Source organism: Micromonospora sp. CA-111912 (assembly GCF_050948415.1).
In the GTDB taxonomy this organism is placed as follows: domain Bacteria; phylum Actinomycetota; class Actinomycetes; order Mycobacteriales; family Micromonosporaceae; genus Micromonospora.
In genome coordinates, this window is the sequence record NZ_CP192007.1 from 115344 (window position 1) to 335463 (window position 220120).

Sequence of the window (220120 nt, forward strand, 5' to 3'; positions counted from 1 at the left end):
GTGCGACCAGTCCCAGTACGGGCCCGGGTCCCAGTGCATGCCCCGCACGTTCGCCGCGACGGTGCCGGGGACGTTGTCGTGGCCGATGATGTGCTGCCGGTCCAGCGGGACGCCGTGCCGCAGCGCGAGGTACCGGACCAGCTTCGACGAGGTGCGGTACATCGCCTCGGTGTACCAGGTGCCCTGGGCGGCGAAGCCCTCGTGCTCCAGCCCGATCGACTTGGAGTTGACGTACCAGTTGCCGGCGTGCCAGGCGACGTCCTTGGTCTTCACGTGCTGGGCGATGTGCCCGTCGGCCGAGCGCAGCGTGTAGTGCCAGCTCACGTAGGTCGGGTCCTGGACCATGTTGACCGTGCCCGCGTAGCTGCCCTCGGTGTCGTGGATGAGGATGTACTCGACCTTTTGCCGCTTGGGCCGGTCGGACAGGTCGTGGTTGCCGTAGTCGCCGGGGTCGGCACCGAGTGACTGGTAGGGGGCGGGGATCCACTCGCAGGAGATGGTCGACGGGCACTCCAGGCCGTCGGGGCGCTCCGGCAGGCGCAGGCCGAGCCGGTCCAGCCAGGACTTCTGCGGGGTCACCGCCCGGGCGCCGAGGGTCACCCGCTGCCCGTCGTCGGTCACCCGGCTCTCGCCGCCGGCGATGGTGCCGAAGACCTCGTCGGCGAAGGCAGCCGCCGCGTCGGCGCTGTCCGCGCCGGCGTACCGGGCCACCGCGCCGTACCAGGCCGCCGGGTCGGTGCCGGCCCCGACTGGGGCGCCGATCTGCCGCTGGTACGACGCGAGCAGCGCCGCCCCGCCCCGGATGTTCGTCGGCGCGTCGGCGCGCAGGGCCGCCTCGTCGGCCCCGGTGAGGGTGGCGGCGGTGTCCAGGGTCTGCAACGACGCCGCGGTCGGGGCCTCGTCGGCCGAGGGCTGGGCGGCGGCGGGGGCCGGGCGGGAGTCGTCCCCGCGTGGGTCCTCGTCGCCGGAGTCGTGGTGGGTGCCGGTGGGCAGGCCGGTCACGTAATCGGCGTCGGTGAGGTGCATCGGCCCGTACCCACCGCTGGTACTGGGGGTGCCGGCGTTGGTGTCCCAGCGGGACTGGAGGTAGGAGACGCCGAGCAGGACGCTTTCCGGCACGCCGTACTCGGCGGCGGCGTCAGCGTACTGCTGCTGGCGGTCGGGGGTCTGGCCGGCCGCAGCCGGGGAGGCGGTGGTACCGAGGGGCACAAGGGCCGTGGTGGCGGCCACGGCGGCGGCGAGCAGGATCCGTCTGCTCGACGACACGACAGAACGGGGCATCGAACCTCCTGGTTGGGCATCGGATGAGGTCACCCTTCCGCCGCCGCCCTCCCGCGTCAATAGCTTTCCACCAGGTGTCGCGATGTGAAGGAAACTTCCGCACGGTGGCTTGATATGGCGTGTCATGGCCCAGCGGGTTGCGGATCGATAACGGGCGTCTCTACTCTGGTCAATCGTCGGCCGGTAGCTGTATCGCCCAGCCGGGCGGTGACGGTCCGACACCGCCGAGTCGCCTCCGGGCGAGCCGGGGACCCAGGTACGCCGGGGTGAATCCGCAGCGCCGCTGCGGTAGGGCGCTCTCCCTTCCCGCCCGAACCCGTCAGCTAACCCGGTAGGCGGTCAAGGAAGAAGGAGAACGGAGCCAGGTGGCACACCCTGCCCTGCGGCGCCCGTCACGCCGGTCGGCGCACGCCGACCGGATACCGGCTACGCCGCGCCCACGCTGGTCACGCTTCACCACCGCTCTCGCCGCACTGGCCGGCGCCGCCATCGTCCTGACCGGCGCTCCGACCGCAGCCCACGCCGATCCCTCGATCGCCGAGATCGAGCGGCAGATCGACCAGGACTGGAACAAGCTCGAACCGCTCATCGAGCGACACAACGCCACCCGTCAGGACCTCGCCCTCAAGCGTCGGCAGGCCGACGCCGTCGCCAAGCAGATCGGGCCGCTGCAACGCCGGGTCGACGAGGCGATGGACAAGGTCAGCGGCCTCGCCGTCGAGGCGTACAAGAGTGAGAACCTCTCGGGGGTGAACGCGCTGCTCGGCAGCCGCTCGCCCGGTCAGATGATGGGACAGTTGGAACTGCTCGACCAGTTCGCCGAGCGCCAGCAGCGCGACATCCGGGCGGTCATCGACCTCCGCGACGAGTTGGACGCGAAGAAGAAGCCGCTGGACGAGATGGTCACCCAGCTCGCCCGCACCGAGGCGCAGCTCGCCGCCAAGCGGAAGCAGATCAACGCCGAGATCGACCGGCTCCAGAAGCTGCGGCTCAAGGTGTACGGCACCGGCGGTGGCGGCGCGCTGCGTCCCGCTCCCTGCCCGGCTGCCTACCCCGGTGGCGGCGCGGGGGTCGCGGTGAAGTTCGCCTGTGCCCAGATCGGCAAGCCCTACGTCTGGGGCGCCGAGGGCCCCAACTCGTACGACTGCTCGGGCCTGATGCTCGCGGCCTGGGCCAAGGCCGGCGTGTCGCTGCCGCACAACGCGGCCCAGCAGCGGTCGGTGACCGCCCGGGTGAGCCGCGCCGACCTGCGCCCCGGTGACCTCGTCTTCTACTACGCCGACCTGCACCACGTCGGCATGTACGTCGGCGGAGGCTGGGTGGTGCACGCCTCCCAGGCCGGCCAGCCCGTCAAGATGAAGCGCGTCGACGACGGCCAGATCCACAGCTACGGCCGCCCCGACTGAGCGGCGAGGGGCCCGTTCCGCGGGACGGGCCCCTCGACCACGCCCGCGCCGTCAGCGGGTGGGCCAGGTGCGCCAGTTCTGCCAGGAGCGGCTCGGCGTCGGGCCGCGCTGGCCCTGGTACCGCGAGCCGTACACCTTCGACCCGTACGGGTGCTCGGCCGGCGAGGAGAGCCGGAAGATGCAGAGCTGGCCGATCTTCATGCCCGGCCAGAGCGTGATCGGCAGGTTCGCCACGTTGGACAGCTCCAGCGTGACGTGACCGGAGAAGCCCGGGTCGATGAACCCGGCGGTCGAGTGGGTGAGCAGCCCGAGCCGGCCCAGCGAGCTCTTGCCCTCCAGCCGGCCCGCGAGCTGGTCGCCGAGCGAGATCACCTCCAGCGTGGAGGCGAGCACGAACTCGCCCGGGTGCAGCACGTACGGCTCGCCGTCGGGCACCTCGACCGCCGAGGTCAGGTCGTCCTGCTGCACCGACGGGTCGATGTGCGTGTAGAGGTGGTTGTTGAAGACCCGGAAGAGCTTGTCGAGGCGCACGTCGATGCTCGACGGCTGCACCAGGGTGGGCTCGAACGGCTCCAGCGCGAGCGTGCCAGCCTTCAGCTCGCTGACGAGATCGCGGTCGGAGAGCAGCATCGCCACACCATAGCGAGCCTGGTCGGCGGGTCTGTCATCGCCCGCTGCAACCGGCGTGCCGCGCTCGCCTGTCGTACACGTGTTCGATAGAATGTCCACATGGCTTCCTGGTCCGAATTCGCCGCTGACGAGCCACGACTCGCCGGCGGGATCCGCCTCCTCATGCAGCAGTACGGGCCGGGCTTCGGCTACCTGGCCACCGTCCGCGCCGACGGTGGGCCCCGGGTGCACCCGGTCTCCCCGGTGATCACCGACGACGGGCTCTTCTGCTTCATCGTCGACTCGCCGAAGCGGTGCGACCTCGAACGCGACGGCCGCTACGCGCTGCACTCCTTCCCGCCGGAGGACAGCGACGACGAGGCGTACGTGGCGGGGCACGCGTGGCCGGTTACCGACCAGGCCCGGGTGGCCCGGCTCGCCGAGTTGGGGCGGGCTGCCCCGCAGGTGGACTGGCGGTTGTTCGAGTTCACCGTCGACGTGGCGATGCTCGCCCGCCGCTACCAGGGCGGCTCCGTCTTCCCGGGCGGCGGCCCGGGGCAGCCGGCCGTGCAGGTGTGGCTCGACCCCCGGGCCGCCGGTGACCCGGGCGGTGCGCCGGTGGGCGTACCGGATCAGGGGCCGACCCGGCACATCCGTGGCTCCCATCGCGCGGCGGCCTGACCCCCGACGACGCCGGTGCCGGCCCCGTCGAAGGACGGAGCCGGCACCGGAGGGTCAGGAACAGGGGTACGTCAGGCCGCGCGGTACGCGTTCCACGCGGTCAACATCCGGCTCGCCTGCCCGGTGGTGAACTGGTGCATGCACGAGTCGTAGGTGTAGTCCATGAAGTTGGTGATCGGGTCCAGGCCGGTCGCGGTGCAGGTGTTCCGTCCGGTCGGGCACTGGTACCCCGGCGAGGCCTCCGCCGGGGTGTCGCCCACGCTGTCGCCCGAGCCGGAGCAGCCGCCCTGGAAGGTGTGGTACAGGTTCAGCCAGTGGCCGACCTCGTGGGTGCCGGTGTCGCCCTGGTTGTAGTTGGTGGCGGTGCCGCCCGGCAGCGACTCGTTCAGGGCGACGACGCCGTCCATCTTGTCCAGCGTCTTCTTCGGGAAGGTCGCCCAGCCGAGCAGGCCGCCGCTCAGCTCGCCGAGGTACATGTTCAGGGTGTTCTTGCCGCCCTCACGCAGCGAGGTCTTCATCGAGCGCTCGGCCGACGAGCCCGACACGATCGGGTACCACGCCGGGTTGGTGACCCGGTTGATCTTCTGGAGCTGGAAGCCGAAGGCGGTCGCCGCGCCGCCGGTAGCGCCGCTGTAGGCCTGGTTCAGCACGCTGATCTGCGAGGTGATCAGCGAGTCCGGGATGTTGCCGCCGGCCCGGGTGCTGTTCTCCTGGATGACGTGCACGACGACCGGAATGTTCACGGTCGCGAGCGTGCCGGCGCCGGCGCCGGCCCGGTAGCTGGCCCGCTCGCGCAGGGTGGCGGCGAGGTCGGCCTCGCGCTCACGGACCTGTGCGGCGGTCAGCTCGTTGGGCTCGTGCTTGGCCTGTGCGCCCGCCTTGACCCGGGCGTCGGAGTGCACGTCGGCCGGCTCGGCGCACGTCTCCGCCGGGGCGGCGGAGAAGGCCGATGCGGCCGGGACGATGCCCACGGCGGCGGTGCTGAGCAGGAGTGCGAGGGTCGTCGACGCGACGCCGGCGGTACGCCGGGTCAGCAGGTTGGCACGGAGTCCCATGGGCCCACCTCTTTCTGTCGGCGCGGCAGGGGGTGTGTCGCGCCGTGGCTGAAACGTGTGGCAGACGTTACAACCCATCGAAGGATTTGAGAACGACTATATGTTGCCGGCATGAAACTTCTAGGTCTCATCGATGGCTCGGGGGTCGCGGGGAGGCGGTGAGGGCGGCCATGGATCGGGCCGGGGGGAGTGCAGGCCGTGGCGTCGGCCCGGCGCGGCTGCCGGTCGGCGGCGCGCGGCGGGGTGCCTGGATGCACCTGGCGGCGCCGTCGGGTACAGTGGGGCCGCCTGCGGGTGTAGTTCAATGGCAGAACATCAGCTTCCCAAGCTGACAGTGCGGGTTCGATTCCCGTCACCCGCTCCACGTGAGGAAGCCCTGGTCAGGACCGATGGTCCGCCAGGGCTTCCTTCTTTTTAGGGTGCTGAAACAGGCTGCCGTGCCATTAATGTGCCATTAGCTCGCCTCGGCGGCCGGTTTCCCGCCCTCAGCAACCCGCTTCGCCTTGCGCTTGCTCGGCTTGCGCCGGGCCGCCTTGACCGCCCGGTCCATCGCATCGGCGATCCCGTGATCGGCCTCCCGATTGGTGTGCTGGTAGATCAGCGCGGCGCGCGGGCTGTCGTGCCCCATCCGCGCCATCACGTCGCGCAGGCTCGCGCCCGGTGCTCGCGAGGCGAGGGTGTTGCCGGTGTGTCGCAGGTCGTGGAAGTGCAGCCCGGCCGCGCCGATCGCCGCCACCGCCTCGGACCACTTGACCAGCTTGTTGAAGCTGCCGCGCCAGACGGTCCGCCCGGCCTGGCCGGTGAACACGAACGCCTCGGCGGCCCCGCCGACGTACTCACCCATGTGCTGTTTCAGCAGGGGTAGGGCTGCCTTTGGCAGCGCGACGGTCCGCACGCCCGCCCGCGACTTCGGCGGCCCGAGGATCAGCCCGGTACCCCGGTGCTCGACGAAAGCCTGACGCACCCGCACCGTGCCGGCCGACAGGTCGACGTCGCAGCGTTGCAGGGCGACCACCTCGCCCCACCGCAGGCACCCGAACGTCGTGACCAGGATCAACGCTCGGAACCGGTCCGGCATCCGCTCCGCCAGGTCGAAAATCTGCGGAACGGAGAGGACCGGCCGCTCGACGGGCTTCTCCTGGTCGGCACCGACCACCCGGCACGGGTTGACCCTGATCAACTCGTCCTCCTTGACGGCGGTCATCAGGACGGCGCGCAGCAGCCGGTACGCCTTGGCGGCCATCGTCACCGACGTCCCATCGGCCAACAGCCGCGCCCGCCAGTCGCGGACCATCGGCGTGTCGATCCGGTTGAGCGGCATTTCGCCGAGGTGCGGCGTGATGTGCCTGCCGAGCGTCCAGCGGTACAGGTGCACGGTCCGGGGCCGCAGGTTCGGCCGCTGGGTGATCCAGCGCTCGGCGTAGTCCTGCAACCGAATCTTGCCGCGTTCAGGGTCGATCCACTCGCCCCGGATCATCTGTCCCTCGATCAACGTCAGGTACTTCTCGGCCTCGGCCTTGCGGGCGAACGTCTGCGGGGCGGAGCGCATCCGTCCGTCCGGGCCGGGGTAGCGCGCCTGGTAGCGGCCGGACGGCAGCTTGCGAACGTTGCCGAAACGGCGGTGTCCCTCTTGGTTGGCCATGATCAGGCAACACTCCTCAGGTCGCGCCATACGGTCTCGGCGGTCATCGGCTCGACGCGTCCGGCATGGACGAACGCGGCCAGGTCGGCGGGGTCGATCCGGATCGACCGGCCGAGGCGGTGAAAGGCGATCTGCCGCTCGGCGACGGCGCGGCGCACGTAGCGCACGCTCATGCCGATCCGGCACGCGGCTTCTTCGATCGTCAGCAACTCGACGGGTAGCGCCAGGACCGGCGCGTTCTGGGTGATCCGCCTAGCCATCGGGTGTCCTTTCCAGGTAGTGCAGTAGGGCGGCGAGAGGGCCGGAGCTGCTCTCCGGCGGTGCGGGCAACTTGTCGGCGAGGATCGGCGGCCCGCGTCGACAGAGAGGCGCACGGCGGCCCGCTGAGAGCCACGCTGAGCCAAGATGCGGCCGTCCGGGTGTCTTCGTATGGACCTGAGCTGAAACAGGCACATACGACTCTGTTTCAGCGTGTTTAGTCGGTTCACTGCCAGAGTGGATCTGTCCCCCTGCTGTCCCCCTCGTTTTCGCTGCTCAGGGCGGGTTGGGGGACACCGGGGACAGGGGGGACACCGGGGACGCGGTACCGGCCGCCGGTGTCGGCGGCGAGCTGTCCGTCGGCGAGCATCCGCTGACAGGTGCGCTTGACGTTGTCGTAGGCGAGTCCGACCCCGTCGGCGATGACCTTGGGGGTACTGCCGGGTGTTGCCCGCAGAAAGCGCAGGATCGTCGCGCGGGTCTCGCCGACCTGGTGATCCTCGGCAGGGCCGTCGAGCATCTGCCAGGCACCGGCGGCAGGGTCGAAGGTGAGGGCGTACTCGTTCTCATCGACGTCGCGGCCGGTCACGTGCAGCACGCCGTCACCCTGGTTACGTGCCCGCTTGAGCACGAGGGTGGCGTCGGCGGCCCCGGCGAGTCCGTTGGTCCCCGAGACCTCGGTGAGGAAGTCGTCGGATCCGGCCTTGCGCACGTGGTGGACCAGGACGAACGCGACGCCGTAGTCGTCGGCGACCTTCTTCGCCCGGCCGACAGCGGCGTAGTCGGCATCGTAGGCGGACGCGCCCGGGGCGGAGTGGCCACGCAGCTTGGCGAACACGTCGATGATGACCATGCGTGCGTTCGGGTTGCGGTCGAGCCACGCGGCGATTGCCTGGTCGCCGCCTTGCGGCAGCGGCGGGCACTCGGTGGCGAGGGTGAGTCCGGCCGGGGCCTTGCGCTGGCCGAGAACCTTCCCGAGTCGGTTTTGCAGGCGGCGGGCGGTGTCTTCCAGGGCGAGGTACAGCACCGGGCCGGACTCGACCGGAATCGCGCCGAACGCCTTGCCGCCAAGGGCGACGTCGAGGCCGAGGCCGAGCGACATCCACGATTTGCCGACCTTGGGCGGGCCGCAGAGCAGGTTCACGCCCTCGGACAGCACACCAGGCACGGCCCACTTCGGCGGGGCGAACTCCATCGCCATGATGTCGGCGGCAGTCCATGACGTGCGGATCCGGGCGGGCCGCTTCGCCTCGGGCGACAGTACTTCACCAACGTCGTCTGGCCCGGCGACGTGCAGTCTCGGGCGGTCCTGCCGTTCGGCCGGGGTCGGACCAGTCATGCCGCGCTCCTGTCCGCGCCGATGCCCGGCGCAACTTGGGTTGTCGTGCCGCGCGCCAGCTCGGCGAGGGCTGCCATCTGCGGGCCGATGCCCCGCGCGGTGTCGAGCGGCCGAGCGGCGTGCGGCCAGATCGCGGAAACGGCGTCGGCGTAGTCGCGTCCGGCGAGCACCGTGACGGTGCCGGCCGAGTCGATGCCGAGGCGGCGGGCCTGTGCCCGCAGGGTCGGCACGGTGACCGCGCCGGTCTGGCCCATGCGCAGCTCGTAGGGCTCGATCCAGGTGTCCGGGGTGATCAGCCCGTAGCGGGCGGACAGAATGAGTAGTCGACCGCCGAGACGGTCGGCGGCCCGTCGACATGCCTGGTGGTAGCTGCCGGTGTACATGCGCCCGGCCGGTGCGGGACGGTCCAGCTTGGCTCCCCCGCAACCGACGATGACCAGCGTCTCGGCGCGGCCGAGCAACGTCCGATGCATCCGGGTGTTTACCGGGCCGGCGTAAGCCTTGCTGGCGGCCTGTCGGGTGATGCCGAGCGGCCGGGCCACGTCGGCGTAGGACCAGCCCTCATTGAGAACCAGGTCGACGGACAGCCACTCGCGCGCCTCACGGGCGGCAACCTCCATGCGGGCGATCGCGGCCAGCGCCTCGGACGGCGTACGCGCGGTGGTCAGGTCGGCCATGTGCACGGCGAGGTGCCCGGTCGCGGTGTCGAGCTGGGGCAGCGTGTGACAACCGTGGTTGTCGCCAGGCCGGTTCATGCGGCGACCGTCCGGGGGCGGCGGGCACCGGCGGCGAGGCCGGAGCGGATCGTGCGCAGCGTCTCGAACCGGGTGAGGCCGATCGACAGCGCGGCCTGTTCCAGCAGCGCGGCGGCCTGGTCGACGGGCAGCGCTCCTCCGGCGGCGAGCTGGCCGAGGGCGATCGCGGAGACGTAGAGCGTGTGGTTGCGCTCGCCCTCGGCGGCGCGTCGGAGTTGGTCGAGCTGCCCATTGATCGCGGCGTCCAAGTAGGCACCGGCCCGGCCGGTCGGCAGGTCGACGGAGACCGGGCGTTGCGGCGGCAGTGGCGCGGGGGCGAGGCGTTCGGCGAGCCAATCGGGAAGGTCGGCGACCGGCAGGTCACGAGCGACCGCGTAGGGGTTGCCCGCGACCGTGCTTCCGGCCGCGACGACGTAGCCACCGTGGGCACGGGTGTCGACCAGCCAGCCGAGACCGTTGCCGCGCTCCCCGGCCGTGTTGCGCAGGGCCGGGCCGCCGGTGGGGTGTCGGAAGTACAGGTGTGCGCCGCCCCGCCCGGTGGTCACGGTGTAGGTGTCGGCGGGCACCGGCTGTCCAGCGGCCTTGCATAGCGCGGCGAGCACGTCGACGCCGTCCGTCGCGGCCGGGTACGGGCAACCGGGCGGCGGGACCTGGCCGGCCTTGCGCACGTCCAGGTCGACGACGACCAGCCCGGACGGGCCGCAGGCGATGCCGACGCCGTACGGGGTCTCGGACCAGCCGCGCCGGATCCGGTCAGGGTCGACGGTGGCGCGTGCCTCCCAGCCGGTGTGCCCGTTGCGGCAGCGCGGGTCCCGGCCGGTGCAGGCGTCGGCGGGGTGGTCGGGAAAGGCGGGCCGCTTGTCGTTCGGCCGCAGGGGGAAGACGTGCCAGCCATGCGCGGCGGCGGCAAGGGCTACGTCGCGCAGGGATTCGTTGTCGGACATGGGTTCCGGCCTCCTGATGTCGGGTGTAGATGGGTGTTCGCGCTGGTAGTTCTCGCCGGCACACGCGGCGCAGTAGCGGGCCTTTTCCCACCGGGCGACCTGCAACGGCTGACCGGACACGGTGTCCTCGGCGGCGACGGCGCGGTCGCAGATGTGCGGGTAGGGCAGGTCGGTCGGCACGAGGCGGCCGAGGGCTTTGCTTGCGCCGATCCAGTGCCCGCCGGTCATCGGCCCGGCCGTCCGTCGTGGCAGTCGAGGCATTCGCCGAGCGAGCGCGGAATGTAGTAGTCGCGCACCTCGCCGCAGGCGGGGCAGATGCGGCGGGCGCGCAGCGCGGCCGAGATCGCCCGGCGCTGTGCCGGGCTGGCGGTGCGCTTGGGCCGGGCGAGGTCGAGCCGGTAGAGGTATGCGGTCCGGGTGCCGCCGACGCCCCGCCAGAGGATCTGCGCGGCGACCGGCTGACCGCCCGGCCGCAGGCCGCGCGCCCGGAGCTGCCTGCGGGTGGCGTAACCGTCCGGCGCACCCTGCCACCAGAACGTCGGGACGTCGTACCGCTCGGCATCGGGATCCCAGTAGGCGGCCCGGATCCGCGACATTAGCCGGCCCTCCTGTCGAGCGCCGGCCGGTCAGCGGCCCGGCCGCGCAGGGCGGCGGGCCGGATCGCGGCGACAGCGGTCAGCAACTCGCGGCACAGGTGCAGCACGAGGCCGAGTTGCCGCCGGGCGGTGTCCTCGGTCCGGCTGAGCGGGACGCGGATGCGGATCTCGGCGTAGTCGACGTCGGCAGCGCGGACGCGGGTGATGACGGCCCGGCCGCCGAGCGGCCCGTCGGCGATGATGTCCGGGGCCTGGTGCAGGGCGACCCCGCAGCGGTGATCGCGGGTGCACCAGGTGGTGTGCGGCGTCTCGGCCCGACTGAACCGGGCCATGGTCCGGGCGGCCATCAGCGAGTGCCCTTGCCGTGCAACTCGCGCAGGCTGTTGATGATCCGGCGGCCGACGCGCAGTCGGCGTCCGTCGCCGTGGCAGCGGCGGCAGAGGCCGAACGCGCGGCCGAACGGGGAGCGACGCGTGCCGGTGCCGGAGCACTTGCGGCAGGCTCCGAACGGCCAGAGCCAGCAGCCGAGGGCGTAACACAGCGTGGCGATAACGGCGGCGAGGATCAGCACGCCGATCATGGTCGTTCCGGGGGTCGCGGTCGCGGCGAGGGCAGGCACAGTGAGCCTCCAGAGGCGGGTTTTGGGCGTGAAGGGCTGGCGACGCAACCCGCGACCGGTCAATGTCTGCGCTGACCAGGCCGGTCGCGGGTTGAGTCGCGGTGACGCGACCGGTCGCGGGCGGGCCGCGACCGGCTACGCGGCCTTGCGGCGGGCGATCGCGGCGTCGATGTCGTCGGCCTTGGCTCCCTTGAGGGCCTTGCCGGAACGCTTGACGTCTACGCTGCGTACACCGAACGACCGGACCTGAGCCGAGACCGACTCGGCGGTCACGTCCGCGTACGCCTCGGGAAGCCGGTCGGCGAGGCGGGCGGCGATCTCTTCCCACTGCGCGCCGGTCTCGCCGCGCTCGATCACGCTGCGGACGTCGGCGAGCACGTCGCGGATCTCGCGGGCGACGTCTTCCCCGGCCGCCATGCCGGACAGCGTGCCGGCCGCCTCGCGCAGCTTCCGGGCGGCGATCAGGATCTTCTCCGCGTCGTCCGCGTCGGCGAGGTACGTCCGCACGGTCGGGGTGGCGTCCGACGCGCCGCGCAGGATGCCGACGCCCTTGTAGCTGGGCAGCAGCGTCGACGAGTCGTAGCCCTCGGAGTTCGCCCCGGCTCCAAGGACCAGGTCGGAGACGTTCCACGACCCGGTACGCAGGGAGAACCGCACCTGGTGGTTGTCGCGGAAGCTGATGAACTGCGTGGCGACCTGCCCACCGCCGACCCCGCTGGGCCGCTGGGTGGCGTCGACGAACCCGACACCGGCCGCCGGGGCGACCTTGACCAGGTAGACCAGCAGCGACGCGATCTCCTTGCTGATGTCGCCGAGGTCGAAGTACTCCTGAAACTCGTCCAGGACCACCAACCGCACCGGCATCCGGTACTTCGGGTCACGGGCGATCTCGCGGGTCAGCTTGCCCTCGGGGCAGATGTCGACCGGCAGCTTGGACAGCCGCTCGTACCGGTCCTGCACGTCAGCCTTGATCTCGCGCAGCGCTTCGAGCGCGATCTCGGCGGGGTCACCGTCGCGGGTCATCGCCAGACCGAACGCATACCGGTCGGCGACCAACGCGAACTTGCGCCAGTCCGGCTTGCCGCCGCCGTCCAGGACCGTCAGCTTCACGTACGGGTCCAGCGCGGCGTACAGGGCCAGCGAGCGAGCGGCGAACGTCTTGCCCTGCCGAGGCTGCGCGCCGATCAGGATGCTGTTCCACATCAGGTCGACGCTCACTTTGTTGCCGCGCTCGTCCAGCCCGAACGGGGCAGGCTGCCAAATGTCGGTCGGCTTGCACCGCAACAGCGGCGTCCGGCCCGCGCCCTGGGCGAGCGGGTCGCGGTCGGCGACCCACAGCGTGTGCCGCCGGTGCGAGCTGGGATCGCGGGTGATGAACACCTGCGAGACCGCCACGTCCAGGCCCGAGGCGATCGCGCCGCGTGCCTTGACCGCGTCGTCGAACGTCTTGCCGTACGGCAGGTCGATCGACACCTGAGAACCGGTGCCCGAGGCGTCACGGGCCATGGTCGAGCCGAACCCGATCTGCTGGTGCGCCTTGTCCGGGTGCCCGAGGCCAGCGGCGTAGTAGGCCCGGAGGATGATGTCCGGGTTCACTCGGCGGAAGCGGCCCGAGACGGTGGCCGGGGTGATGATCCGCCGGTCCTCCGGGCGGCCGATGTGCGCCAGGAAGGCGACCAGCAGGCAAGCGGTGAGGACCAGCGCCCACACAGGGGCGACGGCGTAGAGCACTGGGCCGCCGACGCACACGGCGACGGTCTCGGCGGCGAGCACGATGCCGCGCCACATGCGGGTGGCCTTGACCTCGCGGTGCAGCTTGAGCCACATGGCGGGGTCGTTGGCGTCGGCGGCGGCCTGTCGTAGCCCGTACTGTTCCGACACCCACCACCACTTGAGCTGCCGGCCGATCAGCCGGAACGTGCCTACCCCGGCCCAGAACGTGGCGAGGGTGGCATACCAAGGTGCGCGGACGGCGTGGAACCCGGCGCGGTAGCCGGTCAGGGCGGCGGCCTGCGCGAGGCTGTGTCGGATGTTCGGCCACGTCGACCAGTTGGCCGGCACGATCGGCCGCTTGCCGGACGCGTCGACCGGAGGCGGCTCGACCGGCATCCCGCCGCGCTGCGGAGTCTCGTCAAGGTTCACCTCGAAGTGCGTGCCCGACTCGGCGGCGGCCCGGCGGGTGCGCTCGGCGTCCAGGTCGACCACCTCGGCGACGTCGGCCTCGGCAGAGGTCCAATCGAAGTTCTCGGGGTTGGGGTTGGGCGTGTTCACGGTGTTGTCCTCCGGTCTCAGGCGGCGATCACGAGGGCGGCGACGAACAGGAACAGGGAGGGCCGGTGACGCGGCGCTTGCTTGGCGGCGGGTGACCGCGTCACCGGGCGGAGCTAGGCGGCGGCGAGAGCGGGCGTTTCCGCAGGAAGCGGGGCAGATGGTGACGCATCGGTGACGCGCAGGGTGGCGAGGTGACGCCGCGCGGTCGAGACCGAGACACCAGCCTTGGCGGCGATCTGCGAGACCGGCGCGTCGGGCATCTTGGCGGCCACCTTGGCGACCTTCTCGGCCGACGCCGGACGCGGTGTGACGCGCTTCGCGGACAGCTTCTTGACCGCCGGAACCGGGACGGGATCGACGGCGGCCACCGGCGCGGCGGGCGTCTCCGGTGCGGTCACGTCGGCGATGGCCGGGGTCGCTGCGGCGACCGGCACGGCGTCGGTGAGGGTGCGGATCCGGCCGCCGATCTCGACCAGGCTGATCGACGCGACCACGATTAGGCCGTCCACACTGAACGGCAGCAGGTAGGCCGAGGAGTCTGCCTCGCCGTATCGGGTGGCCACGCCGACCATGTGCCAGTAGGACACCCAAGCGGCGATGCCCGCGATGACGGCGGTAGCTCCCAGCCGGACGGCCGACAGTGCGCCGCGCCGGGCCGGAATCCGGGAGATCAGCTCGACTGCCAGCAGCAGCGCCACCGGGGACCACGCGGAGATGGCCTGGCTAATCACGTTGTCGGCGGCGTGCAGCACGTTGCCCGCCAGAGAGGCGGCGATTCCGAGGGCGAACACCGTTCGGACGCCCCATCCGATGCGCTTGAGGCGCTTGAGATCCTGCGTCATCACGCGGCCACCTTCCGGGTGGCGGGACGCACGGCCAGCTCGGCGGCGACGCGGGTCACGCGGGCCTCGGCCCGGCGCAAGCGACGCCAGTCCAGCGGCGACGGACCGCCGTGGTCGGCGGCGTTGATCAGCGCGATCTCGGCGTCCAGCACGGACAGTTCCGCCTCGATCAGCGGCCACTCGGCCTCAATCGCGGACAGGTCCGTCAGTGGCGGTTCGCGGTCAATCTGGCCGTTTTTGGGCACGCGAAAGATAGCCTTCTCCAGCACCTTCGTGACTCCTTAGCGGGACGGACGGGGGTGTGCAGGCCGTGGCGAGGGTGCAACCTCGCCACGGCCGCCTACTGCGGCACCGAGTTGGCGTGTAGCCATCTCTGTACGACTCCGACCGTACAGGCATGGGTACACGGTGTCTAGTGATGCCTAGACGATTCCCGTACCCTTGGGTCCGTGAGCCAAGGGGACGACGGTGAATCACCAGGAAAAGCGCTGGACGATGCGCTAGCGCAACTCAAAGAGTCGGCGGCGGCAGCCATGGCCGCGATCGAACTAACTCCCGAACCAAACCGCGCGTTCGAGCAGGCCACGGCACTCCGCGCGACGGTGGACGAACTGGTCGGCGACGCAGCGGACCTGCGCGCTCGCATGGCGGCCCGGATCTACGAGTCCGAAAAGCTGTCACTCGCTGGCCTGGCAAACCGCATCGGCGTCTCGAAAGCGCGCGCCGATCAACTGATCCGCTCTGCCAAATCAAGCCCTCAAGGGAAGGTTGATCAGGATGGCTGAGAACATGGCGGTCTGGGTGGAAGTCTGGCCGGTCGCCGCCGATCAAGTCGGCCTCTGGCTGCTCAGCGGCGGGGACGCATGGCGGCCCGGCCTGCCCGTACCTTCCGACAGTGAGCCTCACGCTGAAGTCGAGCTGGAGCTGGCGGGACGCGCGGCCAAAGACTCGGCAAGCCTTTTGCACTCCACTTCGTGGAGGGTCGACGGCCCGCGCGTCATCCTGACCTACATCGCGGTCGTCGAGGTCACCGGACTCGTACGCGACCAGTGGCCGGACGCTCTACCCATCGACCTTGCGCTCGCCGAGGCAGTCGGCCGGCCACCGACCAACGCCGCCAACGACGCACCCGCTCCGCGCTACGTCGATGTTCTGCTCCATGCCCTCCGGCACCTGCGATTCCTGATCGATTACGACGCCACAGCGGCCGAGGCGCTGACCGGAACGATCCGAGGTCACCTGCTCCCGCTGGCACCAGCACTCGCGGGCATGTACGGCGAACGACACCTGTCCCCGAGTCCGACCCAAAGAACCTGACCCCCTCGGCAGGGGTGTCCCCGCTGTCCCCCGTGTCCCCGCTGTCCCCCAACCCCTGTTTAGCTGCTGAAACGTGGGGGACAGGGGGACAAGGGTGTCCCCCTGGTGTTGGGCAGCGAACGAGATCCACTCGCGCAAGATCCGTGCCATTCACATGCCATTACGGCGGGCCGTCCGAGGTCACTCCAGGCCACTCGATCTCTCGCTGAGCTGCCCGCCAGGGCGGTCACCAGGGGGCCTTGTACGGTTCCCAAGCTGACAGTGCGGGTTCGATTCCCGTCACCCGCTCCACGCACGGGAGCCCTGGTCAGGACATATGTCCCGCCGGGGCTCCCGTGGTTCTAGGGCATGCTGAAACAGGGATGGGCCATTAGTGGGCCATTAGCTCGCCTCGGCGGCCGGTCCGTCGCCCTCGGCAACCCGCTTGACCTTGCGTTTGCTCGGCTTGCGCCGGGCCGCCTTGACCGCCTTGTCGATCGCGTCGGCGATGCCCTGGTCGGCCTCCCGGACCAGCTGCGGGGACAGCGGGGACGGCCGGGTGTCCCCGAGAGGGCCGATCGCAGTCGTCCGGATCTACTTGGCACTGGCAGTCGCGTGGAGAGGGCCCTATCGATAGTCGGCGAAAATTCGACGTTCCACGCCATCGACGGTGACAGGGCCGCCGTGGGGAAGGATCCACTGCGGTCTGGTATGGCCGAATGGGATGCCGACGCAGACGACTGCCTCTGGGTTGTAGCGGGTCACCACGTCGACGACCGTATCGCGCTGCTGCTCGCGTAGCCGTGCCCGATCCGCGGCAGCGGGTCGGCGGGTGTGGTCGGAGACCGGCGGACGGGCGACCAGGACCGCGTCGACGGCGCTGAGGAGACCGCGTTCACCCAGTGAGCGGACAATGAAGCCGACATCGCGCGCAGGGAGGAGCTCTTCCGACGTCTCGATGATCAGCACCCCGCCTTGCAGAATCTCCGGGGGAAATGGGAAGCGTCCCGCCGTCAGGATCCACTGGAGGAGTTCCAGGCAGCCGCCCCAAGTGGGGCCGGTGACTGCACGGCGCGGCCCGTACCAGCTCCACGGCTCCGTCGGTTCGCGTTCTCCGAAGAATTCCAACGCCTGCGGATTGGCCCAATCAATCCCGACATCTTCGGATTCGCCCGGATCGGTGATCTCCAGCCGTTCCCCGGTGAGTAGCGCCGCTCGCAACGACCGGGCGTGGATGTCGTCTACGGCAGGCCCGGGGCCAAGGTGTACCTGGGAGGATCCGCCGTAAAAGCTGGCGATACCAGTTCCCCAGAGCCAGTGGTGCAGGTTGGTGTTGTCGCTGGTGCCTAGGAACGGCTTCGGATCGGCTCGGGCGAGGTCGGCGTCCAGATGCGGGATGACCGTGATCTGATCCTCGCCTCCGACGACGGCGAGAATGCCGCGTACCTGAGGATCTGCGAAAGCGGCGTTGATGTCCGCTGCACGCGCTGCCGCGGTCGCACCGACCTCGCGGGTGGTCGGGTATTCAACTGGAACGAGGCCGGTCACGTCAGCAAGCCGTCGCATGGCCTGCTCGTGAATCTCAGGATAGGCACCTGCCGCAGCGAAGGACGGTGAGAGGACCGCGATGTGGTCCCCTGGGCGCGCCTTCCGAGGACGAACAAGATCGTGCTTCATACCGAGATCCAACAGGTGTGCCAGTCCGTGCGCATCTCATTTCGGATGTTCGAGTCGGGGGTTGAAGCAGCGCCTCACGACGTTGCGCTTGCGGGAGATCGCCTGTTCGGAGGCTGAGTATCGCCCCGCCGGTATTGCTCTTACCAGCGCGGCGGTCTACCTGGTCCGAGCGTGCCCGCCGAACGGGTAGAGGGCTGTGCGCGGCGCAGGGATGCAACGGTCTGGCGAGGTGGTCGCCCCTGATGGGCAACCCGGCGCTGCTCCGGCCACGACTTAGCGGTGTTGGAGGTACAGCTACGGGAGGAGTGGAGATGCGGGTGTGCGGACGATCACCGTGTGGTCGGTGGCCGGTGGGAGGACAGGGCCGGGAATGCCGCTGAGCCGGGGAGTCGCCGAGCGGGCCGCGGCCGACGCCGAGTACACCGAGTGCGTCCGCGCCGGTCTGCCGCAGTGGCGCCGGACGGCGTATCTGATGTGCGGTGACTGGCATCAGGGCGACGACATCGTGCAGCGGGTGCTCACTGAGCTGTATCGCAACTGGCCGCGGGCCCGGCGGGCCGACAACCTGAATGCGTTGGTCCGGACGATGCTGCTGCGGCGGTTGATCGACGATCGGCGACGGGGTTGGGCCCGAGTGTTGCTCACCGATCTGTTACCGGTGCGGCCCGCGCCGGCCGCACCGGATGCCACGGAGCGGCTCGATTTGGTGGCGGCCCTGCGTCAGGTTGCGCCGCGGCAGCGGGCCGTCTTGGTGCTGCGGTTCTTTGAGGACCTGACGGTGGAGGAGACGGCGCGGGTGCTGGGCTGCGCGCCAGGCACCGTCAAGAGCCAGACCGCCAAAGGGCTGGCGACGCTGCGTGGCCTGCTCGTCCCTGGCGGAAATGACGTGCTGACCGCGATGCGGACCGGCGACGCAAGTGGCGCGCCAATCAACAGGTTGACTCACGGGAGCTGACGATGATCGAGGAACTGGATGTGGCGCGGTTGATGCGCGCCGGGGTTGAGTCGGCCGAGAAGCCGTCGGCCGTTTTGAACATCGAACGGGCGATGATAGTCGGACGGCGGCAGCGCTGGTACGCCCGCGGTGCGGGTGCCGCACTGGCGGTGGCCGCGCTGGCCGTCGGCGCTGTCACGGTGCCGGGTCTGGTCGCGCCGGATCGGCCGTCGGCGCCGTCGCTGGAGATGGTCGGCGCCCTGGCTCCGTTGCAGCCATACACCGGGCAGGTGCCGTCGGCTGCCTCGTCCCGGATCCCGGCCGCGTTGGAAACGGTCGATCCGAGTGTTCAGTACGTTCGGTTTGGGTGGCTACCGTCGGGCTTGGACAGCGTGCAGTACCAGGCGGGTCTGCTGCTGAGCGGCCCGGGAGTCACCCTGATCGGGCATGCCGCCGGCTTGCCGAACCCCAACTGGTCAGGGGTGTCGGTCAGCCTCTACCCGGAGGGAGTGACGCCGGCCGCGCCGCAGGTCGTCGGCATCGACGGACGGGCGCCCACCGTGAGTACGGCACCCGCGCCTGACGTACGGGGCGCAGCGGCGAACTTCACCCAGTACGACGTCGACGGCACCGACCAGCTCTGCCTCCGCTGGCAGTACGCGCCGGACGGCTGGGCCGAGGTCCGGGTCGCGCCCTGGGCGTCGAGGCAGGACGCCCGCGAGATCGCCCTGCACGTGGCGCAGCAGCTCACGTTGAGTACGACCGAGCGGGTGCAGTTGCCGGCCCAGGTCGCGGGGGTGCCGCAGAACTTGCGGCCGATTCTGACCAACGTCTCCGGACCGCTGGCCCCGGACGGGCGGTGGTACGCGGGCGTCACGTACAGCGCCGAACCCCCCACTGCAGATCCCGGCGTGCAGCGTGCGAGAACGCTGGACGTCACCTTCTCCCCGTACTTCGAGTTGACCGACAAGATCCGGGCGGAACTGAACGGTAAGGAGCCCCAGCAGCCGAACACCACCATCAACGGTCATCAGGCGCACCTCGCCCCTGGCGGCGATCCGGACTGGCTTGAGTCGCTGACCGTGTACGACGTGCAAGGGTTGACGGTCAGCATCGATGCACACCGCGGAACGCTCGCTGAGCAGGGCGCCAAGGGCCTGTTCCAGCAACTCGACCTCGCCGACGCCACGCGGGACTGGCGCCCCGCGCTGGTGGCCGACTGACGCGCGCAGTTCACCGCCCCGGAACTCGCCGGTCCTCGCCGACGGTTCAGGGGCGGTCCGCGTCCGGCCCAGTTCTGCCTGGTTGTGACTGTCGAACCGGCGTCGGCGGTCACGACGCAATCCGCTGCGTGTGCTGCTCCACGACGGCCCGGAATCGCTCGGCGTCCGGTCAATCATGGGAGCCAGATGATGGCGGCGATCAGCACGAGGCTGGCTCGGTAGAGGGACGCGCGTTTGGCGCAGCGGGTGGCCAGGTCACGGCGGCCAAGCCGGCGTGGGGCCAGGTCGCAGCGGCCAAGCCGGCGTGCTCGCCAACGAGCGGATGCCGGACGTCGGGGCGGCGCAGGGTGGCCGGGCGGCCGAACCCGACCGGGACGCCGGGGAGTCGAGCACGCTCGCCTACGCTGCGCGGCATGGATCAGAGCGTGCCTCCGAAACTCACCCGGGATGAGGCCATCGTCCTCGTTGAGCGGATCATGAGTCTCGGCTACGCGGACGACGCTGAGCTCAACGACTTGCTGGGTCAGCTCGAACGTGACCTCGTCTGTCCGGACATCGCTGAAATGATCTTTTCGGTCCCCGAGCTGACAGCCGCTGAGGTCGTTGAGCGGGCCCTCGCCTACGAGCCGATCGAGATGCGGTCCGGGCCGTGGACGGAGCCGCCGACCAGCTAGGCGACGTCACCGGCAGGTGGGAGCTGCCTGTCGACCAGCGCCAGCAGGGCGGCGTGGGTCTGACGATCCGCCGCCACGATGAGCCCGTCCGCGCCGGTGTGCAGCGGTTGTCCCTGGATGCCGGTCACCACGCATCCCGCTGCCTGGCACAGGGCGATCCCACTGGCGAAGTGCACGCTGTCCCGCAGGTCACCGTCGGTGACGTAGGCGGCCCGTCGGCCGGCGGCCACCCAGGCCACCGCCAGGGTGGTGGAGACCACTCGGGGCCGGAACCGCTCGACGAACCCCGGGTCGGCGAGCAGCCGCGCCGCCTGGAACCCGGGAGCGTTCGGGAACGGCGGATCGAGATTGACATCCACCAACCGGGACTCGGCGGAAGGTGTGAGCCGCTCGTCGACGCCGTCGCGACGTACGTACGCGTGAGTGCCGTCGGTCCAGAACACCTCGTCCGTGAACGGGTCGGCCGAGGCCGCCACGGTGACCTTCGCATCGGTCCGCAGCGCGACGTTCACCGCGACCAGCATGTTTCGTACGGCGTAGTTGAGCGTGTCGCACAGGGGGTCGACCAGCCACTCGCGCGCGGTGTCGCTGGCACCTGTGCGTCCGCTCTCCTCGCCCGTCACGGCATCCTCCGGCCGCGCGGAGCGGAGGACATCGAGGATGGCGTTCTCCGCCTCGATGTCGGCCGAGGTGGCGAAGTCGCCCCCGGGCTTCTCCAGGCGGGTCAGGGCGGCTCCGTACCTGGCCCGGACGATGACGGCTCCTGCTTGCGCGGCCTCGATCGCCACGTCCTCGTCGCTACCCACCATCCGCGCAGGGTACCGGCCCTCGACGGGTCGAGTGTCGCCCGATCCGTCGGGTCGGGCGTTCCGCTGCGCCCTGCGGCGCGGCCGACGCGCCAGGGACAGCCAGCCGAGGAACCGGGAGTACATGGCGGCCCCGTCGGGGCGCCCGCCCAGCCGGTACACGTCGTCCATCGCCTCGTACATCGACGTGGCCAGGTAGAAGGCGAGCGCGACCGAATGGCCGTAGAACTCGGCGGCCAGGTCGAGCTGGGCCGGCGGGCACGGCCACTGCGCGGCGCAGACCCGGCAGAGCCAGGCCGGGCGCATCGGCAGGTGGGGGCGGCTCACCGTACGTCCTGCCGTGGAACCTTGTCGTAGCCCCTCACCGACACGGCCGACCACCGTTGCCGCGTCGCTTCCCGCCCCGCGCGCGGAACTCGCCCGCAGCCGGTCGCAGGACCCGCGTCGCGGTGTCGTTAGGCGGGAACCGGTGCGGCGGGATCATCGGGCCGATCAACGGCGGGTCGTACGGGACCGGGTCCGGCTGGGCCGGCGGCGGCGCGGGCTTCGGCTTGTCCTTTCCCACGCGCTCCCGCCACGGCGGACACGCGGCGTGCCGGCCCCGGCGGTTGTCGGTGCGGTGACGTCCTTCTCGGTTCGGCACGATGCTCCCTGTCCGTCGAAGTGGCAGAGATTCGCCCGCGGGTGGTACGCAAAAGGCTGGGCGAACCCCTCGACGCCGCTGACGGTCGGGTTCCTCGTCAGCGGCACGTTGTGACACTCTGCTGTCGAGGGCACTACGCTCGGAAGGTGCTCCGGCTGCTCGGGCGGGTCTGGCGGGACTGCCGGCTGGGGTGCGGCAGCGTGAGTAGTAGATCTTTGTTCTGGGAGGCTCTGAATGGCTGATGTCCCGAGTCCGCTCGCCGCCTTCATCGTTGCGGAGATCAGGCGTGCTCGCGGAGCAGCCGGTATGACGCAGGAGACCTTCGGCCGAGGCGCGGGCTTTAGCGCGTCCCACGTCAGCGCCGTGGAGCAGGGCACTCGTGCGCTTACGTTGGACTTCATCAAGGGGGCCGATCGCGCGTTCAGCAACGGCGGTCTGTTCGAACGCATGGTGACCCAACTCGGGGCCGCGTCCTGGTTCCTGCCCTGGCTGGATGCCGAGCGCAGAGCAACACAACTTCGATACTTCGAGCCGAATCTGATTCCGGGGTTGCTACAGACCGAGGCATATGCCCGTGCGGTGTTGCGGCTCGACCCGCGACTGTCCGACGACGAAGTCGACCGCCGGGTGGCGGCTCGGATCGAGCGACAGAGCATCCTTGCTCGCGAGGACCCGCCGCAGCTCGTCGTGGTGGTCGACGAAGGTGCGATCCGACGTGTGGGCGAAGGCGCGGAAAAACTGATGTCAGTGCAGCTACTGCATCTTGTAGCCTGCGCCGAGCGACCCAATGCCAGTGTCCACGTCGTCCCTGCGGACGTCTGTTTCCATGCTGGTTTGTCCGGTCCGCTGTCGCTGGCGCACGCGGCAGACGGCAGTTGGGTGGGTCACCTCGAAAGCCAGCTCGGCGGCGATGTCGTGGACCGCGCGGCGGACCTGGATACGCTTTTCGAGCGGTGGGAGAGCATCCGGAATGAGGCGCTGTCGAGGCGACAGTCCCTGGACCTAATCAAAAAGGTGGCGACTCAATGGACCTGACTGGCGCACAGTGGAGGAAGTCCACCCGTAGTGGCACCAGCGGCGGCAACTGCGTGGAGGTCGCCGACAATCTTCCCGGTGTCGTTGCCGTGCGGGACAGCAAGGACCCGGCCGGCCCGGCGCTCGCCTTCGCTCCGGTGACGTGGCGTGCGTTCGTCGCCCGCATCGCCGAGCGAGCCTGAACGCGCATGAACGACCTGACCGGCGCGCGGTGGCGAACCAGCACCCGCAGCAGCTCCAACGGCGGCGCTTGCGTGGAGGTCGCCGACAATTTTCCTGGCGTCGTTGCCGTGCGGGACAGCAAGGACCCGACGGGCCCGGCGCTGACCTTCGCTCCGGTCGCGTGGCGTGCGTTCGTCGCCCGCATCGCCGAGCGGGCCTGACGACCCCGTACCCCCGGAGCACCCGCTTCCAGCCGCGCCGCGGGCGCTCTGCCGTGTACCGACGGAATGCGGTCTGACGGCGAAACCGGTGGTGCCCGTCGTCGGCGGCCCGGTACCGTCCTGGCACTCCGGGCTCGAACCGGTAGGGCCCGACGAGCGGTGGCGAGGTCGAGATGGGCAGCGGTGGCGGTACGACGGTGCTGTGGCGTCCGACCGGTCCGGAGGAACTGGATCTGGTCCGGCTGTCCGGGTGGCGGCGCTGGCCGCAGTGGGTGCCCGCCGAGGAGATGGACGAGTTCAACGACCACATCGTCGGGTCGATCGAGGTCGTGCACGAGCTCCGGTAGCCGACAGCTAGCGCTTGTGTCGAGGTCGGTCTACCTCGGTGCGGTGCGGGCGGTGGGTGCGGGGTGATGGCATCGCCGGGGCGCGCCCGAGCGCGCTCTTGCGCGCCCGAGCGCGCTCTTGCGCGCCTGACCGGGTCGGTGGCGGTTCCCGCCCCCGGAACTGGGAGATCTTGGAAGCAAACGGCCCCTCCAGGGGCCGAAATCTTCCAAGATCTCCCCAATCTCCGCGTTACCACCGCGATCGGGTGCCTGCTGTCAGGAGACGTGTGTACGCCTCGCGCACTTCGACGCAGGCTTTAGCGGACGAACGTGAACATTTCCCCGGAGGCGTCCAGCAGGCGGGGCGTGCTGGCGAACCGGTGTACGCCGACGGAGAAGAGCACACCCTTCGGCGCGTGGAACGCCCGCTCCACGAATCCGGCGTCGCGCAGCCAGCCGCGCAGCGCCGGGGTCAGGTCGGGGGCGCGCCGGGTCCGCGTCCAGATCACCGTGGCACCCGCCGCGCAGAGCTGCGGCAGGGCGGCCACGGTCCGGCGTACGTCATGGTCGTTGACGTTGCCGAAGACCCCGGCCAGGAGCACCAGGTCGGCGGGCACCGCCCCCGCGTACGACGAGAGCCGCCCCGCGTCGGCCCGCTCGACGGTGACGTTCGTGAGCCCGGCCCGGCCGGCGGCATTCCGGGCGGCGGCCACATTGCCCGCGTCGTACTCCAGCAGCGTCGCGTGGACCCGGTGCGCGTCGGCCCGCCCGGCGAGCACGCCGACGAGGTCGTGCCCCTGGCCCGCGCAGGCGCTGACCACCGTCAGCCTCTCGTCGGGGCGCTCGTCCAGCCACGCGGCGATCTCCCGCCGCACGAGGTGCAGCCGGCGCGACAGGGGCGATTCCTCGTCGGCGTAGGGCTCGTGCCACGCCTGCCAGTCGGTCCGGGCCGTCATCCCTTCGGAGTCCAGCGGAGGTGTCGTACGCGCGATCACCGCTGCGTCCGCGAGCCGGATCTCCGCCCCGATGTCATCACCCACCCCGGTGAACCTAGGGGCCGGCGGACTCCCGATCCACCGGATAACCGTCGGCCGGCTCGTCCTGCGGGTACCAGCGCAGCTCGACGACGTTGCCGTCCGGGTCCCGGACGTAGACCGATGTGGCGCTGCCCCGCGCCCCGAACCGCCCCACCGGCCCCTCGACCACGTCGAGGCCACCTGACGCGATCACCTCGGCCCAGTCGAGCGGGGCCACCACCAGGCAGAAGTGGTCGACATTGGATTCACCCCTCAGGCCCCGGACCAGGTCGATGATCGTCTCCGGGTTGACCCGTACCGACGGGAAGGGCGCCTCGCCGGCCCGCCACCGGTCGACGCGGACCGGCTCCAGACCGAGCGTCCCGCAGTAGAAGGCCAGCGAGCGTTCGACGTCGGCGACGGTGAGGACCAGGTGGTCGAAGCCGGTCACCCGGACCGCGCTCACGCCGCCACCTCCAGCGCGTGCGCCCGGCGCAGCCAGTCGGTGAACAGGGCCCCGAAGGTCACGTACGCCGAACTGGGCCTTGAGCAGGCACACCGGCTGTCTGCCGGGCCGGTCGCCGAGGCCCCAGCCGGGGTGACCGTGCCACAGCGCTCCGGTCGCCTCCGGCAGGGCCGCCTCGACGACGGCGTGCACCCGTTGCCCGACCTCCGGCAGCGGGGCGTCGAGTCCGGTCAGGTATTCGCTGGGCATGGCGTACTCCTCGTGGTCGTCAAGGGTGGGGGCAGTGGCCCCGGGTGACGCTCTCAACGATCGACCGGACGGCGGCTCCGACCAAGCCATTATCGGGCTACGACCGTTTACCCTGGCTCAACGAACGTTGGCCGGGTCGCCGCGTGGTGGGGGTCGGATGCTGGAACGGTACGAGGTCGAGACGTTCCTGACCCTGGCCGAGGAGCTGCACTTCGGGCGTACCGGCGGGCGGTTGGGGGTGACCACCGGACGGGTCAGCCATGTGGTGAAGAAGCTGGAACGGCGGATCGGCGCGCCGCTGTTCGCGCGTACCAGCCGGGTGGTGACCCTGACCCCGATCGGCCGCCGCCTCGCCGACGACCTGCGCCCGCTGGTCGGCGGGATGGAGGCGGCGGTGCGCCGGGCCACCGAGGCGGGGCGGGGGATGACCGGGCAACTGCGGGTCGCCTTCCTCGGCGAGGGGACGGCGTCGGTGCTGCTGCGGGCCGTCGCCCTGTTCAGCGAGCGGCACCCCGACTGCGAGGTGCGGGTACGCGAGGCGCAACTCGCCACCTCCCGGGCCAGCCTGCTCGACGGCTCGGTCGACGTGCTCGTGGCCTCGTACCCGTTCGACGGGATGGCGTGCGGCCCGGCGCTGCTGACGGAGGGCCGGGTGCTCGCGGTGGCCGCCGAACATCCCCTGGCCCGCGCCGGGTCCGTCTCGCTGGAGGTGCTGGCCGAGCACCCGGTGGTGCAGTACCCGGCGGTGACCTCGGCGGAGCTCAAGCGGGACCGCACCCCCGAGCGCACCCCGTCGGGGCGGCCGGTGCCGAAGGGCCCGACGGGAAACACGTTCTCCGAGCTGCTGACCCTGGTGGCGCTGGGCCGGGGCGTCCTGCCGGTCGGCGAGCACACCCGGCGCTACTACCCGCGCCCGGACGTCGCGTACGTGCCGATCAGCGACGCCCCGCCGATCCGGCGCGGGCCGGTCTGGTTGGAAAGCAACACGACGGCCCGGGTCCGTGAGTTCGTCCGGGCAGCGACGGACACGGCGGCACGCCCGCCGGCCTGAGCCTCGCCCGCCGGCCTGAGCCGGGGTGCGGCGTCCGGCTGAGCCCGGGGACGTGCCGGGAACGAGGGAAGGCGCCGGGCGGCGAGCGGGTCGGTAACCCTCGGCAGGTCGTACGCTGGCGATCATGCGGATTGGCATCGTGATCCTCCCGGACCAGCGCTGGTCGGACTCGCAGCGCCGGTGGCGGCAGGCGGAGGAGTGGGGCTTCGACCACGCCTGGACGTACGACCACCTGGGCTGGCGGGACCTCATCGACGGGCCGTGGTTCGACTCGATGACGACGCTGACCGCCGCCGCGACGGTGACCTCCCGGATCCGGCTCGGCACCCTGGTCGCCTCGCCCAACTTCCGGCACCCGGCGACGTTCGCCCGGCAGATCACCGCCCTCGACGACGTCTCCGCCGGCCGGTTCCTGCTCGGTCTCGGCGCGGGTGGCATCGGCTTCGACTCGGCCGTGCTGGGCGGCGAGATGCTGCCGCCGCGCCAGCGCGTCGACCGGCTCGCCGAGTTCGCCGAGCTGCTCGACCTGATCCTGCGGGAGGACGGGACGACGTGGCGCGGCGAGTGGTTCGCCGCCGTGGACGCCCGGAGCAATCCCGGCTGCGTGCAGCGTCCCCGGGTGCCGTTCGTGATGGCCGCCAACGGTCCCCGTTCGATGCGGCTGGTGGCCCGGTTCGGGGAGGGTTGGGTGACCACCGGTACGGGTGGCGACGACCTGGAGGCGTGGTGGGGGACCGTGTCCGACCTCGCCGCCGGGATGGACCGGACGCTGGCCGAGGCCGGCCGCGACCCGGCCACGCTGGACCGCTACCTCTCCCTCGACTCCGCCCCGGTCTTCTCGCTGAGCAGCGCGGACCTCTTCGCCCAGCAGGTCGGGCGGGCCGCCGCGCTGGGCTTCACCGACGTGGTCACGCACTGGCCGCGGGCCAGCAGCTGGTACGCGGGCGACGAGGCCGTCCTGGTGGACGCGGCCACCCGCCTGCTGCCCGAGCTGCGCCGCCTCGCCCCGGCTGACCGTCCCGCCTGACCGCCCGTCCTCATGAACGTCTTGGCGGGGCGGACAGGTCCCGCCGACGAAACGTCCTGTCATGCCGAATTGCGGGTGACGATTCCGGCCCTGTCCGCCACCCTGGCGTCCATGAGAGCGGACGAAGCACGGCTCCCCGAGCAGCCTGAGGTGGTCCTGATGTGCGGGTTGGCCGGCTCGGGCAAGACGACGTACGCCAAAGACCTCGAGACCAAAGGCTACGTCCGCCTGTCCGTCGATGAGGAGATATGGCAGCGCTTCGGTCGCTACGGGGTCGACTACGAGCCCGACCGGTACGAGGAGCACACCGAAGTCGCGAGGCAGGCTCTGCGGGAGCGGTTGCTCTCACTCGTGGCACAGCGTCGCGACGTCGTCATCGACTCCAGCTTCTGGCAGCGCTCGCGACGGCAGGCCTACAAGGAGCTGATCGAGCAAGCCGGGGGCTGCTGGCGTCTCGTCTACCTCAAGGCCGAGCCGACGCTGCTACGGCAGCGCCTTCATACGCGAGCTGAGCGCTTCGACGCCAACGCCGCCTTTCCGATCACCGACGAACTGCTGGACCGCTACCTCCAGAGCTTCGAGCCGCCGTTCGGCGAGGGGGAGGAAGTCATAGTGGTGGCCGCCGACTGATGAGCCGGCACACGTGCTCTCGGCGGCACTCGGAGGACCGCTCCGCGACCGCTGAGCCTCCCGGGCGGCGGTCGCCTCGGCGCGGAGCGTCGGCAGGGGCCTCCCGTGCACCTCAGGTGGCGGTGCCGCCCTCGGTCGAGACGAGCCGGAACCGGATGCAGACGACCTGGGTCTCGTCGGTGACGGGGGTGCCGACCCGGGCCCAGTAGGCGGCGTGACCGGCCCGCCACTCCTCGATGGACCGGTCGCCCTCCCCTTCCGAGCGGGCGAAGTCCCAGGGGACGTCGGCGAAGCGGACCACCTCGACGCCGGTCACCTCGACGACCCCGACCAGCGCGTCGTGGTCGTCCACGAGGGCCAGCCGCTCGCCGGCCCGCTCGAGTGCCTCGCCTTCCTCGGCGTACTCGCCGATCAGGCCGGCGGTCGCCGTCTTGACCTCGGCGAGCACCAGTGCGTTGAGCCGGGCCCGCAGCTCGCCGGGGGTGCCGAGGGAGAGGGAGCGCAGTTCACCGATGCGAGGCCACATCCTGCCGAGGCTACGCGGGCCCGCCGCCCACCGCTCAGATGAGCTGCCCGGCGTACCCGGCCGAGGTCAGCACCCGTTCGTCGCCGGTCGCCGCGTACGCGTCGAACACCGCGTCGGCGAGCTTCACCACGTGCGCGTCGCCGTGCCGGGCAGCCCGGGCGAAGACCTCCGCAGGGGTGCCGGGGGCCACGGCAGGGGACGCCACGCAGGCCCGGGAGGCGTACACGGCGGTCACCGCCGCCGTCGCGGACCAGGCCGCTGCGAGGCTCGGCGCCCAGAGCCCGGAGTCCAGCGCCGGCAGGGTACGCAGCACAGCCGTCGGCGCGGTCACCGTGTGCACCAGCATGACGGGCTCCGCGTGCCCGTACCGGAGGTAGTTCAGGCATGCCTGGCGTACCAGTTCGGCGAGCCCCCGCTCGGCCTCGGCCGGGGTCCGCGCGGGGCGTAGTGCCGCTAGCGAGGACTCCCAGCCCGGTACGTCGGGCAGCCGCCCCAGCCGCTCCCGGAGGCCGCCGGTGCGGTCGGCGATCCGGGGCAGCCCGGCCAGCGCGGCGTCCACCCCGATCCGGTCGGCCCACGTGTCGCCCGGGTCACTTCCGCCCGTGGCCGTACCAAGTCGACCGGCCCGCGTGTCGGCCGGGCCGGCCCGGCCGGTGCGGACCTCGCGGGCCTCGTGCGGCCCGTCCGATGGGGTCGTCGGCGGGACCGCGCCCGGCACCGGCTGCCAGCGGGCCGCCCAGTAGCCGAGCGCCTGGCCGAGCTCCGCGAGGCGGTCCGGTCCGGTCTCGTCGGCGCGCAGCGCCCGCACGGCGTGCCCCACCCGGATGACGCCGTGGGTGGCGCCGGCCGCGATGCCCGGCAGCAGCCGGGGCCACCAGGTGCCGAGCACCTCCCGCCAGGGGCGCTCACGCAGCTCCCGGTCGAAGTGCACGAGCCAGTCACCGGCCCGTTTCGGGTCGCCGAGCGCCACCCGCCAGTCGTCGATCGGCCGGAGGCCGCGCGGCAGCTCGTCCAGCCGGCGCAGGTAGCCGTCCAGCCATCGGTGCACCCGGTCCCCGTGCCCGTGCCGGGCCAGCGCCTCCGCCGCCATCGGCCCGTGGTTGGACAGCCAGCCCTCGTACTCGGGGCCGGTCCGGTGCAGCCGCCGGTACGCCTCGTCCAGGATTCCGTCGTCCATGCACGGATCGTCCGACTTCAACCTCGCTTCAGGTCAATAGTCGCCGCTCAGCCCAGCCGGGCGGCGTCGAGCAGGCCGCGTACCCGCAGCTCGGTGGCGAGGGCGGGCGGGCAGTCGACGACCACCGCGGACGTGCCGAGGGCCTCGGCCCCCCGGGTCGCGCAGATCTCGTACAGGGCGTGGAGCTGGGCACCGGTGGCCACCCAGTCGTCGACCACCAGCACCCGGTCCCCGGGGCCCAGGTGCCGGTCCCGGACGCCGAGCTCGACCCGGCGGCCCCGGAAGTCGGGCGGGCTCTGCGCCCAGGTGGTCGCCCCGGCGGGCAGCCGCCCGTCCCCGGCCTTGTGCGCCGGCACGAAGCCCACCCCGAGCGCGGTGGCGGCGAGCGGGCCGAGCAGCAGCCCGGTGACGGCCGGGGCGAGCACCACGGTCGGCCGGGCAGCCCGGAACGGCGCGACCAGGGCCGGCCCGAGTTCCGCCAGAACGGCCGGGTCCCGCCACCAGCCGGAGACGTCGCTGACCAGGTGGGTGCTTCCCGGGCCGGGATCGATCCACCGGAACAGCTCGACGAGGCGTTCGCTCAGCTCAGCGGGCATGCCGCCCATCCTGCGACATCCCCGCGAGCCGCGCCGCGCCGGCCGGGTCCGGGGCCGGCCGGGTCCGGGGCCGAGCGGGCCACCTCGCCTCGGATGATCGGCTACACGTATGCGAGCAAATGCGTTCATAGCACCATGATCACGTTGACTTCGGAAGTGCTTCTCTCGTTACGGTCCGGGCCGGTTTGTTCAGCGACGACGAAAGGACGGGCCCGGTGGCTGGTAGGCACTCCCGTACCCGCATGTTCTCCTCGCCGGCCGGCATCGCGGCCACCGCGGCGGTCGGCGTCGCGCTCGCCGTCGGTGGGACCGTCGGCGCCGTCCAGCTCGCCTCCGGCGAACCGGCGGACTCCGCGCCGGCCCTCGCCGACGCCACGGTGAGCAGCCCCGCCGTGCCACCCTCACCCTCGGCGTCGCCGAGCGCGAGCCTGCCGCCCAGCGCCGGACCTTCGCCCACGGTCACCGCCAGCCCGAAGGCGACCCGGACCCAGGCCGCGTCGCGGAGCAAGGCCCGCACCGCCGCGCCGAAGCCGGCCGCCACGACCAAGAAGCCGGCCCCGGCCAGCACCGTCGTCGACAGCGGCTCCTGCGGCGCGTCCTTCTACGACGAGGGCCAGCTCACGGCCAACGGGGAGACCTTCAACCCCGACGAGCTGACCGCCGCGCACAAGACCCTGCCGTTCGACACCAGGGTCCGGGTGACCAACCCGGCGAACGGCAAGTCGGTCACCGTGCGGATCAACGATCGTGGCCCGTTCATCGAGGGCCGCTGCATCGACCTGTCCCGGGCCGCATTCGCCACCATCACCTCCGTCGACGTCGGTGCGCTCACGGTGAAATACGAGGTCCTGGGCTGACGCGGCGGCCCCTGCGGTGGGCGAGGCATCCGTCCCCCGTCGGTCCGGCACTCCGGACCGGCCGGGCAGAACATCCTCGGACGACGGGCCAGGCTCATTCACCGGCCCACGTCGATCAGGCATGCTGTCCCTCGTACGCACGCATGCCTTCCAGTCGGGCCGCGGCCCGCTGACCCCCGGATCCCGCGCCGGCCTCGGCGCGGCCCTCGCCCTGCTCGCGATCATCTCCGGGGTGGAGTTGGCGGACGGGCGTACGGCGCACTACATCGCCCTGATGGTCGCCGCGCCCTTCCTCGCCGCCGCGCTCGCCTCCTGGCGGGTGGTGCTCGGGGTGGGCGCCGTCGCCACCGCGATCGGGTCGACCTTCGCCCTGGTGGAGCCGACGACGTCGCTGGTGACTGCGGTCAACGTGGCCGGCATCGCGCTGGCCACCGCCATCGCGGGGGCGGTGGCCGGTGCCCGGGAGCGGCAGGCCGAGCAGATCGCCGAGCTGTCCAAGCTGGCGACGGTGGCCCAGCAGGCGGTGCTGCGTCCGCTCGGCCCGCAGGTGGGCACACTGGCGGTGGCCGGGCGCTACATCTCGTCCACCGCCACCGCCGAGATCGGCGGCGACCTGTACGAGGCGATCGACACCCCGTACGGCGTGCGCATGATCATCGGTGACGTCCGGGGCAAGGGGCTGGACGCCGTCCGGCTGGCCAGCATCGTGCTCGGCTCGTACCGGCACGTGGCCTACGAGCGGGCCGACCTGCGGGCCGTGGTGGCCGACCTGGACCGGGCGGTGGCCCGCAACGTCGGCGACGAGGACTTCGTCACCGCCGCGCTGGTCGAGGAGCGGGGTGGGACGCTCACCATCGTCAACTGCGGCCATCCGGCACCGCTGCTGCTGCGCCGGGGCGCGGTGATCCCCCTCGAACCGCCGGCGCCCGCCCCGCCGCTGGGCTTCATGCCGGTCGTCCGGCCCCGGGTCGAGCGGCTGGAGCCGGGCGACCGCCTGCTGCTGTTCACCGACGGCCTCGGCGAGGCCCGCCGGGACGGCGAGTTCTTCCCGACCGCCGACCGGGCCTGGCGGCTGCTCGGCCACGGCACGGTCGGCGACGGGCTGGCCTCACTGGAGACCGCCCTGGTCGAGTGGGTGCACGGCCGGCTCGACGACGACATCGCCCTGGTCCTGATGGAGTACGCGGGCCCGAGCAGCGCGGTGACCGCCCCGGTGCCGAGCTGGGAGGTCGGCGCCGCCGAGGGCTGACGTCGGTGCCGCTGCGGGCCGACGGAGCTGCTCCGTGTCGGGAATCGTGCTGTTTCCTGGAGAATGTGGTGTCGTGGCACGGCTGAGGCCACTGATTCCAGGATTGGGCACGATTTCGTCACTCGGCGCCGGGCGGTGGCGGCCCGATGGCCGCTGGCCTGCTGATTCGGTGGCCCGGCGAGTGCCGGAACGCGGGTGTGTAATCGCTGTCACTTCCGCGGCCGGCTTGTCGCTGCCTACCGACGAGTAATACAGTCGGGGTTACTGATCGGTAATACCTGTCCGGAAGCGGGGCCAGCGAGCATGACCCACTACAAGAGCAACCTGCGGGACCTCGAGTTCAACCTGTTCGAGGTCTTCGGGGCGGACCGGGCGTTCGGCCAGGAGCCGTACTCGGATCTCGACGTCGACACCGCGCGCAGCTTCCTCGCCGAGGTGGACCGCCTCGCCCGCGAGGATCTGGCCGCCAGCTACACGGACAGTGACCGGAACCCGCCGGTCTTCGACCCGGCCACGCACACCGCACCGCTGCCGGAGTCGTTCAAGAAGTCGTACCAGGCGTTCATGGACTCGGAGTTCTGGCGGCTGGACCTCCCGCCGGCCCTCGGCGGCACCAACGCCCCCCGCGCCCTGTGGTGGTCGCTCGCCGAGTTGGTGCTCGGCGCGAACGCCCCGGTCTGGATGTACTCCTCCGGCCCCTCCTTCGCGCACGTGGTGTACGTCGAGGGCAACGAGCAGCAGCAGAAGTGGGCCAAGCTCTTCGTCGAGAAGCAGTGGGGCTCCACCATGGTGCTCACCGAGCCGGACGCGGGCTCGGACGTCGGCGCCGGTCGCGCCCGCGCCGTCCAGCAGCCGGACGGCTCGTGGCACATCGAGGGCGTGAAGCGCTTCATCACCTCCGGCGAGCACGACCTGAGCGACAACATCGTGCACTACGTGCTGGCCCGTCCGGTCGGCGTCGAGGGCGCCGGCGGCCCGGGCACCAAGGGGCTGTCGCTGTTCGTCGTCCCGAAGTACCACTTCGACGAGAACACCGGCGAGCTGGGCGAGCGCAACGGCGTCTACGCCACCAACGTCGAGCACAAGATGGGGATCAGGGTCTCCAACACCTGCGAGATGACCTTCGGCGAGCACGGCGTGCCGGCGAAGGGCTGGCTGCTGGGCGACAAGCACGACGGCATCCGGCAGATGTTCATGATCATCGAGTACGCCCGGATGATGGTCGGCACCAAGGCGATCGCCACCCTCTCCACGGGCTACCTCAACGCCCTGGAGTACGCGAAGAACCGGGTGCAGGGCGCCGACCTGATCCAGCAGGCCGACAAGACCGCGCCCCGGGTCACCATCACCCACCACCCGGACGTGCGCCGCTCGCTGATGCTTCAGAAGTCGTACGCCGAGGGCCTGCGTGCCCTGGTCTGCTACACCGCCACGTGGCAGGACCAGGTCGCCATCGCCGAGGCGGCCGGCGACGAGAAGGCGACGAAGATCGCCAAGCGGGTCAACGACCTGCTGCTGCCGCTGGTCAAGGGCGTTGGCTCGGAGCGGGCGTACGAGATGCTCGGCCACGAGTCGCTCCAGACCTTCGGCGGCTCCGGCTTCCTCGAGGACTACCCGCTGGAGCAGTACGTCCGGGACTCGAAGATCGACACCCTGTACGAGGGCACCACGGCGATCCAGAGCCTCGACCTGATCTTCCGGAAGATCGTCCGGGACAACGGCAAGGCCCTGATGACGGTGGCCGCCGAGATCCAGGAGTTCATCACCTCCGAGGGCGGCAACGGCCAGCTCAAGCAGGAGCGGCAGTCGCTCGGCAAGGCGCTCGCCGAGATCCAGAGCATGCTCGGCGTGCTCACCGGCTGGCTGGGCGAGGCGCAGGCCGGCGACTCCCGGGCGCTCTACAAGGTCGGCCTGAGCAGCCGGCGGTTCCTGCTGGCGATCGGCGACCTGGTCGTCGGCTGGCTGCTCCAGCGGCAGGCCGACGTGGCCCTGCGCGCCCTGAACGGCGAACTGTCCGCCACCGACAAGGCGTTCTACACCGGCAAGGTCTCCGCCGCGAAGTTCTTCGCCCGCGAGGTGCTGCCCCGCCTCGGTGCCGACCGGCGGATCATCGAGAACACCGACCTGGACGTGATGGACCTCCCGGAGGAGTCCTTCTAACCCCAATCCTCCCGGGGCGCCCCGCGCGCCCCCACCCGCCGGGTCTGCGCCGGCACTTTCACGGAATGAGGGCTGTCCCGCGCCGGGAGGCCACAGATTCCGGGAAAGTGCCGGCGCTTCTGGTTCGGAGGGGTTCGGGGCTCTATCGAGGTGTCTGCACCGGGTAGTTGGCGGCGCGGGCGGGTAACCGGGGCGCGGACGTCGTCAGTGAACGCCCAGAGCCACCGCACGTGGGGGTGCAGCGCACATGGGCATTGGTAGCGGAATCTTTCTGATCGCCATCGGCGCGATCCTGACCTTCGCCCTCCGGGCGAACGTCTGGTGGGTGGACCTGCGCGCGGTCGGCTGGGTGTTCATCCTGGCCGGGTTGGCCGTACTGCTCACCACGCTCTGGTTCTGGCAGGACCGGCGCAAGCGGGCGCGCACCTTGATCGTGGAGGAGAACCGGCTGTCGCATCCGACCGCGATGATGCCGCCTCCGCCCGACCCGCCTCCGCCTACGGCGCCGCCGTCCTGAGTAAGCCCGTGAGCAGGGGCCCTGGTCGCACCGGGGCCCCTGCCACGCGTACCCGCCTCGGGCTCAGCCCCGTGCGGTGTGGCGGGCGGTGATGTCGGCGTGGCGCAGGTCGGCCCAGCGGAGCCGGGTGCGGTGCACCACGAGGTCGGCGGTACGCATGCCCTGCTGGTCCGCCCGATCCGGGTCGAGGAGCGCCGAGAGCAGCGAGACACCCGGATTGTGGGCGACCAGCAGCACCGTCGTCGCCTCCGGCGGTGCCGACCGGATCAGGGCCAGCAACTCCACCGGGCCTGCCTCGTACACGCCGGGTTCGTAGCGCACCGCCGGGGAGGCGCCGGCGGGCCCGGTCTCGTCCGGCGAGCCGGTCATGCCCAGCGCCACCCCATGCCAGGTTTCCCGGGTGCGTCTCGCGGGCGAACAGAACACCACGTCGGGCAGTAGGCCGTGCCGGGCCAGCCAGGCGCCGGCAGCGGCGGCGTCGGCGCGCCCCCGCGCGGTCAGCTGCCGATCGACGTCCCCGCCGTCGCCCGGCGGTTCCGCCTTGGCGTGCCTCAGCAGCACCAGCGTCCGTTCCGTACCCCCGGCGTCCGTCATGGCCCCAGCTTGCCGGATTGGCGGGCGGAGTGCCGGGGTATGTCGATGGGTGCCGCAACCTCACGATGGCCGCGGCGGGTAGAAGCGCCAGCTGACAGCCAAGGAGGCGACAAAATGGGCATCGGTGCCAGCATCTTCCTCATCGCACTGGGTGCGATCTTCGCGTTCGCCGTGCAGGCCGACCTGGGGTGGCTCAACGTCGGCGTCGTCGGCTGGGTGCTGATGTTCGCCGGGGTCGTCAGCCTGCTCACCACCCTCTACTTCTGGAACCGGGGCCGGCGCACCGTGGTGGCCACCCCGGTGCGGGAGAACCGGGTCGTGGCCGACCGGGTCGTACCGGTGCAGGGCGAGCCGGTGGTGCAGGAGTACCGCGAGGTGCGCCGCCCGAGCCGGACGGTCTGACCAGCCGGCCCGACGACCGCATGCCGACGGCCGAAAACAGCCTGCCGGCCCGGCTGGCGACCACCCGAGAACCCCGGGGCCCCGCAACGGTGCGGGGCCCTCGGCGTGTGCGGGCAGGTGCGGCCCCCGTGCGGCCCTCAGGCGAACAGGGCGAAGTAGATCGCGATGTGGTGGCAGACCGCGGCCACCAGGGTGCAGGCGTGGAAGAACTCGTGGTGGCCGAAGACGGTGGGCCACGGGTTCGGGCGGCGCAGCGCGTAGAAGACCGCGCCGACGCTGTAGATCGCGCCGCCGACGGCGAGCAGCACCAGCGCGGTCACCCCGCCGGAGTGCAGGATCTGCGGCAGCATCGCCACCGCAACCCAACCGAGCGCCAGGTAGAGCGGGGCGGAGACCCAGCGCGGGGCGTGCGGCCAGATCAGTTTCACCGCCACCCCGCCCAGCGCGCCGCCCCAGACCAGGGCGAGCATGGTGGTCGCGTGCCGGGTGTCCAGCAACAGGACGCAGAACGGTGTGTACGTGCCGGCGATGAACACGAAGATCATCGAGTGGTCCATCCGGCGCATGATCTGGTACCCGCGTTCCGACCACACCCGGCGGTGGTAGAGCGCGCTGGTGCCGAAGAGCCCGCACACGGTCAGGCTGTAGATCAGGCAGCTCACCAGCGGAGCCCAGCCGGGCCGTCCGGCCGCGACGGAACAGAGCACGATGCCGCAGACGAGCGCGCTGAAGAACGCGTAGGTGTGCAGCCAGCCCCGCATCCGGGGCTTTCCGATGTCGACCGGCTTGAGTCGAAGCGGGGCGGAGGTCGTCACGCCATTAGGTTACGGCACCGTAGGTTACCTGCAAGTAGTGTCCCGGGTCACGAGATCGAGGGGCCGGACGCCCCTGGCCGTTTGCCGAATCGGCAATCATGACGGGATGCGGATCCGACCCGTCGGCACGAACGCCCTGCTGCTCGACTGCGACGGCCCCGACCAGGTCGAGGCTTGGCGCGCCGAGCTGTGGCGCCGCCGGGCAGCCGGCGAGCTGACCGCCGTCGAGATCGTCCCGGCGGCCAGTACCGTGCTGCTCGACGGGGTGCCCGACCCGGCCCGGGCCGCCGCACTCGTCGCCGGCTGGACGCCCCGACCCGCCGACGCCGCCGCGCCCACCGACGAGGTCGAGGTCCCCGTCGGGTACGACGGTGCGGACCTGCCCGCCGTCGCCGGCCACTGGGGGGTGGACGTGCCCGAGGTGGTCGCCCGGCTCGCCGGCACCGAGTTCCGGGTCGCCTTCTGCGGGTTCGCGCCCGGCTTCGCGTACCTGACCGGGCTGCCGGCGGAATGGGCCGTACCCCGGCTGCCGACGCCCCGGGCCCGGGTGCCGGCCGGCTCGGTCGCCCTGGCCGGCCCGTACGCCGGGATCTACCCCGGCGCGTCGCCCGGCGGCTGGCTGCTGGTCGGTCGGACCGACCTGCCCCTGTTCGACGTACGCGCCGACCCGCCGGCCCGGCTCACCCCGGGCACCCGGGTCCGCCTGGTGGCCGGGTGACCGCCCGCCCGGCCGCCCCGGTCGCCGACGATCCGGTCGGCCGGATCGAGGTGCTCCGGGCCGGCGCGCTCACCACCGTGCAGGACCAGGGTCGGCCCGGCTGGGCGCACCTCGGCGTGCCCCGGTCCGGTGCGCTCGACCCGGCGGCGCTGCGGCTGGCCAACCGCCTCGTCGGCAACCCGGAGGCCGCCGCCGGCCTGGAGATCACCCTGACCGGCTGCACACTGCGGCTGACCCGGGCCGGCACGGTCGCGATCGCCGGCGCGGACGTCGACGTCCGGGTCGGCGACCGGCCCGGCGACGTCGGCCGGCCCCTCGCGGTCCCGGCCGGGGCGGTCGTGCGGGTCGGCCCGGCCCGCACCGGGCTACGGAGCTGGCTCGCGGTGGCCGGCGGGATCGCCGTCGCACCGGTGCTCGGCAGCCGGTCCACCGACACCCTCTCCGGCCTCGGCCCGCCCCCGCTGCGCGACGGCGACACCCTGCCGCTCGGCGCCGCGGCCGGCGACCCCGCGCCGGTGGACGGCACCGTCGGCCACCCCGCCCCGGTCGAGCTGCTCCTCGGGCTGCGACCCGGCCCCCGGGACGACTGGTTCACCGCTGCCGCGTTCGACCTGCTGTACGACACGGCGTACACGGTGAGCACGGTCAGCAACCGGGTCGGCGCGCGACTGGTCGGCGCACCGCTGCCCCGCGCGGTGGCCGGGGAGCTGCCCAGCGAGGGCATCGTGCTGGGCGCGGTGCAGGTGCCCCCCGACGGCCAGCCGCTGATCTTCCTCGCCGACCATCCGACCACCGGCGGCTACCCGGTCGTCGGGGTGGTGGACGACGCGACCGGACTCGCGCAGGCCCGCCCAGGTACTACGGTCAGGTTCCATGGACCTCAACGCTGACCTCGGCGAGGGATTCGGCATCTGGCGGCTCGGCGACGACGAGGCGCTGCTGGACCTGATCACCTCGGCCAACGTCGCCTGCGGCTTCCACGGCGGCGACCCGTCCACCATGCGCCGGGTCTGCGCCGCCGCCGCCGAACGCGGGGTCACCGTCGGCGCCCAGGTCGGCTACCGCGACCTCGCCGGCTTCGGCCGCCGGCACATCGCGTACGCCTTCGCCGACCTGCGCGACGAGGTGACCTACCAGCTCGGCGCGCTCGACGCGTTCTGCCGGGCGTTCCGCATCCGGGTCCGGTACCTCAAGCCGCACGGCGCGCTCTACCACGCGGCGGCGGCCGACGAGTCGCAGGCCGCCGCGCTGGTCGCCGCGATCAACGACTACGACCACGAGCTGCCGGTGCTCTGCGCGCCCGGCTCGGTGCTCGCCCAGCTCGCCACCGGGGCGGGCATCCGGGTGGTCGCCGAGGGCTTCGCCGACCGGGGCTACCTGCCCAACGGCACGCTGGTGCCCCGCACCGCCCTCGGCGCGCTGGTCACCGACCCCGAGCGGGTGGCCGAGCGGGCCGTCCGGATGGCCACCGAGCGGACCGTGGTCGCGGTCGACGGCACTGTCGTCCCCTGCCCGGTCGAATCGATCTGCCTGCACGGGGACACCCCGGGCGCGGTGGCGTCCGCCGCCCTGGTGCGGGCCGCACTCCTCGACGCGGGAATCATCCCCACCGCGTTCGTGTGAGCGAACCCCCGCTCCGCAGCGGTGGTGGTCAGGCGTCCAGGCCGCGCAGGACCAGCGGGAGCCGAGCGGTGCCACCCTCGACCACCCGGACCGGCACGCCCCAGTCCTGCCGGGTCAGGTGGCAGGCCGCGTGCTCCACGTCGGCGTCACACGTCGCCGCCTGGGCGGTCACCTGGAGCACCCCGCCGGCCACCGCACCGTCGACCACCAGCCGGCGGGACAGCCCCGTGCCGGTGCCCGCCCCGTCCAGCAGCAGCTCCGGCGGGGACGCCGAGACCACCAGCCGGGTCGACGGCCCGTACGTCTCGTCCAGCTTCTGCCCCGGGGCCGGGGTGAAGACGATGTCCAGGGTGACCTCGCCGGCCGCCACCTCCGTCGGCTTGCGTTCGGTGCGGTGCCGAGGGCCGTCGACCGTGCTCGCCCCGGCGGCCGACAGCGCGCCCGGAGCCAGCCGGGTCAGCCGGTGCGCCGCCGACTCGACCACCAGCACCCCGCCGTCGGCGGTCAGCACCACGTCGCTCGGCTCGGCCAGCCCATCGGCGACCGTGGACACCTGACCGGTCCCCGGGTCGAAGCGGCGGACCGCCCCGTTGTACGTGTCGGCGACCAGCACCGAGCCGTCCGGCAGCGCGCACACGCCCAGCGGGTGCTGGAGCAGCGCCCGCTCGGCCGGCCCGTCGACGTGGCCGAAGTCGAACAGCCCCTGCCCGACGGCGGTGCCCAGCACGCCGTTCTCGACGTAACGGACCGCGCTTGTCTCGCTGTCGGCGATCCACAGCCGCGCGCCGTCGGTCGACACCGACAGGCCGGACGGCTGCGCCATCCACGCCTCGGCCAGCGGGCCGTCGCGCAGCGCCTCGACCGTCGTGCCGGCGTACATCCCGGCGGTGCGGCGGATCGGGTCGAACCACCAGAGCTGGTGGATGCCGGCCATCGCGACGATCACCTTGTCGTCGTACCAGGCCAGGTCCCAGGGGGAGGAAAGGTCGACCGAGAGCGCGTCGTGGGCGTGGTCGTCCACCGTGGAGCGCCACTGCCGGCCGGTGCCGGCGACGGTGACCACCTCGCCGGTGCTCAGCCGTACGCCGCGCAGCAGGTGGTTGACGGTGTCCGCGACGACCAGGTCGTACCCGGCGACCTCGGCCACGTGCTCCGGCAGCCGGCACAACCCCTGCGGCTCGGAGAACGCGGCGGCCCCCGCCGGGCCGTCGGCCCGCCCCCGCTCGCCCGAGCCGATCCGGCGGACCACGGTCTCGCCGTCGGGGGCCAGTTCGACCAGGCAGTGCCGGGCCGAGTCGGAGACCAGCAGGTTCCCGCCGTCGAGCAGGACCGCCTTGCCGGGGAACCGCAGGGTGGTCTCCGGCTCGGCCGGCGGCACGTACGGGCCGTCGCCCCGGTGCAGGGTGCCCTTCGCCTCGTGGGTGGCGACCAACTCGTCGACCAGCCGCGCCAGCCCCTCGGCGTGGCCCTCACCGGCCATGGTGGCCACCACGTACCCCTCGGGGTCGATCACCGCGAGGGTCGGCCAGGCCCGGGCCGCGTACTGCTGCCACATGTCCAGCTCGGGATCGTCGAGGACGGGGTGGTGCACGCCGTACCGCTCGACGGCGGCGGCGAGGGCGTCCGGGTCCTTCTCGTGCTCGAACTTCGGCGAGTGGACGCCGACGACGACCAGCACGTCGGCGTACTTCTCCTCCAGCGGGCGCAGCTCGTCGAGCACGTGCAGGCAGTTGATGCAGCAGAAGGTCCAAAAGTCCGCGACTACGATCTTGCCGCGCAGGTCGGACAGCTTCAGGTCCCGCCCACCCGTGTTCAGCCAACCCCGTCCGCGCAGCTCCGGGGCCCGTACTCGTGCGCTCATCTCCTCAGTCTGCCCGACGGGGATGCCCCGCACGCCAACACCCTGCGCGGCCCCGGTCACACCCGGCGACCGACGAGGGCGGGGCCACGGTGGTCCGTGGCCCCGCCCTCGGGAATTCGCTACTGCTTGGTGGACGGCTTCAGGCAGAGCACCTTGTTCGGCACGTCGCCTTGGAGCACTGCGGACGGCTGGGTCGGGTCGGCGCACTTCTCCTTGGCGTCGACCCTCGACACGACGGTGAAGGTGTCGGCGTCGCCGCAGGTCGCCGCCGTCACGTTGGAACCAGCCCGCTTCACGCAGGAGCCGACCGCCGGCACCTTGTCGTCGCTGAACTTGCCGAGCAGCATGAGCAGGCCGAGCGGGACCGCGAGGATCAGCACGGCGGCCACCATCACCAGGGCCAGCACCCGGCCGTTGCGCACCTTCGGCGGTGGCGCCTCGGTCTTCTGCTCGGCCGCGTCCGGCTTGAACGAGTCGAACCGGCCCTGCTCGGGTTCCACGTCCCAGGACGAACCCGACTGCTGGCCCTGCGTCGGGAAGGCCGGCGGGAAACCACCCTGGGCCGGCTCGCCGAACGGGTCCGGACCGTGCCCGGGCACCGCGCCCTGGCCGGCCGCGCCGCCGCTGACCGGGGCCGCCGGGCCGCCGAACTGGTCGTTCGGCCGGTCGCCGTCGTGCGGCCGGACGCCGTTCACCGGCCGGTTGCTGGCCGGCGGGTCCATGAAGGACGGCACGCCGGGCGGGAAGACGGGCGGCACTGCCGCTGCCGCGGCGGCCGGACCGTCGCCGTACCCGTGTTGCCGGTCGGGCTCGTCGAAGCGCTGCGGCCCCCGGTCGTCGAAGCGCGGCTGCTGGCCGGGCTCGTCGAACCGCCCGTGCTGGCCGGGCTCGTCGAACCGGCTCTGCGGCCCGGGCGCGTCGAACCGCCCGTGCGGGCTCGGCTCGTCGAACCGGGCCTGTGGGCCGTGCTCGTCGAAGTGTCCCTGTGGGCCCGGCTCGTCGAAGCGGTGCGGCGGGTTGGGGTCGGGGTAGAAGCCGCGCTCCTCCGCCTGCTCCGGCTCCTCGACCGGCTCCGGGCGGGTGGGCCGGCCGTACACCCGGGGCTGCGGCCCGGGCGTGTCGCCGGGCCGGGCCTGGTCGGTCGGGGGCGTCACCCGGCTGGTCAGCGGCACGGACGCGCTCGCCGAGACGCTGCCGGGCGCGCCGGCTGCGGACTCCCCGGCCTCCGGCAGGGAGACAGCGGCCCGGGCGGAGGCCTGGCCCTCCGGCGACATCCGGGGAGCGGGAACGACCGGGCCGGCGGAAGGCTGGGGCTCCTCGGCACGGCCCCAGCCGTTGTCGGCCCCCGCCAGTTCCGGCTCGTACGCCGACGGCCTGCCCTCGCGGCCTGACGGCTCGACCTCCGGGGTGAACTGGGCCGGCGGCAGGTAGTCGGCCGGCGGGGCGGCGGCCAGGCTGGCGCCGGGCACCCGCTGCTCCTGCGGCGGCAGCGGGACGGCGTTGGCCGGCGAGATTCCTGGGGCCGGTGCCGGCTGGTACAGCGGCCGGTCCTCCGACCGTTCCGGCTCCCAGCCGTTGCCGGTTGGCTGCGGCGCGGAGGGCTCCGCCTCGGCGGAACGCCCCCACGCCTCGCCAGGTGCCCACGGCTCGACGTCCGGCACGGCGGGCCGCTCGGTCCGATCCGGGCCGGGCCATTGCTGCTGGTCCTCTGCCGGGGCGCTCCAGGATGGCGGCCCGTCCACGCTGACGGTGGCGGTGGCCCGGGCAGGCGGCACCGATGTCGGCTCGGCTGCCGCCCAGTCCGGGACGGCCGGGCGGTCCTCCTCCTGCTGCTGCGGTACCGACGCCGCGCCCCACGCGCCGGGCTTGGCCGTCCCGTCGGCACCGGCCCAGGCGGTCGGCTGGGGCTGGTCGTCGCGCTTGCCTTCCGTGGCAGCCCAGCCGTCGGAGCGGGCGGGGTCGTCCTGCCGCCCGCCGGCGTTCCAGCCGCCGGAGCGGGCCGGGTCGTCCTGAGGGACGGCGGGCGAGCCGGCGTTCCAGTCGGAGCGGACGGCTTCGTCCTGCTGTCCGTTGGGGTTCCAGCCGCCGGACGGGTTGGCGTCGGCCTGGGCGGGCCAGGCGTCCTGGGGCGGGGTGGCCTGGCCGGGGACGCGGGCGGCGCCCCGGGCGGCCGACTCGGTCTGCCCCCAGGGCGCGGGCGGCTGCTCGGCCTTGCCGGCGAATGCGGGCTGCTCGGCCGGGGCCCAGCCAACTGGGTGAACGGGTCCGTCGTCCGGCTGCCGGCCGGTGTTCCAGCCGCCGGAGCGGGCCGGGTCGTCCTGAGGGACGGCGGGCGAGCCGGAGTTCCAGCCGCCGGAGCGGGCCGGGTCGTCCTGCTGCCCGCCGGCGTTCCAGCCGCCCGGGCGGGCGGGCTCGTCGTCCTGCTGTCCGGTGGGGTTCCAGCCGTCGGACGGGTTGGCGTCGGCCTGGGCGGGCCAGGAGTCCGGGGGTGGGGTGGCCGGGCCGGGGACGCGGGCGGCGCCCCGGGCGGCCGACTCGTTCTGGCCCCACGCGGCGGGCGGCTGCTCGGCCTGGGTGGGCCAGGCCGGCGCCGGCTGTTCGGGCTGCGCTCCCCAGGCCGGCTGGGGCTGATCACCGGCGGAGCCGGGCGGCGTGGGCGGCGGGGTGGCGGGCCAGGTGGGGCTGGGCTGATCCTCCTGCTTCCAGTCCGGCATCGGCTGGTCGGCCTGGCCCCAGGCGGGCTGCGACGCGGCGGGCGGTGGCCCCCACGCGTCCGGCCGGTGCGGCTCCGGCTGCTGTGCCGGCGCCTGGGCGGCGCCCCACGCGGCGGTGGGCGGCTGGTCGTTCTGCGGTGCGGCACCCCAGGCCGCCGTCGGCGGCCGGTCACCCTGCGGTGCGGCACCCCAGGCCGCCGTCGGCGGCCGGTCACCCTGCGGTGCGGCACCCCACGCGGCGGTGGGTGGCGGGCTGGCACCCCAGGCCGCCGTGGGCGGCTGACCACCCTGCGGTGCGGCACCCCAGGCGGCGGTGGGCGGCTGGTCGCCCTGCGGTGCGGCGCCCCACGCGGCGGTGGGCGGCTGGTCGTTCGGCGGGGCGGCGGCACCCCAGGCCGCCGTGGGCGGCTGGTCGTTCTGCGCCGCCCGGGCGGGAGCTGGCGGATTCGGCCGGGCCGTGGGGGGCGGGGGCGCCCAGCCCAGGTCCGGGCTGGCGACGCCGTACGGCGCGGGCGCGCCGGTGCCCGGCGACACCTCGTCCGGCTCTTGGCCGGGGTGGTGCGGGCCCTCGGACGTCATCGGTGCGCCTCCTCCATCACATGTCGGCCGCCGACGCCGGCGGTGCGTCGGCGTCGGTGCCGGCGTCGCCGGCGATACCGGCAGCGGGGACTCCCCGCACCGTATCCGGTGACCGCCTGCGGCACCGGGGAGCACCGGCCGTCACTCCGCGTCGCCGGACCGTGTCGAGCAGCATCTATCGGCGCGACGGGTCCGGACGGTGTGGTTGACGACCGAACCCCACCGTACCGGGCGGTGCTGCGAGGCGGAATCCCGGTGTCAATCGGTCCGAAACGCCGACGACCCGCCCGGGGTGACCGGGCGGGTCGTCGAACTGGAGGAGGAGAGAAAAGTGTGGGGCGTCAGCTCATGTGACGCTGGGCGATGGTGAGAAGCTCGTCACGGACCGCAGGCGAGTTGGCGGAACGCAGCGCGTGCTCGATGGCGCGGGCACGGCGGTTGGCGTCGCGGCGGTTGCGGATTCGCTCGATCATGCTCATCTGGGTCTCTTCTCCTGGCTATTCGGTTGTCAGCCCCTGATGTGTCCATTGAAGCGCAAGATGGGCGGGGAGTCCATCGATTAGTAGGTGAGCTGAGACACCTGCCTAAGGATCGTAGGTCAACAAGGCTTTTGGCCCGGGTTTTCATCTGCCAACGGCGACGGCCGGTGTGCCGGGCGTTCACCCGTGGCACACCGGCCGTCGCTGGTGTCAACTAACCGTCAGGTCCAGGCGAGCAGTGCCGCCTCCGGGTCGGCCAGGAAGTCCCCGATGTCGCGGAGGAACTTCGACCCGAGCTCACCGTCGATGATCCGGTGGTCGAAGGACAGGCCCAGCGTGGTCACCTGACGCGGGCGGACCTTGCCCTTGTGCACCCAGGGCATCTCACGGACCGCGCCGAAGGCCAGGATCGCCGACTCGCCCGGGGGCAGGATCGGCGTGCCGGTGTCCACCCCGAACACCCCGACGTTGGTGATCGTCAGGGTGCCGCCGGACATGGCGGCGGGCGAGGTCCGGCCGGCCTTGGCCGTCTGCACGAGGTCGGTCATCGCGTCCGCCAACTCGCGTAGCGACAGCCGGCCGGCGTCCTTGATGTTCGGCACGATCAGCCCGCGCTCGGTGGCCGCCGCGATGCCCAGGTTGACGTAGTCCTTGACGACGATCTCGTCGCCGGCCCACGTCGAGTTGACCATCGGGTGTCGCCGCACCGCGAGCAGCACCGCCTTGGCCACCAGCAGCAGCGGCGAGACCCGGACATCGCGCCACTCCCGCCGGCCGCGCAGCCGGTCCAGGGCCTTGGTCGCCCGAGTGACGTCGACGGTCATGAACTCCGTCACGTGCGGGGCCGTGAACGCCGAGCGGGACATGTTCTCGGCGGTGAGCTTGCGTACCCCCTTGACGGGGATGCGCTGCTCGCGGTCGACGCCGAAGCTCGCCGCCGCCGTGGTGGGTGCCGTCGCAGTCAGCGGCTCGGCCGCCGTCGCGGTGTCGCTCGCCGCCTGCCGTACGTCCTCCCGGGTGACCGAGCCCAGTGGACCTGACCCGGTCAGCGCGGCCAGGTCGACGCCGAGGTCCCGGGCGAGCTTGCGTACCGGCGGCTTGGCCAGCACCGGCCCGCCTGCGCGCGTACCCCCGTGGCCGTTGCCGTTCGTCGGCGCGGCGACCACCGGGGCGGCCGGGACCGGTGCCGGGGCGGCCGGGGCGCGGGTCGCCGGGGCGGCGGTGGCCTGGGCCGGGACGCCGGCCTTGCGCGGCCGGCGCTTGGCCGCCGTGGTGCGCGGGCCGTAGCCGACCAGGACGGCGGTACGGCCGCCCGGGGCGGGGCCGCCGATCAGGCCCGGCTCGACCGCGCCCTCACTCGGGGCCACCTCGACCGCCGCCAGCGATGCCGCCGACGGGGTGGGCAGGTCCGCCGACGGGGTGCCCGTGGTCGACTCCTCGATGGGGCCGGCGCCCGGGTCGGTGTCGATCGCGATGATCGGCGTGCCGACCTCGATCGTGCTGCCCGCCGGGTGGAAGATCGACCGCACCTGGCCGGCCCACTTCGCCGGGATCTCGACGGCAGCCTTGGCCGTCTCCACCTCGACGATCGGCTGGTTCAGCTCGATCATGTCGCCCACCTTGACCAGCCAGGCGAGGATCTCGCCCTCGGCCAGGCCCTCGCCCAGGTCGGGCAGGTTGAACTCCTTGATCCGCGACACGCCGCTCACCACCCGAAGGCCCGGTCGACGGCGTCGAGCACCCGATCGAGGTCAGGCAGGTACTCCTCCTCCACCCGGGAGGCCGGGTAGGGGGTGTCGAAGCCGGTCACCCGCAGCACCGGGGACTCCAGGGAGTAGAAGCACTCCTCGGTGATCCGGGCGGCGATCTCCGAGCCCAGGCCCAGGTTGCCCGGGGCCTCGTGCACCACCACGCAGCGGCCGGTGCGCCGCACCGACTCGTACGCGGCGGTCAGGTCCAGCGGGGAGAGCGTGCGCAGGTCGATGACCTCCAGCTCGCGGCCGTCCTCGGCGGCGGCGGTCGCCGCCTCCACGCAGGTGCGCACCATCGGGCCGTACGCCAGCACGGTCACGTCCGTGCCGGGCCGCGTCACCCGGGCCGAGTGCAGCGGGTACGCCGCCGACAGCGGGCCGTCCAGCTCGACCGGACCCTTCTCCCAGTAGCGCCGCTTGGGCTCCAGGAAGACGATCGGGTCGTCCGAGGCGATCGCCTGCTGGATCATCGAGTAGCCGTCCTGCGGGTTCGCGCAGGTGACGACCTTCAGGCCGGCGGTGTGCGCGAAGTACGCCTCCGGCGACTCCGAGTGGTGCTCGACCGCGCCGATGCCCCCGCCGTACGGGATGCGGATGACCATCGGGATACGGAGCTTGCCCTGCGAGCGGTAGTGCATCTTCGCCACCTGCGACACGATCTGGTCGTACGCGGGGTAGACGAAGCCGTCGAACTGGATCTCGCAGACCGGGCGGAAGCCGCGGATGGCCAGGCCGACCGCAGTGCCGATGATGCCGGACTCGGCCAACGGGGTGTCGATCACCCGCTGGTCGCCGAAGTCCTTCTGGAGCCCGTCGGTGACCCGGAAGACGCCGCCGAGCTTGCCGACATCCTCGCCCATGATGATGACCTTCGGGTCGTCCTCCAGGGCCCTGCGCAGGCCGGTGTTGAGCGCCTTTCCGAGGGTGAGCGTCTCCGTGGCCATCAGTGGGCGCTCCCCTCGAACGACTCCATGTAGCGGCTGAACCGCGCCCGCTGCTCGTCGAGCTCAGGGGACCCGTGGGGGTAGACGTGGTCGAACATCGTCACCGGCTCGGGGTCGGGCATGGCGAGCACCCGCTCGCGCAGGTGCACCGACTCGGCGCGGGCCTGCTCGTCGATGGCGGCGAAGAAGTCCCCGTCGGCGATCTTCTGCTTTTCCAGGAACGCCTTCATCCGGGCGATCGGGTCCTTGGCCTGCCAGGCCTCGACCTCGCTGGCGATCCGGTACCGGGTCGGGTCGTCGGAGGTGGTGTGCGCCCCCATCCGGTAGGTGTATGCCTCGATCAGGCAGGGGCCCTGGCCGTGTCGCGCGTTGTCTAGCGCGTGCCGGGTCACCGCGTACGAGGCGAGCACGTCGTTGCCGTCGACCCGGACGCCGGGGAAGCCGAAGCCGCCGGCCCGTTGGTAGAGCGGCACCCGGGTCTGCCGCTCCAGGGGCTCGGAGATGGCGTACTGGTTGTTCTGGCAGAAGAACACCAGCGGGGCGTTGAAGACGCTGGCCCAGACGAACGCTTCGTTGACGTCGCCCTGGCTGGTTGCGCCGTCGCCGAAGTAGGCGATCACCGCCTCGCCGTCCTCGGTCCCGGTCTTGCCGTCCATGTGGACGCCCATGGCATATCCGGTCGCGTGCAGGGTCTGTGCCCCGATCACGATCGTGTACATGTTGAACTTGAACTCGTTCGGGTCCCAGCCACCCTGGTTGACGCCGCGGAACAGGCCGAGCGGCATGATCGGGTCGATGCCCCGGCAGTAGAGGACGCCGTGCTCCCGGTAGGTCGGGAAGGCCATGTCCTGGCTGCGCAGCGCCCGGCCGGAGCCGACCTGCGCGGCCTCCTGGCCCAGCAGGCTCGCCCACAGGCCCAGTTCGCCCTGCCGCTGCAACGCGGTGGCCTCGGCGTCGAGCTTGCGGACCAGCACGAGGTCGCGGTAGAGCCCGCGGTACTCCTCGTCGGTGAAGTCGACGCGGTACTCCGTCCCGTCCGGGCCGAACGCCGTCTCGATGCGCTCGCCCTCGGGCGTCAGCAACTGTACGAGTTCTGGGTTGCCGGCAGCCGCTGACGCGGCCCGCTTGGAACGGGGTGCGGCCCGCCGGCCGCGGGTGGTGACCCCGGGGTCGCCCTTTGCCATCCGTCTCTCCCTGTCATGTCTGCGTCGGCACCGGGGGTGACCCGTCCGCGCAAATCGTGCGCCGGCCCGGCCGGTGCCGGGCTGGTCCTGGCGGCCGCGCCTAGCCCCGGTGGGGGTTGCCGCGCGGCGTGAGCCGGATCCGTGGGACGAACCCGGTTCGGGAGCGCCGACGCCCAACCGGGCCTGCCGCGGGGTGCGCGGAGGCCGCGGCTGCGTTGCCGTCGTGGTCCATATTCGCAGAGGAGGTGAGGGGCCCCACAGTACGCCCGCCCAGGTTTCCGGTCGCTGTCGGATTCGCGGCTCATCAGGCGATTTGTCGTAGCGGATTCGCGTCCCGGTGGCGGCGGCGGACAAATTGTGTGTCGACACGCTGTGGTGCCTGGTGAACTGACCGTCACTGGTTCAAGCTGATTGCGCCGGGGTGCTCCTTTCGTGGGCCTATGTCCGCTTATTGCTGCCCCGTCGCCCGTGACCGTGCCCGACAACGAGGAGTGTGCGTGTCCCAGCCAGGTGAGGGTCCGGCCGCTCCGCTGCTCGGTCGGCACCGCGCGGCGGGCGGCTACCGCCGGGTCGTCGGCGCGCACCGCGCCCCGGGCTACGCCGCTCACGGCCGGGGGTACCTCTTCACGGTCGCCCTGCTCGCCGGCACCGCCTCGATGCCGATCCTCGCCGCCGTCAGTGCGGGCTCGGCCACGGTGGGCAGCACGGCGCTGCCGGACAGCAGCACCCCGTTCATTCCCACCCCGTCCGTCGGCCCGGTGGTCGTCCCGCTGCCGGGGACCGGCCGACCCGGGGTGATCCCGTCCGCCCGGCCGGGCATGGTCGTGGCGCCGTCGACCGGCCCGTCCGGCCCGGGTCTGGCGCCGCGGGCCCCGGCCCCGCCGGCCGACCCCGATCCGTCCGGCCCGGACGCGATACGCCACCCGCCGCCCCCGGCGCCGATCCCCCCGCCGGCCCCCCGGCCGCCCGCGCCGCCCCCCTCGCCGAGCCCGACTCCGGCGCCGCACCCGACGCCGGTGCCGTCACCGACCGACCCGCCGACGCCGGATCCGACGCCCACGGTGACGCTCTCCGACTCGACGCAGGCCCCTTCCCCGCCGGGCGACACCGGGCCCCCGACCAGTTCGGAGTCGACCGGCTCGGAGCCGACCGCGAGCAGCCTCGGCGCGACCGTTGACCCGGCCGCCCGGCCGCCCGGCATGCTCCGCGGTCGTGGAGCGTGAATCGGATCGGCGGGCAGGCGCGCGGCAGCGACTGGAGCGGGGCCAGGCCGGCGCGACCGGGGACGGGGCGCTGAGCGGCCCGGGCCTCCCGGCCGAGCCTCCGGTCCCGGCTGAGCCGACCGAGCCGAAAGAGTCGGCAGAGCCGGCCGAGCCGGGCCTGCGGATCGCCCGGCTGGTCACCGAGCTGACCGCGCCAGCCGTTCTGGTGACCCTGCTGACCGTGGTGGTCGCCTGGCACGGAGCCCGGGGCGGGGCCCACGGGCTGGCCTGGGGGCTGCTCGCCACCGTCTTCGCCAGCGGCATTCCGTTCGCGTACGTCCTCGGCGGGGTGCGGCGCGGACGGCTCACCGACCACCACGTCGGCGTACGCGAGCAGCGCCGGCTGCCGCTGCTGTTCGGGCTGGCCTCGGTGGCGGTCGGGTGGGCCCTGCTCGCGGCGTTCGGCGCGCCCCGCCCGCTGCTTGCCCTGGTGGCCGCCGGCGTGGTGGGGCTGGTCGTAGCGGTGGCGGTGAGCCACTGGTGGAAGTTGTCGATCCATACGGCGGTGGCCGCCGGGGCGGTGGCCGTCCTGGCGCTCACCTTCGGCACCCCGCTGTTGGCCGCCGCGCCGCTGCCCGTGCTGGTGGCCTGGTCAAGGGTGCGGCTGCGCGCCCACACGCTCCCGCAGGTGGTGGTCGGCGGCGCCGTCGGCGGGTTGGTCGCAGGGGTCGTCTACGCCACGCTCGGCTGAGCCGCCCGCCCCGGGCCGCTCCCGACCCCGCAGCCCGCGCGGGCCGTCAGGCAGGGCCGGCAGCCCCGTCGGGGCGGGCGCTCAGCGGCCGAGCAGCGACGCCGTACCGGCTCAGGCCCCGTCGTCGGCGAGCCGGTGCCGGTTCGCCTCGATCCAGGCGTCCAGGGCGACCGGGTCGTCCGGGTCCACCCCGTCGGCCATGAGCTGGGCCACGGCCGCGGTGGCCGGGCTGCGCCGCTCCCCTGTCGAGTAGAGCCGGGCAAACTCCGGGATCATCTCCTCGATCGCAGTGTCGGTCCGGGTCGCCGCCGCCTCCGGCAGCCCCTTGCGCCTGGCCGCGTACGCCGCCCAGCCGCGCAGCACCCGGGGGAGCATCGCGGCGTCGTCCATGTCGAGCACGGCCCGCCGGTGCACCCAGTCGAGCAGGAACAGCTCGGCCACCGTGGGGCTCCACCGCAGCGGGTCCCCGTCCGGGAAGCTCGCGGCGTGGTCGAGCAGCAGGCTGAGACAGAAGTGCAGCGAGGCGAGCCCCGCGTCGTCGGACGGGTCCAGATCGAACCGGACCGCCTCGGGCGAGGCGAGAAACGCCCGGACCAGGGCGGTCCGCTCGTCGCCGGAGAGCGGCTCGGCGCCCCGGGCGGCACGCGCCGGCGGGGGCAGCAGCGCGAGCCGCGCACCGGCCAGCGCGCGGTCGGTGGCGAGTGATCCCTCGGCGGGCAGCTCGCCCAGCTCGTCGGTGACCGCCAGATGCCGGCCGACCTCGCCGTGCAGCCTGGCCGGGTCCTCCTCCCGGAACCAGGTCAACTCGTCGCCGTCGACCATCTCCCGGACCTGGTCGACGATCCGGCCGGCGGGGCCGCCGACGAAGATGTCCTTGGCGATGCCGATGTTGTGGTCGACCAGGGCCACCAGCGCGTGCTCCGGGCCGCCGGCCTCGTCGTCGTCATAGGCGAAGGTGGCCAGGTAGGAGGTCTGGTCGCCGTACACATCGCCGTAGCACCAGGTGCCGGTGAGGTGCACCCGGCCGAGCTGCTCGGACCAGGCGGGGGCCTGGGTGCCGGGGTGGACCTTCGCCGCGCCCTCCGCGTCGGGCACCAGGGCTGCGAAGACGGTGCGAATGGTCTTTGCCGCGGCCGTGCGGCGGCGGGTGGTGGCGGCGAGGAAGCCGGAGACGAACTCCCGGACGGCCCCCTCCCGGTCGGTCTCCGCGACCGCGTAGACGCTGCCCAGCAACGCCGCGCCGAGCATCTCGGCATCGAGGGCGGTGTCGAGCCTGGTCACGTCGCGTGCGGCGTGCAGCACCGCGTCGTAGGGGGTCTGAGGCGTGGCCATGCGTCGACCCTACGCCCGCGGGGGAGCCCCGGACAGTGAAGGCTGACCGGGGTTCAGCTGCGCTCGGCGTCCCGCAACGCCTGCCTCGCCTGCCCGTACCGGTCGAGCACCGCCCGGACCGGCGTCACCACGTACTCCCGGCCGACCACATCGACGGCGGCGGTAAGTCGCTTCTCGGCCCGGCGGCGGGCCCGGCGGGCCGACCACCGCACCACCGGGCGGGTCAGCGCGGCCAGCAGCAGCCCGGCGAGCAGGCCGCCGAGCAGCAACACGGTGGGCAGCGGGGCCTCGCCGACCCGGGGATACTCCAGCGCCGGCAGGCCGAGGGCCCGCAGCGCGTAGCCGAGGGCGAGCCAGCCGAGGCCGGCGACGGCTGCGACCGTGACCAGCCACTGCACCGCGCCGACGAACCGCCACCAGACCGGCTTGCGGTCCATCCCCAGGTCGGCGCCGGCCACCGCGCGGTCCAGCGCGTCCGGCAGGTCGCCCAGCCGGGACCGGGCGGCGGTGGTCACCGCGGTCGCCCAGGGGGCCGGCAGGCCCGCGCCGGACCGGTCGGCGACCGCCCGCACGGCCAGCCCCAGCGCCGAGCGCTGGGCGGCGGTCGGATCGGGTACGGAGGTCGCGGCGACCAGGCTCTCCGCCGGGGCCCCCGCGACCGCGCCGGGCAGGTGCAGCCGACGCAGCGGGTCGGGTCGCAACCGCCGCCAGCCCCGCACCAGCGGCCAGCCGGTGCTGGCCACGGCCCGGTGCCGGTACGCCCCCTCGACCGCCGCCGCCACCGCCGGCACGCCGGCTGTCCCGGCCAGCGCCCGGCTCAGCGAGCCGACGGTCCCCTCGTCCGGCCCGGTGGCCGGCGCGTCGGCGGCGACCAGCTCGTCCAGCCCGGCGACGACCGCGTCGACGTCCCCGGCGAGGCGCCGCAGTGCGGCCTGCCGCCCGGCGACCGTGCGTTCCAGCGTTCCGCGTAGCTCGACGATCCTGGCCGGGTCGATGGCGGTGGTGGTCAGTAGCGGCACCCCGCCCAGCCCGTCGGCGTCGAGCAGCCGGCGCAGGTCGTCCAGCACCCGGGGCAGCTCGGCCGGGGGCAGCCGGTCGGCCTGGTTGAGCACCACCAGCGTCACGTCGCGGTGCCGGTGGAACTCGCGCAGGTAGCTGGTGTGGATCACCCGGTCGGCGTACTTCTGCGGGTCGACGACCCAGACCACCAGGTCGACCAGGCCGAGCAGCCGGTCGACCTCCAGCCGGTGCGACCGCTGCACCGAGTCGAAGTCCGGCAGGTCGAGCAGCACCAGCCCGTGCAGGGCGGACTCATCGTCGGCGTCGAGCGCGCTCTCCCGGACGAACCGGTGGCGGGGCAGCACGCCGATCCAGTCGAGCAGCCGGTTCGCCCCGTCCAGCGGGCCCCAGACGCAGGCGTGCGCCACGCCGGTGGTGGGGCGGCGCACCCCGACCGGGGAGAGACCCAGCCGGGCGAGCGCGTTGAACAGGCTCGACTTGCCGCTGCCGGTGGCCCCGGCGAGGGCGACGACGGTGTGGTCCCGGGAGAGCGCAAGCCGGGTGCCGGCCCGCTCGACCAGGGTGTGCGCGGGCACGAGTTGGCCGTCTGGGAGCTGGCCGTCCACCGCGTCGAGGAACCGGCGGACCGCGTCCAGGCGGGCGATCAGCGCGTCGGGGTCGACCCGCTGGTCACTCCGGAGCGCCGCGCGCACCCGGTCGGCGATGTTGGTCATCGGGCCTCGGCCTCCGGGGTCGGTGCGGCGGGCAGGCCCGGCGCGTCGGCCGTCGCCAGGCCGCTGCGGCGCCGGGCGTCCTCCACCCGGTCGCCCGCGGCGCGCAGCGGGTCGCCGGCGTCCGCCGCCGGGCGGGCCGCCGCGGTGCGGGACAGGAACCGGTCGGCCTCGGCGTCGAGCAGCTCCCGGACCCGCGCCAGCAGGTCGCCCCGGGCCCGATTTGCCAGCGTACGCACGGCCTGGTCGCCGAAGATCGCTTGGAGCACGGCCTGCGCGGCGACGGTGGTGCCGGCCCCGGTGGCCACCTCCAGCCCGGTCGGGATGAACGCGGTCGAGGCGAAAACGGCGATCATCACGGCCAGCCCGGTGGCGTTGACCGCGTACGAGGCGGTGCGGGCCACGAACCGCTTGTCGCCGCCCTCGGCCCGGACCAGCTCCAGCACCCCGCGCTGCCAGTCGCGGACCAGGCGCTCGGCGCGGGCGGGAAAGTCCTCGGCCGGGTGCGCCAGCGGCGGGTCGAGCAGCGCCGCCCCGGCGGGGTGTGCCCGCCACCCGGTGTACGCGTTCTCGGCCGCCTCGGCGGTCACCCCGCGCAGCAGCGTGACGAGCTGGGACTCGATGGCGTTGCGCAGCTCCGAGGCGGGCGCGGGCCGGCCGGTCACCGCGGACACCAGGCGGTCCCGCAGCCGGCCGATCCGGGCCTCCAGGGTGCGGAAGAACTCGCCGGTGCCGACGAACTCCTGCCAGCGGGCGAGCACCTCGCCGCGGAGCAGCCGGCCGTCCTTCAGCCCCTGCTCCACGGTCCGCTCGGCCCCCCGGTACGCGGCCAGCACCCGCTCGTCGAGGGCGTCGGCGGCGGCCACCTGCTCGTCGGCGGCGTCGGCCAGCCCCGCCACCGCGGGGTGCAGGGCGGCCAGCGCCCCGTCCAGGGTCTGCCGGACGACGGCGGACCGCGCCCCGGCGTCGGCGGCCAGCCGGGCGAACCAGGTGCTCAGCGGGGCGGTGGCCTGGTCGGGCAGCAGGCCCTGGCCGTCCACCCACGTCTCGGGCAGGACGAACAGCGGCGCCGCGCCGAGGCCCTGGTCGGCGAGCATCTCGGCCAAATGGGCGGCCACCTCGTCGGTCGCCTCCGTAGGCACCCGGTCGAGCACCATCGCGATCACCACGCCCCGGGCCCGCGCGGTGTGCAGCAGCTCCCAGGGGACCGCGTCGGCGTACCGGGCGGCGGTGGTGACGAAGAGCCAGAGGTCGGCGGCGGCGAGGAGTTGCCCGGCCAGCGCCCGGTTGGCGTCGACCACCGAGTCGATGTCGGGGGCGTCGAGGAAGGCCAGCCCGGCGGGGAGCGCCGGGGCGGTGACCAGGTGCAGGGTCCCAGGGTCCTCGCTCGGCTCGTTGGTGCGGGTGAGGCCCGGCAGCAGCTCGCCCTGGCGGAACCAGCCGGAGTCGGCCGGGTTGCACACCAGCACCGGCGAGCGGGTGGTCGGCCGGAGCACCCCGGCGGCGCTGACCCGGGCCTGGACCAGGCTGTTGACCAGGGTCGACTTGCCGGCCCCGGTGGAGCCGCCGACGACCACCAGCAGCGGCGCGTCGAGCCGGGCCATCCGGGGCAGGAGATAGTCGTCGAGCTGCGCGGTGAGGCTCGCGCCGATCTGGCGGGCGGACTCGGCCGAGGGCAGGGCGAGCGGGAACCGGGCCGCGCCGATCGCGGCCCGCAGGCCGGTGAGCGCGGCGGGCAGGCCGTCTCCGGTGGGGCCGGACGGGTCCTCCCCGGCGTCCTCGGTGCCGGTGCGGGCGGCGACGGCGGGCGAACCGGAGCGGGCGGCGGGTTCCCCGTGCGTCGTCACCGCTAAAGCGTGCCCGACCGGCGCAAGGGAAGACAACCGGGCTCCCCGTAACGTGAGGTTGCGTCGGGTCGGCTCAACCCGATTTGACGATCGCCGTGGGCGTGGCACTATTGAGTCAAGTTCACTCAACTTGTGGCGAGTACGCGGCGGGTCCATCCCGTCACCTGCCCCAACATAAGAAGCGAGGAAGCGAAGATGGCACGTGCGGTCGGTATCGACCTCGGCACGACGAACTCCTGCGTCAGCGTTCTCGAGGGCGGTGAGCCAGCCGTCATCGCCAACGCTGAAGGCTCGCGGACGACCCCGTCGATCGTCGCGTTCGCCCGCAACGGCGAGGTGCTCGTCGGTGAGGTCGCCAAGCGCCAGGCGGTGACGAACCCGGACCGGACCATCCGCTCGGTCAAGCGGGAGGTCGGCACCAACTGGACCGTCGACATCGACGGCAAGAAGTACACCCCGCAGGAGATCTCGGCCCGGACGCTGATGAAGCTCAAGCGGGACGCCGAGGCGTACCTGGGCGAGCAGATCACCGACGCGGTGATCACCGTCCCGGCCTACTTCAACGACGGCCAGCGCCAGGCCACCAAGGAGGCCGGCGAGATCGCCGGCTTCAACGTGCTGCGGATCGTCAACGAGCCGACCGCAGCCGCCCTGGCGTACGGGCTGGACAAGGGCTCCCAGGAGCAGACCGTCCTGGTCTTCGACCTCGGCGGCGGCACCTTCGACGTCTCCCTGCTGGAGCTGGCCGAGGGCGTCGTCGAGGTCAAGTCCACCAGCGGTGACAACCAGCTCGGTGGCGACGACTGGGACCAGCGGATCATCGACCACCTGGTGAAGACCTTCCGGGGCGAGCACGGCATCGACCTGGCCCAGGACAAGATGGCCCTCCAGCGGCTCCGCGAGGCGGCCGAGAAGGCCAAGATCGAGCTGTCGGCGGCCACCACCAGCAACATCAACCTGCCGTACATCACCGCCGGCTCGGCCGGCCCGCTGCACCTGGACGTGACGCTCAGCCGCGCCGAGTTCCAGCGGATGACGCAGGACCTGCTGGACCGCTGCAAGGGCCCGTTCGAGCAGGCCGTGAAGGACGCCGGGATCAAGATCTCCGGCGTCGACCACGTGATCCTGGTCGGCGGCTCGACCCGGATGCCGGCCGTCACCGACCTGGTCAAGCAGCTCACCGGCCGGGACCCCAACAAGGGCGTCAACCCGGACGAGGTCGTCGCCGTCGGCGCCGCCCTGCAGGCGGGCGTACTCAAGGGCGAGGTCAAGGACGTCCTGCTGCTCGACGTGACCCCGCTGAGCCTGGGCATCGAGACCAAGGGTGGCATCTTCACCAAGCTCATCGAGCGCAACACCACCATCCCGAGCAAGCGCTCCGAGGTCTTCACCACGGCCGACGACAACCAGCCGTCGGTGCTGATCCAGGTGTTCCAGGGCGAGCGGGAGATCGCGGCCTACAACAAGAAGCTCGGCACCTTCGAGCTGACCGGCCTTCCGCCCGCTCCGCGCGGCGTGCCGCAGGTCGAGGTCACGTTCGACATCGACGCCAACGGCATCGTGAACGTGCACGCGAAGGACCTGGGCACCGGCAAGGAACAGAAGATGATGATCACCGGCGGCTCCTCGCTGCCGAAGGACGACATCGAGCGGATGCGCCGGGACGCCGAGGAGCACGCCGACGACGACAAGCGTCGTCGCGAGGAGGCGGAGACCCGCAACCTCGCCGAGGCGCTCCAGTGGCAGACCGAGAAGTTCCTCGCCGAGAGCGGTGACAAGCTGCCGGGCGAGAACCGGGAGCAGCTCACCGAGGCCCTCGGCGAGCTGCGCGGCGCGCTCGGCGGCCAGGACATCGAGAAGATCAAGGCGGCCCACGAGCGGCTCGCGCAGGTCTCCCAGCAGGCCGGCTCGCTGTTGTACGCGTCTCAGCAGGCCGATCAGGCCGAGCCGGGCCAGCAGCCGGGTGCGGCGGGTGCGGCGGGTGCGGGCGCCGGGGCGACCGGCGGCGCACAGGCCGGCGGCGCCGACGACGTGGTCGACGCGGAGATCGTGGACGAGGACAAGAAGTGACGATCCGCCTCGGACACGTACTCACGGCAGAGGGATGAGGTAACCGCATGTCGGAGAAGCCACGAGCCGCCGACCCGGGTTCCACCGGGTCGGCGCCGGGTGGCTCCGCGACCGCCGGGCAGTCCGCCGGCGAGCAGCCGCGGGTCGTCATCCGTGACAACCGCAAGATCAACACGTCGGAGGAGCCCGCCGCCACCGACGCCGGGGCGGACGTCCCGGCGGAGGGGCTGGTCGCCGACGCCGAGGTCGTGGTCGACGAGATCGAGGTCGAGGCCGCCTCCGTGGACGGGCCGCCCGTGGTCGACGCCCCGGCGCAGCCGGTGGAGAGCGGCACCCCGGCCACCGGCGCGCCGCCCGGCGCGGAGCTGGAGGGGCTGCGGGCCGAACTCGACGAGCGGACCCGGGACCTCCAGCGGGTGACGGCGGAGTACGCCAACTACCGCAAGCGGGTGGACCGGGACCGCAGCCTGGTCCAGGAGCAGGCGACCGGCTCGGTGCTCGCCGCGCTGCTGCCGATCCTGGACGACCTGGACCGGGCCCGCGAGCACGGTGATCTGGTGGGCCCGTTCGGCACGGTGGCCGAGCAGCTCACCACCGCGCTGGGCAGGTTCGGCCTGAACGCGTTCGGCGAGCAGGGCGACCCGTTCGACCCGACCCGACACGAGGCGGTGGCCCACCAAACCTCCGCCGACGTGACCGAACCGACCTGCGTGCAGGTCATGCGCCGGGGCTATCAGCTCAACGAACGGCTGCTGCGGCCGGCCATGGTCGCGGTCGCCGACCCGGAGTAGTGCCGACCCGCGCCGTCCCGCCCGCCCGTACCGGGCGGGCGGGACGTCCGGGATACGTCCCGCGGAAGGGGGTGGACCGGTGAGTTCCAAGGACTGGATCGAGAAGGACTACTACGCCACGCTGGGCGTGCAGAAGTCCGCCTCCCCGGACGAGATCAAGAAGTCGTACCGGAAGCTGGCCCGGGAGTCGCACCCGGACCACAACCCCGGCGACCCGCAGGCCGAGGAGCGGTTCAAGGCCGCCTCCGAGGCGTACGCGGTGCTCGGCGACGAGGCCAAGCGCCGCGAGTACGACGAGATGCGCTCGCTGTTCGGCTCGGGCGCCTTCCGGCGTAACGCCCGGGGAGCGGGCGGGCCCGGCGGGCAGCCGTTCGACGTCTCGGACATGTTCGGCGGCGCGGCCGGCGGCGGTGACCGTCGCTTCGGCGGGGCCGGCTTCCAGGACCTGTTCAGTTCGATCTTCTCGGGCGGCGGGGCAGCCGGTGGCCCGTCCCGTCCTCGTGGCCCCGCCAAGGGCCGGGACATCGAGACCGAGGTGGCGCTCGACTTCGACGACGCGGTCCGCGGGGTGACCCTCCCGCTGACCCTGCGCGCGCCCGGGATCTGCGACACCTGCCACGGCAGCGGGGCGAAGCCCGGCACCCAGCCGGTGACCTGCCAGGTCTGCCACGGTGCCGGGGTGACCACCCGGAACCAGGGGTCGTTCAGCCTGTCCGAGCCGTGCCGCAACTGCCAGGGCGTGGGCACGGTCGTCGAGGAGAAGTGCCCGGAGTGCCACGGCACCGGCGGGGTCACCAAGACCCGCACGCTGAACGTCCGCTTCCCCGCCGGGGTGGCCGACGGGCAGCGGATCCGGCTGGCCGGGCGCGGCGAGCCGGGCGAGCGTGGCGGCCCGGCCGGCGACCTGTTCGTGCACGTGAAGGTTCGGCCGGACGAGCTGTTCGGGCGTACCGGGGACGACCTGACGCTGACCGTGCAGATCACCTTCCCGGAGGCCGTGTTCGGCACGGACCTGCGGGTCCCCACGCTCGACGGCACGGTGACCCTGCGGGTGCCGCCGGGAACGCCGGGCGGCCGGGTGCTGCGGGCCCGGGGCAAGGGCGTGGTGCGCAAGGACGGCCAGGCCGGCGACCTGCTGGTCACGCTCGACGTGGTGGTACCGGCACGGGTGTCCGACGAGGCACGGGCGGCGCTGGAGGCGTTCGCCGAGCAGTCCCCGCCGGCCGCCCGGGAACATCTCGACGCCCGGGTGCGTCGGTTCAGTTGAGCCTGCTGGAGTGCGTACGGAGGTGAGCGGGGATGGTGGGAGAGTTCACCGGCTCGGATGACCCTGCCTACGAGGCCAAGGTCCTGATGATCTCGGTGGCGGCGCGGATGGCGGGGATGCATCCGCAGACGCTGCGCCAGTACGACCGGCTCGGCCTGGTGCAGGCCGGCCGGGCGGCCGGCGGCGGGCGCCGTTACAGCGTCCGGGACGTGGTGCTGCTGCGCGAGGTGCAGCGGCTCAGCCAGGATGAGGGGGTCAACCTGGCCGGGGTCAAGCGGATCATCGGCCTGGAGCACCTGCTGGAGCAGGCACAGCAGCGGATCGCCCGGCTGGAGGCGGAGCTCGACGCCGCGTACCGCCGGGTGGCCGAGCTGGAGTCGCTGGCCCGGTTTCCCGGTCGGGACCTGGTGCCCGCCACCCGCACGTCCACCGCCCTGGTGGTCTGGCGCCCGCGCCGCGACCGCTGACCGTCCGCCACACAGCTCCACAGCTCCGGACCGCTCCATCGGCCCGGTCCGCTTCCCGGGTACCCCGGCGCGGACCGGGCCGTTTCCGTTAACCTGTGAATCAGGTCCTATCCGCTCAATTCGGGCCAGAAGCACCGCTGGAACCACCGCACCGGCGAGGGGGGACCATGTCGGAACCGGCCAAGAAGGTGGCGCAGCAGGCGGAGGCGCGGCTCGACCGGATCGCGAAGTCCGCCCGGGAGCAGTTCAACAAGATCACCGAGAGCCGGTTCACCGACAGGATCAAGGACGGCCGGTTCGCCGACCAGGTCGACCACGGCGTCGGCCAGGGGCGGGCCGACGTGCGCCGCGACCGGCAGCGCGAAGGGCGCGGCGGATCGGCCGCCTGACGGCCGGTGCGCCGACGTGCGGGCCGGGTTCCACGGGGGAACCCGGCCCGTTCGCGTGCCCCGGATGCGTGCCGGTCAGCCGATGCGGCGGTTCTCCCGGACCAGACCACCCTCGCACCAGTCCCGGTAGACGAAGAGGTTCGGGCGGGCCAGCAGCACCCGCCCGTTGTGCGCCCAGTTGTGCATCAACTCGTCGCCGGCCCGTTCCGCCTGCTCGACCAGCTTGCGGAAGCGCCGCTTGGGATGGGCGCGGAAGTTCGTCCGGATGCCGTCGGCGGCGTAGATGTAGAGGCAGTGCAGCGCGAACCGGCGGGCCGGGCAGGCCGGGTCCATCGCCAGCTCGAAGAGCGTCTGCACGAGGTGGTCCCCGGCGACCAGCAGGTCCCAGTCCTGGGGCATCGAGGTCAGCGGCACGGAGTCCGGTTGGTAGGCCCACGCCCGCAGCTCCGCGGGAGAGGGGTCGACGGGGTTCGTGAAGCCGCGGAACGTCGACTGCTGCACGCTCACCGGCCAACCTTCCGCTTGCGTACGCGGGGGGACCGGCCCACCGCGGACTGGCTGCTGGGGCGAACGGTAGCCGGGGTCGCCGACCAGCGGAAGGGTTCATGGCACGAATTCGACAACCGATGGAACGGGCCGGGTCGGCCATACGGCCGACCCGGCCCGTTCCGGGGTCGGGGATCAGTCGGCGCTGACCAGCGGCTCAGTGCGCTGGCGGAGGGCCCGCTGCCGCAGCCAGGTCTTGAACCAGGCGAAGTCCGGCAGCCGGGCCAGCATCGGCCCGGTCACCACGGTGATCAGCACGTACGTCGTGGCCAGCGCGGCCAGCTTCGGTTCGACGCCGTCGACGGCGACGGCGAGCCCGGCGATGACGATGGAGAACTCACCGCGTGGCACCAGGGCCAGTCCGGCCCGCCACCGTCCGGGCTCCTTGATCCCCACCCGCCGGGCGGCCAGGTACCCGGTCAGGGTCTTGGTGCCCATTGTCACCACGGCCAGCGCGAGCGCCGGCAGCAGCACGGGTGGGATGTCCCGCGGGTCGGTGACCAGCCCGAAGAAGACGAAGAAGACGGCGGCGAACAGGTCCCGCAGCGGGGAGAGCATCTCGGTGGCGTGGTGGGCCACCGGCCCGGACAGCGCGATGCCGACGAGGAAGGCGCCGACCGCGGCCGACACCTGAAGCTTGGCCGCGATCCCGGCGACCAGCAGGGTCAGCCCGAGCACGCCGAGCAGCAGCGCCTCCGGGTCCTTCGCCGACAGGGCCGTGGAGATCAGGTGGCCGTACCGGATCGCCACCACGAGCACCAGCACCACGGTGCCGACCGCGACGCCGAGCGCGATGCCGCCGCCGAGCAGGCCGCTGCCGGCCAGCACGGCGGTGAGCAGCGGGAGGTAGAGCGCCATCGCCAGGTCCTCGATGACCAGCACCGAGAGGATCACCGGCGTCTCCCGGTTACCGAGCCGGCCCAGGTCGGCCAGCACCTTGGCGATCACCCCGGACGAGGAGACCCAGGTGATGCCGCCGAGCACGATGGCGGCCACCCAGTCCCAGCCGAGCATGAAGGCGAACGCCGCGCCGGGCAGCGCGTTGAACACGCCGTCGATCAGCCCGGCGGGCGCCGCCGAGCGCAGGTTGCCGACCAGTTCGCCGGCCGAGTACTCCAGGCCGAGCATGACCAGCAGCAGGATCACGCCGATCTCCGCGCCGACGGCGAAGAACTCCTCGCTGGCGTTCAGCGGCAGCACACCGCCGTGCCCGAAGACGAGCCCGGCGAGCAGGTAGAGGGGAATGGGTGAGAGGCCGATCCGCCGGCCGAGCCGCCCCAGCAGCCCAAGCAGGAAGAGCAGCGCACCGACCTCGATGAGCAGCGTTGTGGTCTCGTGCATCCGCGCCTCAACCGTCCGGATCGTTGTCGGCGAGGATGGCTGTCACGCCGTCGAGCCCCTTGCGGGTCCCGACCACGACCACCACGTCACCGGCCTCGAAGCGGAAGGTCGGGTCCGGCGAGACGATCACCTCGCCGTGGCGCAGCACCGCGACGATGGAGGCGCTGGTCCGGGTGCGCGCCTTGGTGTCGCCGAGCCGCCTGTTGACGTACTTCGAGCCGGCCGGGATGGCGACCTGCTCGGTGAGCAGCCCGGCGGCCTGCTCGCGGAGTCCGGAGAGTTGACCGAGCATCAGCGACGCGCCGAGAATGTCTGCCAACGCCTCCGCCTCGTCGTCGGTCAGGGGTATGTCGGCCTGGCAGGAATCGGGATCGTCCGGGTCATAAAGGACAAGGTCGCGGCGGCCATTGCGGTGGGAAACCACGCCGAGCCGGCGGCCGGATTCCGTCACCAGATCGTGACGCATTCCGATCCCAGGGAGGGCAGTCTGTTCGACACGTACTCGCACGCGGGCAAGGCTACCGGCTGAGGGGAGGGTCGATGAATGGTCGGTTCCTCCGCTGGGCGGTCGCTGTGCTGCTCATACCGCTGATGGCGGGCTGTTCGATCGGTCCGGTCCGTCGCCCACCCCCGGACCGGACGGCCCCTCCGCCCGGTCCGGCGACCACCGCGCCGACGTCGTCCCCCACGGCCTCCGACGTCGAGGTACGCGAGGTCCGGGTCGCCGTCGACCAGCGGTACGACCTGCCGTACGTCGAGTTCGTCACCGCCGAGCGCGGCTACGCCCAGTTCAGCGGCTGCGGCCCGCCGGTGGACCGGAGTTGCCCGGCGCTGCTCTACTCCACCACCGATGGCGGGCGCACCTGGCGAGGGCTCCGGCATCCGTACCCGCTCTCCGTGAACCCGCAGCTCTACGTCGTCCCGGGTGTGCTGGCGATCTTCGCCGACCCCCAGGGCTGGTACACCTCCACCGACGGCGGCGTCACTTTCGTGCACACCGGCGGGGATCGGACCCCCGCCGTGTGGCAGGCCGCCCAGGGCCGCTTCCAGGTCGACGAGGCCACCGGCCGGGCGGTTCGCTGGCAGGGGCAGCGGATGACGCCCCTGCCCGTCCAGCCGCCGGTGCCTGTGCTGCACGGCCTCGCCGAGGACCACGGCCTGCTGGTGGCGGCGGGCGTCGACGGCGGGAAACCGTACGCGGCGATCTCGCCCGACGGGGGGCGGAACTGGCAGCGGACGGCGGTGCCGGCGTCCGACGGCGAGGTCGGGATGCTGCGGCCGATGGTCGGGCCGGACGGCGACGCACGGCTGATCGGATGGCCGCCGGACCGGACGAGATTTCCCACCTTTTGGCGATACCTGGGCCGGTGGTTGCCGGTGCCCGTTGAGGGGCATCCGGCGCGGGCGCACTCGGTGGTGCCCCTGACCACCGGGCGGTTCGCCGTCACCGGCCCGGACGGCGTGGGCGTCGTCGCCGATGGCCGGTACGACCGGCTCGACTGGCCGCTCGGCCCCGAGCACTACCTGACCCTGCTGGACGACGGCACGCTGATGGGCCGTGCCTCCGACGAGGTGCTCCTGGCCTCGGGGCCGCTCGGCAGCCGCCACTGGGTGCGGGTGGTGCTGGAACCCGCCTGAGCGGCCGGCTCGTGCGGACGGCGGCTGCCCGCATCGGTTGTGCCACGCCGATGAGGGTCCTATTTCACCGCCTGTGGAGCTGCCCCGTCTGCGCTACCAACCGCTGCGGACCCGTAGTTCGGGTCAGCCGGATGCAGGGCGAGGGGTGACATAGGTGCCCTTGCCCTGGTGCCCTTCGATAAGCCCTTCGGCTTGGAGAATCAGCAGGGCGGAGCGCACCGGCTCGGCAGAAACTCGATAGTGGGCGATCAGCTCGCGCAGCGAGGGCAGCTTGTCGCCGGGGTTGTACTCACCTGAGGTGATCTTGTCTCGGATGTCCTGGGCGATGCGCTGACGGTCGGAAACTCGGGGCATGGCGGCAACTCCTGGTAGGCCCCAAGATCCTCCCATGGCACTGCCCGGTCAGCCAAGACTTTGCGTGCTAAGCATGGCGACCCTTGCCCTGCAATGCTTTGCATTGTATGTTTCGAGGGCGGACGTTCTTCAGCGGAAACCCTGGTAGGCAGCCGGTCCCGGCGTTGACGTCCGTTCCGCTGGCATGGCCGGACTCCCCCCGTGGTCCGGATCGTGTCAGCCCTGCGGGAGTGGTTCGGCTGAAGTGCTGGCTCGCTCCCTGGGTGGTCCTGCTCTCCTGCGGCTTGACGGCTGTTGAGAGCAGGGCCGGGCGGTCGGTCGGCCATGTCGACCGACCGCCCCTTCCCGGCATCGCACACCGAGTCGTCGAGGAAAGGACAGCCTGTGGTGCGTGCACTTCTGCGATCCCTGCTCAGCCGCCGGCATGCCGGGCCACACTCGGCAGCCCACCGGCCCGTCGGTGCTGCCCGACCCGTCGGGCGCAGTCCGCGCAACCGGCCGCCGGTCGGCGCGTACCGCTCGTACCTTCCCCTGCGGCCCTGGCAGGTGCGGAGCCGGACCTTCACGCCGCGCCGGCGCGGCGCGGACCCGGTGGAGGTGGCCGAGTTCCTCGACCGGGTCGCCGCCGACCTGGCCGCCGCCTACGCGGCGCTGGCGCGCAGCCGCGAGGAGGTCGCCCGGATCAAGGCGGCGCTGCGGGAGTGGCAGTCCCGCCAGGCACCCGCCGCCCGTGACCTGGCCCGGCGGCGTCCGTGAGCCGCCGGTACGTCATCCATCTGCCGGTGACGGCGGCCGACCTGGCCCGCGCCAAGATCCTGGCCCGGACCGCCGTCCGCTCGCTGGCCATCGTCGCCCCCGTCGATCCCGGCGAGACCACCGTCTCGACCGAGGACAACCAGGGGGTACGCCACCGCGTGTTCTGCGACCGCCGGCTCGATGGTGGGCGGCGGTGCGTGCTGCGGGCCGAGCACGAGACGCCCTGCGCGGCGCGTGTGCCCCGCTGACTGCGGCCTCCCGCAGGAGTCCCCGGCCGGGGCGGTCAGCGAAGGGCGCGAAGAGCTGGCGGATGCACCAGAGCGGAACGATCCGTTCCGCTGCTAGTCTTGGTGTCATGCCGAACCCCGCCCACGCCGCCCACGCCCCGCCGCTCGCCGGGCGGCGGGCCCAGGCCGCCCGCAACGACGCCGTGATCCTGGAGGCCGCCCGCGCCGTCTTTCTCGACGACCCGAAGGCACCGATCGCGGCCGTCGCCGACCGCGCCGGCGTCGGCATCAGCGCCCTCTACCGGCGGTACGCGAACAAGGAGGGCCTGCTCCGCCGGCTCTGCCACGACGGGCTGCGCCGGTACGTCGCCGAGGTCGAGGCGGCGGTCGCCGACCCGGACGGCTGGCGGGGCTTCGTCGGCTTCCTGGAGCGGGTGGTCGACGCCGACGTGCACTCGCTGACGGTGCACCTGGCTGGCACCTTCGCGCCGACTCCGGAGATGGGGCAGGACGCGACACGGTCCGGCGAGTTGACCGCCGCGCTGGTCGAACGGGCCCAAGCCGCCGGGCGGCTGCGCGCCGATGTGGTGGTGCAGGACGTCGGGCTGCTGCTGGAGGGGTGCGCCGCGATCCGCGTGCCCGATCCGGAGCGCACCCGCCAGCTGCGCCGGCGTCACCTCGCGCTGCTGCTGGCCGGTCTGTCGGCGGCCGGCGGCGGCCCGGAACTGCCCGGGCCGCCGCCGGCCGCCGGGGAGCTCGACTGGCGCTGGAATCAGCGTAAGTGACTCAGCTCACATCCTCAGGGTTGAGCGGAATAGGCTCAACTCTGGTTGTGTCCTTCCTAGTGGACACGCCGATCCGGGGGAGCCCATGAACACGGAACGTCTCACCACCAAGAGCCGCGAAACCATTACCGGTGCCGTCGCGCTGGCGAACCAGCGCGGCCACGCCACCGTGGAGCCCTGGCACCTGCTGCTGTCGCTGCTGGACACCGAGGGATCGACCGCGGCGGGCCTGCTGCGCGCCGCCGGGGCCGACCCCGTCGAGCTGCGCCGGGCCGCCCAACGCGCGGTCGACGGCCTGCCGGCGGCCCGGGGCTCCAGCCTCGCCGAGCCCACCCTGGCCCGCGAGTTCGTCAACGCCATCGGCGCCGCCGAGCAGATCGCCCGGCCGTTGGGCGACGAGTACACCTCGACCGAGCACCTGCTGGCCGGCCTGGCCCGGGTCGGCGGCGCGGTCGCCGGCGCGCTGAAGAACGCCGGCGCGACCGAGGAGAACCTGGTCGCCGCCTTCCCGACCGTCCGGGGCGGGGACCGGCGGGTCACCACCGCCGATCCGGAGCAGACCTATCAGGCCCTGACCAAGTACGGCATCGACCTGACCGCCAGCGCGCGGGACGGCAAGATCGACCCGGTGATCGGCCGGGACTCCGAGATCCGCCGGGTGATCCAGGTGCTGTCCCGGCGTACCAAGAACAACCCGGTGCTGATCGGCGAGCCCGGCGTCGGCAAGACGGCGATCGTCGAGGGCCTGGCCCAGCGGATCGTGGCCGGCGACGTGCCCGAGTCGCTGCGGGGCAAGAAGCTGATCTCGCTCGACCTCGGTGCGATGGTGGCCGGCGCGCAGTACCGGGGGCAGTTCGAGGAGCGGCTGAAGTCCGTGCTCGAGGAGATCAAGAACTCCAACGGGCAGGTCATCACCTTCCTCGACGAGCTGCACACCGTCGTCGGCGCCGGCAAGGGCGAGGGCTCGATGGACGCCGGCAACATGCTCAAGCCGATGCTGGCGCGCGGCGAACTTCGGATGGTCGGCGCGACCACCCTCGACGAGTACCGCGAGCACATCGAGAAGGACGCGGCCCTGGAGCGCCGCTTCCAGCCGGTGCTCGTCGGCGAGCCGACCATCGAGGACACCATCGGCATCCTGCGCGGCCTCAAGGAGCGCTACGAGGTGCACCACGGCGTACGGATCACCGACGCCGCCCTGGTCGCCGCCGCCTCCCTGTCCGACCGGTACATCACCGAACGGTTCCTGCCGGACAAGGCCATCGACCTGGTCGACGAGTCCGCGTCCCGGTTGCGCATGGAGATCGACTCCCGGCCGGTCGAGGTGGACGAGATCGAGCGGGCGGTGCGCCGGCTGGAGATCGAGGAGATGGCGCTGGCCAAGGAGCCGGACGCCGCCTCCGCGGACCGGTTGGAGCGGCTGCGCAAGGAGTTGGCCGACAAGCGCGAGCAGCTCACCGCGCTGTCCGAGCGCTGGCAGACGGAGAAGGATCACATCACCCGGCTCTCCACGGCCAAGGAGGAGTTGGAGCGGCTCGGCGGCGAGGCCGAGCGGGCCGAGCGCGACGGCGAGCTGGAGCGGGCCGCCGAGCTGCGCTACGGCCGGATTCCCGAGCTCAAGGCCGACCTGGCGAAGGCCGAGGAGGAGCTGGCCCGGCTCCAGGCCGAGGGCGCGATGCTCAAGGAGGAGGTCGGCGCGGACGACATCGCCGCCGTGGTCGCCTCCTGGACCGGCATCCCCGCCGGCCGGCTGCTGGAGGGCGAGACCGCCAAGCTGCTCCGAATGGAGGAGTCGCTGGGCTCGCGGGTCGTCGGCCAGGCCGAGGGCGTCGCCGCAGTCTCCGACGCGGTCCGCCGGGCCCGGGCCGGAGTCGCCGACCCGGACCGCCCGACCGGCAGCTTCCTGTTCCTCGGCCCGACCGGGGTCGGCAAGACCGAGCTGGCCAAGGCGCTTGCGGAGTTCCTCTTCGACGACGAGCGGGCCATGGTTCGCATCGACATGAGCGAGTACGGCGAGAAGCACTCAGTCGCCCGCCTCGTCGGCGCCCCACCCGGGTACGTGGGCTACGAGGAAGGCGGCCAGCTCACCGAGGCGGTGCGCCGCCGGCCGTACTCGGTGATCCTGCTGGACGAGGTGGAGAAGGCCCACCCCGACGTGTTCGACGTGCTGCTCCAGGTGCTCGACGACGGTCGGCTCACCGACGGCCAGGGCCGCACGGTGGACTTCCGCAACGCGATCCTGATCCTCACCTCCAACCTCGGTTCGTCGGTGATCGGCGACCTGACGATGGCCGAGGAGCAGCGCCGGGAGGGCGTCCTCGCGATGGTCCGGTCGCACTTCAAGCCGGAGTTCCTCAACCGGCTCGACGACATCGTGGTCTTCGCCGCGCTGCACGGGGACGACCTGCGGGCCATCGTGGACATCCAGCTTGAGCGGATGCGTCGGCGGCTGGCCGACCGCCGGCTCGGCCTGGAGATCACCGAGGCGGCCCGCGGCTGGCTCGCCGAGCACGGGTACGACCCGATCTACGGCGCCCGCCCGCTGCGCCGGCTGGTGCAGTCCGCCATCGGCGACCAGCTCGCCAGGGCACTGCTCTCCGGCACGGTGCGGGACGGCGACACGGTGAAGGTCGACCTGGCCGACGGCCGGGAAGGCCTGGCGGTCACCGCCGCCTGACGACCGTCGACCAAATGTCGAAAGGGGCCCCCTGCGCAACGTTTCGGCGTTGACCGGGGGCCCTTCGCTCAATCGGGGTATGGAGGTGGGCATGTTCGGACGCGGGAACAAGGAGCTTGACGCGGCGGTGCGGGAGTTGGCCGAGGCCGACACCCTCGCGTTCGGCGGGGTGGGGTTCGCCGGCACGGTGCTGCCGGCGACCGAGGCGTACCGGGAGGTCGAGCGGCAGCTCGACACGCATCCGGAGCCGGCCCGGCGGAAGGTCGACTGGCTGCTGCGACACGGCTCGCCGGCCGGCCGGGCGTACGCGGCGACGCTGCTCGACCGGGTCGACCCGGCGGGCGCGCGGGCGGCGTGGGAGGCACTGCGCGGCGAGCCGGCCGAGTTCACCACCTTCGGCGGCTGCGTCATGGGCCGGAGCAGGCTGGGTGAGTACGCCGCCGCCCGGCTCGCCGAGGGGTGACTCAACCAGCCGGCTCGACGCTGACCGATCGGGGCTGCCGCCCACCTGCCGCCGGCCGTACGGTCCTGCCATGACCGCACCCGTGGCCGCCCCGGTCCGTCCGCCCCGACCGACCTCGGTCGCCGTCGCCTGCTGGCTCCAGGCCGCCACCGTGCTGATCCTGCTCGGACTGCTCGCCCTGGTCGCGTACAAGGCGGTGCGCTTCGACGACGAGATCAGCCAGGCTGCCCGGCTGGTGCCGGACGCCGACCCCGCCGAGGTACGCGGTGAGCGGAACGGCAACGTCTTCGGCTCCCTCCTCCTGGGCATACCCGTACTGCTGCTCGCCGGCTGGCTCGCCGGCACGGCCCTGCCGCTGCTGCGAGGGCGGAACGTCGCGCGCATCCTGGTCTTCGTCTCCGGCGGTGGGCAACTGCTGCTCTGTCTCGGTCAGGCATGCTCCGGCGCGCTGATGCTCCCGCTCATCCTCGCGCTCGGGTTCTCCGAGGGGATGGACCCCGAGGGGGAGCCGTTCCCCGAGGAGGACCTCTGGCAGGAGTCGAGGTTCCTGGAAACCCTGTACGGCCGGCAGGAGTCCCACGACGCGGTGATCTACCCGATCGCCGGGATCAGCGTGCTGACCGTGCTGCTGCTCACTGCGGCCGTGGTGCTGCTGCTCTCCCTGCCGCCCGCGAACCGGTACTTCCGCCCCCGGGCGCAGCCGCCGGCCGGCCCGGTGCCGTACGGCGGCTGGCCGACCGCCCCGGTCCCGCCGGTCGGTGCCTGGGTGCCGGCCGGGTACCCGGTCCCGCCGGGGTACCTGATCTGCCCCGACCCGGCCCTTCACCTCGCCCATCCTCCGACGTCGCCCGGGCCGGCCGGTCCGGCATCCGTGCCGCCCGGTTTGGCCCCCGCGTCGGCCGTGTCGCCGGCCACCGATCCGCCCGCAGCGCCAGGTAGTTGAGCCCTTACTCAGCGATCACGAGGTTTCCCCACGTGCGCCGGGTTGTTACCGTCTCCGCCGACGCAACTGGGGAGGCGATCGGATTGAACGGATCGGTGATGTACCTGGTGACGGCGGCGGGCTGCCTCATCGCGGTGGCCGGGATCGTCATCGCCGTGGTGGCGGTTCGACGGGGCCGGACCAAGCAACCCCCACACCCCGGCCCGACCGACCCGTTCCGCGACCGGGACGCCGACGCGCTGCGGGGCGACCCGCGCCGGCTGAGCCCCGGCGACATCGTCGAGATCCGCGGGACGTCGTACGCGGTGCGCGGCTCGGTGCTGCTCAAGGAGGGCAGCTGGACCTGGTCGGAGCACCTGCTCGACGACGCCGGCGGCGGCCAGCTCTGGCTCTCCGTCGAGGAGGACCCGGACCTGGAGCTGGTGTTCTGGACGACCGACCCGGCGCTCACCCTCACCCCGGGCGCGCCGACCGTCGACCTCGACGGCCACCGGTACACCAGCAACGAGTCCGGGCACGCGCTCTTCACCGGCACCGGGACCACCGGCCTCGACCCGTCCGGCGCCATGCGCTACCACGACTACCGGGGCCCGGGCGCACTCCGGCTCTCCTTCGAGGCGTACGGCAACGCCGCGTGGGAGGTGGCGCGGGGCGAGGTGCTGCACCGCTCAGAAGTGATGATCTACCCGCAGGCCGGCCCCGGGAAGGTGAGCTGACCGTGCTGGTCACCCTCGACACCCCGTACGTCGACACCAGCGCCGCCGACCTCAGCCTCGCCCTCGGCGACGCGGAGCGCCCCGCGCTGCACGTGCTCGACCTCGACCTGCCAGCCGGTGTCCGGCTGCGGCTGCGCCTGCTCGGCGCCTCCCACCAGGTGGTGCTCCGCGCGGCGGGCACCGAGCTGACCGAGACCGTGGCCTGCCTGCCCGGCAGCCCGCCCGAGCTGCCCGCCACGAGGCTGGACGAGTCGAACGGCTACCGGTTCACCGCCACGGTGCTGCGGCCGGTTGGAACGGAGCTGAGCGACCGGGTCGCCGCGCTCCGCGCCGAACTGGCCGGCGACCCGTACGCCCTGGTCGGGGTCTTCCCGGGTGACGCGGACGCGGTGACCGCCCTCGCGGTCCGGCCGGATCCGCCGGACGGGACGGTCTCCTGGCGCACCTGGCACGCGTACCCCCAGACCAACGAGCTGGTCCTGACCGAGACGGAAGTGGTCCTGTGAAGACGTACCGGCCCTGGTTCGTGGTGGGAGCGGCGGTCGCCGTGATCGGTGCGCTGATCGCCGCCTTCGCGATCTTCTACGGCAACTTCTCCCCGCGCGGTTACGTGGAGGACAGGTACACCCGGGCGGTGAGCCGGGACATCGGCGGGAACGCCGTCGCGTACACCTCGTCGAAGTCGCCCAGCCAGGTCGCCGACGAGATGACCGACGCCTGGAAGCCGGCCGACCAGTACATCGACGGCAGCGGCGTCTATCTGCGCTACGACGACGACTCGGTGGTGATCCTGCCGATCGCCGTCGGCTCGGTGATCCTGCTCGAACGCATGACCACCGCCTACCCCCGCTACCACTCGACCGTCGGGTCGCACTGGGGCTGGGGACGCGGCAGCACCGTCCGGGGCGGCGGCCCCGGCACCGGCAAGTAGCCCGACGACCGACCCCCCTCACCCTGGAGCCCTCCTGTGCAGAACCTCGTCATCGATCTGCTGGTCACTCTCGCCTACGGCGTGGTCGGCGTCGTCCTGATGGGCATCGGCTACGGGCTGGTCGACGTGGCCACCCCCGGCAAGCTTCACGAGCTGATCTGGACCGAGCGCAACCGCAACGCGGCGCTGTTGCTCTCCTCCAACCTGCTCGGCGTCGGCACCATCGTGGTCGCGGCGATCGTGGCCAGCGAGGACGACTTCCTCATCGGTCTGGTCGGCGCGGCGGCGTACGGGATCGTCGGCCTGGTCATCATGGCCGCCGCGTTCCTGCTGCTCGACGCGGTGACCCCGGGCCGGCTCGGCGAGCTGCTCGTCGACCCGGAGCCGCACCCCGCCGTGTGGGTGTCGGCCGTGGTGCACCTCGCCACCGGCGCGATCATCGCCGCCGCGATCAGTTGATGGCCGCTCCAGCTCACCCGGGCGGCAGGCGGCCGGGCAAGCCGACGACGAAGGCCTCGTCCTCGGCCGCCTCCGGCTGGATCGTCGGCCTGGTCAGCGTCGTCGTGGTCGGTGCCTGCATCGGCGTCGGCATCCTCAACGGCGACTCCGGCGGCACCACCGTTCCCGCTCCGGCGGCCGACGAGCGCGCCGACACCGTGCCGATCCTCGCGCAGGCCGCCACCAGCCAGGGCATCTGCTACGGCTGGCGGCTGGAGAGCTACTACGGCTCCGTGGTCAGCGTCGGCTCCAACCTCGGCGACGGGGTGGCCGTGGTCGACAACCCGGCCTGCCCGCGCTGGGTCGAGGTGACCGCCGAGGTCAGGTACACCTCGGAGAGCAGCGAGAGCGGTGACTCGGCGACCGTCGACGTGACGGGCTCGACCGACATCGACCGCTTTGACCTGTACGCCGTGGAGAACGGGCTGCAACGGTTCGGGCTGGACGACGACGCCTTCGTCGACGACCCCGGCTGGGCGGTCTGCCGGGCGGCCGTGGCGCTGCCCCTGCTGGTCGCCGAGGCCGGCGTGGCCGAGCCCGCCGCCACCCCGGCCGCCGCGCCGGGCTCCTCGGCGTCGCCGCTGCCGGCCGCGGGCAGCGACTTCTGGCGGGACCGGTGGGGCTGGCTGCTCGCCACCGCCGGGCTGCTGCTGGTTGCCGCGTTGCTGTTCACCGTCGGGTTCGTGCGGCGCAGTCGGCAGCGCGCCCAGGCGCCCGCCGGGCGTACCCGGGGAAAGACATGACCACCGAGGCGTCGGCGGCGGCGGACGGCGGCCCCACCGCCCGGCCGCGCTGGCGGCTGTCCCGCGCGGCGGTGCTGGTCGCGGTCTTCGTCTGCGCCGCCTGTGGCCTGGTGTACGAGCTGGCCCTCGTCGCGCTCGGCAGCTACCTGATCGGCGACACCGTCGGCCAGGCGTCGATCGTGCTCGGCGTGATGGTCTTCGCGATGGGCGTCGGCGCGCTCGCCGCCAAGCCGTTGCAGTCCCGGGCCGCCGCCGCGTTCGCGTTGGTCGAGCTGCTCCTCGCCCTGCTCGGCGGGCTGTCGGTGCTCGGCCTGTACGCCGCCTTCGCCTGGCTGGACCTGTACGGCCCGGCGCTGGTCGGCACCGCGTTCGTGCTCGGCCTGCTGATCGGCGCGGAGATCCCGCTGCTGATGGTCATGCTGCAACGCATCCGGGAACAGTCCGCAGGCAGCGCGGTGGCCGACCTGTTCGCCGCCGACTACGTCGGCGCACTGCTCGGCGGGCTCGCCTTCCCGTTCCTGCTGATGCCCGTATTCGGCCAGCTCAAGGGCGCCCTGGTGGTCGGCGCGGTGAACGCGGTGGCCGGCGTCGCGCTGGTCTGCACGGTGTTCCGCGCCGAGCTGAGCCGCCGGGCGCGGATCGCGATCGGTGCCGGCTCCGTCGTGGTCGCCCTCTGCCTCGGGTACGCGTGGATCACGGCTTACGACTTCGAGGTGACCGCCCGGCAGCAGCTTTACCGGGACCCGGTGGTGCACGCCGAGCACAGCCGGTACCAGGAGATCGTGCTCACCCGTTCGGCGCGGGAGGTCGGCCACGCTGACACCGACCTGCGGCTGTTCCTCAACGGCGACCTCCAGTTCAGCTCGGTGGACGAGTACCGCTACCACGAGGCGCTGGTGCACCCCGCGCTGAACGGCCCCCGCGGCGAGGTGCTGGTGCTCGGTGCCGGGGACGGGCTCGCGGTCCGGGAGATCCTGCGCTACCCCGACGTGCGCCGGGTGACCGTGGTCGACCTAGACCCGGCCGTGGTGGCGCTCGCCCGCAGCGAGCCGCAGCTACGCCGGCTCAACGGCGACGCGTTCGCCGACCCCCGGGTGCGGGTGGTCAACGTCGACGCGTTCGGTTGGCTGCGCGCCGCCACCGAGCGGTTCGACGTGGTGGTCGCCGACCTGCCCGACCCGGACGAGACGGCCACCGCCAAGCTCTACACCGTCGAGTTCTACGAGCTGATCCGGGCGGTGCTCGCCGAGCGCGGGCGGCTGGTCGTGCAGTCCGGCTCGCCGTACTTCGCGCCCCGGTCGTACTGGTCGATCGAGGCGTCGGTGCGGGAGGCCGGCTTCGCCACCGTGCCGTACCACGTCGACGTGCCGAGCTTCGGCGACTGGGGGTTCGTGCTCGCCGCGCCGGGGGGCACCCCGCCGGGGCTGGCGCTGCCGGCCGACGCGTCAGGGCTGCGCTTCCTCACCGCCGGGACGCTGGCGTCGGCCGCGAACTTCCCCGCCGACCGGAGCCGGATCGACCTGCCCGCCTCGACCCTGTTGCGGCCCCGCGTGCTGGAGTACGCCCGCGCCGAGTGGCGCGGCTACTAGGGTCGTTGCCATGGTGCGCGGACCGTCGCGTCGCCGGTGGATGCCGCCCCGGGCGGAGGCTGCGGCGGCGTACCTCCAGGCGTTCGTCCTGTCCGGGGTGGCCGCTGTGCTGCTCACCCGGGCGTACCTCCAGGCCACCGGCTACCCGCAGCTCGGCGGCGGCGGCCTGCACATCGCGCACGTGCTCTGGGGCGGCCTACTGATGGCCGCCGGCCTCGGCGTGGCGCTGGTCTTCCTCGGCGGCGCGGCCCGGATGACCGGCGCGATCCTCGGCGGCATCGGATTCGGCCTGTTCATCGACGAGGTGGGAAAGTTCGTCACCACCGGGACGGACTACTTCTACGCCCCGGCCGCCGGCATCATCTACGGGGTCTTCGCCCTGCTCGTGGTCATCACCCAGGCGGTGCGCGGCCGGACCCGGCTGCTTCCCGCCGAGCGCACCGCGAACGCCCTGGACGCCGTGCTCGGCGGCCTGATCAACGGTCTCACCGACCGGCGTCGGGCCGAGGTGCTCCGGCTGGCCCGGGGCTCCGGGGCGCTGACCGAGGCCGCCGTGGCCGGGCTGCTCGACGCGGTGCCCCGCCGGGAGCCGCCGCCGCCCCGGTTCTGGCAGCCCTGGCTGGCCCGGCTCCGCCGGTTCGTCATCGGGCTGACCGCCCAGCGCTGGCTGGTCAGCCTGGTGGTGGTCTACCTGGTGGCGGAGCCGGCCCTGACCCTGATCGGCGTGCTGCTGGACGGGGTGACCGGCGCGCTGGACCAGGAGCGGGAGTGGGGCGCGGTGCTCGGCGTCTCGGCGTCCGCGCTGGTCACCGCCGTGCTCAGCGTCACGGCGGCGTTCCGGCTGCGCCGGGACCCGGTCGACGCGTTCCGGCTGTTCAAGCTGGCGATCCTGGTCGACCTGCTGTTCGGGCAGATCTTCAACTTCACGGTCAACCAGTTCGGCGCGGTCACCGCGGTGGGTGCCGACCTGTTCCTGCTCGCCGTGGTGACCGCCGAGCACCGGCAGCTGCGCCGGGAAGCCGAGCGCCCGGCGTCCGCGCCCGGCGCGCCCCGCACCGGGTGACGTGCCGGGCTGGCCCGTACTGGATACGGTGTGAACCCGACTCCAGGGAGGGAGCACCGTGGTCGACCCCCACAGCCCACCGCCGGCCCGGACACGTCCGGCCGTCGTCACCATTTCCAGCTACCTGCTGATCCTCGTCGCCGCGATCCAGGTGATCCAGCTGATCCTGACGCTGACCACCATCGGCACCACCCGCGACGTGCTGCACGACGCGTACTCGGGCACCGACGCCAACGGCGCCGACACGCTGGCGGACTTCACCATCGCGATCGGCATCGGTAGCGCCATCCTGGTCCTGCTCATCGGGATCGGGCTGGTGGTGCTGGCCATGCTCAACAACCGGGGCCGCAACGGCGCCCGGATCACCACCTGGGTGGTCGGTGGCATCCTGGTCTGCTGCACCGGCAGCAACCTGATCAGCGGGCTCGCCGGCGGCTTCGCCGGCACCGGCCAGACCTCCGGCGACGCGCCGAGCCCGGAGGAGATCCAGCGCCGGCTGGAGCAGGAACTGCCCTCGTGGCTGACGCCGGTCAACACCCTGCTCGCCGTCGTCGCCCTGCTGGCCCTGCTGACCGCGCTGATCCTGCTGGCCCTGCCAGCCGCGAACGCGTTCTTCCGCAAGCCGCAGCAGGGCTGGGAGCCCCCGGTTCCGGGTGGCGCCTACCCGGCCTACCCGCAGAACCCGGGCTACCCGCAGGCCCCGGCGTATCCGCAGACCCCCGGCTACCCGGCGGCACCCGGCTACCCGCACGGCCCGGGCCAGCCGGGCCAGCCGCCCTACCCGCACGCGAGCCACGGCCCGTCCTCCCCGGACCAGCCGACCCCGTACCCGGACCAGCCGACCCCGGGGCCGTCCTCGTCCGACCGGCCGGACCCGTCCGGGCCGGGCCAATGGAGTGACTCGGGGCCGTCCACGAGCGGCGGGGACTCCGGGCCGTCCGGCGGCGGCGGGGACTCCGGATCGTCCTCCGGCGGTGGATCGTCGTCGTCGGACTGAGCACCGGACACCGCCCAGCCTGTCGGCCGGCGCAGCCCGGGCGGCGGGCTGGGCGCGCCGGATAACGGCGACATCGACGATCCCTCCGAGTAGGTTCCACACGGACGCCTACCGGAGGGATCTGTCGTGTCGTACCCCGAGCAGGCGCAGCCCCGTCGCCCCACGGTCGTGGGGCTGGCGGCGGCGGTGCTGGTGCTGATGGCCGTCGGCGCGCTGGCCTACGCGGTCGCCGGTCTGGTCGCTCTCGGCGGCACCGTCGACCGGTTCCGGGCGGCGGCGGCCGGCACCACCGCCGGTTCCGGGGAGACCGACGGCCTGGTCACCCTGTTGTGGCTGGCGGTGGGGGTGTCGGCGGCGCTGACCGTGCTGGTCGGCGTCGTGCTCGTCGGGCTGGCGTTCGGCCTGTTCGCCGGCCGGCCCGGGGCCCGGGTGGCGACCTGGGTGGTCTGCGGACTGGGCCTGGCCTTCGGCTGTTGCGGGCTCGCGGCGCTGGTCGGCCAGCGGGCCGTTCCGCTGCGGCTGTCCGGGAGGGACCAGGCCACCACCGCCGAGCTGCTCGGGCTGCTCGGCGACGCCTACCCGTCCTGGTGGATTCCGGTCAACGCGGGCCTTTCCGTCGGCCAGCTGCTCGGCTACTTTGTGGTAACCGCGTTGCTGGCCCTGCCGGCCGCCAACGCGTGGTTCCGCCGAGGCCGTCCCGTGCCGGCCCCGGCCGGCCCCCCGCCGGCCGCGCCCCCGTACCCGAGCCGCTGAGGACACCCGTGACGGCAGAGCAGGTTCCCGCCGAGCGCCGCGCGCTGGTCACCGGCGCGACCGCCGGTATCGGCGCGGAGTTCGCGCGTCGGCTGGCCGCCGACGGTTGGGCCCTCGTGCTGGTGGCGCGCGATGCCGCCCGGCTGGCGGCGGTCGCCGCGGAACTGACCGGCAGGTACGGCCACCCGGTCGAGGTGATCGCGGCGGACCTGTCCACCGACGACGGTTGCGCCGCCGTGGAACTCCGGCTGGCCGAGGGCAGCCCGGTCGAGCTGCTGGTCAACAACGCCGGGATCAGCCTCAACCAGCCCTTCCTGAGCTCCTCGGTCGCCGACGAGTCCCGCTTGCTGCGGCTGAACGTGCACGCCGTGCTGCGGCTGACCCTCGCCGCGGTCGGCCCGATGACTCGCCGGGGCCATGGGGCAGTGATAAATGTCTCTTCGGTTGCGGGCTTCGGGCCGGTCATGCCCGGATCGACGTACCCGGCCAGCAAGGCGTGGGTCACCGCGTTCAGCGAGTCCGTCGACCTGACCACCGCCGCGTCCGGGGTGCGCGTGATGGCACTGTGTCCCGGCTACACCCGCACCGGTGCGCACGAACGGCTCGGGATCGACATGTCCGGGACCCCCCGTTTCATGTGGCTCCAGGCCGGACAGGTGGTCGATGAGGCCCTTCGTGACCTGCGGAAAGGTCGCTCCGTAAGCGTTCCGTCGCGGCGCTACAAGCTGGCCGTCGCCGGGGTCCGGCACGCGCCGCGGAGCCTGCTGCGTCGGTTCGCCCGGGACACCCGCGGTCGCGACGACCGCCGCGCCGGCTGACCTACGGCTCAGCGCCAGCAGTCGGGCCCGGCGGCAGGTGTCCGTCCCTGCCGGGCGGCAGCGGTCGCACAGAGTAGCCGAACATCGCCAACCATCGGTCGCCCGCAGGGCTGATCGGGGTGGACCCGACACACGGCTCCCAGACTTGCGCAGTAACCTCTATCGCCATGGGGGACCACGACGACCTGCGCAAATTCATCAACGACCTAGCCGTGGTCCACGGGCGGGTGGTGCTCTCGTCGGGCCAGGAGGCGGACTGGTACGTCGATCTGCGGCGTGTCACGCTCCATCACCAGGCTGCACCGCTGGTCGGTCGAGTACTGCTCGACCTGACCTCCGACTGGGAGTACGACGCCGTCGGCGGCCTGACCCTGGGCGCCGATCCCGTCGCCCTCGCAATGCTGCACGCCGCGTCGACGACCGGCCGGTCGCTCGATGCTTTCGTCGTCCGTAAAGCGGGTAAGGCCCATGGTCTGCAACGCCGCATCGAGGGACCGGACGTGGCCGGACGGCGGGTGTTGGCGGTCGAGGACACGTCAACCACCGGTGGCAGCGTGCTGACCGCGGTGGAAGCGTTGCGCGAGGCCGGGGCCGAAGTGGTGGGTGTTGCGGTTATTGTTGATCGTGGCGCCGGCGACGCGGTGCGAGCCGCCGGACTGCCGTATCGGGCGGCCTATACGTTGGCTGACCTCGGCCTTGTGGCCTAAAAGTTTGCCGATTCGGATCTGCTGATATGCAGGCGGATCGATGCTGCTGGTGGAAGGATGGAATACGTGGGAACTGCGTTGGCTGAAATGACCATGCCTCAGATCTCGCCGCTTGCCGGCGAGCCGATCGAACGTGCCGACGCCGAGCGGCTTGCGGGGGTCCTCAAGGCCCTCGCGGACCCCGCTCGGCTGCGGCTGCTCAGCCTGATCCAGTCGGCGCCCGAGGGCGAGGCGTGCGTGTGCGACCTGACCGCACCGCTCGGCCTCTCCCAGCCGACGGTCAGTCACCACCTGCGTATCCTCACCGAGGCCGGCTTGCTGGAGCGGGAGAAGCGCGGTGTCTGGGCGTACTACCGGCTGGTGCCGTCCGCGATCGCGACGATCGCGGATCTGCTCACCCCGCCGCGCAAGCGGGCCACCAAGAAGGCTCGCTGACAACAAGGTTCTGTTCCGGGCCGTCCCGCCTCGGGTCGGCATCGGGTGGCGTGTCAGGGGTGGCGCCACCACCGGGCGGTGACGCGGGGCCGCGTCACCGGCAGTTGCCTCGTTGATTTCGTCCGCCGTCGATTCGTCACGGCCTCGACCGATGGCCGGTCCCGCAGTGTGGGGCCGGCCATCGCCGTACGCCGTGACGAATCGCGCCGTCAGCGGCCCCTGCCCTGCTCCGGCCACCGACCGCCATCGTGTGGCTGCTGCCGCGGCTCCTGCTGCCCGTTCGGCTGCTGCGGCGACCGGTCGTGGGGGTGGTGACGGTGGTGCTCGACGGCTTCCCGGACGGCCTCCACCGCGCCGGCGGCGCTCGCCGCCGCCACCACGGTCATTACCTCGCCGCGCTTGCGGGCCCGCCGGTCGCGGAGGAACTCGAAGAAGATCGGCAGCACCGAGATCAGGATGATCAGCGCGACCACCGGCAGGATGTACCGGTCGATCTTGTCACCGATCGCGTTGTAGATCTGTTCGGCGAGCAGGTACCCGATCAGTAGGATGCCGTCCACCCAGAGGATCGCGCCGACGACGTTCCACAGCAGGAACTGCCTGGCCGGCATGCCGAGCGTCCCGGCCACCGGGTTGAGGAACGTGCGGACGATCGGGATGAACCGGGCCAGCACCACGGCCTTGGCCGGGCCGAACTTCTGGAAGTAGTACTCCGCCTTCTCCACGTACTCCCGCTTGAACAGCCGGGAGTTGGGGCGCTCGAACATCCGCCGGCCGTACCGCGCGCCGAGCCAGTGCCCGAGCTGGGCACCGACGATCGCGCAGATCGGCCCGCCGATCAGCAGCCCGACCAGGGAGAGCCGGGTGCCGTCACCGAAGATCGCGTCCGCCACCGGCGATGCGGCGACGCCGGCCAGGAACAGCAGCGAGTCGCCCGGGAAGAAGAAGCCGACGAGCAGGCCCGTCTCGGCGAAGAGGATCACCCAGACGCCGATCAGCCCGAAGGTATGGAGCAGATCCTTCGGGTCTAGCGGATTCAGGGCGACGGTCTCGACGGCCGCCCGTGCCTTCTCTGCTGTGTCCACGGCCACACAGGGTACCTAACCCCGGTTCCGCTCCCGCCCGGCACCGCCCCGGTCCACCCGGGACGGTGCCGGGCCACGTACTCGGCCAGCCCTTCGACCACCGTCACAGGCGGGGGTCGACCGGCTCGGACTCGCAGGCCAGGATGGCGAAGACCAGCTCGTGGCGGCGCCAGAGCGGGGCGTCCGTCGCCAGCGCGTCCAGGGCGGCGAGCCCGAGGGCGTGCTCCCGCAGGGCCAGCCCCCGCTTGCGGCCCAGCGACCGTCGACGCAGCGCGGCGAGCTGCTCCGGCCCGGTGTACCCGGGGCCATAGATGATCCGCAGGTACTCCCGGCCCCGGCACTTGATCCCCGGCTGGAGCAGCGATCCCCGCGAGGACCGGGCGGCCGGCCCGGCGTACGGCTTGACCACCATGCCCTCCCCGCCGCCGCCGGTCAGCGCCAGCCACCAGTCGGTGGCGTCGGCCTCGGCCGAGGCGTCGGCCAGGTCGACGACCCGTCGCCGGGTGGGGGTGAACAACCCCGGGTCGGCGGCACACAGCCGGTCGACCAGGTCGAGGTGCCAGCCGTGGTCCCGGTCGGCGTGGCTGGCCCCGGCGGAGGCGAGCACCACGAACGGGGCGAGGGTCACCCCGCGCAGCCCGTCGGTCGGCGCCACGTACGCCCGGTACGCCGCCGAGTACGCCTCGACCTCCACGGACCGGACGGCCATCCGCTCCCGCAGCTCCCCGACCGGCAGGCCCCGACCGGCCGCCGCGTCCAGAGTGGCCAGCACCGCCGGCAGGGCGGCCCGACCGGCCGCGCCCACGCTCGCGTACTGCTCGCGGATCAGCCCGCCCGCCTTCGCCGACCAGGGCAGCAGCTCGCAGTCCAGCAGCAGCCAGTCGGTGCCCAGCTCCGCCCACAGCCCCGCCGTGGTCACCGCCGCCCGGACCCGGTCCAGCAGCTCGCCGTCCAGCTGCGGGCCGAAGAACGGCCGGCCGGTGCGGGTGTGCACCACGCCGCCGCCCGGCCCGAACGGGCCGCCGTCGGGGTCGCGGCAGACCAGCACCACGGCACGCGAGCCCATGTGCTTCTCCTCGCAGACCACCCGGTCGACGCCGGCCGACCGGTAGTCGGCGAACGCCTGCGCCGGGTGCTCCAGGAATCCCTCGACCGTCGACGTCGAGCACGGCGCCATCGTCGGCGGCAGCCAGGTCAGCCAGCTCGGGTCGACCGCGAACCGGCTCATCACCTCCAGCGCGGCGGCGGCGTTCTCCGCCGGCACGGTCAGCGTTCCGTACGGGTGCTCGACGTGCCGTCGGCCGGCGACGTCGCGCAGGTCCAGCACCGTGTCCGGGCGGGTCGGGGCCGGCGCGACCAGCGGCCGGGCCGGGGCGTACCACTCCTTCACCGCGCCGACGGAGACCAGCTCCCGCTCCGGGTAGCGCAGCGCGGTCAACTTCCCGCCGAAGACGCAGCCGGTGTCGACGCAGATCGTGTTGTTCACCCATTCCGGCTCCGGGGCGGGCGTGTGCCCGTACACGACCATGGCCGAGCCCCGGTAGTCGCGCGCCCACGGGTAGCGCACCGGCAGGCCGTACTCGTCGACCTCGCCGGTGGTCTCCCCGTACAGCGCGAACGCGCGGACCCGGCCCGACGCGCGGCCGTGGTACTCCTCCTTCAGCCCGGCGTGCGCGACCACCAGCCGGCCGCCGTCCAGCACGAAGTGACTGACCAGGCCGTCGATGAAAGCCGCCGCCTCGGCCACGAAGCTGTCCGGTTCCGCCGCCAGCTGGGCCAGCGTCTCCGGCAGGCCGTGGGTGAGCCGCACGTCCGCGCCGCGCAGCTTGCGCAGCAGCTTCTGCTCGTGGTTGCCCGGCACGCAGATCGCGTGCCCGGCCGCCACCATGCCCATCACCAGGCGGAGCACCCCGGGGGAGTCCGGGCCGCGGTCCACCAGGTCACCCACGAAGACGGCGGTACGGCCAGCCGGATGCGCCGCGTCCACCGGGCGGCCTGCGTCGTCGCGACGCAGGCCGTAGCCGAGCCGGAGCAGCAGCGCCTCCAGCTCCTCTCGGCAGCCGTGCACGTCGCCGACGATGTCGAACGGCCCGGTCAGGTCCCGCCGGTCGTTGAACAGCTTCTCGTACCGGACCTCCGCCGCGGCGATCTCCTCGACGCCGCGCAGCACGTGCACCTTGCGGAAGCCCTCCCGGGCCAGCTGCCCGTACGACCGGCGCAGGTCCCGCTGCATCCGGGCCAGCACCGGCCGGCCGAAGGTGCGGTCCGCGCGGGTCTGCGTCCGCTCCCAGGCCAGCGCCTCCGGGACGTCCAGCACGATCGCCACCGGCAGCACGTCGTGCTCCCGGGCCACCCGGACCAGCCCGGCGCGGGCGTGCGGCTGGAGGTTGGTGGCGTCCACGACGGTGAGCCGGCCGCGCCGCAGCCGGATCCCGGCGACGTGGTGCAGGGCGTCGAACGCGTCCGCCGACGCCGACTGGTCGTTCTCGTCGTCGGCGACCAGCGCCCGGAACGCGTCGGAGGAGAGCACCTGGCTCGGGGTGAAGTGCCGCCGGGCGAAGGTGGACTTGCCGGAACCGGAGACGCCGACCAGCGCCACCAGGGCCAGCTCGGGGATGTCGATCATCGGCCCGCCTCCTTCGGTGCGGTCGTCTGTGTCATGGCATTCGGCTGCGCCTGGGCAGTTGGCTGTGTCGTGGCATTCGGCTGCGCCGGGGCAGTCGTCGGCGTCGTGGTGAACACGGCGAGCTGGGTGGGGGCGCCGACCTCGGGGTCGTCGTCGCCGATCCCGCCGATCGTCGCGGTGTAGCCGTGCGTGGCGGTGACCCGGTCGACCCAGGCGGCGAACTCCGCGCGGGTCCACTCGAAGCGGTGGTCCGGGTGCCGGAACCGCCCCGCGCCCAGCCCCTCGTAGCGGACGTTGTGCTCGGCGTTCGGCGTGGTCACCACGACCGTGGCGGGCCGGGCGTGACCGAACACGGCGTCCTCCAGCGCCGGCAGGCGGGGCGGGTCGAGATGCTCGACGACCTCCATGAGCACCGCCGCGTCGTACCCGCGCAGCCGGTCGTCCCGGTAGGTCAGGGCCGACTGCCACAGCCGGATCCGGTCGCGCTGCCGCTCCGGCAGCCGGTCCAGCCGCAGCCGGCGCTCGGCCAGCGTCAGCGCCTGGGCGGACACGTCGGTGCCGACGATCTCGGTGTACCGGCGGTCGCCCACCAGGGCGGACAGCAGCGCCCCGCCGCCGCAGCCGAGATCCACCACCCGGGTCGCCCCGCTGGCCGCGAGGGCGGCGAGCACCGCCTCCCGGCGGCGTACCGCCAGCGACGGCCGGCGCGCAGGCTCCCCGCTGTCGGCCTCGGCGACGCTGTCGGCGGGCGGCTCCTCGGTCAGCCGCTCCTCGGCGAGGCGGGCCATGGCCTCCCCGGCCAGGGCACGGCGGTGGGCCAGGTAGCGGCGGGTGATGGTGGACCGCTCCGGGTGGCCGGCCAGCCAGCCGGCACCCGCCCGGAGCAGCTTGTCGATCTCGTCCGGCGCAACCCAGTAGTGCTTCGCGTCGTCGAGCACCGGCAGCAGCACGTACAGGTGGTTCAGCGCGTCGGCGAGCCGCAGCGTGCCGGTCAGCGTCAAGTCGACGTACCGGCTGTCGCCCCACTCCGGGTACGTCTCGTCGAGCGGGATCGGGTCGGCCGCCACCGCCCAGCCCAGCGGCGCGAACATCCGGGTGGCCAGGTCGGCACCGCCCCGGCAGCGCAGCACGGGCACCCGGATCTCCAGCGGGATCTCGGCGGCGGCCAGCTCCGGCCGGTCCCGGGACTCGCCGCGCAGGGCGGACCGGAACACCCTGGCCAGCGCCGAGGCGAGCAGGCTCGACGCGGCGTACGGCCGGTCGTTGACCCACTGGCCGAGGGTGAAGCCGTCCGGGGCGGCCGGCTGGCTCCGGTTCTTGCCGCGGCCGCCAGCCAGCCGCAGCGGGTCCACGTCGACCAGCAGGGCCATGGTGCAGCGCCCCTCGTCCGCCTCGGGGTAGACCACGTGCGCGACGCCTACGGGCAGCTCGAAGGAGTGCACCCGGTCCGGGTGCTTGACCAGCAGGTACCCGAGGTCGGTCGCCGGCCGGTGGGTGGTGGTCAGGGTGAGCAGCACCCACCCATGGTGTCAGGGACTTCGATCTTGCGTCGTCCCGTTTTCGGGTGGCGACAACGGCGGCGCCCCGCCGACCCGGGTGGGTCGACGGGGCGCCGGCGGTACGGGTGGATCAGGCGACGAAGCGGGTCCGGCGGCGCTTGGCCACCAGGTAGCCGCCGACGCCGGCCACGAGCAGCAGGACGCCGATGCCGGCGACCAGGCCGGTCGAGGCACCGGTGACCGGCAGGCCACCGTCACCGCCGCCCCCGCCGCCGCTGCTGGCCGCGTTGACCACGATCTTCGCCGTGTCGTTCGCCGGCTTGAGGTCCGCGTAGAAGCCGCCCTCGCACTCACACGGCACGTTGACCTTCACCGTGCCCTCCGCGTTGGCAATCACCTTGTCGATGCGCAGCGCGAACTCGGTGGTCAGCTCCACGCCGGCCGGGGCGAGCGGGCCCGGGTAACAGCGGTACTCGCGGGCGCCCGGCTTGCCAGCCTCTTCCCAGTTGGAGTCATTGCCCTTGCGCGGCGCGCATTCGAAGGGAACCTCGACGGCGGTGGTGCCGGTCGGCACGGTGACGTCCACGAAGGTGACGTCCGAGCCGGAGCGGATGTGGTCGAGGGTCGCCGGCCCGTTGTTCCGGAAGCCGACGGTCGCGGTGACGACCGCGCCGGCCTTGCCCTTCACCGTGTCGCCGATCGCCTGGAGGTCCGCGCCGTTGCGGCCGGACACCTTGACCGTCCACTCGGTGAAGTTGTTGCTCGGGTCGGTGTCGGTCTGGGCGGCCCGGTTCGCCTTCGTGGGGACGTCGCGCAGGGTCAGCTTCGGCCCGCTGCCGTGCATGGCAGCCTTGGCGCCGGCCTCCTCGCGCAGGTCGAACAGGTCCTCGAAGTCCGCGTACGTCATGAACCAGGCGTTGCCGTACTGGTTGCTCGGCGCGTAGGTGTCCTTGCCGAGCTGGTAATTCAGCGTGGTGGCCCGGCCCTCGCCGGCCGGGATCTCCTCGTCGAACTGGCAGGCGATCAGGTGGTCCTCGTTGTAGAGGCAGTTGCTGAACCGCTCCTTGGTGCGGATCGCGTAGTTGAGGTCGAAGAACGCGACGACGCCCTTGACGGCCTTCTCGCCGACGTTCGACACGACCAGCGGCGCCTCGAACGCACCGCCGGGCTTGACGACGAACTCGCTGCTGGGGCCGCCCGCCAGATCGACACCCTCGCCGATACGGATGCGGGAGGTGTAGCGCGCCCGCTCCCTGCCGGCCACCTGGAGGCTGATCTTCAGGTCGCCGGAGTCGTCGGTCTTCGCCTTGTCGGTGGGCACGATGCTCACCGGGTCGGCCTGGCCGCCGTAGGACTCGTCCAGGGGGACGTCCCAGGTCTCCTTGCAGACCAGGACGCCCTCCTCCGGGGCGGTGCAGTCGGCGGTGCCGTCGCCGGTGAGGGTGATCTTGCCGGCCAGCGACCGGTAGTCGTACCGCACGGCGACGTCGGGGAGCACGGTCGCCTCTTCGGCGTACAGGCGCACGGCCCGGGACGTGCCGGGTGAGTCCGGGGCCACGGTGACGTTCTGGAAGTAGAGCTCGATGTCGGCCTCGGGTGCGGCGAAGGCCGGGGTGGCGGAGGCGGCGACGAACGCGCCTGCGACGCCAAGCCCGGCCAGCCAGCGCCGGGTCGAGTGCTTGAGCATTGGGGGGTTCCTCCCGTGGGGATCAGGTAGCGCCCGTGGATCTTAAGGATTCGTTAAGACCGCAGGTCACCCCCGTACGGCGGATCGGGGATCTAATGAGCCGAACGGTTGATCACATCTGCCGCAACGTTCAGCCGGCCCGGTCCCGTCATCAGAACAGGACACCGGGAGGTGCATTGACGTACGAGGAGTTCGCCGATTCGCGGCTGACTGCCCTGCTGCGGTACGCGGTCATGCTGACCGGCGACCCGCATCAGGCGCAGGACCTGGTGCAGGAGACCATGGTGCGGGCCCAGTTGAACTGGCGGCGGGTGGCGCGGGCCGACTCCCCGGAGCGGTACGTGCGTCGGATGCTCACCAACCAGTACGTCGACTGGCGACGCGGCTCGTGGGTGCGCCGGGTGCTGCTGCGCGCCGAGACCGACGACGCCGTTCCGGCCTCCACCGACCACGCGCAGACCGCCGTGGATCGGGACCAGGTCTGGACCTGGCTGGCCCGCCTGCCACGGCGGCAGCGCGCCACCCTGGTGCTGCGCTACTACGAGGATCTGCCCGACGCGGAGATCGCCGAGATCCTCGGCTGCGCGGTCGGCACCGTCCGTTCGTCCATCTCCCGCGCCCTGGCCACTCTCCGGGCCGAATACGTGGAGGTCTGCTCATGATCGAGGACGACCTGCGTGCCGCGTTCGCCCGGCACGAACCGCTGGCCCCGGCGACCGGCCCGCTGCGGGCCGCCATCGACCGGCTCGCCGCCGTCCGTCGGCGTCGGCGGCTGCGTACCGCGCTCGGCGGGGCGACCCTGGCCCTACTGGCGGTCACCGGGCTCGGCTCGGCCCAGGTCGTGACCTCGGCGCAGGCCCCGGAGCAGGCCGAACTCCTGGCCGGACCGACCGGTGGGGGACCCGCCGGGGCGATGAACCTGCTGCTTCTCGGCGTGGACTCCAGCGGCCCGCAGCCCCCGAGGGCCGACTCGATCCTGCTGGTGCACGTGCCGGCCGACCGCAGCCGGCTCTACCTGCTCTCGATCCCGCGCGACCTGAAGGTGGCCGTCCCCGGCCACGGCAGCGAAAAGATCTACGCCGCCTTCGGCTCCGGGAGCGGCGGGGCGGGGCGCCAGCCCGACCTCCGCGCGGGCTACCACCTCACCTCGCAGGTCGTCGCCCGGCTGACCGGGGTACGCGTCGACGCGGGCGCCGTGCTGACCTATCCGGTGCTGCGGAAGGTCACCGACGCGGTGGGCGGGGTGGAGCTCTGCCTACCGACCGAGGTGCGTTCCGTGCACACCGGCCGGACCTACCCGGCCGGCTGCCAGCACCTGGACGGCACCGCCTCGGTGGACCTGCTCCGGCAGCGGCGCACCCTTGCCGACGACGCCCGGGACCGGGACCGCAACGCCCAACGACTCGCCGCCGCCCTGGTGCGCCGGGCCGACGAGCGGGGCGTGCTGCACGACCCGGTGCGGGTGTCCCGGCTGGCCGCCGACATCGGCCCGCACCTCACCCTCAGCTCGGCGAGCGGCTCGCTGCTCGATTTGCTGGCCCTCGTACCCCGTTTGAGGTCCGCCGAGGTGGTCGGCCTCAACCTGCCGGCCGTGCCGGTCGACGAGCCGGCCCGCCACTACGAGCCGGACCCGGCCGCCGCCCCGGAGCTGCTCGCCGCGTTGCGCGAGGACCGCCTCGCGGCGTGGGTCGCGGCGCACCCCGAGCGGGTCACCGGCCTGCGCTGACTCCGGCGGCGACGGGTGGACATCCCGCCCATGCGTCGCCGCAGGCCCGCTGCCGCCCGTCGATCAGGATCAGCGGTAGTCGTCCTCGTCGGGCGCGACGACCCGGGCCTGCTCGATGGCGTCCCAGTCGTCGACCTCCAGGCCCCGGCTCGGCTCCTGCTCGCCGTCGGCCGGGTCGGTCGAGGTGGCCTGCTCCACGGCGTCGGCCGGGGACGCCTCCGGGTCCCGCTCCTCCGGAGCGAGGTGGTCGCTCGGAGTGAAGTCCTCGTCGGGCTGACCCATCGTCCCTCCCTGATTCCGGTGGAAAGCTACCCACACCGTACGGGCTGACCCGGGTGCGCGCTCGGAGCCGAGGAGAAAGCCGAGTCGCCGGAATCGGTCCTCCGGGCCCGGCCGGCGGTGCCAGGATGATGTCGTGGGCTTCCTGATCCGGCTGGTGATCACGGCGATCGCGTTGTGGATCGCCACCCTGGTCGTGCCCGGCGTCGAGGTGGGCGGCCGGCACGGCGGCAACACGGCGCTCACCCTCGTGGTGGTGGCGCTGATCTTCGGCGTGGTCAACGCCGTGCTGAAGCCGGTGATCAAGGTGGTGGGCTGCGTCTTCTACCTGCTGACCCTGGGGCTGTTCGCGCTGGTGGTCAACGCGCTGCTGTTCCTGCTGACCGACTGGATCGCCCGCCAGTTGGACCTGCCGTTCCGGGTGGACGGCTTCTGGGCTGCCTTCTGGGGGGCCATCGTGATGGCCGTGGTGAGCTGGCTGATCAGCGTCGCCGTGCCGGACCGGTGGGAGGGCCGGTGAGGTGCCGCAGGGGGTGCCCGGCACCCCGGTCACCGGCCCACACCTCGGGCGGGTCAAGGGTCGGTTACGTCCGTGGTCACCCTCTACGGGATACTTCCGGCGGAGGACAGCGCGGTCCGGCGCACCCACGGAAGACAGCGGCCAGTACGGCCGACAGCGGTAAGTAAGGAGCGTTCGATATGCCCATCGCTTCCCCCGAGGCCTACGCGGAGATGCTGGACCGTGCCAAGGCGGGCCGGTACGCGTACCCCGCGATCAACGTGACCTCCTCCCAGACGCTGAACGCGGCCCTGAAGGGCTTCGCCGACGCGGAGAGCGACGGCATCATCCAGGTCTCCACCGGCGGCGCGGAGTACCTGTCCGGCCCGTCCGTGAAGGACATGGTCACCGGTGCCGTGGCGTTCGCCGCGTACGCCCACGAGGTCGCCAAGAAGTACCCGGTCAACATCGCCCTGCACACCGACCACTGCCCGAAGGACAAGCTGGACAAGTTCGTCCGGCCCCTGATGCAGATCTCCAAGGAGCGGGTCGCCGCCGGCCAGGATCCGCTGTTCCAGTCGCACATGTGGGACGGCTCGGCCGTGCCGGTGGCGGAGAACCTGAAGATCGCGTCCGAGCTGCTGGACCGGGCCGCCGAGGCCAAGATCGTCCTTGAGATCGAGGTCGGCGTCGTCGGTGGCGAGGAGGATGGCGTCGAGAACGCCATCAACGACAAGCTCTACACCACCGTCGAGGACGGCCTGGCCATGGTCGAGGCCCTCGGCCTGGGCGAGAAGGGCCGCTACATGGCGGCGCTGACCTTCGGCAACGTGCACGGCGTCTACAAGCCGGGCAACGTCAAGCTCCGCCCGGAGATCCTCAACCAGATCCAGGAGGCGGTCGGCGCCAAGTACGGCAAGGACAAGCCGCTCAGCCTGGTCTTCCACGGCGGCTCCGGCTCGCTGCTGTCCGAGATCCGCGAGGCGCTGGACTACGGCGTGGTGAAGATGAACATCGACACCGACACCCAGTACGCCTTCACCCGGCCCGTCGCCGACCACATGCTGCGCAACTACGACGGCGTGCTGAAGATCGACGGCGAGGTCGGCAACAAGAAGCTGTACGACCCGCGGGCCTGGGGCAAGCTCGCCGAGGCCGGGCTCTCCGCCCGCGTCGCCGAGGCCTGCGAGCACCTGCGCTCCACCGGCACCAGGATGAAGTAACACCCACCCGTACGACACGACGGCCGGCACCCGGGAGGGGCCGGCCGTCGTCGTCGCGGGGGTCAGCCGGCGGTCAGCACCCGGACCGCCTCCCGCACGTCGTCGGTGAGGTGCACGGTGCCGGAGAGGTCACCGAACGGCGAGGCGGTCAGCAGCGGGCGCAGCAGCGTCTCGATCGGCAGCTCCGTCGTCCAGTAGGCCCGGTCCAGGAAGACGTACGCGCCGCTCGACCCGTCCGTGCCGTAGTACGTCTTCGTCGCCGCCTGGAACACCTCCTGCACGGTGCCGGCCCGGCCGGGCGCGAAGACGATCCCGCCCCGGGCCAGCCGCAGGATGGTGTCCTCCCGGATGGCGTTGGAGAAGTACTTGGCGATCCGCCCGGCGAACAGGTTCGCCGGCTCGTGCCCGTACAGCCAGGTGGGGATGGCGAGCCCGCCGGCTCGCGCCCAGTCCACGCCGGCGCCGCGCTGCTGCGGCACGTCCGGCGGCGCGCCGTACCGGGCCCGGACCTCCAGCGCGGCGGCGGTGTAGCGCTCGTGGTCGGTGAAGTCCGGCGCGGTCGTCAGCAGGTCGATCGCCGCGGTCAGCTCCTCGGCCGGCCGGCTCGACAGGTAGGCGCCCAGGTTGGCCGCCTCCATCACGCCGGGCCCGCCGCCGGTCACCACCAGCCGGTCGGCCCGGGCCAGCTCCCAGCCCAGCACCGCCGCCATCCGGTACGGCACGCTGCCCCGTCGGACGGCGTGCCCACCCATCACACCGACCACCGACTGCGGGCCGTGCGTGGCGAGCCAGGCGCGGGTGGCATCGACCAGTGCGTTGTCCACGCCGTGATCGTGCAGCCGCTGGCCGAGCGCCTCCTTGACGTCGGGCAGCGCGCCGCCGTGTGCCCGGAAGTGCTCGTACACCCGGGTGTCGTACATGTTCGCGAAGCCGCCTTCGGCGAAGCCGGCGGCCAGTTCGTCGGGGGTGTAGAGGTGCGACGGCTGGGTCGGGTACGGCAGCCCGGAGAAGGGCGGCACCACGTTCGCACCGCGCCGGACCAGGTCGGCGCCCACCTCGCGGGAGGCGAAGCGGCAGCCGACGAAGAGGGTGCCGGTCACCTCCGTCCCGGTGAGGTCGGGGACCGGGTCGAGGTCCAGGCGTAGGCCCTGGACGGTCAGCCCGGCCAGGGTGCCGGTGGTCAACCGCTGTTCGAAGATGCTGCGGGTCTCGATCTCGGTGGCGCTGGTGTCGTGCGGGGAGATGACATCCGCTGGAGGTGGGGTCGGCACCAGCCCATCCTGCCCACCCGGGGCAACCCGCCAAACCCGCCCGCCGGGACGCACCACTGACGCGCCCGACCCGCTGATTCGGCGGTGCGCCGGGCTCTGGACGACAGGAGCCCGGTGGCGAGGCCACCGGGCTCCTGCGTGACCGGTTCCTGGGGAGGCTCCGGACCAATAGTTGTAGTGGAAGACCTCTCCCGGCGGCATGGGCCGCAGGTCCCCCGGCGCGGGGCCGCAGGCGTGACCAATGCCTCAACCGTTCAGCCAGCCGGGTCTGCCGACCCGCTCGCGCGGCGTAGAGCGAAGCGGGTTGAATGGGACGATGCAGAACCTGTTGCCTGAGCCGCCGGCCACCCTCCTGCCGGTCCACGACGAGGCCGACGCCACGCTCGCCGCCGCCATCGAGGCCGGCACCGACGAGGCGTACGCCGAAGTCGCGGCCCGTTTCCCGACCTACAGCGCCGGCTGGGCGGCGCTCGCGGGCCGCGCCCTGGCCGCCGGCCAGGTCGTCTCGGCGTACGCGTACGCCCGGACCGGGTACCACCGGGGCCTGGACCAGCTGCGCCGCAGCGGCTGGAAAGGGCATGGCCCGGTGCCCTGGTCGCACGCGCCGAACCAGGGCTTCCTGCGCTGCCTGTACGTGCTTTCCCGGGCCGCCGGCGAGATCGGCGAGGCCGACGAGGCGGCCCGCTGCGCCCAGTTCCTGCGCGACTGCGACCCCGCCGCCGGGGACGCCCTGGCCAGCGCCTGATCCCTGCGAGCCGGTGCGACGGCCGGTCCGGCACCTGCCGGGCCGGCCGTCGCGCTGCTCAGAGCCCTTCGGCGACCGATGCGGCGATCTTCAGCCAGGCGTCCCGGGTGGCCGAGGAGAGCCCTCCGTACCGGATCGGCTCGCCGGTGTCGATCAACCGCTCGTACGGGGCCAGCAGCACCGCCCGGGTCCGGGCCGCGAAGTGGTCCTGGATGGCCGGCAGGTCGATCTCCTTGCGTGACGGCGGCATGGACACCACCGTCACCGCCTGCCGGACCAGCCGCTGCCGGCCGCTCTGCTCCAGGTGGTCGAGCATCCGGGCGGCGGTCTCCGCCGAGTCGTTCCGGGCCGACATGGTCACCACGAGCTGGTCGGTGGCGTCCATCGCGGCCTGCCAGTTCTGCGCCCGGACGTTGTTGCCGGTGTCCACGAAGATCAGCTTGTAGAACCGGCTGACCACCTCCCGGATCTCGGCGAACGCCGACGCGGTGAGCATCTCCCCACCGGTGGCCGACTCGTCCGAGGCGAGCACATCGAACATCCCCTCGCCCTGCGAGCGGACGTACTGCGACAGGTCGCCGACCCGCCCGTGGGCACCCTGGAACTGGCCCAGGTCGCGCAGCATGTCGCGCACCGTGCGGGAGTGGAAGTCCTGCTGGGCGCGCATCCCGAGGGTGCCCTGGGTCTCGTTGTTGTCCCAGGCCAGCACGTACCCGCCGCGCTTCTGCCCGAACGTCATGGCGAGCAGCAGGATCGCCACGGTCTTGCCCGCGCCGCCCTTCGGGTTGACCACGGTCACCTGGCGCAGCCCGCCGAAGTTGCGGCGAACCATCTCGATGTCGTGGCGGAACTCCTGCTCGTGCCGCCCCGGCGGGAGCTTGATCAGCCCCGTCTTGTTCACCACGGCCCGTACGCCCATCGTGGCCACCGGGTCGGCCGGGCGGACCTGCCGGCGGCGGGTGAAGTCCTCGGCGGTCGGCGCAGTCCCGAGGTCGGGCGTCCAGCCCGCGTCCGGGTATCCGGGCGGCACCCGGGTCACCCCGTCCGCCTCCTGGTAGGGCGGGTGCGTCACCGGGGCCGCCGGCTGCTGGCCGTGCTGCGGCCAGCCCGGGGGATACCAGCTCGGCTGTCCCGCGTCGCGGGGCCCCGGGGCGGGCTGCTGTCCCGGCCCCCACCCTGCCGGCGGGCCCGTCACGGCCGCCGGTGCCCCGGCCGCGTACGGGTCGGCCGCCGGGGTGGGGCCCGCGTACGGGTCGGCTGGCGGGGGACCGGCCGCATACGGGTCGGCCGGCGTGCCGCCGGTGGCGGGCGGATAGGGGGTCGGGGGCAGCGGCCCGGGCGGGTTCATCACGGGTGGGAACGGCCCCGGCGGCTGCATGGCGCTTCCCTCCGGACCGGGGGCTGCACGCCAACTGGCCTGCGGCTCCGGTCCCTGCGGCTCCGTCCCGCCCAGCTCCATTCTGCTCAGCTCCGTCCCGCTCAGCTCCGTCCCACCGGGCCGTTCGCCCGGCGAGCCGTCCGCAGCCGTTCCGTCCGCAGCCGTCCGGTCCGGACCCGGGCCTTCCTGCCCCGGTCCGCTCGTGCCGGGACGCCTCGGTGGCAGGGCCCACGGGGAATCGGCCGTCCCCCGCGCTCCGCCGTTCGAGCTCGGCACCGATCCGTCGGCCGTTCCGTTCCGGCCGTCGCCGCTCCCGGCAGCCCCGCTCCCGGCAGCCCCGCTCCCGGCAGCCCCGCTCGCGGCCGATCCGCCGCTCCCGCCCGGCTCGGTCACCGCCATCGGGCCGGTCACCTCGGGGAAGGCCGGGCCGACCGTCGGCGGCACGGTCGTCGGCGGCACGGTCGTCGGAGGGCCGGTCGTCGGAGGGCCGGTCGTTGGGGGCACGGTCGTCGGGGGCAAGGTCGTCGGCGGTGTCGACGGGTCGGCCGGGCCCACCGGTCGACGGGCCGGGATCGGGGCCGGGTGCGCGGTGGCCGCCTGGTCCAGGGTGAAGGGCAGGTGCAGATCCACCGGCCCGGGCACCGGCTGCCCGGCCCGGGGGGCCGGCACACCGCCTACGGAGGGCGGCGCCCACGCGGTCTCCGACGGCACCGGCGCCCACCCGTCCGGTCCGTTCGCCGACCACTCGTCGGGCCCCGATGCGCTCTGCCCGTACCCGTGCCCGTGGCTCTGGCCGTGCCCGTGGCCCTGGCCGACCCCGGCCTGCCCGCCCTGCGGTCCGACCACGGGGTACCCGCCCTGTGTCCCGGCGGTGGCCGGGTATCCGCCCTGTGTCCCGGCGGTCGCCGGGTACCCGGCCTGCGACGCGACGGTGGGCGGGTATGCGTCCCGCTGCCCCGTCCCGGGCCGCGTGGCCGGCGAGGCGGCCAACGACGGGTACGCGCTCTGCGCGTCAGACCCCGGCCCGGGGACCGGTGGAAGGGGTGTCGGCTGCTGGGGTGTCGGCTGCTGGGACGCGTTCACGGCCCAAGTCGGGCCGGAGTCGGCCGGCCCGGGATCGGTCGGGTCCGGCGGCCAGAGCGGTTCGACGTCCCGCTCCGGAACTGGCTGCTGGCCGGGTACGTGGACCCGGTCGGCGTTGTCGTCCACGACGGTTCCTCCCCATTCCTCCTGCCGAGGATAGGCCCCGGGGCCGAGCCGCCGGCCATCGACGCGGATCTCCACCGGCCCGCGCCCCGAAGACACTCCCCCCGGACACCCCAGCGTGCCAACGAATCGTCCGGCATGGTGGCCGTACCCGGCATGGTGGCCGTACCCAAAGCAGGCGCCGCCGGAACGCCGCAGAGGCTCTTCAGGCCGTCCAGACCGCCCAGGCGCCCGGCTCGGTCCACCACGACCGCTTCCGGCTCAGCTCCCCCTCGACCCCGTCGTCGAGGTAGGGCACCCGCTCGTCGCGCGGGATGACGGCCACCGCGCGCCCCCGCGCCCGGCGTACCTCGAACCGCATCCGCTTCCTGCCCAACGTCGAGCGGGTCACCACAGGAACGGCCACCGCCACCTCGACCACGCCGTCCGTCGGGTCCCCGGCGGTGAGCAGGGGAAGGCCGTCGAGCTGGGCGTATCCGCCCGCGTTGCCGATGGCGCAGGCCAGGAGGGGGTCGTCGCCCGCCGAGAGCACGACATCGTCGACCTCGATCCGGCCCCGCCAGTGCAGCGGCCGGCCGGCGTCGTTGGCGGCGCCGAGCAGCGCGCCGTCCAGTGTCACCGAGCCGCCGTCGTTTCGCAGCAGGTCGAGCCGGCGGGGGGTGCCGTCCAGGATCGCGGCGGCCACGGCAACCGGGTCGCGCGGCAGCCCGAGCTGCGCCGCCAGGTCACGCTGCCCGCCGCCCCTGGCCGGGTCGAGCGGGAGTACGCCCACCGGCGGCAGGTCCGGCACCGTACGGTTCCCGGGCAGGTCGGCGGGGCGGCGGCTGGGCGGTGGGGCGTACCGCCGGACGAGCCGACGCACGACGGCCCGCAACTGGCTGTCGCTGGCCGTGGCGACGATCAGCCGGGTCTTCGAGTCGGGATCGGGCCAGGTGAGCCCGTCGGGGCGGGGTGGGCCGTCGAGCCGTGTCAGCACCTCGTCGATCTCGGCGTCCGAGCACGCGGTGACGGTCTCCACCCGGGCGCCCCGGGCGGTCAGCGCATCCGCGCAGGCCAGCACCGGCACCCGGGGAGTCTCGCACCGTTCCTCGGCCCGCTCGGGGGCGTCTCCGGTGGTGTCACCGCAGCAGGCCCCGCCGCTGCCGCAGCCCCCGCCGGGAGCGTCCCGCTCCGAGCCGAGGGTGAGCAGCACCACGTCGTACACGAAAGATTCTCCTGACTCTCGACGAACCCCTGCTGGTCCCGCCGTAACCTCTTGTTAGCCTGACACCCCGGGCTCGCCGACCGGTCGCCACCTGGCACCCGAGCCTTCTGGAGGCGGAAAAGATGCCAGCGATCGTGCTCATCGGCGCTCAGTGGGGCGACGAGGGCAAGGGCAAGGTTACCGACCTGCTGGGTGAGCGGGTCGACTACGTCGTGCGCTACTCCGGCGGCAACAATGCCGGCCACACGGTGATCACCCCTGATGGGCAGAAGTACGCCCTGCACCTGATGCCGTCCGGCGCGCTCTCACCGAGCGCGATGATCATCATCGGCAACGGTGTGGTGGTCGACCCGAAGGTGCTGCTGACCGAGATCGACGGCCTCGCCGAGCGCGGGGTGGACGTGTCCCGGTTGCGGATCTCCGGCGACGCGCACCTGATCATGCCGCACCACCGGGCCCTGGACCTGGTGGTGGAGCGCTACCTCGGCAGCTCCCGGATCGGCACCACCGGCCGGGGCATCGGCCCGGCGTACGGGGACAAGGTCGCCCGGATGGGTATCCGGCTTCAGGACCTGCTCGACCCGGGCATCCTGCGCAAGAAGCTGGAGCTCGCGCTACGCGAGAAGAACCAGATCCTGTTCAAGGTGTACAACCGCAAGGCGATCGACGTCGAGGCGACCGTCGAGGAGTACCTGGAGTACGCCGAGCGGCTCAAGCCGTACATCGCCGAGACCCGGGTGATGCTCTGGGACGCCCTCGACCGGGGCGAGACGGTCCTGCTGGAGGGTGCCCAGGCCACCATGCTCGACATGGACCACGGCACGTACCCCTTCGTGACCTCGTCGAACCCGACGGCGGGCGGGGCGTGCGTGGGCGCCGGCATCCCGCCGACCGCGATCAACAAGGTCATCGCGGTGAGTAAGGCGTACACCACCCGGGTGGGCTCCGGCCCGTTCCCGACCGAGCTGTTCGACGACAACGGTCAGCACCTGCGCAAGGTCGGCCACGAGTACGGCACGACCACCGGCCGGGAGCGCCGCTGCGGCTGGTTCGACGCCGTCGTGGCCCGGTACGCCTGCCGCCTCAACGGCGTCACGGATCTGGTGATCACCAAGCTGGACGTGCTCACCGGCCTGCCGAAGGTCCCGCTCTGCGTCGGGTACGAGATCAACGGCAAGCGCTTCGACGACATGCCGATGACGCAGACCGAGTTCCACCACGCGACGCCGATCTACGAAGAGCACGACGGCTGGTGGGAGGACATCACCAAGGCGAGGACCGAGGCCGAACTCCCGGAGAACGCGAGACGCTACATCGCCCGCATCGAGGAGATCTGCGGCACCCGAGTCAGCGTCGTAGGCGTAGGCCCCGGCCGCGAGGAAAACGTAACCCGCCACCCCCTCCTCCCCTAGCCCCCTCCCCGGCCCCTCCTCCCTCCCCCTCCCCCTCCCCCTCCCCCTCCCCCCTCCCTCTCCCCCTCCCCCCGGCCTCCCGCCTCCAGCCCCGTTGATCATGAAGTTATTGCCCGCCATCTCGGCGTGTCGCGGCGATAACTTCATGATCAACGCTGGCCGGATCGCAGGGGTTGAAGTGTCAGGTCCGCAGGCGGGTGGCGGGGTTATCCACAGCGGGATGGGGGGTTTTCCACAGGGGGTTTTGGGGGGTTGGGTGGGGGCGGGAATCTGGGTTTGTGGATGCGGTGGATGCGGCGGGGGCAGTGGGGGTGGTGCGGCGGGTTGCCGCTGCGCAGGACGGCGTCGTGACGTTGGCGCAGGCGCGTGCCGCCGGTCTCACCGTGCACGAGGTGCAACGGTTGTGCCGCTCGGGGCGGTGGCGGGCGATCGCGCGAGGCGGTTACCTCGTGGACGCCGACCTGTACGACGGCGTCCCCCGGGCGGCCCGGATCAGGGCGGCGGTGGCGTCCTTCGGCCCGGGCGCAGCCGCCGTCCTCGGGACCGCCGCCGAGCTGCACCGGATCGCGGGGCTGCCCCGGTCCGACGCGATACACCTGTCCGTGCCCGGGGCGGTCGCCAGGCCGGCCCGCGCCGGGCATCCCGAGGTGGTCGTCCACCAGTTGGTGATCGCGCCGGGTCAGCTCGGCTCGGTCGGGGGGATCGCGGCGACCGGGCCCCTGCGTACCGTCTCCGACCTCATCCTTCGTGAGGACCGCTACGCCGCCGTGTCCCTGCTCGACTCCGCGCTGAACCGAGGACTCCTCGGGCCCGAGGAGTTGCGCCTGATCCCGTCCATGATCCGGGGGAGGCGGGGAGCGGTCTCGGCCCGCCTCCACCTCACCGAGGCGGACGGTCGGGCGCAGTCGCCGCTGGAGACCCGGACGAGGCTGCGCTGCGTCGACGGCGGGGTGCCGCCCGAGGTGCTCCAGTTGGAGGTGCGTGACGCCGACGGTTACCTGCTCGGCATTGGTGACCTCGGCTGGCGTGCCGCGCGTCTGATCGCCGAGGCCGACGGGCGGGAGCCGCACAGCGGTCCGCAGGCGGTCTACGCCGACCGTCGACGCCAGAACCGACTGATCAACGCGGGCTGGCGGGTCCTGCGTTTCACCTGGTCGGACACCCTGCGTCCCGACTACATCCCCTGGGCCGTCCGCATCCCCTGGGCCGTCCGCCAGGCACTCAGGGGCGCCCCCCTCCGGTGATGGGTCGCCCCCTCCGGTGATGGGGTCGCCCCCTCCGGTGATCATGAAGTTGTCGCCCGCGACACGCCGGGCGGCCGACAACAACTTCATGATCACCGGAGGTGGGAGAGGAGGTGGGAGAGGAGGTGGGAGAGGAGGTGGGAGAGGAGGTGGGTAGGATTTCGGGTCGTGCGGGTACTTCTTTTGGGTGGTGGGGGGCGGGAGCATGCGCTCGCGCTCGGGCTTTGCGCGGATCCGGCCGTTGAGGGGCTGATCGCCGCGCCCGGTAATCCCGGGATCGCCGGGGTGGGCGGGGTGGGCGAGCTGCGGGCGGTGGATGTCGTCGATCCCGCCGCAGTGGCCGCGCTGGCCGTGGAGACCCGGGTCGACCTGGTGGTGATCGGGCCCGAGGCGCCGCTGGTCGCCGGGGTTGCCGACGCCGTGCGTGCCAAGGGCATCGCGGCGTTCGGGCCGTCCGGAGAGGCCGCCCGGCTGGAGGGCTCGAAGACGTTCGCCAAGGACGTGATGACCGCCGCAGGCGTGCCGACCGCCCGGGCGTACACCTGCGCGGACGAGGCGTCCACCGCCGCCGCGCTGGACGAGTTCGGCCCGCCGTACGTGGTGAAGAACGACGGGCTGGCCGCCGGCAAGGGGGTCGTCGTCACCGACGACCGGGCCGCCGCGCTGGCGCACGCCGCCGAGTGCGGCCGGGTCGTCGTCGAGGAGTACCTGGTCGGCCCCGAGGTCTCCCTCTTCGTGGTCACCGACGGCGAGGCGGCGGTGCCGCTGTTGCCGGCGCAGGACTTCAAGCGGGTCGGCGACGGCGACTCCGGCCCGAACACCGGCGGCATGGGGGCGTACGCGCCGCTGCCCTGGGCGCCGTCCGGCCTGGTCGACGAGGTGATGGCCGACGTCGTCCACCCCACCCTGGCCGAGATGCGCCGCCGGGGCACCCCGTTCGCCGGGCTGCTCTACGTCGGACTGGCGATGACCGCCGCCGGCCCCCGGGTGATCGAGTTCAACGCCCGTTTCGGTGACCCGGAGACCCAGGTCGTCCTCGCCCTGCTGGAGACACCGCTCGGCAGCCTGCTGCACGCCGCCGCCACCGGCACCCTGGCTGACCATCCGCCGCTGCGCTGGCGCGACGGCGCGGCGGTGACCGTGGTGGTGGCCGCCGACAACTACCCGGGCCCTCCGCGCACCGGCGACGTGATCACCGGCGCCGACCGTCCGGGCGTCATCCACGCGGGCACCGCCCGCCGGGCCGCCGACGGCGCGGTGCTCTCCGCCGGGGGCCGGGTCGTCTGCGGTACGGCCACCGGCCCCACCCTCGCCGCCGCCCGGGACGCCGCGTACGAGCTGGTCGGCGGCATCGGGCTGGCCGGCTCGCACCACCGCACCGACATCGCCGCCGCGGCGGTCGACGGCCGGATCACAATTCCCCGCTGACCAGGCAACCCCCGCCCACCTCACCTCCGTTTGACGGGTGAGGTGAGGGGGTGGCGGATTGCCTGCCGACATCGAGGGCTACCGCGAGTACGTCGCTTCGCGGCTGGACCCGCTGCGTCGCACGGCGTACCTGCTCTGCGGCGACTGGCACACGGCGGACGACCTGGTGTCGATGGCGCTGGTCCGGCTGTTGCGGCACTGGCGACGGGTCTCCGCGATGGACAACCCGGACGCGTACGTCCGGCGTGTCCTGCTGCGGGTCTGGCTGGACGAGCGCCGCCGGCCGTGGCGGCGGGAGGCCGCCTGGGCGGACGTGCCGGACGGCGCGGCGCGGTCGGCGACCGACGGGGCCGCGGACCGGCTGACCATCCTCGCCCTGCTGGCCGAGCTGCCAGCCCGACGGCGGGCCGTCCTGGTGCTGCGCTACTTCTGCGACCTCTCGGTCGAGGAGACGGCCCGGGAACTGGGCTGCACCACCGGAACTGTGAAGAGTCAGGCCGCGCGGGCCATCGAGGCGCTGCGGGGCCGCCTCGTCGGCGTACCGGCCACCCACGAGGAGGTACGCGCCGATGGATGAGATCACGTCCCAACTGCACGCCGCCGCAGCCGACGCGCCGGCGACCCGGATCGACGTGGAGCACCTGATCAGCGCCGAGCGGCGGCATCGCCGGCACCGGTCGTGGGTGTGGAGCGGCATCGGCGTCGCGGCTGCCGTCGCCGCGGTGGCCGTGGTGCCGGTGCTGGCGGCCGGAGGGCCTCCCCAGGCGATCACCCTGCCGGCGTTCGGCATGCCCACCGGTGCCCCTCCGACCCCCGTGTCACTGTGCGCCGGGGTGACCCCGCAGACCAGCGGGCCCCTGCCGCCCCTGCAGTCGTACGACACGGTCCGGGCCCGGCCGACGGAGGCACCCGGGGACGGGGTCGCCCGACTGACCGGGGCGCTCCGGGACGCGCTGCCGTCCCTACTGCCCACCGGGGTGCGGATCGACCCGGCGCTGAAGGGCTGCTCCGAGCCGCAGTTCCAGTACCATCCCCGCTACCGGGAGTACACGGTGGACGGCACGGTCCGGCGGGGCGAGGAGTCCGGCGCTTTCCTGCTCCGGGTGCTGCCGACGCCCACGGACGAGGCCGAGCCGGGCTGCCGACATGCGCCCGACCCGGACAACTGCGAGGACGTCAACTATCCGGATGGTTCGGCCGCCCTGGTCAGCATCATGGTCGTGGAACCGGGTCAGCGGCAGCTGTCGGTGCTGCTGTTCAGGCCGGACGGCACCTCGGTGCTCGCCATTACGAACAACTTCCGGAATGAACTGGTCGGCAACCGGAGGCGGACCTCGAAGACCGCCGACGAGCCCCTGCTCACCGTGGAACAGCTCGCCGCGATCGCCCGGGCACCTGGCCTGACCGTGTACTCGTGAACCGTGGGTGGGGCCGTCGGGACGATCGGCGGGCGTGGGTCAGAGCATGCCGAGGGCGGCGCCGATGACGGCCTGGGCGGTGGCGCTCAGCTCCTCGCCCTTGGCGTTCGTCGCGGTGATCGAGTACTCCACCCGGAACCGGCCGTCCCGGGTGGAGGCCACGGCGGCCAGGTAGCCGAACCGGGAGCCGGTCTTGGCCCACAGGGTCTCGCCGTTCGGCAGCGGCATGGCGGTCAGCCCGGCGCTGTACCGGGCCGGCCCGCCCTCGACGTCGTCCACCCGCGGGAGGGTGAACATCTCAGTGAGCTGCGGCTCCGGCACCACCCGGCCGGTGAACAGCGCCGTGATGAAGGTGTCCAGGTCGGCGAGGCTGGAGATGACGTTCCCGGAGGCCGGGGTGAAGGTCTGGCTCCAGGTGGTCGCGTCCACCAGCTCGGTCACCCCGCCGCGTACCACGGCCTGGTAGCCGTGCGCGTGTGGACCGCGGATGCGCGGGTCGTCACCCGGCGCGTACGTGTCCCGCAGGCCGAGCGGCCGGGCGATCCGCCGGTCCAGCTCCGCCTCGTACGAGTGGCCGGTGACCTTCTCGATCAGCAGGCCGGCGACGATGTAGCCCATGTTGGTGTAGTGCTGCTTGTCTCCGGGCTCGAAATTGCGGTCGTTGTCCAGCCCGCGCCGGACGATCTGTTCCGGGGTCCACCGGTCGTACCGGTGGGCGAGCTGCCACTCGATGCCGCCCGGCATCGTCGGGCTGGGGATGCCACTGGTGTGGTCGAGCAGCTGGCGGACGGTCACGGTCGGGTAGTCGGCGGGCAGCAGGCCGGGCAGGTATCCCTGCACCGGCCCGTCGAGGTCGACCCGCCCCTCGGCGGCGAGCTGGAGCACCAGGGCGGCGGTGAAGACCTTGGTGGCGCTGCCCACCCGGAACCGCGCGTGCGGCGGCACCGGGGCCTGGGCCCGCAGGTCCCGTACGCCGCTGGTGCCCGTCCAGCAGCCCTCCGGGGTGGTGATCCGCACCTGGGCGCTGGTCGCGTCGGCGCTGGGTAGGCCGGTGATCGTCGCCCGGAGGGGGTTGGGGTCGAGGGTGCCGGGCCGGCAGTCGGCGCCGCCCCGGCCGAGCGCCGCCGCCCCGGCAGCCACGGAGCCAGCGGCGGCAGGGTCGGCGGTGGGTGGGGCGGCGTAGGCCGCGCCGGGGGCGGCGACGGTCAGCAGGGCGCCGAGCGCCGTGGCGACGAGGAGGGTCCGGCGATTCGTGGTTTTCATGCCGTCGAGCCTGCCCGCCGGGGAGAGCCCGGGGCATCCGGGAGAGTCACCCGGCGCACCCCGGCCGGTGGCTCGGGTGAGTCCCTGGTGTGCCCGGTCGACGGCCGGGGGAGAACCCCCGGGCCGTGCTGGTGGCGCGGCCGGGGGAGACCCGGTCAGTCGTAGTAGCGGCGCAGCTCGCGGCTGAGCACCTTGCCGGTGGCGTTGCGCGGCAGGTACTTCACGAAGACCACGTCCCGGGGCACGGAGAACCGGGCCAGGTAGTGCCGGACGTACTCGCGGACCGGCTCCGGGTCCAGCGTCTCGCCGGGGTGCAGGGCGAGGAACGCGGCCAGTCGCTGGCCGTACTCCGGGTCCGGCACGCCGATCACGGCAGCCTCCCGGACCTGGGGGAGCCGGGCGATCAGGTCCTCCACCTCGGACGGGAAGACGTTCTCCCCGCCGGAGACGATCATGTCGTCGGCTCGCCCGTCGACGAAGAGGAGCCCGTCGACGCCGACCCGGCCGAGGTCCCCGGTGTCCAGCAGCCCGTCCCGGCTCTCCCGTCCCGCCCCCGAGGTGTAGCCCTCGAACAGCATCTCGTTGCCCACGAAGATCCGGCCGACCTGGCTGTCGGGGACCTGCCGCCCCTCCTCGTCGAGGATCCGCAGCCGGGTGCCGTGCGGCGGCCGGCCGGCGGTGGTGGGGGCCCGTCGTAGGTCGGCGGGGCCCGCGATGGACGCCCAGGAGACCTCGGTGGAGCCGTACAGGTTGTAGAGGACGTCGCCGTAGGCGTCCATGAACCTCGTGGCGAGCCCGCCGGGCAGCGCGGAACCGCTGACCGCGACCACCTTCAGCGCCGGCCTCCGGCCGGGCGGGGGCACCTCCATCAGCCGCTGCACCATCACCGGCACCGCGAACATGGCGTCGCAGCGCTGCGCCGCCAGCGCGTCCAGCGTGGCGGCCGGGTCGAAGCGGCGGTGCAGCACGATGGTCGCCCGCAGGGCGAAGCAGACCTGGAGGGCGGCGTACCCCCAGGTGTGGAACAGCGGCGCGGCGATCAGCACGGTGTGCCGGACGTGCAGCGGGATGCGGTCGATGATGGACACCAGCGGGCCGAAGCCGTGCGGGGTGGGCCGGCGGGCCCCCTTGGGCGCGCCGGTCGTGCCGGAGGTCAGCACGATGGTCCGGCCCTCGCGCGGCGGCGGCCGGAGGTCGCCGGGCTGCGCCCACGTGACCAGCTCCTCCAGCCGGGCCTCGTCGACCCGGTGCAGCCCGGCGGGAAGGCCGGGGAGCCGGTCGGCGAACTCGGCGTCGTGCACCAGGACCTTGAGCGCCTGCTCCTCGGCGACGGTGGCGAGCTGCGCGGCGGAGAGCCCGGAGTTGACCAGCACCGCGTCCGCGCCGAGCAGGGTGGTGGCGACCATGGCCTCGATCAACCCGTGGTGGTTGCGGCAGAGCAGCCCGATCCGGTCCCCGGCCTGGATGCCGAGCACGCCGCGCAGCGACTTCGCCAGCCGCTCGGCCCGGTCCAACAGGTCCCGGTACGTCAGCTCCGCGCCCAGCTCGTCGACGACGGCGGTGCGGCCCGGGTCCCGGGCGGCGGCCTGGCGCAGCTCGCCGGCGAGGCTCCAACCCCACTTGCGTAGCGCGCCGAGCTGGGAGGCGATCCGGGTCGGCCGGCCCGGGGTGAGCAGCCCGCGCCGGATCAGCGTGGCGACGACGAACGGCAGGTCCATGCACGGCCTCCTCTGGCGGTGCGGGTCTGCTTCGGGGGGTCAGCGGATGTGCACGCCGGAGATGGCCCGGGAGATGACCAGCCGCTGGATCTCCGAGGTGCCCTCGAAGATGGTGTAGATCTTCGCGTCCCGGTACCAGCGCTCGACCGGGTGGTCCCGCAGGAATCCGGCCCCGCCGAGCAACTGGACCGCCTTCTCGGTGACCGACACGGCCACCTCGCCGGCCTTGAGCTTGGACATCGAGCCCTCGCCGGCGGTGAACGGGCGGTTGTTGCGACCCATCCAGGACGCCCGCCAGACCAGCAGCCGGGCCGCGTCGATCTCCATTCTCATGTCGGCCAGCGCGAACGCGACGGCCTGGTTCTCGATGATCGGCCGACCGAACTGGACCCGGTCCTTCGCGTAGTCGAGGGCGTACTCGTAGGCGGCCCGGGCCACGCCGAGCGCCTGCGCGCCGACGGTTGGCCGGGACAGCTCGAAGGTGCGCATCGCGGCCTGGCCGGAGGCGCGCTGGCCGGAGCGGGCCCGGTCGAGCCGCTCCAGGAGGGCCTCCCGCCCGCCGAGCAGGCAGCGGCCCGGCACCCGGACGTCGTCGAGGAAGACGTCCGCCGTGTGCGAGGCGCGCAGCCCCAGCTTGCGCAGCTTCCGGGTCCCGGTCAGCCCGGCGGTGCCCGGCGGTACGACGAACGCGGCCTGGCCGCGCGAGCCGAGCGTCGGGTCGATCGAGGCGGTGACCACGTGCACCCCGGCGATCCCACCGTTGGTGGCGTACGCCTTCTGCCCGCGCAGCACCCACTCGTCGGTGGCCTCGTCGTAGACGGCCCGGGTGCGCATCGCGCCGACGTCGGAGCCGGCCTCCGGCTCGGTGGTGCAGAACGCCGCGACGGCGGGTGAGTCGACGTCGCCGAAGCACTGCGGGACCCACTCGACGAGCTGGTCGGGGGTGCCCGCGCCGTAGATGGCGGCCACCGCGAGGGAGGTGCCGAAGATGCCCAGGCCGATGCCGGCGTCGCCCCAGAAGAGCTCCTCGCTGGCGATCGGGAGGGACAGGCCGGTGGGATCGGCCCAGCAGGTGGCGAGGAACTCGAAGCCGTACAGGCCGACCTTCGCCGCCTCCTGGATGACGGGCCAGGGGGTCTCCTCCCGTTCGTCCCACTCGGCGGCGGCCGGGCGCACGACCTCGGCGGCGAAGCCGTGCACCCAGTCCCGCAGGTCCCGCTGTTCCTCGTTCAGGTCGAGCGAGAACTCGGCCATGTCAGCCCTTGGGGATGTCGAACAGGTTGGCGATGTTGGCGGCCAGGCCCAGGTCGCCCTTGGCCTTCAGCTTGCCGGTCATGAACATCATGACCGGGTTGGCCCCGCCGGAGACGATCTTCAGGAACTCGACCGGGCCCATGGTGAGGCTCAGCTTCGGGTCGTGCTGCGGGGTCTCGTTGACCACGCAGGCGCCGTCGGCGATGGCGATCTCGTACGTGTCGGTGCCACCGTCGGGGCGGCCGGTGATGTTCCAGTGGATCACCGCGTTGGTGGCGCCGGCCCGGTCGGCGCGGAACAGCGAGGGCATCCGGCCGAAGACCTCGCTCAGGACCTTGCCGCGCAGGTCGCCGGACATCACCTCGGCGATCTTGTCGTCGGGGGTGGACTTGACCAGCTGGGCGAACTCCTTCGGGCCGTAGTTGGCGAAGTCTGCCGGGTCGAAGTCGGTCATGGGAGATGCACCTCTCGGGCGGCGAATGTGGTTACTCAAGCGTAACCTTACGCATGAGTAGGTATGCTCGCAAGGTGCCCAGCACCCCCACCTTCAAGCGCCTGCCCCGGGCCGTACGCGAGCAGCAGATGCTCGACGCGGCCGTCCGGGTCTTCTCCCGGCGCGGCTTCCACGCGGCCAGCATGGACGAGATCGCCGAGGTCGCCGGCATCTCCAAGCCCATGGTCTACGCATACCTCGGCACCAAGGAGGAGCTCTTCGTCGCCTGCCTGCACCGCGAGGGCACCCGGATGACGGAGGCGATCGCCGGGGCCGCCGCCCCCGACCTAACCGCCGACGAGCGGCTCTGGCGCGGGCTGCGGGCGTTCTTCGGCTTCGTCGGGGCGCACCGGGACGGTTGGGCGGTGCTCTACCGGCAGGCCCGGGGCTCGCAGCCGTTCGCCGGGGAACTGGCCGCCATGCGGGCCCGGCTCGTGGAGGTGGTCGCCGGGATGCTCGAGCACGCGCTGCGCGCTCGGGGGCGCGAGGTGAGCGCAACGGACCTGGAGGTCGTCGCGTACGCCCTGGTCGGCGCGAGCGAGTCACTCGCCGACTGGCTAGCCGACCACCCGGAGGCCGACCCGGAGAAGACCGCCACCCGGATGATGAACGTCGCCTGGCTCGGCGCCGACCAACTCCTGCGCGGCAGCACCTGGCGTCCGCCGCAGCAGTAGCCCGGCGGGAAACCGTCGGCGGGCGGTTTTCGGTGGCCGAGTTCCGCCCGGTCCAGAGTGCGAGTTTGTTATTCGATGGAACTGGGCCGTGTTTCAGAAAGCGGACATCGTCTGATCCGGCGTCGGCGTGTCGCTGATCGATAGACGGCGAGGTCTCCGGTAGGGGGTCCATCGGCCACGACGAACCGTGAATGCCGGGGCCCTCGTAGCCACCTTTGCGATGACGAGGCGACGCGACCTGGCCGACGCTCAGTGGGCGGCGCTGGAGCCGTGACGTCCTTCAATGTACCGGGACCGTCGCGCCCGGTATCGTCATCCATGGCGATGATGGCCGTCGAGGCCCGTTCGGTACCTCTTACACCGCTCTGACAACACTGACGACGGCGTCTGACATGGGGGGATGAATGGAAGACCAGCGTGCTGCCGCCGAGTCGATTCAGGACGGTATGGCCGCCGAGAGGTTCGCCGATCAGTTGCGAACACTGCGGACCGGCGTGGGCAACCCGTCATTCCGGAAGATGGCTGGGCGGTCGGGCCGCATCTCGCACACGACGCTGCACGAGGCTGCCGCCGGGACCAGGTTCCCCTCGTGGGAGACCACGCGCGAGTTCGTCCGGGCCTGCGAGGCGGACGAGGTCCAGTGGCGGCGCCGATGGGAGGACGCTCAGAGCCCGGGGACGGGACACCCCGTCCCGGACGGCGACCTGATGCCGGTCAGCACCGATTCCTCGGCCGCGGTCGAAACTCGGGGTGCCCTGGACACGATGACGTCCGGCGTGGTGGCCGCCGAGACGTCGCACGCCGTGGACACTCCGGCGGCCGGTGGGCCCGCCGTGTCCGGCGTCGCCGCGTCTTCGGACCTCGTGCCGGTGGGCCAACGCGCGCTGCGGGCCGCGGAGCATCCGCAGGCGGCGGAGGACGAGGTCACGGGTGCGCGACGGCACCGGTTGCGGTGGCTCGCCGTCGTGGTGGCGGTGGCGGTGGTCGCCGTCCTAAGCGTCACCGTCCGCGGCCTGTCGTCCCCGGACGGCCCCGGCGCCGTGGCGGCGTCGCCGTCAGCGGCAGGGTTCTCGGACGCGTTGATTCCCGGGGACTCGAGCCAGTTCGTCGCCGACGTCACCATCCCCGACGGCACGCGGGTGAAGGTGAACGCCCACTTCGTGAAGGTGTGGGCGCTCGCGAACGTGGGATCGGTCGATTGGCACAACCGCTTCCTGGCGCGGATGAACCCCACCGGTGACGATGACGGTTGCCAGGTACCGGATCGGGTGGCGATCGGCGACACGCCGCCCGGCGAGCAGGTGAAGATCAGTGTTCCGGTCGTCGCGCCGAGCCGCCCCGGGAAGTGCTGGGTCAGCTGGAAGATCGTCGACGAGCACGGGCGGGCCTACTTTCCCAGCCGCCGGCCAATTTACTTCGAGGTCACCGTCACCGCCTGACTGCGTCTGGCGACAGCCTCGGTCAAGCCCGCCGAGCCGCCGCCCTGGTCGATCTCCCGGGTTCCGGCTCGCCCCGACCGGTGTCAGAGTGCGCATGTCCGATGTAAGTCCCGGGTGCCACTCAAGCTGACAACACCGAATTTACCGAGGTCGATGACGGCCGCACGGATCTGACAGGACAGCGGGGGTACCGAACAACAGGCCCCTTCTCGCAGAGTGATGTTCGTTCCGAGCGACTCACTACCTACGAGGAGGACTGACAATGCACCGTCCCTGGTTAGCCGTCGGGCTCGCCACGCTCTGCGTGGCCGTCGGCGTCCCGGCCCATGCATCGGCCGCGACATCCGGCGCCACAGCGCAGCGGACCGTCACCATGGCCGGGCGGTCTGTCGTGGACATGGAGGCCACCGTCCTGGCCGCCCAGATCGACCCCCGCCGTGACGACGACACGCTGACCCCGGGCGCGAAGAGTTCCGTGCTCGCCGTCGAGCAGGCGCTCCAGGCCCAGAACCTGCTCAACGCGCAGTGGGTCGACGGCTACTTCGGCACCGCGACCATCTCGGCGTACGCGGCCTACCAGCGCTCGCTCGGATACACCGGCCTGGCCGCGAACGGGTTGCCCGGCACGACGTCGCTGACGAAGCTCGGGCGGAACCGGTACACCGTCGGCAACACGATCGGCCCGGGCGCGAAGGTCCAGCGCGACGAGTACGTCGTCGACGCCCGTACTGAAGCGATGCTGGCCGAGGCGGAGCGTCTGCTCGGTCGCACCCTGGTGCTCGAGCAGGGCTCGTACAACCCCGGGGGCGACCCGACCTCGGCCGGTACACACGACGGCGGGGGCGTGGTGGACATCGCGGTCACCGGCATGACCGCAGCCACGCGTACCGCCGTCGTCGGGGCTCTACGCCAGGTCGGCTTCGCAGCCTGGGTCCGTAACCCGAGTCAGGGTGACTGGCCGTGGCACATCCACGCCGTGGCGATCAACGACACGGACCTGTCCAGCCAGGCGCAGCACCAGGCCGGCGACTACTACCTCGGCATGAACGGCCTGGCCAACCGTGGCCCGGACGACGGCCCCCGGATCCCGATCAAGACCTGGGAGCAGTACCAGCGCGGGCAGTGACCCGCATCCGACCCGATCCACCAACCATCGCTCACTGTCCAAGAGAGGACACCATGAACATCCGCAAGAGTCTCGCCGTCGTCGGCGCCGCGCTCGCCATGACCACCTCCATCGTGAGCGTCGCCTCGCCGGCGTCGGCGGCGGCCCGGGACGGGGTCTGCGACAGCGGTGAGTTCTGCTACTACTACAACAGCGACGAGGCCGGCTCGGTCTCGGACTTCACCGGGTCGCTCGGCGACTACGGCACGACCCAGCCGTCGTGCTACGAGTTCAAGGGCGCGGGCAACGGCCAGGGCGTGTGCGTGAAGAACAACGCCGCGTCGGTGTGGAACCGCACCAGCACGACCATTCGGGTCTACTTCAACAGCAACTTCGCCGGTGCGAGCCAGGACTTCGCGGCCGGGGTGAAGGGCAACCTCAACGCCACGCTGAAGAACAACAACGCCTCGCACGACATCGTCGGCTCCGGCGGCGGCACCTACCCGGCCGACCCGCGCGCGTCCGAGGCTGTCGCGTTCGCGAGGGCGCGGCTCGGGCACACCGACTGGAACAACCAGTGTGAGCTGTTCGTCGAGCGGGCGTTCGGCACCAGCGGCCGGTTCGCCACGGCGCTCACGCACTACAACTGGCAGAAGAGCAACGGGCGTATTCACACCGGCTCGGTGCCGCCGGCCGGAACGGCCGTGTTCTTCACGTCCACCACGTATGCCGGGCACGTCATGCTCTCGATCGGCGGCAACAGCGCCATCAGCACCGGACCGAGCGTCTACCAGACCAACTCGTTCCGGCAGCGGTCCGACTACCTGGGCTGGGCCTACGTCCCGAGCGGCTGGTGACCCGGCATGCGCTCGCACGTGCACCTGAGCAGCCCAGGCCAACTTCCAGCAACTGATCCACTTCTGATCGGCGGCCGCGAATGACCATCCTGAGGAGAGTTCCGGGCATCCTGGCAGTCCTGGTGGCGACGCTCGTCGGCGTCGCGGTGGCGCCGGTCGCGGCGTCCGCCGCCGGCCGGGACGGGGTCTGCGACAGCGGTGAGTTCTGCTACTACTACAACAGCGACGAGGCCGGCTCGGTCTCGGACTTCACCGGGTCGCTCGGCGACTACGGCACGACCCAGCCGTCGTGCTACGAGTTCAAGGGCGCGGGCAACGGCCAGGGCGTGTGCGTGAAGAACAACGCCGCGTCGGTGTGGAACCGCACGAGCAAGACCGTGCGGGTCTACTTCAACAGCAACTTCGCCGGTGCGAGCCAGGACTTCGCGGCCGGGGTGAAGGGCAACCTCAACGCCACGCTGAAGAACAACAACGCCTCGCACGAGCTGCTGGGCGCGGGCGGGCCGACGGGCTGCACCACCGACGGCACCAACAGCAAGCTGCCGAGCACCATCCTCGTCTACCGGGTCGGTCTCGGGCGAGTCGACCGGGTCGACTTCAAGACGTACGTCAAGAACGTCCTCCCGAACGAGTGGGTGACGAGCTGGCCGGGCGCCTCGCTGCAGGCCGGTGCCGTAGCCGTCAAGAGCTACGGCTGGTACTGGGCGCTGCACTCGACCCGGAAGACCCCCGGCGGACAGTGCTACGACGTCCGTGACGACACCGCCGACCAGGTCTACCGGCCGTCGTCGGCGCAGACGTCGACGTCCTCCGCGGTGGACAGCACCTGGTCGACCCGGATGACCCGGAACGGCAACATCCTGCGGGCGCACTACTGCGCGACCACGACCGCGTGCGGTGGCTGGGTGACCGGGGACTGGATGTCGCAGTACGGCTCGCGTGATCTCGCGAACGCGGGCAAGACCTACCAGACGATTCTGCACTACTACTACAGCAACGTGGTTGTTTCCTGACGTCACGCGCCAACCGCGCCGCCCGCCGCAGATCCGCGACGGGCGGCGCGCTCGTGGCGGCGCCACCCGTGCTCGGCCGGCTGCCCCACGTCGGCCGACCGTTAGCGCCGGGCCACCGTTGTTGTTCAACTCCGGCCGGCGGCACGGCGGTGGGCGCGGCCCCGCAGCCGGCGGATCGCCTCCAGCAGCCCGGTGATCGCGACCGACAGCCCGACGCCCGCCAGCAGGCCCGCGACGGGATTCCGCTCGAAGGCCAGCCCGCCGAAGTAGCCGAGCAGCCCGCAGTAGACCGCCCAGGAACTGGCGGCGAGGGTGTCGAAGAGCAGGAACGCCCGCAGCGGGTACCGCACGGCGCCCATCGTCAGGGTCACGGCCGTGCGCCCGCCGGGCACGTACCGGGCGGTCATGAGGATGATGCCGCCGCGCCGGTCCACCGCCCGGCGGGCCCATTCCGATCCGGCCCGTCGGCGGCTCTCCGCCGGCAGCCGGGTCAGCCGGCGCGCGCCGCCGCCCCGGCCGATGGCGTACGACAGGTTGTCGCCGGCCAGTGCGCCGACCGCCGCCACCACGATCACCGCGGTCAGGTCTGGCTGCCCGGCCGCCGCGAAGACCCCGGCGGTGATCACGACCGTCTCGCCGGGGACCGCCGGGAAGACGGCGTCCACCGCGGTGACCAGGAAGATCACGAGATAGACCCACGGCGAGGTGACCGTGTCGTGGAGCAGGTCGAGCACCGACTGCATGCCCTTCATGCTCTGCCGCTCGAGTGTCAGGAAGGGGCCCTTCCTGTACAAAAGGCGTTAGAAGGTGCCCTCCTTGCCGCCTTGCCCTCGGCGGTGGGCGAGTGGGAGGTGAGCACGACCGGGGCGGAGAGCGCCTCCTGCACTGCTGCGGCCCAGTCGACGGGCGGCGGATCGTCGTAAATTGGGCGGGCCGCCAGCAGGCGGGCGGTGAGCGCGGCCTGCCGGTCCAGGTCGCCGGGCGGGCCGGGCTCCAGCCGGTCGGCGATGTCGTAGCGGCGGCAGATCCGCAGCCCCCGGTCGGCCAGGTCGAGGTGGGTGAGCGCGAGGCCGTCGACCCCGCCGGCCACCGCCAGGGCGTACCGGTGGGCGACCGCGTCGAAGTGGCCGAACCGGAACCGCCCCTGCCACGGGTTGGTCGGGTTGCGCGGGTCGGCCAGCGGCAGCGTCGGATCCTCGGTGACCAGTGGACCGGGGCCGTGCCGGGTGGTCGCGATCCGCAGCACGCCCAGCCGCTCGGCCCCGCCGGGCTGGCCCGCCTCGGCGAGCAGGGCCTCGGCGTTGGCGAACGTGGTGGTGCTCCACGTCGTGTACGGGTGGAAGCCGTGCCACTCGTCGAGCAGCACCCCCTGCGCCCCCTCGAAGACGCAGGTCCCGGCGCGCAGCACCCCGGCCAGGTACGCCCGGTCGACGATCGCCACCCGTTCGGCGAACCCGCTGAACGCGGGCAGGCAGTCCTCCACCGGCGGGGCGTCCAGCGGGCCGAGTTCGGCGGTCAGCCGGTCCCGCAGCGCGGCGAGCCGTCGGCGCAGCACCGCCGGGGTGCGACAGTCCGCCACCCGTGGCGCCTCGTCGGGGTGGGCGAGGCCGTACGCGACGGTCTCACCCACCCCCAGCCCGCAGGAGCCGTGCCGGTCGGCTCCCCGGGCCAGCTCCCGGGCCCGGTTCGCGGCCCGGTGGTACGGGGTCGCCAGCAGCGCCTCCCCGTCGACCGTGAGTCGGTCGAGCGCGTCGGGCACCCCGACCGAGGCTAGGTGGTCGGCCTCGGCGGCCAGGGCCAGCGGGTCCACCACCACGTGCCGCGCCAGGTGGGTCCGCACCCCGGGGCGGAACGTTCCCGCCCCGAACTGCGCGAACGTGTGGTGCCGACCGTCGCGCAGGACGACGTTGTGCGCCGCCTGCGCGCCCCCGTTGAAGCGGACCACCGTGTGGACCGGCCGCGTCTCGCACAGCCAGTCCACGACGGTGCCCTTGCCGGCGTCGCCGTAGCCGAGGTCGACCACTGCCACGTGGTTCACAGCCGGGTGACCCCCCGGGTCGACGGCGGCGCCGACGGAGCCGGCAGCGCGCACACCTGGTCCCGCGTGCCGCCGCGGAGCCGGGCCAGCGCCTTGGACACCGTGCCGGTGGCCGTCGAGCCGGCCCGCTTCAGGTCAGCCAGGCCCTGGTCCAGGTCGACGGCCTGCTCGCCGAGGCCGACGGTCAGCGCGATGGTCTCGCAGACGGCGTCCAGGTCGTCCAGCACGACGGCGTTCTGCCCCAGCAGGTCGCGCCAGAAGTCCAGCACCTTGGCGTTGCCGGCGTAGTGGCTGCCGGCGGGGAGCAGGTAGTACGTGTCCCAGCGGCGGGTCACCTCGTCGACGATCTGCCGCAGCGGCACGTCCTCGCCCAGGTCGTCGCCGATCAGGCGGCTCACCTGCCGTCGGTCGACCCTGGGGTAGGCCAGCTCGTCGCCGATGACGAACAGGTAGCCGCGCCGGCCCCGCTTCTCCCAGCAGTCGGCCACCGTGTGCCGGGCCATGTAGTACATGGCCAGCTCGTACGACTCCGTCATCTGGCCGCCACCGCCGCCCTCCAGCACGATCCGGCCGAGGTCGTCGTCCATCCGGTTGTCCGACTCGAACTGGCCGATCTGCAACGGCACCCGGTCGCAGGTGGCGTCACCGATCGCGCCGAACATGATCTGCGGGTCGCGGGCGTACCCCTGGCGCAGCAGCAGCCCGAGCAGCTGCGGCAGCTTGGTCTGGAGGGTGCGCGGGACGTGTCCCATCGAGCCGGTCACGTCGAACAGCACCGAGATGGCCGTCGACTGCGGGTGCTCGGTCGAGTCGCGGCTCTCCCGCATCGCACCGCGCGGGTCGAGGGCGGGGTGCACGGTGCGCGCCCCGCTGTCGCTGTAGGAGAACGCGCTCTTGCCGGTGGTCCGGCGGTATCTGTCGGCGGCGTCGTACACGTCGGTGGACCACATTCCACTGCCCATGGCAGCCTCCCTAGGGGTTGAGGGTGAAGGGTCGGAAGGTGCGCGGCCCGTAGAGCCGCTCCAGCACCTCGTCCAGCTCGCCGAGCAGTCGCCAGGCGTCGTCGGGCCGGGAGTTCAGGGCCGGGCGGCGGCAGCCGTCGGCGAAGGCGCGCAGTTCGCGCGGGGCGCGGTCGCCCATCAGCCAGGTCATGCAGCGGGCGGCCATCGCGAGGTCGGTGCCCGGCCCGCAGGGCCGCTTCGCGGCGGCCTCGGGCGGGTACCAGTCCTCGTGACCGGGCACCAGCGCCGGGACCGCGCCCTCGCCGACCACCGAGAAGCACCAGTCCACGAGCACCACGCCGTGCCCGTCGGGGTCGATCAGCACGTGCCGGGGCAGCACCGCACCGTGCACCACGCCGGCCCGGTGGGCCAGGCCGAGGGCGACCAGCAGCCGCCGCCACATCCAGGCCGCGTCCCGGGCGTCCAGCCCGTCCGGGTACGCCCGGCGCACCTCGTCCAGGCTGCGCAGGCCGGGCGCGGTGGCCAGCACGCTGATCTGCCGCTGCGCGCCGGTCGCCGCGTCCCGGTGCCGGAAGGAGTCGACGAGCCGGGGCACGTACGGCAGGTAGCGCGGGTCGCCCCGTTCCTCGACGGTGCGCAGGGCGTGCGCCTCGCGGGCCATCAGGTCGTTGTCGGTGGGGTTGCGGGGCAGCTTGAGCAGCCGGTCCGCCCCGACGTCGTACAGGTCGGCCAGGTCGCCGGTGTGGGCGAGCGGGCCGAGCCGGTACGCCCCGAGGACGAACACCTGGCTGGCCCGCCAGCGGGTGGTTACCTGCATGAACGCGTCGGTGGCCTCGGCGCGTACCGCCTCGTCGAGCGCACCCAGCCGATCGGGGTGCAGGGCCGCGACCAGCTCGCGGTACCGGCGTGCCGGCGCGTCGGCACCGAACAGGTCGGCGTCGGTGCGGGCCGCCGCGACCAGCCGGATGGCCTCGTCGGTCCTCATCGCACCGTCTCCTCCCGGGCCGGGCGCAGCAGCGCCGGGTGCAGCAGCCGGGCGTCGCCGGCCCGGTAGAGCTTGGCGCGCGGGCCGCCGCGGGTGCCGCCGCGCTCGGTGCTGGCGCCGGTGCTCTCCACGAAGCCCGGCACGGAGAGCACCTTGCGGTGGAAGTTGCCCGGGTGCAGCGCGTGCCCCCAGACCGTCTCGTAGACGGCGCGCAGCTCGGTGACGGTGAACTCGGCGTCCAGGAAGCGGGTGGCCAGCGGGGTGTACTCCAGCTTGGACCGCGCCCGCTCCAGCCCGTCCTCGATGACCCGGGCGTGGTCGAAGGCGAGCTGCCGGCTGGCCAGCGCGCTGACCGGCAGCCAGAGCGCCTCGTCGACGTCGCTGCCGGCGGCCGGGTTCGGCAGGTCGGGGGCGAACGCGAGGTGGGCCACCGAGACGACCCGCATCCGGGGGTCCCGGTCGGGGGCGCCGTAGCTGGCGAGCTGCTCCAGGTGGATCCGGCCCAGCCGCTCGCCGCCGAGCCCGGTCTCCTCGGCCAGCTCGCGGCGGGCCCCGGCGGTGAGGTCCTCGTCGGGGTGGACGAAGCCGCCGGGCAGCGCCCAGTGGCCCTCGAACGGCGGCGCGCCCCGGCGGACGAGCAGCAGGTGCAGCGCGCCCTCGCGAATGGTCAGCGCGACCACGTCCACGGTCACGGCGACGGCCGGATGGTCCCGCGGGTCGTAGGCGGCAAGGAACTCCTGCTCGTTCACGTCATCTCTCTCACTCTGAGAACAACTCAATGTGAGAACAACCTAGCCCACGAAAGAGTGAACGGCAAGCCCCCGGCTCGGCAGGGGTGGACGGTCAGCGGACGGCGCCCGCCAGGTGCGGGCGGCCGGTGCGCGCGTCGTGCAGCGCGAACGCCCAGGCCGCGCCGTCGGCGGTGGCGCTGAGGGCCACCGTGGACGGCAGCGGCACCGGCAGCTTGAACGCCACGTCGACCGTGTACGCGTCCGGCAGCCGGCTCTCCAGGGCGGCCAGGCAGCGCGCCTTGCTCCACATGCCGTGCGCGATCGGGCGCGGGAACCCGAACAGCCGCGCCCCGAGCCGGGAGGTGTGGATCGGGTTGTGGTCGCCGGAGACCCGGGCGTAGTCGGTGCCCACGCGGGGCGTCACCCGCCAGTGCGCGGTGGCGGCCGGTGCCGGGGGCCGCTCGCTCCGGTCGCGCCGCTCGCCGTCGCCGGCCGTGCGCTCCCTGCCGAGGTACGTCGAGACGCCCCGCCACACCTCCTCCCCGCCGACCGAGCCGACGAGCACCACGTCGACCTGCCGGCCCCGGTCGTGCGGGCGCAGCTCCTCGGCGTACGCCCGGAAGTCCAGCGTCTCGCCGGACCCGACGGGCCGGTGCACGGTGATCCGGTTGGCCACGTGCACCAGGCCGACCAGCGGCATCGGGAACTCCGGCGCGGTCATCAGCCGCAGCGCCAGCGGGAAGCCCATGACGTGCGGGTACGTCGCCGGCAGCCGGTCGGTCAGCCGGAACCCGCAGACCCGGTCGTAGTCGGCCAGGTGCGCCCGGTCGACGGCGACCCCGGCGACGGTCAGCTCGACCCCGGGCAGCACGTCACCGCGCCGGCGGCCAGCCCCGGGCAGGGCCCCGAGCAGGGCATGCCGGTACAGCGGGCCGGCCTGCGGCAACCGGGGCAGCTCCACGACCGTCCTGGCCATCACGCCCCCAGCAGACTCTGGCCGCAGACCCGGACGATGTTGCCGCTGACCGCGCCGCTGGCCGGCCAGGCCAGCCAGCCGATCGTCTCGGCCACGTCCACCGGCAGGCCGCCCTGGGACATGCTGTTCATCCGGCGGCCCGCCTCCCGGATCACCAGCGGGATGCGGGCGGTCAGCCGGGTCTCGATGAACCCGGGCGCGACCGCGTTCACGCTGATCCCGCGCTCGCGCAGCACCGGGGCGAGCGACTGCACCAGGCCGATCACCCCGGCCTTGGAGGTGGCGTAGTTGGTCTGGCCCCGGTTGCCGGCGATCCCGGCGATCGAGGAGACCGAGACGATCCGCCCGCCGGCCGGGATCAGCCCGCGCTCCAGCAGCACGTCGTTGATCCGCTCCTGGCTGGAGAGGTTCACGTCGAGCACCTGGTCCCACCGGTCGGCGTCCATCCGGCCCAGGGTCTTGTCCCGGGTGATGCCGGCGTTGTGCACCACCACGTCGACGTGTCCGTGCCGGCCGGCCAGGTGGTCGGCGAGCCGGGTCGGTGCGTCCGGGGAGGTCAGGTCGAGCTGCACGGCGGTGCCGCCGATCCCGTTGGCCACGGCGGCCAGTTCGTCCCCGGCGGCCGGGACGTCCAGCGCGACCACCTTCGCCCCGTCGCGGGCCAGCACCCGGGCCAGCGCCGCGCCGATCCCCCGGGCCGCCCCGGTGACCAGGACGACCTGCCCGTCCAACGGTCGGTCCCAGTCGGCCGGCGGCTCGGCCTGGCCCGCGCCGATCCGGACCACCTGCCCGGAGACGTACGCGGACCGGCCGGAGAGCAGGAACCGCAGGGTGGCCTCCAGGCCGGTGCCCGTGCCCGCGTCTCCGGCCGGGGTGACGTGGACGAGCTGGGCGGTCACGCCCCGCCCGAACTCCTTGCCGATGCTGCGGGTCAGCCCCTCGAGGGCCCGCTGGGCGGTCGCCTCGCGCGGCGAGCCGCACTCCTGGGGCGGGGTGCCCAGCACGATCACCCGACCGCTGGGCAGCACCGAGCGGGCCTGCGGGTGGAAGAACTCGTGGAGCTGGCGCAGGCCGGTGGAGTCGGTGATGCCGGTGGCGTCGTACACCAGGGCGGCGTGTCGCCGCTCCGGGCCGGGCGCGGCGGCCGGGTCGGCCAGCTCGACCCCGGCGGCGGTCATGATCTTGCCGACCTGCTCGGCGAGCCGGCCGCCGGTGGCCGCGCCGAGCAGCACCGGCCCGGGGGCCAGCGGATCGCCGGGGGCGTGCCGGCGCAGTCGTGGCGGGTCGGGCAGCCCGAGGCGCTTGACCAGCGCGCGGCCGGCCCCCGATCGGACGAAACTCGCGTACCTGTCGGTCATAGGCGTAGCCTACTGGCCAGTAGGTTGTGGGCAAGTCCTGAATTGGAGGCGGGATCGTGCAGAGCATCCGGCGGGTCGCGGTCATCGGCGGCAACCGCATCCCCTTCGCCCGGTCCAACTCCCGGTACGCCAGCGCGTCCAACGCGGACCTGCTCGGCGCGGCGCTCGACGGGCTGGTGGCCCGGTTCGGGCTGGCCGGGCAGCGGGTCGGCGAGGTCGTCGCGGGGGCGGTGCTGAAGCACTCGAAGGACTTCAACCTGACCCGCGAGGTGGTGCTCGGCTCCCGCCTCGACCCGCGCACCCCGGCGTACGACATCCAGCAGGCCTGCGGCACCGGCCTGGAGGCGGTGATCCTGGTCGCCAACAAGATCGCCCTCGGGCAGCTCGACGTCGGCATCGCCGGCGGCGTGGACACCACCTCCGACGCGCCGCTCGCGGTCAACGAGGAGATGCGCCGCACCCTGCTCCGGCTCAACAGCGCCCGGACCCTCGGCGAGCGGCTGAGGATCGCCGCGAAGCTGCGCCCGTCGCAGCCGTTCCAGCCGGAGATCCCCCGCAACGCCGAGCCGCGCACCGGGCTGTCGATGGGCGAGCACGCCGCCCGCACCGCGCTGCGCTGGGACGTCGACCGGCAGGCCCAGGACGAGCTGGCGCTGAGCTCCCACCAGCGGCTCGCCGCCGCGTACGAGCGGGGGTTCTTCGACGACCTGATGACGCCGTACCTCGGGCTGACCCGGGACCAGAACCTGCGCCCGGACACCAGCCTGGAGAAGCTCGGCTCGCTGAAGCCGGCCTTCGGGCACAGGGGCCCGGACGCCGACCGGGCCACCATGACCGCCGGCAACTCCTCGCCGCTCACCGACGGCGCGTCGACGGTGCTGCTCGCGTCCGAGGAGTGGGCGCGCGAGCACAGCCTCCCGGTGCTCGCCTGGTTCAGCTGGTCCGAGACGGCCGCCGTGGACTTCGTGCACGGCGACGAGGGGCTGCTGATGGCCCCCGCGTACGCCGTGCCCCGGATGCTGGCCCGGGCCGGGCTGACGTTGCAGGACTTCGACCACTACGAGATCCACGAGGCGTTCGCCTCCCAGGTGCTGGCCACCCTGGCCGCCTGGGAGTCGTCGGAGTTCTGCAAGGACCGGCTGGGCCTGGACGCCCCGCTCGGCGCGATCGACCGGGACCGGCTCAACGTCAACGGCTCGTCGCTGGCCGCCGGGCACCCGTTCGCCGCCACCGGCGGGCGGATCGTGGCCACCCTGGCGAAGCTGCTAACGGAGAAGGGCAGCGGCCGGGGCCTGATCTCCATCTGCGCCGCGGGGGGCCAGGGCGTGACCGCGATCCTGGAGCGCTGATGGTCGGAGTTCGAGCGCGGCGGCCACTTCCCGGCGATCAGGGTTCCCGATCTCCTGGCTGCCGACGTGCGTACCTTCTTGCGCGGCCTCCGGTGACACCTGGCTAGCCTGAGGCGCTTTCCTGCCGACCAGCCGGAGGTCCACGCTGATGCCTGCCCACCCGACGCCCCTGCCCGAGCCCGAAACTCGCCACGCGCCGCCGTCTGCGGCGGTGCCCGGTCCGAGGCCGTCCGGCGGCGTCGGGATCGGCCGGAGCGCCCAGGTCGTCACCGGACTGCTGTTGCTCGGACCGGCGGCTGTCGCCCTGCTCTGGTCCTATGTGCTTCCGTCGGTCCACACCCTGGTGGAGAGCTTTCGCCAGCGCAGCCTGCTGGACGGGCCGACCGAGTCTGCGGGCGGCGACAACTACGCGCAGGCGATCGAGCGCGGGTTCCTCGGTGACCTGGGCTTCGCGCTGCTGCTCGCCCTGGTGCCGCTGTTGCTCGCGCTCCTGGTCGCGCCGCTGCTCGCCCTTGCGGCACAGCACGCCGGTCGGGTGCCCCGCCTGGTGACCCGGGCGCTGCTGGCACTGCCGCTGGCCACCTACGCCCCGCTCGCGGTGGGCGCGGCGTGGACCCTCGACCGTGTCGGGGCTGACCGGGCCGCCTGGGCCCAGGCGCCCACGCTCACCGCCGTACGCACCGTGGCGCTGCTGACCGCCGGGCTGGTGGTCGCGGTCGGCGCCACATTCTTCCTCGGCGCGCTGCGTCGCCCAGACGGCGGCGTTTCCTCCGGTGGTCGCTCCCGCTCGGCGGTGCTGGGCGTCGGCGGCGTGCTGGGGCTGGCGGTCGTCGCGGTGACCGTGCAGTCCTGGTCCCTTCAGTGGCCCGTCCTCGGCGGACGCAGGGAGGACGCCGGCCCGCTGGTGCGGCTCGTCCAGGACAGCATGGTCCGGCTCGACTTCGGCGTCGGTGCCGCGGGCAGCGTGCTGCTGCTCGCGCTGCTGGCCGTGCTCGGCGTCCTCGCCGTCGGCCTGCTCCTGGTCACCCGGACGAGGATCGTCTTCACCGGGTGGCGGGACCGGCCGGTGGGCGCGGCACCCGGAACGAGGAACCCGATCGCGCTCGGCCTGCTGGTGGTGGGGCTGCTGGCGTTCCTCGGGCTGCTCGGCTACGTGCTGGCGCCGTGGCTGCGGTCGCTGGCCCCGGGTGCCGGAGAGCTGCCCGCCAGCCTCTCCGCCGGCAGAATCCAGGCCAACACCTGGCTCCCGCCGCTGATCTCCACAGTGGTCGGGGTGGGGCTCGCCGCCCTGGCGGGCTTCGCCATCGGTGGCCTGCGTCCGCTCGGCCGCGCCAGCGAGTTGCTCCTGCTGCCGTTCGCGCCCTGGCTCTTCGTCGGCGCCGGCCCGCTGGCCATCGCCCATTTCGACCGGGTCCGGGAGGCCGACCAGCTCGACACCTTCGTCGGGTTGATCCCGCTGGGCTGGCTCTGCATCCCCGCGCTGGTGGCGTTCACCCTCTTCTTCCGGGGCCAGCGGGAGCGCTGGGCGGCCGGCGGCCGGTTCGGCCCGACCATGCTGCTGCCCGCCCTCCCCCTACTGGCGGCCGTCGGGCTGCTCGACTGGCTGGTCGGCGCGCAGAGCTGGCTCTGGCCGCGACTGGTGGTCCAGGGCATCGAGCACGCGCCAGCGTCCAGCTTGCTCGTCATGCGGCTCGCGGAGGCCTTCGGTGCCGACGGGTCGGCGCAGGGGCTGATGGCCCAGGTGTTGCCGCTGCCGATGCTGGCGCTGTTCCTGATCGCCTTCGTGGCGTTGCAGGTGGGCTACCTGGACCGGCTCGCCGTCCGGGCGGGCACGGCGGAGAAACGCGTCGACTGACTTCCTTGATCGTCTGCTGAGAAGTGAGTCGACACGCCGGCCGTGGTCTCCGGAATCAGCAAACGATCATGTTCACCGGCGTGCTGCTCCGGACGCAACGGGGGAGAGGTGCCGAGCGGCGCCTCTTCTCCCACCGGCTGACAAAACGCATAAAACCTCACATTCAGCTTCGAACCCCTCAACCATGAAGGCACCTGTCGTCCTTCATGAGGAGGTTCGTAGTGAGATCCAGACGCTGGCTGGTCGCCGCGCTCTCCGGCGCGGCCCTGGTCCTGCTCCCCGGTGCCGCGTACCAGTTCACCACCCCCACCGCGATGGCCCGGGCCGACGCGCTCACCGAAGACGGCCGGTCGCAGGCCGGGCAGCCCGGGGGCCGGCCGGCCCCCTACCCCGGTGGTGGCCCCTCCCAGCCGTCACCGCCGCCGCCACAGAGCCTCTGCCGTGCCGGCCTGCCGCCGAACGCGCCGGAGACCACCCAGTTCTTCGACGGAAACAGGCTGCTCGGGCCGGCCCAACTGCCCGCCGGCGCACCGGTCGGGCCGCTGCTTGCCGGCTACCAGCGGCTCGGTGCGCAGACCGAGAGCCAATGGCTGGCGAACTACACCGCCGGCAGCCCGGCCCAGTTGCGCTTCCCGCCGCAGGACGGCTACGCCCTCGGCCCGCACGGCGAGCCGATCAAGGCCCGGCAGACCCTGCTGTTCGGGTACCGCCTCGACCGCTTCGGCTTTCCCGGCGGCGCCTTCCTGTCCCCGCTCGGCACCCCGTTCAGCGCTCGCTCGCTGGCACCCCAGAGCCTGAACACGCCACCGATCCCGCCGCCCCCGCCCGGCGTCCCGGCGGCGGCCCCGTTGGCCAACTACCACACCTACTGCGTGCTCAAGCCGTTCGACGTCGACTCTGGCCCGATCGCGCCGTGGTTCGCCCAGCCCGGCCTGGGCACCCAGTTCCAGCTCAACCCGGCGTACGTGCCACAGGCCGGTGGGACCCTGAACGTGCAGTGGCTCATCGACCACCAGTACATCGTCGAGGAGTACCTGGGCGCCGCTGCACCGTCGTGCCCGACGACCGCCGTGCCGCAGCAGGGTGGGGCGGACGGCACAGTGCCCGTCTGTTGAGGCCCGGGAACAGGGGAGGTCGGGAGTGGACCGGTACGAGGTACGTGACGCCCTGCTAGCGACCGGGATGTCACCGGACGCCTTCGAGCTGGAAGGCGTGCACGAGCACGTGCCGGTCCCTCCCGACTTCTGGTTCCTGCGCCGGTCGTCGGGGGGACGGTGGGAGATCGGCGCCTACGAGCGCGGCAGGTACGACGTCCGGCTGGCGTTCGACACCGAGGAGCAGGCGTGCGCGGCGCTCTGGCGGGCCCTCACGGGCCGCCCCGCGCCCGGGTCCTGACGCCGGCTGATCTGCCTGGGTGGCCGACGGCCTCCCGTTGATCCAGGCGGGGAGGCGCAACGAGCAACCCGCGAGCCGCGGTCGCTGACCGGCACGTCCTTGTCCACAGGACCGACGGGGCAGAGGTAACCGTGCAGGTCGGGCCGCTGTTGCCGGGCGTACCTATGGTGGGTTCCAGCCGCCTCGGACCTCGCCGGTGGCGCCCCCGAAGGAGTGGCCATGCCTGGTCGAGCCCTGCTCCGCCCCGCCGCCGTCGTCCTGGTCGTCGCGCTCGCGGCCAGCGGCTGCACGTCCACGACGAGTTCCACGGAGTCCACCGCGTCGACGGCGGTGACCGGGGCCCCCGACGACGCGGCTGCGGCACCGGGCGCCGCCGCGACGACCAACGCCCCCGGCGGCCCCGACACCGGCACGAAGGGCGGTGGCACGACGGGCGGTGGCACGAAGGGCAGTGGCACGACGGGCGGTGGCACGAAGGGCGGTGGCGCGCCCGGTGGCGGCGCTACGGGCGGTGGCGCGACCGGTGGCGGCAGTCAGTCCGGCACGAAGTCGAGCGGTCCCACCATCGCCTACTTCCGGGTCGCCGACGGGCCGTCCTGCCCGGCCGGGACCAACATCAACCCGATCGCCGGGAGCCCGGTCCTCGTGGAGTGGAGGGTCAGCAACGTCGACTCCGTCGCCCTCTCGATCGACGGCCCCGGCATCTACGCCGACGACTACCCGTCGGCCGGCAGCGAGGCCTTCAACTTCCCCTGCTCGGGCGTGGAGGGCGACGTCCAGAAGCACACGTACACGCTGACCGTGCGCAACTCCCACGGCAAGCAGACCAAGACCATCGTGGTGAGCGCCCCGGTGCACGACGTGCCCACGGTGTGAGTCCTGGTGGCCTGGCTGGGGTGACGAGCCCGACGTGCGGGAGAATGAGGTACGTGACGACGATCCCGAACGTGCTCGCCCACCGGTACGCCTCGCCCGAACTGGTCGCCCTCTGGTCACCGGAGGAGAAGGTACGGATGGAGCGGCGGCTCTGGCTCGCCGTCCTCCGCGCCCAGCGCGACCTCGGCGTGGCCGTCCCCGACGGGGTCGTCGAGGCGTACGAGCGGGTGCTGGACGACGTCGACCTGGCCTCGATCGCCGAGCGCGAGCGGGTCACCCGGCACGACGTGAAGGCCCGGATCGAGGAGTTCAGCGCGCTCGCCGGGCACGAACACGTGCACAAGGGGATGACCTCCCGGGACCTCACCGAGAACGTCGAGCAACTCCAGGTACGTGCCTCGTTGGAGCTGGTCCGGGACCGGGTCGTCGCCACGCTGGCCCGGCTGGCCCGGCTCGCCCACGAGCACTCCGGCCTGGTGCTGACCGGCCGCTCGCACAACGTCGCCGCGCAGGCCACCACGCTGGGCAAGCGCTTCGCGTCGGCCGCCGAGGAGCTGCTGATCGCGTACGAGCGGCTCGAAGACCTGATCAACTGGTACCCCCTGCGTGGGATCAAGGGCCCGGTCGGCACCTCCGCCGACCAGCTCGACCTGTTCGACGGTGACGCCGCGAAGGTCGCCGAGCTGGAACGCCGGGTCGCCGAGCATCTCGGCTTCTCCCGGGTGCTGGACAGCGTCGGCCAGGTCTACCCGCGCTCGATCGACATGGCGGTGCTGGCCGCACTGGCACAGGTGGCCGCCGCCCCGTCGTCGCTGGCCACCACGATCCGGCTGATGGTCGGCCAGGAGCTGGTCACCGAGGGCTTCAAGCCGGGCCAGGTGGGTTCCAGCGCGATGCCGCACAAGATGAACACCCGGTCCAGCGAGCGGGTGAACGGCTTCGCGGTGATCATTCGGGGGTACCTGTCGATGGTCGGCGAGCTGGCCGGTGACCAGTGGAACGAGGGGGACGTCTCCTGCTCGGTGGTCCGCCGGGTCGCCCTGCCGGACGCGTTCTTCGCCGCCGACGGGCTGTTCCAGACGTTCCTCACCGTGCTCGACGAGTTCGGGGCGTACCCGGCGGTGATCAACCGGGAGCTGGAGCGCTTCCTGCCCTTCCTGGCCAGCACGAAGATCCTGGTCGCGGCGGTCCGGCGGGGCGTCGGCCGGGAGGCCGCGCACGAGGCGATCAAGGAGCACGCGGTCGGTGTGGCGCTGGCCATGCGCGAGCGGGGCACCGCCGAGAACGACCTCTTCGACCGTCTGGCCGGGGACGAGCGACTCGGCCTGTCCCGCGCCGACATCGACGACCTGGTCGCCGACCGCACCGCCTTCGTCGGCGCCGCCGAGGCCCAGGTCAACGCGGTCACCACCCGCATTGCCAAGATCGTCACCGCCCACCCCGACGCCGCCAACTACTCCCCACCCCCCATCCTCTGACCCACCCCACCCGCCTCGCCCCCTTGCCGGGCGGGACTGCGCCGGGCGGGACTGCGCGCGGGGTGGGGTGGGTCAGGAGTTGCGGGTGGGGGTTTCGGCGGCGGAGCTGAGGTTGGGGGCGCTGGCCGGTTCGGCGATGCCGCCGGGGGACCCGGTGATCGCCGGGTCGTTGGCCGTCTCGGCCGCGATCATGGGCTGGTCCGGGGGCATGATGTCCGGGGTCTTGGGGGCCACGATCACCGCCGTGCCGTACGCGCAGATCTCCATCCACATCTCGCCGCAGTCCCGGCTGTCGAAGCGCATGCCGATCACGGCGTTCGCGCCGAGGCGGCGGGCCTCCTCGCCGAGGCGGGCCACCGAGTCCGTCCGCCAGCGGGTCAGGTTGTCCGGCGCCATCGGGTCGTACGCGCCGCCGCGAAGGTTCTTCACCCCCTCGCGGTACGGGTTGCGCGTCCTGGCCATCGAGGACACCACTTCGCCGAGGATCTGGCGGATCTCGTAGCCGGGCAGTTGATCCGTCGTCACGACCAGCACGGTTCGATGCTGTCGCATCGGCCGGGGGCCGGTTCGTCGGCCGTGGTCAGCTGACCGGATGCTGCAAAACGGGTCGGCGCGGACGGCCGGCGCTCTGCCGACCATCCGCGCCGCCCGCGGTGTCAACGACCCGACAGGCCCCAGACGGGGTGCCGGGACGGGTGACCGTCAGACACCGGCCACCGAGGTGATCCAGGCCCGGTTGTACGCGACGCTGCCGTAGTTCTGGATGCTCGACCCGTCGGCGGTGGACGCCACGCCGACCTGTCGGCCGCTGTAGAACTGCGGGCCACCCGAGTCGCCCCGCCACGCGTTGCCGTTGATCCGGGTGCTCCGGATCGCCTGCCCGCCGTACGCGTCGGTCACGTTGGTGCTGGTCACCTGGACGCTGGCGGTCTTGAGCTGGCTGGAGGCGGAGCAGCCGCTGTAGCAGGTCATGCCCCAGCCGTAGATCGTGTTGGTGGAGCCGACCGGCGGGTTGGCGCTGGCCAGCGTGACGGTGGACGTGCTGACCGTGCTGGACAGCTGCAGCAGGGCCAGGTCGTAGCGGGTGTACGAGGCGCTCACGGTGCGGGTGGTGCCGCCCGAGGCGTAGTAGACGCTGCCGACCCGCACGGACATGGTGCCGCTGACGCAGTGCCGGGCGGTGAGCACCCACTGCGCGGCGATGACGCTGCCGGAGCAGGTGAACGAGCCGTTGCTGAAAACGGCGGCCGCCCACGGGGCGGAGGAGACGGTGCCGCCGCCGATGATCGGCTGAGGGCCGGCCGGGGCGGCGACTGCGCCGCCGGCGGCGCCCAGGACGCCGACCAGGGCGGTTCCGACCACGGCGAGCAGGGAACGGATACGCATCGGGACGTACTCCTTGCCTCTCGGACCCGGGATCGCCGGGTCGGTCGCGCCGGCGTGGGTCACGGTCCACCCGCCGGCTTTGCATGGAGATCTATCGATGGATAGTAGGGGTCGGCGCGTCTTGCGACAAGAGTGCAATCGAGGCTGGTTGATGTAACAATTTGGCTCTCCGTGGCGTGGCGAACGACCTGCTCTGGGACGTTTCACGCAGGACCGGACACCGGGCGGCCGGTTATGTTGATCACTGCCTGAACTGCCCCCGGCCGGTGGGGCTGAGGCGGTATCTGCCAGGTAGGCTGGCTGCGCTCGCCCGTTGTGGGTCGGCACCCAACTGCGTACACAGTCAGGAGTGCCCAGTGCCTCGCGTCGTCGTCGACGTCATGCTCAAGCCCGAGATCCTCGATCCTCAGGGCCAGGCCGTCGCAAACGCGCTGCCCCGGCTCGGCGTCAGCGACGTCGCCTCTGTCCGGATCGGCAGGCGGATCGAGATCGAGTTCACCGGTGAACCGGACCTGGACCGGGCCCGGGAAATTGCCGACAAGCTGCTCGCCAACCCGGTCATCGAGGACTTCACCGTCCGCGTGGTCGAGGCCGACGAGACCGTGGGCGCACGCCCGTGACCGCGCGGGTCGGTGTGGTGACGTTCCCCGGCTCGCTCGACGACGGGGACGCCGCCCGGGCCGTCCGGATCGCCGGAGCCGAGCCGGTCCGGCTCTGGCACGGCGAGGCGGACCTGCGCGGGGTGGACGCCGTCGTCCTCCCCGGCGGCTTCTCCTACGGCGACTACCTGCGCTGCGGTGCCATCGCCCGGTTCGCCCCGGTGATGGAGACCCTGGTGGACGCCGCCCGGGGCGGCCTGCCCGTGCTCGGCATCTGCAACGGTTTCCAGATCCTCTGCGAGGCCCACCTGCTGCCCGGCGCGCTCACCCGCAACCAGCACCTGCACTTCCGTAACCGGGACCAGGCCCTCCGGATCGAGGCCGCCGGCACGGCGTGGACGAACACGTTCCAGCCGGGCCAGGAGGTGCTGATCCCGGTCAAGAACGGCGAGGGCTGCTACGTCGCCGACGCCGCGACGCTCGACCAGCTCGAGGCCGAGGGCCGGGTCGTCGCCCGCTACGTTCGCGGCAACCCCAACGGGTCGCAACGCGACATCGCCGCGATCACCAACCCCGCCGGCAACGTGGTCGGCATCATGCCGCACCCCGAGCACGCGGTGGAGGCGCTCACCGGCCCCTCCCTGGACGGCCTCGGCTTCTTCACCTCGGTGCTCAAGCACCTGGTGGGGGCCCCGGCGTGACCGTGCGCGGCACCATCGGTCGGCTCAACCGCCCCTGCGGCGGCGAGCGCAGCGAGGAGAGGTCATGACCACCCATCCGGACCCGGCGGTACGGGAGAACCCGGGCGGCTTCCCGGCCGCCCCGGCGGAGCCGTTCACGGCTCCCGTGACGCCGCAGCCCGGCCCGGTCCCGGCCCGGCCCGTCGAGGCGGTCCGTCACCCCGACCAGGCCCGGTCCGCGCCCTCCGGCGACTGGGCGCACGGCCCCGACACCGTGCCGCGTGCCATGGACACCCCCGGCGAGCTCCAGCCGTACGCCGAGCTGGGCCTGCGCGACGACGAGTACGACCGGATCCGGCACATCCTCGGTCGCCGCCCCACCCAGGCCGAGCTGGCCATGTACTCGATCATGTGGAGCGAACACTGCTCCTACAAGTCGAGCAAGGTGCACCTGCGCCAGTTCGGCGAGAAGGCCCCGCCGAGCGACCGGCTGCTCGCCGGCATCGGCGAGAACGCCGGCGTGGTCCAGGTCTCCGCCGAACTGGCGGTGACCTTCAAGGTCGAGTCGCACAACCACCCGAGCTTCGTCGAGCCGTACCAGGGCGCGGCGACCGGCGTCGGCGGCATCGTCCGGGACATCCTCGCCATGGGCGCCCGCCCGGTCGCCGTGATGGACCCGCTGCGCTTCGGCGCGGCCGATCACCCCGACACCGCCCGGGTGCTGCCCGGCGTGGTGGCCGGTGTCGCCGGCTACGGCAACTGCCTCGGCCTGCCCAACATCGGCGGCGAGGTCGTCTTCGACCCCTGCTACCAGGGCAACCCCCTGGTCAACGCGCTCTGCCTCGGCGTGCTTCCGGTCGACCGGCTGCAGAAGAAGGAGGCCGCCGGCCCCGGCAACGTCGTGGTGCTCATGGGTGCCCGGACCGGCCGGGACGGCATCGGCGGCGTGTCGGTGCTGGCCAGCGCCACCTTCGACGAGGGCAGCGAGCGGCGCCGCCCGTCCGTGCAGGTCGGCGACCCGTTCATGGAGAAGCTGCTCATCGAGGCGTGCCTGGAGCTGTACGACGCCGAGCTGGTCGTCGGCATCCAGGACCTCGGCGGAGCCGGATTGACCTGCGCGCTCACCGAGACCGCCGCCTCCGCCGGCACCGGCATGCGGGTCCGGCTGGAGCGGGTCCCGCTGCGCGAGGCCTCGATGGAGCCGCACGAGATCCTGGCCAGCGAGTCGCAGGAGCGGATGCTGCTGGTCGTCGCCCCGGACAAGTTGGAGGCGGTGCTCAAGACCGCCGAGAAGTGGGGCGTCTGGGCCACCGCCATCGGCGAGGTCACCGCGCCGTCCCCGGACGGCCAGCCGGGCCGGCTGGTGATCACCTGGCGCGACCATCTCGTGGTGGACGTCCCGCCGGGCTCGCTGGTCGACGACGGTCCGGTCTACGCCCGTCCGATGCGCGAGCCGGCCGACCTGATCCTCATCCAGGCCGACCGGGCCGAGACGCTGCCCCGGCCGGCGACCCCGGAGGCGCTGCGGGAGACCGTGCTGCGCATGATCGCGTCGCCGAACCTGGCCGACAAGACCTGGGTCACCGAGCAGTACGACCGGTACGTGCTGGGCAACACCGTGCTCGCCCAGCCGGAGGACTCCGGCGTGATCCGGATCGACGAGCGCACCGGTCTGGGCGTCGCCCTGTCGCTGGACGGCAACGGCCGGTACGCCCGGCTCGACCCGTATCACGGCACGAAGCTGGCGCTGGCCGAGGCGTACCGGAACGTGGCGGTGACCGGCGCGAAGCCGATCGCCGTGACCAACTGCCTCAACTTCGGCTCGCCGGAGGACCCGGGCGTGATGTGGCAGTTCGCCGAGGCCGTCCGCGGCCTGGCGGACGGCTGCCTGGAGCTGGGTATCCCGGTGACCGGCGGCAACGTCAGCTTCTACAACCAGACCGGCGCGGCTGCGATCCACCCGACCCCGGTGGTCGGCGTGCTCGGCGTGCTGGACGACGTGGCCGAGCGCGTGTCGATGGGCTTCGTCCCGCGCACCGGCGGCGATCACGACCAGCTCTTCCTGCTCGGCGAGACGCACGTGGAGCTCTCCGGCTCGGAGTGGGCCTGGGTGACCCACGAGCACCTCGGCGGCATCCCGCCGCAGGTCGACCTGTCCCGCGAGCGGCAGCTCGCCGAGCTGCTGGCCGAGGCCGCCCGGGTCGGGCACCTCAGCTCGGCGCACGATCTGTCCGACGGTGGCCTCGCGCAGAGCCTGGTCGAGTCCTGCCTGCGCCGCGGGGTCGGAGCACAGATCGCGGTGCCGGAGCACTTCGCCGGCGGTTCGATGCCGTTCGTCTTCCTGTTCAGCGAGTCCGCCGGGCGGGTCCTGGTCTCGGTGCCGCGCGGCCACGAGAAGGCGTTCACCTCCCTCTGCGCCGAGCGCGGGGTCCCGTGGGAGATCATCGGGGTCACCGACCAGGCCAGCGGGGCCCTTGAGGTGCGCGGCCAGTTCCGAATCGGCCTGGACGAGCTGCACGCCGTACACGGCGCCACGCTGCCCCGGCTGTTCGGCAGGACGGAGTCGGCCGAGGCCGCCCCCGCCGGGCCCCGCACCGCTCCGGCGGCGACCGCGGCTGCTTCGGCCCCGGCTCCGGCGGTCGACACCGTCGAGGGTGCCCGGGAGGCGGCGGCCCCCGTCGCCGCGCCGGCCGATCGGGTGGCGCCGGAGCACACCGGGTCCGCCCTGGCAGACATGACGGCCGCCGACACGACGGCGGCGCCCGCGGCCAGGCCCACCGCCGACGCCCCGGGCGGGGCGTCCGGGCAGCCGGTCGACGGCGGGCCCGAGCGGGTCGACGGCGCGGAGCGGGCCACCGGTCCCTCCCGGGCGACCGAATCCGGCGCTGGTGGCGCCGGGTTCGCCGCGCCCGATCAGCGCTGAGACGTTGGCCGCGGCCGTCTTCGCCCAACCCGGCTCCGGTGCCCGGTTCGACTGGGGGCTGACCGGCGCGGCGGAGCTCGGCCGCGTCTGCGCCGTCCTGGTGGTGGTGGACGTGCTCTCGTTCACCACCGCCGTGGAGGTCGCGGTCGCCCGGGGGATGCGGGTGCACCCGTTCCCCTGGGGCGAGCAGGCGGCGGAGTACGCGCGTCGGGTTGGCGCGGTAGCGGCCGTGGGCCGCCGGCAGATGACCCCGGAGCACCCGTGGTCGCTCTCCCCGGCGGCGCTGCGCACCGCGCCGGTCGTCGCTGACCTCGTGCTGCCGTCGCCGAACGGCTCGGCGATCAGCGCCGCCGCCAGCGCCACCGGGCTTCCGGTGGTCGCCGCCTGCCTGCGCAACGCCCGCGCCGTCGGGCGCTGGCTGTGTGAGCGGGGGTACGGCTCGGCCGACGGCCCGATCGGCGTGATCGCCTCCGGCGAGCGCTGGCCCGACGGCGCCCTGCGACCCTCCGTGGAGGACCAGCTCGGGGCGGGGTGCGTGCTCGACGTCCTCTCCGGGGTGCCCGGCGGGCTGTCGGTGGAGGCCGCGATGACCCTCGCCGCGCTGGCCAGCACCCCGGACGTGCCGGCCGCCGTGCGCGGCTGCGTCTCCGGCCGGGAACTCATTGAGGGCGGCTTTGCCGACGACGTGGAGGTCGCGGTCCAGGTCGGCGTCTCGGACGTGGTACCGGTGCTGCGGCAAGGCGTCTTCTCGGCCGCCTGAGCCGGCTCGCCCGCCCCTCGGCCGGTCCCTTTCTCTGTCCCTCCCCGGCCCCGACGGGCGAGAGCGGCTGCCCGACGGGGCAGCCGCTCTCTGCGTCGCGGTGCGGGCGGTCGACCCGCGAGGGTCAGTCGTCCAGCCAGTCCAGCCGGCGCCCGCCACGGTCCTGCTGCGGCGGGCCGTCGGGCCGGGCCCGACCCGGCTGGGCCTGGTCGCCGTAGCCGCCCTGCTGCTGGTCGTAGCTGGTTGGCTGGTCGTATCCGTGACCCTGCTGCGGGGGCTCCTGGCCGTACCCTCCACGCTGCTGCGGGGGCTCCTGGCCGTACCCCCCGCCCTGCTGGCCGTACCCGCCTGCCTGGCCGTAGCCGCCCTGCTGGCCGTAGCTCTCGCCGCCGTAGCTGCCACCGCGCTGGTCGTGGCCGCCGCCCGGCTGGCCGCCGTGGCCGCCGCCCGGCTGGCCGGCGTCGTAGCCACCCTGCTGACCGCCGTAGCCGCCACCCTGCTGACCGCCGTAGCCGCCACCCTGCTGACCGCCGTAGCCGCCGCCCGGCTGGCCGGCGTCGTAGCCGCCCGGCTGGCCGTACCCGCCGCCGGTGGGCTCGCCGCCGCGGCCGTACTGCGGAGGCGGCTCCGGCTGGCCGTAGTTGTGGCCCTGGTCGGCCTGGTAGGTGCTGGTCGGGTACGGGTCCGCCGGCGGGATGTACGAACCGGTGCCCTCGCCGGTGTACCGGCCGGTCGGCTCGTCGTAGCGCTCGCCGTAGCCGCCGCCCTGGCCCGGGTAGCCCTGGGCCGCCGCGTCCGCTGGTGCGCCGTAGCCCCGGCCGCCGTAGCCGCCGCCGGACGCCGGGGCGTCGGTGCCGTACCCGCCGTAGCCGCCGGTGGAGGCGGGCGCGGTGCCGTAGCCGGCCCCGGAGGCGGGCGCGGTGCCGTAGCCGGCCCCGGAGGCGGGCGCGGTGCCGTAGCCGGCCCCGGAGGCGGGCGCGGTGCCGTAGCCGGCCCCGGAGGCGGGCGCGGTGCCGTAGCCGGCCCCGGAGGCGGGCGCGGTGCCGTAGCCCCCGGCCGTGCCGTAGCCGCCGCCCTGGGGCTCGTCGCCGTATCCGCCGCCGCTGCCGGCTCCCCAGCCGCCCTGCTGGCCACCGGAGCCGTAGGCGGACGGCGGGGCGGCGTACGGGTCCGGCGGGACGTCGTCCACGATCGGCCGCTGCATCATCGTCGGTGCGTCGCTGAGCGAGGCGCCACCGACCATCGTCGGGTCCGGCCCGGCGCCCCGGTTGACCACCCGGGTCTTGTCGTCCGCCCCGTGGTACGCCCCCCGGGCGGCGGGCACCGCGACGGCACCGGCCGGGGCGTCGTCGTCGGTGTCGTCGCCGTTCTCCCGGCGCTTCATCCAGAGCAGCACGATGGTGCCCACGCCGACGGCCACGAACAGGCCGCCGAGCAGGATGAGCAGCCAGTTGAAGCCGTCGGAGTCGTCCTCGGCGGCGGCGTTCTTCGGGGCCCCAGGGGTGGCCGCGGGGCCTTCCTCGGTGGTCTCCTCGGTCGGCTCCTCGGTGGGCAGCGGCTCCTCGCTGGCCGACGGGGTGGGACTCGGGCTCACCTCGACCTTGATCGCCAGGCTGATCCGCTGCCCGGTCACGCTCTGCCCGGCGCTCGCGTCGAAGGACTTGGTGGTGCGGAACTCGCCCCGGACGGCACCGATACCGATCCGGCCCGGGGTGATCGGCCGGTCCTTGCTGCCGGTGAAGCGGAAGTTCCCGCTGCCGTCGCTGGTGGTCTCGTAATGGTGGCCGGCGCTGTCCTGGAGCATGACGGTGGCGTTCGGCACCGCCGCGTTGTTGGCTGTGGCCACCACCTTGCCGGAGACCGACTTGACGGTCTGCACCTGCTCCTGCGTCGGGGTCGGCGCGGCCTTCGCCTTCACGGTGAGCTGGAGGTCCCGACCGTTCTGGCCGCCCTGGGGGCTGGTCGCGTTGACCGTCACCCGCTGGTTTTCCGCGTTCGGCGCGTCGCCGGAGGCGCGGAGCTGGACGACGTGGTTCGCCGGGCCGGTGCCGTCGAAGTCGACCTTGCCGCAGCCGCTCCCACAGCTCACGCCTCGCGGGAGACCCGCCACGGTGATGAGGACGAACTTCTCGTCGTCGCTCCTCGGCGTCAGCTGCACGTTGACGTCGGTGGTACCGCCTGCCTGGATGGTCGCTGAACCAGGGGAGACGCTGATGTCGGCTGCCAGGGCGGGTGCGGCGGGGGCGGCGAGCAGGACGCCGACCACCAGCGCCACGACCACACCGGCCCGCTGCTTCCAGGCACGTCGGTGTGTTGACACGTCCACCGCCTTCCGGTCTGACTTCCCTGGCCGGCGGGGCGCCGGGCCGGGGATCATCACGGTACGAATACGCCGTCGGCAACTATGCCTTGTCTGACCGGATCGGCGCGACCCAGGGCCGTGTCGAAAGCGTCGGAGCCGGGTCGTATCGTCCCGTCGTGTCCTCTCCGCACACAAAGTCCGCAGCCGTGGCCGCCGCGCTCGCCGCCCTCGACGAGGGTCGTACGCCCGAACGGCTGGTGTACCGGGAGGCGGTTCGTGCCCTCTTGGCCGCCCTTGCGGACCGAGCCCCCGGCCGATCGGTGGAGGTGCGTGTTCCACCTTACGGTGCAGTTCAGTGCATTCCCGGTCCCCGACACACCCGTGGCACCCCGCCCAACGTCGTCGAGCTGGACCCGGCGACCTGGTTGGAGCTGGCGACGGGCCGCCGAAGCTGGGCGGACGCGGTCGCCGAGGGGCGCGTACGGGTCAGCGGTGTCCGCGCTGACCTCTCCGTGCACCTTCCGCTCCGACTGGGCGACTAGCCAACACGCCAGACACGGAAAGGGGTCACACCGTGACTCTCAGTATTGACGCTCATTCGCGTACACTCTGAGGCGACGACAGTGGTCCCGGCCGAGCAAGCGCGGATCCGCCCCCGAGATCCCGCCCGGCCAGTCCAGACCCAGCATGAGGGAGCGGTAAGTGCCCCGAGGCGACGGCCGGCTGAGCCACGACCTTGATCCCCAACGACCCGGCCCGCAGGACGCGTGTGGCGTCTTCGGCGTCTGGGCGCCCGGGGAGGCGGTCGCCAACCTGACCTACCTCGGGCTCTACGCCCTCCAGCACCGGGGCCAGGAGGCCGCCGGGATCGCCGTCAGCGACGGCTCGGGCGTGGTGGTCTACAAGGATCTCGGCCTGGTGGCCCAGGTCTTCGACGAGCCCACCCTGGCCAGCCTGCGCGGGCATCTGGCGATCGGGCACGCGCGCTACTCGACGACGGGCGGCTCGACCTGGGAGAACGCCCAGCCGACCATCCGGTCCACCAGTGCGGGCATCACGATCGCGCTGGCGCACAACGGCAACCTGGTCAACACCGCCGAGCTGCAGCGTGAGGTCGCCGAGCGGGGCATGGTCGCCGACGGCTCGACCAACGACACCTCGCTGGTGACCATGCTGCTGGCCAGCCGGCCGGACCTCTCGGTCGAGGCCGCCGCGCTGGAGGTGCTGCCCCAGCTGCGCGGCGCGTTCAGTTTCGTCTTCATGGACGAGTCGACGCTCTACGCGGCCCGCGACCCGCACGGCGTGCGCCCGCTGGTCCTCGGCCGGCTGGAGCGCGGCTGGGTGGTGGCCAGCGAGACGGCCGCCCTGGACATCGTCGGGGCGAGCGTGGTCCGCGAGGTGGAGCCGGGCGAGCTGATCGCGATCGACGAGGACGGCCTGCGGTCCAGCCGGTTCGCCGCGCCGGAGCCGAAGGGCTGCCTCTTCGAGTACGTCTACATCGCCCGGCCGGACGCCACCATCGCCGGGCGCAACGTGCACGCCGCCCGGGTGCAGATCGGCCGCCAGCTCGCCAAGGAGCACCCGGTCGAGGCCGACCTGGTCATCCCGGTGCCGGAGTCCGGTACCCCGGCGGCGATCGGCTACGCGGAGGAGTCCGGGATCACCTACGGCGCCGGCCTGATGAAGAACCCGTACGTGGGGCGCACCTTCATCCAGCCGTCGCAGACCCTGCGTCAGCTCGGCATCCGGCTCAAGCTCAACCCGCTGCGGGAGAACGTGCGGGGCAAGCGGCTGGTCGTCGTGGACGACTCGATCGTGCGCGGCAACACCCAGCGGGCCATTGTCCGGATGCTGCGCGAGGCGGGTGCTCTGGAGGTCCATGTCCGGATCTCCTCCCCGCCGGTCAACTGGCCGTGTTTCTACGGCATCGACTTCGCCACCCGGGCCGAGTTGCTCGCCAACGGGCTGGACAACGAGGGCATCCGGCGCTCCATCGGCGCCGACACGCTGGGCTACGTCTCGTTGTCGGGCCTGATCGCCGCGACCGAGCAGCCGAAGACCCGGCTCTGCCGGGCCTGTTTCGACGGGGAGTACCCGATCGAGCTGCCGGCCGGGAACCTGATCGGCAAGCACGTGCTCGAGGGAGTGGGACGCCGAGTCGCTGGTGCCCCGGACCCGGAGCACGCCGCCGCACCGCTCGTCGCCGCTCCGGGCGGCGCGACCGTACACCGCCCATAGCACCGCCCGACGCGGGCCCGCCGGTCAGCCCCGGTACCCCGCGAGAACCACAAAGGGGAGAACCGTGACGCACGTGTCCGAGCGCAGCGGCACAGGAAGCAGCCCGACCGGCGCCGGTGGCGACCGCCAGCCCTGGACGGCCGGCACCGGCCGCCCGGCGCGCAAACGCTCGGTCTCGTACGCGGACGCCGGCGTCTCGATCGAGGCGGGCGACCGCGCGGTCGAGCTGCTCAAGTCCAAGGTGAAGCAGACCCGTCGCCCGGAGGTCATGGGCGACCTCGGCGGCTTCGCCGGCCTGTTCCGGCTGGACACGAAGAAGTACAAGAACCCGATCCTGGCGTCCTCGACCGACGGCGTCGGCACCAAGCTGGTGATCGCCCAGCAGCTCGACATCCACGACACGATCGGCATCGACCTGGTCGCCATGGTCGTCGACGACCTGGTGGCCTGCGGTGCCGAGCCGCTGTTCCTGCTCGACTACATCGCCTGCGGCGAGGTCGTCCCGGACAAGGTGGCCGAGATCGGCGCCGGCATCGCCGACGGCTGCCGGTACGCCGGCTGCGCGTTGCTGGGCGGCGAGACCGCCGAGCACCCCGGCGTGCTGCGCCCGGACGAGTACGACGTCTCCGCCACCGGCGTCGGCGTGGTCGAGGAGAGCGAGATCCTCAGCCCGGACCGGGTCGAGATCGGCGACGTGGTCATCGCCATGCGCTCCTCGGGCCTGCACTCCAACGGGTACTCCCTGGTCCGGCACGTGCTGCTGGGGGCCGGCCGGATGCGGCTGGACGTGGTGATCGACGACTTCGGTCGGCAGCGCACCCTCGGCGAGGAACTGCTCACCCCGACCAAGATCTATGCCCAGGACTGCCTCAAGCTGATCGCCGAGGCCGAGGTGCGCTCGATCGCGCACGTCACCGGCGGCGGCATCCCGGGCAACCTGGTCCGGATTCTGCCCGAGCACGTCGATGCGGTGGTCAACCGCTCCACCTGGAAGCCGCAGCCGATCTTCGACCTGATCCAGTCCAAGGGCCGGATCGAGGACCATGAGATGGATGCGACCTTCAACATGGGCGTCGGCATGTTCGCGATCGTCTCCGCCGAGGACGCCGACCGGGCCCTGGCCACGCTGACCGGCCGGGGCGTCGACGCCTGGCAGGCTGGCGAGATCATCGAGGGCACCGGCAGGGTACAGATGGTCGGCCAGCACACCCGGGGCTGATCACGCAGCGCTGATCATCCGAGCACCTGATCGGGGGTTCACCCGAGTGGCCATTGCCGCCTAGCCTGAAGGACACCCTTCGGGCCAGGAAGGAGGGCGATGGTTGCTCGAAAACGGCAGGTGAGCGGGATGCGGGGACTCTCCCCGGTCCCGTCGTACGTCGTGATGCAGCCGACCACCCTCTGCAACCTGGACTGCGCGTACTGCTACCTGCCGTTCCGGGCGGCGGACCGGCGGATGCCGGTCGTGGTGGCCGAGGCGGTCGCCGCGTCGGTGAACCCGTGGGCGTCGGCCGGCCGGTTCTCGGTGGTGTGGCACGGCGGGGAGCCCCTCGCGACCGGGCGGGAGCACCTGGCCGCGCTGCTCGCCCCGTTCGGGCCGGAGGTCGAGCACCACGTACAGACCAACGCCACCCTGATCGACGACGCCTGGTGCGAGTTTCTCGCCGCGCACCGGGTGCGGGTCAGCGTGAGCGTGGACGGGCCGCGTGGGCGCAACGGCGACCGGGTCACCCGGGCAGGACGGCCGGCGTACGACCGGATCGTGCGCGGGATCGAGACGCTGCGCCGGCACGGGCTGTCGTTCTCGGCGCTGGCGGTGGTCAGCGACCCGACCCCGGGCCGGGCCGCCGAGCTGTACGACTACTTCCTCGGCCTCGGCTGCGAGGTGCTGGGGGTCAACATCGAGGAGACCGAGGGGGTCAACACCCGCGGCAACGCCCACGAGGCGGCGCCGGTGCGGGCGTTCTGGGCCGAGTTGGTGGCCGCCTGGCGTCGGGATCCCCGGATCCACCTGCGCGAGGTGGAGTGGTCGCTACGGTACGCGGCGGCGGTGCTCGACGGCAGCGCCGACGATCTGCTGCCCCGGCGGCTCGACCCGATCCCCACGGTCGGCCACGACGGGTCGGTGACCGTGCTCTCCCCGGAGCTGGCCGGCTTCACCGACCCCAGGTACGGCGACTTCAGCAGTGGCAACGTGTTGATCACTCCGCTGGCCGAGATCCTGGCCGGGGCGGAGCGGAGGACCCCCTGGGTGGGTGAGTTCCTGGCCGGCGTGGAGGCGTGCCGGGCGTCCTGCCCGTACTTCGGCTTCTGCGGGGGTGGGCACGCCGCCAACCGTTACTTCGAGCTGGGGCGTTTCGACGGTACGGAGACCGAGCACTGCCGCAACAGCAAGATCCGCCTACTGGAGGGAGTGTTGGACCATGCCCGAGACCATCGGAGACCGGCAGGCTGAACGTGTCGGGGAAGACACCGGGCAACCGGTCGTCGACCGGGTGCGGGACACCGCCGCCGGGCTGGCCGACCTGCTCCAGGAGGCGGAGGACGCCCGCCGGCTGCGTTCGGAGGCGGCGGGGGACGAGGGTGCCGGGGCGGTCTGCGCCTGGAACCACTTCGAGAACATCCCGACGTTCTACAACTGGAACAACCGGCCCCGGTGAGGGGCGGGTGGGTCCGAGATCAAGGACCTGCCGCGGCGACCGGATCGGCTCCGGCACGGCAGGCCCCTGATCATCGGGTGGGTATGCCGCCTCCCGATGGGCACATGCGTGAGCACGCGGGGCTTGCCGCGTGCTCAGATGTTCCCGGAGGTCAGCGGGTGGGACGGACCCAGGGGTCCGGGTCTTCGTCCGGGTGATCGTCGTCGTCGACGACTTCTTTGTAGTCGTCGTCGACGACGACGTGGTCCGACTTACCAGCACCCGCCAGTTCGCGCTGCAAGGCGGTGAGGTCGGTGTTCGGGGAGTGGTACTTCAACTCCCGGGCCACCTTCGTCTGCTTGGCCTTAGCACGGCCGCGCCCCATGGCTCGACCCCCTCGCACAGAATGCGGGGCAGCCCAAAGGCGGGCCCCGATGACGTTAGGCATCTCTCGTGGCTCTTACGGTACATGGGGATGCCGCTGTTCGGCACCTCGGGTTACCGTCTGCCGGCCCTGCGCGTCGCAGTGACCCGGCTGTCACCAAGTGTACCGGGGTAAGGGCTGAATGCCGAACCGCCCGTGACACCGGACAGATGGGCGGCAATCACCCCGATTTCCAGTTTAACGCCGCCGCCCGTCCCGCTCCACCGGAGGAGCCCGACCCGGGCGCCTTATCCGTACCGGGCCGGGCGTGGCGCTCAGCGCAGGTGGATGGTGCGCAGCCGGCCGACCTCCGCAATCCGGCGCTCGGCGAGCCGGTCCGCCGCCACCGCCGGGGGGACGCCCTCCTCGTCGGCCAGCCGCAGGATCTGGCGGGTGGTGTCGTAGATCTTCGTGGCCCGCAGCTTGGCCCGCTCGAAGTTGAAGCCCTCGATCTCGTCCGCGACCTGGATCACACCGCCGGCGTTCACCACGTAGTCGGGGGCGTAGAGGACGCCCCGGTCGGCGAGCAGCTTCTCGATTCCCGGGTGGGCGAGCTGGTTGTTGGCCGCCCCGGCGACCACCTTCGCCCGCAGCGCCGGCACGGTCTCGTCGTCCAGAGCGCCGCCCAGCGCGCAGGGGGCGTACACGTCGATGTCGGCGGCGACCAGCGCGGCGGCGTCCTCGACCAGCTCGACCTGCGGGTGGTTGGCGTGGACCCACTCGCGCGCCCGCGGGTCGACGTCGGTCGCCACCACCTCGGCGTGGTCGTCGAGCAGGTGCCGGGTCAGGTGCTTGCCGACCTTGCCCAGCCCCGCCACGCCGACCCGCCGGCCGTTCAGGGTGGGGGTGCCCCAGACGTGCTCGGCGGCGGCCCGCATGCCCTGGAAGACGCCCCACGCGGTGAGCACCGACGAGTCGCCCGCGCCGCCGTGCTCCACGCTGCGTCCGGTGACGTAGCGGGTCTCCCGGGCGATCACGTCCATGTCGGCGACGTAGGTGCCGACGTCGCACGCGGTGTAGTAACGACCGTTCAGCGACTCGACGAAGCGGCCGTACGCGCGCAGCAGCGCCTCGCCCTTGAGCTGCGCCGGGTCGCCCCAGATCACCGCCTTGCCGCCGCCCAGGTCCAGCCCGGCCAGGGCGTTCTTGTACGCCATGCCGCGGGACAGGTCGAGCACGTCGGCCAGCGCCGCCTCCTCGCTGGCGTACGGGTAGAACCGGGTGCCGCCGAGCGCGGGCCCCAGCGCGGTGGAGTAGATCCCGATGATCGCCCGGAGTCCGGTCTGCGTGTCCTGACAGAACACGACCTGTTCGTGGCCGGTGGATGACGGGCCGTCGGTGCTGGCGAATACGCCCATGGCTGGCTCCTGTGTCGGTGTGCGTCCTTTTGGGACGCGGACCTGTGGCACGCCGGCGGGATGGTGCCGGTGGGTCGAGCCTAATGTCGGCCGAAGCCGTACTGTCGTCTCAGCATGTCCGACGTCCGGGCGTCCGGCAGGTGAGCAGGGACGCCGGGCGTGCGACCGGGGCGCTGGCCGCGTCTGGATTCCGTCTCGTGGGAGGATCGCGCAGTGCCGTCGCTCTTCGCTTCGTACCTGCGGGTGTACGAGCCGCTGACCGCCTTCGACCGGGACCGTCAGTCGTACTGGCGGCGCTACGCGTCCGATGGGCGGGCGGTGGCCCCGTCGGAGGGGCCGGGGCGGCAACGTACGGCGGTCATCGAGGCGCTGGGCGCGGGCTGGACCCGGCTGCCCGACCCGCCCGAGGAGGCGTACGTCCTGGAGGCCGACGACAGCCTGCTGGTCTGCCCGTGGAACCTGCGGATCCGGGTGGCCGAGGCGGCGCTGAGCGCTCGGGACGGCGTGCCGTCGGTGCTGGCCGACGCGTTCGTGCCGCCGGTCCTCGCCGATCAGGCCAAGGCGGTGGTGGAGGACTGGCGTAGCGGGGCCCGGGTGCTGGAACACGGCGTCCCCCGGGTGCACGAGCAGATCGCCACGTGGGGCGTGCCGCTGCGCTGGTTCGTCCTGTTCGATTTCGAGGAGCGGGACCTGGTTACCCATCCGGGGCGACGCGCGCTGCGCTACCGGACGGAGATCGCCAAGGCCCGGCGCCGATCGTCCCGGGCGCTGTCGGTGTTGCGTAAGACCGTCGGCGAGGCGCCGATCACCGAGGCGGTCGAGGAGGCCGCCCGGTGGCTGGAGGAGTTCCACCCGCGCTCGGTGGTGGAGTTGGACTACGGCGGCCTCGTCCAGTTGCTCTCCGACGAGACCCTCGACGCGGACGACTCTCCGACGCTCGTCGCCACCGGGCTCGCCGGGCTCTCCAAGGGGGAGGCCGAGGAGGCGTCCACGGCCTACGACACGCTGGTCGCTCGCTGGCGGGCGGTCCAGCTCCTGGAGCGCTGCAACTAGCCCCCACCTGGGCGAAGACCGCCCAGGAGGCGGCAAAACGCCCCCGGGAGCGCTCCCAAATCGAGGTATGCTCGTAGTTGGAGCATCACGACCAGTGATTATGAGTCCGAATAAGGTGGTTCCTGCCGTGTATTAGTCGTATAAATCGGGCATGGTTCATCCGTCCGTCTAGGGACCTTCGGCCGTTCGGCCCATGTCGGACATCGGGGACTAGCCGGACCATGGGAGACGCGTCGGCCGGCGGGACCCCGGCCGATGTCTATACCTGTGGAGGAGTGACCGATATGGCATCGCGAACGCACGAACCGGAGCCGCTGCTCACACCGGCCGAGGTGGCGTCGATGTTCCGTGTCGACCCGAAGACGGTGACCCGGTGGGCGAAGGCTGGCAAGCTCAGCGCCATCCGGACCCTCGGGGGGCACCGCCGTTACCGCGAGTCGGAGGTTCGGGCTCTGCTGCAGGGGCAGATCCCCCAGCAGCGCCAGGGAGACTGACCGCCGGGAATTCTACAGACGTACGAAGCAGGGGCGGCGGACAACGGTCCGCCGCCCCTGCTTCGTGTCCAGCCCGGGGCGGTCACTCCGACAGGCTGATCCGGATGCCCACCGTCCCCCGCTCGCCCCGCCGCAGCCGGCTGCCCAGCAGGCTGAGCCGCCCCACCAGCCGGTACTTCTGCTTCAGCAGTTCGCGGATCCGGCGGGTGTCCGCCGGGCCGCAGATGGTCGCGTGACCGGGCACCGCCTCGCCGTGCGGCCGGCCCCGCAGGTCGCACGGCGCCACCGTCACCTCGCCACTGCGTCGGATCCGCTTCACCTTGCCCGAGTCGGCGACGGTCCAGGCGGCCAGCGCGTCACCGTCGCGGGCGGCCCACACGGGGGTGGGCACCGCCCGCCCGTCCCTGCGGAACGTGGTCAACAGGACGTACTTCTCCGCAGCTAGGCGGTCCAAGGTGGTCACGGCGCAAGGATACGACCGCGCGACCCGCCGCCCATGGGGTTAGCGTGAACCACGTGACCGGGGAACCCAGGATCGGCGACGTATTCGGCGAGCTGCTGCGGGACGCGCTCGCCGTGCAGACCGGGATCGGCCCCCGGCCGATGGCCGGCGGGCGGCTGCCCCGGCCCGTCATCGAGATCATCGAGCGGGACGACGGCCTGATCAACGGCGCCCCCGCCGCCCACTACCTGGCCGGCCCCGCCGAGTGGCAGCCGTACGACCACCGGGCGGTGGACCGGGTCCGGGGCGAGACGCTGGACATCGGCGTCGGCGCCGGCCGGATCGCGCTGCTGCTCCAGGAGCGCGGAGTGCCGGTGACCGGGCTGGACACCTCCCTCGGCGCGTTGAAGGTGTGTCGTCGGCGTGGGGTGCGGGACCTGGTGCACGGCACGATCGACGAGCACGTCGCCGACGGCCGGCGGTACGACACCTTCCTGCTGCTCGGCAACAACCTCGGGCTGATCGAGGGGCGGGACCGGGCGTCGGCCTTCCTCGCCGCGCTCGCCGCACTGGCCAGGCCCGGCGCGCAGGTCATCGCGCACGGCACCGACCCGTACGGCACCACCGACCCGGTGCACACCGGCTACCACGAGCTGAACCGGCACCGGGGACGGCTCGGCGGGCAGCTGCGACTGCGGCTGCGGTACCGGGAACTGGGCACCGAGTGGTTCGACTACCTGGTCTGCTCGGTTGCCGAGCTGGCCGAGCTGGTCCGCGGCACCCCGTGGCGACTGACCGACGTGGACGACCGGGACGCCCCGTACTACCTGGCGACCCTGAGGCTGACCGGCTGACCGGTCCGCGGTCGGCTCCGGTACGCGGAAGGGGCCCTTGCCGGGCGGGAAGCCTCGGCAGGGACCCCTTCAGCGCGACTCAGACCCGGACGGTCGGGGGGAGCGGCTCCGGCGGGAGGCCACCGTCGCCGTCGACCACCTCGTCGGGAGTCCCGTCCTCGTCGATGTCGACCATGGTGATGTCCACCTTGCCGTCGCCGTCGGTGTCGAACTGGAACAGGTCGGCCCGACCGTCGCCGTCGGTGTCGACGACCCAGACGTCGGTCTTGCCGTCGTTGTTGGTGTCCGCGCGGAGCAGGTCGACCCGCTCGTCCCCGCGGGTCTCCACCGTCGCCGGGTTCTCCACACTCTCCGGTGCCTGGCTCATGTTCCGGTTCCTTCCCTCGGTTGACGGCGCAGTACCCGGTTCGGCGTGCCCCCACGCATGCCGCCGGTGCCCGTGCTGCATAGGGTCGCACCCATGAGCCAGCGGAGCGGGCGGCCCGGCGCGGCGGAGACCCCGCATGCCGCCGTGCGCAGCGAGGAGACGTCATGAATCGTTTTGTCGTCGTCGGGGCCGGCACGATGGGCCTGGGCATCGCCTACGTGGCGGCCGGCGCGGGATACCACGTCGAACTGGTCGAGGTCGACCCCGACCGGGCGACCGCCGCCGAGGCGCGGCTCGGTGAGCTGTGGGACCGGGCCGTCCGGCGGGGGAAGCTCGCCGCGGACGAGGCGGCGGCACACCGGGGGCGGTTGACGCTGGTCGCCGCCCTCGGTGCCGTCGCGCCCGAGCCCGACGTGGTCGTGGAGGCCGTACCGGAGCGGCTGGAGCTCAAGCGCGCCGTCCTGCGGGCCGCCGCCGCGCTGCGCCCCGCGCTGCTCGGCAGCAACACCTCCAGCATCTCCATCGGTGAGCTGGCCACCGGGCTGGACCGACCGGAGCGCTTCGTCGGGCTGCACTTCTTCAACCCCGTCTGGGCCATGGCGCTGCTGGAGGTCGTGGTCGGGCCGGACACCGCCGAGGAGACCACCGCGGCGGCCGTCGCGCTCGCCGGCCGGCTGGGCAAGGACCCCGTCGTCGTACGCGACCTGCCCGGCTTCGCCACCTCCCGGCTCGGGGTGGCCCTCGGGCTGGAGGCGATCCGGATGGTCGCCGACGGGGTGGCCGACCCGGCCGACATCGACAAGGCGATGGTGCTCGGCTACCGGCACCCGGTGGGCCCGCTGGAGCTGACCGACATGGTCGGGCTGGATGTCCGGCTGGACATCGCCCGCACCCTCCAGGCCGCCTACGGGGACCGGTACGCGCCGCCGCCGTTGCTGGAGCGGATGGTCGCCGACGGCAGGCTGGGCAGGAAGTCCGGGCAGGGCTTCTACCGCTGGGAAGGAGGCGAGAAGCGGTGAGCGGGCTGCGGATCGACGAGCGGCCGGACCGGCTGGTGGTGACGCTGGACCGGCCGGAGAAGCGCAACGCGATCGACGCCGACCTGATCGGTGAGCTGCACGACGTCTGCGCCGAGTTGGAGACGCGGCCCCGCCTGCTGCTGCTCACCGGCGGCGCGGAGGGGATCTTCGCGGGCGGGGCGGACATCGCCCAGCTCCGCGAGCGGGGCCGGCTGGACGCGCTCGCCGCGATCAATTCCGCCGCCTTCGCCCGGATCCGGGCGTTGCCGATGCCCACCGTCGCCGCCGTCGACGGCCCGGCGCTGGGCGGTGGCGCGGAGCTGGCGTACGCGTGCGACCTGCGGGTGTGCACGGCGCGCGCCGTCTTCGGTCAGCCGGAGGTGCGGCTGGGCATCCTGGCCGGCGCGGGCGCGACCCACCGGCTCCCGGCGCTGGTCGGCGAGGCCCGGGCCAAGGAGCTGCTGTTCACCGGCCGCCGGGTGGATGCCGTGGAGGCGCTGCGGATCGGGCTGGTCAACCGGGTGGTGGACGAGCCCACCGAGCTGCTGCCCGCCGCGCACGGGCTGCTCGACGAGATCGCCAAGGGCTCCTCCCTGGCGCTGCGGCTGACCAAGCTGGCCGTGGACGCACCGCCGGCCGCCCACCCGCACCTCGACCTGGTCAGCCAGGCGGTGCTCTTCGAGGACGAGGAGAAGCGGCGGCGGATGACCGAGTTCCTGGAGCGCCGCCGGCCCCGCTGACGCCGTGTCGCAGCCGCGCCCGGTGCGCCGGACGCGCGACGGCCGCCCCCGCGAGTCTGCCGGGGCGGCCGTCGCGCGTCGGTCAGTGCTGGATCTGCACCCCGGAATCGGCGAGCGCCCGGATCACCTGCGCGGACTCGGCGAAGCCGATGACCAGCACGGCATCCGCGCCGTACTTCTTGATCTCCCCGGCGCCGGCGGTGAAGTCCAGCGGCGGCGCCTTCGCGTTGGCCGGCGGATCGTACGTCAACAGCTTCACCCGGTCGCTGCCGATGCCGGCCCGCTCAAGCTCGGCGCGGACGTTCTCCTGGAGGCCCTCGCCGTAGGAGTCCTTCCGGGCGACCAGCACGATCTTGTGTGGCCCGTCCCGCAGTATCACGTCCGCCAGCGCCCGCCCCTGGAGGCTGTCCGGCGGTGCGGTGCGGAAGTAGAGGCCCTTGTCCTCCACCGAGGTCAGCCCCGCGTCCGTGTTGGAGGGTGCGAACAGCACCCGGCCGGCGGCGACCACGTCCGGCAGGATGGCGCGGGAGATGCCCGAGGCGCCGGCGCCGATGATGACGTGCGCGCCGTCCCGGACGTGCTTGGCCACGACGGCCTTGGCGACGTCCGGGTTGGTGCCGTCGTCGCCGTCGAGCCAGACCACCGGCTCGCCGAGCACCCCGCCTGCGGCGTTGACCTCCTTGACCGCCAGGGCGGCCCCGGCGGCCAGCGGCGGGTAGGCCAGGGCCAGGTCGCCGGTGCGCGGTAGCAGGCCGCCCAGGACCAGTGGCGCCGAGGGGACCTTCCCGCCGCGCTGCCTGTACGGCCGGGGCGGGTTCTTGGTGCTCGCGGCCGACTCGTCACCGGCGCCGACGAACTCGGTCTTGCCGTCGTCGATCTTGCGGTCCCCAAAGGTGAGGGTGGCGTAGCTGGCCGTGGCCGGCTCCCCGGCGTCGGTGAACCCGGCCCGGTTGAGCGACACTCCCCGGTACTCGATGTCCTGGCCGGCACGGGCCAGCTTCAGGCAGTCCACCGCCTTCTCGCACCGCTGACCGTTGTTGGTGACGCCGACGATCTGCCTGGCGATCTCCGTCGGTTCGGTGCTGCCGGCAAGCTGCGTGGCCAGCGCGGTGATGACCACCGCGTCGTACGCCTCGGCCGCGTAGAGGTAGTCGTCGAGCTTCGGGGAGACAGACCGGAGTCGGCTCTTGAAGGCTTCCGACAGCGGCGTGAGAGGGGTCGTGCCCTTCATGCCGTCGATCAGATCGGCGCGCTCCTTCAGCTCCGCGGCGTACCCATTGATCATGTTGCCGTCGATGCCGTAGAGGCGGACCTGTGTGGTGGTGGTCTCCTCTGACTTGCCGGTGCCGCAGGCGGCACCGGCAAGGAGCAACGCCCCGCAGGCCACCAGGGCGGCGGCGCGCGAGCCGTGTGATACGAACATGGTCGTCCTTCCTCCGGCGAAGGTCCGCTGCGCACATTAGCGTGCCGAGCTGGGCTGCGGGGACGTGGAGCCCGGTCAATTGCCTGCTAGCCGCGCAGGCGCACGCAGGGTCACCGGGTCGACGCTCTCGGGTGGTCACGGGTTGACCACCCGTCGTACAGTGCGCCGAGTGACGGACGTACCGCAGCAGACGCTGGACGACGCGACCGCCGTGCTCCACTCGGCCCTGGCCGGAGACGGCGACGCGGTGGTGGGTGCCTTCGACGAGGTGGTCGACCGGGCCGGCCTCGCCGGGGCGTACGGGGTGGCCTGGTGCCTGGCGGCCACGATGGTCGGGGACGTGCCCGCTCCCGGCGGCGCGGCGCTGGACTTTCCCGGCATCGACGAGGCCGGCTACGACACCCGCTGGGTGGCCCGCTTCGTCAGCGCGTACGCCAACGCCGACGCCGACACCGGGGAGGCGCTCTTCGGCGCGGCGGTCGCCGACGGCCTGCTGCCGGACTGCCTGCTCACCCTCGCCGGCTCGACGGTGGCCACCCTGCGCAGCCGGGCCGCCTGACGCCCCGGTGCCGGCCGAGGTGGCCGGGCACCGGGGCGCCGCGCTCAGAACGCGTGGTACGCGACCAGCGGCTCGTACTCGTAGCGCAGGTTCGAGAAGCGGACCCGGAAGTTCACCCCGTCCCGGACGTTGGTGGCCACCGTGATCCACCCGGACTTCGCCGGAAGGTAGGTCCAGTAGTTGCAGCTGTTGGTCTTGTCGACGAAGACCACGCAGGCCTGGGTGCCGAAGCTGCTCGCGTTGCGGACGTTGACGTCCGCACAGCGGCTGGTGGCCCGGTAGGTGCCGGCCTCCCCGCCCCAGCTCCCGGTCTGGAAGTACGAGCGCACCGCGCCGCCGTAGCAGGTGGCGTCGGTGCCGGCGAGGTTCACCGCGGGTGTTCCCGCGCCGGGACTCGCGGGAGCGGGGGCCGCCTGGGCGGGGGCCGCGAGGGCGAGCAGCGACACCGCTGCCGTCGTCGTGGCCAGTAGGCGGACGACCGGTGATGACATGGGCGCCTCCAAGCGTTGACTGACCGTCCGTACCGGACGGCTGACCAAGGGCAACGATGATACGGGTCGATAGGTCTCACCGCTGGCCCGGCAGCGTCCGGGTGGTGTGATAGCTCTGGTGGCATGTCGGAGGTCATGCTCGTCAAGGTGCGCAAGCTGCTGGCGAAGGCCGAGGACCCGGCCTGTACGCCGGAGGAGTCGGCCGCGTTCACCGCCAAGGCAACCGAGCTGATCGCCCGCTACGGCGTGGACCGGGCCCTGCTGGCGGCCCGCGACCCGGCCACCGACCCGGTGGGCGACCGGGTGGTCGAGGTCGTCGCCCCGTACGCCCGGGACAAGGCCGGCCTGCTCGCCGCCGTCGCCGCCCCGCTGCGCTGCCGCTGCGTCCGTCGCCGGCACGGCAGCGGCTTCGCGATGCACCTGTTCGGCTTCGCCAGCGACCTGGAGCGGGTCGACCTGCTCTTCACCTCGCTGCTGGTGCAGGCGGCGCACGGGCTGGCCGGGGCGGTCGTCCCGACGGGGGAGCACCCGGCCGCGTTCCGGCGATCCTGGCTCGCCGGCTTCGCCCAGGTGGTCGGCACACGGCTGGTCGAGGCGGAGGCCGGGGCGGTCGCCGACTCCGGCGGGCCCTCGGTCGCGCTCGTGCTGGCCGACCGCTCAGAGCGGGTCCAGCGCCGGGTGGCCGAGGCCTACCCCCGGCTGCGTACCGCCGCCCCGCGCCGGCTCGCCGGCACCGGTTTCGGCTCGGGCGCCGCGGCCGGCCGCAGCGCCGATCTGGGCGGCCAGCGCCTGTCCACCACCCGAACCCGGCAACTCCCCCACTGACCCTGTGGTCCCCTGTCGGGTCAGGGTTGGGTGACTGAGGCCAGGTAACGGGAGAGCAGTTCGTGCCAACCCGCGGTGAGCGCCTGCCGGTATCCCTCGGCGGCCTCGCCGTGCCGGTCGAAGTGCCGGTGCTCGACCTCCACCCGGGTCTGCTCCGGCCCCTCCGGCAGGAACAGCACCTCCACCTCGCTGGCCTGCGCCGGGTCGGGGGCCGGCACCCGGTCCGGGCCGATCTGCCAGCTGAACACCAGCCGCCGGGGCGGGTCCCAGGTGAGCACGCGGCCCCAGTCGCTCCGGAAGCCGTACGGGCCGATCTCGTAGAGCATGCCTCCGGCGCGTGGCTCGATGCCCAGCTCCGCCAGTGCCGCCGGGCCGGACCAGGTGTACTCCCGGACCCACCAGTCGGTCAGCGCACCGGTGAACACGGCGAAGGCCCGCTCGGCGGAGGCAGGGATGAGGAGACTGCTGCGCAGCGAGTACCGCGCGACATCCTGTCGGACGTCTGCCGGTTCGGCCATCTCCTGTCCCATAGGCCCGGACCATACCGGCTGATGCCCCAGCGTGCAGCTTCGTGCTTGCCCTGAATCGGACACGGCGCGTCCGGATTGCGGACAGTCCCGATCCACCTGCGGACGCGACAAGTGGTGAACGTGGGCACGAGACGGGCAAAACGGGCGTCCGCAGCCGGATGCCGGATGATTGGGCGGCGCGAGCAGTTGGAAGCGAGCCGGCGACCACCGAGTTGCCGCGCCGGGGGTGCCAACAGCAAGATCCCCACCAGCGTTTCCGCTGGTGGGGATCTCTGTAGCCCGGCGAAAGGCTATGTGGCCAGGGGCGGGGTCGAACCGCCGACCTTCCGATTTTCAGTCGGACGCTCGTACCAACTGAGCTACCTGGCCGTGCCGCTCGGCTCATGGTACCCAAAAGGCGGGATCACCGCCGGCAGGGAACCTGCTCCGATACGCAGAACGCCGCGCATGGTACGCGCGGCGATCAGCGCTTGCGGTCCTGACGGGACTTGAACCCGCGACCTCCGCCTTGACAGGGCGGCGAGCACTCCAACTGCTCCACAGGACCTGGCTGGTGTTGCTCCGGCTTGCGCCGGTCGTGCCCCCAACGGGATTCGAACCCGTGCTACCGCCTTGAAAGGGCGACGTCCTGGGCCGCTAGACGATGAGGGCGGCCCCGCCATCATTGCACACTCGCAACTTCAAGCGGACTTGCTCCCATCCGGCCCCGCCGGAGGCTTCGAAAGCATACGTGACGGGCGGCCCGCGAAACAAATCGGTATGGCCGAGGGCGCGCTCGCCCGCAAAACCGCAGGTCAGTCCCGGTTCAGCCGAGTCGGACCAGCCCGTAGCGCCGCTTCAGGTCGCCGATGAGGTGAGCGCAGGCGGAGAGCGTGGCGGCCCGGTTCCCGCCACCGTCGTGCATCAGCACGATCGCGCCGGGCCGGACGGCACCGGTCACCCGACGGGTGATCGTCGCGGCGGAGGGCTTGGCCCAGTCCTGCGGATCGACGCTCCAGTGCAACGGCCGCATGCCGAGCTGCCGTCCCATCGCCACGACCTCCGGAGTCCACTTCCCGCCCGGCTGGCGGTAGAACGGCACCTTGGCGCCCGGCACCGCCGCCTGGATGGCACGGTTGGTGCGTACCAGGTCGGCCCGGATCTCGGCGACCGGCCGCCGGCCGAGGTCCAGGTCGTGCCGCCAACTGTGGTTGCACAGTTGGTGGCCCTCCCGGGCGATCCGCGCGACCAGCTCGGGGTACGCCCGGGCCCGGGTGCCGATCACGCAGAAGGTGGCCTTCGCCCCGGCTCGGCGTAACTGGTCGAGGATCTTCGGCGTCCAGACCGGATCGGGCCCGTCGTCGAACGTCAACGCGACCGCCCGCCCACCGCTGGTCCGGCGCAGCCCGGGCGGGAGCGTGGTGGGCTGCGGGCGCAGCCGCGGCGGGACGGTCCGGGTCGGCTTGGCCGAGGTGCTCGGCTTCGGCTGCGGTGTCTGTCTCGGCGTTGTCGAGGCCGCCGATGAGGGGGCGGCGGCCTCCGGGGAGCGGCCGGTCGTCCGCTCGCCGCAGCCGGCGAGGAACAGGATCAGGCTGATGCCGAACGCCAGGGCGGCGCGCTCACTCATCGTCACTCCGAGGGGCCGGGTACGTGGGCCACCCGACGCTAGTGGACGAGACGTGAAAACGGCAGTGCGGTCAGTCTCCTGTCGGCCGGTCCAGGGAGTCGCGTACCGCGAGGGCCAGCGAGATCGCCTCGGCGAGGTCGACCGGGCGGACCACGCCGGCCGGCAGGGAGTCGGCCCACCAGCCCGGGCCGGCGGCCAGTACCAACAGGGGCCGGCGCGGGCTGGCCAGCAGCACGGTGAGCTGAGCCGGGTCGGCGGTGGCCCGGGTGTGCGACCAGACCACCACGGCGGCCGGCCCGGTGCGGTTGACCGCCTCGACCAGGGCCGCCGCCGGCACCCGGGCACCGAGCATCCGGTACGCCATGCCGGCCTCGGCCAGCGCGGCGGCCAGCGCCTCCAACGGCAGGGTGTGCTGCTCCTCGTCGGCGCAGGAGAGCAGGATCCGGGCCGGACCGGTGGCCGTCCCGACCCGCGGGACGGTGGCGAACGCCTCGGAGACGCATCGGGACACCAGGTGTTCCACCTCGATCAACCCGGCCGTGGCGGCGTGCCGCTCGCCGATGCCGACGAGCACCGGCCGCAGGAGCCTGTCCCAGGTGGCGACGACGCCGTCGGTGGCCAGGGCGCGGGCGATCGCCTCGCCGATCGCCACCGAATCCAGCCGCATGGCGGCCCGGGCCAGCCCACGGGCCGCCGGCCCGGCCCGGCCGACCGGGATGGCCTGGCCACCGCCGTCGCGGACCCCGACCGGGCGGACCTCGGCGAGGGCGCAGGTGGGCACCTCGCCGGCCGGTCCCGGTGCCTGCCGGGCCCATCGAGCCGCTTCGGCCGGGGTGACCCCCTCCGCGGTCAGCTTGCGCATGGTCTCCAGGCGCGCGAGGTCAGCCGCCGTGTACCGCCGGTGGTGGCCCGGCACGTGCTGGCTGGGGCCGAGTCCGTAACGCTGGTGCCAGGTGCGCAGCGTGGTGACCGCGACGCCCAGTCGGCGTGCCACGGCCCCCGCGCTCAGCGCCTCATCGGCCACCCGGCCGCTCCGACGCGTCGTCCGCCGGAAGGCCGGCTGGGGCCGTGCTGGGACCGGGGGAGCCCGCCGCCGGCCCGGAGGTACGCAGCAGGCGGTTCACCACCCCACCCAGCCAGGGTGCGTACGCGCGGGGGTCGACGTCCAGGTCGGTCTCCAGCGTTGCCGGGTCGACCCAGCGCAGCTCGGCCACCTCGTCCGGGTCGGGACGCAGGGGCGTGTCGGCCGGCACGTCGGCGCGCAGCACATGGTCGTACTCGAACTCGACCCGCCCGGTGGTGGGGTCCTCCGCGTAGTAGACGTACACCCCGACCTCGGTGAGGTCGACGGGCGCGGCGCCCAACTCCTCGCCCAGCCGCCGGTTGGCGGCCTCGACCAGCGATTCGCCCGGAGCCGGGTGGCCGCAGCACGAGTTGGCCCAGCGCAGCGGGAACCGGGTCTTGGCGGCGGCGCGGCGTTGCAGCAGCACCCGGCCGTCCGGGTCGACCAGCAGCACCGAGAAGGCCCGGTGCAGCCGGCCCGGCGGTTGGTGGGCGGCGGCCACCGAGGCCTCGCCGTGTGCCCGGCCGTCGTCGTCGACCAGCTCGACCAGGTGGCCCTCCCGGCCGCTCATCGGGCCGGCCTTTCGTTCGCGACTGCGGGACTCCGCTGCGCTGCGTTCCTCGCGCTCACCGGGCACCGCCTGTGATGCGGGCGGCGGCCAGCTTGCCGGAGATCAGGACCATCGGCACGCCGACTCCCGGCTGGGTGCCGGAGCCGACGAACACCACGTTGTCGAGCGTCCGGTGCAGGTTCGACGGGCGGAACGGGCCGGTCTGGAAGAGGCTGTGCGCCGACGCGAACGGGGTTCCGGCCGCCATGCCCTGCTCGGCCCACTCGGCCGGGGTGACCGCGCGCAGCACCTCGACGCCGTCGCCGAAGCCGACGTATCCGCGCTCCTCCAGGGTCTCGACGAGCTGGTCGGTGTAGCGGCGGGTCAGGTCACCGCGCCAGTCGAACGGGGCCCGGTCGAGGTTGGGCACCGGGGCGAGCACGTAGTAGGTGTGGCGGTCGGCCGGGGCGACCGACGGGTCGGTGCGGCTGGGATTGGTGACGAGCAGCGACGGGTCGGTCATCAGCTCCCCTCGCCGGATCACCTCGTCGAACGTGCCCTTCCAGGATCGTCCGAAGTGGATGTTGTGGTGGGCGATTTTCTCATAGCGCTGCCGCGAGCCGACGTGCAGCACCACGCAGGACGGCGAGTAGGTGAGCCGGCGCTGCCGGGCAGCGGGAAGCAGGTCCCGGTAGGCGACCGGCAGGTCGGGGTTGAGCACCACCACGTCGGCCGGGATGAACTCGCCGTCCGTGGTGAGCACGCCGGTCGCCCGGCCGTTCGCGGTCTCCACCCGGCTCACCGTGGTGCCGTACCGGATCTGCACACCGTGCTTCTCCGCCGCGCCGGCCATCCCCCGGGAGACCGCGTGGATACCGCCGCGTGGGAAGTAGACCCCGGCCACCGAGTCGAGGTACGCGATGACCGCGTAGATGGCCAGCGCGTCGTGCGGGGCGAGCCCGGCGTACATCGCCTGGAAGGAGAAGATCCGTTGGGTGCGCGGGTCCCGGAAGAACTGGCCGATCTTCGTCTGGAGCCGGCGGAACGCGCCGTTGGCCAGCAGCTTCAGCAGGTTGCCGGTGAGCAGGTCGGTCGGGGCGTCGAGGTTGCGCTCGATGAAGTCCGTTCGCTCCAGTCGCCACAGCTCCCGGGCGTAGTCGACGAAGCGTAGGTACCCGTCGGCCTCCCGGGGGCCGCAGACGGAGGCGATCTCGGCCGCCATCCGGGTGGTGTCGGTGATCACGTCCAGCGTCGAGCCGTCCGGGTAGTACGCCCGGTACGCCGGGTCCAGCGGCATCAGCTCGACCCAGTCGCCCAACTCCTCGCCGACCGCGCCGAGCGCCTCGTCGATCAGGTCGGGCATGGTGAGGACGGTCGGGCCGGTGTCGAACTCGTACCCGTCGACGCCGAGCCGCCCGGCCCGGCCGCCCGGCACCGGCTCACGCTCGACCACCGTCACCTGCCGGCCGCCGCCGGCCAGGTGCAGCGCGCAGGCCAGCCCGCCGAGCCCGGCGCCGACGACCACCACCTGGTCCGTACGTCCCGTCACGGTCCGCACGTGACCACCTCCTTCGAAATGTCGCTCATCATGCCCGCCGGTCGGTGGCGGCGGTGGCGAGGCCCGTCAGCGCGGTGCGCGCGGTCTCGTCGATCGGCGCGGCGTCCAGCGCGGCCAGCGCCTCGGCGACCCGGCCGGAGATCATCCGCTCGACCCGGGCGACCGCCCCGGTGTCGGCGACCAACTGGGCCAGCTGGGACACCTCCCGGGCTCCGGTGACCGCGCCGGCCCGGTCCAGCGCCCGCCGCTGCGCCGGGGTGGCGAACTGTCGGGCCAACATCAGCAGCGCGGTCGGCTTGCCGGTGCGCAGGTCGTCGCCGGCCGGCTTGCCGGTGGCCACCGGGTCGCCGTAGACCCCGAGCAGGTCGTCGCGGAGCTGGAACGCCTCGCCGACGGCCAGGCCGTAGCGGGTGTACGCGGCGGTCAGTGGCGCGTCGGCGCCGGCGCCGGCCAGGCAGGCGCCGAAGAGTAGTGGCCGCTGGACGGTGTAGCTGGCCGTCTTGTAGCGGGCCACCCGCAGCGCCCGGTCCACCGACCAGTTCGCCGCGTCGTTCTCGCCCAGGACGTCGAGGTACTGTCCGGCGATCGTCTCGACCCGCATCCGGTCGTAGCAGTGCCGGACGTCGAGCAGTCGCGCCGGCGGCACGGCGGCGCGGGACATCAGCCGGTCGGCCCAGACCATGCAGAGGTCGCCGATGAGCACGGCCACCGCCTCGCCGAACCGGTCGGGGTCGCCGGCGTGCCCGGCGGCGACGTGCCGGGCGGCGGCGGCCCGGTGCGCGGTCGGCCGGCCGCGCCGGGTGTCGGAGGCGTCCATCACGTCGTCGTGCACGAGCGCGAACGTGTGCAGCAGTTCCAGGGCCGCCAGCGCCGGCAGCACCGTCTGGAGCGGCTCGTCGCCGCCCGCGCCGCCCCGCCACCCCCAGTACGCGAAGGTCGGGCGGACCCGCTTGCCGCCGGCCAGCACGCAGTCGCGCGCGGTCGAGGCGAAGCCGCCCATCGCCGCGTCGATCTCGGTGAGCGAGGCGACCTCGGCGGCCAGGAACGTCGTGAGGGTGTCGTCCACCCCTCGGGCCAGGTCGTTGGCGAACGCGGCCAGCACGCTGCGGACCGGATCGTCCGTCGCTTCCGGCTTTGCCGGTGCGACGCGGAGGGTGTCACCCGCAACTGCGTCGTTGGCCATGTGGGCGAGCGTACCCTAGGGTTACGAGTTGCGTCGATTCCTGCGTCGATAGTCCGAGGAGGGCCAGTGGACACCGACCTCGCCGCCGCCTATGGCCGCTGCCGTGACCTGCACAAACATCATGGCCGTACCTACTATCTCGCCACCCGGCTGCTTCCCGCCTGGAAACGGCGACACGTGCACGCCCTGTACGGATTCACCCGGTACGCCGACGAGATCGTCGACCGCACCGAGGACCTGCCGCCCGCCGAGCGGTCCGCCCGGCTCGACGACTGGGCGGCCCGTTTCCTGGCCGGGCTGCACGGCGCCCCGGTCGACGACCCGCTGCTGCCCGCCGTGCTGCACACCATCGCCGTCTTCGACCTCGACCGGTCCGACTTCGCGTCGTTTCTGCGCAGCATGGCGATGGACCTGACGGTCACCGCGTACCCGACCTACGGCGACCTGCTCGACTACATGGAGGGCTCGGCCGCCGTCATCGGCACCATGATGCTGCCGATCCTCGGCAGCTCCGACCCCGCCGCCGCCCGGGAGCCGGCCCGCCAGCTCGGCCTCGCCTTCCAGCTCACCAACTTCATCCGGGACGTGGCCGAGGACCTGACGCGCGGCCGGACGTACCTGCCGGACGAGGACCTGGCCAAGTTCGACGTCACCCGCGGGGACCTGTACGCCGCCGCCGCCCGCCGCCGCAGCAGCCCGAAGATCCGCGAGCTGATCGAGTACGAGGTGACCCGCGCCCAGACCCACTACGAGGCCGCCGCCCCGGGCGTCACCCTGCTCTCGCCCGCCTCGCAGGCCTGTATGCGGACCGCGTACGTGCTCTACGGCGGCATCCTCGACGAGGTGGCCGCCCAGGACTACGACGTGTTCAGCCGGCGGGCGCTGGTGCCCCGGCGGCGCCGGATGGCCGTCGCCGGACGGGCCATACTCACCCCGGCCGGCACCCCGGTCGTTATTCCCGGGCCGGGGCTGGCGGTCGGCCGGACCTGAGCCCCGGCGCGCCTCCTCACAGGCAGGAGTGCAGGGCCTCCACCAGCTCGTCGACCCGGTCGTGGTCGGCGAGCCGGGCGGTGGCGTACGCGAACGTGTAGCCCCGTTCCGGGTCGGCCCAGGCGCTGCTGCCGCCGATCCCGCCCATGCCCCAGCTCCCGTCCGGCTCCCGCTGCATGCCCAGCGTCCAGCAGGCCCGGCGGTCCAGCACCAGGTCCGGGCCGTCGTACTGGGTCCGGGTCGCCTCGGCGACCAGGTCCGGGCCGAACAGGCGCACCCCGTCCAGGACGCCGCCGGCCAGCAGACCGGCGTAGAGGCGGGCCAGGGCGGCGGCGGTGCCGTGCAGGTTCACCGCCGGCACCTCCGCGCCCCGCCACAGCGGGCTGTTCAGCACCGCCAGGTCCAGCCCGCCCGCCGGGTTGCCCAGCGCCCGGGCCCGCAGCGACCCCGGCTCGCCCAGCGCCTGGGCCGGCCAACCCGGATCGGCGTACGACAGCTCGGCGCACCGCCGCTGGTCCGCCGCGCCCAGGCCGAAGGCCAGGTCGAGCCGCCACGGGCCGGCGATCTCCTCGGCCAGGAACCGGCCCACCGGCCGCCCGTCCACCCGCCGCACCAGCTCGCCCACCAGGTGCCCGTACGTCCAGGCGTGCTCGCCCGCGACCGTCCCCGGCTCCCACTGCGGCTCGGCGGCGGCCAGGTCGGCGCAGAGCAGGTCCCAGTCGGCGACCGCCCCGGCCGGGCGGGGCACCGGAAACGCCGGCAGCCCGGCGGTGTGGCTGAGCACCTGCCGGACGGTGGCCGGGGCGCGGAACCCCGGCCAGTGGTCGGCGACCGGGTCGTCGAGGTCGAGCCGGCCCCGGTCGACCAGCGCCAGCAGGCACAGCGCGGCCACCGGCTTGCCGACCGAGTACACGTTGACCAGGGTGTCCGGAACCCACTGCCGACCCGGCCGGCCGGCGCCGGCGACGAGGTCGACGACCGGCCGGCCGTCGTACCAGACGGCGAGGCCGGCCCCCGTCTCCCGGCCGGCGGAGAACAGGTCGTGGAAGCAGTCCCGGACCGGGCCGAAGTGTGGGCGCATCCGGCCACGGTAGGGGAACCCGCGGGCGCCGACACGGCGACACGATGCGGTGCGGTGGCGCGGTGCGGAATGCTGGCGGCATGGTGGAACCGGAACCGGAACTGGTGGACGTGGTCGTGGTCGGGCTCGGCGTCGGCGGCGAGGAGGTGGCCGGGCGCCTCGCCGAGGCGGGTCTCGACGTCGTCGGCATCGAGCGGAGCCTCGTCGGCGGGGAGTGCCCCTACTGGGGGTGCATCCCGAGCAAGATGATGATCCGGGCGGCGAACGCGGTCGCCGAGGCCCGGCGGGTCAACGAGTTCGCCGGCACGGCCCAGGTCCAGCCGGACTGGGCGCCGGTGGCGAAGCGGATCCGCGCGGAGGCCACCGACACCTGGGACGACCGGGTCGCAGTGGAACGGTTCACCGGCAAGGGCGGCCGGTTCGTGCGCGGCAGCGGCCGGCTCGACGGCCCCGGCCGGGTACGCGTCGGCGACCAGGTCTTCCAGGCCCGGCACGGGATCGTGCTCGGCACCGGCACCCGGCCCTCCGTGCCACCGATCGCCGGGCTCGCCGACACCCCGTACTGGACGAACCACCAGGCCGTCGAGGTCGAGGAGCTGCCTGGGTCGCTGCTCGTGCTCGGCGGCGGCGCGATCGGGCTGGAGCTGGCCCAGGTCTTCGCCCGGTTCGGGGTGGCGGTGACAGTGGTCGAGGCGGCGGACCGGGTGCTCGCCGTCGAGGAGCCCGAGGCGTCCGAGGTGGCCGCCGCAGCGTTGCGCGCGGACGGGGTGCGGATCTCCACCGGGGTGAAGGCCGAACGGGTCGACCACGACGGGCGGGCGTTCACCCTGGGCGCGGCCGGTGGCGTCGAACTCACCGCCGAGAAGCTGCTGGTGGTGACCGGCCGGCGGGCGCACCTCGACGAGCTGGGGCTGGACGGCGTCGGGGTGGACCCGTCCCAGCGGTACCTCGCCGTCGACGACCGGATGCGTGCCGCCGAGGGCCTCTGGGCGGTCGGCGACCTGACCGGCGAGGGCGCGTTCACCCACATCGCCATGTACCAGGCGGCCATCGTGGTCGCCGACGTGCTCGACCACGTCCGGCGGGCGCGGTCCGGCCCGGACGCCAGCGGCACCGCCAGCGCGGTCGGCGGCGCGGCGAGCACGGCGGGAGCCGGGATCGCCGGCGGCGTGCCGCACGCCGACTACCGGGCGCTGCCCCGGGTCACCTTCACCGACCCCGAGGTGGGCGCGGTCGGGCTGACCGAGCGGCAGGCCCGCGAGCGCGGCATCAACGTGCAGGTCGGCGTGAGTCAGCTCGGCTCGTCCACCCGGGGCTGGATCCACCGGGCCGACGGACTGATCAAGCTGGTCGCCGACGCCGACCGGGGCGTCCTGGTCGGCGCGACCTCGGTCGGCCCGGCCGGCGGCGAGGTGCTGTCGGGCCTGGTGGTGGCGGTGCACGCGGCGGTCCCGCTGACCCAGCTCCGGAACATGATCTACGCGTATCCGACGTTCCACCGCGCCATCGAGGACGCCCTGCGCAACCTGAGGTAGGCCGCCGCCGGTTCCCTGATCGTCCGACGCGCACGGGTCGTGCCGGGTGCGGTGCGGACGGTCAGGGGGCGGGTGCGGTGCGGACGGTCAGGGAGCCGCGGGTGCGCCGTGCCGGCCGGCGCCCGCGGCGAAGCGGGCCGCACCCGCCGCCGCGTCGGCCGCCAGCGACTCCGCGCCGTGGGCCAGCTCGACCGCGAAGGCCTCCGGCTCGGTCAGGTTGGCGCCGGCCAGCACCGCCGCCCGGTCGTTGCGCAGGCAGGTCTGCGGGTGGCGGGCGATCCCGGCGGCCAGCCGCTCGGCCTCCACCCGGGCCTCACCCGGCGCGACCAGCCGGTTCACCAGACCCATCGCGTACGCCTCCTCGGCCGGCACCGGTCGGCCGGTGAGGATCAGGTCCATCGCCCGGCTCTCGCCGATCAGCCTGGGCAGCCGGAAGGTCCCCCCGTCGACCAGCGGCACCCCCCAGCGCCGGCAGAAGACCCCGAGCACCGCGTCGGACTCGGCCACCCGCAGGTCGCACCAGAGGGCCAGTTCCAGCCCGCCGGCCACGGCGTACCCGGAGATCGCCGCGATCACCGGCTTGGACAGTCGCATCCGTGTCGGGCCCATCGGACCGTCGCCGTCGGGCTCGACCCGGTTGCCGCCGGGGGTGCCGATCGCCTTTAGGTCCGCCCCGGCGCAGAACGTCCCGCCCGCCCCCCAGAGCACGGCCACCGCCGCCTCCGGGTCGGCGTCGAAGGTGCGGAACGCGTCGGCCAGGGCCCGGGCGGTCAACCCGTCGACGGCGTTGCGGGCCGCCGGCCGATCCAGGATCACCGTGGTCACGGCCCCGGCGCTTTCGACCCGTACCCCCATCGGCGTCCCTCCCGGTCGGACGGCTCGACCCTCGGCCGTGCCCTCGGGGCGGTGGCGGCCACCCCCGACATCGACCGTAGTGGCCCGCCCGTCCCGACGGCGCACGGGCGGAGCCGGGCCGGCCGCCACCGGACGGCGCGCTAGCATCGGCGGCGGCACGATCATGCGAGGTGTCCCGCAGTTGCGGGGAGAATCGGGAAGCCGGTGGGAACCCGGCACGGGCCCGCCGCGGTGACCGGGGAGCCGCCGTCCACGCGCGTCACGCGCAGCCACTGGCCGCACGGCTGGGAAGGCGGACGGTCGGGCGTCGATCCGGGAGTCCGAAGACCGACCTCGCGTCTGGTGCTCACCCACAGGGTGGGCCGAGCGCAGCGGGAGCCTGCCTGTGGACATGTACGACGCCATCCACCGCCGCCGGGATGTCCGGGCCGAGTTCACCGGGGGGCCGGTGCCGACGGACACCCTGCACCGGATCCTCGACGCGGCACACGCCGCGCCCAGCGTCGGCTACTCGCAGCCGTGGGACTTCGTCCTGGTCCGGGACGCGGGGACCCGCAGCCGGTTCCACGAGCACGTACGGGCCGAACGGGACACGTTCGCCGCCACCCTCGACGGCGAGGCGGCCGAGCGGTTTTCCCGGATCAAGATCGACGGAGTGCTGGAGTCGACCCTGTCGATCGTGGTCACCTACGACCCGACACGGGGTGGCCCGGGCGTCCTCGGGCGGCACGCCATCGCCGACGCCGGGCTCTACTCGGTTTGCCTGGCCATCCAGAACCTGTGGCTCGCCGCCACCGCCGAAGGGCTCGGCGTCGGCTGGGTCTCCTTCTTCCGGGAGCCGTTCCTGGCCGGGCTGCTCGGCATCCCGGACGGCATCCGGCCGGTGGCGTGGCTCTGCCTCGGACCGGTCACCCACCTGGCGACCGTGCCGGACCTGGAACGGCACGGGTGGCGGCGGAAGCGACCCCTCGCCGAGGCGGTGCACCACGACCGTTGGGCGGCAACCGACCGGCGAACGGATGATTCATGAACCTCGATTACTGAGATAGCGTGACGTTCACTCTAAGTCCTTGACCCGCTACGCTCGGGAGGATCTTCATGCGTGCCACCGTCAGGGTCCTGCTCGCCTCCGTTCTCACCACCCTCGGCCTGACCGCCATCGTCGCCACCCCGGCCCTGGCCAGCGCCCCCGCGCCCTTCTGCGAGTCCGGCGCGTCGCAGTTCTACTGCGACGCCACCAGCACCGGCACGACGACCTGGACGGTCACCTGGTACTCCGGCAGCGTTGGTACCTTCACGACCGCCGGACCGACCCTCTTCGCCGGCTGCCCCTTCTCCAACATCGGCCTGCCGGTGCGGGTCAGCTACAGCTACTTCGACGGCAGCACCACCCAGTACAGCGACACCGGTAGGTTCACCTGCCGCAGCGGCCCCTGGCAGTAGCCGCGCAGCCGGCCCGGTCCGGCGGCGAGGGCTCCCGTCGCCGCCCGGGCAGGTGACGTGCGGGTGCGGCGGCGGTGCCGGCCGCGTCCCCGGACTGCCGGTCGACACCTACGGCGGCAGGCTCGTCACCGCCGACCGGTTTGCGACCGCTTCTGCCGGGAAGTCGGACGGGATGCGGGCACTCTTGACGAGAATCGAACAGAATTCGGCGCTGGACCGGGTCGGGGACCGGTTGCAGCGCGCCGTCCAGGCCACCATCCGCCCGCAGCGGGTACGCGACCTGCTGCACGGCGTCTTCCTCGGGCATCCGCTGCACCCGGCGCTGGTGCAGGTGCCGGTGGGCGCCTGGATCAGCGCCGCCGTGCTGGACCTCATGCCCGGTCAGCGTCGGGCGGCCACCACGCTGGTCGGGCTGGGCACGGTCGGCGCCCTCCCGGCGGCGGTCGCCGGGCTGAACGACTGGGCGGCCCTCACCCGGGACCAGCGCCGGGTCGGTCTGGTGCACGCCGCCTCCAACACCGTCGGCCTGGCCCTGTACGCGGGCTCGCTGGCCGCCCGGCTGAGTGGGCGGCACGGGACCGGGCGGGCGCTGGCGTACCTCGGGCTGACCGCGGCGAGCGCGGGGGCGTACGTCGGGGGGCACCTGGCGTACAAGCAGGGTGCCCAGGTCAACCAGAGCGTGTCCGAGCTGCACCGGATCAGCGAGGGCTGGCACCCGCTGGCAGACCTGGCCGGGCTGCCGCAGCGGAAGCTGGTCACCCGCGAGGTGGACGACGTCTCGGTCATCCTCTACCGGCACGGCGACGAGGTCACCGTGATGCTGGAGCACTGCCCGCACCAGGGCGGTCCGCTCGGCGAGGGCGAGGTCGCCGAGATCGACGGGCACGCCTGCGTGGTCTGCCCGTGGCACGGCAGCGCGTTCCGGCTCAACGGCGGCGAGGTCATGCACGGGCCGTCCGGGAACGACCAGCAGATCCTGCCGACCCGGGTGGTCGACGGGGTGTTGCAGGCCCGGCTGCCCTGAGCGTTCCCGCGCCGGCCGTCGACCCGCTCTCCGGCGTCAGTTCCGGCGGTGCCGACCGGAGACCAGGGCCCGCGCGCCGGCAGCGGCCCGGGCGATGCCCGGCCGGCGGCGCAGCCCGAGGACCGCGCCGATCTGCGCCCCGACGATGCTGGCCACGGCGAGCACCGCCGAGACCGCGAGCGGACGGTTCACCTGGTCCTCCTCGCTCGCCCGGGACGCCCCGGCGGCCATCGCCGGCTGCGGCCCGGAGGGCGGCTGGGCCACCTGCTGACTGCTGCGGGTCGACTCGGCCGACGGCTGGGCGGCCGACGGCGCGGGTGCCGGGCGGCTGGCCTGCGGCGTCGCGGGTGGCGTCGCCGGGGTCGCCGGAGCTTCGGCGGCCGGCGGGGTGGCCGGGGTCGCCGGCGGGGGAGTGACCGCGCCGCCGGGGGCGGGGGCCGTGGGCCGGACCACCAGCCGGCCGGTGGCGTGCGTACGGGCCCCGGCGTCGCCCGCGCCGTCGGGCAGCCTGATGAGCTGCCCCGGGCGGATCCGGTCCGGGTCGTGCAGCCGGTTCAGTTTCGCCACGTCCCGGTACCGGTCGAAGTCGTCGAGGTAGCGCTCGGCGACCTCGCCCAGGTAGTCGCCCTTCGCCACCCGGTACACCGTCGGCTCCACCGGCTCGGGTAGCTGGGCCGCCGTGGTGACCACGACCGGCGGCGCCGTCGGCGCGCCGACCGGGAGCGTCGCGGTCACCGGGCGCGCCGCCGGCACCGCCGCGGCGACGGCCGGCTGTGCCCCCGTCGGGTACGGGCCGGCCAGCACCGTCGCCGCGCTGGCCGCAGCCGGGCTCGCCGCGATGATCAGGGCCACCGACCCGACCAGCGCCGCTGCGGCCCGCTGCTGCCGGCTGATCCCGGGCAGCCGGGGTGCCGGCCGGCGCAGCGACTGCGCGCCCAACTCCACGAGCACAGAGAAGGCGAAGGTGGCCCAGCCGAACCAGCCGACCAGGGCCAGCGCCCGCAGGAACAGTTGGCCGTCGTCCCGGCTGGTCAGCGTGACGCCGATCTCGGCGAGGGTGGGTACGTGGTCGGGGAGCGGGTTGCCGGCGAACGCGATCAGCGCCACCGGCCCCCCGACCAGCACCGCGATCAGCACGACCAGCGCGCCGAACCCGGTGAGGACCTGTCCGGTCCGCCGTGCGGCGGAGCGACCCGGTGCGGCCATGGCGTTCCTTCCCTTCCTACGGGTCCTCGGTGAGGGCCCGCGCGGTGGCCTCACCGGAGACGGTGACGGTGTTGCCGAAGCCGAAGAAGCCGAGCATGTACCGGTCGTAGGTGACCGTGACGTGCACCCGGACGAGGGTCTCCCCGCCGACGACCGGGAACTCGACGGAGGAGGCGGTCACGTCCGCCGCGGCGAGGTAGCTGTTCACCGCGGCCCTGGCGGCCACCTGGTCGATCACCTTGGGCCCGCCCTCGATGGCCTTCGCCCGGTCGATGGCCTGCCCGCCGGTCCGGGCCGCCTCCGCGGCCAGGTTGTCGGCCCGCTGCATGGACCTCAGCTGACCGGCGCCGTCGAAGGCCAGCCCGATGATCGCGAGGACGCCGATCATCCCCGCCGCGAGGAACAGGCTGACCCGGCCGTCGTCGCCGCGGAGCCGGCGGGCGGTCACGACCTGCTCCGGTAGCGGTCCAGCGGGGAGGTGAAGGCGGCCGAGATCGTCCGGTTGGTCGGCATCGCCGGCAGCAGCGACAGGTCGATGTCGGCGAAGGAGACCGTGCAGGCCACCCGCACGGTGACGGCGGCGGGCTCGCCGGGATCGCTGGCGAAGGCCTCGTCGAAGCTGACCGCATCGCCGTCGACCGAGCCGCTGAAGGTGAGCGTCGGCTCGCCGGCGCAGTTCGCCCGCTGCCAGTCGAGCTGGTTGCTCGCGGCGGCCAGGGCCTGCTGCCGGGCGGTGGTGGCGTTCCGGGAGATGGAGGCGGCCCGGGCGGCATCGTGCGCCGCCGACTCGATCGCCTCCTGGGCGATCGCCGTACGCCCGGCCACGCCGGCCAGCACGAGCAGCGCGAGGAACGCCGGGGCGAGCACGGCCACCTCGACGGCGACCGAACCGCGTTCGTCTCGCCGCGGTCGGCGCCGGAGTCGGCGTCGGTCGCCGGCCGGCACGTCACGTCTGCGCACGCCGCTCATCCCGTCGTCCACCGTTCGACCGTGCCGTGGGCGGTCTGCCGCACCGGGAAGCTCACCCAGGGGACGACCGACAGGGCGGTGCCGGTCACCGTGCAGGTCACCTCGGTGGCGGCCGTCACGCAGTCGGGCCCCGGCGAGTCCCAGCCGACCAGCCAGTCACCGGCCGAGGTGAGGAAGTCGGTCGCCCGCTGTTCCCCGGCGCCGTCGGGAGCCTGAAGGACGCGCTGGGCGTTGACCGCGCTCTGCGCGGCGTTCAGCGCGGTGGCCCGGGCGACGAACCAGGCGGCGGCCTGGATCGAGGCGAAGAGCAGCACCAGGATCGCCGGCATCACGACGGCCAGCTCCACCGGGTTGGCGCCCCGCTCGGCCGGGCCGTCGGCGAGTCTCCGCCGCGCCCCGGCCAGCAGCCCCCGGGACGCCTCTCCGGGTGGCTGCCGTAGGCCGTCGCGCGCCCGCCCGCCCGGTTGCCGCCGTACGCCGTCGCGCGCCTGCCCCGGTGCGCGCAGTCCGGTGGGCCGGTCGGCGGGTGCCGACCGACTCCGGTCCGCGCGGGCGGGGCGGCCCGTCACGGTTTCGGGGCCTGCGGGGCGGTGTTGCCCGGGATGGCGTCCATCCAGTCTCTGGCCTTGGCCAGGGCGAGGCCGGTGACCGCCATGGCGACCGCGACCAGGCCGAAGATGATCACGGCGGTCGGCACCGGACTGTCGCCGCGCTCGCCGTCGCGGCGCAGCTCGGCCAGCCGCGTCGTCAACGCGATGTGCAGATAGGCGATGAGGTGCATGACGTGCTCCTTCGAACTGGGGAGGGGTTTCACAACCGGGCGAGGAACGGGTAGACGGCGAAGCCGAGCAGCACGAAGACCAGCAGCGAGCCGGGGATGTCCAGCCGGCTGGTGACCGCCTCGGCCCGGGCCAGGTTGTCGGTGCGGATCTGGTCGCGCAGCGAGTCGGCCCGGCTGCGCAGCGTCTCGTGCACCTGCGCGCCCTCGCTGCCGGCCGAGCGCATGATCGCCCCGACGTCGCCCAACTCCGGGATGCCGATCTTCTCGGCCAACTCGCGCAGCTCGTCCCAGGGCGAGTGCATCTGCATCTGGGCGATCCGCAGCGACTCCCGGATCCGGTCGAAGACCCAGCCGTCGCAGACCGCCGCGGCCCGCTCCAGGGCCTGCACCGGGCCGTGCGCGGCGGAGAGCTGCAACGCCACCAGGTCCAAATAGGTGCAGACCGCCTGGCGGAACTCGTCCCGGGCGGCGTCCGCGCGGGTCAGCACGCTGCGGTGCGCCACCAGGGCGGCGACCAACGCCATCCCCAGGCTTCCCAGCAGCGGTACGAACACCGGCACGGACACCCCGCCGAGGAAGAGCACCGCACCGGCCAGGGTCGGGGTGACCAGGCCGACCAGCGCGGAGAGCAGCAGGGACAGGGCGTACTGCTCCGGGGTGCGGTCGATCAGGGCGAGCTGCCGGTGCGGCGGACGCAGCCAGCGAGCCAGCCCGCCGACCCAGTCGAGGCGTTGCGCACCGCTCGCGGCGGTCCGGCCGGTGCCCGGCGGCTGGTGCAACCGGCGCAGCGCGGGGCCGAGCGCCGGTGCGGCCGGCAGCGCCTCCCGGACCACCAGGAAGACCCCGAGCCCCACCGCCGCACCACCGCAGACGGCGACGGTGAGCTGCCAGTTGAGGATCACCGGTACCGCCTTTCGTTCGCGACTGCGGGGACCGCAGGCTCACTCACGCGATCGCCTCCGTGGGGTCGGGGGCGGGCAGGAACCGGGCCGGCCGGGGCGGCTGGCTCATCGCCCGCACCCAGGCCAGCAGCCCGATGAACGACCCGCCGAGCACGGCCATCACGAGCTGCCCCACCGGCGTGCCGTACGGGCGGACGTACTCGGTGTTGACCAGGCCGTACGCCAGGGTCAGCAGGGTCATCCCGGTGAGGAACCGGACCGCGAACCGCGGCTGGGTGCGCTTGGCCTCGATCTCCCGGCGGGTGGCCACCTCGGCGCCGGCCGCGCTCGCGATGGAGCCCAGCACGTCGCCGAGCCGCTCCCCCCGGTCGGTCAGGTGCAGGATCAGCGCTGCCACCACCTGGTCGCAGACCGGGTCCCCGATCTCGTCGGCGAACGCGAGCAGGGCCGTGCGGGCCTGCCAGCCGGCCTGGAGCCGGGCGGCGAGCGTCCGTACCTCCTCCGCGATCTCCTCGGGCACGGTGGCGATGGTGCCGAGGATGGCCTGCTGGAGGCCCTGGCCCGTGGACGAGACGTCCTTGAGCCGGCGGGTCCACTCGCCGACCGCCTCGATCCGGGAGATGGCCCGCTGCTCGGCGCGGCCGACCGCGAACAGCCACGGCGCGCCGGGCACCGCCACGGCGACCAGCAGGCCGACCACCGGCAGCCCGGTGAGCAGGAACGCCAGCGCGCCGCCGAGCACCGCGCCACCGATCAGCACCTGGTGGTTGCGCTGCTCCCGGGCGGTGGTGCCGGAGCCGAGCCAGAGTCGGCGCAGCCCGCCACCCGGGCCCGCGCCCGGAGCCGGGCCGGCGGGCCGGGTGGTGCCGACCAGCGCCACCACCGCCAGCACCAGGCCGGCCACGCACGCCGCGCCGGACACCACGGCGATCAGCTCGATGTTCGGGGTCACCGGGTCACCGGCCTGACGCCGAGCCGGGTATGCCGGGGACGCTGCCACGCCCCGGCCCCGGCCTCGATCCACCGACCCAGCAGCCGGGCGTCGTAGCCCACCCGCAGGAGTTGGTCGCGGACGCGTTCGGGCAGGTGCCGGGGGACGGCCCGGCCGTCCGGCCCCGGACCGAAGACGCTGGTGGTGGTGATCCGGCTGCCCTCGCCGACCCCGATCACCTCCTCCACGTGGGAGACGAAGCGATACTTGCGGCCACCGATCGCGGTCTCGTCCTCGACGGTGACGTAGACGATCAGGTCGAGGGCGTTGCCGGCCATCCGGCGCGCCTGGTCGACGGTCATCTCCCGGCCGTGCGACAGCGCCAGCTCGACGATCCGCTCGCCCACCCCGCTCGGGCTGCGGGCGTGGATGGTGCACATCGATCCGCGGCTGGTGGTCATCGCCTGGAGCATCGGCACGATCTCCCGGGAGCGCACCTCGCCGACGATGATCCGCAGCACGCCCATCCGCAGCGACACCGGGATCAGGTCGGCGATGCTCACCTCGCCGGCCGGGCGGCCGTCCAGCCCGCGTTCGCCGTGTCCCTCCCGGGCCTCGAAGCTCATCACCGCCCGGTGCTTGTGCCCCCGGCGGGCGGGCAGCAGTTCCCGGCTCTCCTCCAGCAGCACGTACGGCTCGTCGGCCGGGATCTCGTCCATCAGCGCCCGGATGACGGTGGTCTTCCCCGCCCCGGCCAGCCCGGCGACCATGATGTTCAGCCCGGCCCGCATGGATGCCCGCAGGAAGTCGCGCAGCAGCGGGTCGATCATCTCGTCCAGGTCGCCCCGGCTGCCGGCGATGTCGTCGAGACTCACCTCGAGGGTGTTGTGCTTGCGGATCACCGCGTACGGGCGGTGGCTGACCAGGAACACGGCGGCCAGCCGGCTGCCGTCGGGCAGTTGCAGGTCCAGGGTGGGCTTCGAGGTGGACAGGGACCGCTCGGTCGCCCCCGCCCGGCGGGCCGCCGCCTGCAGGATCTCCACCAGCTCGTCGTCGCTGTCGGCGATCGGGTCGGCCCAGTCGACCCCGCCGCCGTGCCGGGTGATGCGCACCTGGTCGCAGCCGAGGATGTGCACCTCCTCGATGGTGTCGTCGACCAGCAGCGTCTGGAGCCGCCCGAGGCCGACCAGTTCGGCGGTCACCTGGTCGAGCAGCAGCCGCTCCTCCCCGGCGGGCATCGGGGTGCCGGCCCGGCGGACCGCGTCGGCGTACTCGGCGACCACCGCGACGGCAAGGCGGGCCCGCTCGACGTCCTCGGCGTCGGCGTCGAACTCCCGGCCGCGCTGCCACAGCGTGAGCCGTTCGCTCAGCTCCCGACGCAGCTCCCGGACCACGGCGAAGTCGACCCGGGGCCGGGGCGGCGTCGGCGCGACGGTCGGCGGCGGGGCGGGGCCCACCGGCGGGACCGGTTGCTGGTGCCGCCCGTTCGGGGCCGGCGGCAGCGGCGGCGCGATGGAGGTCGCACCCTGCTGCTGCGGGACCCGGGGGTCGTGCGACACCGGCTCAAACCGCATCCGGCACCCCTTGGGCGGCCGGCCAGGTCAGCCGGGCCCGGCGGCGGTCCAGCAGCGCCCGGATCGGCACCTCCAGGGCGCCGGCCGCGCGCATCAGCGGCCGGCCGGCCCGCACGGTGCCGCCGAGGGTGAGCACCTCCGCGGTACGCGGGTCCTCCGGCAGCCGGGCGATCACCGGAAGCCGCAGCGCCTTGCTGATCTCGCCGCGCCCGTGACCGTCGCCGATCGGCAGCAGCCGCAGCGTGCCGGGCGGCACCCGGTGCTCGGTGAAGTCCCGCTCGATCGCCCGGATCATGGACCGGGTGGCGGACAGGTCGGGCAGCTTCGCCCGGGTGACCAGGAGGACCACGGCGGCGGCGCGCAGGATCGGCCACGGCGGGCCGGCCACCTGGAGCCGCCCGCAGTCGACGAGCACGTCGTACGGGAGCTGGCCGCGTTCCAGGTCGAGGAAGAAGTCGGCGAACCGGTGCCAGAGCGGGGTGACACTGCCGGCCTGCGCCGGGTCGACGACACCGGGCAGCAGCAGCCGCTCCCGGCGGGGCGCGTCGAGGTCGACGAGCTGGGACCAGAACGCGGACTCCAGGCTCCCGTCGCGCAGCTCCCCGACGGCCAGCTCGCCGATGCCCCGGGGGCCGTCCAGCGCCCCGCCGAGGTAGCCGGCGAGGACCGACCCGCCGGACGGGTCGCACTCGGCGAGCACCAGCCGCCGGTGCCAGGTCAGGGCGCAGGCCAGCGCGGTCGTGGTGACGCCGGGTGAGCCCTTCGCCGAGACCAGCGCGATGATCGCCATGGTCAGGCCGCCCCGGTCAGCACGACCGCGATCCGGTCCTGGGCGGCCAGCGCCACGATGGCCGGCACGTCCCGGGCGGTGAGCGCCACGTAGACCACGACGCTGCTGCTGCTCGGCGTGGCCGTGTCGATCACGGTGGCCTCGAACCGGGTGCTGCCGCCGCTCTGCCCGTTGGCGTTGCGGTTCGGGGTGCTGACCAGCAGCACCCGGTCGCCGGGGTGCAGCCGCTTCGCCGGCACCTGGCCGGGGGAGAGGTCGAGGGAGATCTGCTGCTGGCCGGGGCCGAGCAGCGGGTCGTCGGTGAGCTGGGCGGGGGTGAGCAGGGTGCCCGGGGCCAGTGCGACGGCCGCCCGCTTGCCGACCACCTCGTTGAGCTGTCCCGCCGGCACCGGCCGCAGTCCCTGCCCGCCGGCCACCTGCACGGTGACCAGGTCGTCGGCGCTGAGCGTCCGGCCCACCTCCACCGGCCGGGCCACCGCGAGGTAGCTGCCGGTGGCCCGGACGGAGGTGACCGCGAACGCCGCGCCGAGGCCGCCGAGGGCGATCAGCAGCACCGCGAGGCCGAGCAGGCCGGGGCGGACCCGGCGCTGCCGGAGCACCTTGGGCGGGGCGATGGGGGCGTCCACCGGCCCTGTGCCGTTGCGCGTCGCCAGACTCACCGGGTCACCACCTGAAGCTCGTCGATCTCGATCTGGACCGTGCCGCTGGTCCGGGTCTGGGGGATGTCGCCGCTCTGGCCTCCGCCGGACCAGTGCACGTTCCAGAAGGTGGTGGCGCTGACCTCGTACGTGTCGGCCCTGGTGTAGCCGCTGTCGTAGCCGCAGTCGGGGGAGGGCTGGCCGGCCTGCGGGCCGTCCGCCTCGTACGGGGTGCCGGGGACGGTGCAGGTGACCGGGTCGTCGTCGTTGTCCATGTCCCAGACGATCCGGTTCACCTGGGCGGTGATGGTCACCGTCAGTCCTCGGTCGGAGGCCGAGGCGGTCAGCGGGCCGAAGTAGTCGGCACCCGGGCTGGCCCACATCCACACCGGCAGGCCGACCAGGCCGGCGCCCTTGCTCTTGCGCGGGGCGACTGCCGCCCGGGGCGGGAGCAGCGAGATCGAGGCGAGCGCGCGGCGGGCCAGTTCCTCCGGGTCGGGCGGGGCGCCGTAGCCGGGCGGCGGGGCGTCCAACAGCTCCGGGCGCTGGCTGCCGATGTCCCCGCCCTTACAGGTGAGCCAGTACCACTGCTTGCCCTCGGGGGTGCCCGGCCGCTGCGGCTGCTCCAGTTTGTAGTAGCAGCCGTCGCCGTTGTTGAACCACCCGAAGACGTTGTCGTAGCAGGGGATGACCTTGCCGCCCCACTGGCACTTGCCGGCCGGCCCGTCGTCGTTGCCGCCCCCGCCGCCGGGGTTCCCGCCCCCGCCGCCCGGGGTGCCCGGGTCGTCGTCCCAGATGTTGCAGTCGTTCTGGCCGACGGGGCACTCCACCCCGCCACCCCGGGCCGCCGCCGCGACGGGGGCGGTGGGCGGGGCCGCCGCGACCGCGAGCACGAGGGCCAGGCCGATCCCGGCGAGCAGTCGTCCGGGCCGCAGGTTACGGAGCCGGCGGTGGGCGGACCGTGGACGTACCGCCGGTGCGTCGCGCCGGCCCGGGGCCGCGCCGGCCTGTCCGTCCCGGGTCAGCACGGCTGGTCCTCGTGGGCGGCACCGGAGCTGATCAGCCAGCGGCCGTCCGCATACCGGGTGGCCGTCGCGGTGGCCAGGTGCCGTCCGCCGCCCGAGCCGGGCACCACCTTCTTCGTCTTCGTGTAGACCAGCCGGTAGCCGGTGGCGTCCACACAGTCCTGGATCTCCACGGTGGCCGGGACGCCGTCCAGGCTCACGGAGGTGACGGTGGGATCGGAAACGAGCGTTCCGGTACGCATGGCACCGTGCTCCTTCGCGTCGCGAATTGCCAGTCGGACCCGGGTCAGCAATGGATCTGCCAGGAACCTGGTCAGTTCCGGGTGGAACGGATCGCTGCGCCGGTTCGCCGTTCGGGACGCCGCGAGATATCCGGAATAGGCGGTGAGCGCCGATTCTCGGGCCGCCCGTTCCTCGGCCGCCGAATGGCTCTGGGTCGTCTTTGGTGCCGCCGACAAGGGCTGCGCCGTGGTCTCGGGTTCCGCGCCGCAGGCGGCGACCGGTCCGATCACCAGGACCGCGACCAGGAAGATCGCCCATCGGCCGGGGTGCTGTGTTCGCAACGCCGCCCCTCCTTGCTGGCGATCCGGCCAGGCGGCGCGCCGACCGCCCCCGGGCGTGCGGCAACGCGGCTGGATGATGTCATCCGGATCCTGCTGCGCCACCACGGTATTCGCCTGTGCTGATCTTAGAAAAGCCGTGAATCGATGTCCTCGCGTTGCCTCCGACGCCGCTTGCGGGGTTGCGCCGTACTCAAGGGGCGAGCATAAGCTGACGCCTGCCGATGCAACAGAGGTAATTCATGCGAACACTCTCAGTGATGGGCGGGTGGTGGTGGGGGATGGCGCGTGCGGGGCCGGACATCGCGGGTCGGGGCCGCCCTCGGATGGCACCATGACGGCCGTGACATCGGCTGCGGGTGCGGGGTGCGCGGTCCTTTCGGCCGGTCAGCCGGCCCGCTCCGGAAGGTTGGGTCCGAAATGCCCGCAGGTCAGGGTGCCTACCGTGCCCGTCCGGCCGCCCCGCCGGCCGCGCGGCCCCGCTGGGCCGTGGCGGGGTGTGACCGGGTCGGATTCGGCGTCATCCGCTACACGAGGGCGAGCCGGAAGTGACTCACCGTGTTCTCCCCGACCCGGCCGCCCGGCCGGCCCGGGAGCCGGGCATGCCCGCTGACCCCCCGTCCCGGCCGCTCGCGGCACCCGTCGAGCCGGTCGAGCCGGTCGTGCCCAAGCCGGTCGTGCCCGAGCCGGTCGTGCCCAAGCCGGTCGTGCCCGAGCCGGTCGAGCCGGGGACTCGCGCCCAGTCGCGAGGGCGGCCGTGGGCGCGACTGGCGGCGGTCCTGGCCGTCGCCCCGGTGCTCCGCCTCGCGGTCGCCCGGTACGCCGTACCGCCCGGGGCGCCGGACCGGACGGCCTGCCCGACCTGCGGCACGCCGCTCGCGCTCGACCGGCCCTGGCCGGCGCTCGGGCCGGCGGCCCGCTGCCCGGCCTGCCGGTCCCGGGTCGGCGCGCCGCCCGGCACGGTCGAGGTCGCCGTGCTCGCGGCGCTGGCGGTGCTCGTGTCGGCGGGCGGGACGCCGGGCGAGTGGGCGGCCCTGGCCTGGTGGCTCGGCTGGGCGGTGCCGCTGGTCTTCGTCGACGCGGCCGTGCACCGGCTGCCGGACCGGCTCACCTGGCCGGCGGCCGTCGGGGTCCAGGTGCTGCTCGGGGTGGCCGCGCTGGCCGCCGCCGGGCCCGCTCCCTGGCTGCGGGCGGCGGCGGCCGGGGTCGGTTTGGCGCTCTGCTTCGCCGCCACCACCCTGGTGCTCGGGCGGCGCGGCTTCGGCCTCGGCGACGCCAAGCTGGCGCTCGGGGTGGGCGCGCTGCTCGGCTGGTACGGCTGGCCGGTCCTGGTGCTCGGGGTGCTGGTGACGTTCACGCTCTCCGCGCTGACCAGCCTGGCGCTGCTGCTGGCCCGCCGGGTCCGCTGGTCCAGCCACCTGCCCTTCGGTCCGTTCCTGGTGCTCGGCGCGGTCGTCAGCCTGCTCCTCGTCCGCTGACCAGGGTCCCTCCGTCAGCGGCCCCGGCTGGCGTCGGCCACCGGGCGGTCGGCCCGGCGTTCCCGGCGGCGCAGCACCTCCGCGACCGGCCGGGCCAGCAGCGGGGTGCCGACGGTGGCCACCAGCGCGCCGAGGAGCAGGCCGGCGGCCACGTCGTGCGGGTAGTGCACGCCGACGAAGGTGCGGGAGAACGCGGCCAGCACGGCCAGTGGGACCGCGTACCAGGCGAGTCGGGGGGAGAGCAGCAGGATCACGGCGGCCAGCGCGCCCGCGATCGTCGAGTGGTTGCTCGGGAAGGACCAGTCGCCCACGGGTGGGCACTGCCCGGCGACGATCACCAGGTCGGCCGTGGTGCGGCAGGGGCGCTCCTGGTCAACCACCGTCTTGAGCAGCTCGCTACCGCCGTACGCGAGGACGACCGCGACCGGCGCGGCCAGGGCGAGCGCGAGGCTGCGCGGCCCGGCACCCAGCCTCGGCAGGGCCGCCGCCACGAACAGGAGCCCGAGCAGGATGATCGACCACTCGGTGAAATGCGCGGCGAACCACTGCACCGAAGTGGGCGTGCCGTCCGCGAAGTCGACGATGTCGCGGTACCAGTCGACGCTGAACTGCGGAACATCCGACAAGAAACCGTCAATCATGCCTCAACCTACCAAGTGTTCATCTTCCGTCCACCTGATCACACGGTAGGCGACCGAGCCGGAATCCCGCACCGGACGAACGTCAGGTGGCCGCCACGACCAAGGTCGTACGAGCCCGGGGCAGCTTCACGACTGGCCGGGCGCCGGCCGGGGCAGGCCGCCCGACATCCGCTCGACGACCTCCTCCAGCGCCTCGAAGGCGTACGCCCAGTTGTGGCACTTGAAGCTGCGCAGCCCGTCGATGGGCGTCCGGCAGTCGGAGCAGTGCACGCCGGTGATCGCGTCCGGCACCTCCGTGTTGACGTACCGGCGGTCGCCGAGGATCACCCGGGCGATCATCGCCGGGTCGTGTACGCCGTGCAGCGCCGACGAGACGATGTCGAGCCAGGTCATCCGCCGACCGCACTTCGGGCAGTCCGGCTCGTCGCCGCTGACCCACAGGGGCGCCCCGATGCTGCGCGCCGGCATCCCGAGCAGCTTCTCGATCCGGCGGACGTCATGCTCCGGCGTCACCCAGCGTTGCCGGCCGGGCAGCGAGGCCGGTGAGTCGTACACGGCGCGGAACAGCACGGGGTCGACCTCGACGGTCTCTCGCTGACGGGTCATCGCGTACCTCCTCGACCTGGCGGCGCCGGCCCTGCCGGCGTCGCAGCCCCACCGTCACCGCGGACCGACGACGGATACAACCGGATCAACGACACGCGGGGTCGATGGCGGTCGTGCGGAGTGCTAGACATTCAGGACGCGAACCGAGCTGCCCCATGGAGGGACATCGTGACCAGCGACCCGGCGCCGACCGCACCCGGCGCGGGAAAGAGCGACGCCACCAGCGCCGGGACGGCCGGGTCGGACGTCGAGAACCGGCCGAACGTCGCCCGGATGTACGACTACTACCTGGGCGGCTGCCACAACTTCGCCGCCGACCGGGCCGCCGCCCGGCAGCTGCTGGAGATCTTCCCGGACACCGGCGTAGCCGCCCAGACCAACCGCGCGTTCCTGCGTCGCGCCGTCCGGTACGCCGCCGAGCAGGGCGTGCGGCAGTTCCTCGACATCGGTGCGGGGCTGCCCACCCAGGGCAACGTGCACGAGGTCGTGCAGTCCGTGGCCCCCGACGCGCGGGTCGTCTACGTCGACTACGACGAGGTCGCCGTCGCGTACGCCCGGCGGTTGCTCGGCGACGCGACCCGCACGGTCGTGGTCCGGGGCGACCTGCGCCGGCCGGACGAGCTGCTGAACCACCCCGGCGTGACCGCGTTGATCGACTTCACCCGCCCGGTCGCCGTGCTGCTGGTGGCGGTGCTGCACTTCGTGCCGGACGCCGAGGACCCGTACGCGGCGGTCGCCCGGCTGCGCGACGCCACCGCCCCCGGCAGCCAACTCCTGCTGTCCCACCTGACGCTCGACGGCGCCCCGCCGCTGCCCGCGCAGCGGGGCCGGGCCGTCTACCAGCAGAGCACCGCCCCGCTGGTGCCCCGCACCCGCGCCGACATCCTTAGGTTCTTCGACGGGTACGACCTGATCGAGCCGGGCCTGGCCTGGCTGGCCGACTGGCGGCCCGACGGCGAGCCGCGGGACGGGGTGTCGCACGGCTTCGGCGGGGTGGGCGTCCGCCCCTGAAGCCGTGCGGCCGGGACAACCGGCACGTCGGCTGGCACCCCCCGGGCGCGGCGGGTCAGGGGCGGCGGATCGGGGCGGCGGGTCAGGGAGCGGCCGACTGCTGGCCGGGCGAGCTGCGGCGCACCGCCTCGCTGGCCAGCCGCGACCGGCGCCGGTCCTCGTTGGAGGTCAGGTCGAACTTCTCGTACAGCCGGGACAGGTGCTTCTTCACCGCGCTCTCCGTGACGTGCAGGGCGGTCGCGATCGCGCGCACCGAGGGCGGCTCGGGGAACGGCTGGCCGCCGGAGACGTACGGGCGGCAGAGCACCGTGATCACCTCCTGCTCGCGCGGAGTCAGGGCGGGCGGCGCGGGCGGCGGCTCGACGTGCAGGGTTCGGGTGCCGGGGTGCTCCGACGGGGCGTGGAAGAGCAGCCGGGCCGGGCCGACCTCCACTCGGTCCCCGTCCCGCAGGATCTGTGCCTGACGCACCGGGCTGCCGTTGACCGTGGTGCCGTTGGTGCTGCCCAGGTCCCGGATCGACCAGCCGGACGGGTAGCGCTCGACCAGGGCGTGCAGGCGGGAGACGAGCCTGCTGTCGATGGGCAGCTCGTTGGTCTTCGCCCGCCCGATGGTCAGCGCGTCGGTGGCCAACGGCACCAGCCGGACGCCACCCGCGCCGTACACCTCGAAGTACCCCTCCGCCACCCGCGCCTCCGAACGGTCAGTCGCCGCAGTACGGCTCGGTCGTCGCGCTGGTCGGCACCCCGGTCCGCACGCTCGTCACGGTGGCGGTCGCCGTGGTGCAGCCGCCGTCCACCGGGAGCGGCTCGGTCCACAGCTCGAACGGCTGCCCCGTCGCCCGCTGCCGCACCCCGACCGGCCCGAACGCGTCGAGCGAACCCGGCGGTCCGGCCGCCCCGGTCCCGGGGCGGACCGTGAGGTCGACGTCCCAGGTGCCGCCGTCGGTCGCCGCGTTGTCCCGGTACTGCTTCCACACCCAGATGTACGCCAGCGCGGCCCGGCAGGCAGGCGACCAGTACTGCTTCACCGAGATCGCGCGCAGGCCGCCGGCGTACCCGTACGCCGACGTGCCCACCTGGTAGGCGTCGTCGTAGCAGCGGCCCGGGGGCGCGTCGTCCCGGCTCGCCCGGCGCGGATGGCCGGTCCCGACCACCCGGACGGTCACCGGGTCCGGTGACCCGGCCACGGTCAGCGCCAGCACCGGCCGGCGCGGCCCCGGCGCGCGGGGGGCGAAGACCAGCCGCACCTCGCACGCCCGCCCGGGAGCCAGCGGCCGGGCCGTGCATCCCTGGGCGGTGACCCGGAGGTCCCCGTCGCCCGCCCCGGTCGACGCGACCCCCGTCACCCGCACCGCCCGGTCGCCCGGGTTGCGCACGGTCAGCGTCTGCTCGGCGGAATCCACGTTGACCTCCTGGTCACCGAAGGTCAGCTCCACCGGCACCTCGATGGGAGCCGGGGCCGGCAGGGCCGCCGACCAGCCGGTGGCCAGCACCGACACCAGCGCGACCAGCAACCCGACGGCACGGGCCAGCGCGCGCCGGGGCACCCCGGGCGGCTGCCGGCCCCGCACGGTGGCGGTGAGGTCCAGGTCGAGGGCCGCCCGGCGGCGCGCGCTGAGCGAGAACCGGGGCCGGGGCGGCACCTGATCGCCGTCGGCGGTCGGGGCGTCGTCCGGCCGCGGGTGGGCGGCCCCGTCGTCCCCGCCGCCGGGCATCAGCGGGGTGACCGGCTGGCCGGCGGCGCGCTGTGCCCGCTGCAGGTCCTCGGCGAACGCCACCGCCGTCGGGTGGCGCAGCGCCGGGTCCTTCGCCATCGCCCGCTCCAGCACCACGCACACCGCATCGGGTACGCCGGCCGGCCGCAGGTCGGGCACCGGGTCGGCGGCGACCCGCCGGAGCAGCCGCGCCAGCGGCTCCGTCCCGTCCGGCGGCCCCGCGCCCGACGGTGCCTCGGCGAAGGCGGGCGTGCCCCGGATCCAGTGCAGCACCGACGATGCCAGCGCATACACGTCCGAGGCGACCGAGGCCGGCTCGCCGCGCAGGATCTCCGGCGCGGCGTGCAGCACGCTCGTCGTCACCCGGCGTCGCCCGGGGCCGGGCTCCGCCGCCCGGGGCCGGGCCAGTCCGAAGTCGGCCAGCTTCGGCTCGCCGTACCGGGAGATCAGGATGTTCTCCGGCTTCACGTCCCGGTGCAGCACGCCGGCCCGGTGTGCGGTCTCCAGCGCCCCCGCCACCGTGATCCCGCCGGCCACCGCCGCCGGCCATCGCCGCGCCGCCGACTCCGCGTCGGGTGCGCCGCCCGCCTGGGCGGCGGCCAGCCGGTCGGCCAGCGAGCCACCCTCCTCGTACGCCATCAGCAGGTACGGGTTGCCGGCCGCCGTCCGACCGGCCTGGTGCAGGGTGACGATGTGCGGATGGTCGGAGAGCCGCCCCAGCACCCTGAGTTCGCGCTCGAAGCGGGCCCGGGACGGGCCGTGCCAGTCGGCGGCGAGCACCTTGACCGCCACCCAGCGGGAGAAGTCGGGCTGCCAGGCGCGGTAGACCACGCCGAAGCCGCCGCGACCGATCTCGACCGCGTCCGTGCAGCCGGCCACGCCGAGGTCGAGCCCCGGGACTGTGTCGGTCTCCCCGGGGCGTTGGGAGGCCGACTGCTCTGTGTGGACCATGGCGGCCCATTATGACCGAGGGGTGTGCCAGGATCGGCGTCCGCTGCCGACCGGTCACCTGTCGCCCGGCGTGCCGGTCGCCGCGAGATGGCCATCAGGTGGGGCCCGCCCGATGTCGAGCCCCACCCAACCGCTACGGCAGGTTCGGCGGGCAGGTCGTCCGGTGCCAGGTGGAGTAGCGGGTACGGACGCCGTACTCGAAGTCCTCCAGGCAGTTGCCGTACACGTACATCCCGACCTCGACGGTCTTGCTGGCGTCGGAGTAGTAGATGAAGGTGATGCTCTCGTTGTCATTGGGGTACGGCAGGGCCATGGCCGGGCTGGCCACGACCGCCGTGGTGCCGGCGACGGTCAGCAGGGTGGCCAGGACGGCGTTCCGCACGAACTTCTTCACCTGAAGGCCTCTCGATCGAGCGGGTGGATGGTCGAATAATAGTCGTCCATCTATCTTCCGCACAGAGGCTTGAACCTTGCCCCGAAGATCTGGGAAACTCGCCGACCCGGCAAACTGGGTGGATGGGGCCACCGCGGGGCGGATCGGCATGACCGGCCCGCCGATGTGGGCCACGGACGGGCAGGAGTGAACCGGCTGGCATGACCGATCCAGACGACGGAGCGCGGCTGGCCGCGTCGATGTCCGGCCGACTCGCCTCTCTGACCTTCGTGGACCGCACCACCGAACAGGTCACCGAGCTGCTCATCGACACGATCGCCGACTGGGGCACGGCGCAGGGCTGGCGGGTCTACCGGCGGGCGGCCAGCGTGGTGCCGCTTCCGCCGCCGATGTCCGGGCAGCGATCCGTCATCGACATCGCCTGCGCCCGGCCCGCCGCGCCGCCCGTGGTGATCGAGGTCGACCACACCGACCGGCGTCGTACGGTCGAGAAGCTCCTCGCCGAGGCCGACGCCGGGCGGGTGCCGATCTGGGTCCGGTGGGGTGCCCGTGGCTTCGTCGAACCGCCGGAACCGGTCCGGATGGTCACCGTTGCGGTCACGGCGCGACGCGGCGAGGCCGGCGTACGGCTGCACTCCCGACAGCCGGCGCGGCAGCTCCCGCCGCCGGAGCACCGCGCCGGGCCGGTCGCCGCAGGCCCGCCGGACTCCCTCTTCGATGCCACGGGTGGGAGCTGAGGCGGCTGCCTGGTGCCCCGGCGACCGCCGGTCGACATGGTGCGCGCATCGGGAGCGTCGAACTGGAGCGGTACTGGTGTCCGGTGGCCGCAGACCCCGACGCGCGAGGCTACGAGGCATCCGCTGTGGCCGGGGGCGACGCCGATCGGCTGCGGGTCGGGCTCGCGAGCAGGGCGGTCGCGGTCGGGTCTGCCCTACCCCGCCAACCCGGACAGCCCTACCGGAAACCGGGGTGTGAGCTAGATCGATCCGCGAACGGCCGGTCCATAGCGTTGAGGCATGACCACGTCGACCGCTCTCCCGCCGCCGTTACCCCGGCAAGGCCCGTACGCCCGGCCGCGCCACCAGCGGCCCGGCAACCTTGCCGCGCGGATCGCCGGTTGGAGCGCCCGGCACCGCACCATCGCCATCGTCGGCTGGCTGCTGTTCGTGGTCGTGGCGACCGCGCTCAGCGCCGTGTTCGGCACCGTGCAGGCCGCCGACAGCTCGTACGGCCACGGCGAATCCGGCCGGGCCACCGAACTGATCGCCGCCGCAGGCTTCCCCGACCGGGCCGGCGAAATGGTGCTGATCCACAGCGACGACCAGCTCGCCGAATCGCCCACGTTCACCAAGGCCGTCACGGCCACCGTCAGCGCGGTCGAGGGCACCGGACTGGTGGAGAACGTGCACGCCGACGCGATCTCGGCTGACCGGCACTCGGCCCTGGTCACGTTCGACCTGTCCGGGCCGGCGGACACCGCCGTCGATCGGGTCGACGCCGTACGCGACGCCGTCGCGCGCGTGCAACGGGAGTTTCCGGACCTGCTGGTGGCCCAGACCGGGGACGCCAGCCTGGACCAGTCGATCGGCGAGATCCTCGCCGGTGACATGCACCGGCTGTCGCTGCTCTCCATCCCGGTCACGCTCGGCATCCTGATCGTGGCGTTCGGCGCGCTGCTGGCCGCCGTACTCCCGATGGGCCTGGCCCTGACCGCGTTTCTGGCCTCCCTCGGCCTGCTCGCCGCCGCCAGCCGGCTGGTGCCCACGGTCGACACCACGATGCACCTGATGTTGCTGATGGGCCTCGCCGTCGGCGTCGACTACTGCCTGTTCTACCTGCGTCGGGAACGGGAGGAACGGGCCCGCGGCGCCGACCCGGAACGGGCCCTGGCGATCGCGGCGGCCACCTCCGGCCGGGCCGTGCTGATCTCCGCGTTGACCGTCATCATCGCCACCTCGGGCATGTTCCTCACCCGCGACACCGTCTTCGCCAGCCTCGCCACCGGCACCATCCTGGTGGTCGCGATCGCCGCCCTCGGCTCACTGACCGTGCTGCCGGCCGTGCTGTCCAAGATCGGCGACCGGATCGACCTCGGCCGGGTGCCCGGGCTGTACCGGCGCGAGGCGGACGGCCGGGGCTGGGCCAGGTTCCTCAATCTGGTGCTGCGCCGGCCGGGACTGTCCGCGATCCTGGCCACCGTCGCGCTGGTGGCGCTCGCCATGCCGGCGCTCGGCATGCGCACCGCTGAGGAGGACATCACCACGCTGCAGGCCTCCGCCCCGGCGCTGGACACGTTCGTCAAGGTCGGGGCGGCCTTCCCCGGCGGCGGCGACCCGGCCGTACTCGCCGTCCGGGCCGACGACGTCACCACCCCGGCGCTCACCGCCGCCATCGGCCGGTTCCGGTCCGAGGCACTGGCCGCCGGGGCGCTGCACGAGCCGGTGACGGTCGAGATCAACCCCGACCGGACGCTCGCCGTGGTCAGCGCCGGACTGTCCGGAACCGGCATCGACACCGTCTCCGAGCAGGCCGTACGCGCCCTGCGCGAAGACGTCATCCCGCGTACGGTCAACGGCGTCGAAGGGGCCGAGGCGCTGCTCACCGGACAGGCCGCCTCCTCGGTCGACTACAACGACGCGATGGGACGCAGCGCCCCACTGGTGTTCGGATTCGTACTCGGCCTGGCGTTCCTGCTGCTGCTCGTCTCGTTCCGGTCACTGGTGGTGGCCCTGACCGCGATAGTGCTCAACCTGCTCTCCGTCGCCGCCGCGTACGGGCTGCTGGTGCTGGTCTTCCAGCACGGCTGGGGCGAGAGGGTGCTCGACTTCGAGTCCGCCGGTGCGGTCACCAACTGGGTGCCGCTGTTCCTCTTCGTGATCCTGTTCGGGCTCTCGATGGACTACCACGTCTTCGTGCTCAGCCGGATCCGCGAGGGCTACGACCGGGGCTGGCCGAACAAGCTCGCGGTGTCCCGGGGCATCCGCAGCACCGCAGGCACCATCACCAGTGCCGCTCTGGTCATGGTCGCGGTGTTCGGGCTGTTCACCACCGGCTCGCTGGTCTCGATGAAGGAACTCGGCTTCGGCCTGGCCGTCGCGGTCCTGATCGATGCCACCATCGTCCGGGCCGTGCTGTTGCCCTCGGTGATGGTTCTGCTGCGGGAACGGAACTGGTACCTGCCGGGCTGGCTGGCCTGGCTGCCCACCCTCTCCCATGGCGAGGCGCACGACGACGTCGATCGGGTACGGCAACCGGTCGAGGTCTGAAGCGGCGGCGCAACGGGGCGAACGCCGTACGGGGCCGAGGGGGGCCGTACAGCGTCAGCGTCGGCGGATGTCGCTGAGGGTGGCGCACCTCGCGGACGAGAGGCCGCTCGTGCCACGGCACGACTTGCCGGCGGAGGAGTAGCACTGGCCGTCGCCGAGGGCGGGGCGGTCGCTGCCGCGCCGCTACCGGCCTGCCAGCGGGTAGCGGGGCTCTGACCAACGTGCCATTAGCTAGCGCCGGGGCACCACGAAGGGCTTGTCCGATCGGCCACCCTGGCGGTAGCTGTCGCGGTCGCGTGCGGGAGCTGCGTCTACTTTGGCATCCCGCGCCCCCGTCACTTGCGGCTGCGGCTGTCACGGTTCCCCTTGGTACGCCGTGCGCCGGGGCGTGACCGGCCGGAGGCCGCACGCGCGCCCCGGCGCGGGCACGGCGGCGGGCCGCAGGCCCGCCCTTGACCAAAGTAAAGAAAGTCTGAACACACTACGCTTTAGCCATGTGTCCGACTTCGGTTGATGCGTTACACGGTGGCTTCAGTTGATGGGTGACGCTCCGCTGAGTCCCATGCGGGCCCCTGCCCCACCTCAGGAAACAATCACGGCCGCCAACAGCCCGGACTGGTCAACCCGGGCCGCTGTAGGACAACAACTCGCCGCCTGGGCCGACCAAGACGACATCGCCGACATCGTCCAGCGGCTCCTCCTCGACCGCGGCGACACCGCCGTTGTCGAAGCGACCTGCCTGGCCCTGCTACGCCGCAACGACATTCATGGCACCCGACTCGTCGCACGAGCGACCACCACAGCCCAGGATCTTCTGGCCATCGGCCTCGACCACCTCGATCACCTCCATGACGCCGTCGTGAACTACCTCCTCCCCGACTGGCTCGGCCAGGTCACCGGCACCGTGGACGGCTTCCTCATCCTCTGCAACGCCCTGGCTCAAGACGCCGACCCCACCACAGCAACCGGGGCCAGAGAGCTCGCCAGATGGGCCCGCCCGTAGTCCCGACGGCCGAGTACTCCCGCCACCCTCTCCAACTACAAGATCGTTAGCCGGACGCGTCACCTGGACGCGGTGGTAGCGGAGGAACTCGCCGCGCACGACAGCGAAGTTGGTCCGGTCGAGTTCGAGCTTCCCGACATCACCACGGGAGAGCGGCTGACTCGGCCGGTTGCCGTTCTGTTCACGTCCCCGCGGGGAAAGCTGCTGAACGACACCTACTGGTCGTAGGTGTGGGCGGACTGGCGCGAGGCTGCCGGATGGCCGAAGGAAGGCACCTTCCACTCCCTGCGCCACTTCTTCGCCACGACGCTGATGAGCAACGGTGTCGAGCCACAGGAGGTCCAGAAGGCGCCGAGGCATGCCAACCTGCGAATCACGCTGGAGACCTACGTTCACTGGCTGCCGAAGAAGGACCGGCCGCGCGGCCCGGTCGGCGACCTCCTGCGGCAAGCAGACGGCATGCTGCCGAAGCATCCCACTGATCAAGATCAAACATGAGCGGTGCCCTGGTTGGGCCGGACGATCTCCAGCCGGAGTTTTTGCAGCTCAGATGGGGTGTGTGGTGGGCCGCCTGGGACTCGAACCCAGAACCTAAGGATTAAAAGTCCCTAGAAGAAAGGGATCTTCCTGCTTTGGGGCTTAGTGGCCTTCCGTCGGTTTTCTGGGGCTACAGTCCAGCAATGTTGAGGCTGGTCCGGGCGGTTCTCGTGTGGTGGAACCCGTGGGTCAACGGCAGATCCGGGCTGAAGTCCAGCCATGGGCGATGATTCCGCCCGACGTCGTGAACATCCGAGCACCCGTAGAGCACCCACACGAGGTGGGCGGGCCGTGGAGCCGGAGGAGGCCGACGAGGCGGCAGCCGTCGATACCGTAGGCCTCTCGTCCTGGTCGCCGGCTTGGGGCAGGACCGCGCCCTGGGCGTCGATTACGCTCATCCGGATTCAGAGTGTTGCTTCCGAGTTGCTGACAGTGATGGTGTCGAATGAAGTGGTTGCGTCGGCCGGTCGTTTTGGCATCGTTGCTGGTCGTGGGGTTGGCTGTTGGCCTGACCTGGGCGCTCTTCCCGCGAGATCGAGCGGCTCCGGAGCCGCGTGAGCGGCGGTATGAGACGTTCAGCGCCTGTCTTCTGACGGACGACAAGGGCCTTGCGGGTGAGCATGCGAAGGCGGCGTGGTCTGGCATGCAGGCCGTCTCGGTTGCCCATTCGATCAAGGTTCAGTACCTCGCGGTCGAGGGACCGCAGACGCCGGCGAACGCTCTGGCGTACTTCAACACGCTGGCGTTGGAGGGGTGTGGGGTTGTGGTGGCGGTGGGTGGGGCGCCGGTGGCGGCGGTGGGCCAGGGGCGGTGGCGGTTCCCGAATCCTCGCTACGTGGCGGTGGGGTCCGAGGGTGGGGTCGAGGGTGTGAGGAGGGTTCCGGCTGCCACTGGTGACGGCATTCGCTCGGGGGTCGAGGCGGCGGTCGGCGAGGCGTGGGCCGAGGCTCCTACCAGATAATCTTACATACATCTATGCTTGCGTTATCACGGAGCGTCCGGGAAGCTTTACTCTCAGTTTGATCTGATCAACGGGGAGGGCTGCTATGGGCGGTCAGCGGCAGCATGCGCACGTCGTGGACGTCGGTCGCCCTCGTCGGCGTCGCAGGAGCCGGCGAATCACTGTCCGCCTGGCTGCGGTCCTCGTCCTGACGATGCTGATGACGGTGGGTGCCCCCAAGGGGCCGCTGCATCACCCGGGTGCCAGCGGGTTTCCGCTCTCCTGGCTCTCCGAGTTGTTGACGCTCAGATGGTCGTGGGCTGACCCGGCGACTCCGAAACAGCAGATGGGACGGTCGCCCGACCGGGGCCACTACGTCGACTCGCCGATCGTGCAAGATCGCAGCTCTGTCCGACCCGCTCCGGGGGAGCTGAAGCTCCAGCAGTCGCGCAAGCCGGCGGTGGGTTCCCGTACCACGCGGTCGGCCGAGGGTTTCAGCCTCGCCACCAGCAAGCATGTGCCAGAGGCGTCCACCAGCACCTCCGACGTTTTCCAGAACGCGGATGGCTCCTACACCCGACGCGTGCGCCAGAGCCCGGTCAACTTCAAGGACCGGCAGGGACGCTGGCAGCGGATCGACAACAGTCTCGTTGATGACGGTGGCCGGCTGCGGGCCCGGGCCGTCCCGATCGACGTCACCCTCGGTGGGAACACCGAGATGGCCGTCGCCCCGCTGGTGCAGATGAGCCTCCCCGGCGGGCAGACCCTCGGCTACGACCTGGCCGGGGCCAAACGCAGCACGGCGTCGGTCGACCGCGGCGTCGCCACGTACCCGGAGGTCTTCCCCAACGTCGACCTGACGCTTCGCGTCCGCGGCAGCGCGGTCAAGGAGAGTCTTGTCTTCCGCTCGCCGGACGTGGCCACCGAGTACCTGTACCCGCTCCACCTGTCCGGCCTGACGGCACGCGTCGATGATGCCGGTGAGGTGGTCTTCCTCGACGGCGACGGCAAGGCGGCGGCTACCATGCCGGTCGGGTGGATGCAGGACTCGGCGGTGGACCGAACCGGGGCGAGGGCAACATCCCACGACGTGCGGTACGACATCGTCGGGCACGGCGATGGGCAGGCGTTGAAGGTGTCGATCGACGGCGCCTGGCTGCGCGACCCCGCACGAAAGTTCCCGGTGGAGTTGGACCCGACCACGGGCACCATCGCCACGACCGTCAATGACACCTACGTACAGTCGGGCAGCACCACGGACCGCTCCGGCGAGGACAACGTCGCGATCGGGACCTTCGGCAGTGGTAAGGCCAAGGCCTTGCTGCCGTTTCCCACGTTCGGTGCCACCTACGCGGGCAAGAGGCTCAGCGCGGCCGACCTGAACCTGTTCATGAGCTACCAGGGCCTCGGAAACGGCATCTGCGTACCTCACCAGTTCGACGTCCACCGGACGACGCAGAACTGGGGGACCGCGACAGTTACCTACGCCGCCTTCCCCACCCACACCGCCTCGATCGGCCACGCCTCACCCAGCAACGCTGCCGCGTGCGGCAACGCCGCCGGGGTCCGTACTGTCGGCACCTGGGTTTCGGTGCCGTTGGACGCCGCCGAGGTCAACCAGTGGGTGACCGGTTCCAGCAGCTACGGGCTCGCGCTGACCACCAATGAGACCGACACCGCGGCGTGGAAGCGGTTCACGTCCGCCACCGCCGACCTGAACTGCAACAACAGCGTCTATGGGTTGATCGACTGCGGTCCCTTCATCGACGTCACCTACACCGACAACGTCGCCCCGCAGGTCGACCTGAGGTACCCGTCGAACAACGTCACCCTCGACACCCTCACTCCCGAGCTGATCGCGCAGGGCCACGACTCGGACAACTGGCCGGCGAAGGGCCTGCGGTACAACTTCATCGTCTACAACGACCAGGGGACCCAGCTCACCACGTCCGGCTGGGTTCCCGGCGGCGTGTGGAAGGTCCCCGCCGGAGTGCTGGAGTGGAAGAAGACCTACCTGTACGCGGTCCAGGTCAACGACTACTCCTCCACCGGCGCGACCACACCGATGTACGCCTTCACCACCCAGGTGCCGCAACCCCCGGTGACCTCTGCGCTCGCGCAGAACGGCGGCAAGGGCTACGACGGCAACGTCGGCAACTACACGACCTCCGACACCGACGCGCAGATCACCACGGTCGGACCGGCCCTGGCCGTCAACCGGGACTACAACAGCCTCGACACCCGGGTCGACAACGCCTTCGGCCGCGGCTGGTCGTCGATCCTCGACATGCGGACCACCGAGGTCCGTGACGCCTCGGGCACCCTGCAAACCGTCACCGTGCGCTACCCGGACGGGCAGGAGGTGGCGTTCGGCCGCAACAACAACGGCACCTGGGTCGCGCCGCTGGGCCGATACTCGGTGTTCAAACCGATTACCGGCGGCTACTCCCTGACGGACAAGGACGCCACGTCCTACGAGTTCACCCAGGCGGCCGGGACCGGGACCCATCGGATCACGAAGATCGCGGACGCTTCCGGCCGCGCCCTGACCTTTCAATACGACACCAGCGGCCTGCCGAACAAGATGACGTCGCTGGCGTCCAACCGAAGCTTGTCGTTCACCTGGTCGACGCCACCAACCGCCACCGTGCCGCATGTCGCCACCGTCATCACCGACCCGGTCGCGCTGGCCGATCCGGCGACGGTCCAGACCTGGACCTACACGTACAACGGCGACCTGCTGACGTCGGTCTGCGAGCCCGGGGCCGGCACCCAGTGCGCCACCTACGGCTACACGTCGGTTTCGCAGCACGCCAACACCGTCCTGAACAGCGACCCGTACGCGTTCTGGCGCCTCAACGAGGCACCGAACGCGACTGCGGCGGTCAGTGCGGTGATCTCAAAGGACGGTGCCGACACCGGCTCCTACACCGACGTGACCCTCGGCGGCGGGGCGGCTCTGCCCGACTCGACGTCCACCTCCGCGTCGTTCAACGGCACCTCGTCGCGGGTCGCCCTGCCCGCCAAGGCCGTAGCCGAGAGCTCGTACCAGTCGATCGGCATGTGGTTCAAGACCAGCTCGCCGAACGGGGTGCTGTTCAGCTACCAGAAGGATCAGGTCACGCCCGGCGCCACCACGACCGCGGCCTACGTTCCCGCCCTCTACATCGGCTCCGACGGCAAGCTCCACGGCGAACTGGGCACTGCCAATCCGGCGGGTGCGATGTCCTCGCCCGGCACTGTTACCGACGGGCAGTGGCACCATGTGGTCCTCGCCGGCAACGGCGGGAGCCAGCAACTGTTCCTCGACGGCACGCAGGTCGGCAGTCTGACCGGCGCGATCAACCTGTCCAGCCTCGACGCCAACAACGCGTACCTGGGCGCCGGGTTCCTCGGTGGCACCTGGCCGAACCAGCCCCACAGTACGCCGACCGCCACCTTCTTCACCGGCTCGATCGCCGACGTCGCGTACCACAACCGGGGCCTCACGAGCACGGACGTCGCCGCGATGCACACGTCGGGCCGCGCCGGAACGCCGCAGTTGTCACTGGTCAGCAGCGCCGCCGGGCGGGTTCAGGCCCAGGTCGTCTACCACAGCGTCACCGGCCGGGTCGCCGAGATCACCGACGAGAACGGCGGCGTGTGGAAGGTCGGCGCGCCGACCGCCTCCGGCTCCAGCCTGGTGTACGTGTCGGCCGTCCTCGGCTCGCAGCCCACGGACTACTGGCGGCTCGGCGACGTCGAGGCGCCGGCCGACGCGGTCAACGTCGTGCACAGCCACGAGGCCCACTACAACGCGGTCACCTTCGACACCAACCAGGCCGACACGAGCCCGTTCTCCGACACCTACGGCGCGATCTTCAACGGCACCTCCTCCTACGTCAAGCCGTACGACCCCGCGAACCAGCTCTACCCGGGCGTCGACTTCCCGATGGGTGACGACGCCACGGTCGAGATGTGGTTCAAGACGCCGGCGAACCACGCTGTCAGCGGCGTCCTCTACTCCTACCAACGCAACGAACTGAACAACGCCCCTGCCACCGCCAACTGGACGCCGGCGCTGTACGTCGGCGCCGACGGCCTGCTGCGGGGCGAGTTCTACAACGGCACCTACAACGCGCCGATCACCTCCACCACCAAGGTCAACGACGGCAAGTGGCACCACGTCGTGCTGTCCGCGTCGACGACCCGGCAGATCCTCTACCTCGACAACAAGATGGTCGGCGCCCTCGGCGCCATGGTCGGCACCAATGCCCTCGTGTCGTACATCGGCGCCGGCACCACCAAGGCGTGGCCCAGCTCGTCGGCGGACGTCAGCTACTTCAAGGGCAACATCGCCGAGTTCGCCTACTACGACCGGGAGCTCCCGCCGACGGAGGTCGACGCCCACTACCGGGCCGCGAAGAGCGCCGTGCAGGCCGGTCCGACGGCGACCCTGACCCCGGTCGCTGCGGTCACCACCACGGATCCCGATAACAAGGCGTCGAAGGACGTCTTCGACATCGTCAACGGCAACCGCCTGATCGCCGCCACCGACGCGCTCGGCCGCACCACCTCCTACGGCTACGACGTCGGCGGCTTCGAGTCCGTGGAGTTCGACCCGCTGGGCATGAAGACAGTGTCCGCCCGCGACGTGCGCGGCAACACCATCCGCTCCACCGTCTGCCGCGACCAGACATGGTGTGACAGCACGTACTACAAGTACTGGCCCGACTCCACCACCGTGAACCTCACCCCCGACCCGCGCAACGATCAGCTCATCGAGGTCCGCGACGCCCGGTCGCAGAGCGCCACCGACAACAACCACCTCACCAAGTTGGGCTACGACACCGCCGGCAACCGGGTCAGCGTCACCTCCCCACCCGTCGCGGGATACGCGTCCGGGCGGACGACGGCGATGACGTACTCCACCGCGACGACACCTGCGGTCGGGGGCGGCACGGTTCCACCCGGCCTTCCGCTGACCACCGTGTCGGCCAAGGGCGCGACGCAGCAGACGGAGTACAACTCCGCCGGTGACGCCGTACGGATCACCGACCCCGCCGGACTGGCCACCGAATTCACCTACGACGGGACCGGGCGCACCCGCACCAAGACCGTCAAGGCCGGGGCACCCCTCGGTGACCTGACCACCAGTTACACCTACGACGCGGCAGGGCAGGTCGTCGAGCAATTCGACCCGCCGGTCCTCAACCAGGTGACCGGCGCGATCCACACCGCAAAGACGTCGACCACCTACGATGCCGACGGGAACGTCACCTACCGCAAGGTCGAGGACACCACCGGCGGGGACACGCTCCGTGACTCCAGCAGTGACTACAACTCCCACGGCCAGCTGGTCAAGACCGTCGATGCCGTCGGTGCCGTCACGCTCATCGAGTACGACGACTACGGGAACCAGACCAGAACCGTGGCGTGCGAAGTCAGTCCGCCAGCGGGAAGCCCCTGCCCAAGCGGAGACGTCCTACGGGTCAAAGCGGAGACCTACGACGCGGTGGGGCAGCAACTGACCACCACGGTCACCGGCGCCGACGGCACCAACACCCGCGTCTCGTCGAAGGCCTATTACGCCAACGGCAACCTCGCCTCCGACACCGACGCGATGAACTGGGTGACCGAGTACGAGTACGACCTCAATGACAACGTCGAAAAGATCACCCGCACCGACGGTGTCAAGCGCTTCGTCAGCGAGGAGAACAGCTACGACGCCATCGGCAATGTGATCTTGCAGCGTGCCGACAACGGCGCCAACTGGACCACCTACACCTACGACGCCGCAGGGCGGCTCGTGTCGTCGACGGAGCAGCCGTACGACCTCGAACGGGTCACGAAGTACTCCTACGATGCAGACGACCACGTCATCAGCACCCAGAGTCTCGTCGGGCAGCTCCAGACGCCCCTCCAGACCGTGGAAAACACCTACGACCCGATGGGCCGGGTTAAGTCGGAGAGCGTCAGCGTCAAGAGCGCCGCCCTGCCCACCGGGTGGTGGCGGATGGAGGAGGCCGCAGGCTACGAGGCGTACGATTCCTCGCCGTCGCAGCGGACCCTCTACTCGTACAACGGCACGGTCGGCCGCTCCGACGGAGCAGCGCTGTTCAACCGCACCAACGTCCTCCAGACCGCGCAGCCGTCGCTGAACACCACCCAGTCGTACTCGGTGTCCGCCTGGGTAAAGCTGAGCGACCTCAACCAGGACCAGGCGATCGTCGGTGAGGGCGGCAACAACAACGGGGCCTTCTTCCTCAAGTACAGCAAGTTCTTCGACCGGTGGGAGTTCATCTCCGCCCTGGCGGACACCGCGTCGACGACCTGGACCTCCGTGGCACGATCCACCGCGGTACCAGCGGTCAACACCTGGACTCATTTGACAGGTGTGTTTGATGCCGGCACCAAGGAGATGAGCCTGTACGTCAACGGCTCGTTGTCCGGCAGCGGCACCAACCCCAGCCCCTGGAATGGCCTCACCCCGTTGTCCGTCGGCGGCATCCTCATCGGCCCCAACGAGGTCCAACTGGTCAACGGGGCGATCGACAACGTGCAGATCTTCCAGGAGACGCTGAGCGCCGACGAGGTCGGCACCCTCTACGGCGCCGGCAACGGCCGCAAGGCCACCACGACGGTGACCCCGAAGAAACTGACCACCAACTACACCGTCGACAAGCGCGGCCTGATCACCGCCGTGACCGACCCGATGGGCAACATCACCAGCTACGAGTACGACGCCCCCGGCAACCTGGCCAAGGTAGTCGCACCCTCGGTGTCCACCGAAACGTTCGGCGGCGGCGCACCCGTGCCGGCGGTGCCCGTGTCCCGCACCGGCTACAACACCTTCGGCGAACCGACCGAAACCCAGGACCCGCTGACCAACGTCCTCACCACCCGGTACGACGCCGTAGGCCGGCCGATCAAGACGATCAGGCCCGCCTACACGCCACCCGGCGGCGCCCCGATCCCCGCCGCGGAGACCAGCACCTCCTACGACGCGCTCGGCCAGGTCGACTCCACCACCGACGCGCTCGGCAAGACCACCACCTTCGAGTACGACTCGCTCGGCAACACCGTGCAGGTCACCAACCCGGCCGGCAAGGTCACTACCGCCGCCTACGACAAGGTCGGCGACCTGATCGAGACCGTCGACCCCACCGGGGCCAAGACCACCGCCACGTACGACCACCTCGGCCGCGTGCTCACCCGCAGCCAGGTCGTGCGCCAACCCAGCCCGGTCACCAACACCACCAGCTACGACTACGGCGCCGGCGTGTACGGCAACACCCCCGCCGCCGGACCATGGCTGCGCAAGGTCACCACCCCGGAAGGCGTCGCCACCTCCACCACCTACAACTGGGTCGGCGAACCCCTCACCGTCACCGACGGCGCCAACAACGTGACCACCACCGAATACGACGGCCTCGGCCGGCCGGTCAAAACGACCCTTCCGGACTCGACCAAGACCACCGTCGCCTACGACGGCGTCGGCCGCCCCACCATGACGCAGAACCTCGACGCCAGCAACGTCGTCCAGACCACCGAGAAGATGGGCTACGACGACAACGGCAACCTGACCTGGGTCAAGGACGCCCGCAACACCACCACCAACTTCGGCTACGACGCACGGGGCAACCTGACCAGCGAAACCCAGCCGGTCACCACCACGACCGCCATCGGCACCTCGTTCGGCTACGACCTCGCCGGCAACCAGACCCGATTCACCGACGGCCGCAGCAACGCCTTCTGGACCACCTACAACTCGTGGGGGCTGCCCGAGTCGCGAGTCGAGCCGTCCACCCCCGCCTACCCCAACGTGGCCGACCGCACCTTCACCGTCGCCTACGACGCCCTGGGCAGACCCGCCCGCCAGGACTCACCCGGCGGAGTCACCGTCACCAACACCTACGACGACCTCGGCCAGCTGAAGCGGGTCGCGGGCAGCGGCGCCGAGGCGACCACCGCCGACCGCGTGTTCGACTACGACGACGCCGGCCGGTTGACCTCCCTGTCCGTCCCGTCCGGCACGAACAGCATCGCCTACGACGACCGCGGTCTCCCACTGACCATCACCGGACCGACCGACAGCAACTCGTTCTCGTACAACCGCGACGGGAACATGGCATCCCGCACCGACGCCGCAGGAACCACCAACTACACCTACGATGTCGCCGGCCGGCTGAAGACCACAGCCAACCCCACGACCGGCATCAACGTCGCCGTCGCCTACAACCAGACGTCCCAGCCGGCGAAAATCACCTACGGCGCCAACAACAACGCCCGCACCCTCACCTACGACCCGCTGCACCGACTCAAGACCGACACCCTCAAGAACTCCGCCGGCACCGTCACCCTCGGCTCCATCAGCTACGGCTACGACAACAACGGCAACGAAACCTCGAAGGTCACCACCGGGCTGGCCGGATCCGCGAGCAACACCTACACCTACGACCTCGCCGACCGGCTCACGTCGTGGAACAACGGCACCACCAACACGACCTACGCCTACGACGGCTCCGGCAACCGAACCCAGAACGGGTCGAGGACCTTTACCTACGACGCCCGTAACCAGCTCAGCACGCAGAACGACGGCACCTCCTACACGTACACCTCCCGCGGCACCCTGCGGAGCACCACCTCCGGATCCGTCGCCTACACGACCGAGACCGACGCCCTCGGCCAGGTCACCACCCAGCAGGGCACCGGCGGCGCGAGCACCACCTACACCTACGACGCGCTCGGCCGGGCCATCAAACCCGGCTTCACCTACACCGGGCTCGGCAACGACCTGGCCAGCGACAGCACCGCCACCTACACCAGAGGCCCCTCCGGCGAGCTCCTAGGAACGGGCAGTGGCACGGGTTCCGGCTCCCGCTACACCTGGACCGACCAGCACACCGACGTCGTCGCACAGTTCACGGCCAGCGGCACCGCCGTGTCCGGCTCCACCACCTACGACCCGCTCGGCAAGGTCGTCTCCACCAGCGGCATGGTGGGCAACCTCGGCTACCAATCCGAATGGACCGAGTCCCTCACCAGCCGGGCCAACATGCACGCCCGCTGGTACAACACCGCCACCGGCCAGTTCGACACCCGCGACAGCGCCAACGTCAACCCCGTCCCCGACTCCATCACCGCAAACCGCTTCCAATACGGAGACGGCAACCCCCTCACCACCACCGACCCCACCGGACACTTCGGCTGGTCCAGCTTCAAACGAGGCATCACAAAAGTCGCCACGGCCGTCACCAACCCCGTTTCCACCTTCCGCGCAGCCGCCAGCCACACCGCCTCCACCTTCAAACACGTCTCCTCCTACTCGAGCCGCGCCTGGAAGAACGTCAAGGCCAGCACCAAGAAGATCGCCAGCAAGGCCAGCAAGGCCTGGAACACCGTCAAGAAAACCACCGTCCGCTGGGTCAAGAAAAAGGCGCAGTCGCTCAAGGACGCCTACCACGCAACCCGAAACTGCATGTCCAAGGGCGTGGGCAAGTGCGTCAAGGAGACAGCCAAGAAGGCCGTCAAGAAAACCATCGACAGCGTCAAGTCAACAGTCCAGGCCATCAAGAAGGATCCCTGGCGGTTCGCCGCGACCGTGGCCGCGGGCCTGGTCGCCACCGTCGCCATAGGCGCCCTCTGCGCCACCGGCGTCGGCTGCCTCCTCCTCGCCGGCGCCGCAGCCGGCGCACTCGCCGCAGGAACCGGCTTCATGGTCGACGTCTCCCGCGGTGATGAGGAATTCTCCTGGAGCGGCCTCGCCGGCTCCATGATCGAAGGTGGCCTCGACGGCGCCCTGTCGGCGGGACTCGGACGATTCGGCGGCGCCATCGGTACCAAGGCGCTCGGCGGCGCGGCCAGCCGCCTGCCCAGCCTCGGCAGCCGGATGCCCGGCGGCAGCGCGGTGAAGGCCGGCGGCGGCTCATCGGCCCGAGCCGCGGCGACGAAGAGCGGCGGCAGCGGCGGCTCGCCCGCACGGGCGGCAAGCCGATCCTCCGGCCGGAACTCGCCCGCCCCAGGTCCGGCCCGGAGGCAGGAGCAGGGCTGCCACAGCTTCGCCCCGTCCACCCGGGTCCTGCTGGCCGACGGCAGCAGCCGACCCATCTCCGACCTCAACATCGGCGACGAGGTAGCGGCAACCGAACCGGACAGCGGCAAGACCGAGGCGAAACGCATCACCCAGCTCCACATCAACCAGGACCGGGACCTGACCGACGTCACCGTCCGCGACACGAAGTCGGGCAAGCAGACAGTCCTCAAGACCACCCAGAACCACCCCTTCTGGGACGCGACCGAACAACACTGGGTCAACGCGGGCCAACTCAAGGCCGGACACCGCCTGCTGGTCCACGACGACAAACGCCTCGAAGGCGACGGCACCGGCGCCGGCATGGGCGGCGGCGGACCCGGCCGCCAGGTCACGATCACCGCAGTACACAACTTCACCGGCAACCAACGGATGCACGACCTCACCGTCGCCGACATCCACACGTACTATGTACTCGCCGGCACCACGCCGGTCCTCGTACACAACTGTGGTGACGGCGGAATGTATGGCCGGTTGCAACCGGCTGGGACAGGAAAACAGATCAATCACATGCCAGCCGATTGGTCTACTGGAAAGAGTATTACAAAATATAGTGGCCCTTCCATCCGAATGGATGTCGCCGATCATGTGCAGCTCTACACGACTGGCAGTTCCTTGGAGGCCCAGGCGTGGCGCATGATGCAGAAGGACCTCATTAGTCAAGGCAGAATCGACGAAGCGTTGCAGATGGACATCAATGACGTCACCAGTCGATTCCCTGGCAAATACGACGATGCTATCGGTGAACTTCTGGACAGCCTGCCGTCCAACCCGCAGTACCAAGCGCTTCGAACACGACCCAGCACCCCGTTCTTCCAGATGGCGTTGTTCTAGGATCGTCATCCGGGTGTGGTCTAGCTCTGACCACACCCGGATGTTGAGCAACAAGGAGGGGTTATGCGGCTTGACCTGCACCCACCCGTCGGCGTTGGACCGGCGGAGATCGGTGCGTCTCTCGGCGAGGCCGAGGCGGCGTTGGCCAGCCTGGGGGATGTCGTGATGCCTGATCCGCTTCGGCCACGGCGGCGCGGTTTTGTTCCTTTTCGGTCAGGGTTGTCTATTGCATTGCATGGCGACAGGGGTGGAAACGTCATTGCGGTTGAGATCTACAGGTCGGATGACGATTCAGTGCTGTTCGAGGGGACAGACGTTTTCAGGACCCTGGCGGACGAAGTGATCGCCCTCCTTGAACTACGGACTCGTATTCGTCATGAAGAGGGCGGGCGAACCGTTGTTGCGCCCGAATTATCGATGTCCCTTTGGCGCGGAAATTTGCCAGAGTTTCCGGGCGACGAAGATGGCCGATACTTCGAATCAGCGCTTATCGCGAAGCCGGGCTACTTCGCCATTCCAGGGGAATAACGCCATCAAAGAGCCAGGCGCAAGCGTAGTTCGATCACCACTGCGTGTGCTGGTGGGGTGGCCGTGCGTGCCGGCTGGTGTCACGGTTGATGTCAGCTATTGTAACTGCCATGCATGCGAATGCCTCGATACTGCTTCGTCGTGGATGGTATGGCTACTGCGCGAACCCTGGCATGGACTCGACGACCTGGAGATGGCCACCGTCGAGACACTGACTGGTACAACAACCGGCGCCAACCGGGTCGCTCGCTCACGCAGCTCATCGGGGTACTTCTTCGGTGCGGGCATCGCTGGTGTTCCTCCCAGGTTTTGACGTCTCCATCAAACCCAGTGCGGGACACCATGCGGCGGCCGACGACCTCTGGTGGTCGAGCTGGTACGACAGCGGCGCGTTGTACTGGGTGCTCACCTGTGGCGTTACCCCGGTCGACGGTGGAGTGGTGAACCTCTTGCACGACGAGGAGCTCCGCACTGCGCTGAGTATCGTGCTGCTGCGGTCGGGTGTCACACCCGCCTGGCCGGTCCCCGACCATGTCGCCGGCGTCAACCTCGACGGTTTCCTCGAACAGGCCGACGCCCCGGACGAACTCCGGCTCACCTCGACGTTGGCCCGCCTGCTGCCCGACGCGCTCCGGAAGGTCGGGGACCGTGACCGGCGGCTGTTCATGTCGGTGCCGTCCGAGTTGACGCCGGTGCCGTGGCCGATTCTGCCCGTCGGCGTGCCGGGACCGCGGGTTACCCGGTTGGTCGAACGGTTCGAGCTGCGGTTCATGCCGTCGCTCGCCGTCCTCGACGGCGTGAGGCGCGACAGCGCGCTGGCCGCTGCGGCGAACCCGCTTCCGCTGCTGCTTACCTGCGATTACTTCCCCGTTGACGGCGTTCCCGGGGCGCTCCCGCCGCGCCGGGCGCAGACCATCCTCGCCGCCCGGGAACTCTGCGACTCAAGGACCGGCATCCACGAGGCAACGACGATGAACCTCACGCGCTGGCTGCGGTGGCTGCCCCGCGAAACCGAGGGCGTGGCATTCTTCCGCGCGCACTACGAGTGGGTCGAGGCGGATCCCGGCTCGTCGGGGATCGCTCTTGCCGACGGCGTGTTCCTCAGCGGGTTGCTGGGGGTGCGTGACGCTACGTCGGGACTTCCGATCCTCAACCTGCCGAGGACCGTGGTGATGTCATGCTGCTCCACCTCCGGCAATCAGGAACGCAATGGGGGCGAGTCCCTAGGCCTGGCGCCGTTGGCAATGATGGCCGGTGCCCGACGCCTGATCGCGTGCATGCGCCACGTAGGCTGAGATTCAGACATCTCCCTGTCACCGGAGTGCATTGTGAGCCTCACGTACTACCTCTACCTGTCGCATCTCAAGATCGGGCTCCTCGCGGCACAAGTCGCCTCCTCCGCGCAGCACGAGACCGAACTCGCCGTGGATCTCAAGGTCGTCCGCTATAGCCGCAAGGCGGTCCTGCCCGAGCGCCACGACCTCGACAAGCTGGAGAAGGTGATCCGGCACCTGCAGGACGCCGACCAGATCGGCACTGCGGCCGAGTCCCGCCCCTACTTCCAGGCCTGCCTGGAGATGCGGTGGAGGGTGTTTCCCAGCTCCGGCATCGTGGTCTTCGCGGGGACGCTCGACGGTCAGGTCATCGTCCTTGGCGGTCGGCGTCGCACGTGATCGGCGGCGGCAATGCCGAACCGGTCGGATCGGTCCCGCCGTACCTGTTCCGCAAGCTTCAGGAACTGCAGGCAGACCCGGGCGAGTTCGACGACGAGCGTTTCCACGCGGCCCTGTCGCAGACCGGTGCCGTGCTCCCGGGACCGACGCAGCGAGTGGAGTTCGTCGCCAAACGGCTGGCCGAGAAGTCCGGGCCGGACGGCACGCTGCTGGGCAGCCCGATCTACGTGGCGCTCGTCGACTAGGGCCTCGGTGTGGATGCGGGGGAGGTGATTCGGTGGCGGCCGGGGGAGACCGTCCTCGACACCTTCCGCATCGAGGAGGTGGTCGAGACGGGCGGCATGGGATTCGTGTACCGCGCCCATCACCTCGCCTGGGGCGTCGACCTCGCCGTGAAGACGCCGCGACCCGATCTGGCCGCGGCACCCGAGATTCTCGACCTGTTCGCTCAGGAGGCGCAGGCCTGGACCGATCTCGATCCCCATCCGAACGTGGTCGGCTGCAACTATGTGCGGCGCGTCGGCGCGTACCCCGTGATCTTCGCGGAATGGGTCACGGGCGGCGACCTGGCCTCGGCGGTGCGGCAGGGGCGGTGCCGCCACCTCCCGCAGGCCCTCGACGTCGCGATTCAGATGCTGCGCGGCATCGGGCACGCCCACGCGGCGGGTCTGGTGCACCAGGACATCAAGCCCTCCAACGTCATGTACGACGGCGAGACGGCGAGGGTGACCGACTTCGGCACGGCCAAGGCGAAGGCGGCCGTTCCGCACACCCCGCAGGGCGGTGCCGAGACCGCGTACGCGACGCTCGGCGGGTTCACCCCGCAGTACTGCTCCCCCGAGCAGGTCGATCCGGACGGCAGAATCGGCCGGGGCAGCGACATGTGGTCCTGGGCGCTGACGGTCATCGAGTTGCTCCACGGGCGTCGGCTCTGGGAGTGGGGCCACGACGGTGCGGACTCGCTGGCGGCGCTGCGCGGCGACCTCCCACCGGCGCTGCGTGATCTCCTGGCGAGCTGCCTCGCCCGCGACCCTCGATCGCGGATCAGCGACACCGCCGATGCGGAGGCGGTCCTCCTGGACGTGTACGCGGATCGGGCCGGGAGCCCCTACCCGCGCCCCAACCGGGTCTCGCCGTCGCTGAAGGCCGACGGCTTGTCCAACAAGGCGCTCTCGCTGTGGGATCTCGGCGAGCAGCGCCGGGCGGTCGAGCTGTTCGAGCAGGCGAAGGCGATCGACCCGCACAACGTCCGCGCGGTCTACAACCACGGCATCGTCAAGTGGGCCGACGGCCTCGTCACCGACGAGACCCTGCTGTCGGAACTGCGCGCCACCGGTGACTCCTGGGAGGCGGACCACCTGGCCGCGATGGTGCACATGGAACGCGGCGACGGTGTCCTCGCGGCCCGGCACCTGGCCGAGGCGGACCGGAAGCACCCGGGCTCGCCCGAGATCGCGGCCGCGAGCGAACGCTGCGCCCGGCTGGCGCCGAGGGGCACGCTCGAGGTGTTCGGGCAGCTGTCCGGCGAGGTCGTGGCGATGGCCTGCGACCGGGATGCGACACATGTGGTGGTGGCCGAGAAGTCGGGCCGGGTGCGGATCTGGGACGCGTTCGAGGGCCGGGTGGTCGGCGAACTCGCCGAATCCGGTCCGGCTCCCGTCGACGTCGCGATCGACCACGCCGGCGCGCGGATCCTCGTCTGCTACCAGGATTCCCTGGTCGAACGGTGGCGCTTCGCCGACGGGGCGGCCGACCTCGAAGGCCGGCTGGAAGGTGGAACGGCCGTGGCGCTCAGCCCCGAGGGCGACTTCGCAGCTGTGGGAACGGCCGACGGCCGCGTCCTCGTCTTCCGCACCGACGGATGGGAGTCGGTCGTCGACATCCGGCCCCACACGGGCCGGGTCACCCGGGTGATCCTCGGCCAGGACGCCGAGGTGTGCGTCTCCGCCTCGCTGGGGCGTCCCGGCTCCGACGCCGATCACCGGGTGGAGCAGTGGTGGCCCCTGCGTCGCACGCGGATGCGCGGCCTGCACATACCTGCCGACGAGATCGACGGTGACGACCAGAAGGTCGCCCTGGCGACGGACGGATCGGTCGTCCTGAAGCTCGGCTTCCGCGCCATGATGATGGCGGACATGCGGGTCTGGGACGAGCCGCGACGGTGGGAGGTTCCCTGGCTCATGGGATACCACGCGCTCGGCGTCTCGGGCCGAGCCGGTTGGGCCCTGCTCGACCCCGGGACCGGAGACCTCCAGGTCCTCGAACTCGCCAACCGCCGCTGCGTCCGCACCTTCCCCAAGGATTGGAAGCGGGGCTCGCGTCGCGACGCCACGGCGTTCAGCGGCGACTGCGGGTACGCCGTCATCGCCGAACATGTCGGCTACCGCGACCAGACCTCGCTGTCCCGCCTCCCCATGCCGCTTCGCGGACATCTCGCTCCCTGGTCGTACGCGCCGCCTCGCGCGGTCGATGTCCTCACGCACGAGGAACGCGCATTCGAGCAGGTCATGGACCGCATCGAGGCAATGATCCTGGCCGGAAAGGGTCGGCACGCGACCGACACGATCCGTGAGGCCAGGGCCATCCCCGGCCATCAACGCCATCCTCGACTGCGTCGGGCCTCGCGGGCCGCGGGACGGGATCTGCGGCGAATCGGACTGACCGGCGTCTGGGTGGAGCAGGAACTGTCCGATCTGATGCTCACCCACGGAGTCTTCGACGTCAGCGACTCCGGGAGGCTGTTCGCCTTTTCCGCCAACGTCGACGAGGTCGTGGTCTTCGACCTGGAGACACTCGAGAAGGCGGGTTCGGTGATCCAACAGCGGAACCCCGCTACTACGCTGCACTTCGCCAGAGCCGGGCATGACCTGGTCATCGGCTACTCGGACGGGTCCGTCGCCTGCCACGACACCGCGACCTTCCGGCCGCGGTTCAGAGTCGCCGGCGCCCTGCCGCGCGACGAGGGGAACACGACGCTCGACATCTCAGGCGACCTGCTGACGGTCGGCTTCGGGCACGGGCTGGCGACGGTGTGGTCACTGCAGGCCGCGGCCTGCGTCGCGACGATCCGCACCGGGCGCGGAACGATCGACGGTGTCACGGCCGACGAGGTGTCCCGCTCGCTCGCCGTACAGCTGCGAAACGGCGACACGACCACCGTGGAAGTCCGGTCGATCGACACGGGGAAGTCGCTGCGGACGTTCACGTGCGCCGACCCGCATACGGAGATCCGCTTCGCCGCCGGCGTGCTGTTGATGGCCGAGATGACCCGCCTCACCGCATGGCGGCCGGGCGGCAAGCGCCCGCTGTACCACCTCGAACGGGTCAAGCACAGCTCCTCGGCGGACCTGGCCTTCAGCGACGCGCGTCGCCTCGCCGTCATCGCCGGCCTGCAGGGCTTCGTCGTCTGGAACGTCGCGAACGGAGATCTGGTGTTCGACGGGCGGGTCCTCGATGACCCTGCCGGCCCCCGCTACGGGATCGAGGATGTGGCGGTCTCCCCCGACGGACGGTTCGCCGTCGCGGGGGACCCGGGAGAGCAGACCGTCGATGTCTGGGAGCTGCGGACGGGGCGCCGGATCCGGACGCTGCACGGCCACCCCGTCCGGGTGAACGCGATACGCGCCGACGCCTCCTTCAGCACCGTCGTCACCGGCGACCACAAGGGCAACGTCCGCATCTGGGGCTTCGACTGGGAGTACGGGGAGTGATCGATCATGCTCAGACACCGCCAGCACGATGAGCTGCGAGCGAAGTTCCTGGCCAACCGGGATCGCGTCAGAGCCTGGCTGGCGGCCTGGGAGATCCCCGAGGTCGTGTGGACCGACGACTTCAACGAGGTCCCCATGCCCTGGGTCGTGCCGGAGCAGGACCGGAAGAGCTGGCTCAAGAGCCGCGCGCCCTTCATCGACGCGTACGACTGGATGTTCGTCGGGCGGCCGCTGACCCCGGGCGTTCGCAGGGTGCAGGCGCGGTGGCACTTCGGGGCGGCGCACCGGTTCGAGGAACTCGATCTGACGATCGTCAGCGTCTGTGACCCCGGATACCTGGCCGAGAAGCTGACCCTGGCGGTTCACCACGCCCGGTTGAGAGGCTGGCGGGACGAGGACGCGCAGCCACTCCACCAGTGGCTCGTCGAGGGCGTACGCACGACGCCCCTCAACAACGGTGTGCGGGGTAACAACCGTTTGGGATTCGTCCTGCTGAACTTCACCCGCTTCCCGGCCCCCGACGGCGACGTGAGCGTGCAACTGACCGCCGTCGAGACCGACCGCGCACTGGACGGCTCGCCCCTCGACGGCGACGGGGTCTCCATTCCTGACCGGTAGGCCAGCCGCGATCGGGTGGAGCGCCTGACGTCGACGCCGTGCTCAGCGACGCCCGTCGCGTACGGGACCGTCGAGGAAAGCGGACCAGGGCCGCGGACGCCGCTGCGGGTGAAGGCCAGCGTGGGTATCGGCAGCTGCGGTCGGAGTTGAAGATGATTCCGGCGCTGCCGGTGGCGGAGTTGCGCAGGCAGGCGGACGACCTCGCCCGGCAAATTCGCGAAGTCGACACGTTGATCCAGCGGATGAACTGGGAGGTTGAGCTGCTGGACTGAGGAGTTGCGGAGCAGGTAACCGACGTGGAGGCGTGCACGAACCCGCGAGCCGGCGGGTACCCGGGTTCACTCCTGGCGCGCCGAGGGGACCTCCGCAACCTCATACAACAGGGCTCTGCCGGCATCCACAGCGAAATGGGGTGCTCAGGTCATGCGTTGGTACACCGCTAGACGATCATTCAGGCGAGTACTGGCGGAGCGTCTGCGCTCGAACACCTAACCCCGCCCCGACCAGCACCGACGCGCCGCGTCGCCTACTGCCATGCCCGAGCGGGGTGCTCGGCGGGTGCTCGCACATCAAGACCAGAAATCCGACAATACTCGCGAAAAGGACGATCCAGGAAGGCGGCGTTGGCCTATTTTTCCAGTTCAAGTGGTGGGCCGCCTGGGACTCGAACCCAGAACCTAAGGATTAAAAGTCCTCAGCTCTGCCAATTGAGCTAACGGCCCGCCGCACCAGGTTACCGGAACCCTGCTCCCGGGGGCGGCCGGGAGTGTTTCCCCTGCTGGGTCAGGCCGTTGCCGAAGACGGATGCCGCGATGCGGCAGGCCATCACACCGGCCTCACTGGGGCTGGGCGATGGTGGCGCCGCTGACGGTGTCCACATACCACCGCTGGTACTGCTCCAGCGGCCATCCGCGTTGCCGGACGAGCCAGTCGAAGTTGCGGACGTCCTGGGCCAACCAGAGGATGTCGGCCACCTGTTCGACGTCCAGGTCAGGGCGGAGGGCTCCCGTGCCGACGAGTTCCGCGGCGAACATGGCCATGCCCCGGCGGCGCTCGTCGCTGTTCTTGCGCCAGATCTCGGCGGCGTCCGGGTCGGCCGTGGCCGCTCCGGCCAGCGCGAGCATCATCTGGGCCTGCCGGGTGTGGACCTCGACCAGGTGGCGGGCGTAGCGGGTGAGTTTGGCGCGGGGGTCGGCGAGCGCGCGGATCTCGGCGACGAAGGGCCGGTCCGGCAGGGCCACCGGTTCGTCGTCGCCGGCCAGGGTGACGTCAACCAGCTGGGAGAGCAGTTGACGCTTGCTGCCGAACACCGCGTACAGCGTCTGGACCGCGACGCCGGCTTCTGCGGCGACGGCGGTCAGCGGCGTGGCCGCGTAGCCGGGGTCGACGAACAGCCGGCCAGCCGCTTCGAGGATTGCTCGCCGGGTCTGTCGGGACTGCTCCTGCCGCCGGGACGAGTCATAGCGTCTCTTGACAACCACTGTCCGAGTGTAGTGCTCTATTGGATAGGTTCTTACTCTATCGAAAGGGCGCGGTCATGCCGTTCGGTGTGTTGCAGGAGATGCCCGGCGTCAGCGAGGCGGAGTATCAGCAGGTGGAGCGCCACCTCGGGCCGGACCGGCCGCCGGGACTCGTCGCCCATGTCGCCGGCCCGACCGAGGACGGCTGGCGCATCATCAACATCTGGCAGGACGAGGCCGCGTTCCGTCGGTTCCAGTCCGAACGGCTGGTCCGGGCCGCAGGCCTGGCGGCGCAGGAGGGCGGCTTCGACCCGACGAAAGCGGCCAACTTTCGATCGATGAGCGTCGACGGCGCTGAGATGCCGTTCTGATGGCCGACGCCGCCACCCTGCGGTCCCGCAACGCCGCCTTCTGGACGGGAGCGGCAGCCGGCTGGATTCGCCACGCCGATCGGCAGGACGAGATCGGCCGACCGCTGGGCGCGCCCGCCATGGATCGAATGGCCGCGCGGCCCGCCGAACGGATCCTCGATGTGGGCTGTGGTTGTGGCGGCACCACGGCCGAACTCGCCGTGGCGGTCGGCGAGAGCGGCGCGGCGGTCGGTATCGACATCGCCGAGGCGATGGTGACCGCCGCCCGGCAACGGTTCCCCACGGACCGGTACCCGGGTATCCGGTTCCGCGCGGCCGACATCGAGACCCTCGACGTCGTGCCGGGGGCGCCGTTCGACGCGGCGTACTCGCGAATGGCCCTGATGCTGTTGGCGGATCCGGTCGCCGGCTGCACCACGATCCGGCGGTCCCTGCGCCCGGGAGGGCGCCTCGCCGCGACCGTCTTCCGCGACGGCGGCGTCAACCCGTGGATGTCCGCGGCGATGCTCGGCGCAGCGCCGCACCTCGGGCCGCTGCCACCGCTGCCGGTGGGCGACGAGCCCGGTCCGTTCTCCTTCGCCGACCCGGCGCGGCTCGCCCGGGTCCTCACCGTCGCCGGCTTCACCGCCGTCACGATCACGTCGTGTGACGTCGCGTTGGATGCTCCGGACGACGCCGATGCCGTGGCCGAATGGCTTGTCGAGATCGGCCCCGCCGGTGCCGCATACCGGGCGGCTCCGCCGGCTGGGCAGGCTTCGGCCCGGGCGGGGGCGGTCCGGCTGCTCGACCGGTTTCGTGAACCTGGCGTCGGCTACCGACTGCCCGCCGGCCTGTGGCTCGTCACCGCGATCGCCGCCGGGGCTGACGGTGGGTCACGCGTGTCACAGTCCGCTGACGAGCCATCCGCTGCGGCCCGACCGCCGGTCACCCATTACCGACAACCACGTCAGGACGAGAACCGATGAGAACGATCCGAACGCTCGCGCCGGCCCTCTGTCTTGTGCTCGCACTGACGGCGTGTGCCGACGCCGACGCGCCCGAGCCCTCCGGGGCCGCGGCACCGGGCACCCCCGCAGCAGCCGGCATCGCATCCAGCGCGGCCGGATCTGCTCCGGCCGGTGGCTCGACGCCGGTGTCGGCGAAGGAGGTGTGTGCCTACCTGGACGGCCAGTTGCCGACGCTGCGAGGGATCGGGTCCGAGACGGGCACGATGGCGAACCTCACCGTGAACCTCTATTCCTGGTACGAGAAGCAGGGTGCCGTGCCGACCGGCCGTCAGATCGACGACCAGACCCGGCAGGAATGCCCGGCAACCCGGACCGAGGTGCTCGAACTCGCCGGTATGGAGAGCTTCGAGCGTTTGTAGTCGCCGCGAGCGGGCGGTCAACGGCGGCGGCACATGACGGACGGTGAATCCGGGTATGGTGCGGTGTGTCGGTGTCGCCGGGCTTTCGCCAGGAATCGAGACACTGATCGGGCCCCAGGGCGAGCGCCGGGTCTGTCACGAGGCTGTCGGCACGAGTTGCCGACGACCTGATGTGCCTCTTTTTCGAAGACAGGACTACTGCATGGCATCGAATGGTAATGATCAACCGGCGTTGTTCTTCGCCCCGGCGAGCACCGACGGGCTCGACGGTCCGGCCGTGACTTTCGACGGCAGCGAGGAGGCGATGCGGCGACTGCGCCATCCGTTCGCGGTGGAGCAGGCCCAGCCGCCGGCGGGCCATAACCCGGAGCAGCGCGCCTGACCCAGTGGCGGTGCCACGACATACCCACCGCAGTCCAGGTAGCACCGCGCCGGCCCCGCTGTCGGCCGTTGCGCCTTTCACGGGTACCGGTGCTCTCAGGCGGCAGGGCGTAGCCGGCCTGCCTCCCTGCCCTGGGCGTCGAGCAGCACCAGGACTTCACCGTCCAGACCTGCTCGCCGGGTCGCCCCGAGCCAGCTCCAGACCGGGACATGGTCGGGGCAGTTGATCGCCGTGACGGGCCCGGTGGTGGCGAGCAGCGTGCCCCCGGTCGCGGTGATCCACCGGCCGCCGCCGCGGTTGCAGCCGTCGGATCCGCGCCACTCGCCGTCCGCCGTGAACTCCAGGTACGCCTCCCGGTGCCCGACGGTGGGCGTCCAGCGGCCGGTCAGTCGGTGCTGGTCGGCGGGGTTCAGCGTCGGCGGTAGGGCGGCGGCCGGAGCGAGGGCGCGTCGGGCCTCGTCGGTTACCGTCGGCGGTTCCAGCAGGGAGGCCGCCATGCCCGGTCCGGCGGTCGGCGTCGCACCGGGGAGCAGCCGGGCGACCGGCTGCGCCAGGTTGTCCAGGAGCACCGGCTGCCCCGAGCCGTCGATTCGATACGTGGTCACGCGCCGCAGCCAGCCGGGGGTGTCCTGGCTGACCCGCTTGCAGTCGGGAGTGCCCTCGTCGGCGGCGCTGACTGTGGAGTTCACCTCCGCGAGGAAGTTCCCGTCGGGGTCGGCCCGCCAGGACCCGTGCAGGATGCCGCAGCGGCTGCCCACGAGGTACAGCTCGTGATCAGCGAGCCGCAGGATCGTGCCCACGCCGGGGTCGGCGAGGTCGGCGATCGTCCAGGAGCCGATCAGCCCCTCCGGCACCGACGGCCCCGAGGATTCGTTGGCAGCCGGGCCCGGCCCGAGGTCTGCGGCCCCCGGCCCGGTCTGCCCGTCACACCCGGTGAGTAGTACACCGCACGCGACCATCGCCGCGAGGTAGCCCCGAATCGCCATCCCAGCCCCCGTCTTCTCCGCTTCACCGTCGTCCCACTGCTCAGACGGCACGGATTGAGAGGCGGTTCCACCTCCGTCGGCGTCGGCGGGGCGGGGCCGGGGCTGCGACGGTCACGCGGGGTGGTGACGTGGTCGGGAGCGGCGTCACGCGCTGACCGCCACGGCTGGGTAAAGCGGGCGGGCGGCGTATCCGGGTCAGGGGCGCAGGAGGGTCTTGACCCCTCACGCTGAAATTCTGCTGTTGGGCGCTCAGGGGTTGGTGAGGCCGATGAGGGCGGCCAGGCGGGTCACGTCGGCGTCGGCGGGACCGTCGCGGAGCAGGGCGGTCAGCACCGTACGGGCGGCGGGGCGGATGCGGGTCTCGGCGGGGGCGATCCGATCGGCGGTGACCAGGGCGCGGCCGGCGGCACGCGGGTTGCCGGAGTCGAGGTGGATGCGCGCCATGTCGATCAGGTGGGCCGCCCGGTGTTCGGCGGGGAGCCGGTTCCAGGCATCCCCGTTGGTGGCGCGCTTGTGGATGATGACGGCCTGGTGGGGGTCCCCGAGGTCGGCGGTGATGAGGGCACGGGCGAGGGCGACCACGGTCGGGCCGTACTCGATGTCGTTGTTGTCGCGGTCGGGGCGGTCGCCGTGGGCGTCGGCGAGGTGGGTGGCGTGGTCGATGAGGTCGCGGGCGGCGGCCGAGTCGGTGCGGGCGGCGGCGAGAGCGGCCTCGACCAGCAGGGTTCCGGCCAGGGCGAGGTGGTCGGGCGGGAAGTCGTGGGACGGGTGCGAGGCGAGCCGGCGTACGGCGGTGCTGGCGGCGATCATCGCGAGCTGGCCTTCTTCCAGGGCGCGTAGCGCCTGGACCAGGGGGATCGCCGCAATTGCCGTGCGTCGGGGGTCACCGGCGGCGGTGGCCATCGCCCGGTCGGCGGCCAGCCATGCCAGGTTCGCCTCGCCGAGTTTCACCAGCATCTGAGCGGCGAGCCGATACATGCGCACCAGCAGGTCGGCGGCGCGCGCCGAACCAGTCGGTGCCCCGTGTTCGCGGGCCTGGCGGGCGTCGGCGAGCAGGTCGGGCAGCATCCGCAACACCTGGGAGTAGTGGGCGTGGCGGTACGCCATCCACGTGTACGCCACCCGGCGGTCCAGCTCTTCGAGGGGCAGTGGCGGTCGCCAGCCGGCCTCGCCGGGGCCGGGGGCGTGGTAGCAGGCCAGCGCCGCCCGTACCCGTTCGACGGCAGCGGCGACGCCCGCGACCAGCTCACCTCGCCGGGCTTCCCGGGCGAGCAGCACCTCCGGGGCGACGCCGAGGACCGCGGCGACCGTTTCGAGGACCGAGAGCCGATCGAGGGTACGCACACCGCGCTCGACCTTGTCCACCCAACTCTTCGACCTGCCGACCCGGCTGGCGAAGATCTGTTGGGTCATTCCCCGTCGGGTACGCAACTGCGCCACCCGCCGCCCGATCGGCGGCTGCCCGCTGTTGCGCCGGTTCGGCCCGTTCATCGGTCCTCCGTGTGGTGCATGGCCTCGGTGGACCCGCCGCAGCGCGGGCACCACCTCGACTTGACCCGGAACGCGAGGAGGCCGAGCAGGAACCCCGGCACCAGGCCCCCGAACACGATCGACACGGTCTCGGCAATCACAAGCAGTCTCTCCCCTTAGCGGGGGCCGGAGGCCGGGGGCGTTGCCGCGCCCACGCCCCGGCCGTTCACCGGAACCCGGATTGGGCCAATGCCTTGCTTGGAGTCTTCAGTTGACTCCGCTCGGGCAGTGGTGAGGACAGGTGCGGAGAGTGCCTATAGGTGCGATCGAGTGCGGGGTACTCCTTCTTCACGGCAGGTCGGCTACGGTGCGTAGGAGCTACCGCTACTCACGGAGAGTTGAGGGAAGTGGGATCCAGCGGAGAGGCAATCACCCGGCTGCTTGCCGAGGTGGGCTGGCAGCCCGAACAGCTCGCCCGGCGACTCAACGAGTGCGCTGAACGGCATGGTCGCGCCGAGCGGCTGCACCTCAAGACGCCGTACAAGTGGAAGAGAGGCGACTTTCCCCGCAGCCCCTGGCCGTCTCTGACGGCCGCGCTGCTGTCCGAGCAGTTGCAGCGGCCGATCACCCCCGATGAGCTGGGGTGGCCGGACGACGGTTTCGAGGCGGTGCCCGCCTCTGCCGGACTGGAACTGCCCTGGTCGCCGGCCGGGGCCTTGCAGGCCGCTGTGGTGGTGAACGAATCTGAGGGCATGATGCAGCGACGGATGTTCCTCGCTCTGCTCGGTTCCGCACTGACCTCACCGGCCCACGAATGGCTGATCGCCCAGCCGCCGCAAAGCGTCGCCTCGGCCGCCGGCCGACCGCTCTCCGCCGAGGTCGTCGATCACTTGGACGCCGTGACGGCCAGCCTGCGGCGCATGGACGATCACCTTGGCAGCGGGCAGACCCTCGGCTTGGTCCGCCAACACCTCAGCACTGTGGTCGGAGTGCTGCGTGATCGCCGCTACACAGACCCTGTTGGCCGGCGTCTGCACGCCACGGCCGGCGAGTTACTGCGCCTCGCCGGCTGGCTCTCGTTCGACGGCGGTCACCACAGCCAGGCGCAGCGGTTCTGGATCGCGGGCCTCTACCAGGCCCAGACCGCCGGCGATCGCGGACTTGGCGCGAACCTTCTTGGCTTCATGTCCTGTCAGGCCAAGGACCTCGGGCAGCTCCGGCAATCCGTCACCCTTGCCGAAACCGCGCGAGCGAGTTACCCGGACACGAGTCCGAAGGTCGCGGCCATCCTCGACCTGCGGGCCGCCGAGGCGTATGCCAACAGCGGATCGACGACTGATACCCGCCGCGCCCTCGACAGCGCCTTCGGCAGGCTCACCGACAGTCGACCCCAGCACGGTGACCCCGACTGGGCGTACTGGATCAACGAGGCGCAGGCCCATGCGCAAGCCGGCTACTGCTACGTCAAGCTCGAAGACTGGCCGCGGGCCCGCGAGCATCTACGAGCAGCGCTGCGGTTGCAGGGTGACGAGTGCACCCGCGAGGGCGCACTGCGGAACGCCCTTCTCGCCACCACCTACGTTCGGCAGCAATCCGCCGACCTGGACCGGGCGCTCGCCCTCGGTGACCAGGCCGTCGAGACCCTCACCGGCCAGGTCACCTCCGCGCGGTGCGTCAAACACGTACGCAACCTGGTCGGCAACCTGACGCCGTACCGACGTACGCCTGCCGTCCGACAATTCTGTCAGGACGCAAAAGATCTGATCAGTACCTGACCACGCTATGTCAGCAGTGGGCCGAGAATGGATCAAGGGGTGAGTAGGAATGGAGCAGAACCGCTGGCGTAAGTCGAGCCGGTCCGGCAACAACGGCCAGTGCGTCGAGGTGCGCGACCGGGGAGCCCGGGTCGACGTACGCGATTCCAAGGCCCCCACCGCCGGGATGCTGAGCTTCGGTCCGGCCGCGTGGAGCGCCTTCACCGGCAGCCTCAAGACCGACGGCACCCGCCCATGACTCGCAGCTACCGTGGCGGCTCTCCTTCGCAGCAGTCGCCACGGTAGGCCCGGCGGATTGGCGGCGTCGCAGGTCGAACCGCGATTCCACCCCCACCTCGGCCCTCGGCTGGTGGCCCTACGGCGACTCGATCCCGGCGATCCGGTACTTGCCGACGTCAGCGGACCGGATCGGCGGGGTCTGCGGATCGGGCCCGCCGCCGTCGCGGAAGTGGTGGAGATCCGCGTCGGACTCCCACCGCTCGTAGATGTTGATCCGATCCGGCTCGATCGGGTCCGCCGACTGGACGAAGTCGAGGCAGCCCGGTGCGGATCGCGCCAGCCGGGCGACGTCGGCGACGGCGGCAAGGTACTGCTCGCGGTCAGCAGGGTCGAGGTGGAGCGTCCCGGCGATGATCAGCACTCGTTCCTCCTGGTACGTGCTCGGCCCTCGGCGATCCCCGCATGCTCGCACGTCCCGCGCGGGTCCGACCGGATCGAGGTCGTCGAACTTACGGCGGCCGACCTCGCCGTGGCCGTCCACGAGGGGCCGCGCGACGACATCGACGTCACGTACGGCCGCCTCGGCGCCTGGGTGGTCGCGCACGCCCTGGGCGTCGACGGGCCCGTCCACGAGACCTACCGCGTCGGCCTCCGCGACACCGGGGACGCCGACCGGTGGCGTACCGAGATCGGCTGGCCGGTCTTTCGCATCACGCCCGGCTGAGGTTCAGGCGGGTAGGTCGCGCCAAGCGGGGAATCAGGTAGGCATGAGGATCAGCAGCACCCCGGCGGTGGCGGCGTCGAGCGAGGAGATCGGTCCCGACGGCGTACGCCGACCCGGCGGCGAGGCGCACGCCTGGCTGCCCGGCCAGAACCAGACGCTCTGCGGGCTGCCGCTGAGCCGGACCCGGCTGCGCCGCTTCCCGCACGTCCGGTTCGACTACTCCTCCACGGACGTGCTCACCGAGGCCGACTCGGTGGGGTATGTCTGCCCGCGTTGCCTGGCCGCCAGCGGTGGCAGCCGGGATCGGCGTCAGCGGCAGAGCTGGGCTCGCACCGCGCCCCGCCCCTGACGGTCGCGGCGAGCAGGAGAACCGGGGGGTTCACGACCGGCGCAACGGGTACCGGGCCAGGCATGCGGATCGCGGTGGTGGGTGCGAGCGGGAACGCCGGTACCGCCCTGTTGCGCCGGCTGCGCCGGGAGCGGGACGTGGAGCTGGTCGGGGTGGCCCGCAGGCTGCCCGGGCCGAACGTCGGCGAGCCGTACGACGGACTGGAGTGGCACTCCTGCGACATCGGGGCACCGGGGGCGGCCGAACAACTGGGGGCGGTCTTCGCCGGGGCGGACGCGGTGGTGCACCTGGCCTGGCAGATCCAGCCCAGCCACGACCAGCGGGTGCTGCACCGCACCAACGTGGGCGGCAGCCGGGCCGTGGTCGACGGGGTGCTCCGCGCGAAGGTGCCCGCCCTCGTGTACGCCTCCTCCGTGGGCGCGTACGCCTCCGGCCCGAAGGACCAGCCAATCAGCGAGCGCTGGCCGGTGACCGGGGTGCCCGGCTCGTCGTACAGCCGGGACAAGGCGGAGGTGGAGGCGCTGCTCGACCACGTCGAGCGGGAGCATCCGGAGCTGCGGGTGGTGCGGATGCGGCCGGGGCTGATCTTCCAGCGGGACGCCGGCACCGAGATCACCCGCTACTTCCTCGGGCCGCTGGCCCCTGTGCGCCTGCTCCGGTACGGCCGCATCCCGCTGGTGCCCAGCCACCGTCGGCTGCGGATGCAGGCGGTGCACGCCGACGACGTGGCCGACGCGTACGCCCGGGCGCTGCTCGGCGACGCGCGCGGCGCGTTCAACCTGGCGGCCGATCCGGTGCTCACGCCGGAGTTGGTGGCCCGGCACTTCCACGGCTGGACGGTGCCGGTGGCCGCCCCGCTGCTGCGCGGCGCGGCGGCGCTGACCTGGCTGGCCCGGCTGCAACCGGTCGACGCCGGCTGGGTGGAGCTGGGCCTGAACGCGCCGCTGATGTCCAGCGCGCGGGCCGAGGCCGAGCTGGGCTGGCAGCCGAGGGTGGACGGGCTGACTGCCCTGCGCGACCTCTTCGCCGGCATGGCCCACGGCGGCCACACCGACAGCCCGCCGATGTCCGCCGACCCGGATCTTCCGGGCCGCCCGGCCGGCCTGCTGAAGGCCCGCCCTGCCGGGCACGGCAACCCGTACTGACCGCCCGTCGCTGCCCATCCACGCCGGAGGGCTCAGGCGTGGGACAGGGCGAAGGCCACCAGGAAGCCCAGCACCGTGATCAGGCCGACCAGCAGGTGGGCGTCCTCGAACGCCTCGGGGACCATGGTGTCGGTGATCATGGCGAGGATCGCGCCGGCCGCCAGCGCGGTGATCGCGGCGAGCACCTCCGGGGGCGCGCCGCCCAGCAGGGTGTACCCGGCCAGCGCCGCTAGGCCGCTCACCAGGGCGATCCCGGTCCACAGGAGGAAGACGTACCGGCGGGTGCGGCCGGCCCGACGCATCCCCGCCGCGCTGGACAGCCCCTCCGGCACGTTGCTGAGGAACACCGCGATCACCGTGACCGCGCTGACCGCCCCGCCGGTGAGCAGGCTCGCGCCGATCACCACGGACTCGGGGATGCCGTCGAGCAGCGCCCCCACCGCCATCGCCGACCCGGACCCGGGCTCCTGCCCCTCCGAGGGCTGGTCGCCGGAGCGCTTGCGGTGCCGCGCGCCGCGCCGGGCCAGCAGCACGTTCGCCCCGGTGTACGCCAACGCGCCGCCCGCCGCGCCGATCGCCGTCGGCAGCAGCCCGCCCAGCTCGTGCGCCTCGGCGACCAGCTCGAAGGAGACCGCGGAGAGCAGCACCCCCGCCCCGAAGGCCATGACGGACGCGACGACCCGTCGCGGGACCGGCACGAACCAGCCCAGCGCCGCCCCGACCAGCAGGGCCGACCCGGCCAGCAGACCCCAGCCACCCGCCTGCAACCACTCCGGCATTCGCGGAACGCTACCCGAACGCTGGGCGGCGGAAACCGGTCAGGAGTCCGTATCGCCTGGCAATCCGATACCGCTCCTCGTGGGCGGTGTCCCGGCGGCTAGCCAGCCCGATTCACCCGCCCGCGTGTGCGACAGTGGATCATGCCGTTGAGCACGTATCACCTCAGAACTTCGATCGCCGTGTCCGACATTCAACGGGCGGTCGCGTTCTACGAAGGCAAACTGGGCCTACGGGCGCTGCAGTCAGGCCCCAGCGCCAACATCGCCGGCGGCAGCCGCGTCTATGGTTCTGGCGGCGTGGCGGCACTTCATGTATACCAGTCGATTACTGCTGGAAAGAGCCCGGCGACACTGGCGACATGGTATGTCGACGATATCGACCAGATCGTTGACGAGCTCGTCGCGTCCGGCGTCGAGTTCATCCGATACGACCAGTTCGAACATGACGCCAAGGGAATCACCCCTCGGGCCGGCGGTGGACGTATCGCGTGGTTCCAGGATCCAGACGGCAACACCTTTGCCCTCGAATCGACGTCTGACGGCCGGGCCTCCGCCCTCTCCTGATCCCTGATCAGGGCCAGTCTCGGGGTCAGAAGTCCGCGTACAGGTAAGGGAGTCGGCGGGGGAAGAGGCGGCGCAGCTCGACGGCGGCGTCGGCCGGCACCTGGCCGAGGCCACGGACGTCCACCTCCGCCGGGTCCAGCACCCCGTACGCAAGGGCGGAGAGCCCGGCCGCCGTGAGCGTCGCGGTCGGCACGGCACCGGTGGCGTCGTCGGCCACCAGTTCCAGCCGGCCGGTGGTGCCGTCGAGCAAATGGCTGCCGCCCAGCCAGCGGTCCCCGGTCAGCGAGATCCGGGCCCGGCCGGGCCCGGCGGGGAGGCCGGACAGCGCGTCCAGCGAGAGCAGCCGGGCCATCGGCGCCGCCGACCCCGGTCGGGCGACCCGGGCCTCGACGTGCACGGCCAGGTCGGTGAGCCACAGCTCGGGCAGCTCGTCGGCGGCCACCCGCAGCCGCACCCGGCCGACCTGGTCGACGTGCCGGGCCAGGAACTGAAGGATCAGCGCCCGGGCGTACGGGTCGGCGACCAGCAGGTCGTCGCCGGCCAGCTCGCCGCCGTGGTCGTCGATCCGGTACGTCAGCACGCCGACCGTCGCGCCGTCCACGCGGGCGGTGACCAGCCACCGGTCGTCGTCGTCGCGCAGCCACACCGCCCGGGTCTCGGGGAAGAGCGCGAAGCCGTGCCGCTCGGCCAGGCAGCGCTCGGTGAAGGCGCGGTGGGCGGCGTACCCGGTGCCGGTCCGTTCCCAGCTCAGCTCGCCGGGCAGGTCGGCGCGCAGCAGCGGGGCCAGGTCCGCCGGCGTGAAGGTGACCGTGCGGGACCGGGGCAGCCCGACGTAGCCGAACCGCTCGTAGAACGAGGCGCGGAACGGGTACAACGCGCTCACCAGGTGCCCCTCGTCGCGCATCTCGTCGAGCAGCCGGTGCAGCAGGGCCCGGACGTGCCCGCGCCGGCGGGCCAGCGGATGGGTGGCCACCCCGGCGACGCCGGCCATCGGCAGCACCGCACCGCGCAGGTTCTGCCGCATCGGGATGGCGGAGACCACGGCGAGGGTCTCGCCGCCCTCCTCGGCAATCAGGGTGCGGTTGGCCTCGCCGTACGGCAGGTAGCGGCCGAACTCCTCGGCCCGCTCGGGTCGCTTCGGCGACGCCTCGAAGGCGTACGCCTGGAGCGGGAAGGAGGTGCTGGAGCGCTCGGTGTTGGTCACCCGCCGGATATGCATCCCCCATCCCAACCCGCCCGCCGGGCCGGCGCAACCGCATTCGCCGGTCGCCCGGGCCCGTCGAGGTGGCCCGGTCGGCCCGGACGGGGTGAGCGGTCAGGCTGCGGTGACGTCGGAGACGACGACGGTGACGTTGTCCGGGGCGCCGGCCTGGTGGGCGAGCTTCACGAGCTGCTCGCCGCAGTGCTGACGGTCGCCGTACATGGCCAGGGCGGCGGCGATCGACCCGTCGTCCACGTAGTCCGACAGGCCGTCGCTGCACAGGAGCAGCCGGTCGCCGGCGAAGACGGTGAGCGCGCCGACCGCCGGGGGCGCGTCCGCGCCCTGCACGGCCCGGGTCACCAGCGAGCGCTGCGGATGGTGCCGGGCCTGGGCCGGGGAGAGCGTGCCCTGGTCGACCAGCGTCTGGACGAAGGTGTCGTCGCGGGTGAGCTGGGTCAACTCGTCGTTGCGCAGCAAATAGCAGCGGGAGTCCCCGACCTGGGCGAGGACCAGCACGTCCCCGGCGAGCAGGCCGGCCGTGAGGGTGGTGCCCATGCCCTCGCGGGCCGGGTCGACGGAGATGGCGGCCCGGATGCGCCGGTTGGCGGTGCTCACGACGGACCGTAGCGCGTCGGTGGCGCCCTCGGTGGTGGTCGGCGGGTTCAGCTCGTCGAGGATCCGGATGACGATCTCGCTCGCCACCTCGCCGGCCGGCAGGCCACCCATGCCGTCGGCGACCGCGACCAGACGGTCACCGGCGAGGGCGGAGTCCTCGTTGTTGGTCCGAACCAGGCCGACGTCGTTGAGGATTGCCGAGCGGAGGATCAGTTTCATACGACAAGCTTGCCAAGAAGACCCTCCCGCCGTCTCTACGCACTACTGCGTAGGGTGAAAAGAATGATGCCGGTCCCCATGGTCGGGCGCGCCGGTGAGCTTGCCGAGCTCGACCGGGCGTGGTCCACGCTGGCGCTCGGCGGTCGGCCCGGCCCAGCGGTCGCGGTGCTCACCGGCGCGGCGGGCGTCGGCAAGAGTTTGCTGGTGGCGGCGGCCCTGGACGGCTTCGCGCCACGGCCGGCGGTGGTGCTCAGCGGGGCCGCGCGGGTGCACAGCCCGGCCCCGTACGACTGGCTCGCCGCGGTGCTCAGCGGGCGGGACACCAGCCGCCTCGACCTGCCGCCCGACGCGCTCGCCTGGCTCGCCCAGCAGCCCACCGCCCCCCGCGAACGGTACGCCCCGGGCACGCTGCTGCGGCTGGCCGTGCGTACGGTCCGGCTGCTGGTCGGCGCCGGCCCGGCGTTGCTGGTGGTGGAGGACCTGCACGCCCTCGACCCGGCCAGCCTGAACCTGGTCGGCGAGCTGGCCACCGCGCCCGACCTGCCGGCGCTGCTGCTGGTGGCGAGCCGGCCCGCAGCGGACGCCGTCGCGCCGGACCTCGCCGCCCGCGCCCTGTCCCGGTTCTGCGGGGTACGCGGCGCCGTCCGCCAGCACCTCGGCCCGCTCGGCCCGGCCGAGGTCGCCGAGGTGCTGAACCAGGTGTACGAGGGGACGCGCCCATCCCGCCGGCTGGCGACCGCTGTGTGGCGGCGGACCGGCGGCAACCCGTACGTGCTGACCGAGTTGCTCGCCGCGCACTCCGGCCAGGGGCCGGACGCCCTGCTGCGCCGGCCGCTGTCGGAGCACCCGGGCACCCCCGCGCCGCGCGCCGCGGCCCCGCCCGACGCGGCGTACCCGCCCGCTGCCCTGCTTCCGGCCGATCTGCTCCCGCTCAATGCCGAGCTGACCGGCCGGGAGGTCGAGGTGCTCGCCTGCCTGGTCGCGGGCATGTCCAACAAGCAGGCCGCCCGGGCGTTGGGGATCTCGGTGCGGACGGTGACCGTGCACGTGTCCAACCTGCTGCGCAAGACCGGGTCGGCGTCGCGCACCGAGGCGGCGCTATGGGCCGTCCAGCACCGGCTACCGGCCCGGCAGGCCTGACTCCGGCCCCGGACCCGGCGGTGCGGCCGGCGAGGTGCGGCGGTGCGGTGTGGCCGGCGCGGTGCGGCGATACGGTGCGGCGGCGGGCGGTCAGCGGCGGGGGTAGCGCAGCAGGAGGCTCGCCCACACCTCCTCTTCGCCGGCCGCCGCGTAGCTGTGCGGCACGTCCGAGGTCCAGCGCAGGTGGCCGCCGACGCCGGCGGTCAGCGGGGCGTCCACCGGCCCGGCGCGGAGCACCCCGGCGAAGACCGTGATGTGCTCGGTGACCCCCGGCTGGTGCGCGGGCGAGAGCTGGCCGGGCCCGGGGGCGACGCGCATCCGGTACAGCTCGTACGTCGCGTCGGTGTCGGTGAAGACCTCCAGCAGGGTGGCACTCACCGCCGCGCCCCGGACCGTCGGGGTCGCGGCCGGCCCGGCGAGTACGGCGGTCAGCGGCACCCCGAGCTGGGCGGTGATCGCGTAGAGCGTCTCCAGCGTGGGGTTGCGGGTGTTGTTCTCCAGGCCGGAGAGGGTGGCCTTCCCGACCCCGGCCAGCCGGGCCAGGGTGGACAGCGACATTCCCCGCTCCTCGCGCAGGGCGCGCACCCGGCGGCCCACCGTCTCGACGCCGGTGTCGACGCCCATTCCCCGGGCTGGTGCTGACGGTTCCACCCCGCTATCGTGCTACACGCTTCCGTTCCGTAAACGGAACAGCGGAGGGGGAGACGTGGTCGGCCTGCTGCAACCCGTGCTCGCCGGGCTGGTGACCGCACTCGTGGGCTTCGCCAGCTCGTTCACCGTGGTGCTCGCCGGGCTGCGCGTCGTCGGCGCCGACGAGAGCCAGGCCGCCTCTGGGCTGCTCGCGGTCAGCGTCGCGTCCGGTGTCTGCGCGGTGTGGCTGGGGCTGCGGCACCGGCTGCCGATGGCGATCGCCTGGTCCACCCCCGGCGCGGCGCTGCTGGCGGCCACCGGTCCGGTCCCTGGCGGCTGGCCGGCGGCGGTCGGCGCGTTCGTCGTGTGCGGGGTGCTGATCGTCGCCGCCGGGCTCTTCCCGGCGCTGGGCCGGGCGGTGGCCGCCATCCCCGGCCCGATCGCCAGCGCGATGCTGGCCGGCGTGCTCCTGCCGCTGTGCACCGCGCCGGTCCGCGCCCTGGTCGAGGTGCCGGCGCTGGCCGCGCCGGTGGTCGTCACCTGGCTGGTCCTGCACCGGTTCGCCCGCCGCTGGGCGGTGCCCGCCGCGCTGGTGGTGGCCGCGGTCGCCATCGCGCTGACCACGCCGGGCGGGATCGGCGCGCACGGCCTGAAGCCGGTGTTCACCCTCACCGCGCCCGAGTGGACGGTCCCGGCGGTGGTCGGGCTGGCGCTCCCCCTCTTCCTGGTCACCATGGCCGCGCAGAACGTCCCCGGGATGGCGGTGCTGCGCGGCTACGGCTACCGGCCGCCGCTCGGCGCTGCGCTGCGCGTCACCGGCCTGGCCAGCGCCCTCGGTGCCCCGGTCGGCGGGCACGCGGTCAACCTGGCCGCGATCACCGCCGCGCTGGCCGCCGGACCGGACGCCCATCCGGACCCGGAGCGCCGCTGGGTGGCCTCGGTCACCGCCGGGGTGGGGATGGCCCTGCTCGGCCTCGGCGCGGGCGTCGCCACCGCCCTGGTGCTGCTCTCCCCGCCGGTGCTGATCGAGGCGGTGGCCGGGCTCGCGCTGCTCGCCGCGTTGGCCGGCGCGGTGTCGGCGGCGGTCGCCGACCCGCAGGCGCGGGAGGCCGCCGTGGTGACCTTCGTGGTGACCGCCTCCGGGGTGAGCCTGCTCGGCGTCGGCGGCGCGTTCTGGGGGCTGCTCGCCGGCTGGCTGATGCTGCTCCTCTTCCGCCGCCGCCCGACCCCGGACGCCCCGACCCCGGACGGCTCGACCCCCAACCCGGACGCCCCGACCCCGGACGGCTCGACCCCGGACGCCCCGGCCCCGGCTGTCCGAGCGAGCGAGTAGGCCGACTTCACGTCGGAGAGACGGTGGGATCAGTCCGCCTCGGCGGACACGCCGACCTCCATGATCCGTAGCCGGACCCCCGACACGTTCTCCTCGACCATGCGGCGCAGCGCGCGGGCGTTTTCGAGGGTGTCGAGGGCGACCAGCACGTGGGCGGCCTCCCGGTCGGTGTCGTCCAGCCCCCACCAGCCGCGCACGAACCCGGGGCTGCGCCGCACCACGTCCGCCATGTGCGCGAACCGGGCCCGTTGCTCGTCCGCGTCGACCGCCTCGGTCTGCTGCTCCCCGATCAGGATGTACATCGGTCCACCATAGGGGCTGGCCTATTCCTCCGCGGGGAGGCTCGTGGCGGGGACGTCGAGGCGTACCCGGCCGTCGGCGACGCCGGCGATCTGGTCGGCCAGCACGTAGACGGCGCCGGTCGGGGCGAGGTCGGTGGAGACCTTCAGGTATCCGGTGCGCAGCAGGCGGGCGGCCAGGTCGGCCGGCACGTCCGGCTCCTCGACCGCCGCCGACTCGATCAACTCGTCCAGGCTGCCGCCGGGGTCTGCGGCGGGCGCCTGCACGGTCACCGCGTTCGGGTCGCCCCGCTGGACGAGGTCCACGGTGCCGACCTCCGCCCCGGTCACGTCGACCACCGGCATCCCGGTGGTGACGCGGGAGATGGTCGTCTGCTGATCGGTGCCCTGCTGCTCCATCCTGGCGCGGTTCCCTGACCGGCCGCCGGCTAAACGCAGCCCCGGTCAGGGGCGTGCGCCGGGTGTCGGTTGCCACGCGTCCGGCGGGCGGGGGGACAGCTCGCGCCAGCCGTCGGCCCCGGCGAGCAGCGCGCGGACGGTCTCCTCCGCCTCCTCGACGCTCGGGTACTCGTAGAACTGGGAGGCGCCCTCGGCGCCGCCGGCCCGCTGCTCGACGTGCCACCGGTCGCCGTTCACCCGGAGGAAGACGTCCCGCCGCGCCAGCCGCCCCCACTTGCCGTTCCACCAGTGCTTCCGCTGCTCCATGACCGGACCCTATCGAACACGTGTACGAAACAGGTCGGCCCCCACGGGATTCCCGTGGGGGCCGATGTGCTGCCGGGTGGGCGGGCTGGTGTCGCGGCCCGGGGCTCAGCGCGGGGCCGGGGGCTCCGGGCGGCGTCCGAGCACGTCGTCCAGGGCACCCCGCTGCTGGCCCGGGGTGGCGTGGCCGGCGGCGATCAGCGCGTCCCGGATCTCGGTGAGCAGCTTGACCTCCTCGCTGGGGGCCGACGGCGGCGGCTCCTCGCCGCGCTTGCGCCGCTCGGCGAGCCTGTTCATCGGGTAGACGACCAGGAAGTACAGCGCCGCCGCGGTGAGCGCGAAGGTGATCGCCGCGTTGACGAACGCCACCCAGTCGAACGGGATGCCCCGGAACTTGGGGGTCGATCCCTCAAGTCCCTTCGGGTTGCCGGTGATCAGCACGATCAGGACCCTGACCAGGGGTTCCAGGAACGACTTGGTGAGCTGGGTTACCACGCCCGTGAACGCGGCGCCGATGACGACGCCGACCGCGAGGTCGACGACGTTTCCGCGCATGATGAAGTCTTTGAAGCCCTTGAGCATCCGTACTCCCGTGGTGTCCGGTTAACCGTCCGGGGCAACCTATGCCCCCGGGGAGGGCTCCAGAAAAGCACCGGCCTCACGGGCCGCCGCGATCGGGTCGCCGTCGCGGATCGCGTCCACCAGCCGGGCGTGGTCCACGTACCGCTCGGGCTCCAGCGCGTCGCCCATCGCCTGGGTGATCGTGCTGCGCAGCGCCGTGCCGACCGAGGCGTACAGCTCGGCGAGCATGGCGTTGTGCGCGGCGGCCACCACCGCCGTGTGCAGCGCCGCGTCAGCCTCGACGAACTCGCCGACCCGGCCCGCGCGCCAGGCGGCCTCCCGGGCGGCGAGCGCGCCGTCGAGGGCGGCCAGGTCCTCCGGGGTACGCCGCAGCGCGGCGAGCCGGGCGGCCTCCACCTCGAAGGCGC

218 protein-coding genes, 5 tRNA genes, 1 pseudogene and 2 riboswitches (2 of these 226 only partly in view) are annotated in these 220120 nt (G+C 72.5%); of the genes and pseudogenes, 117 read left to right on the forward strand and 107 right to left on the reverse strand.

Annotated features, from left to right (window positions below; genetic code table 11):
• Window positions 1–1281, reverse strand: the 5' portion of a protein-coding gene (locus ACQPZO_RS00500; RefSeq protein ID WP_433345997.1) for an N-acetylmuramoyl-L-alanine amidase. 711 nt of this gene lie to the left of the window's left edge; 1281 of the gene's 1992 nt are visible here — the first part of the coding sequence; the start codon lies at window positions 1279–1281; its stop codon lies off the left edge, out of view.
• A gap of 212 nt (window positions 1282–1493) precedes the next feature.
• A riboswitch (cyclic di-AMP (ydaO/yuaA leader) is annotated at window positions 1494–1634 on the forward strand.
• A 12-nt stretch (window positions 1635–1646) separates the two neighbouring features.
• Here ACQPZO_RS00500 and ACQPZO_RS00505 point away from each other — a divergent pair.
• Window positions 1647–2687, forward strand: coding sequence for an NlpC/P60 family protein (locus ACQPZO_RS00505; protein WP_433345999.1), 1041 nt, complete (start codon window positions 1647–1649; stop codon window positions 2685–2687).
• Between the two features lie 51 nt (window positions 2688–2738).
• Here the strand turns inward: ACQPZO_RS00505 and dcd are convergent, their stop codons facing one another.
• Window positions 2739–3317, reverse strand: a complete 579-nt coding sequence (dcd, locus tag ACQPZO_RS00510; RefSeq protein WP_161688788.1) for a dCTP deaminase — start codon at window positions 3315–3317, stop codon at window positions 2739–2741.
• 99 nt (window positions 3318–3416) lie between these two features.
• On the opposite strand from dcd, the gene ACQPZO_RS00515 reads away from it, so the two are divergent.
• Entirely contained in the window at window positions 3417–3977 is a 561-nt protein-coding gene (locus ACQPZO_RS00515) for a pyridoxamine 5'-phosphate oxidase family protein (RefSeq protein ID WP_433346001.1), read from the forward strand.
• 71 nt (window positions 3978–4048) lie between these two features.
• On the opposite strand, the gene ACQPZO_RS00520 is transcribed toward ACQPZO_RS00515, so the two are convergent.
• Window positions 4049–5032: a zinc metalloprotease gene (locus tag ACQPZO_RS00520; RefSeq protein ID WP_433346003.1), complete on the reverse strand. Its 984-nt coding sequence runs from the start codon at window positions 5030–5032 to the stop codon at window positions 4049–4051.
• Between the two features lie 290 nt (window positions 5033–5322).
• Here ACQPZO_RS00520 and ACQPZO_RS00525 point away from each other — a divergent pair.
• Window positions 5323–5396 (forward strand) — tRNA-Gly (locus ACQPZO_RS00525).
• A 90-nt stretch (window positions 5397–5486) separates the two neighbouring features.
• On the opposite strand, the gene ACQPZO_RS00530 is transcribed toward ACQPZO_RS00525, so the two are convergent.
• The 11 genes from ACQPZO_RS00530 to ACQPZO_RS00580 form a co-directional block, all read right to left on the reverse strand.
• The gene (locus ACQPZO_RS00530; protein WP_433346005.1) at window positions 5487–6674 is read right to left on the reverse strand and encodes a tyrosine-type recombinase/integrase; all 1188 of its coding nucleotides are present in this window, start codon (window positions 6672–6674) and stop codon (window positions 5487–5489) included.
• Window positions 6675–6676: 2 nt separating this feature from the next.
• Window positions 6677–6934, reverse strand: a complete 258-nt coding sequence (locus tag ACQPZO_RS00535) for an excisionase family DNA-binding protein (RefSeq protein WP_433346007.1) — start codon at window positions 6932–6934, stop codon at window positions 6677–6679.
• Between the two features lie 224 nt (window positions 6935–7158).
• Window positions 7159–8271: an AAA family ATPase gene (locus ACQPZO_RS00540; protein WP_433346008.1), complete on the reverse strand. Its 1113-nt coding sequence runs from the start codon at window positions 8269–8271 to the stop codon at window positions 7159–7161.
• Window positions 8268–9026 carry a DUF6884 domain-containing protein gene (locus ACQPZO_RS00545; RefSeq protein WP_433346010.1) on the reverse strand — a complete coding sequence of 253 codons (759 nt, stop codon included), beginning with the start codon at window positions 9024–9026 and terminating at the stop codon, window positions 8268–8270. Before ACQPZO_RS00545 ends, ACQPZO_RS00540 begins: the two co-directional genes overlap by 4 nt.
• Entirely contained in the window at window positions 9023–10198 is a 1176-nt protein-coding gene (locus ACQPZO_RS00550) for a bifunctional DNA primase/polymerase (protein WP_433346012.1), read from the reverse strand. The genes ACQPZO_RS00545 and ACQPZO_RS00550 overlap by 4 nt, the downstream gene beginning before the upstream one ends.
• Window positions 10195–10566, reverse strand: a complete 372-nt coding sequence (locus tag ACQPZO_RS00555) for an RRQRL motif-containing zinc-binding protein (protein ID WP_433346014.1) — start codon at window positions 10564–10566, stop codon at window positions 10195–10197. The genes ACQPZO_RS00550 and ACQPZO_RS00555 overlap by 4 nt, the downstream gene beginning before the upstream one ends.
• A complete protein-coding gene (locus ACQPZO_RS00560; RefSeq protein WP_433346016.1) occupies window positions 10566–10913 on the reverse strand; it encodes a hypothetical protein in 348 nt (115 codons plus the stop codon). The genes ACQPZO_RS00555 and ACQPZO_RS00560 overlap by 1 nt, the downstream gene beginning before the upstream one ends.
• The gene (locus tag ACQPZO_RS00565; RefSeq protein ID WP_433346018.1) at window positions 10913–11146 is read right to left on the reverse strand and encodes a hypothetical protein; all 234 of its coding nucleotides are present in this window, start codon (window positions 11144–11146) and stop codon (window positions 10913–10915) included. The genes ACQPZO_RS00560 and ACQPZO_RS00565 overlap by 1 nt, the downstream gene beginning before the upstream one ends.
• 174 nt (window positions 11147–11320) lie before the next feature.
• A complete protein-coding gene (locus ACQPZO_RS00570; RefSeq protein WP_433346020.1) occupies window positions 11321–13456 on the reverse strand; it encodes a cell division protein FtsK in 2136 nt (711 codons plus the stop codon).
• 113 nt (window positions 13457–13569) lie between these two features.
• Window positions 13570–14298 (reverse strand): DUF2637 domain-containing protein, encoded by a 729-nt coding sequence (locus ACQPZO_RS00575; protein WP_433346022.1) that lies wholly within the window; start codon window positions 14296–14298, stop codon window positions 13570–13572.
• Window positions 14298–14567, reverse strand: coding sequence for a DUF6284 family protein (locus tag ACQPZO_RS00580; protein ID WP_433346024.1), 270 nt, complete (start codon window positions 14565–14567; stop codon window positions 14298–14300). The genes ACQPZO_RS00575 and ACQPZO_RS00580 overlap by 1 nt, the downstream gene beginning before the upstream one ends.
• A 180-nt stretch (window positions 14568–14747) precedes the next feature.
• Here ACQPZO_RS00580 and ACQPZO_RS00585 point away from each other — a divergent pair, with 180 nt between their 5' ends.
• Complete coding sequence (locus tag ACQPZO_RS00585; RefSeq protein ID WP_433346026.1) at window positions 14748–15083, forward strand: hypothetical protein; 336 nt, start codon at window positions 14748–14750, stop codon at window positions 15081–15083.
• Entirely contained in the window at window positions 15076–15615 is a 540-nt protein-coding gene (locus ACQPZO_RS00590) for a hypothetical protein (protein ID WP_433346028.1), read from the forward strand. The genes ACQPZO_RS00585 and ACQPZO_RS00590 overlap by 8 nt, the downstream gene beginning before the upstream one ends.
• 606 nt (window positions 15616–16221) lie before the next feature.
• On the opposite strand, the gene ACQPZO_RS00595 is transcribed toward ACQPZO_RS00590, so the two are convergent.
• Entirely contained in the window at window positions 16222–17271 is a 1050-nt protein-coding gene (locus ACQPZO_RS00595; protein ID WP_433346030.1) for an LD-carboxypeptidase, read from the reverse strand.
• A gap of 319 nt (window positions 17272–17590) precedes the next feature.
• On the opposite strand from ACQPZO_RS00595, the gene ACQPZO_RS00600 reads away from it, so the two are divergent.
• The 3 genes from ACQPZO_RS00600 (at window position 17591) to ACQPZO_RS00610 (ending at window position 20102) form a co-directional block, all read left to right on the forward strand.
• Window positions 17591–18226, forward strand: coding sequence for a SigE family RNA polymerase sigma factor (locus ACQPZO_RS00600; RefSeq protein ID WP_433346032.1), 636 nt, complete (start codon window positions 17591–17593; stop codon window positions 18224–18226).
• A gap of 2 nt (window positions 18227–18228) precedes the next feature.
• Window positions 18229–19428, forward strand: a complete 1200-nt coding sequence (locus ACQPZO_RS00605) for a hypothetical protein (protein ID WP_433346034.1) — start codon at window positions 18229–18231, stop codon at window positions 19426–19428.
• A gap of 413 nt (window positions 19429–19841) precedes the next feature.
• A complete protein-coding gene (locus ACQPZO_RS00610; RefSeq protein ID WP_433346035.1) occupies window positions 19842–20102 on the forward strand; it encodes an e9imm peptide in 261 nt (86 codons plus the stop codon).
• On the opposite strand, the gene ACQPZO_RS00615 is transcribed toward ACQPZO_RS00610, so the two are convergent.
• Complete coding sequence (locus tag ACQPZO_RS00615; protein WP_433350698.1) at window positions 20099–20911, reverse strand: inositol monophosphatase family protein; 813 nt, start codon at window positions 20909–20911, stop codon at window positions 20099–20101. The two genes, ACQPZO_RS00610 and ACQPZO_RS00615, sit on opposite strands and share 4 nt — an antisense overlap.
• An 874-nt stretch (window positions 20912–21785) precedes the next feature.
• Between ACQPZO_RS00615 and ACQPZO_RS00620 the strand changes: the two genes are divergently transcribed.
• The 4 genes from ACQPZO_RS00620 to ACQPZO_RS00635 all read left to right on the forward strand — a co-directional run bounded on the left by ACQPZO_RS00620 (window position 21786) and on the right by ACQPZO_RS00635 (window position 23316).
• Window positions 21786–22586, forward strand: a complete 801-nt coding sequence (locus ACQPZO_RS00620) for a helix-turn-helix domain-containing protein (protein ID WP_433346037.1) — start codon at window positions 21786–21788, stop codon at window positions 22584–22586.
• The gene (locus ACQPZO_RS00625) at window positions 22577–22768 is read left to right on the forward strand and encodes a DUF397 domain-containing protein (RefSeq protein WP_433346039.1); all 192 of its coding nucleotides are present in this window, start codon (window positions 22577–22579) and stop codon (window positions 22766–22768) included. Before ACQPZO_RS00620 ends, ACQPZO_RS00625 begins: the two co-directional genes overlap by 10 nt.
• 6 nt (window positions 22769–22774) lie before the next feature.
• Window positions 22775–22969, forward strand: a complete 195-nt coding sequence (locus ACQPZO_RS00630; RefSeq protein ID WP_433346042.1) for a DUF397 domain-containing protein — start codon at window positions 22775–22777, stop codon at window positions 22967–22969.
• 173 nt (window positions 22970–23142) lie between these two features.
• Window positions 23143–23316 carry a hypothetical protein gene (locus tag ACQPZO_RS00635; protein ID WP_433346044.1) on the forward strand — a complete coding sequence of 58 codons (174 nt, stop codon included), beginning with the start codon at window positions 23143–23145 and terminating at the stop codon, window positions 23314–23316.
• A gap of 296 nt (window positions 23317–23612) precedes the next feature.
• On the opposite strand, the gene ACQPZO_RS00640 is transcribed toward ACQPZO_RS00635, so the two are convergent.
• On the reverse strand, window positions 23613–24335 hold the full coding sequence (locus ACQPZO_RS00640; protein ID WP_433346046.1) for an SAM-dependent methyltransferase: 723 nt from the start codon (window positions 24333–24335) through the stop codon (window positions 23613–23615).
• Window positions 24336–24345: 10 nt separating this feature from the next.
• Window positions 24346–25026, reverse strand: coding sequence for a VOC family protein (locus tag ACQPZO_RS00645; RefSeq protein WP_433346048.1), 681 nt, complete (start codon window positions 25024–25026; stop codon window positions 24346–24348).
• A 157-nt stretch (window positions 25027–25183) separates the two neighbouring features.
• Here ACQPZO_RS00645 and ACQPZO_RS00650 point away from each other — a divergent pair, with 157 nt between their 5' ends.
• The 3 genes from ACQPZO_RS00650 to ACQPZO_RS00660 all read left to right on the forward strand — a co-directional run bounded on the left by ACQPZO_RS00650 (window position 25184) and on the right by ACQPZO_RS00660 (window position 27734).
• Window positions 25184–26077: a LysR family transcriptional regulator gene (locus ACQPZO_RS00650; RefSeq protein WP_433346050.1), complete on the forward strand. Its 894-nt coding sequence runs from the start codon at window positions 25184–25186 to the stop codon at window positions 26075–26077.
• A 124-nt stretch (window positions 26078–26201) separates the two neighbouring features.
• Window positions 26202–27104 (forward strand): LLM class flavin-dependent oxidoreductase, encoded by a 903-nt coding sequence (locus ACQPZO_RS00655; protein WP_433346052.1) that lies wholly within the window; start codon window positions 26202–26204, stop codon window positions 27102–27104.
• A gap of 111 nt (window positions 27105–27215) precedes the next feature.
• Window positions 27216–27734: an AAA family ATPase gene (locus ACQPZO_RS00660; protein ID WP_433346054.1), complete on the forward strand. Its 519-nt coding sequence runs from the start codon at window positions 27216–27218 to the stop codon at window positions 27732–27734.
• 112 nt (window positions 27735–27846) lie between these two features.
• On the opposite strand, the gene ACQPZO_RS00665 is transcribed toward ACQPZO_RS00660, so the two are convergent.
• The 3 genes from ACQPZO_RS00665 to ACQPZO_RS00675 are packed head-to-tail and all read right to left on the reverse strand — an operon-like array spanning window position 27847 to window position 30033.
• Window positions 27847–28260 carry an ASCH domain-containing protein gene (locus ACQPZO_RS00665; RefSeq protein ID WP_433346056.1) on the reverse strand — a complete coding sequence of 138 codons (414 nt, stop codon included), beginning with the start codon at window positions 28258–28260 and terminating at the stop codon, window positions 27847–27849.
• Between the two features lie 34 nt (window positions 28261–28294).
• Window positions 28295–29437 carry a questin oxidase family protein gene (locus tag ACQPZO_RS00670; protein WP_433346058.1) on the reverse strand — a complete coding sequence of 381 codons (1143 nt, stop codon included), beginning with the start codon at window positions 29435–29437 and terminating at the stop codon, window positions 28295–28297.
• A gap of 47 nt (window positions 29438–29484) precedes the next feature.
• Entirely contained in the window at window positions 29485–30033 is a 549-nt protein-coding gene (locus tag ACQPZO_RS00675; protein ID WP_433346061.1) for a phosphoribosyltransferase family protein, read from the reverse strand.
• A 215-nt stretch (window positions 30034–30248) separates the two neighbouring features.
• Between ACQPZO_RS00675 and ACQPZO_RS00680 the strand changes: the two genes are divergently transcribed.
• The 4 genes from ACQPZO_RS00680 to ACQPZO_RS00695 all read left to right on the forward strand — a co-directional run bounded on the left by ACQPZO_RS00680 (window position 30249) and on the right by ACQPZO_RS00695 (window position 34816).
• Complete coding sequence (locus ACQPZO_RS00680) at window positions 30249–30890, forward strand: septal ring lytic transglycosylase RlpA family protein (protein WP_433346063.1); 642 nt, start codon at window positions 30249–30251, stop codon at window positions 30888–30890.
• Between the two features lie 121 nt (window positions 30891–31011).
• The gene (locus tag ACQPZO_RS00685) at window positions 31012–32139 is read left to right on the forward strand and encodes a PP2C family protein-serine/threonine phosphatase (RefSeq protein ID WP_433346065.1); all 1128 of its coding nucleotides are present in this window, start codon (window positions 31012–31014) and stop codon (window positions 32137–32139) included.
• 303 nt (window positions 32140–32442) lie between these two features.
• Window positions 32443–34299, forward strand: a complete 1857-nt coding sequence (locus ACQPZO_RS00690) for an acyl-CoA dehydrogenase (protein ID WP_433346067.1) — start codon at window positions 32443–32445, stop codon at window positions 34297–34299.
• 247 nt (window positions 34300–34546) lie between these two features.
• Window positions 34547–34816 (forward strand): DUF6458 family protein, encoded by a 270-nt coding sequence (locus ACQPZO_RS00695; protein ID WP_111212693.1) that lies wholly within the window; start codon window positions 34547–34549, stop codon window positions 34814–34816.
• Between the two features lie 63 nt (window positions 34817–34879).
• On the opposite strand, the gene ACQPZO_RS00700 is transcribed toward ACQPZO_RS00695, so the two are convergent.
• Window positions 34880–35410: a SixA phosphatase family protein gene (locus ACQPZO_RS00700; protein WP_433346070.1), complete on the reverse strand. Its 531-nt coding sequence runs from the start codon at window positions 35408–35410 to the stop codon at window positions 34880–34882.
• 114 nt (window positions 35411–35524) lie between these two features.
• Here ACQPZO_RS00700 and ACQPZO_RS00705 point away from each other — a divergent pair, with 114 nt between their 5' ends.
• Window positions 35525–35812 carry a DUF6458 family protein gene (locus tag ACQPZO_RS00705; protein WP_433346072.1) on the forward strand — a complete coding sequence of 96 codons (288 nt, stop codon included), beginning with the start codon at window positions 35525–35527 and terminating at the stop codon, window positions 35810–35812.
• Window positions 35813–35949: 137 nt separating this feature from the next.
• Here ACQPZO_RS00705 and trhA read toward each other — a convergent pair whose 3' ends face one another.
• Window positions 35950–36627, reverse strand: a complete 678-nt coding sequence (gene trhA, locus ACQPZO_RS00710) for a PAQR family membrane homeostasis protein TrhA (RefSeq protein ID WP_433346074.1) — start codon at window positions 36625–36627, stop codon at window positions 35950–35952.
• Between the two features lie 106 nt (window positions 36628–36733).
• On the opposite strand from trhA, the gene ACQPZO_RS00715 reads away from it, so the two are divergent.
• Genes ACQPZO_RS00715 through ACQPZO_RS00725 form a run of 3 tightly spaced genes read left to right on the forward strand, consistent with a single transcriptional unit; the run spans window position 36734 to window position 38968 of the window.
• Window positions 36734–37345, forward strand: a complete 612-nt coding sequence (locus ACQPZO_RS00715; protein WP_433346076.1) for a 5-oxoprolinase subunit B family protein — start codon at window positions 36734–36736, stop codon at window positions 37343–37345.
• A complete protein-coding gene (locus ACQPZO_RS00720) occupies window positions 37342–38235 on the forward strand; it encodes a biotin-dependent carboxyltransferase family protein (RefSeq protein ID WP_433346078.1) in 894 nt (297 codons plus the stop codon). Before ACQPZO_RS00715 ends, ACQPZO_RS00720 begins: the two co-directional genes overlap by 4 nt.
• Window positions 38219–38968 carry a LamB/YcsF family protein gene (locus tag ACQPZO_RS00725; protein WP_433346080.1) on the forward strand — a complete coding sequence of 250 codons (750 nt, stop codon included), beginning with the start codon at window positions 38219–38221 and terminating at the stop codon, window positions 38966–38968. Before ACQPZO_RS00720 ends, ACQPZO_RS00725 begins: the two co-directional genes overlap by 17 nt.
• Window positions 38969–38996: 28 nt before the next feature.
• On the opposite strand, the gene ACQPZO_RS00730 is transcribed toward ACQPZO_RS00725, so the two are convergent.
• The 6 genes from ACQPZO_RS00730 to pdhA all read right to left on the reverse strand — a co-directional run bounded on the left by ACQPZO_RS00730 (window position 38997) and on the right by pdhA (window position 48480).
• Window positions 38997–40829, reverse strand: a complete 1833-nt coding sequence (locus ACQPZO_RS00730) for an NHL domain-containing thioredoxin family protein (protein ID WP_433346082.1) — start codon at window positions 40827–40829, stop codon at window positions 38997–38999.
• 119 nt (window positions 40830–40948) lie between these two features.
• Complete coding sequence (locus tag ACQPZO_RS00735; protein WP_433346084.1) at window positions 40949–44122, reverse strand: LppU/SCO3897 family protein; 3174 nt, start codon at window positions 44120–44122, stop codon at window positions 40949–40951.
• A gap of 341 nt (window positions 44123–44463) precedes the next feature.
• Window positions 44464–44601 (reverse strand): hypothetical protein, encoded by a 138-nt coding sequence (locus ACQPZO_RS00740; protein WP_387026307.1) that lies wholly within the window; start codon window positions 44599–44601, stop codon window positions 44464–44466.
• A 221-nt stretch (window positions 44602–44822) separates the two neighbouring features.
• Window positions 44823–46301, reverse strand: a complete 1479-nt coding sequence (locus tag ACQPZO_RS00745; RefSeq protein WP_433346086.1) for a dihydrolipoamide acetyltransferase family protein — start codon at window positions 46299–46301, stop codon at window positions 44823–44825.
• Between the two features lie 5 nt (window positions 46302–46306).
• Window positions 46307–47296: an alpha-ketoacid dehydrogenase subunit beta gene (locus ACQPZO_RS00750; RefSeq protein ID WP_433346088.1), complete on the reverse strand. Its 990-nt coding sequence runs from the start codon at window positions 47294–47296 to the stop codon at window positions 46307–46309.
• On the reverse strand, window positions 47296–48480 hold the full coding sequence (gene pdhA, locus ACQPZO_RS00755) for a pyruvate dehydrogenase (acetyl-transferring) E1 component subunit alpha (protein ID WP_433346090.1): 1185 nt from the start codon (window positions 48478–48480) through the stop codon (window positions 47296–47298). Before pdhA ends, ACQPZO_RS00750 begins: the two co-directional genes overlap by 1 nt.
• A 497-nt stretch (window positions 48481–48977) precedes the next feature.
• On the opposite strand from pdhA, the gene ACQPZO_RS00760 reads away from it, so the two are divergent.
• Both ACQPZO_RS00760 and ACQPZO_RS00765 read left to right on the forward strand, forming a co-directional pair.
• Complete coding sequence (locus ACQPZO_RS00760) at window positions 48978–49703, forward strand: hypothetical protein (protein WP_433346092.1); 726 nt, start codon at window positions 48978–48980, stop codon at window positions 49701–49703.
• On the forward strand, window positions 49693–50433 hold the full coding sequence (locus ACQPZO_RS00765; protein WP_433346094.1) for a phosphoesterase PA-phosphatase: 741 nt from the start codon (window positions 49693–49695) through the stop codon (window positions 50431–50433). Before ACQPZO_RS00760 ends, ACQPZO_RS00765 begins: the two co-directional genes overlap by 11 nt.
• A gap of 111 nt (window positions 50434–50544) precedes the next feature.
• Here ACQPZO_RS00765 and ACQPZO_RS00770 read toward each other — a convergent pair whose 3' ends face one another.
• Genes ACQPZO_RS00770 through ACQPZO_RS00780 form a run of 3 tightly spaced genes read right to left on the reverse strand, consistent with a single transcriptional unit; the run spans window position 50545 to window position 55342 of the window.
• A complete protein-coding gene (locus tag ACQPZO_RS00770; RefSeq protein WP_433346096.1) occupies window positions 50545–51765 on the reverse strand; it encodes a hypothetical protein in 1221 nt (406 codons plus the stop codon).
• Window positions 51766–51818: 53 nt separating this feature from the next.
• A complete protein-coding gene (locus tag ACQPZO_RS00775; protein ID WP_433346098.1) occupies window positions 51819–53498 on the reverse strand; it encodes a GTPase in 1680 nt (559 codons plus the stop codon).
• Window positions 53495–55342 (reverse strand): ABC transporter, encoded by a 1848-nt coding sequence (locus ACQPZO_RS00780; protein WP_433346100.1) that lies wholly within the window; start codon window positions 55340–55342, stop codon window positions 53495–53497. Before ACQPZO_RS00780 ends, ACQPZO_RS00775 begins: the two co-directional genes overlap by 4 nt.
• 195 nt (window positions 55343–55537) lie before the next feature.
• Here ACQPZO_RS00780 and dnaK point away from each other — a divergent pair, with 195 nt between their 5' ends.
• From dnaK to ACQPZO_RS00805, 5 genes are all read left to right on the forward strand, one after another.
• Complete coding sequence (gene dnaK, locus ACQPZO_RS00785) at window positions 55538–57412, forward strand: molecular chaperone DnaK (RefSeq protein WP_433346102.1); 1875 nt, start codon at window positions 55538–55540, stop codon at window positions 57410–57412.
• 47 nt (window positions 57413–57459) lie between these two features.
• Window positions 57460–58203 carry a nucleotide exchange factor GrpE gene (gene grpE, locus ACQPZO_RS00790; protein WP_433346104.1) on the forward strand — a complete coding sequence of 248 codons (744 nt, stop codon included), beginning with the start codon at window positions 57460–57462 and terminating at the stop codon, window positions 58201–58203.
• Between the two features lie 79 nt (window positions 58204–58282).
• Window positions 58283–59470: a molecular chaperone DnaJ gene (gene dnaJ / locus ACQPZO_RS00795; protein WP_433346105.1), complete on the forward strand. Its 1188-nt coding sequence runs from the start codon at window positions 58283–58285 to the stop codon at window positions 59468–59470.
• Window positions 59471–59502: 32 nt separating this feature from the next.
• Window positions 59503–59937 (forward strand): heat shock protein transcriptional repressor HspR, encoded by a 435-nt coding sequence (locus ACQPZO_RS00800; RefSeq protein WP_433346107.1) that lies wholly within the window; start codon window positions 59503–59505, stop codon window positions 59935–59937.
• Between the two features lie 167 nt (window positions 59938–60104).
• Window positions 60105–60326 carry a hypothetical protein gene (locus tag ACQPZO_RS00805; RefSeq protein WP_433346109.1) on the forward strand — a complete coding sequence of 74 codons (222 nt, stop codon included), beginning with the start codon at window positions 60105–60107 and terminating at the stop codon, window positions 60324–60326.
• Window positions 60327–60401: 75 nt separating this feature from the next.
• Here ACQPZO_RS00805 and ACQPZO_RS00810 read toward each other — a convergent pair whose 3' ends face one another.
• The 3 genes from ACQPZO_RS00810 to ACQPZO_RS00820 form a co-directional block, all read right to left on the reverse strand.
• Window positions 60402–60833, reverse strand: a complete 432-nt coding sequence (locus tag ACQPZO_RS00810) for a hypothetical protein (RefSeq protein ID WP_433346112.1) — start codon at window positions 60831–60833, stop codon at window positions 60402–60404.
• Between the two features lie 174 nt (window positions 60834–61007).
• Window positions 61008–62213, reverse strand: coding sequence for a cation:proton antiporter (locus tag ACQPZO_RS00815; protein ID WP_433346114.1), 1206 nt, complete (start codon window positions 62211–62213; stop codon window positions 61008–61010).
• 7 nt (window positions 62214–62220) lie between these two features.
• Window positions 62221–62721 carry a cation:proton antiporter regulatory subunit gene (locus tag ACQPZO_RS00820; RefSeq protein ID WP_396671731.1) on the reverse strand — a complete coding sequence of 167 codons (501 nt, stop codon included), beginning with the start codon at window positions 62719–62721 and terminating at the stop codon, window positions 62221–62223.
• Window positions 62722–62753: 32 nt separating this feature from the next.
• On the opposite strand from ACQPZO_RS00820, the gene ACQPZO_RS00825 reads away from it, so the two are divergent.
• The gene (locus ACQPZO_RS00825; protein ID WP_433346116.1) at window positions 62754–63851 is read left to right on the forward strand and encodes a hypothetical protein; all 1098 of its coding nucleotides are present in this window, start codon (window positions 62754–62756) and stop codon (window positions 63849–63851) included.
• 123 nt (window positions 63852–63974) lie between these two features.
• On the opposite strand, the gene ACQPZO_RS00830 is transcribed toward ACQPZO_RS00825, so the two are convergent.
• Entirely contained in the window at window positions 63975–64205 is a 231-nt protein-coding gene (locus tag ACQPZO_RS00830; protein WP_433346118.1) for a winged helix-turn-helix domain-containing protein, read from the reverse strand.
• A 387-nt stretch (window positions 64206–64592) separates the two neighbouring features.
• Between ACQPZO_RS00830 and ACQPZO_RS00835 the strand changes: the two genes are divergently transcribed.
• From ACQPZO_RS00835 to ACQPZO_RS00920, 18 genes are all read left to right on the forward strand, one after another.
• Window positions 64593–64961 (forward strand): DivIVA domain-containing protein, encoded by a 369-nt coding sequence (locus ACQPZO_RS00835; RefSeq protein WP_433346120.1) that lies wholly within the window; start codon window positions 64593–64595, stop codon window positions 64959–64961.
• Entirely contained in the window at window positions 64958–65209 is a 252-nt protein-coding gene (locus tag ACQPZO_RS00840) for a hypothetical protein (protein WP_396676543.1), read from the forward strand. Before ACQPZO_RS00835 ends, ACQPZO_RS00840 begins: the two co-directional genes overlap by 4 nt.
• A 107-nt stretch (window positions 65210–65316) precedes the next feature.
• Window positions 65317–65973: a TetR/AcrR family transcriptional regulator gene (locus ACQPZO_RS00845; RefSeq protein WP_433346123.1), complete on the forward strand. Its 657-nt coding sequence runs from the start codon at window positions 65317–65319 to the stop codon at window positions 65971–65973.
• An 85-nt stretch (window positions 65974–66058) separates the two neighbouring features.
• Window positions 66059–68650 carry an ATP-dependent chaperone ClpB gene (gene clpB, locus ACQPZO_RS00850; RefSeq protein ID WP_433346125.1) on the forward strand — a complete coding sequence of 864 codons (2592 nt, stop codon included), beginning with the start codon at window positions 66059–66061 and terminating at the stop codon, window positions 68648–68650.
• Window positions 68651–68741: 91 nt separating this feature from the next.
• Window positions 68742–69113, forward strand: coding sequence for a hypothetical protein (locus tag ACQPZO_RS00855; protein WP_433346127.1), 372 nt, complete (start codon window positions 68742–68744; stop codon window positions 69111–69113).
• A 70-nt stretch (window positions 69114–69183) separates the two neighbouring features.
• Window positions 69184–70056 (forward strand): hypothetical protein, encoded by an 873-nt coding sequence (locus ACQPZO_RS00860; protein ID WP_433346129.1) that lies wholly within the window; start codon window positions 69184–69186, stop codon window positions 70054–70056.
• An 83-nt stretch (window positions 70057–70139) separates the two neighbouring features.
• Entirely contained in the window at window positions 70140–70772 is a 633-nt protein-coding gene (locus tag ACQPZO_RS00865) for a DUF4178 domain-containing protein (RefSeq protein WP_433346131.1), read from the forward strand.
• A 2-nt stretch (window positions 70773–70774) separates the two neighbouring features.
• Window positions 70775–71278 (forward strand): DUF2617 family protein, encoded by a 504-nt coding sequence (locus tag ACQPZO_RS00870; RefSeq protein WP_433346133.1) that lies wholly within the window; start codon window positions 70775–70777, stop codon window positions 71276–71278.
• Complete coding sequence (locus ACQPZO_RS00875; RefSeq protein ID WP_433346135.1) at window positions 71275–71703, forward strand: DUF4247 domain-containing protein; 429 nt, start codon at window positions 71275–71277, stop codon at window positions 71701–71703. The genes ACQPZO_RS00870 and ACQPZO_RS00875 overlap by 4 nt, the downstream gene beginning before the upstream one ends.
• A gap of 36 nt (window positions 71704–71739) precedes the next feature.
• The gene (locus ACQPZO_RS00880) at window positions 71740–72162 is read left to right on the forward strand and encodes a DUF350 domain-containing protein (RefSeq protein ID WP_433346137.1); all 423 of its coding nucleotides are present in this window, start codon (window positions 71740–71742) and stop codon (window positions 72160–72162) included.
• Window positions 72162–72944 carry a hypothetical protein gene (locus tag ACQPZO_RS00885; RefSeq protein ID WP_433346139.1) on the forward strand — a complete coding sequence of 261 codons (783 nt, stop codon included), beginning with the start codon at window positions 72162–72164 and terminating at the stop codon, window positions 72942–72944. The genes ACQPZO_RS00880 and ACQPZO_RS00885 overlap by 1 nt, the downstream gene beginning before the upstream one ends.
• Window positions 72941–74533, forward strand: a complete 1593-nt coding sequence (locus ACQPZO_RS00890; RefSeq protein WP_433346141.1) for a polyamine aminopropyltransferase — start codon at window positions 72941–72943, stop codon at window positions 74531–74533. Before ACQPZO_RS00885 ends, ACQPZO_RS00890 begins: the two co-directional genes overlap by 4 nt.
• Before the next feature lie 40 nt (window positions 74534–74573).
• Complete coding sequence (locus ACQPZO_RS00895; RefSeq protein WP_433350700.1) at window positions 74574–75596, forward strand: hypothetical protein; 1023 nt, start codon at window positions 74574–74576, stop codon at window positions 75594–75596.
• Window positions 75597–75654: 58 nt separating this feature from the next.
• Window positions 75655–76593 (forward strand): hypothetical protein, encoded by a 939-nt coding sequence (locus ACQPZO_RS00900; protein ID WP_433346143.1) that lies wholly within the window; start codon window positions 75655–75657, stop codon window positions 76591–76593.
• Between the two features lie 126 nt (window positions 76594–76719).
• Entirely contained in the window at window positions 76720–77346 is a 627-nt protein-coding gene (locus tag ACQPZO_RS00905) for a hypothetical protein (RefSeq protein WP_433346145.1), read from the forward strand.
• Window positions 77347–77354: 8 nt separating this feature from the next.
• Complete coding sequence (locus tag ACQPZO_RS00910) at window positions 77355–78164, forward strand: SDR family NAD(P)-dependent oxidoreductase (RefSeq protein ID WP_433346147.1); 810 nt, start codon at window positions 77355–77357, stop codon at window positions 78162–78164.
• A 167-nt stretch (window positions 78165–78331) separates the two neighbouring features.
• Window positions 78332–78871, forward strand: coding sequence for an orotate phosphoribosyltransferase (gene pyrE, locus ACQPZO_RS00915; protein WP_433346150.1), 540 nt, complete (start codon window positions 78332–78334; stop codon window positions 78869–78871).
• Between the two features lie 57 nt (window positions 78872–78928).
• Window positions 78929–79306, forward strand: coding sequence for an ArsR/SmtB family transcription factor (locus tag ACQPZO_RS00920; protein ID WP_007454255.1), 378 nt, complete (start codon window positions 78929–78931; stop codon window positions 79304–79306).
• 209 nt (window positions 79307–79515) lie between these two features.
• Here the strand turns inward: ACQPZO_RS00920 and ACQPZO_RS00925 are convergent, their stop codons facing one another.
• The 4 genes from ACQPZO_RS00925 to ACQPZO_RS00940 form a co-directional block, all read right to left on the reverse strand.
• Window positions 79516–80397: a DedA family protein gene (locus ACQPZO_RS00925; protein ID WP_433346152.1), complete on the reverse strand. Its 882-nt coding sequence runs from the start codon at window positions 80395–80397 to the stop codon at window positions 79516–79518.
• Between the two features lie 97 nt (window positions 80398–80494).
• A complete protein-coding gene (locus tag ACQPZO_RS00930) occupies window positions 80495–83017 on the reverse strand; it encodes a polynucleotide kinase-phosphatase (protein WP_433346154.1) in 2523 nt (840 codons plus the stop codon).
• Complete coding sequence (locus ACQPZO_RS00935; protein ID WP_433346156.1) at window positions 83014–84534, reverse strand: 3' terminal RNA ribose 2'-O-methyltransferase Hen1; 1521 nt, start codon at window positions 84532–84534, stop codon at window positions 83014–83016. The genes ACQPZO_RS00930 and ACQPZO_RS00935 overlap by 4 nt, the downstream gene beginning before the upstream one ends.
• A 112-nt stretch (window positions 84535–84646) precedes the next feature.
• Window positions 84647–86203 carry an LPXTG cell wall anchor domain-containing protein gene (locus ACQPZO_RS00940; RefSeq protein ID WP_433346158.1) on the reverse strand — a complete coding sequence of 519 codons (1557 nt, stop codon included), beginning with the start codon at window positions 86201–86203 and terminating at the stop codon, window positions 84647–84649.
• Between the two features lie 176 nt (window positions 86204–86379).
• On the opposite strand from ACQPZO_RS00940, the gene ACQPZO_RS00945 reads away from it, so the two are divergent.
• Both ACQPZO_RS00945 and ACQPZO_RS00950 read left to right on the forward strand, forming a co-directional pair.
• A complete protein-coding gene (locus ACQPZO_RS00945) occupies window positions 86380–86865 on the forward strand; it encodes a SigE family RNA polymerase sigma factor (RefSeq protein ID WP_433346160.1) in 486 nt (161 codons plus the stop codon).
• On the forward strand, window positions 86862–87929 hold the full coding sequence (locus ACQPZO_RS00950; RefSeq protein WP_433346162.1) for an LCP family protein: 1068 nt from the start codon (window positions 86862–86864) through the stop codon (window positions 87927–87929). The genes ACQPZO_RS00945 and ACQPZO_RS00950 overlap by 4 nt, the downstream gene beginning before the upstream one ends.
• A 69-nt stretch (window positions 87930–87998) precedes the next feature.
• On the opposite strand, the gene ACQPZO_RS00955 is transcribed toward ACQPZO_RS00950, so the two are convergent.
• Window positions 87999–88211, reverse strand: a complete 213-nt coding sequence (locus tag ACQPZO_RS00955; protein ID WP_350880496.1) for a hypothetical protein — start codon at window positions 88209–88211, stop codon at window positions 87999–88001.
• A gap of 133 nt (window positions 88212–88344) precedes the next feature.
• Here ACQPZO_RS00955 and ACQPZO_RS00960 point away from each other — a divergent pair, with 133 nt between their 5' ends.
• Window positions 88345–88728 (forward strand): phage holin family protein, encoded by a 384-nt coding sequence (locus ACQPZO_RS00960; protein WP_350880498.1) that lies wholly within the window; start codon window positions 88345–88347, stop codon window positions 88726–88728.
• A 179-nt stretch (window positions 88729–88907) separates the two neighbouring features.
• Window positions 88908–89930, forward strand: coding sequence for a class II fructose-bisphosphate aldolase (fbaA, locus tag ACQPZO_RS00965; RefSeq protein ID WP_433346165.1), 1023 nt, complete (start codon window positions 88908–88910; stop codon window positions 89928–89930).
• A 62-nt stretch (window positions 89931–89992) separates the two neighbouring features.
• Here the strand turns inward: fbaA and ACQPZO_RS00970 are convergent, their stop codons facing one another.
• The gene (locus tag ACQPZO_RS00970; RefSeq protein WP_433346167.1) at window positions 89993–91201 is read right to left on the reverse strand and encodes an LOG family protein; all 1209 of its coding nucleotides are present in this window, start codon (window positions 91199–91201) and stop codon (window positions 89993–89995) included.
• 316 nt (window positions 91202–91517) lie between these two features.
• Between ACQPZO_RS00970 and ACQPZO_RS00975 the strand changes: the two genes are divergently transcribed.
• Complete coding sequence (locus ACQPZO_RS00975) at window positions 91518–91946, forward strand: DUF3151 domain-containing protein (protein WP_433346169.1); 429 nt, start codon at window positions 91518–91520, stop codon at window positions 91944–91946.
• A gap of 58 nt (window positions 91947–92004) precedes the next feature.
• Here ACQPZO_RS00975 and ACQPZO_RS00980 read toward each other — a convergent pair whose 3' ends face one another.
• Both ACQPZO_RS00980 and ACQPZO_RS00985 read right to left on the reverse strand, forming a co-directional pair.
• On the reverse strand, window positions 92005–93723 hold the full coding sequence (locus ACQPZO_RS00980; RefSeq protein WP_433350702.1) for a chromosome partitioning protein: 1719 nt from the start codon (window positions 93721–93723) through the stop codon (window positions 92005–92007).
• Between the two features lie 1012 nt (window positions 93724–94735).
• Window positions 94736–95734, reverse strand: a complete 999-nt coding sequence (locus ACQPZO_RS00985; RefSeq protein ID WP_433346171.1) for a hypothetical protein — start codon at window positions 95732–95734, stop codon at window positions 94736–94738.
• 122 nt (window positions 95735–95856) lie between these two features.
• On the opposite strand from ACQPZO_RS00985, the gene ACQPZO_RS00990 reads away from it, so the two are divergent.
• The 5 genes from ACQPZO_RS00990 (at window position 95857) to ACQPZO_RS01010 (ending at window position 101236) form a co-directional block, all read left to right on the forward strand.
• Entirely contained in the window at window positions 95857–97146 is a 1290-nt protein-coding gene (locus ACQPZO_RS00990; RefSeq protein ID WP_433346173.1) for an adenylosuccinate synthase, read from the forward strand.
• Window positions 97147–97493: 347 nt separating this feature from the next.
• Window positions 97494–98390, forward strand: a complete 897-nt coding sequence (locus ACQPZO_RS00995) for an endonuclease domain-containing protein (RefSeq protein ID WP_433346175.1) — start codon at window positions 97494–97496, stop codon at window positions 98388–98390.
• A 168-nt stretch (window positions 98391–98558) separates the two neighbouring features.
• A complete protein-coding gene (gene purD, locus ACQPZO_RS01000; RefSeq protein ID WP_433346177.1) occupies window positions 98559–99818 on the forward strand; it encodes a phosphoribosylamine--glycine ligase in 1260 nt (419 codons plus the stop codon).
• A 58-nt stretch (window positions 99819–99876) separates the two neighbouring features.
• The gene (locus ACQPZO_RS01005) at window positions 99877–100395 is read left to right on the forward strand and encodes a SigE family RNA polymerase sigma factor (protein WP_433346179.1); all 519 of its coding nucleotides are present in this window, start codon (window positions 99877–99879) and stop codon (window positions 100393–100395) included.
• A complete protein-coding gene (locus ACQPZO_RS01010) occupies window positions 100388–101236 on the forward strand; it encodes a hypothetical protein (RefSeq protein ID WP_433346181.1) in 849 nt (282 codons plus the stop codon). Before ACQPZO_RS01005 ends, ACQPZO_RS01010 begins: the two co-directional genes overlap by 8 nt.
• Window positions 101237–101275: 39 nt before the next feature.
• Here the strand turns inward: ACQPZO_RS01010 and ACQPZO_RS01015 are convergent, their stop codons facing one another.
• The 4 genes from ACQPZO_RS01015 to ACQPZO_RS01030 all read right to left on the reverse strand — a co-directional run bounded on the left by ACQPZO_RS01015 (window position 101276) and on the right by ACQPZO_RS01030 (window position 105925).
• Window positions 101276–102499: a serine hydrolase domain-containing protein gene (locus ACQPZO_RS01015; RefSeq protein ID WP_433346183.1), complete on the reverse strand. Its 1224-nt coding sequence runs from the start codon at window positions 102497–102499 to the stop codon at window positions 101276–101278.
• Window positions 102500–102654: 155 nt separating this feature from the next.
• A complete protein-coding gene (locus ACQPZO_RS01020) occupies window positions 102655–104217 on the reverse strand; it encodes an AMP-binding protein (RefSeq protein ID WP_433346185.1) in 1563 nt (520 codons plus the stop codon).
• Window positions 104218–104256: 39 nt separating this feature from the next.
• Complete coding sequence (locus tag ACQPZO_RS01025; protein ID WP_433346187.1) at window positions 104257–105471, reverse strand: acyl-CoA dehydrogenase family protein; 1215 nt, start codon at window positions 105469–105471, stop codon at window positions 104257–104259.
• Between the two features lies 1 nt (window position 105472).
• Window positions 105473–105925, reverse strand: coding sequence for an SCP2 sterol-binding domain-containing protein (locus ACQPZO_RS01030; RefSeq protein WP_433346189.1), 453 nt, complete (start codon window positions 105923–105925; stop codon window positions 105473–105475).
• Window positions 105926–105999: 74 nt separating this feature from the next.
• Here ACQPZO_RS01030 and ACQPZO_RS01035 point away from each other — a divergent pair, with 74 nt between their 5' ends.
• The 5 genes from ACQPZO_RS01035 to ACQPZO_RS01055 all read left to right on the forward strand — a co-directional run bounded on the left by ACQPZO_RS01035 (window position 106000) and on the right by ACQPZO_RS01055 (window position 111052).
• Window positions 106000–106638 carry a TetR/AcrR family transcriptional regulator gene (locus ACQPZO_RS01035; RefSeq protein ID WP_433346191.1) on the forward strand — a complete coding sequence of 213 codons (639 nt, stop codon included), beginning with the start codon at window positions 106000–106002 and terminating at the stop codon, window positions 106636–106638.
• 833 nt (window positions 106639–107471) lie between these two features.
• On the forward strand, window positions 107472–108077 hold the full coding sequence (locus ACQPZO_RS01040) for an NBR1-Ig-like domain-containing protein (protein ID WP_433346193.1): 606 nt from the start codon (window positions 107472–107474) through the stop codon (window positions 108075–108077).
• A 373-nt stretch (window positions 108078–108450) separates the two neighbouring features.
• Window positions 108451–109203, forward strand: coding sequence for a peptidoglycan-binding domain-containing protein (locus tag ACQPZO_RS01045; RefSeq protein ID WP_433346195.1), 753 nt, complete (start codon window positions 108451–108453; stop codon window positions 109201–109203).
• Window positions 109204–109256: 53 nt separating this feature from the next.
• Window positions 109257–110039: a peptidase inhibitor family I36 protein gene (locus ACQPZO_RS01050; RefSeq protein WP_433346197.1), complete on the forward strand. Its 783-nt coding sequence runs from the start codon at window positions 109257–109259 to the stop codon at window positions 110037–110039.
• Between the two features lie 80 nt (window positions 110040–110119).
• Window positions 110120–111052 (forward strand): SpoIID/LytB domain-containing protein, encoded by a 933-nt coding sequence (locus ACQPZO_RS01055; RefSeq protein ID WP_433346199.1) that lies wholly within the window; start codon window positions 110120–110122, stop codon window positions 111050–111052.
• Between the two features lie 125 nt (window positions 111053–111177).
• Here the strand turns inward: ACQPZO_RS01055 and ACQPZO_RS01060 are convergent, their stop codons facing one another.
• The 7 genes from ACQPZO_RS01060 to ACQPZO_RS01090 all read right to left on the reverse strand — a co-directional run bounded on the left by ACQPZO_RS01060 (window position 111178) and on the right by ACQPZO_RS01090 (window position 118102).
• Complete coding sequence (locus tag ACQPZO_RS01060; RefSeq protein WP_433350704.1) at window positions 111178–111795, reverse strand: DedA family protein; 618 nt, start codon at window positions 111793–111795, stop codon at window positions 111178–111180.
• A gap of 26 nt (window positions 111796–111821) precedes the next feature.
• The gene (locus tag ACQPZO_RS01065) at window positions 111822–113090 is read right to left on the reverse strand and encodes an adenylosuccinate synthetase (RefSeq protein WP_433346201.1); all 1269 of its coding nucleotides are present in this window, start codon (window positions 113088–113090) and stop codon (window positions 111822–111824) included.
• Window positions 113087–114052, reverse strand: a complete 966-nt coding sequence (locus ACQPZO_RS01070) for a hypothetical protein (protein WP_433346203.1) — start codon at window positions 114050–114052, stop codon at window positions 113087–113089. Before ACQPZO_RS01070 ends, ACQPZO_RS01065 begins: the two co-directional genes overlap by 4 nt.
• 10 nt (window positions 114053–114062) lie before the next feature.
• Window positions 114063–115037, reverse strand: coding sequence for a serine/threonine protein kinase (locus ACQPZO_RS01075; protein ID WP_433346205.1), 975 nt, complete (start codon window positions 115035–115037; stop codon window positions 114063–114065).
• A complete protein-coding gene (locus tag ACQPZO_RS01080) occupies window positions 115034–115786 on the reverse strand; it encodes an NUDIX hydrolase (RefSeq protein ID WP_433346207.1) in 753 nt (250 codons plus the stop codon). Before ACQPZO_RS01080 ends, ACQPZO_RS01075 begins: the two co-directional genes overlap by 4 nt.
• Before the next feature lie 94 nt (window positions 115787–115880).
• Window positions 115881–116744 (reverse strand): MaoC/PaaZ C-terminal domain-containing protein, encoded by an 864-nt coding sequence (locus ACQPZO_RS01085; protein WP_433346209.1) that lies wholly within the window; start codon window positions 116742–116744, stop codon window positions 115881–115883.
• Complete coding sequence (locus ACQPZO_RS01090) at window positions 116744–118102, reverse strand: 3-oxoacyl-ACP reductase (protein ID WP_433346211.1); 1359 nt, start codon at window positions 118100–118102, stop codon at window positions 116744–116746. Before ACQPZO_RS01090 ends, ACQPZO_RS01085 begins: the two co-directional genes overlap by 1 nt.
• Before the next feature lie 56 nt (window positions 118103–118158).
• Here ACQPZO_RS01090 and ACQPZO_RS01095 point away from each other — a divergent pair, with 56 nt between their 5' ends.
• From ACQPZO_RS01095 to purB, 6 genes are all read left to right on the forward strand, one after another.
• Window positions 118159–119451 (forward strand): acetyl-CoA C-acetyltransferase, encoded by a 1293-nt coding sequence (locus tag ACQPZO_RS01095; protein WP_433346213.1) that lies wholly within the window; start codon window positions 118159–118161, stop codon window positions 119449–119451.
• Between the two features lie 211 nt (window positions 119452–119662).
• Window positions 119663–121306, forward strand: a complete 1644-nt coding sequence (locus ACQPZO_RS01100; RefSeq protein ID WP_433346215.1) for a sugar ABC transporter permease — start codon at window positions 119663–119665, stop codon at window positions 121304–121306.
• A 221-nt stretch (window positions 121307–121527) separates the two neighbouring features.
• Window positions 121528–122421, forward strand: coding sequence for a TNT domain-containing protein (locus tag ACQPZO_RS01105; RefSeq protein WP_433346217.1), 894 nt, complete (start codon window positions 121528–121530; stop codon window positions 122419–122421).
• Window positions 122422–122446: 25 nt separating this feature from the next.
• A complete protein-coding gene (locus tag ACQPZO_RS01110; protein ID WP_433346219.1) occupies window positions 122447–122701 on the forward strand; it encodes a hypothetical protein in 255 nt (84 codons plus the stop codon).
• A gap of 219 nt (window positions 122702–122920) precedes the next feature.
• The gene (locus ACQPZO_RS01115; protein WP_433346221.1) at window positions 122921–123577 is read left to right on the forward strand and encodes a hypothetical protein; all 657 of its coding nucleotides are present in this window, start codon (window positions 122921–122923) and stop codon (window positions 123575–123577) included.
• Window positions 123578–123630: 53 nt separating this feature from the next.
• Entirely contained in the window at window positions 123631–125055 is a 1425-nt protein-coding gene (gene purB / locus ACQPZO_RS01120; RefSeq protein ID WP_433346223.1) for an adenylosuccinate lyase, read from the forward strand.
• A gap of 72 nt (window positions 125056–125127) precedes the next feature.
• Here purB and ACQPZO_RS01125 read toward each other — a convergent pair whose 3' ends face one another.
• Complete coding sequence (locus ACQPZO_RS01125) at window positions 125128–125694, reverse strand: YbjQ family protein (RefSeq protein WP_433346225.1); 567 nt, start codon at window positions 125692–125694, stop codon at window positions 125128–125130.
• A 63-nt stretch (window positions 125695–125757) separates the two neighbouring features.
• Window positions 125758–126441: a S1 family peptidase gene (locus tag ACQPZO_RS01130; RefSeq protein ID WP_405114801.1), complete on the reverse strand. Its 684-nt coding sequence runs from the start codon at window positions 126439–126441 to the stop codon at window positions 125758–125760.
• 356 nt (window positions 126442–126797) lie between these two features.
• Between ACQPZO_RS01130 and purS the strand changes: the two genes are divergently transcribed.
• From purS to ACQPZO_RS01150, 4 genes are all read left to right on the forward strand, one after another.
• Window positions 126798–127061 carry a phosphoribosylformylglycinamidine synthase subunit PurS gene (purS, locus tag ACQPZO_RS01135; protein WP_387017176.1) on the forward strand — a complete coding sequence of 88 codons (264 nt, stop codon included), beginning with the start codon at window positions 126798–126800 and terminating at the stop codon, window positions 127059–127061.
• Complete coding sequence (gene purQ, locus ACQPZO_RS01140; protein WP_350880559.1) at window positions 127058–127741, forward strand: phosphoribosylformylglycinamidine synthase subunit PurQ; 684 nt, start codon at window positions 127058–127060, stop codon at window positions 127739–127741. The genes purS and purQ overlap by 4 nt, the downstream gene beginning before the upstream one ends.
• Window positions 127742–127805: 64 nt before the next feature.
• Window positions 127806–130643 (forward strand): phosphoribosylformylglycinamidine synthase subunit PurL, encoded by a 2838-nt coding sequence (purL, locus tag ACQPZO_RS01145; protein ID WP_433346228.1) that lies wholly within the window; start codon window positions 127806–127808, stop codon window positions 130641–130643.
• Between the two features lie 4 nt (window positions 130644–130647).
• A complete protein-coding gene (locus tag ACQPZO_RS01150) occupies window positions 130648–131403 on the forward strand; it encodes a 2-phosphosulfolactate phosphatase (protein ID WP_433346230.1) in 756 nt (251 codons plus the stop codon).
• 124 nt (window positions 131404–131527) lie between these two features.
• On the opposite strand, the gene ACQPZO_RS01155 is transcribed toward ACQPZO_RS01150, so the two are convergent.
• Window positions 131528–133723, reverse strand: coding sequence for a carboxypeptidase regulatory-like domain-containing protein (locus tag ACQPZO_RS01155; RefSeq protein WP_433346232.1), 2196 nt, complete (start codon window positions 133721–133723; stop codon window positions 131528–131530).
• Between the two features lie 188 nt (window positions 133724–133911).
• Between ACQPZO_RS01155 and ACQPZO_RS01160 the strand changes: the two genes are divergently transcribed.
• The 5 genes from ACQPZO_RS01160 to amcA all read left to right on the forward strand — a co-directional run bounded on the left by ACQPZO_RS01160 (window position 133912) and on the right by amcA (window position 138603).
• On the forward strand, window positions 133912–134247 hold the full coding sequence (locus ACQPZO_RS01160; protein WP_433350706.1) for a sterol carrier family protein: 336 nt from the start codon (window positions 133912–133914) through the stop codon (window positions 134245–134247).
• A gap of 160 nt (window positions 134248–134407) precedes the next feature.
• On the forward strand, window positions 134408–135943 hold the full coding sequence (gene purF, locus ACQPZO_RS01165) for an amidophosphoribosyltransferase (protein ID WP_433346234.1): 1536 nt from the start codon (window positions 134408–134410) through the stop codon (window positions 135941–135943).
• Window positions 135944–136007: 64 nt separating this feature from the next.
• Window positions 136008–137162: a phosphoribosylformylglycinamidine cyclo-ligase gene (gene purM, locus ACQPZO_RS01170; RefSeq protein ID WP_396671682.1), complete on the forward strand. Its 1155-nt coding sequence runs from the start codon at window positions 136008–136010 to the stop codon at window positions 137160–137162.
• Window positions 137163–137291: 129 nt separating this feature from the next.
• A complete protein-coding gene (amcB, locus tag ACQPZO_RS01175) occupies window positions 137292–138398 on the forward strand; it encodes a cyclophane-forming radical SAM peptide maturase AmcB (protein ID WP_433350708.1) in 1107 nt (368 codons plus the stop codon).
• A complete protein-coding gene (amcA, locus tag ACQPZO_RS01180; protein WP_433346236.1) occupies window positions 138367–138603 on the forward strand; it encodes a multiple cyclophane-containing RiPP AmcA in 237 nt (78 codons plus the stop codon). The genes amcB and amcA overlap by 32 nt, the downstream gene beginning before the upstream one ends.
• Window positions 138604–138754: 151 nt before the next feature.
• Here the strand turns inward: amcA and ACQPZO_RS01185 are convergent, their stop codons facing one another.
• Entirely contained in the window at window positions 138755–138967 is a 213-nt protein-coding gene (locus ACQPZO_RS01185; RefSeq protein ID WP_387017165.1) for a DUF3073 domain-containing protein, read from the reverse strand.
• A gap of 314 nt (window positions 138968–139281) precedes the next feature.
• Window positions 139282–140364, reverse strand: coding sequence for a Glu/Leu/Phe/Val family dehydrogenase (locus tag ACQPZO_RS01190; protein ID WP_433346239.1), 1083 nt, complete (start codon window positions 140362–140364; stop codon window positions 139282–139284).
• 213 nt (window positions 140365–140577) lie between these two features.
• Between ACQPZO_RS01190 and ACQPZO_RS01195 the strand changes: the two genes are divergently transcribed.
• Window positions 140578–141417 (forward strand): hypothetical protein, encoded by an 840-nt coding sequence (locus ACQPZO_RS01195; protein ID WP_433346241.1) that lies wholly within the window; start codon window positions 140578–140580, stop codon window positions 141415–141417.
• A gap of 284 nt (window positions 141418–141701) precedes the next feature.
• Window positions 141702–141911 carry a BldC family transcriptional regulator gene (locus ACQPZO_RS01200; protein ID WP_007073996.1) on the forward strand — a complete coding sequence of 70 codons (210 nt, stop codon included), beginning with the start codon at window positions 141702–141704 and terminating at the stop codon, window positions 141909–141911.
• Window positions 141912–141993: 82 nt separating this feature from the next.
• Here ACQPZO_RS01200 and ACQPZO_RS01205 read toward each other — a convergent pair whose 3' ends face one another.
• Window positions 141994–142374, reverse strand: coding sequence for a PPOX class F420-dependent oxidoreductase (locus tag ACQPZO_RS01205; protein WP_350880579.1), 381 nt, complete (start codon window positions 142372–142374; stop codon window positions 141994–141996).
• Window positions 142375–142427: 53 nt separating this feature from the next.
• On the opposite strand from ACQPZO_RS01205, the gene ACQPZO_RS01210 reads away from it, so the two are divergent.
• On the forward strand, window positions 142428–143207 hold the full coding sequence (locus ACQPZO_RS01210; RefSeq protein ID WP_433346243.1) for a class I SAM-dependent methyltransferase: 780 nt from the start codon (window positions 142428–142430) through the stop codon (window positions 143205–143207).
• Between the two features lie 79 nt (window positions 143208–143286).
• Here ACQPZO_RS01210 and ACQPZO_RS01215 read toward each other — a convergent pair whose 3' ends face one another.
• Window positions 143287–143574 carry a hypothetical protein gene (locus tag ACQPZO_RS01215; RefSeq protein WP_433346245.1) on the reverse strand — a complete coding sequence of 96 codons (288 nt, stop codon included), beginning with the start codon at window positions 143572–143574 and terminating at the stop codon, window positions 143287–143289.
• A 164-nt stretch (window positions 143575–143738) separates the two neighbouring features.
• Here ACQPZO_RS01215 and ACQPZO_RS01220 point away from each other — a divergent pair, with 164 nt between their 5' ends.
• Both ACQPZO_RS01220 and ACQPZO_RS01225 read left to right on the forward strand, forming a co-directional pair.
• On the forward strand, window positions 143739–144593 hold the full coding sequence (locus tag ACQPZO_RS01220; protein WP_433346247.1) for a 3-hydroxyacyl-CoA dehydrogenase family protein: 855 nt from the start codon (window positions 143739–143741) through the stop codon (window positions 144591–144593).
• Complete coding sequence (locus tag ACQPZO_RS01225) at window positions 144590–145333, forward strand: enoyl-CoA hydratase/isomerase family protein (RefSeq protein WP_433346249.1); 744 nt, start codon at window positions 144590–144592, stop codon at window positions 145331–145333. The genes ACQPZO_RS01220 and ACQPZO_RS01225 overlap by 4 nt, the downstream gene beginning before the upstream one ends.
• An 82-nt stretch (window positions 145334–145415) precedes the next feature.
• Here the strand turns inward: ACQPZO_RS01225 and ACQPZO_RS01230 are convergent, their stop codons facing one another.
• A complete protein-coding gene (locus ACQPZO_RS01230; protein WP_433346251.1) occupies window positions 145416–146756 on the reverse strand; it encodes an ABC transporter substrate-binding protein in 1341 nt (446 codons plus the stop codon).
• 169 nt (window positions 146757–146925) lie between these two features.
• Here ACQPZO_RS01230 and ACQPZO_RS01235 point away from each other — a divergent pair, with 169 nt between their 5' ends.
• Entirely contained in the window at window positions 146926–147315 is a 390-nt protein-coding gene (locus tag ACQPZO_RS01235) for a hypothetical protein (protein ID WP_396671672.1), read from the forward strand.
• A gap of 44 nt (window positions 147316–147359) precedes the next feature.
• Here the strand turns inward: ACQPZO_RS01235 and ACQPZO_RS01240 are convergent, their stop codons facing one another.
• On the reverse strand, window positions 147360–147806 hold the full coding sequence (locus tag ACQPZO_RS01240) for a hypothetical protein (protein ID WP_405114771.1): 447 nt from the start codon (window positions 147804–147806) through the stop codon (window positions 147360–147362).
• A 123-nt stretch (window positions 147807–147929) separates the two neighbouring features.
• Between ACQPZO_RS01240 and ACQPZO_RS01245 the strand changes: the two genes are divergently transcribed.
• Complete coding sequence (locus ACQPZO_RS01245) at window positions 147930–148631, forward strand: DUF2786 domain-containing protein (protein WP_433346253.1); 702 nt, start codon at window positions 147930–147932, stop codon at window positions 148629–148631.
• Between the two features lie 20 nt (window positions 148632–148651).
• Here the strand turns inward: ACQPZO_RS01245 and ACQPZO_RS01250 are convergent, their stop codons facing one another.
• From ACQPZO_RS01250 to ACQPZO_RS01290, 9 genes are all read right to left on the reverse strand, one after another.
• Window positions 148652–149161, reverse strand: coding sequence for an SRPBCC family protein (locus ACQPZO_RS01250; protein WP_433346255.1), 510 nt, complete (start codon window positions 149159–149161; stop codon window positions 148652–148654).
• Between the two features lie 295 nt (window positions 149162–149456).
• Window positions 149457–149530: transfer RNA gene (locus ACQPZO_RS01255), tRNA-Phe, on the reverse strand.
• 104 nt (window positions 149531–149634) lie between these two features.
• A tRNA-Asp gene (locus ACQPZO_RS01260) sits at window positions 149635–149708 on the reverse strand.
• Window positions 149709–149739: 31 nt separating this feature from the next.
• Window positions 149740–149812: transfer RNA gene (locus tag ACQPZO_RS01265), tRNA-Glu, on the reverse strand.
• 154 nt (window positions 149813–149966) lie between these two features.
• Entirely contained in the window at window positions 149967–150767 is an 801-nt protein-coding gene (locus tag ACQPZO_RS01270; RefSeq protein ID WP_433346257.1) for a polysaccharide deacetylase family protein, read from the reverse strand.
• Between the two features lie 70 nt (window positions 150768–150837).
• Window positions 150838–151791: a MerR family transcriptional regulator gene (locus tag ACQPZO_RS01275; RefSeq protein WP_433346259.1), complete on the reverse strand. Its 954-nt coding sequence runs from the start codon at window positions 151789–151791 to the stop codon at window positions 150838–150840.
• On the reverse strand, window positions 151781–152401 hold the full coding sequence (gene idi, locus ACQPZO_RS01280) for an isopentenyl-diphosphate Delta-isomerase (protein WP_433346261.1): 621 nt from the start codon (window positions 152399–152401) through the stop codon (window positions 151781–151783). The genes ACQPZO_RS01275 and idi overlap by 11 nt, the downstream gene beginning before the upstream one ends.
• Before the next feature lie 55 nt (window positions 152402–152456).
• Window positions 152457–153938, reverse strand: a complete 1482-nt coding sequence (gene crtI, locus ACQPZO_RS01285) for a phytoene desaturase family protein (protein ID WP_433346263.1) — start codon at window positions 153936–153938, stop codon at window positions 152457–152459.
• A gap of 28 nt (window positions 153939–153966) precedes the next feature.
• The gene (locus ACQPZO_RS01290; RefSeq protein ID WP_433346265.1) at window positions 153967–155121 is read right to left on the reverse strand and encodes a polyprenyl synthetase family protein; all 1155 of its coding nucleotides are present in this window, start codon (window positions 155119–155121) and stop codon (window positions 153967–153969) included.
• Between the two features lie 66 nt (window positions 155122–155187).
• Between ACQPZO_RS01290 and ACQPZO_RS01295 the strand changes: the two genes are divergently transcribed.
• Window positions 155188–156111, forward strand: a complete 924-nt coding sequence (locus ACQPZO_RS01295; RefSeq protein WP_433346267.1) for a phytoene/squalene synthase family protein — start codon at window positions 155188–155190, stop codon at window positions 156109–156111.
• 16 nt (window positions 156112–156127) lie between these two features.
• Here ACQPZO_RS01295 and ACQPZO_RS01300 read toward each other — a convergent pair whose 3' ends face one another.
• On the reverse strand, window positions 156128–157192 hold the full coding sequence (locus ACQPZO_RS01300; RefSeq protein ID WP_433346269.1) for a serine hydrolase domain-containing protein: 1065 nt from the start codon (window positions 157190–157192) through the stop codon (window positions 156128–156130).
• A gap of 80 nt (window positions 157193–157272) precedes the next feature.
• Here ACQPZO_RS01300 and ACQPZO_RS01305 point away from each other — a divergent pair, with 80 nt between their 5' ends.
• On the forward strand, window positions 157273–158727 hold the full coding sequence (locus tag ACQPZO_RS01305; protein WP_433346271.1) for a dihydrolipoyl dehydrogenase family protein: 1455 nt from the start codon (window positions 157273–157275) through the stop codon (window positions 158725–158727).
• A gap of 87 nt (window positions 158728–158814) precedes the next feature.
• Here ACQPZO_RS01305 and ACQPZO_RS01310 read toward each other — a convergent pair whose 3' ends face one another.
• Window positions 158815–159582, reverse strand: coding sequence for a crotonase/enoyl-CoA hydratase family protein (locus ACQPZO_RS01310; RefSeq protein WP_433346273.1), 768 nt, complete (start codon window positions 159580–159582; stop codon window positions 158815–158817).
• Window positions 159583–159738: 156 nt separating this feature from the next.
• Window positions 159739–159932: riboswitch (cobalamin riboswitch) on the forward strand.
• Between the two features lie 35 nt (window positions 159933–159967).
• Here ACQPZO_RS01310 and bluB point away from each other — a divergent pair.
• The 3 genes from bluB (at window position 159968) to ACQPZO_RS01325 (ending at window position 162049) form a co-directional block, all read left to right on the forward strand.
• Window positions 159968–160612, forward strand: coding sequence for a 5,6-dimethylbenzimidazole synthase (bluB, locus tag ACQPZO_RS01315; RefSeq protein WP_433346275.1), 645 nt, complete (start codon window positions 159968–159970; stop codon window positions 160610–160612).
• A 68-nt stretch (window positions 160613–160680) separates the two neighbouring features.
• The gene (locus ACQPZO_RS01320) at window positions 160681–161025 is read left to right on the forward strand and encodes a hypothetical protein (protein ID WP_433346277.1); all 345 of its coding nucleotides are present in this window, start codon (window positions 160681–160683) and stop codon (window positions 161023–161025) included.
• Window positions 161026–161197: 172 nt separating this feature from the next.
• Window positions 161198–162049 carry a Rieske 2Fe-2S domain-containing protein gene (locus ACQPZO_RS01325; protein ID WP_433346279.1) on the forward strand — a complete coding sequence of 284 codons (852 nt, stop codon included), beginning with the start codon at window positions 161198–161200 and terminating at the stop codon, window positions 162047–162049.
• 36 nt (window positions 162050–162085) lie between these two features.
• On the opposite strand, the gene ACQPZO_RS01330 is transcribed toward ACQPZO_RS01325, so the two are convergent.
• From ACQPZO_RS01330 to ACQPZO_RS01385, 12 genes are all read right to left on the reverse strand, one after another.
• Window positions 162086–163255: a LysM peptidoglycan-binding domain-containing protein gene (locus ACQPZO_RS01330; RefSeq protein ID WP_433346281.1), complete on the reverse strand. Its 1170-nt coding sequence runs from the start codon at window positions 163253–163255 to the stop codon at window positions 162086–162088.
• A 16-nt stretch (window positions 163256–163271) separates the two neighbouring features.
• Window positions 163272–163703 carry a hypothetical protein gene (locus ACQPZO_RS01335; RefSeq protein ID WP_433346283.1) on the reverse strand — a complete coding sequence of 144 codons (432 nt, stop codon included), beginning with the start codon at window positions 163701–163703 and terminating at the stop codon, window positions 163272–163274.
• Window positions 163700–164224, reverse strand: coding sequence for a TadE/TadG family type IV pilus assembly protein (locus ACQPZO_RS01340; RefSeq protein ID WP_433350710.1), 525 nt, complete (start codon window positions 164222–164224; stop codon window positions 163700–163702). Before ACQPZO_RS01340 ends, ACQPZO_RS01335 begins: the two co-directional genes overlap by 4 nt.
• Window positions 164221–164631 (reverse strand): TadE/TadG family type IV pilus assembly protein, encoded by a 411-nt coding sequence (locus tag ACQPZO_RS01345; RefSeq protein WP_433350712.1) that lies wholly within the window; start codon window positions 164629–164631, stop codon window positions 164221–164223. The genes ACQPZO_RS01340 and ACQPZO_RS01345 overlap by 4 nt, the downstream gene beginning before the upstream one ends.
• 158 nt (window positions 164632–164789) lie before the next feature.
• Window positions 164790–165005, reverse strand: a complete 216-nt coding sequence (locus ACQPZO_RS01350) for a hypothetical protein (protein ID WP_433346285.1) — start codon at window positions 165003–165005, stop codon at window positions 164790–164792.
• 29 nt (window positions 165006–165034) lie between these two features.
• Entirely contained in the window at window positions 165035–165904 is an 870-nt protein-coding gene (locus tag ACQPZO_RS01355; protein WP_387021526.1) for a type II secretion system F family protein, read from the reverse strand.
• A 46-nt stretch (window positions 165905–165950) separates the two neighbouring features.
• Window positions 165951–166907, reverse strand: coding sequence for a type II secretion system F family protein (locus ACQPZO_RS01360; protein WP_433346287.1), 957 nt, complete (start codon window positions 166905–166907; stop codon window positions 165951–165953).
• The gene (locus ACQPZO_RS01365) at window positions 166856–168412 is read right to left on the reverse strand and encodes a CpaF family protein (RefSeq protein WP_433346289.1); all 1557 of its coding nucleotides are present in this window, start codon (window positions 168410–168412) and stop codon (window positions 166856–166858) included. Before ACQPZO_RS01365 ends, ACQPZO_RS01360 begins: the two co-directional genes overlap by 52 nt.
• Window positions 168402–169202, reverse strand: coding sequence for a ParA family protein (locus tag ACQPZO_RS01370; protein ID WP_433346291.1), 801 nt, complete (start codon window positions 169200–169202; stop codon window positions 168402–168404). The genes ACQPZO_RS01365 and ACQPZO_RS01370 overlap by 11 nt, the downstream gene beginning before the upstream one ends.
• 2 nt (window positions 169203–169204) lie before the next feature.
• Window positions 169205–169861, reverse strand: coding sequence for an SAF domain-containing protein (locus tag ACQPZO_RS01375; RefSeq protein WP_433346293.1), 657 nt, complete (start codon window positions 169859–169861; stop codon window positions 169205–169207).
• Window positions 169858–170775 (reverse strand): hypothetical protein, encoded by a 918-nt coding sequence (locus ACQPZO_RS01380; RefSeq protein ID WP_433350714.1) that lies wholly within the window; start codon window positions 170773–170775, stop codon window positions 169858–169860. The genes ACQPZO_RS01375 and ACQPZO_RS01380 overlap by 4 nt, the downstream gene beginning before the upstream one ends.
• An 86-nt stretch (window positions 170776–170861) precedes the next feature.
• Complete coding sequence (locus ACQPZO_RS01385; protein ID WP_433350715.1) at window positions 170862–171428, reverse strand: hypothetical protein; 567 nt, start codon at window positions 171426–171428, stop codon at window positions 170862–170864.
• Between the two features lie 599 nt (window positions 171429–172027).
• Here ACQPZO_RS01385 and ACQPZO_RS01390 point away from each other — a divergent pair.
• Window positions 172028–172903: a prepilin peptidase gene (locus tag ACQPZO_RS01390; RefSeq protein ID WP_433346295.1), complete on the forward strand. Its 876-nt coding sequence runs from the start codon at window positions 172028–172030 to the stop codon at window positions 172901–172903.
• Between the two features lie 14 nt (window positions 172904–172917).
• Here ACQPZO_RS01390 and ACQPZO_RS01395 read toward each other — a convergent pair whose 3' ends face one another.
• Entirely contained in the window at window positions 172918–173544 is a 627-nt protein-coding gene (locus tag ACQPZO_RS01395; RefSeq protein ID WP_433346297.1) for a phosphatase PAP2 family protein, read from the reverse strand.
• A 126-nt stretch (window positions 173545–173670) separates the two neighbouring features.
• Window positions 173671–174150 carry a hypothetical protein gene (locus tag ACQPZO_RS01400; protein WP_433346299.1) on the reverse strand — a complete coding sequence of 160 codons (480 nt, stop codon included), beginning with the start codon at window positions 174148–174150 and terminating at the stop codon, window positions 173671–173673.
• A gap of 273 nt (window positions 174151–174423) precedes the next feature.
• Here ACQPZO_RS01400 and ACQPZO_RS01405 point away from each other — a divergent pair, with 273 nt between their 5' ends.
• Window positions 174424–175161, forward strand: coding sequence for an SAM-dependent methyltransferase (locus tag ACQPZO_RS01405; RefSeq protein WP_433350717.1), 738 nt, complete (start codon window positions 174424–174426; stop codon window positions 175159–175161).
• Window positions 175162–175243: 82 nt separating this feature from the next.
• Here the strand turns inward: ACQPZO_RS01405 and ACQPZO_RS01410 are convergent, their stop codons facing one another.
• From ACQPZO_RS01410 to ACQPZO_RS01420, 3 genes are all read right to left on the reverse strand, one after another.
• A complete protein-coding gene (locus ACQPZO_RS01410; RefSeq protein ID WP_433346301.1) occupies window positions 175244–175846 on the reverse strand; it encodes an FHA domain-containing protein in 603 nt (200 codons plus the stop codon).
• 16 nt (window positions 175847–175862) lie between these two features.
• A complete protein-coding gene (locus ACQPZO_RS01415) occupies window positions 175863–177827 on the reverse strand; it encodes a protein kinase domain-containing protein (RefSeq protein ID WP_433346303.1) in 1965 nt (654 codons plus the stop codon).
• A gap of 133 nt (window positions 177828–177960) precedes the next feature.
• On the reverse strand, window positions 177961–178221 hold the full coding sequence (locus ACQPZO_RS01420) for a hypothetical protein (protein WP_405102338.1): 261 nt from the start codon (window positions 178219–178221) through the stop codon (window positions 177961–177963).
• Between the two features lie 200 nt (window positions 178222–178421).
• On the opposite strand from ACQPZO_RS01420, the gene ACQPZO_RS01425 reads away from it, so the two are divergent.
• From ACQPZO_RS01425 to ACQPZO_RS01480, 12 genes and pseudogenes are all read left to right on the forward strand, one after another.
• Complete coding sequence (locus ACQPZO_RS01425) at window positions 178422–178958, forward strand: hypothetical protein (protein ID WP_433346306.1); 537 nt, start codon at window positions 178422–178424, stop codon at window positions 178956–178958.
• 279 nt (window positions 178959–179237) lie between these two features.
• Complete coding sequence (locus tag ACQPZO_RS01430; RefSeq protein ID WP_433346308.1) at window positions 179238–181487, forward strand: MMPL family transporter; 2250 nt, start codon at window positions 179238–179240, stop codon at window positions 181485–181487.
• Window positions 181488–182049: 562 nt separating this feature from the next.
• A complete protein-coding gene (locus tag ACQPZO_RS01435; protein ID WP_433346310.1) occupies window positions 182050–182490 on the forward strand; it encodes a hypothetical protein in 441 nt (146 codons plus the stop codon).
• 228 nt (window positions 182491–182718) lie between these two features.
• Window positions 182719–182988: a tyrosine-type recombinase/integrase gene (locus ACQPZO_RS01440; protein ID WP_433346312.1), complete on the forward strand. Its 270-nt coding sequence runs from the start codon at window positions 182719–182721 to the stop codon at window positions 182986–182988.
• Between the two features lie 484 nt (window positions 182989–183472).
• Complete coding sequence (locus ACQPZO_RS01445) at window positions 183473–183988, forward strand: hypothetical protein (RefSeq protein ID WP_433346314.1); 516 nt, start codon at window positions 183473–183475, stop codon at window positions 183986–183988.
• Window positions 183989–184550: 562 nt separating this feature from the next.
• Window positions 184551–194873 (forward strand): LamG-like jellyroll fold domain-containing protein, encoded by a 10323-nt coding sequence (locus ACQPZO_RS01450; protein WP_433346316.1) that lies wholly within the window; start codon window positions 184551–184553, stop codon window positions 194871–194873.
• 63 nt (window positions 194874–194936) lie between these two features.
• On the forward strand, window positions 194937–195401 hold the full coding sequence (locus ACQPZO_RS01455) for a hypothetical protein (protein WP_433346318.1): 465 nt from the start codon (window positions 194937–194939) through the stop codon (window positions 195399–195401).
• Between the two features lie 278 nt (window positions 195402–195679).
• On the forward strand, window positions 195680–196696 hold the full coding sequence (locus ACQPZO_RS01460; RefSeq protein ID WP_433346320.1) for a CHAT domain-containing protein: 1017 nt from the start codon (window positions 195680–195682) through the stop codon (window positions 196694–196696).
• 33 nt (window positions 196697–196729) lie between these two features.
• Window positions 196730–197319 (forward strand): annotated as a pseudogene (locus ACQPZO_RS01465) (DUF7019 family protein).
• A 24-nt stretch (window positions 197320–197343) separates the two neighbouring features.
• Window positions 197344–200784: a WD40 repeat domain-containing serine/threonine protein kinase gene (locus ACQPZO_RS01470; protein WP_433346322.1), complete on the forward strand. Its 3441-nt coding sequence runs from the start codon at window positions 197344–197346 to the stop codon at window positions 200782–200784.
• Between the two features lie 6 nt (window positions 200785–200790).
• On the forward strand, window positions 200791–201402 hold the full coding sequence (locus ACQPZO_RS01475; protein WP_433346323.1) for a hypothetical protein: 612 nt from the start codon (window positions 200791–200793) through the stop codon (window positions 201400–201402).
• A gap of 38 nt (window positions 201403–201440) precedes the next feature.
• Window positions 201441–201674, forward strand: a complete 234-nt coding sequence (locus tag ACQPZO_RS01480) for a DIP1984 family protein (RefSeq protein ID WP_433346325.1) — start codon at window positions 201441–201443, stop codon at window positions 201672–201674.
• A 374-nt stretch (window positions 201675–202048) separates the two neighbouring features.
• On the opposite strand, the gene ACQPZO_RS01485 is transcribed toward ACQPZO_RS01480, so the two are convergent.
• A tRNA-Lys gene (locus ACQPZO_RS01485) sits at window positions 202049–202124 on the reverse strand.
• A 114-nt stretch (window positions 202125–202238) separates the two neighbouring features.
• A complete protein-coding gene (locus ACQPZO_RS01490) occupies window positions 202239–202883 on the reverse strand; it encodes a TetR/AcrR family transcriptional regulator (protein ID WP_433346327.1) in 645 nt (214 codons plus the stop codon).
• Window positions 202884–202939: 56 nt separating this feature from the next.
• On the opposite strand from ACQPZO_RS01490, the gene ACQPZO_RS01495 reads away from it, so the two are divergent.
• From ACQPZO_RS01495 to ACQPZO_RS01510, 4 genes are all read left to right on the forward strand, one after another.
• Window positions 202940–203233, forward strand: coding sequence for a hypothetical protein (locus tag ACQPZO_RS01495; RefSeq protein WP_433346329.1), 294 nt, complete (start codon window positions 202940–202942; stop codon window positions 203231–203233).
• The gene (locus ACQPZO_RS01500; RefSeq protein WP_433346331.1) at window positions 203233–204198 is read left to right on the forward strand and encodes a class I SAM-dependent methyltransferase; all 966 of its coding nucleotides are present in this window, start codon (window positions 203233–203235) and stop codon (window positions 204196–204198) included. The genes ACQPZO_RS01495 and ACQPZO_RS01500 overlap by 1 nt, the downstream gene beginning before the upstream one ends.
• Window positions 204195–204599, forward strand: coding sequence for a hypothetical protein (locus ACQPZO_RS01505; protein WP_433346333.1), 405 nt, complete (start codon window positions 204195–204197; stop codon window positions 204597–204599). Before ACQPZO_RS01500 ends, ACQPZO_RS01505 begins: the two co-directional genes overlap by 4 nt.
• Before the next feature lie 202 nt (window positions 204600–204801).
• Window positions 204802–204981 carry a hypothetical protein gene (locus tag ACQPZO_RS01510; protein WP_433346335.1) on the forward strand — a complete coding sequence of 60 codons (180 nt, stop codon included), beginning with the start codon at window positions 204802–204804 and terminating at the stop codon, window positions 204979–204981.
• A gap of 95 nt (window positions 204982–205076) precedes the next feature.
• Here ACQPZO_RS01510 and ACQPZO_RS01515 read toward each other — a convergent pair whose 3' ends face one another.
• The 3 genes from ACQPZO_RS01515 to ACQPZO_RS01525 form a co-directional block, all read right to left on the reverse strand.
• Window positions 205077–205967, reverse strand: coding sequence for an META domain-containing protein (locus tag ACQPZO_RS01515; RefSeq protein ID WP_433346337.1), 891 nt, complete (start codon window positions 205965–205967; stop codon window positions 205077–205079).
• Between the two features lie 249 nt (window positions 205968–206216).
• The gene (locus tag ACQPZO_RS01520; RefSeq protein ID WP_433346339.1) at window positions 206217–207458 is read right to left on the reverse strand and encodes a helix-turn-helix domain-containing protein; all 1242 of its coding nucleotides are present in this window, start codon (window positions 207456–207458) and stop codon (window positions 206217–206219) included.
• Window positions 207455–207598 carry a hypothetical protein gene (locus ACQPZO_RS01525; RefSeq protein WP_433346341.1) on the reverse strand — a complete coding sequence of 48 codons (144 nt, stop codon included), beginning with the start codon at window positions 207596–207598 and terminating at the stop codon, window positions 207455–207457. The genes ACQPZO_RS01520 and ACQPZO_RS01525 overlap by 4 nt, the downstream gene beginning before the upstream one ends.
• A gap of 246 nt (window positions 207599–207844) precedes the next feature.
• Between ACQPZO_RS01525 and ACQPZO_RS01530 the strand changes: the two genes are divergently transcribed.
• Window positions 207845–209212, forward strand: a complete 1368-nt coding sequence (locus ACQPZO_RS01530; protein ID WP_433346343.1) for a hypothetical protein — start codon at window positions 207845–207847, stop codon at window positions 209210–209212.
• 49 nt (window positions 209213–209261) lie between these two features.
• Window positions 209262–209450, forward strand: a complete 189-nt coding sequence (locus tag ACQPZO_RS01535) for a DUF397 domain-containing protein (RefSeq protein WP_433346345.1) — start codon at window positions 209262–209264, stop codon at window positions 209448–209450.
• A 117-nt stretch (window positions 209451–209567) separates the two neighbouring features.
• On the opposite strand, the gene ACQPZO_RS01540 is transcribed toward ACQPZO_RS01535, so the two are convergent.
• The gene (locus ACQPZO_RS01540; protein WP_433346347.1) at window positions 209568–209852 is read right to left on the reverse strand and encodes a putative quinol monooxygenase; all 285 of its coding nucleotides are present in this window, start codon (window positions 209850–209852) and stop codon (window positions 209568–209570) included.
• A 108-nt stretch (window positions 209853–209960) separates the two neighbouring features.
• Here ACQPZO_RS01540 and ACQPZO_RS01545 point away from each other — a divergent pair, with 108 nt between their 5' ends.
• The 3 genes from ACQPZO_RS01545 (at window position 209961) to ACQPZO_RS01555 (ending at window position 211649) form a co-directional block, all read left to right on the forward strand.
• A complete protein-coding gene (locus ACQPZO_RS01545) occupies window positions 209961–210155 on the forward strand; it encodes a hypothetical protein (protein WP_433346349.1) in 195 nt (64 codons plus the stop codon).
• A 43-nt stretch (window positions 210156–210198) separates the two neighbouring features.
• On the forward strand, window positions 210199–210504 hold the full coding sequence (locus ACQPZO_RS01550; RefSeq protein ID WP_433346351.1) for a hypothetical protein: 306 nt from the start codon (window positions 210199–210201) through the stop codon (window positions 210502–210504).
• Window positions 210505–210566: 62 nt separating this feature from the next.
• Entirely contained in the window at window positions 210567–211649 is a 1083-nt protein-coding gene (locus ACQPZO_RS01555; protein ID WP_433346353.1) for an NAD-dependent epimerase/dehydratase family protein, read from the forward strand.
• A gap of 32 nt (window positions 211650–211681) precedes the next feature.
• Here ACQPZO_RS01555 and ACQPZO_RS01560 read toward each other — a convergent pair whose 3' ends face one another.
• Window positions 211682–212428 carry a ZIP family metal transporter gene (locus ACQPZO_RS01560; RefSeq protein ID WP_433346355.1) on the reverse strand — a complete coding sequence of 249 codons (747 nt, stop codon included), beginning with the start codon at window positions 212426–212428 and terminating at the stop codon, window positions 211682–211684.
• A gap of 141 nt (window positions 212429–212569) precedes the next feature.
• Here ACQPZO_RS01560 and ACQPZO_RS01565 point away from each other — a divergent pair, with 141 nt between their 5' ends.
• Complete coding sequence (locus tag ACQPZO_RS01565) at window positions 212570–212992, forward strand: VOC family protein (protein ID WP_433346357.1); 423 nt, start codon at window positions 212570–212572, stop codon at window positions 212990–212992.
• Between the two features lie 25 nt (window positions 212993–213017).
• Here the strand turns inward: ACQPZO_RS01565 and ACQPZO_RS01570 are convergent, their stop codons facing one another.
• Both ACQPZO_RS01570 and ACQPZO_RS01575 read right to left on the reverse strand, forming a co-directional pair.
• Entirely contained in the window at window positions 213018–214211 is a 1194-nt protein-coding gene (locus tag ACQPZO_RS01570) for a GNAT family N-acetyltransferase (RefSeq protein WP_433346359.1), read from the reverse strand.
• 96 nt (window positions 214212–214307) lie between these two features.
• Window positions 214308–215027 (reverse strand): PP2C family protein-serine/threonine phosphatase, encoded by a 720-nt coding sequence (locus tag ACQPZO_RS01575; RefSeq protein WP_433346361.1) that lies wholly within the window; start codon window positions 215025–215027, stop codon window positions 214308–214310.
• A gap of 63 nt (window positions 215028–215090) precedes the next feature.
• On the opposite strand from ACQPZO_RS01575, the gene ACQPZO_RS01580 reads away from it, so the two are divergent.
• Window positions 215091–216167, forward strand: coding sequence for a LuxR C-terminal-related transcriptional regulator (locus ACQPZO_RS01580; RefSeq protein ID WP_433346363.1), 1077 nt, complete (start codon window positions 215091–215093; stop codon window positions 216165–216167).
• 90 nt (window positions 216168–216257) lie between these two features.
• Here the strand turns inward: ACQPZO_RS01580 and ACQPZO_RS01585 are convergent, their stop codons facing one another.
• The gene (locus tag ACQPZO_RS01585; RefSeq protein ID WP_433346365.1) at window positions 216258–216818 is read right to left on the reverse strand and encodes a helix-turn-helix domain-containing protein; all 561 of its coding nucleotides are present in this window, start codon (window positions 216816–216818) and stop codon (window positions 216258–216260) included.
• Window positions 216819–216873: 55 nt separating this feature from the next.
• Between ACQPZO_RS01585 and ACQPZO_RS01590 the strand changes: the two genes are divergently transcribed.
• Window positions 216874–218130, forward strand: coding sequence for a benzoate/H(+) symporter BenE family transporter (locus tag ACQPZO_RS01590; protein ID WP_433346367.1), 1257 nt, complete (start codon window positions 216874–216876; stop codon window positions 218128–218130).
• A 29-nt stretch (window positions 218131–218159) separates the two neighbouring features.
• Here ACQPZO_RS01590 and ACQPZO_RS01595 read toward each other — a convergent pair whose 3' ends face one another.
• The 5 genes from ACQPZO_RS01595 to ACQPZO_RS01615 all read right to left on the reverse strand — a co-directional run.
• Entirely contained in the window at window positions 218160–218432 is a 273-nt protein-coding gene (locus ACQPZO_RS01595) for a hypothetical protein (RefSeq protein WP_433346369.1), read from the reverse strand.
• A gap of 21 nt (window positions 218433–218453) precedes the next feature.
• On the reverse strand, window positions 218454–218828 hold the full coding sequence (locus tag ACQPZO_RS01600; RefSeq protein WP_433346371.1) for a hypothetical protein: 375 nt from the start codon (window positions 218826–218828) through the stop codon (window positions 218454–218456).
• A 45-nt stretch (window positions 218829–218873) separates the two neighbouring features.
• Window positions 218874–219134 (reverse strand): hypothetical protein, encoded by a 261-nt coding sequence (locus ACQPZO_RS01605; RefSeq protein ID WP_433346373.1) that lies wholly within the window; start codon window positions 219132–219134, stop codon window positions 218874–218876.
• 105 nt (window positions 219135–219239) lie between these two features.
• The gene (mscL, locus tag ACQPZO_RS01610) at window positions 219240–219713 is read right to left on the reverse strand and encodes a large conductance mechanosensitive channel protein MscL (RefSeq protein WP_433346375.1); all 474 of its coding nucleotides are present in this window, start codon (window positions 219711–219713) and stop codon (window positions 219240–219242) included.
• A 39-nt stretch (window positions 219714–219752) separates the two neighbouring features.
• On the reverse strand, window positions 219753–220120 hold the 3' portion of the coding sequence (locus tag ACQPZO_RS01615) for a FadR/GntR family transcriptional regulator (RefSeq protein ID WP_433346377.1). Its footprint extends 316 nt past the window's final position; the window shows 368 of its 684 coding nt (coding positions 317–684); the start codon falls outside the window, past its right edge; its stop codon occupies window positions 219753–219755.

What these genes read in the sequence shown, in the direction of transcription:
- ACQPZO_RS00670 (WP_433346058.1), bottom strand. Translation starts at nt 29,437, where the DNA reads ATGGACGACGGAATCCTGGACGAGGCGTACCGGCGGCTGCACCGGACC.
- idi (WP_433346261.1), bottom strand. Translation starts at nt 152,401, where the DNA reads ATGAGCGGCCGGGAGGGCCACCTGGTCGAGCTGGTCGACGACGACGGC.
- ACQPZO_RS01050 (WP_433346197.1), top strand. Translation starts at nt 109,257, where the DNA reads ATGAACATCCGCAAGAGTCTCGCCGTCGTCGGCGCCGCGCTCGCCATG.
- ACQPZO_RS01575 (WP_433346361.1), bottom strand. Translation starts at nt 215,027, where the DNA reads ATGAAACTGATCCTCCGCTCGGCAATCCTCAACGACGTCGGCCTGGTT.
- ACQPZO_RS00590 (WP_433346028.1), top strand. Translation starts at nt 15,076, where the DNA reads ATGGCTGAGAACATGGCGGTCTGGGTGGAAGTCTGGCCGGTCGCCGCC.
- ACQPZO_RS01330 (WP_433346281.1), bottom strand. Translation starts at nt 163,255, where the DNA reads ATGGCCGCACCGGGTCGCTCCGCCGCACGGCGGACCGGACAGGTCCTC.
- ACQPZO_RS01565 (WP_433346357.1), top strand. Translation starts at nt 212,570, where the DNA reads ATGCCGTTGAGCACGTATCACCTCAGAACTTCGATCGCCGTGTCCGAC.
- ACQPZO_RS01045 (WP_433346195.1), top strand. Translation starts at nt 108,451, where the DNA reads ATGGCCGGGCGGTCTGTCGTGGACATGGAGGCCACCGTCCTGGCCGCC.
- ACQPZO_RS00555 (WP_433346014.1), bottom strand. Translation starts at nt 10,566, where the DNA reads ATGTCGCGGATCCGGGCCGCCTACTGGGATCCCGATGCCGAGCGGTAC.
- ACQPZO_RS01405 (WP_433350717.1), top strand. Translation starts at nt 174,424, where the DNA reads ATGTACGACTACTACCTGGGCGGCTGCCACAACTTCGCCGCCGACCGG.
- ACQPZO_RS01350 (WP_433346285.1), bottom strand. Translation starts at nt 165,005, where the DNA reads ATGCACCTCATCGCCTATCTGCACATCGCGTTGACGACGCGGCTGGCC.
- ACQPZO_RS01580 (WP_433346363.1), top strand. Translation starts at nt 215,091, where the DNA reads ATGATGCCGGTCCCCATGGTCGGGCGCGCCGGTGAGCTTGCCGAGCTC.
- ACQPZO_RS00655 (WP_433346052.1), top strand. Translation starts at nt 26,202, where the DNA reads ATGCGGATTGGCATCGTGATCCTCCCGGACCAGCGCTGGTCGGACTCG.
- ACQPZO_RS01500 (WP_433346331.1), top strand. Translation starts at nt 203,233, where the DNA reads ATGGCCGACGCCGCCACCCTGCGGTCCCGCAACGCCGCCTTCTGGACG.
- ACQPZO_RS01505 (WP_433346333.1), top strand. Translation starts at nt 204,195, where the DNA reads ATGAGAACGATCCGAACGCTCGCGCCGGCCCTCTGTCTTGTGCTCGCA.
- ACQPZO_RS01185 (WP_387017165.1), bottom strand. Translation starts at nt 138,967, where the DNA reads ATGGGGCGCGGCCGTGCTAAGGCCAAGCAGACGAAGGTGGCCCGGGAG.
- ACQPZO_RS00715 (WP_433346076.1), top strand. Translation starts at nt 36,734, where the DNA reads ATGCGGATCCGACCCGTCGGCACGAACGCCCTGCTGCTCGACTGCGAC.
- ACQPZO_RS01010 (WP_433346181.1), top strand. Translation starts at nt 100,388, where the DNA reads ATGGATGAGATCACGTCCCAACTGCACGCCGCCGCAGCCGACGCGCCG.
- ACQPZO_RS00830 (WP_433346118.1), bottom strand. Translation starts at nt 64,205, where the DNA reads ATGCCCCGAGTTTCCGACCGTCAGCGCATCGCCCAGGACATCCGAGAC.
- ACQPZO_RS01400 (WP_433346299.1), bottom strand. Translation starts at nt 174,150, where the DNA reads ATGACCCGTCAGCGAGAGACCGTCGAGGTCGACCCCGTGCTGTTCCGC.
- ACQPZO_RS01090 (WP_433346211.1), bottom strand. Translation starts at nt 118,102, where the DNA reads ATGACCGACAGGTACGCGAGTTTCGTCCGATCGGGGGCCGGCCGCGCG.
- ACQPZO_RS01025 (WP_433346187.1), bottom strand. Translation starts at nt 105,471, where the DNA reads ATGGCCGAGTTCTCGCTCGACCTGAACGAGGAACAGCGGGACCTGCGG.
- ACQPZO_RS00800 (WP_433346107.1), top strand. Translation starts at nt 59,503, where the DNA reads ATGGTGGGAGAGTTCACCGGCTCGGATGACCCTGCCTACGAGGCCAAG.
- ACQPZO_RS01515 (WP_433346337.1), bottom strand. Translation starts at nt 205,967, where the DNA reads ATGGCGATTCGGGGCTACCTCGCGGCGATGGTCGCGTGCGGTGTACTA.
- ACQPZO_RS00735 (WP_433346084.1), bottom strand. Translation starts at nt 44,122, where the DNA reads ATGACGTCCGAGGGCCCGCACCACCCCGGCCAAGAGCCGGACGAGGTG.
- ACQPZO_RS00545 (WP_433346010.1), bottom strand. Translation starts at nt 9,026, where the DNA reads ATGAACCGGCCTGGCGACAACCACGGTTGTCACACGCTGCCCCAGCTC.
- pyrE (WP_433346150.1), top strand. Translation starts at nt 78,332, where the DNA reads ATGGGGGACCACGACGACCTGCGCAAATTCATCAACGACCTAGCCGTG.
- ACQPZO_RS00700 (WP_433346070.1), bottom strand. Translation starts at nt 35,410, where the DNA reads ATGACGGACGCCGGGGGTACGGAACGGACGCTGGTGCTGCTGAGGCAC.
- ACQPZO_RS01510 (WP_433346335.1), top strand. Translation starts at nt 204,802, where the DNA reads ATGGCATCGAATGGTAATGATCAACCGGCGTTGTTCTTCGCCCCGGCG.
- purL (WP_433346228.1), top strand. Translation starts at nt 127,806, where the DNA reads ATGACCACCCATCCGGACCCGGCGGTACGGGAGAACCCGGGCGGCTTC.
- ACQPZO_RS01395 (WP_433346297.1), bottom strand. Translation starts at nt 173,544, where the DNA reads ATGATTGACGGTTTCTTGTCGGATGTTCCGCAGTTCAGCGTCGACTGG.
- ACQPZO_RS01475 (WP_433346323.1), top strand. Translation starts at nt 200,791, where the DNA reads ATGCTCAGACACCGCCAGCACGATGAGCTGCGAGCGAAGTTCCTGGCC.
- ACQPZO_RS00955 (WP_350880496.1), bottom strand. Translation starts at nt 88,211, where the DNA reads ATGGGTCAGCCCGACGAGGACTTCACTCCGAGCGACCACCTCGCTCCG.
- ACQPZO_RS01570 (WP_433346359.1), bottom strand. Translation starts at nt 214,211, where the DNA reads ATGCATATCCGGCGGGTGACCAACACCGAGCGCTCCAGCACCTCCTTC.
- ACQPZO_RS01455 (WP_433346318.1), top strand. Translation starts at nt 194,937, where the DNA reads ATGCGGCTTGACCTGCACCCACCCGTCGGCGTTGGACCGGCGGAGATC.
- ACQPZO_RS01115 (WP_433346221.1), top strand. Translation starts at nt 122,921, where the DNA reads ATGCCTGGTCGAGCCCTGCTCCGCCCCGCCGCCGTCGTCCTGGTCGTC.
- ACQPZO_RS00890 (WP_433346141.1), top strand. Translation starts at nt 72,941, where the DNA reads ATGACCACCGAGGCGTCGGCGGCGGCGGACGGCGGCCCCACCGCCCGG.
- ACQPZO_RS00645 (WP_433346048.1), bottom strand. Translation starts at nt 25,026, where the DNA reads ATGCCCAGCGAATACCTGACCGGACTCGACGCCCCGCTGCCGGAGGTC.
- ACQPZO_RS01365 (WP_433346289.1), bottom strand. Translation starts at nt 168,412, where the DNA reads ATGCGGTTTGAGCCGGTGTCGCACGACCCCCGGGTCCCGCAGCAGCAG.
- ACQPZO_RS00540 (WP_433346008.1), bottom strand. Translation starts at nt 8,271, where the DNA reads ATGACTGGTCCGACCCCGGCCGAACGGCAGGACCGCCCGAGACTGCAC.
- ACQPZO_RS01560 (WP_433346355.1), bottom strand. Translation starts at nt 212,428, where the DNA reads ATGCCGGAGTGGTTGCAGGCGGGTGGCTGGGGTCTGCTGGCCGGGTCG.
- clpB (WP_433346125.1), top strand. Translation starts at nt 66,059, where the DNA reads ATGAACACGGAACGTCTCACCACCAAGAGCCGCGAAACCATTACCGGT.
- ACQPZO_RS00565 (WP_433346018.1), bottom strand. Translation starts at nt 11,146, where the DNA reads ATGATCGGCGTGCTGATCCTCGCCGCCGTTATCGCCACGCTGTGTTAC.
- ACQPZO_RS00635 (WP_433346044.1), top strand. Translation starts at nt 23,143, where the DNA reads ATGGGCAGCGGTGGCGGTACGACGGTGCTGTGGCGTCCGACCGGTCCG.
- ACQPZO_RS00990 (WP_433346173.1), top strand. Translation starts at nt 95,857, where the DNA reads ATGCCAGCGATCGTGCTCATCGGCGCTCAGTGGGGCGACGAGGGCAAG.
- ACQPZO_RS00725 (WP_433346080.1), top strand. Translation starts at nt 38,219, where the DNA reads ATGGACCTCAACGCTGACCTCGGCGAGGGATTCGGCATCTGGCGGCTC.
- ACQPZO_RS01125 (WP_433346225.1), bottom strand. Translation starts at nt 125,694, where the DNA reads ATGGTCGGCAGAGCGCCGGCCGTCCGCGCCGACCCGTTTTGCAGCATC.
- ACQPZO_RS00610 (WP_433346035.1), top strand. Translation starts at nt 19,842, where the DNA reads ATGGATCAGAGCGTGCCTCCGAAACTCACCCGGGATGAGGCCATCGTC.
- pdhA (WP_433346090.1), bottom strand. Translation starts at nt 48,480, where the DNA reads ATGGCAAAGGGCGACCCCGGGGTCACCACCCGCGGCCGGCGGGCCGCA.
- ACQPZO_RS01015 (WP_433346183.1), bottom strand. Translation starts at nt 102,499, where the DNA reads ATGAAAACCACGAATCGCCGGACCCTCCTCGTCGCCACGGCGCTCGGC.
- ACQPZO_RS01060 (WP_433350704.1), bottom strand. Translation starts at nt 111,795, where the DNA reads ATGCAGTCGGTGCTCGACCTGCTCCACGACACGGTCACCTCGCCGTGG.
- amcA (WP_433346236.1), top strand. Translation starts at nt 138,367, where the DNA reads ATGCCCGAGACCATCGGAGACCGGCAGGCTGAACGTGTCGGGGAAGAC.
- ACQPZO_RS00975 (WP_433346169.1), top strand. Translation starts at nt 91,518, where the DNA reads ATGCAGAACCTGTTGCCTGAGCCGCCGGCCACCCTCCTGCCGGTCCAC.
- ACQPZO_RS01325 (WP_433346279.1), top strand. Translation starts at nt 161,198, where the DNA reads ATGCGGGCACTCTTGACGAGAATCGAACAGAATTCGGCGCTGGACCGG.
- ACQPZO_RS01200 (WP_007073996.1), top strand. Translation starts at nt 141,702, where the DNA reads ATGGCATCGCGAACGCACGAACCGGAGCCGCTGCTCACACCGGCCGAG.
- ACQPZO_RS01600 (WP_433346371.1), bottom strand. Translation starts at nt 218,828, where the DNA reads ATGGAGCAGCAGGGCACCGATCAGCAGACGACCATCTCCCGCGTCACC.
- ACQPZO_RS00895 (WP_433350700.1), top strand. Translation starts at nt 74,574, where the DNA reads ATGCCGCCCCGGGCGGAGGCTGCGGCGGCGTACCTCCAGGCGTTCGTC.
- ACQPZO_RS01435 (WP_433346310.1), top strand. Translation starts at nt 182,050, where the DNA reads ATGCGGGCCCCTGCCCCACCTCAGGAAACAATCACGGCCGCCAACAGC.
- mscL (WP_433346375.1), bottom strand. Translation starts at nt 219,713, where the DNA reads ATGCTCAAGGGCTTCAAAGACTTCATCATGCGCGGAAACGTCGTCGAC.
- ACQPZO_RS01550 (WP_433346351.1), top strand. Translation starts at nt 210,199, where the DNA reads ATGAGGATCAGCAGCACCCCGGCGGTGGCGGCGTCGAGCGAGGAGATC.
- ACQPZO_RS01370 (WP_433346291.1), bottom strand. Translation starts at nt 169,202, where the DNA reads ATGGCGATCATCGCGCTGGTCTCGGCGAAGGGCTCACCCGGCGTCACC.
- ACQPZO_RS01055 (WP_433346199.1), top strand. Translation starts at nt 110,120, where the DNA reads ATGACCATCCTGAGGAGAGTTCCGGGCATCCTGGCAGTCCTGGTGGCG.
- ACQPZO_RS00805 (WP_433346109.1), top strand. Translation starts at nt 60,105, where the DNA reads ATGTCGGAACCGGCCAAGAAGGTGGCGCAGCAGGCGGAGGCGCGGCTC.
- ACQPZO_RS01390 (WP_433346295.1), top strand. Translation starts at nt 172,028, where the DNA reads ATGCCCGCTGACCCCCCGTCCCGGCCGCTCGCGGCACCCGTCGAGCCG.
- ACQPZO_RS00530 (WP_433346005.1), bottom strand. Translation starts at nt 6,674, where the DNA reads ATGGCCAACCAAGAGGGACACCGCCGTTTCGGCAACGTTCGCAAGCTG.
- ACQPZO_RS01290 (WP_433346265.1), bottom strand. Translation starts at nt 155,121, where the DNA reads ATGGCCAACGACGCAGTTGCGGGTGACACCCTCCGCGTCGCACCGGCA.
- ACQPZO_RS00855 (WP_433346127.1), top strand. Translation starts at nt 68,742, where the DNA reads ATGTTCGGACGCGGGAACAAGGAGCTTGACGCGGCGGTGCGGGAGTTG.
- ACQPZO_RS01020 (WP_433346185.1), bottom strand. Translation starts at nt 104,217, where the DNA reads ATGGACCTGCCGTTCGTCGTCGCCACGCTGATCCGGCGCGGGCTGCTC.
- ACQPZO_RS00605 (WP_433346034.1), top strand. Translation starts at nt 18,229, where the DNA reads ATGATCGAGGAACTGGATGTGGCGCGGTTGATGCGCGCCGGGGTTGAG.
- ACQPZO_RS01220 (WP_433346247.1), top strand. Translation starts at nt 143,739, where the DNA reads ATGAATCGTTTTGTCGTCGTCGGGGCCGGCACGATGGGCCTGGGCATC.
- ACQPZO_RS00845 (WP_433346123.1), top strand. Translation starts at nt 65,317, where the DNA reads ATGCCGAACCCCGCCCACGCCGCCCACGCCCCGCCGCTCGCCGGGCGG.
- ACQPZO_RS00630 (WP_433346042.1), top strand. Translation starts at nt 22,775, where the DNA reads ATGAACGACCTGACCGGCGCGCGGTGGCGAACCAGCACCCGCAGCAGC.
- ACQPZO_RS01425 (WP_433346306.1), top strand. Translation starts at nt 178,422, where the DNA reads ATGACCGATCCAGACGACGGAGCGCGGCTGGCCGCGTCGATGTCCGGC.
- ACQPZO_RS01190 (WP_433346239.1), bottom strand. Translation starts at nt 140,364, where the DNA reads ATGGGCGTATTCGCCAGCACCGACGGCCCGTCATCCACCGGCCACGAA.
- ACQPZO_RS01230 (WP_433346251.1), bottom strand. Translation starts at nt 146,756, where the DNA reads ATGTTCGTATCACACGGCTCGCGCGCCGCCGCCCTGGTGGCCTGCGGG.
- ACQPZO_RS00695 (WP_111212693.1), top strand. Translation starts at nt 34,547, where the DNA reads ATGGGCATTGGTAGCGGAATCTTTCTGATCGCCATCGGCGCGATCCTG.
- ACQPZO_RS01535 (WP_433346345.1), top strand. Translation starts at nt 209,262, where the DNA reads ATGGAGCAGAACCGCTGGCGTAAGTCGAGCCGGTCCGGCAACAACGGC.
- ACQPZO_RS00740 (WP_387026307.1), bottom strand. Translation starts at nt 44,601, where the DNA reads ATGAGCATGATCGAGCGAATCCGCAACCGCCGCGACGCCAACCGCCGT.
- ACQPZO_RS01605 (WP_433346373.1), bottom strand. Translation starts at nt 219,134, where the DNA reads ATGGAGCAGCGGAAGCACTGGTGGAACGGCAAGTGGGGGCGGCTGGCG.
- ACQPZO_RS00980 (WP_433350702.1), bottom strand. Translation starts at nt 93,723, where the DNA reads ATGGCGGTGACCGAGCCGGGCGGGAGCGGCGGATCGGCCGCGAGCGGG.
- dnaK (WP_433346102.1), top strand. Translation starts at nt 55,538, where the DNA reads ATGGCACGTGCGGTCGGTATCGACCTCGGCACGACGAACTCCTGCGTC.
- ACQPZO_RS00560 (WP_433346016.1), bottom strand. Translation starts at nt 10,913, where the DNA reads ATGGCCGCCCGGACCATGGCCCGGTTCAGTCGGGCCGAGACGCCGCAC.
- ACQPZO_RS01245 (WP_433346253.1), top strand. Translation starts at nt 147,930, where the DNA reads ATGTCGGAGGTCATGCTCGTCAAGGTGCGCAAGCTGCTGGCGAAGGCC.
- ACQPZO_RS01070 (WP_433346203.1), bottom strand. Translation starts at nt 114,052, where the DNA reads ATGGGCAGTGGAATGTGGTCCACCGACGTGTACGACGCCGCCGACAGA.
- ACQPZO_RS00575 (WP_433346022.1), bottom strand. Translation starts at nt 14,298, where the DNA reads ATGACGCAGGATCTCAAGCGCCTCAAGCGCATCGGATGGGGCGTCCGA.
- ACQPZO_RS01595 (WP_433346369.1), bottom strand. Translation starts at nt 218,432, where the DNA reads ATGTACATCCTGATCGGGGAGCAGCAGACCGAGGCGGTCGACGCGGAC.
- ACQPZO_RS00885 (WP_433346139.1), top strand. Translation starts at nt 72,162, where the DNA reads ATGGCCGCTCCAGCTCACCCGGGCGGCAGGCGGCCGGGCAAGCCGACG.
- ACQPZO_RS00940 (WP_433346158.1), bottom strand. Translation starts at nt 86,203, where the DNA reads ATGCTCAAGCACTCGACCCGGCGCTGGCTGGCCGGGCTTGGCGTCGCA.
- ACQPZO_RS01415 (WP_433346303.1), bottom strand. Translation starts at nt 177,827, where the DNA reads ATGGTCCACACAGAGCAGTCGGCCTCCCAACGCCCCGGGGAGACCGAC.
- ACQPZO_RS01555 (WP_433346353.1), top strand. Translation starts at nt 210,567, where the DNA reads ATGCGGATCGCGGTGGTGGGTGCGAGCGGGAACGCCGGTACCGCCCTG.
- ACQPZO_RS01520 (WP_433346339.1), bottom strand. Translation starts at nt 207,458, where the DNA reads ATGAACGGGCCGAACCGGCGCAACAGCGGGCAGCCGCCGATCGGGCGG.
- ACQPZO_RS00730 (WP_433346082.1), bottom strand. Translation starts at nt 40,829, where the DNA reads ATGAGCGCACGAGTACGGGCCCCGGAGCTGCGCGGACGGGGTTGGCTG.
- grpE (WP_433346104.1), top strand. Translation starts at nt 57,460, where the DNA reads ATGTCGGAGAAGCCACGAGCCGCCGACCCGGGTTCCACCGGGTCGGCG.
- ACQPZO_RS00685 (WP_433346065.1), top strand. Translation starts at nt 31,012, where the DNA reads ATGCTGTCCCTCGTACGCACGCATGCCTTCCAGTCGGGCCGCGGCCCG.
- ACQPZO_RS00825 (WP_433346116.1), top strand. Translation starts at nt 62,754, where the DNA reads ATGAATGGTCGGTTCCTCCGCTGGGCGGTCGCTGTGCTGCTCATACCG.
- ACQPZO_RS01300 (WP_433346269.1), bottom strand. Translation starts at nt 157,192, where the DNA reads ATGCGCCCACACTTCGGCCCGGTCCGGGACTGCTTCCACGACCTGTTC.
- ACQPZO_RS01130 (WP_405114801.1), bottom strand. Translation starts at nt 126,441, where the DNA reads ATGCGTATCCGTTCCCTGCTCGCCGTGGTCGGAACCGCCCTGGTCGGC.
- ACQPZO_RS01270 (WP_433346257.1), bottom strand. Translation starts at nt 150,767, where the DNA reads ATGAGTGAGCGCGCCGCCCTGGCGTTCGGCATCAGCCTGATCCTGTTC.
- ACQPZO_RS00650 (WP_433346050.1), top strand. Translation starts at nt 25,184, where the DNA reads ATGCTGGAACGGTACGAGGTCGAGACGTTCCTGACCCTGGCCGAGGAG.
- ACQPZO_RS01495 (WP_433346329.1), top strand. Translation starts at nt 202,940, where the DNA reads ATGCCGTTCGGTGTGTTGCAGGAGATGCCCGGCGTCAGCGAGGCGGAG.
- ACQPZO_RS00665 (WP_433346056.1), bottom strand. Translation starts at nt 28,260, where the DNA reads ATGTGGCCTCGCATCGGTGAACTGCGCTCCCTCTCCCTCGGCACCCCC.
- ACQPZO_RS00930 (WP_433346154.1), bottom strand. Translation starts at nt 83,017, where the DNA reads ATGATCGACATCCCCGAGCTGGCCCTGGTGGCGCTGGTCGGCGTCTCC.
- ACQPZO_RS00775 (WP_433346098.1), bottom strand. Translation starts at nt 53,498, where the DNA reads ATGACCAACATCGCCGACCGGGTGCGCGCGGCGCTCCGGAGTGACCAG.
- ACQPZO_RS00660 (WP_433346054.1), top strand. Translation starts at nt 27,216, where the DNA reads ATGAGAGCGGACGAAGCACGGCTCCCCGAGCAGCCTGAGGTGGTCCTG.
- ACQPZO_RS01030 (WP_433346189.1), bottom strand. Translation starts at nt 105,925, where the DNA reads ATGACCGACTTCGACCCGGCAGACTTCGCCAACTACGGCCCGAAGGAG.
- ACQPZO_RS01250 (WP_433346255.1), bottom strand. Translation starts at nt 149,161, where the DNA reads ATGGGACAGGAGATGGCCGAACCGGCAGACGTCCGACAGGATGTCGCG.
- ACQPZO_RS01430 (WP_433346308.1), top strand. Translation starts at nt 179,238, where the DNA reads ATGACCACGTCGACCGCTCTCCCGCCGCCGTTACCCCGGCAAGGCCCG.
- ACQPZO_RS01340 (WP_433350710.1), bottom strand. Translation starts at nt 164,224, where the DNA reads ATGAGCGGCGTGCGCAGACGTGACGTGCCGGCCGGCGACCGACGCCGA.
- ACQPZO_RS00815 (WP_433346114.1), bottom strand. Translation starts at nt 62,213, where the DNA reads ATGCACGAGACCACAACGCTGCTCATCGAGGTCGGTGCGCTGCTCTTC.
- ACQPZO_RS00675 (WP_433346061.1), bottom strand. Translation starts at nt 30,033, where the DNA reads ATGCCCGCTGAGCTGAGCGAACGCCTCGTCGAGCTGTTCCGGTGGATC.
- ACQPZO_RS01240 (WP_405114771.1), bottom strand. Translation starts at nt 147,806, where the DNA reads ATGTCATCACCGGTCGTCCGCCTACTGGCCACGACGACGGCAGCGGTG.
- ACQPZO_RS00950 (WP_433346162.1), top strand. Translation starts at nt 86,862, where the DNA reads ATGATCGAGGACGACCTGCGTGCCGCGTTCGCCCGGCACGAACCGCTG.
- ACQPZO_RS00615 (WP_433350698.1), bottom strand. Translation starts at nt 20,911, where the DNA reads ATGGTGGGTAGCGACGAGGACGTGGCGATCGAGGCCGCGCAAGCAGGA.
- ACQPZO_RS00520 (WP_433346003.1), bottom strand. Translation starts at nt 5,032, where the DNA reads ATGGGACTCCGTGCCAACCTGCTGACCCGGCGTACCGCCGGCGTCGCG.
- ACQPZO_RS00550 (WP_433346012.1), bottom strand. Translation starts at nt 10,198, where the DNA reads ATGACCGGCGGGCACTGGATCGGCGCAAGCAAAGCCCTCGGCCGCCTC.
- fbaA (WP_433346165.1), top strand. Translation starts at nt 88,908, where the DNA reads ATGCCCATCGCTTCCCCCGAGGCCTACGCGGAGATGCTGGACCGTGCC.
- ACQPZO_RS00750 (WP_433346088.1), bottom strand. Translation starts at nt 47,296, where the DNA reads ATGGCCACGGAGACGCTCACCCTCGGAAAGGCGCTCAACACCGGCCTG.
- ACQPZO_RS00535 (WP_433346007.1), bottom strand. Translation starts at nt 6,934, where the DNA reads ATGGCTAGGCGGATCACCCAGAACGCGCCGGTCCTGGCGCTACCCGTC.
- ACQPZO_RS01075 (WP_433346205.1), bottom strand. Translation starts at nt 115,037, where the DNA reads ATGAGGACCGACGAGGCCATCCGGCTGGTCGCGGCGGCCCGCACCGAC.
- ACQPZO_RS01305 (WP_433346271.1), top strand. Translation starts at nt 157,273, where the DNA reads ATGGTGGAACCGGAACCGGAACTGGTGGACGTGGTCGTGGTCGGGCTC.
- ACQPZO_RS00625 (WP_433346039.1), top strand. Translation starts at nt 22,577, where the DNA reads ATGGACCTGACTGGCGCACAGTGGAGGAAGTCCACCCGTAGTGGCACC.
- ACQPZO_RS01445 (WP_433346314.1), top strand. Translation starts at nt 183,473, where the DNA reads ATGAAGTGGTTGCGTCGGCCGGTCGTTTTGGCATCGTTGCTGGTCGTG.
- ACQPZO_RS00690 (WP_433346067.1), top strand. Translation starts at nt 32,443, where the DNA reads ATGACCCACTACAAGAGCAACCTGCGGGACCTCGAGTTCAACCTGTTC.
- ACQPZO_RS01215 (WP_433346245.1), bottom strand. Translation starts at nt 143,574, where the DNA reads ATGAGCCAGGCACCGGAGAGTGTGGAGAACCCGGCGACGGTGGAGACC.
- ACQPZO_RS00705 (WP_433346072.1), top strand. Translation starts at nt 35,525, where the DNA reads ATGGGCATCGGTGCCAGCATCTTCCTCATCGCACTGGGTGCGATCTTC.
- ACQPZO_RS00920 (WP_007454255.1), top strand. Translation starts at nt 78,929, where the DNA reads ATGGAATACGTGGGAACTGCGTTGGCTGAAATGACCATGCCTCAGATC.
- ACQPZO_RS01320 (WP_433346277.1), top strand. Translation starts at nt 160,681, where the DNA reads ATGCGTGCCACCGTCAGGGTCCTGCTCGCCTCCGTTCTCACCACCCTC.
- ACQPZO_RS01085 (WP_433346209.1), bottom strand. Translation starts at nt 116,744, where the DNA reads ATGGCCAGGACGGTCGTGGAGCTGCCCCGGTTGCCGCAGGCCGGCCCG.
- ACQPZO_RS00595 (WP_433346030.1), bottom strand. Translation starts at nt 17,271, where the DNA reads ATGAAGCACGATCTTGTTCGTCCTCGGAAGGCGCGCCCAGGGGACCAC.
- ACQPZO_RS00770 (WP_433346096.1), bottom strand. Translation starts at nt 51,765, where the DNA reads ATGGCCACGCCTCAGACCCCCTACGACGCGGTGCTGCACGCCGCACGC.
- ACQPZO_RS01310 (WP_433346273.1), bottom strand. Translation starts at nt 159,582, where the DNA reads ATGGGGGTACGGGTCGAAAGCGCCGGGGCCGTGACCACGGTGATCCTG.
- ACQPZO_RS00515 (WP_433346001.1), top strand. Translation starts at nt 3,417, where the DNA reads ATGGCTTCCTGGTCCGAATTCGCCGCTGACGAGCCACGACTCGCCGGC.
- ACQPZO_RS00860 (WP_433346129.1), top strand. Translation starts at nt 69,184, where the DNA reads ATGACCGCACCCGTGGCCGCCCCGGTCCGTCCGCCCCGACCGACCTCG.
- amcB (WP_433350708.1), top strand. Translation starts at nt 137,292, where the DNA reads ATGCGGGGACTCTCCCCGGTCCCGTCGTACGTCGTGATGCAGCCGACC.
- dcd (WP_161688788.1), bottom strand. Translation starts at nt 3,317, where the DNA reads ATGCTGCTCTCCGACCGCGATCTCGTCAGCGAGCTGAAGGCTGGCACG.
- ACQPZO_RS00620 (WP_433346037.1), top strand. Translation starts at nt 21,786, where the DNA reads ATGGCTGATGTCCCGAGTCCGCTCGCCGCCTTCATCGTTGCGGAGATC.